The sequence below is a fragment of the Streptomyces sp. NPDC093085 genome, from assembly GCF_040683935.1.
In the GTDB taxonomy this organism is placed as follows: domain Bacteria; phylum Actinomycetota; class Actinomycetes; order Streptomycetales; family Streptomycetaceae; genus Streptomyces.
Window position 1 is genome coordinate 55,587 of sequence record NZ_JBFBFB010000011.1, and the last position, 205,730, is coordinate 261,316.

Here is a 205,730-nt window from a genome sequence, read left to right on the forward strand (position 1 = left end):
GGCGGACAACTGGGCTTCCTTCGTCTCCTCCGTCAAGGGAGAGGCCTCAGAATGAGGACCCTGCCCACCGCAGTGACGGCACCGGACCTGGCTGGCGCCAACTGGTTCACGTCCTCGTACAGCCACAACGGGGGCGAGTGCGTGGAGGCGGCTATCAATCTTCCCGGCGCTGTGCCGATCCGGGACACCAAGAATGTCGACGGTCCCGTGCTCATGTTCCTACCGGCGGCGTGGACATCGTTTGTGCACGGAGTCCGGCAGGGCGACTTCCGTACCGTCTGACCAGCGGTACGCGCCCCGTCACTCCTCCTCCATAAGGGCAGGGGTGACGGGGCGCGCCTCCTGCGGAGAACGGCCACCCGACGCGCTGCGTCACGCGACCAGTCGGGCCTGGTCAGGTCGATCGGGCGCGTAGTGGCACCAACTACCGAGAGGGGTTCGCGTAATGAACGCTCACCTTGCCAGGGCCATGGCCCGAGACCTGGCTGGCGCCGACTGGTTCACGTCTTCGTACAGCAACAACGGGGGCGACTGTGTCGAGGTCGCCGCCAACCTTGTCGTCCCGCAGGGCGTGGTGCCGGTCCGGGACAGTAAGGCGCCCCAGGGGCCGGCGTTGGCCTTCGGGGTCGGTGCGTTCGCCGCGTTCGTCGGAGCTGTCCGGGAGAGCCGGTTCGACGCCTAGCGAGAGCCGGAAGCGCCCCGTCGCTCCCTCCCCCCCGGAGGCCGGAGTGGCGGGGCGTGCACATGTACGCGGCCTGCCGCCACCCCGGCGCCTGCCTGTGCGAGGTGGTGGACCACTGGGTTCCGATCAGGGGGAACGGTGAGCACGTACCACTACGTCCACTACGTCTTCGTCCGGTGCTGGCACTCTGTTGGGAGGGTGGTCGCGGATATCTCCGCCGCATGCGGGGCGCAGGGCTCCCTGCGTGCGCGGTAGGGGGGCTGAGTATGGGGGGCGACGGGTTCGCGTACTGGTACCAGGGGGTGTGGGATCCGGTACGGATGGATTTCCTGGTCCGGGATCTCGACGCGGCGGGGGTGTGGCTCCGTAATCCGTCCACGGGGCTGATCTCGTCCATCACCAACGGTCCTGACTCCTGGGGGGAGCAGGTGACGGTTTCGCGGGATGAACTGATCGAGGTTGCCGGTCTGAGGGCCACCGGCGAGGTCAACTTTCAGTTCTGGTTGGACGGGGACACCGATGTCTTCACCCGCGTTCGTCGTCTGCCTGGCGGTGGGGCGGTGATCGAATTCGGGCTGGACGGGATGGTGGAGGCGGAGCGGGAACATGTGATTCGGGCGGTGGACGCGGCGATGCGGAGGTTCCCAGGGGAGTGCCTGGGGCTCGTTGTCGACCGGACCGGGGCGACGGAAGAGGAGGATTGGGACAGGATCGTCCTCGACCCGTCCACCCGCTTCGAGGCGCGGCCGCGTGTACGGGTTTGGCGCCGGGAGGCCGGATCAGGGGCGGGGTGAGCACGTACCACTACGTCCAGTACGTTCACTACGTCCACCACGTCCACTACATCCACGACGTCTTCGTCCGGTGCGGGCGTCCCCCGTCGGAGGGTGGGCGCGGATATCTCTGCTGAGTCTGGGAGGGGCGATTATGGGCGGCAGTTCACCGAGGGCTCTTATCTTCCTCGCTGATGAGGAGGGGAACAGTGTCACGGTCAATGTCCTGAGACGTAACCCCGGATGGGCGGCCGGGCTCGACGCCGAGATCGTTGTCGGGACGCCCTTCGTGTCCGGCCGTGTCCACCTGGCTCTGTACGTTGCGAAGCTGGAGCGCTGGGCCGAGGCGCTGGAACGGCTGGAGGCCGGTGAGGACGTGACGTGGATGCAGATGGACAGAGGCCCGTCCCTCGCCATCCAGCTCACCGGCGAGCGCGACTGCCCGGAGGTGGTCGTGGAGGACGAGTCCGGATCCATGGTCACCGTGCGGGTCCCGCTCGTCCCGCCGGACGACTGGATCGCCGATCACCGTCGGCGCCTGCGCGAGGTGATGGACCACTGGGGTCTGGTGCCGGCGGAACAGTGAGCACGTATCGCTCCGGCGTCGTCGTCGTCCGGGACGAACCTCTCGGGGAGGGGGGATGTTCCGGAACGCGGTCTGCTGCTACGTGCCGCTACATGCCGCTGCGTCCCGTTACATGCCGCTGAGGGCGATCATCAGGGCCGCGCGCGGGGTGAGGTCGCGCCGTACGAGGGGATGGGTCACCGCGCCGGTGACGACGGCTGTGAGCGCGGTGATGGCGTAGAACGTGGGCAAGGTGGCTATTCCGTTCCCTGAGGCCGGTTGGCGGAGGCCGGTTTCGCGGAGGCCGGTTGGCGGGTGGTAGGCGTGTACGGGGCCTGTCTGCACCACGGCGCAATTGATGGCGGTGAGGCAAGGCGGGGCGCCGCCATCACTCCGATGGGTGAACTCCGCTTGCGGTGGCGGGGGATTCGGGCTAGGTGGCTGAACGGTTCTGCTCAGGTGAATACCCGCAGGTCAGGTGCGGTTTTGTGGGGTGTTCGGGCCGATTAGAACACGGGCCTGCGGCGGTGAAATCGGCATTTGCGTTCATCACAGTGCGTGGCGTTACTGTCGCGGCAAGTCTTCGGGGTCGTGACCGGCCCGGAGCGATGAGACGGCAGGAACACACGAATAGCCCCCGCGGTGATTGGCACTCACCCGGGGGCTCGACACCAGGAGTTGAGAGCTCCCGATGCGCATTTACCGTACAACGCCGACGCGTTCCTTCTCCACGTTCGCCAACGCGCTGCTGCGCGATCGCAGCATTTCGTGGTGCGCGGCAGGCGTACTGATGTACTTACTCAGCCTTCCGCCCGGCGCCCGCGCGTCGATCAGGTCGCTCGCCGATCAGCGGAAGGAAGGGCGTACGCGGATCTCCGAAGCTCTGCGTGAGCTGGAGGAATCCCGTTATCTGCGCCGCTCGGTGGTGAAGGACCGGGAATCGGGGCAACTCTCCACGGTGTACGAGGTGTTCGACCACCCTTACCCGATCGGGGGAATCGGGGCGGTCGGGGGTGACGCTGCCGATGGCGGTGAGAATGGCCGAAATCCGGCCCCCGGTGACGCGGAATCCGGGGCTTCGGGACCGCTCCCTTCGGGAGAAATGACTGGGGTGCAAGAACCCCCCTCCCTGTCCCCGGCTGCGGCTGCGGCTGCGGCTGCGGCTGCGGCTCCGGCTGCGGGGTCGGGGGCGGGGTCGGAGCCGGGGCCCGAGGGGCGCGTACGGCCGGAACGGCGGGAGTCGCCGGTACGGCGGGAGTCGCCGGTACGGCGGGGGTCGCCGGTACGGCGGGAGTCGCCGGTACGGCGGGAGCGGGCGGAGCGGCGGGAGCGGGGGCCGCGTGCGGGGCGCTCGCCCCGGCCGGACGCACCCTCCGCCAAGGTGTCCGTCCCGGAGAAGCTGCGGTCGGCCACCGAGTTGCTGCTCTCCCTGGGGCGCCGGGAGCCCCGGCTCGTCCTCGGGGCCGTCGAGGCCGTACGGCTGGCGCCGCTGGTGGAGGAGTGGCGGGGGTGCGGTGCGAGTGACGCGCAGGTGACGCAGGCGCTGACGGCGGGGCTTCCGACGCCCGTGCTCTCGCCGCCGGGCCTGATCGCGGACCGCCTCCGCCGCAAGATGCCGGCCCCGCCGCCGCCACCCGTCCCCGGGGCGCGGCCCCCCGTCCGGGACGCCCGGGAGTGCCCGGAGTGCCGCGCGCCCCTGCCCCCGTCGGGCACCTGCCGGGCCTGCGCCCCGCCGCCCCGGAACGCGGCGGCCCGAGGCTTCGCGGACGCCGCGAAGCGAGGCGGCGCCCTGGCCCGCGCGGCCCTGGCCCCGCCACCCCGGGCCGCGGCCCTCGCCTGAGGGGCCCCGCCCCGGTTAAAGCTCCCGGCTCCGAAGGGGGCCGGGCCGTCCAGAGGAATTCACCGAAGAAAGGCATGACGTGACCATCCAGTTGGAACGCCCACCCGCCCTGGTATACCGCAGGTATACTGCGGTAATGGCTGACACCACCGTGAAGGTAGACCCCGCTGTCCGTGACCGCCTGATGATTCTCGCCCGCGAGCGTGGCATGACCATGCGCGACCTGCTCGCGGAGCTGGCCGAGGCCACGCCCACGAAGGAAGAACTGCGGAGGCGGTACGAGGAGACCAAGGCGTACTGCGAGACGCACTTCGGCGTGACACTCACGGACGAGGACCACGACAGGGCCGAGAAGGTCTGGCGGGAGCTGGAGGCCGGGCGCCTCGTGGACAGCCTGTGAGCAGTTCCGTCGCTGTCGTCTACGACGAGACGGCGCTCATCGAGCTCGGTTCGGGCAATCAGCTCGCCTCGCAGTTCATCGCCAATACCCATCGCGGCCCGACCCGCCACGTCTACGTGCCGGCGCTCTGCCTCGTAGCCGCCGACGGGAGGCGCAAGGGGCTCGCCGAGCATGTCGGGGCGTTGCCCGCAGCGAACATCGTCGCGCTGGACTTTCCGGCCGTGGCGACGGTGGGGGCGCTGATCCGTGAGGGCGTCGATTGGAGGGTCGGCCACGCCGTCCACTTGTCGCGCCCGACGGTGGAGTGGCCCGACGGCTGCCCGGTGGTGACCGCCTTGCCGGACCTGTACGCGGACATGCCGCTCGTACGGACGATCCGGCTCCCTGAGAGGCGTTGACGCTGGCGAGCGGGGCGGACGGCCCGGTTCGCCGGACCGTCCGCCCGATTCGCTCCGCCGCGCACCGGCCACTCAGGAGGTGCGGGCCCCCGGGAGCCTCAGGAGTCGGTCAGCGACCGTGCGACTGCATTACCTGCCTCCGTATTGGCGATCCAGGCGCGACTGCCCAGCTTGGGTTCCCAGGAAAGGCGCTCAAGGTCATCGAGTACCAGCCGGACAACTTCGCTTGTCTCGCCCCTCCATGGAGCGAATCCATCCGCGGCAAGTTCACCGATCTGGATCAGGTCGTTTTCGAGCAAGAAGTGCAGCAGCTCGGTGAAGAACTCCTTCCAGGAGTGCCCTTTCACCTCTTCTCGTGCCGCCCAGATGAGCTGATCGATGGGGACCCAGTCGTCCAGCCCTTCGATCAGTACGTCAGCGAAAATACGTCTGTCGATCATGGCAAGTGAACCTTCAATGGCTTTCCGCCGCTACCGGGCTGAATGTCTACTGTCGCTCCACCGGAGGCGGATGCCGTTCTCCACTGGATCACGGTTCCATCTTCGAGTCGATAGACCTCGGGGATTTTCGGACCCCTTGCTGGGAGTTGCTCTGCGCCGGCAGTCCAGCGCTCGAAGGCATCGCGCATCGTCTGCTCATCAGGCATCTCCCGAACGTGCCCCTGCTTTCCCTTCGGCAGCTTGTCGAACTCGGACTGCCATACGCCACATAGCCCGTCGTTGTTGTGGACCAGGACCGGAGTGGTTCCCGCCAGCACATAGTAGGTGTGGATGCCGGCGATCGTGAGGTCGTGGGTGGTGCGGCGGTGGGTGTAGTGGGTGGTGAGGGTTACCTCGGCGGTGGTGCCTGCGGGGGTGCGGAGGTGGGTGCCGGGGGTGATGTCGGCCGCGTCCAGCCAGGCGGCCTGGTCCGTCGACCAGAAGGGGTGGGTGTCCGTCGCCGTGATCACGGCGGGGCCCGAGGTGGTGGCGAGGGTCAGGCGGGTGAAGTGTTTGTCGTCGTACGTGGTGATCGTGCGCTCTACCGGGCGGGGCGCCGTCAGGCCCGTTTCCGGGGTTGTCGCGATCACTTTGTCGCCGGCCGCCACCTTTTCTATGGGGATACGGCGGCCGTCGGCCAGCAGGACCGGGGTGCCGGGCAGGAAGCTGTGGGACGGCGGGCAGGAGACCGGCTTCTTCTTGCGGCGGGGGAGTTTTTCCTTCAGGTCCGCGAGTTTGTTCTTCAGGCGGTCGGCCTTCTTCTTGGCCTTCCACATGCCCTTGGCGCCGGAGTAGAGGTCCTTGCCGTGCGCGACTACGTCCTTGCCGAGCTTGGCGGCCTTCTTCCACTTCGACGGGGACAGCCCGTACTTCTTGACGATCTTCGCGGGGATGCCGCCCACGAACTGCATCGCCACATTGAGGGCCGTCTCGCCGCAGGCGTTCAGGTCGCCTTCCCGGAGGCACTTCAGGGCGTCGGTGATGCCGAGTTCGTCAGCGGCGATCTGCCCGAGCGCGGCTGCGGCGTCCGTCAGGACCTTCTTGGCCTTGTCGTACTCCTTGTTCGCGTCGTCCAGCTCGCGCTGGGCCTCCTCGTAGTCCAGCTCCGCCTGGGTCTTGGGGGCGTCGGCCGCGAGTTCGATGTCGGGGGAGGGCGGGCCGCCGGTGCCGGCGCCCGTGCCGGCGCCCGTGCTGGCGCCGGTGCTCGCCCCCGTGCTGGCGCCGGTACTTGTCCCTGTGCTTGCTCCCGTGCTCGCTCCGGTGGTGCCGCCGGTGGTGGGGGTGTCGTCCCCGGTGTCCGAGGCGTCCGAGGTGCCCGTGCCGCAGTCGGCGCCGCCTCCTATCGCGCAGACCTGGGCGGTGATTCTCCGCGTTACGTCCGAGCCGATGCCCGTGGCCAGCAGTCCGCCGATGATCGCGACGACCACCAGCACCAGGCCCAGATACTCCAGGCCCGACTGTCCCCTGTCGCCCTGGGTGGCTCGCGGGTATGTTTCGCTGTTCGCGTTTCTGCTTGTGCGTGGCAACAGCAGCACTGTGCCCCCCTCTTCCCCGTGTTCCCCGTTGAGTGACAACGCCTCGGACGCGCTGTCAGGCGAGCCTGGCCACCTGCGCCGCCGTCACCTCGGGGGCGATCTCCGCGCTCGCCGGGTCGAACGGGTTCATCGCGTAGAAGAGGGCCACCGTGTCCCCGGTCCGTACGAGCGCGTACTTCAGCGGGATCTTCTCGCCGTCGAGCGAGCCGGTCAGTTCGAACGCCAGCGATTCGTCCAGCCCCGCCGGGCCCTCCTCCGCTGTGACCCCCGCGTAGTCGTCCGTCCCGTCAGGCGAGGTCGTCGTGAAGCCGGCGCCGCAGGCGGACACCGCCTTGCCGAGACCGGCCAGGGCCTGGGCGGCCTTGCCGGGCGCGTAGGCGGAGAGGCCGACCAGTACGCCGGACGCCGTCATGTCCTCCGGCTCCGACGCGGCGACCAACTGCCGGTAGACGGTGTCCTCGGGGGAGCCCGCGGCGGCCGTTCCCACCAGGTCGGCAATGGGCTGGCAGGCCGCCTTCGACGCCTTGACGGCACCGGACGCCCGTACCTCGCTCGCCGCCGCCTCCGTCACTTCGAAGCCCTTGACCTCGGTGACGATCAGATCCTTCAGGTCTGCCCCCGGGGCTGCCTTGCCGGGGGCCGGTGACGCGTTCTGGGCGGGGGGCTCCGTGGAGGGAGTGGTGGTGGCGGTCGCGGCGGCGGGGGCTTTGCTGTCGGAATCCTTTTCGGCTCCGCAGGCCGCCGTCGTACTCAGGGCCAGTACGGCCGAAATGGCCATTATTGCTTGTCTTGTTCGGGTGGATGTGGGGGACATGGGTGAGGGCCCTTCTTGTGTCGGTGGCCGTATGTTTGCTGCTGCAACGTGTACGTGTTGGCAGTATAGGCAGTGTGGTGACCGGCGCGTGGGCCCAGGGGCCCAATCCCGGGCCCAGGGGGGGCTTCGTTGGGGGGCGGGCGTTGCGGAGGGGTTTCGTTGAGGGGAGGCGATGTCCGCGGCGGAGCTGGACCAGACCAGCTCGGCGGCCCGGTCCCGGGCGCCGCTGTCCTCGGTGAAGAAGCGCACCCGGAGCGCCGTCTCGCCGCAGACCACATGCGCTGCCGTGAGCACCAGGTCCCCGGCCAGGGTCGGCTGTAGCGTCAGGGAGATGCGCTGGGTCGAGGTGGCGCTCACCGCGGCGTCCGCCCCCGACTCCACGACCCAGAACCGTACTTTCGCCCCCGCCTGCGCGGATCGCTCCAGCGCGACCGACAGCTCCAACGAGCCGCTATCTGTTCTCCGGCACCCTGCCGGGCCGGTCAGTTCGCCTTTGTGTAGGTCAGGAACTCGCCCGTTGTCGTTACGCGTTGGAGGGTGCCGCCGGGGAGGAGGGTCAACTCGGTGGCGGAGCCCGGGGTGCAGGCGGTCGAGGGCTCGCCGGTGGTGACCGTCGAGGGTCCGATCTTCAGGGGGCCGTCGGCGGTGGGGGCGGTGGCCAGGGGGGCCTCGAAGACGCAGTGGTACTCGCCGTTCGCGCCGTCCGCCGTCAGCGTCAGTACGGTGTCACCCGGGTCGCCCTGACGGATGACCAGAGTCCTCGGGCTGAGGCCCGTCGCGGTGTTGACGCCGCTCTTCCAGGTGCCCAGGTACTTCGCCGGGATCTTGTCGGCCTTGCCCTCCGCACCGTCGGTGCCGTCCGGTTCCGGGGATGTCGAAGGGCCGGGGGAGGAGTCCGTGCCCGGGACGGCCGAGTCGCTGGAGGACGCGGACGGCTTGGCGTCGTCCGCCCTGTTCTTCTCCTGCGCCGTGTCGCCGCCCATCACCGCGTACACGGTGACGCCCGCTGCGATCGCCACGGCCACCGCCACGGCGATCAGCGCCGCCGTTCCCCGGCCGCCGCGGCCTGTCGGCTGCGCCGGCTGCTGCGCGGACGCGGAGGTGGGCGCGCCGTAGGAGGGGTGGGACGGGTAGGAGGGGTGCGAAGGGTAGGAGGGGGCGGGGGTGTGCGGGGGAGCGGGGGTGTACGGGGTAGTGGAGCCGTAGGGGTGGGGCGTGGGCGCGGGGTGCGGGTAGCCGTAGCCCGGCTGGGGGTACGGGGCCGGGGCTGGGGTCGGGGCTGGGGTTGGGGCTGGGTTCGGGTAGGCGTACGGGGTGCTGGCGCCGGAGGGTGGGGTGGCCGGTCCCGGCCGCTGTGCCGCCGGCGGGGGCGGGGTGCCTTCCGGGGAGCCCGCCGGGGTGCCCTCCGGGGCGACTGATGCGGAGGCGGCTGACGCGGCTTCGGGGCTCGCGCCCGTCTCGGGGGCCGCGCCCGTCCCCGTGCCGGGTACCTGTCCCGCGCCCGTCCCCGTCCCCGCGCCGGATACCGGCTCCGGCTCCGGGCCCGGCCCCGGGTCCGTCTCGCGGCGTACCACGCCCGTCGGGTCCTCATGGTCCAGGAGGCGTACCGCGTGCTGCCCCAACTGGGCCAGCAGCGCGCTCGGGAGCCACGGCTCGCCCCCCGCGCCCCAGGCCGCGCCCGCCCCCGCCCCCGTACCGGAACCGGAACCGGAGTCCGCGCCCGTACCGGAGCCGAGGGCCGCACCCGCGCCCGCACCCGCGCCCGCGCCTGCCCCGGGGCCTGCCCCGTCTCCCGTTCCGCCCACCCTGGCCAGGATGTCCCGGGTCGTCGGGCGGTCCGCCGGGTCCTTGCGGAGGCAGTCGCGTACCAGGTCGGTGAGGCCCTTCGGCAGGGCCGACAGGTCCGGTTCCTCCTGCGCGATACGGAACATCAGCGCATGGACCCCGGAGCCCGCGCCCCCGAACGGCAGTTCCCCCGTCGCCGCGTACGCCAGCACCGACCCCAGGCAGAAGATGTCGCACGCCGCCGTCACCCGGTCCCCGCGTACCTGCTCCGGCGCCATGAAGCCCGGCGAGCCCACCAGCGCGCCCGTCCGGGTCAGCCCGTCGTTCGCGACCGTCTCCAGGGCGCGCGCTATCCCGAAGTCGATGACGCGCGGGCCCTCGATCGTCACCAGCACGTTGGACGGCTTGAGGTCGCGGTGGATCAGGCCCGCCGCGTGGATGTCCTGGAGCGCGTGGGCGAGCCCGCCCGCGAGAAGCCGTACGGAACGCTCCGGCAGCGGACCGTACCGCCCCGCCACCACGGCGTGCAGCGACGGGCCCGCCACATACCCCGTGGCCAGCCACGGAACCTCCGCCTCCGTATCGGCGTCGAGCACCGGCGCCGTCCAGGTGCCGCCCACCCGCCGGGCCGCCGCCACCTCCTGGCGGAACCGGGCCCGGAACTGCTCCTGCTCGGCCAGCTCCCGCCGTACCAGCTTGACCGCGACCGTACGGCCCCGGTCGGAGCGCGCCAGATAGACCTGGCCCATCCCGCCCGCGCCCAGCCGGGCCAGCAGCCGGTACGCACCGATGTGCGCGGGGTCTCCCGCTACCAGTTTCTCCATGGCCGCGCGGCCCTCCCCACACCCGTACTCATGCCCATGACTGTGCCCCTGCCCGGCCCCATGTCCGTGCCCATGTCCGTGCCCTCAGGGCTCTTGCCGCCGCCGCGACGCGTCTCGCGACCCGTGCCGCCGCCCGATACTCTCGCATCGGCCTGTCGTCCCGCCGCCGGGTGCCCCGGATATCCCCGGGGGAGCGGGCTGCCGACGGCCACCGCCTCGGCCCACGGGCCTCTCGGCCGACAGGCTCTCCCCCCTCTTCCTTACGCTGGCCCCATGACCCTCACCTCACCCGCCGCCCCCGACCCCCTGACCGGCCCCGCCGTCCCCGACCCCGAGACCGGCGCCGCCGTCAAGGCCGCCGACCGGGCGCACGTCTTCCACTCCTGGTCCGCCCAGGAGGTCATCGACCCGCTCGCCGTCGCCGGCGCCGAAGGCCCGTACTTCTGGGACTACGACGGCAACCGCTACCTCGACTTCGCCAGCAGCCTCGTCTTCACCAACATCGGCTACCAGCACCCCACCGTCGTCGCCGCCATCCAGGCCCAGGCCGGCCGCCTCGCCACCTTCGCGCCCGCCTTCGCCGTCGACGTACGGTCGGAGGCCGCGCGTCTGATCGCCGAGCGGACCCCCGGCGACCTCGACAAGATCTTCTTCACCAACGGCGGCGCCGAAGCCGTCGAGAACGCCATCCGGATGGCCCGCCTCCACACCGGCCGCCCCAAGGTGCTCTCCACCTACCGCTCGTACCACGGCGCCACCTCCACCGCGATCAACCTCACCGGCGACCCGCGCCGCTGGGGCTCCGACACCGGTACGGCCGGTGTCGTCCACTTCCACGGCCCCTTCCTCTACCGGTCCGCCTTCTACGCCGCCGACGAGGCCGAGGAGTGCGCCCGCGCCCTCGCGCACCTGGAGCAGACCGTCGCCCTCGAAGGCCCCGCGACGATCGCCGCGGTCATCCTGGAGACCGTCCCCGGCTCCTCCGGTGTCATGCCGCCCCCGGCCGGCTATCTCGCGGGCGTCCGCGAGATCTGCGACCGGCACGGCATCGTCTTCGTCCTGGACGAGGTGATGGCCGGATTCGGGCGTACGGGGAAGTGGTTCGCCGCCGAGCACTACGACGTCGTCCCCGACCTGATGACCTTCGCCAAGGGCGTGAACTCGGGGTATGTGCCGCTCGGCGGCGTCGCCATCTCCCCGGCGATCGCCGCGACCTTCGCCACCCGCCCGTACCCCGGCGGACTCACCTACTCCGGTCACCCGCTGGCCTGCGCCGCCGCCGTCGCCACCATCCAGGTCATGGCGGAGGAGCGGATCGTGGAGCACGCGGCGCACCTCGGCGAGACCGTCCTCGGCCCCGGGCTGCGCGAACTCGCCGCCCGCCACCCCTCGGTGGGCGAGGTGCGCGGCCTGGGCGCCTTCTGGGCGCTCGACCTCGTACGGGACGGGGCGACGCGCGAGCCGCTGGTGCCGTACGCCGCCGCCGGGGCCGCGAACGCCCCGATGGCCGCGTTCGCCGCCGCGTGCAAGAAGGGCGGGCTCTGGCCGTTCGTGAACATGAACCGTACGCATATCGCCCCCGCCTGCAACATCTCCGAGGCGGAGGCGAAGGAGGGGCTCGCGGCGCTGGACGCGGCGCTGACGGTGGCGGACGAGTACGTCGTGTAGTCCGGACGGGAGTCGCTTGGCCCGGACGGGAGTCGCTTGGTCCGGGCGGGGATCGCTTCCGTCCCTCCCGCCTCAAAAGCCTTACGGTCCCTCAGCGGCTTAAGGTGTGGGAGCCGGACGAGGGACGGGACGAGGGACGGAGGGACGGAGAACCATGCCCGCCAGCGGAGCTGTCACCCGCAACACCCTGCGGCAGCAGATCGCGGACGCGCTCCGTGACGAGGTGCTCGCGGGGCGTCTGCTCCCGGGGCAGGAGTTCACGGTCAAGCAGATCGCCGAACAGTACGGGGTCTCGGCGACCCCGGTCCGCGAGGCGCTGGTCGACCTCTCCGCGCAGGACCTGCTCGACTCGGACCAGCACCGGGGGTTCCGCGTCCACCAGTTCTCCGTGGCGGACTTCCGGGGCATGGTCGAGGCGCGGGCCCTGATCGTGGACGCGGTCTTCCGCACGATGGACGACGACGGGACGGCCACCCGTGGCACGGCCGGCGGCGGGGCACCCACCAGCGGGACGGCCGACAGCGGGGCACCCACCAGCGAGGCGGGGGGCCGGCCCCTCGCGGTCGTCGCGCAGGGGGCCGCGCTCGTCTCCGTACGGCGCCGGGCGGAGGCGGCGGCGCGCGCGGCGCGGGCCGGGGATCTGACCATCCTCATCGGCTACGACCTGCGGTTCTGGCGCGAGTTGTGCGCGCTGGTCGCCAACCGGTACGTCGCGGAGTTCCTCGACCGGCTGCGGGTGCAGGAGTGGGTGTTCTCCGTACCGTTTCTGCGCGCCGAGGCGGCGGAGGCCGAGGCCGCGCGGGAGCGCGAGGCACGGTCGCCGGAGTGGCTCTGGAACGGGTACGAGTCCCTGACCGACGCCCTGACCCTGGGCGATGTGGCGGCGGTGCGTACCGTCGTCGCCGACTACGACGCACACTCGCTCAGGTGGGCGGACCGGCTGGAGCGCCTGCGGAAATGACCACGGAAGACCATCCCACCCCCGGTACCGCGCGCGCCGCCGTCGACCTCACCGTCGTCGTCCCCGCGTACAACGAGGAGCACCGCCTCCGCCCCACCCTCGACGCCATCCGCGACCACCTGCGCGCCGCCGGCGCCCGCTGGCAGAGCTGGGAGCTGATCGTCGTGGACGACGGCTCCGGCGACCGTACCGCCGAGGTGGCCGCCGAGGCCGCCGCCGAGGAGCCGCGCATACGGGTCCTCACCGGCGGCGGCAACCACGGCAAGGGGCACGCCCTGCGCCAGGGCGTGCTCGCCTCGGCCGGGCGGCGCGTGCTCCTCACGGACGCCGACCTCGCCACCCCGATCGACGAACTCGACCGGCTCGACAAGCAGCTCACCGCCGACGGCGGCGACGGCGCGGCCATCGGCTCGCGCGCCCACCCCGACGCGCGCATAGAGGTACGGCAGCGGGCGGTCCGCGAGTGGCTGGGGCGGCTCGGCAACCGGCTGATACAGCGCGTCGCGGTCGACGGCATCAGCGACACCCAGTGCGGCTTCAAGCTCTTCGAGGGCGACGCGGCCCGCGCCGCCTTCGCCGCCGCGCGGCTGGACGGCTGGGGCACGGACGTCGAGATACTCCGGTTCTTCCGGCGCTCCGGGTGGCCGGTGACGGAGGTCCCGGTGCGCTGGTCGCACCAGCCGGGGTCGAAGGTACGGCCGCTGGACTACGGGCGGGTGCTGCTGGAGCTGATACGGCTCCGGGCGGCCGGGCGGGGGGAGGCCGCCGGCCCGGCGGGTCCCGGCGGGGAACGTACGCGTACGCCAGGGGTACGGATACGGAGCTGGGCGCGGCGGCGCCGTACCGACCTGGTGGTCGTCTCCCTCTTCCTCCTCGCCTCCGTCTTCCTCTACAAGGGGCTGTGGGCCGACCTCGACCACGCCTATCTCGCCGACGCGGGCTCCGACCAGAACCAGTGGGAGTGGTTCTTCGCGGTCACCGCCGACAACATCACCCACCTGCGCAACCCGCTCTTCACCACCGCCCAGAACTTCCCCGACGGCGTGAACCTGATGGCGAACACCGTCATGCTCGGGCTCTCCGTCCCTCTCATCCCGGTGACGCTCGGACTCGGCGCGACCTACTCGTGGGCGCTGGTGCTCACGCTCGGGCTCGCCGCCACCGCGACCGCCTGGTACTGGCTCTTCGTACGGCGCCTGCTGCCGCGCGAGGCCCCCGCGAACCGCCAGGCTCCCGTGAACCGCTGGGCCGCGGCGGTCGGCGCGGGGCTCGCGGCGTTCGCGCCGCCGATGATGTCGCACGCCAACGCGCACCCGAACTTCCTCGTCCTCTTCATGATCCCGGTGATCATCGACCGGGCGCTCAAGCTCTGCGACCCGCCCCCGGAGGACGGCCGAGGGGTCGTACGGGACGGGGTGCTGCTGGGGCTCTTCACGACGTACCAGATCTTCCTGGGCGAGGAACCGCTGCTCCTCGCCGTCATGGGCACGCTCCTCTTCGCGCTGGCGTACGCCGCCGTACGCCGCGATGTCGCGCGCGCCGTGACCGGGCGGCTGCTGCGCGGGCTCGGGGTGGCGCTCGCGGTCTGTCTGCCGCTGGTGGCGGCCCCGCTGTACTGGCAGTTCTTCGGCCCGCAGAGCTACCACAGCGTGCTGCACGGCGACAACGCGGGCAACAGCCCGCTGGCCTTCCTGGAGTTCTCCGGGCGCGCCCTCCTCGGCGACGAGCGGACCGCCGACGGGCTCGCGCTCAACCGTACGGAACAGAACGCCTTCTACGGCTGGCCGCTGCTCTCCCTCGCCCTGGGGATCGTGGTGTGGCTGTGGCGGCGCGCGGTGGTCAGGGCGCTGGCGTTCACGGCGGTGGCGGCGGCGCTGCTGTCGCTGGGGCCGAAGGTGCGTATCCCCTTCACGGACGTGGTGCTCCCGGGCCCGTGGCGGGCCCTGGCCCACCAGCCGCTCTTCGAGTCGGTCATCGAGTCCCGGGTCGCGATGATCTGCGCACCGGCGCTGGGCGCGCTGCTGGCCCTGGCGGTGGCGGAGCTGGCCGCGCCGGCGAGACGGTCCCGGGGCCGGGGCGACGTCCCGGGCGGGGTCGACCTCTCCGGCGGGGCCGACGCCTTCAGCCGGGCCCTCGCTGACCACCGGGCCGTCACCGCCCTCGGTCTGGCCGCCGTGGCCGCCGCGCTCCTCCCGATCCTGCCGACCCCGCTGCCGGTACGGGACCGGCCCGACGTACCGGAGTTCCTCACCCGGCAGATGTACCGCCCGTACGTCGACGAGGGGGAGTCCGTCGTCCCCGTACCGCTCCCTGACCCGGGCAGCGCCGACGCGCTGCGCTGGCAGTCGGTGGCCGGGTTCGGGTTCTCGCTCCCCGGGGGCTACTTCAACGGGCCCTGGGGCGAGGACCGCCGGGGCATCTACGGGGCGCCGCCCCGCTATACCTCCGCCATGCTGCGTGATGTCCGCTACAGCGGGCAGGTCCCGAAGATCGACGACCGGTGGCGCGCCCAGGCCCGCTTCGACCTGGAGTTCTGGAAGGCGGGCGTGGTGGTGCTGGCGCCCCAGCCCAATGACGCGGCGCTCTACGAGACGCTGGAGAAGCTGTTCCAGCGGCCGGGGAAGCGGATCGGCGGCGTCTGGATCTGGGACGTACCGCCGAAGGGGTGACGGCCCCCGGTTCCTGGGTAGCGATCGATACCGGATGATGGGGAGGCGATGATGATGCGGGGCTGCCGGTACTCCGGAGGCCGCCGGAGCCCTGCGCCCGCCGGGGCCCCGTGCTCGACGGGGGCCCTGCGCCGGACGAGGGTTCCGCACCCGACGGGGGCCCTGCGCCCGGCGGGTGCGCCGCATTACGCTGTCCCGACCATCGCGCGCACCCGTACGAACCCGTTGGAGAGCGAGCCTCCCTTGGCCTGTGACCTGTGGTTGGTCCCCCTCGTCGATGTGCTGTGCCACAGCCCCGACAACCCCTTCGCCGAAGAGATCGCCGTGTACGACAAGGCGCTCGGCGAGGCCGGGCTGCCGTCCGTTCCCGTCTTCGCCTACATGCCGGGCCTCGCGGGCGATGTCGCCCCGGTGGCCGGCTTCGACTACGACGCGCTGCACTTCCTGCGGCGCGTGTACCTGCTCCAGCTCTGCGGCCTCGCGGTGACGCCGGTCGGTGAACTGGGCGGTGACTACGAGCAGTTGCTGGAGATGTTCGAGTCGACGGCTCAGCAGTCGCATCTGGTCTGGCACTACGACCACGCGGGCGCCTATGTCCCCGTGGACTTCGACGCCCCGCTCTCGAACGAGGAACTCCTCGCGGGCGGCGGCCCGTTGGGCTCCAGCCAGGGGCTGCTGCGGGAGCTGGAGATCGTCGCCCCGGCGATCGGTATCGACCCGGCCAACCCCCCGTCCGCCCCGACCCCGCCGGACCGCCCGACCTCCCTGGAGGAACCGGCGGCCTCGATTCCGTACGACGACAGCCCGTTCGCCCGGGAACGCCATGTATGGCGCGGGCTGCACGCGGCGGCGACCCGGAGCCTGGGCCAGGGCTCCATGATCGTCTTCAGCTGACCGGACCGCACCGCCTGCTCTCTCCCTTCAGGGGCCGACGCGACCGCGCGGCCCCTGAAGCGTGTGCGGCCTCTGAAACCTCTTCCGCGCCTCTCCCGGGCATGTGTCGAGTTCTCGCCACCTGGCCGACAGATGTCGCGTCGCCGGGTGGATCTGGGCATCCTCGCCCGTATGGAGAACAAGGACATCAAGAACAAGGGGAACGAGGCCGCCCAGGTCGGGGTGAAGCGGGTGTACGAGGAGTGGGCGCCGGAGGACGGTACGCGCGTCCTGGTGGACCGGCTCTGGCCGCGCGGGCTGAAGAAGGAGGACGTACGGCTCGACGAGTGGGCCAAGTCGGTCACCCCCTCCGCCGAGCTGCGCGAGTGGTACCACGAGCGGATGGACGAACGGTACGAGGAGTTCCGCGCCCGGTACGAGGCGGAGCTGACCGCGCCCGAGCCGGCCCGGGCCCTGGACCGTCTGCGCGAGCTGGCCCGCTCGGGGCGGCCCCTGACGCTCCTCACGGCGGCGAAGAGGCTGGGCCGCACCCACGCCGACCTGCTGGCGGGCCTGGTGGCGGCCCCGTGACCCCGGCCGTGCGGCCAACGCCCCCGGCCGTGCGGCCCGTGACCGCGGCCGTCACGCGTGGCCGGGGCCGGGGTCGCTCACCGGGTCTCCGGGGGGCGCTGCCGGGGCATGTTGGGCCGGGCGCCCGGGGGTAAGGGGAAGCGGCCCAGGTGGGGGGCGGGGCTCTCGCTGCGGGGGGCGCCCATCGGGGTCGACTGCATCACCAGCGGCGCGGGGCCGGAGCGGAATTCGACCATCCAGTCCGCCGTCTCGGCCCGTACCAGCTCCGTCACGTCCTCCGTGAAGCGCCGGAGCACCCCGAGGCACCGCTCCGCCGCCTCGCTCGCCGTGCCCTCCGTCGGGCCCAGCATCTCCCGTACGCACTCCGACGCCCAGTCGAACTGGAGGGTCTGGAGCCGGCGCTGCACCGCCTGCGCCGTGGCCACCGCCCGCATCCACCCCGACGTCAGCCCGAAGTACCGGTCGCACCCCAGGCAGGCCGCCCCCAGCAGCAGCGAGAGATACCCCCACCCGGCCGCCCCGGCCAGCGCCCCGGTCAGGTCGACCAGCGGGAGCGCGGCGCCCGCCGTGACGCCGAGGGCGGTGGCGGCCCGCAGGACGCGGGCGACGCGGCGCTTCCGTACCCGGTCGCAGAGGTACCAGTCGACGGTGCGCAGCGCGGCCGTCTCGACCCAGCGGTACAACTCGTCCAGCCGCTCGGCGGGCTCGCCCCAGTCGCCGAGCGGGAAGGGCCCGCCGACCAGATCGCCGTACGGGGGCCCGCCGTGCCCGCCGGGGGCCCCCGGACCGCCGGGACCGCTGTCGCCGTCACCGAGGGCGTCCTCCGCGCCGGACGGGGCGCCTTCCTCCCGGGCGGGGCCTCCGGGCTGCATCTCCGGCTGGCTCACCGAGCACTCCTCTCCGGCTCTTCTGGTCTGGTCGCTGGTCTGCTGGGGCGCGGGTGGGCGCGTGTGGCACTTATGACACCGAGTGACAGTGAGTGGCGCGTTGATGACGGGGTGATGATGTGTTCGCCATTCCTACCGCCAAATGGAGGGCCGCGGAGCCGGACTCCGGGCGTTTTCCCCCAGGCCGGGGGTGTGATCAGGTAGAGGAGCCGGACGACACTCACTCGAAAGAGTTCGCCCCGGGTTCCCCCCGGGTTCGTTCCGGCGGGGTGGGGCGCGGTGCGCGCGGACCACGTAGGCTCGGCGTGCAGGTACATCGTCGTCGAATGCCAGGAGTGACCCGTGATTCCCGGTGGTGGTCAGCCGAATATGCAGGACCTGCTCCAGCAGGCCCAGAAGATGCAGCAGGACCTCGCCCGCGCGCAGGAGGAGCTGGCGGCGACCCTGGTCGACGGGCAGGCGGGCGGCGGCCTGGTGAAGGCCACCGTCAACGGCTCCGGCGAGCTGCGCGGCCTGGTCATCGACCCGAAGGCGGTGGACCCGGAGGACACCGAGACGCTGGCGGACCTCGTCGTGGCGGCGGTGCACGCGGCCAACGACAACGCGCAGCAGCTCCAGCAGCAGAAGCTGGGCCCGCTCGCGCAGGGCCTGGGCGGCAGCATGCCGGGCCTGCCCTTCTAGGACGTATCTCAGACGTACCCGGTACGAAGGCCCGCCGGCACCAACTACCGTACGTACTCAAGCCCCATGGCCGCGGCAGGAAAGGCAGTCCGTTGTACGAAGGCGTGGTTCAGGACCTCATCGACGAACTGGGCAGGCTGCCCGGCGTCGGTCCCAAGAGCGCGCAGCGGATCGCCTTCCATGTCCTCCAGGCCGAGCCCACCGATGTCCGCCGCCTCGCGCACGCGCTGCTGGAGGTCAAGGACCGGGTGCGGTTCTGCGCGGTGTGCGGCAATGTCGCACAGGAGGAGCGGTGCGGGATCTGCCGGGATGTCCGCAGAGACGTTTCGGTGATCTGTGTGGTGGAGGAGCCGAAGGACGTCGTCGCCATCGAGCGGACCCGTGAGTTCCGCGGGAAGTACCACGTGCTCGGCGGCGCGATCAGCCCCATCGAGGGGGTCGGCCCCGACGACCTGCGGATCCGCGAGCTGCTGGCCCGCCTCGCCGACGGTACGGTCACCGAGCTGATCCTGGCGACCGACCCCAACCTGGAGGGCGAGGCCACGGCCACGTACCTCGCCCGCATGATCAAGCCGATGGGCCTCACGGTCACCCGTCTGGCCAGCGGTCTGCCTGTCGGCGGCGACCTGGAATATGCCGACGAGGTCACGCTCGGGCGTGCCTTCGAGGGGAGACGACTTCTCGATGTCTGACGCAACGCTGCACGCCGTCGACCAGGATCCGGACGACTTCGCGGTCCAGATCGCCGACCAGATCGAGAGCTTCATCGTCGCCGTCACGGAAGTGGCGAAGGGCGACGAGCCGGACAGCGCCGTACCCTTCCTCCTCCTGGAGTTCTCGCAGCTCATGCTGGCCGGCGGCCGGCTGGGCGCGCACGAGGACATCCTCCCCGAGGAACGGTACGAGCCGGACCTGGGCCCGGAGCCGGACGTGGACGACCTGCGCGAGCGCTTCGCGGTGATCCTGGAGCCGATCGACGTCTACTCGGAGGTCTTCGACCCGTACGAGCCGCGCAAGGCGCCGGTGCCGTCCCGTATCTCGGACGACATCGCCGGGGTCGTCACCGACCTCCGCCACGGCCTGGCCCACTACCGCGCGGGCCGGACCACCGAGGCGCTGTGGTGGTGGCAGTTCTCGTACTTCTCCAACTGGGGCTCCACCGCCTCCGCCACCCTCCGCGCCCTCCACTCCCTGGTCGCCCACGTCCGCCTGGACCAGCCCCTCCCGGCCCTCGACGGCCTCGACACCGACCAGGCCCTGACGGAATCCCAGGACGACGCCCTCGCCGAGGAGGCGGGCCGCGTCATGGCCGAGGAGATCGCGGGCCCGCTGGGGCTCCGTACGGCGCGCTGACACCGGAGACGCGTACGGACGCCGCACAGCGCGGTGCCGGGGCGCGGTGCCGGGGGCGCGTGACGTGGGACACGTTGTCGCGTGGGCGGGGGCAGCGCGGGCATGCTTCCTCACCGAGTGGCCCTGGGGGTTTCGATGGTGTCTCCCCGCGTCGGGCCGGTGATCAGGGAGCGAGCGGGACGTCTCGCGATGTGATATAGCCGGTTCGTCCCGTGGCCGCTCGTTAGACTGAGCCGACAGCAACGGTGCGCCGCGACGTGCGGTGCCGTAGCGATGGACTGAGCGAGGAGCGCACGTGGGCCTTGTCGTGCAGAAGTACGGAGGCTCCTCCGTAGCCGATGCCGAGGGCATCAAGCGGGTCGCCAAGAGGATCGTCGACGCCAAGAAGAACGGCCACCAGGTGGTCGTCGTGGTGTCGGCGATGGGCGACACGACGGACGAGCTGATCGATCTCGCCGGGCAGGTTTCCCCGATCCCTGCCGGGCGTGAGTTCGACATGCTGCTGACCGCCGGAGAGCGGATCTCCATGGCCCTGCTGGCGATGGCGATCAAAAACCTGGGTCACGAGGCCCAGTCGTTCACCGGCAGCCAGGCCGGTGTGATCACCGACTCGGTACACAACAAAGCGCGCATCATCGATGTCACGCCGGGGCGCATCCGGACCGCCGTCGACGAGGGCAACATCGCCATCGTCGCCGGGTTCCAGGGGGTGTCCCAGGACAAGAAGGACATCACGACCCTGGGGCGCGGCGGCTCGGACACCACGGCCGTCGCGCTCGCCGCGGCGCTCGACGCCGAGGTCTGCGAGATCTACACCGACGTGGACGGCGTCTTCACCGCCGACCCCCGGGTCGTCTCGAAGGCCCGGAAGATCGACTGGATCTCCTTCGGGGACATGCTGGAGCTGGCCAGTTCCGGCTCCAAGGTGCTGCTGCACCGCTGCGTCGAATACGCGCGCCGATACAACATCCCGATCCATGTCCGCTCCTCCTTCTCGGGGCTTGAGGGCACATGGGTCAGCAACGAACCGCAAGGGGACCGCAAGGTGGAGCAGGCCATCATCTCCGGTGTCGCCCATGACACCTCCGAGGCGAAGATCACGGTCGTCGGCGTCCCCGACAAGCCGGGCGAGGCCGCGACGATCTTCCGTACCATCGCGGACAACGAGATCAACCTCGACATGGTGGTGCAGAACGTCTCCGCCGCGTCGACCGGGCTGACCGACATCTCGTTCACGCTGCCGAAGACCGAGGGCCGCAAGGCCATGGACGCGCTGGAGCGGGCGAAGGACACGATCGGCTTCGACTCGCTGCGCTACGACGACCAGATCGGCAAGGTCTCGCTCGTCGGCGCCGGCATGAAGACCAACCCGGGCGTCACGGCCGGGTTCTTCGAGGCCCTCTCCAACGTGGGCGTCAACATCGAGCTGATCTCGACATCCGAGATCCGTATCTCGGTGGTCATGCGGGAGGAGTCGGTCGTGGACGCCGTACGCGCCGTGCACACCGCGTTCGGCCTCGACAGCGACTCCGACGAGGCCGTGGTGTACGGGGGCACCGGGCGGTGACGGCGCGCCGGACGGTGGTTTCCGTCCGGGCTCGTACGGTACGGGGCCGAGCCGCTCGGGTCCGTACCGTACGGACCGCCGCCGACCCGGCCCGTACCGTACGGACCGCCGCCGGGGCGGCACTCTGTGCCGTGTCCCGGGCCGGGGTGCGGGGTGTGCTGCCGTGAACGGGCGGCGGCCGACGCTCGCTGTGGTGGGGGCGACCGGGGCCGTCGGGGCCGTCATGCTCCAGATCCTGTCGCAGCACGCCGACGTCTGGGGCGACATCAGGCTGTTCGCCTCGGACCGTACCCAGGGCCGCAAGCTCTCCGTACGGGGTGAGCCGACCGAGGTCGGGGCGGTCACGGAGGACGCCTTCGACGGGGTCGACGTCGCCGTGTTCCTCGTACCGGACGACGTGTCCGCCCGCTGGGCGCCCATCGCCACGGCACGGGGTGCCGTTGTGGTCGACGCCTCCGCCGCCTTCCGGCTCGACCCTGATGTCCCGCTGGTCGTCCCCGAGGTGAACCCCCACGGCGTCCGGGGCGTCCGGGCCCGGCCGCGCCCCCTGCTCGCCGCGCCCGGCTGCGCCACCCTCACGATGATCGTCGCGGTGGGCGCCCTGCACGCCGCCTTCGGCCTGCGCGAACTGGTCGTCTCCGCGTACCAGGCCGCCAGCGCCACGGGCCGGGGCGGCATCGAGACCCTGCGCGACCAGCTCTCCCTGGTCGCGGATACGGAGCTGGGCACGCACCCGGGCGATGTACGGCGGGCGGTCGGCGACGCCACCGGGCCCTTCCCGGCGCCGCTCGCCCTCAATGTCGTCCCGTGGAGCGGCGCGCCGGCCGCCGGGGCGGACGGGGCGGACGGCTGGTCGGCGGAGGAGGCCGCGCTCCGCGACGAGACCCGCAAGATCCTCGGCCTGCCCGCGCTGCCGGTCGCCGCCACCTGTGTCCGCGTACCGGTGATCACGGGGCACTCCCTCTCCGTCCACGCGCGCTTCGAGCAGGAGATCACCGTCGAGCGGGCGCACGAGATCCTGGCGACCTCGCCGGGCGTGGTGCTCTTCGACGACCCGGCTGCGGGCGACTTCCCGACCCCCGCCGATGTGGTGGGGACCGACCCGACGTGGGTGGGGCGCGTACGGCGCTCCCTGGACGACCCCCGGGCGCTGGAACTCTTCGTCTGCGGCGACAACCTGCGCAAGGGCGCCGCGCTGAACGTCGCGCAGATCGCCGAGGCGGTCGCCGCCGACCTGACCGCGCGGACCTGACCGGGCGGACCTGACCGCACGGGCCCGACCGCACGGACCCGGCCAGGGCGGCCCGACCGCGCGGTGATCGGCGTAAATCAGTGGTTCACGAGCGCTCAAACCTTTGTAGGATTTGTGAAGCCCCGCAGGTAGGCTGACCGGCAACACCCCCTTGAACTGGGGTGTTGTCATGTCCGACGATGTTCGTCCCACCTTTCCGCGATCTTGTGCGCGAACGGCGCGCCAGGACCGCAACCGCCGAATGGCTGGGAAGCGTCTCTGTGGTCACCCCTGTGTGGCGCCATGGAATTGGGGCATAGGGGGGGATCAAGTGCGCATGGGGGCATTCAGTGCGGGCTCGAATCGGCTGGCGTGTGCGTACAACCCTGACGGGGGGAAGCGTGTCCAACAGGCGTGGCAGCAGAGGTTCTCGACATCACAGCGGTGGTACCGGTGCGCGGCGCGGCAGTGCGTCCACTCCGGCGGCCCCGTATGTCTGACGGCATGCCGGTGATCGCCCCGATGCCGGCCGCGCGGCCGACCCGTATGCCCGCCCAGAGACCGGGTGCCGAGGGCGCGGACACCGCCGAAGCCGCCGATGTGGCGGGCGCCGGCGGGGGCGACGGGGCGCAGGGGGCGATGGCGGCGGGGACCACCGTCGACCACCTCACCGAGACCTACCGCGCCCACTACCGCTCGCTGCTCGGCCTCGCGGCCCTGCTGCTCGACGACACCGCCTCCTGCGAGGACGTCGTCCAGGAGGCGTTCATCCGGGTGCACTCGGCGCGCCGCCGGGTGCGCGAGCCCGAGAAGACCCTCGCCTACCTGCGGCAGACCGTGGTGAACCTGTCCCGGTCCGCGCTGCGCCGCCGTATTCTCGGGCTGAAGCTGCTCTCGAAGCCGATGCCCGACATGGCGAGCGCCGAGGAGGGGGCGTACGACCTGCTGGAGCGGGACGCCCTGATCAAGGCGATGCGCGGGCTCCAGCGCAGACAGCGTGAGGTCCTCTCGCTGCGCTACTTCGCGGACATGACCGAGGCGCAGGTCGCCGAGGTGCTGGGGATTTCGCTGGGCTCGGTGAAGGCGTACGGCTCGCGCGGGATCGCGGCGCTGCGGGTCGCCATGGAGGCTTCGGCATGACCACGCGTGAACGGGGGCGGGAGAAGGACGGTCGGGAACCCCCGGACGTGCCGCTGGACGACCTGACTGGGAAAGCGACTGTGAACAACGGGCCAGAGCCGGAGAACGAGCCGAGCGGCCGCGAGGACGGAGAATCCGCGGAGCCGCCCGCCGCTCCCGTCGTCGACCTGTCCACCGACCTCTCCGAGGCCCTGGACGGGGACGAGTTGGCGCTGCGCCGGCTCCTGCACGGTGCCGTCGGCGATCTGCGGCCCTCCGACGGGGCGCTGGAGCACCTGCACAAGGCGGTGCCGGTCCGGCGGGCCAGGAAGCGGCAGGCCGTGGTGGGGGTGGCCGCCGCCGCGCTGCTCCTCGGTACGGCCGTACCCGCCTTCATGCATGTCGCGAACACCGGCACGACCACCCACGACCGGGCCGTCTCCGCCGGGCACGACCAGACGCCGCAGGGCGGCGCGGCCTCCGGCAAGGGCGACGGCGGGCCTCATGAGAACGCGGACAGCCCCTCGGACAAGGTCTCGGCCGACGAGGACGAACCAGGGAAGAAGGGCAAGCCCGGCACCGACGCGTCCAACGCGGCCGACGGCGGCAAGGGCGGCAGCAACAAGGACTCCGCGCGCTCCGACGCCGTGACCGCGACCGGCACCTGCACCGCGGCCCGGCTCGGCGCGGCCGGTGCCGAGGTGGGCGGGCCCGACGGCACCGGCACGGTCTACGGCACGTTCCGCGTCACCAACATCTCCTCCTCCTCGTGTACGGTCGGCGGCCGCGGCTCGGTCGGTGTCGGCGCCCTCGGCGCGGCCGACGCCACCAGGGTGGGCCAGGCGGCGCACACCTCCGGCGACGCGGCCTCCGGGCTGCCGGACCCCTCCCAGGAGGTGGCGGCGCTGAGCCTGCCGCCGAACGGTTCGTACGCGGTGAAGTTCGCCTGGGTGCCCGCGGACACCTGCCCCACGGGCAGCGCCTCCCCCGACCCGTCCCCCTCCGGCGACACCTCGGCGGGCGCGGGCGGTACGGCCGGTTCGGAGAACGGCGGCGGGGAGAACGGCGGTTCCGACACCCAGCTCCTCACCGAGGGCACGGCGGACGGCAGCGTCTCCGTCACCTACACGGCGGAGCCGGGCAGCCCGAGCGTCTCGGCCACCATCCCCAACGCCTGCGCCGGCACGGTCTACTGGACCGGCATCCTCGCCGGCTCCTAGCACGGTTCTGCCGGACCTGGTCCTGCTCCGGCCCCGGGGCCGGGCGCGCCCGAGGGACCACGTACGGGCCACGGGGCCAGGGTGTGGCCGGGGTCAAGGCCAGGGTGTGGCCGGGGTCAAGCGGGCAGCCGGGGTCAGGCGGCCGGGGCCACGGGGTCAGGCGGCCGGGGAGAGGCCCAGCGCCTCGTCCTTCGCGGTCTCCACCTCGCGCCGGACCAGCCGGAACCACATGAAGAGCACGAACCCCGCGAAGACGAACCACTCGCCGGTGTAGCCGAGGTTCTGGAACGCCTTCAGGTCGAGCCCGGTGTTCTGCGGCGCTGCGGCGGGCACCGGCAGCAGCCCCTCCGAGGCCTTGCCGACGGTGACCCAGGCGTCGTAGACCTCGTACGGCACCAGGTTGACCAGCGAGGCCGCGCTGATCATCCCGAGCTGGCCCTCGGGCAGTCCGCCGCCCGCCCGTACCCCGGAGGAGCCGATCGCCTCGGAGGCCTGGAGCGCTCCGGTCACCGTCACCTCGCCGGCCGGCGCCGCGGGCACCTTCCCGCCCTGGGCCAGCCACCCCCGTACCACCGGCAGCGCCTTGCCGTCGTCGGTACGGAGCATGGTCAGGACATAGGAGCCGGTGCGGCCGTCCAGCTCCCGGCCCGGGACCACGAACTGGTCCGCGTACCGCCCCTTCGCCAGAACCTCGCGCCCCGAGGTCTCCTGGTCGACCGGGAGCAGCGAGGCCACCGCCACCGCGGGCCGCTTCTCGGGGCCGGGGCCCGCCTCGGCGGCCCGGTGTGTCTCCACCCGGGCCTCGAAGCGGCCGAGCTGCCACATCCCCATGAAGACGCAGAAGGGGATCGCCAGCACGACGAAGACGTTGATCCCCCACCATCGCGGAGTCACCAGAAACCGGTACACCCCTCCACGGTACGGAACGCCGCCCCGCGCCAGGGGACCGGGGCCCCGGTCCGGTTCTCCCGCGCCGTCCCTCCTACGCCGTCCCTCCTACGCCATCCCCAGGTGCCTCCTCGCGAACTCCATTTCCAGGCGGACCTGCTTGATCCGCTCCTCCACCACCAGGGAGCCATGGCCCGCGTCGTAGCGGTAGACCTCGTGGACCGCGTCGCGGGCCGCCAGGCGGTCCACATAGTTCTCCACCTGGCGGATGGGGCAGCGCGGGTCGTTGACGCCCGCCGAGATGTAGACGGGGGCCTTGACCGCGTCCACGTAGGTCAGCGGGGACGAGGCCGCGAACCGCTCGGGCACCTCCTCCGGGGTGCCGCCCAGCAGGGTGCGGTCCATCGCCTTCAGGGCCTCCATCTCGTCGTGATACGCCGTCACATAGTCCGCGACCGGTACGGCCGCCAGCCCCACCGCCCAGTCGTCGGGCCGGGTGCCCAGGCCCAGCAGGGTCAGATAGCCGCCCCAGGAGCCGCCCGCCAGGACCAGCCGCTCGGGGTCGGCGAGCCCCGAGGAGACCGCCCAGGCGCGGACCGCCGTGATGTCCTCCAGTTCGATCAGGCCGACCCGGTGCTTGAGCGCGTCCGTCCACTCCCGTCCGTACCCCGTCGACCCGCGGTAGTTGACCCGCACGACGGCGAAGCCGTGGTCGACCCAGGCCGCCGGGCCCGCGGCGAAGGCGTCGCTGTCGTGCCAGGTCGGGCCGCCGTGGATCTCGAAGACGGTCGGGAAGGGGCCCTCGCCCGATGGTCGCTGGACCAGCGCGTGCACCCGGCCGCCAGGACCCTCCACCCAGGCGTCCGTCACCGGCACCGAGGCGGGCGCCGTCATCCCGGGCGGGTCCAGCACCACCCCGCCCGCCGTGGAGCGCACCTCCGGTGGCCGCGCCGCCGACGACCACAGGTACTCCACACTGCCGTCCGGGCGGGCCGTCGCCCCGGAGACCGTCCCGGCCGGCGTCTCCACCTGGATCAGCGCACTTTTGACGAAGTCATAACGCCACAGCTCGCTCCGCGCCTCGAAGCTGTGCTCGATGAGCAGCCCGGAGCCGTCCGGATACCACTCGGCGTGGACATCGCCGGGGAGTTCGATGGCCAGATCGGACTCCTCGCCGGTCAGCGGGTCCCAGACCACCGGCTCCCACCGTCCGCGCCGCTGGTGGCCGACGAGCAGCCGGGAGTCCCCGGCCACCGGGGCGAAGCCCAGCACATCGAGGCCCAGCTCCTTCGTGCCGCCCTCCGTGTCGTCCAGCTCGGCGACGAGCGAGCCGTCCAGCCGCACCACCCGTACCGCCGAGTGCATCGCGTCGCCGTGCTCGGTGTGCTCGACCGCGATCAGCGTCCCGTCGTGCGAGAGGTCCCCCACCCCGGCCGACTCCCGGTGGCGGTAGATCTCGACCGGCGCCGCCCCCGGCCGTACGACATGGACCGTCGAGCCCTCCTCGTCCGTCGACCGCCCCACCACCGCCGTGCCGTCCCGGCCCAGCGCCAGCCCCGCCGGATAGGAGGGGGCGAGCCCTGGGGTGGCCGGCTCGTCGAGGGGCGTGGCCCCCGGGTCGCCTTCCGGCCTCCCCGTGCCGGAGAACGGCTGGCGCATCCAGACGCCGAACTCGTCGCCGTCCGTGTCCGAGAACCACCAGATCCACTCGCCGTCGAGCGAGAGCACCCCGTCCGTCGTCCCGTTCGGCCGGTCCGTCACCTGGCGCTGCGCGCCGGTCGCCCGGTCCCACGCGTACAACTCGTACGTCCCCGTCGCGTTGGAGACGAAGAGCGCCCGCTCCGGCGCGTCCTCCGCCCAGTCGGGCAGGGAGACCCGAGGGGCCCGGAAGCGCTTCTCCCACTCCGGCATGGCGTCCCGCGCGGTGTCCCGCGCCGCGCCCGGCTTCGAACCGTCGATCTCAGTCATGACCCCATTCTGCGCTCGACGGCTGACATCCCGTCGAGCTCCCCCTCAGCCTGTGGACAACTTGTCGGCGACGGGGCGTATGAGGTGTGAGGGGCTCGTGGGACGGGCATGGTTCAGGGGAGAGGTGCTCCCGTCCCGGGCGCCTCGGCGGGTCCGCGCGCGGACCGTACGTGAGGCCGCGCCCCCGCGGACAGATAGGGGGACGTACAGGCGATGGCTGTCTCACCCGCGCTCCGCTCGGAGCGCACGCGTATCCATGACGAACTCCTCGCCGAGCACACTCTGATGCGCCGGGGCGCGGCGCTGGTCACCGCGTCGTTCGCGGCGCTCGCCGACGGCCGGCCCGTCGATGTCAGGACGCTGGTCGCCACATCCCGCTGGCTGATCGAGTGCGTCCACGGCCAGATCGCGAGCGAGGACGCGCTCCTCTGGCCGGTGCTGCGCGGGCTCTTCCCCGGCCCGGTCGCCGAGCTGGCCGATCTGGCGCCCGAGCGCGAGGCGCTCGACGCCGAGCTGCACACCCTGGCCCGCGCGGTCGACGCGATCGCGGCCCGCGAGGTGGCCGGCGGGCGCGGCGAGGTGCTGGTGGTGGTCGGCGAGGCGGCGATGACGGGGCTGCCGTCCGCGCTCCGCGTCCAGACCCTGCTGAACCGGACGCTGGACGCGGCTGAGCCGGTGCTGCTCGACCTCTTCCCCCGGGTGCCGGACCGCGAGGTGGCCCGGGTCCGGGCCGCGATCGCGCACGGCACCCCGCGCACCGGGCCGCATCTCGTCTTCGGTCTGCTGGAGGACCCCGACCGGGTGCCGGGGTACACGGCGCTGCTCGCGCATTTCCCGTCCTCGATGCGGTGGCTGCGGCCGGTCTTCCTGGCGCGGTACCGCTCCTGCAAGCGCGCGCTCGGCATCTCCCTGTGACCATCCGCACAGGCTCCGCACAGGAGGCGCACTGACGTCTTCACAGCACTCCGTGGGAAGGTGGCATTGTCCCGTGCCCCCTGGGTACGGAATACTTCTACAGCCTTGTAGATGTCTGCTGATGCCGGTCGATGGTGTGCCGGCGGAGGCTGTGCGACACGGCGGCAGGACGGCCGCGGACGTTCCCGGGAGAGAGCAGATCTGATGTTCGGCGTGAGTGAACTGGCCGTGATCCTCATCGTCATCATCTTGGTCGTCGGGGTGAAGAAACTCCCCGAGCTGGCCAGGTCCGCGGGGAAGTCGGCCCGCATCCTCAAGAGCGAGGCGAAGGCGCTGAAGGAGGAGGGCAAGGCCGAGCAGGCTGCCGCTGCCGCTGCGCCGGGCGACGCCCCGGGCGCGCCCCAGGGCGGCGCCGGGAACGGTGCGCAGGGCGGGCCCCGTATCGTCACCGGCACCATCGTCGAGCCGAACGAGCCTCCGAAGCACCCCTGAGGCCCCGCGCGCGCCCCTGAGGCCCCGCGCCCGCGCCACCCCTGGCCCGGATACCGAGCACCTAGACTGAATCGTCGGTTTCGGACAGGGGTCCGGGGCGTGGGTACGCGGGGGTCCGTCCGCGCGGGAACAGGAGAGCGATCGTGACGGCTGGTGTCGGCGGCTTCGGGGATCCGTCCGCCGAGGTGCTGGCGGACGCCGCCGCCGCGTTCGGGCTGCTCGCCTCGTCCGCGCGGCTGCACATCGTCTGGGTGCTGGCCCAGGGCGAGAGCGATGTGACCGGGCTCGCCGAGCGGGTCGGCGGCGCGCTGCCCGCCGTCAGCCAGCACCTCACCAAGCTGAAGCTGGCCGGGCTCGTACGGTCGCGCAGGGAGGGCCGCCGGCAGGTCTACTACGTCGACGACCCCGATGTGGTGACCGTCGTACGGCTGATGGTCGGCCAGCTCACCGACCGGGCCGCGCACGCACCGGGGCCGCGCCGCGTCAGCGACCTCGGCGCCTGACACCGCCATGTCCGAGCCCGTGGTCCCCGGACCGGAAGCCTGGAGCGTCCCGGCCCCGGACGCCACGGGCGGCGGTACGGGTACGGGCGCCGACGGCGGTCCCGGCACCGGCGGGGGTACGGGGCGGCTCACCGCGCTCCAGGAGCTGCGGCGCCTCGACAGCGGGCCGCGCGGGCTGACCGAGGCGCAGGCCGAGGAGCGCCTCGCCCGGTACGGGGAGAACGCGGTGCCGGAGTGGCGTACGACGTCCTGGCCCCGGCTCTTCCTGCGCAGCGTCCGTGACCCGTTCACCACCGTGCTGCTCTGCCTCGGCCTGGTCTCCGCCGCCGTCGCGGCCTGGGGCACCGCCTTCGTGATCCTCTCCCTCGTCGTCGTGAGCTGTCTGCTCCGCTCCTCCGGGGAACACCGCGCCGGCCGCTCCATGGACGCGTTGCGCGACCTGGTCGCCACCACGGCGACCGTGCTGCGCCGCGCCGAGGGGCGGGAGGGCGCGCAGTCCGGGCCCCGGGAGATCCCCGTCGACCAGCTCGTGCCGGGCGATGTGATCCGCCTCGGCCCCGGCGACCTGGTCCCCGCCGACGTACGGCTGCTGCGCACCAGCGGGCTGACCGTGCATCAGGCGCCGCTGACGGGGGAGTCCGCCCCGGTCGCCAAGTACGCGGTCGACATACCCGGGGAGCGGGCGGTCGGCGGCCCGCCCGGCGCGGGGGGCCCGGGGGGCGCGTCCGGTACGGGGGGCCGTCTCGGGGTCTTCGGGCAGCCGCACCTCTGCTTCCAGGGCAGCAGCGTGGCCACCGGCAGTGGTACGGCGGTGGTCGTCGCGACGGGGGCGAGCACCCGGTGGGGCGCGGCGCGCGGGCAGCCGGGGCGGCGTACCGCCAGCGCCTTCGACCGGCAGGTGCACGGGATCTCCTGGGTGCTGATCCGGTTCATGCTGCTCACCCCGCCGCTGGTGCTGATGGCCAACGCGGCGCTGCGCGGCCGGGGCCTGGAGACGCTGCCGTTCGCGGTCGCCGTGGCGGTCGGGCTGACGCCGGAGATGCTGCCGGTCATCGTCACCACGGCGCTCGCCCGGGGCGCCTCGCTCCTCGCGCGGCAGCACAGTGTGATCGTCAAGCGGCTGCCCGCCCTGCACGACCTGGGCGCCGTCGATGTGCTCTTCCTCGACAAGACGGGCACTCTCACCCAGGACCGGCCGGTCCTGGACCGCGCCTTCGACGCGCGGGGCGAGCCGGACCCCGGCGTACTGCGGTGGGCCGCCGTCAACGCCTGGTGGACGCTGCACCTGGCCGACCTGCCCGCCCCCGACGCGCTGGACGAGGCGGTCCTGGACGCCGCCGAGGCCGGGGGCTTCGACGCGGCGGCGGGGTACGAGGGGGTGGCGGCGCTGCCCTTCGACCCCGTACGGCGGCTCTCCACCGCGGTCGTACGGCGCCCCGGCCGGCTGGGTGCGCACACCCTGGTCGTCAAGGGCGCCGTCGCCGATGTCCTCCAGCGGTGCGTCCTCGACGACGAGGAGCGCGCGCGGCTCACCGCCCTCGCCGCCCGCGAGGCGGACAGCGGGCTGCGGCTGCTGGCGGTCGCCACCGCCGAGCGGCCGGTCCGGCGCCGCGACTACACCCCGGCCGACGAGCGGGGCCTGGAATTCCGCGGCTTCGTCGCGCTGCGCGACGCGCTCGCCCCGACCGCCGCCGACGCGCTCGCGGTCTTCGCGGGCCGGGGCGTCACGGTGAAGATCCTCACCGGGGACCACCCCGGCACGGCCGCCCGCGCCTGCCTCGACCTGGGTGTGCCGCTCGCCGCCCCCGGCGGGGTGCTCACCGCGGACCGGATCGACACGCTCACCGATGCCGAGCTCGCCCGGGTCGCCCGTACCACCACCGTCTTCGCGCGCTGCACGCCCGAGCACAAGGCCCGTATCGTCGCCGCCGTCCGGGCCGACGGCCACACCACCGGCTTCCTCGGGGACGGCGTCAACGACCTGCCCGCCCTGGGCGCCGCCGATGTCGGGATCTGCCCGCGCGACGCCGTGGACGTCGTCCGCGCCTTCAGCGACGTGGTGCTGGCCCAGAAGGACCTGCGGGCGATCGACCACGCGATCAGCGCCGGGCGCCACTCCAGCGGCAACATCGCCACGTATCTGCGGATCACGCTCTCCTCGAACCTCGGCAACGTCATCGCGATGCTGGTCGCGGGCCTGATGCTGCCCTTCCTGCCGATGCTCCCCGCCCAGGTGCTGGTGCAGAACCTCTGCTTCGACGCGGCCCAGCTCGCCTTCGCCTACGACCGGCCGGGGCCCGCGGCGCTGTGCCGGCCGACGGTGCTGCGGTCGCGGGCCTTCCTGCGGTTCATCACCGGGTTCGGGCTGATCAACGCCTCCGCCGACATGGCGACCTTCGCGGTGCTCGCGCTGGCCGTGCGTCCGGCGCTGGACGAGTCGAGCCAGGCGGCGTTCCACTCCGGATGGTTCACGGAGAACCTGCTCACACAGGCGCTGGTGATGCTGCTGTTGCGTACGGGGCTGCGGGGTGGGGGCGGCCGGTGGTGGTGGCCGGGGTGGTCGGGGGGTCCCGGGCGGCGGGCGCCGAGCCCGGTGCGCTGGGCCGCCGCCGGGCTGGCGCTGACCGGGCTGCTGCTGCCGCTCTCCCCGCTCGGCCCCGCGCTGGGGATGCCGCCGCTGCCCGTGCCGTACTACGCGCTGCTCGGTGTGGTCCTCGCGCTGTACGCGGCGGGTCTGGTGGCGGCGCGGGCCCGCCACGAGCGCCGGCACGGGCCGGGGAGCGAGACGGAGCGCGAGACGGAGCGCGAGGCCGCCGCCGTGGCCGTCGCTCAGCCGTAGGAGAGGTTCGAGCAGGGGTCGTCGTCGGCGGACCGGGCGTCATGGGCCACGGCGGACGGTACGGAGGCGGAGGGCGACGGCGCGGCGGCCGTACCGGAGCCGGAGGCGCCGGATCCGGCGGCGGGCTGGTTCGCGTACGAGGCGCCGAGCACCACATCGACGCCGGAGGTGGTGGAGACCGGTGTGATCAGCGCCCCGGGGAAGAGGCGCGCGACGCTCTTCGCCCGGTCCTCCAGCCCCGACCCGTACTCGATGACGGTGGTGGCGTGGTCCTGGGTGCTCGCCGTCGCCGTGCCGGTGACGGTGAAGTCGTGGTCCGTCAGCTCCTGGGAGGCGCGCGCCGCGAGGCCGGGGATGGTGGTGCCGTTGTAGACGGCGACGCTGATCCCGCCGCCGGAGACCGGCCCGGCGGGCGTCGGGGAGGCGTTGACCTCCTTGGTCTTCGCGCCGTTCTTGCCGCTGGCGTCCTGGCCGTCGACCGTACGGTCCGCCTTCAGCGCGGCCCACAGCTCGGAGGCGTCCGGCTCGACGATCGCGACGCGCTGCCCCTCGTACCGCCAGGGGATGGTGATGAACTTGGTGTTGTGCAGATCGATGTCCTTGAGCGACATCATGAAGCTGATCAGCTTGTCGGCCGTGCCGAGCCCGGGGTCCACGGTCATGGACTGGGTCGCCGCGTCGGCGAGCGGCAGCAGCTTGGTCGGGGTGAAGCCGTCGGCCTTCACCTTCTTGAGGAGGCTCGCGACGAAGGCCTGCTGGCGCTTGATCCGGCCGATGTCGGAGCCGTCGCCTATGCCGTGCCGGATCCGTACGTAATCCAGCGCCTGCTGGCCCTGGACGTTCTGCGGGCCCTTGGCGAAGAGGCGCTTGCCCTGGGTGGTGCGGTTCGGGTTGAGGTCGTTCTGGTAGATGTCCTGGGGCAGGCAGATCTGGACGCCCCCGACGACCTCGGTGAGCTTCGCGAACCCCTTGAAGTCGACGACGACGGTGTGGTCGACGCGGAGACCGGTCAGGTTCTCGATGGTGTTCTGGGTGCAGGCCGGGTTGCCCTGGGGGCTCTGGCCGACCGAGAACGCCGCGTTGAACATGGTGTTGACCTGCGTCTTCGTCCATGTTCCATCGGGCAGCAGACAGGGCGGGATGTCGAGGAGCGTGTCGCGCGGGACGGAGACGGCGACCGCGTGCCGGTGGTCGGCGTAGATGTGGAGCAGGAACGCGGTGTCCGAGCGGCCCACGTCGTCCTTCTGGCCGCCGCCGAGCGCGTCGTTGCCGCCGGTGCGCGCGTCCGAGCCGATGACCAGGACGTTCTGGCCCTTGGATGTGCCCACGGGGCGGTTGTCGGAGAGGCCGTTGGCGCCGAAGGTCTGGATGTTGCCGCTGAGCTTGAGGTAGACCCACCCGACTCCGGCGGAGGCCAGCACGAGCAGCGACAGGGTGATGACGAGCGACGTCCGGAGTCTGCTCGTCCGCTTGCGCCGCCGAGGGCGTGCGGGGGCGGCGCGGCGGTTGCCGCGGGTGGATGCCGTGTGCTGGCGGCTGCCTGCCATATGTGCGCCCTCATCCCTCTGGCCGGCCTCATGGTTGTACAGTTGCGCAATGTAGCAACTTTGGTGAGAGGCGCGTGCCCCGGGTGACGTAAGTGACGCGGAGCACCCGCCGATTCGGGAAGCGGCGAGAGAGGTAGGCGGAGCGACATGTTGCGTAACGGTTTTGAGCCTTGGCACCTGCTGATCGTGGCGATCGTGATCATCGTGCTGTTCGGTTCGAAGAAGCTGCCGGACACCGCCCGCGCTCTGGGCAAGTCCCTGCGCATCCTCAAGAGCGAGACGAGGGCGATGAAGGAGGAGGACGGCGGATCCCCGGTGGCGGGTGGGGGCCCGGTGGAGGGTGTCGTCGTGCCGCCTGCTTCGAGTCAGGCGCCCGGCGTCCCGCAGACGGGGGTCCCGCGGGCCGCGCCGGGCGCCACTCACTGAGGAAGAGGGGTGGCGCGGCCGGTCGGTTCCCCGGATCCGGGTTCCCGGCGGCCGTTTTCCCGGCGGTCGTCTTCCCAGGGGCGTGTCAGGGGCTGGCCAGGTCGTAGCCGTACCGCAGGGGTTCGGCCTTGACGCGCGGGTCGCGACGGTAGACGAAGAGCGCCTCGACCTGCGCGCCGCCCGAGGGGCCGTCCAGTTCGCAGGGGTACGTGACCTGGACCACGGACGGCCGGTCGGTGACCCGCATCCGTACCCCGTTCGCCGGCCCTCCGTCGAGGACCGCGATCTCCCATTCGGTTTCGGTGTTGCCTTGGCTGGCAAGAGTGCCGTAAGCGTCCATGGTCAACACTTTAAAGGTTGCGCAATCCTTGAACCATGGCCCATGGGGAGGACTTCCCGCCCCCGGGGATGCCGGGAAGTCCTCCCCATGGGTCCCTATGGGTCCGTATCCGCCGGAGCGCCTAGAGGGTCTTCGCGAGGCGGTCCGCCATCAGCTTGATGAAGCGTGACGGGTCGGTCAGCTCGCCGCCGTCGGCGAGCAGCGCCATGCCGTAGAGCAGCTCGGCGGCCTCGGCCAGGCCGCTGCCGTCGTCTTCTTTCCTCCCGGCGTGGGCGGTGCGCAGGCCGGCCACGAGCGGGTGGTCCGGGTTGAGTTCGAGGATCCGCTTGATCCGCGGCACGTCCTGGCCCATCGCGCGGTACATGTTCTCCAGCGCGGGGGTCACGTCGTACGTGTCCCCGACGATGCACGCGGGCGAGACGGTCAGCCGCGTGGAGAGCCGTACCTCCTTCACCTGCTCGCTCAGCTCCGAGGACATCCAGGTCAGGAGCGCGGCGAAGTCCTGCTGCCGCTTCTCGCGCTCCGCCTCGGCCTCCTTCTTCTCCTCCTCGGTGTCGAGGTCCACCTCGCCCTTGGCGATCGAGCGCAGCGGCCTGCCGTCGAACTCGGGGACGGACTGGACCCACACCTCGTCCACCGGATCGGTCAGGAGCAGCACCTCGAAGCCCTTGGCGCGCAGGGCCTCCATGTGCGGCGAGTTCTCGATCGCCGTACGGGACTCGCCCGTCATGTAGAAGATGTGCTGCTGGCCCTCCTTCATGCGCTCCACGTACTCCTGGAGGGTGGTCACCTTCTCGTCGTCGTGGGTCGAGGCGAAGGAGGAGACACCGAGAATCGCGTCACGGTTCTCGAAGTCGCTGAGCAGACCCTCCTTGAGGACGCGGCCGAATTCCTTCCAGAACGTGGTGTAGTGCTCGGGCCGGCCGGCCATCATCTCCTTGACCGTCGACAGCACCTTCTTCACCAGGCGCCGGTGCATGAGCTGAATCTGCCGGTCCTGCTGGAGGATCTCGCGCGAGACATTGAGCGAGAGGTCCTGGGCGTCGACGACTCCCTTGACGAAGCGCAGGTAATCCGGCATCAGCGCTTCACAGTTGTCCATGATGAAGACGCGCTTCACATAGAGCTGCACCCCGCGCTTGCTGCCCTGCGTGAAAAGGTCCTGCGGGGCGTGGGAGGGGAGGAAGAGCAGCGCCTGGTATTCGAAGGTGCCTTCCGCCTGCATGCGGATGGTTTCCAGCGGGTCGGTCCAGTCGTGGCTGACGTGCTTGTACAGCTCGCTGTACTCCTCGTCGGTCACCTCGCTCTTGGGGCGGGCCCACAGCGCCTTCATCGAGTTGATGGTCTCGGGGGCGGTCGCGTCGTCGGCGGCGCCCTCGCCGTCCGCCGTGGCGTCCGTGGCGTCCGTGGCGTCCGTGGCGGGCGGGGCCTCGGCGGCCATCCGGATCGGCCAGGTGATGAAGTCCGAGTACCGCTTGACGATCTCCTTGATCTTCCACGCGGACGTGTAGTCGAAGAGCTTGTCCTCGGCGTCCTCCGGCTTCAGGCGCAGCGTCACGGACGTACCGCGCGGCGCCTCGTCGACCGTCTCGACGGTGTAGGTGCCCTCGCCCGTGGACTGCCAGCGGGTGCCCTTGCTCTCGCCCGCGCGCCGGGTCACCAGGGTGACTTCGTCGGCCACCATGAAGCTGGAGTAGAAGCCGACACCGAACTGTCCGATGAGTTCTTCGGAAGCCGCCGCGTCCTGTGCTTCCTTGGCCTCTTTCAGCTCCTTCAGGAACTTCGCCGTACCGGAATTCGCGATGGTGCCGATGAGCTGCACCACCTCGTCATGCGACATTCCGATGCCGTTGTCCCGTACAGTCAGCGTGCGCTGTTCCTTGTCGGCCTCGATGTCGATATGGAGGTCGGACACGTCTTCCTGAAGGTCGCTGCGGAGAACGTCGAGCCGCAGTTTGTCGAGTGCGTCCGAGGCGTTGGAGACCAGTTCGCGAAGGAATACATCCTTGTTCGAGTAGATCGAATGGATCATCATCTGGAGGAGCTGGCGTGCTTCCACCTGAAACTCGAACGTCTCGGTCGTCATATCGAAGGATTCCTTTCCTCGCTCACAACGGCTGCGTCATTACGGAGAGCCGCCCTCCATCGTATCCAGCGCCTGCCTGTGACGGCCCCGGGCCCGCGCTCCGCGCACCGCGCAAGAGACTCCGCGCACCGCGTAAGAGAGCCGTCAAGCGCGCGCCCCGCTCCGTATGGACACCGTCAACGGAAGCGGAAAGCCCCGGATGACGGGGTTTCCTCAGGACGTCCGTTCGACTCCCCGTACGTTCCGGACTTCGTCCGTATCACCCGTACCCACCTCATCAGGAGTTCACGATGGCCGATCTGGCCTTCGTCGTCACCACGGTCGCGGTCTTCGCGCTGGTGGCCCTCGTCGCCAAGGGGGTGACGAAGCTGTGACCGCCGAGAACATCGCGGGCCTGGTCGTGGCCGTCGCCCTGCTGGGGTATCTCGTCCTCGCCCTGCTCTTCCCGGAGAGGTTCTAGCCCGCCGTGAGCACTGTCATGAGTGGGGTCCTCTCCGGGGTCCTCCAGATGCTCGCGCTCGTGGTGGCGCTGGGCCTCGCGTACCGCCCGCTGGGCGACTACATGGCCCGCGTCTACGCCCCGGGCGCCTCCTCGGCCACCTCCTCGGCCACCTCCTCGGCCACCTCCTCCCTCCCCTCCTTCCGGGTGGAGAAGTGGATCTACCGGGCCATCGGCGCCAACCCCGCCGCCGAGATGCACTGGGGCGCGTACCTGCGCGGCGTCCTCGCCTTCTCCACGGCGAGCGTCCTCTTCCTCTACCTCCTCCAGCGGATCCAGGGCGGCCTGCCCGGCTCGCTCGGCTTCTCCTCGATCGACCCGGACCAGGCGTTCAACACCGCCGCTTCGTTCGTCTCCAACACCAACTGGCAGTCGTACTACGGCGAACAGTCCATGGGCCCGGTCCTCCAGACCGGCGGGCTCGCCGTGCAGAACTTCCTCTCCGCCGCCGTCGGCATGGCCGTCGCGGTCGCCCTCGTACGGGGCTTCACCCGCTCCCGTACCGGCGAACTGGGCAACTTCTGGGCCGACCTGGTGCGCGGCACCGTACGGATCCTGCTGCCCCTCGCGTGCGTCGGCGCCGTCGTCCTCGTCGCGTGCGGCGTCATCCAGAACTTCGCGGGCATTCATGAGGTCGGCCAGTTCTTGAATGAGCACAGTCTGAACGGCCAGGGACAAGGACAGGGACAGGGCCTCAGTGGTGTGCAGCAGTGGAATGGTGGAGCGGTTGCCTCCCAGGAGGCCATCAAGGAACTCGGCACCAATGGCGGCGGTTACTTCAACGCAAACTCCGCTCACCCCTTCGAGAACCCCAACGGGGTCTCCAATCTCTTCGAGATCTTCCTGATCCTGCTCATCCCGTTCTCGCTGACCCGTACGTTCGGCACGATGGCCGGCTCGGTACGGCAGGGGTACGCGCTCCTCGCCGCGATGGTGACCATCTGGCTCGGTTTCACGGCCCTGATGATGTGGACCGAGTTCCACCACGGCGCCCCGGCCTTCGACATCGCGGGCGGCGCCATGGAGGGCAAGGAGACCCGCTTCGGGGTGGCCGGGTCGTCGATCTTCGCCGTCGCCACCACGCTCACCTCGACCGGCGCGGTCAACGCCTTCCTCTCCTCCTTCACCGGATTCGGCGGCGGGATCGCGATGCTGGGCATGCAACTCGGCGAGATCGCCCCCGGAGGCGTCGGTTCCGGGCTCTACGGCATGCTGGTCATGGCGGTCATCGCGGTGTTCCTCGCCGGTCTGATGGTCGGACGTACGCCTGAATACCTGGGCAAGAAGATCGGCACCCGCGAGATCAAGTTCGCTGCCTGCTACATCCTGATCACTCCGGCGCTGGTGCTCTGCTTCACCGCGCTCGCCCTCGCCCTGCCCACCCCGGTCCACTCGACGGCCAACTCCGGGCCGCACGGCTTCTCCGAGATCCTGTACGCGTATACCTCGGCCGCCAACAACAACGGCTCGGCCTTCGCGGGGCTCAACGCGGACACCCAGTGGTTCAACACCACCCTCGGCATCGTGATGCTGCTCGGCCGCTTCCTGCCGATGGTCTTCCTCCTCGCGCTGGCCGGCTCGCTGGCCGGGCAGCGCCCCGTACCCGCCACAGCGGGCACCCTGCGCACGGAGAAACCCCTGTTCACGGGGGTGCTCGTGGGCGCGATCCTCATTGTCACCGCACTGACGTACTTCCCGGCGCTGGCGTTGGGACCGCTGGCGGAGGGGCTGGCGTCGTGACCATGCGTCCCAGGAATCTCATGAACATCAAAAGCCTGAGAAAGATCGAAAGCCTCAGGAACCTGAGAAACCTCAGGAGCCTCACAGGTCTGAGGAGCCTCAGGGGCAGCAGGGGCTCCAAGGATCCCGGCGGCCGGGTGGGCAGCGGGGCCGGTGTCGGCGGCGGCCGGGTCGGCGGCCGGGTCGGGGGTGGCGGCCGAGACGGCGTCGGTGCCGGCGGCCGGGTGGGCGTCGGCTTCTTCGACCCCGGCCAGTTGCTCACCTCCCTCCCCGACGCGCTCAGGAAGCTCGACCCCCGGGTGATGGTCACCTCGCCGGTGATGTTCGTGGTCGAGGTCGGTTCGCTCCTCACGACCGTCCTCGCGGCGCTCCACCCCGGCGACTGGTTCGGCTGGGCGATCGCCGGCTGGCTCTGGCTGACCGTGCTCTTCGCCAACCTCGCGGAGGCGGTCGCGGAAGGGCGCGGCAAGGCGCAGGCCGACACCCTGCGCCGGGCCAAGACGGACACCGTCGCGCGCCGGCTCGCGGGACGGGGCCCCGGCGCGGCGGAGGAACACGTTCCGGGGACCGAGCTGCGCATCGGCGACCTGGTCGTCTGCGAGGCGGGCGACATCATCCCCGGTGACGGCGATGTGACCGAGGGCGTCGCCTCCGTCGACGAGTCCGCGATCACCGGCGAATCGGCCCCCGTCATCCGCGAGTCGGGCGGCGACCGCTCGGCCGTCACCGGCGGTACGAAGGTGCTCTCCGACCGGATCGTCGTGAGGATCACCACCCGGCCCGGCGAGACGTTCATCGACCGTATGATCGCCCTGGTCGAGGGCGCGGCCCGGCAGAAGACGCCGAACGAGATCGCGCTGAACATCCTGCTCGCGTCGCTCACCATCGTCTTCCTGCTGGTCGTCGTCACCCTCCAGCCGTTCGCGCGGTACGCCCATGCCGAGCAGTCGATGGTCGTCCTGGTGGCGCTGCTGGTCTGTCTGATCCCGACGACCATCGGCGCGCTGCTCTCCGCGATCGGCATCGCGGGCATGGACCGCCTCGTGCAGCGCAATGTGCTCGCCATGTCGGGGCGCGCGGTCGAGGCGGCGGGCGATGTCTCGACGCTGCTGCTCGACAAGACGGGCACGATCACGCTGGGCAACCGGCAGGCCGCCGAGTTCGTCCCCGTACCCGGCACGGACCCGGCGGAGCTGGCGGACGCGGCGCAGCTCTCCTCGCTGGCCGACGAGACCCCGGAGGGCCGCTCGGTCGTCGTACTCGCCAAGGAACGGTACGGGCTGCGCGAGCGCCACCAGGGGGAGTTGGCGGGGGCGGAGTGGGTCGCGTTCACGGCGCAGACCCGGATGTCGGGCGTGGACATCACGGAGCACGGAACGCCGGGGCACGCGGCGGCGGAGCACGCGGCAGCAGGGCACACAGCGGCGGGGCATGTGGCGGTACGGAGGGTACGGAAGGGGGCGGCCGGGGCGGTGACCGCCTGGGTCGGCGAGCGCGGCGGCCAGGTCGCGCCGGCCACCCGTACCCTCACCGAGGCGATCTCCGAGTCCGGCGGCACGCCGCTGCTGGTCGCCGTCGAGGACGGGGCGGGCGCGCGCGTCCTGGGCGTCATCCACCTCAAGGACGTCGTCAAGGACGGCATGCGCGAGCGCTTCGACGAACTGCGCCGCATGGGCATCAGGACCGTCATGATCACCGGGGACAACCCGCTCACCGCGAAGGCCATCGCCCAGGAGGCGGGCGTGGACGACTTCCTCGCCGAGGCCACCCCCGAGGACAAGATGGCCCTCATCAAGCGGGAGCAGGCGGGCGGCAAGCTCGTCGCGATGACCGGCGACGGCACGAACGACGCGCCCGCGCTCGCCCAGGCGGACGTCGGCGTCGCCATGAACACCGGCACCTCCGCCGCGAAGGAGGCCGGGAACATGGTCGACCTGGACTCCAACCCGACCAAACTGATCGAAATCGTCGAGATCGGGAAGCAGCTCCTGATCACGCGGGGCGCGCTGACGACGTTCTCCATCGCCAACGACGTCGCGAAGTACTTCGCGATCATCCCGGCGATGTTCGCGGTGGTCCACCCGGGCCTGGACCGGCTCAACATCATGCGGCTGTCGTCGCCCGAGTCCGCGATCCTCGCGGCGGTGATCTTCAACGCCCTGATCATCGTCGCGCTCGTCCCGCTGGCGCTGCGCGGCGTACGGTACCGGCCGACCAGCGCGGACCGGATGCTCCGGCGCAACCTCGGGATCTACGGACTGGGCGGCCTCGTCGCGCCCTTCGCCGGCATCAAACTCATCGACCTGCTCATCTCCCTAGTCCCCGGAATCGGCTGACCAACATGACCCACCCGACCCATTCCGCCCCGCACACCTCACACACCTCACACACACCCGTCCCGCACACCTCCGTACGGAACACCGCGCGCCTCCTGGGCGCCGGGCTGCGCGCCCTGCTCGTCCTGACCGTGGTCTGCGGCATCGCCTATCCGCTGGCCGTCACGGCCCTGGCCCAGGCGGCCTTCCCCCACCAGGCCAACGGCTCCCGGATCACGGCCGACGGCAAGGTGGTCGGCTCGTCCCTGATCGGCCAGACGTACGACCTGCCGGGCCGGCCCGGTGGGTCCCAGGAGGCCCGCCCGGACCTCCGCTGGTTCCAGCCCCGCCCCTCCCGAGGCCTGGGGACGAACACCGTCAACACCCAGTACCACCTGCTGCTCTCCGGCGCGACGAACAAGGCCGGCGACAGCGAGGAGCTGATCCGCTGGATCACCGCCGCGAAGGCGCAGGTCATCCGGGACAACTCCGTCCCGGGCCACCCGGTCCCGCCCTCGGCGGTCCCCCCGGACGCGGTCACCTCCTCGGGCTCCGGCCTGGACCCGCACATCTCGCCCGCGTACGCGCGTCTCCAGGTCAACCGCGTAGCCGCCCGCAACCACCTCTCGCCGCAACAGGTCCGCTCCCTGGTGGACACCCACACGGAGCCCCGCACCCTGGGCTTCATCGGCGAGCCCCGCGTCAACGTCCTGCGCCTGAACGTGGCGCTGCGGGCGCTGACAGGGGAGGACAAGTGATGCGGTTGCCGCACGATGGGTATCGACGTACAGTTTCTTGTACGTGAGAGAGGGGTCGGCTGTGAAGACCATGACGTATTCCGAGTCCCGTGCGCGGTATGCCGAGGTGCTCAACTCCGTCAATGACGACCGCGAGGAGGTCGTCATCACTCGGGCTGGGCATGATCCGGTGGTCATAGTGTCTCTGGAGGACTATGAGTCCCTGAAGGAGACGGCATATCTGTTGCGGAGCCCCGCGAACGCTCGGCGCCTGCTCGCGTCCATCGATGAGCTGGAGAGCGGTGGCGGCACGGTCCATGAGCTGACAATGGAAGACCAGAACCGCGCGTGAAGATCACCTTCTCCTCCTGTGCATGGGAGGACTACCTGTGGTGGCAGCTTCAGGACAGGAAGATCTTGAAACGCGTCAACACACTCATCACCGACATCACCAGAAACGGCAACGAGGGAATCGGAAAACCGGAACCGCTCAAGCACGGGTTCCAGGGTTATTGGTCGCGCCGCATCAACGACGAGCACCGGCTCATCTACAAGGTGACCGAAGACGCGGTTCTGGTCGCGCAGTGCCGATACCACTATGAAGGCTGACGAGGGGCGAGGGGACGGGCTCCGGTAAACGGTCGGTGCCCGGCCCCCAATGCCCACCCGGCGTCGTCGTGGCGGAGAACTGGGACGACAACGCCCTCACCACGGCCTCCCGCACCATGGTCCTGGAGGCCGTCGACAACCTGGCCGAGCAGTACGGCTGCCGCGCATGAGTCCGTTCCCCCTCAGCGCGGCGCCGCAGGCTCTGACGCGGGCGGGCCGTTGACGCCGGGGGCCGGGACGGGCTCCACCACGGCCCGTTCACGCGGTACGTCGCGGTGGGCGAGCCGTGGTTCCCCGCCCCCGGGGCCCCACTCGCGGTAGTGCCGGAAGAGCAGCGGCAGCCCCTGAGCGCTGGACAGGTCCGTACGGTCCATGGCCTGCATGTGGATGTGCGGCTGGGTGGAGTTCCCGGAGTTCCCGCACTCCCCGAGGACCTGCCCCGCGTCAACCCGCTGCCCGACGCTCACCCGGAGGGACCCGCACCGGAAGTGCGCCAGCGCGACATGCGCGGGGCTCTCGTCCACTGACACGATCACATGATTCCCCGCCACACCGACCACCCCGCGCCGCAGCCGCCCGCCCTGGCTCAGCGCGTACGCCACCAACGCGGGCTGCGACCGCCGGGCCTCGTGGTCGGGCTCCCCGTCGTGTACGGCGGTGACGACACCCCCGACCGGCGCGAGCACGGGCCGCCCGAACCCGTGGAAGAGCCCGGGCGGCTCGGTCCCGACCAGGCTCCGCCAACCGCGGCTGGGCGCGGACCGGTGCCGTACGTCGACCGCCGTGAAGTCGATGGCGTACCGCCCCCCGAACAGGTCGGTCCCATGACTGGGCACCCGCCGGGCCGGGCTGTTCTCGACCCGCCACAACCCGCTGAACGGCAACGCCACCTCGACCGCGCCGAGTTCCCCCTCGGGGCCATGCATGGACGGTACCTCCGTCGACTCGGGGGGCCGGGGGGCTGGGCGGGCGACTCTCGGAGGTTCTGGGCCGGGCGGGTCGGTCTGTGCCGGATGTGCCTGCTAGAGCTCGTAATCCAGGGCCAGTTCCTCCCACCGGATACCACGAAGCGCGGCATCGGCGCCCTCGCCGGAGGGTACATCCGGGGCGTCCTGGAACCAGGCCACGACGAGAGCGGAACGGTGCAGCACCGGGTCGAGCTCGGAGCCGACCGCCGCCGACCCGAACATACCGATGCAGGCCACGGAGGGCAGCACCTCGACGGGGCCGAAGGGACCGGCCGCCTGGTCCGGGTACGCGCGCGAGGGCGGAACGAGGTGAACCGGCGCGGAGGTGAAGGCCCTTTCGGCCTGCCGCCGGAGGCCACGGACCTTCATGTCATTGACGCGGCGGCATGGATAGCCTTCCAGCATGCCCCCGTAGGTCGAAGACATCCGTAACTCGGTGAGCTCGACCGGCCGGCCGGACACGAGAACTATGCGGCTCAGCGACATGCCGCCACCTTATGGCAGGTGCCCGCGCGCGGTGCCCCCACCGCGTACGGTCTCCCTCCTGGAGCGCGTGCCGCAGTGCCGTACGGCGGTTTCGCCGACGGTGGGGATAGCACCCCGCGTTCCGGGGGCGACGTAGCGCTGCGCGCGCCTTCGGCGGACGGTATCGAGGTACGCGGCGAAGTCGTCGCCCGTCAGGGCGGAGCGGAGGACCGTGACCTCCTCCCCCGCAAGGCGTCGAGCTGCCCCAACGCCTGGACCGTTACCGTCGGGTGGGCCGAGGGCCCACGCCCTGGCCGCCTACCCCTACCCCTACCCTTGCGCCTGCGACTGCTGACTCACCGGCTGAAGGCGGCCCCCGGGTGCGGGACTGACGCAGTGACCATGCACCTCGTCTCCGTCATCGGCAGCAGCCCTGGAGCCGGCAAGAGCACCCTGTGCCGTGCAGTGGCGCAGTGGCTCACCGGTGCCGGTGGACTGGTACGTACGGAAACTCGCCGCGTCCCCCGGTACGCGGGGCGTCCACGACCTCCCGTCGGCCGCCGTCCACCTTCGCTTCGAAGCCGCCTTGACCCGCCGCCTCCTCGCACGGACCCCGTGGCACGTTCTGCACGTGGACGCGGGAACCCTGAACGCGCAAGAGGCATACGCCCACACGCAGGCCCACCTGATGGACGTACTGGCCCCGTCGCGACGCCCTCCCATGTAGCCGCTCCCTCCGCCAACGGCGACGGCAGCGCCAGGGTGACCTGACACGCCAGGAGGCCGAGCGGGGGTGCTCGGGTCTCAGAGCAGGTGGTCGGCTTTGCCTGCCTTGATGTCGCGGATGAGTGTGGTGAGGGTGGTGAGGGCTTCGCGGAACGGCTCTTCCCAGGCAATCATGGTCAAGGTGTCTCCTCATAGGTGGGCGACGGCGACGGGGAGGCCGAGGGTCGCGGCGAGCGCGACGCCGGCGGGGCTGGAGGCGAGGAGCCAGGGTTCGGGGAGGTCGCCCAGGGCCACTTCCTCGGTCAGGAAGCGGAGGGTCGCGGCGACGGCCGATGCGTATTCGGCTTCGGTGACGGGGGCGCGCCGTTGTGCAGGGCCCGGGTGATGGAGTCGTCCAGGGTGCCGGGGCCCCGGCCTGGACCATCGCGGGTTTCCGTGCGGAAAGCGGCACGGTGATCGTATGGTCGGCTGAGGGAGGCCGCGGGGAAGCGCTTTACGGTTTATCAGTGGACCTTTGGCGTATTGCCGCCAGTGACTCGAAGACTCCCTGATGATTCCCCGATGGGCTCATATGCTCGGGCGATGAGCGAACGGGAGAGTACGCGGGAGAGCACGAATTCGTACGGGTACCGCCAAGGCCAGGGCCGTGAAGGGCTGTTGGCCGGGCGTGTCGCGATGATCACGGGGGCCTCCAGCGGGATCGGCGCCGCCGCGGCGACGCTTTTCGCGCGGGAGGGCGCGGCGGTTGTCCTGATGGCGCGGCGCGCGGAGCGGCTGGCGGCGCTGGAGAAGGAGATCGTCGGAGGGGGTGGGCGGGCGCTTGCCGTGCCGGGGGATGTCGCCGATTCCGGGGACGTCCGGCGGGTGGTCGAGGCGGCGGTGGAACGGTTCGGGGGGCTCGACTGCGCCTTCAACAACGCCGGTTACGCCACGATCGAGCCCTCGCTGCACGAGACGGACGACGCCGTCTTCGACCGGACGATGGACGTCAACGTGCGCGGGGTCTGGAACTGCGTGAAGCACCAGGTGCCGGTGATGCTCGCCTCGGGCAAGGGCGGTTCCATCGTCAACACCAGCAGTACGGCGGGGCGGTACGCCACCGGCGCCTCCGTGCCGTACGTCGCCGCCAAGCATGCCGTCCTCGGTATCACGCGCGCCGCCGCCGCCGAGTACGGGGAGCAGGGGATACGGGTCAACGCGCTCGTGGTCGGGACGACGCGCAGCGAGATGATCGACGCGGCGGTACGCCAGGTCCCGGCGCTGGAGCAGGCGTTCATCGCCCCGCAGATCCAGAAGCGGATGGCGGAGCCGCGCGAGATCGCGGAGGCGGCGGTGTGGCTGTGCAGCGACCGGGCCTCGTTCGTGACGGGGGTCGCGATGCCCGTCGACGGGGGGATCTCGGCGCAGGCGAAGGTGGGGTGAGGGGGGGAGCGAAGGGGGGCGGCCGGGACTTTCCACCTGTCTGACCTGGGGCGGAGGGCTGGGGCGGGGGCATTGTCAGTGGGGGTTGGCACACTGTCGGTACCTTCACTTTCCGTCGTCGTTCAGGCGCGGAGGGTGGTGGGTGCTGGGTCGACGCTGACTACGTACAGGAGTGCTCATGACCACGCGCAAGGAACCTGAGACCGGGGCCGGGGCCGAATCTGAGACCGGGGGCGAAGCCGGAGCCGGGGCCGGATCCGGTGGCGGAACCGGACCTGAAGGCGGAACCGGACCTGAAGGCGGAACCGGGTCCGGATCCGGAGGCGGGACCGGGGCCGGATCCGAAGCCGGAAACCACCCCGTGAGCGGGGGTGAGTCCGTGTCCGAGCGGATGCTGTTCGGTGGGCCCCTGCTCTACGACATGGGGTGGAACAAACACGACGACGCGCTGTTCCAGCTCAGCTTAAGGTCCATGGTCACCCGGCTCCCGCGGCTGCTCGGCACCACGATCCGGCTGGCGGCGGAGGCCGACAAGGGCGCCCTGCGCCTGGTGACCTGCGCGGAGATCGGGCGGGGGATCGGGCAGGCGGTCGGGCTGATCGCCGTGAACCAGGTGCTGGCGCATCTGCTGGGCGAGGGGAGTACGGCCGAGCGGCTGACGGAGGCGGCGCCCGCGCTGGCGGTCGCGGGTGGGGCGGCGCTGGCCGGGGCCGTGCTCCGGGCCCTCTCCACCTCCGGTACGGGGCAGTTGGAGCCCAAGGTCGAACGGGTCGCGACCGAACGGTACTTGTCGCATACGGCCAGGGTGGAGCTGGAGGCCGTCGAGGACGACGAGTTCCACAAGCTGCTGGACAGCGCGAAGTACGGGGCGAGTTCGGCCCGCCGCATGGTGAAGTACTGCCAGAACGTCATGGCCGCGCTGATGTCGCTGACCGCCGCCGCCGGGGTGCTCGCCGTGCTCCACCCGGCCCTCCTCCCGCTGCTCGTCGCGATGACGCTGCCCAGCGCATGGGCGGCGCTGACGGTGGCGCGGCGCAGGTACCTGTCGTTCCAGGCGTGGGTACAGCACTCGCGGGCGGGCCATCTCATCGCCAACCTGCTGATCACGACGGAGGCGGCCCCGGAGATCCGGGTGCACAACGTCGGCCCGTTCCTGCTCCACCACTTCCGGGTCATGTCGGAGTCGCAGGAGGCGGAGCAGCGGAGGCTGGCGCGGCTCGCCGCCCGTACGGGGCTGGTCGCTGCCGGGTGGACGGGGCTGGCCACGGCGGCGGCGTACGCCACGCTCGGCGGGCTGCTGTGGACGGGGGTGATGGCGCTCTCCGTCGGGGGCACCGCCGTGCTGGCCATCCGGAGCGGCTCCTCCAGCCTGGAGAACCTGGTGCTCCAGGTGAACTACCTGCATGAGGAGAGCCTGTTCGTCGAGGACCTCCACCGGCTCTGCGAGGAGGCGGCCGGGCGGGCCATTCCGGAGGGCGGGCTGCCGCTGCCGGCCGAGCCGGCGGCGATCACGTTCGAGGACGTCGTCTTCACCTACCGGGGCAAGGACAACAAGAGGGCCCTGGACGGGGCGAGCCTGACCATTCCGACCGGCCGGATCGTCGCGCTGGTGGGGGAGAACGGCAGCGGCAAGAGCACCCTGGTCAAGCTGTTGTGCGGGCTCTACCAGCCCGATTCCGGCCGCATCCTCTGGGACGGGGTGGACGCGGCCGAGGCGGACCGGAAGGAACTGGTCTCCCGGGTCGCGGTCGTGGGCCAGGACTTCTACCGCTGGCCGTTCACCGCCGCCGTGAACGTCGCGATCGGCCGCCCCGACGCGCCGGTCGGCCAGGAACGGCTGGAGGAGGCGGTACGGTACGCGGGCGCGGATGGCCTGATCGCGGAACTGCCGCGCGGCTGGCGGACCTTGCTGGCCCGTGGTTACAAGGGCGGCCACCAGCTCTCGGGCGGCCAGTGGCAGCGGCTCGGCCTGGCCCGCGCGCACTACCGGGCGGGCCGGATCCTGGTCGTGGACGAGCCGACCTCGGCCCTGGACGCCCGCGCGGAGCAGCAGCTCTTCGAGCAGATCCGGCGCCTCGCCGACTCCGGCCAGACCGTCATCCTGATCACCCACCGGCTCGGCTCGGTCCGCGCGGCCGACCTGATCCATGTGCTCGACGCGGGCCGCGTGGTGGAGAGCGGCACCTTCGCCGAACTCCTCGCCGACGACACGGAGGGCCCGAAGCTCTTCCGGGAGCTGTACCGGATCCAGGCCGCCCAGTACGCCGTGGACAGTCCGCACGTCCCGGCGCAGCCGGACCAGAAGGAGAGGTCGGCGCAGCCGGATCAGCGGAGGGGCCCGGCGCAGCCGGATGGGAAACGGGTGGAGTCGGCGCAGTCCGGGCCCGCGGTCGTGCCGGACGGTGCGGGGAGCGAGACATGACCTGGTCAGGGGGTGTCCGGGGCCGGGGCGTTGGCCGGGGCCCGGGTGGGGGCGGTGGGGGGCCGTACCGACAGGCTCAGGGACGAGCCGCCGGTGCCCAGCCGCAGGGTCACCCGGCCCGCCGGGGCGGAGGAGTCGATCTCCGGGTGGTCGTCGCTGGAGACACGGAGCACCAGCCGGTGGCCTGCGGCGAGCCGGTGGTGCGTGGGCCACAGGGGTACGTCCAGGTCGTAGTACGTCCCCGGGGTGACCGGGGCGAGCCGCGTATGGCCGTGCCGGTGGCGGGCGTTGAGCCACCCCGCGGTGATCCTGGCCGCCGTACCGTCCGGTGCCTCGTCGTAGAGCACCGCCGCGATGTTTCCGTCGGCGGCGGTGAAGGCGGCGCGTACCCGGGCCGTGGCACCGCCCGCCAGTACGTGGTCACGGGTGAGTACGGGGGTGGAGAAGCGGAGCCGCTGGTGGTCACCGGGGGCGTCGCTGCCCGTGTTGACCTCGAAGGAGCCCTTGCCGGCGGGGCCCGGTGCCGTCCGCAGCGAGCCGTCCGGACGGGCCCGCAGCGTCCGTTCGGCGGCGTCGCGTGGCGGCCACCGGGCGAACTGCTGCCACCCCCCGCCCACCCCGGGCCCCGGTGTCTCGTACGAGGTGACGCGTGCGGCGGGCAGCGGGGCGCGCCGGTCCCTGGCCAGCCAGTGGTCCCACCAGGCGAGGTAGCAGCCGGGGCCGATGCCCGCGTACTGCCCTTCCGGGTAGCCGTGTTCCCAGGGCCCCGAGACCAGCCATACGTGGTCGGGACGGGCCAGGTAGTTCTTCACCATGCCGTCCCGGTACCGGTCGTACCAGCCGTTGATCTCCAGGGTGGGCACGGTGAGCGCGTCCCAGCGCGCCATGACGCTGCGGTCCCGCCAGAAATCGTCGTACAGCGGGTGCGCGGCGTAGGTCCGCAGTGTGTCCGGGGCGACCGCCCGCTGCCAGTCGCGGATACGGGCCGAGTAGATCCCGCCCCGGTAGATGGTGTTCTCGTACCAGTCGCTGATGGCGTTCATCGGGATGACGGCCCTGAGGTGCGGCGGGCGGTTCACGGCGGCGAGCAGGGTGGTGTGGCCGCCGTAACTGACGCCCATCTGCCCGATACGGCCGGTGGACGCGGGGTGCCGGGCGAGCCACTCGACGGCGTCGTAGTTGTCCCGCTGCTCGCGCGGGCCGAACGGGTCGACGGCGCCGGGGGACGCCCCGGAGCCGCGGACCTGGCAGACCAGGGCCTGGTAGCCACGGCGCACGAAGTAGGCGGCGCCGGTCCCGAAGGACTCCAGTTCGCCCGCGTAGGCGGTGTACTCGTAGACGATGCCCGGGAACGTCCCCGGCACCGGGCGGCCCGCGCCGTCCGCGGGGCGGTAGAGCTGTGCCGCCAGGTGGCCGCCGTCGCGCAGCGGTACGCGTACGTCCTCGCGCACCACACCGTGGAGCGCGGGGCGGGTGTACGAGAAGAACGGGTCGGCCAGGGCCGCCGGGAGAGGCGTGGGGGGCTCGGCTGGTGCGGCGGGGGCGGCTGTTCCCGCGGTTGTGACTGTTCCGGCGGGTGCGGCGGACGCGGGGCGGGGAGCGCCGGGGCGAGTGCCGTGGTGAGGGCGGTCGCCGTACCGAGGGCGCAGACGGTGCGGCGTCGTACCGGCCGGGGCCGTGGGGTCTCCGGGCCGTTCGCGGACGCTTGCATGGGCGACGTCTCCTTCCGTGGGGGACGGGGCGGGGCGGGAGCGGGACCCGGCCTGGTTCAGAGCGAGATGGCCCCGGTCAGCAGGGCGGCGACGGTCATCACGACGGTGGTGCCGAAGGCCCAGCGGAAGATGAAGCGCTGGTGCTCGCCGAGTTGCACCCCGCTCATGCCGACGAGGATGAAGGTGGAGGCGGTCAGCGGGCTGAGCGGAAAGCCGGTCGTCATCTGGCCGAGAATGGCGGCGCGGGCCACCTCGGCCTGGTCGGTGCCGAACCCGGACGCGGTGTGCGCCAGCACGGGCAGGACGCCGAAGTAGTACGCGTCCGGGGTGAAGGCCAGGCTCAGCGGCACCCCGGTGAGGGCGACCAGGGGCGGCAGATGGGCCCCGAGGGAGTCGGGGACGACGGAGACGAGCGCCTCGGCCATCTCGGAGATCATCTCGGTGCCGGTCAGTATTCCGGTGAAGACTCCGGCTGCGAAGATCATGGTCGTGACGAGCACCACGCTCTTGGCGTGCTTTTCGAGCAGTGCCTGCTGGCCTTCCCACGAGGGGTGGTTGACGACGAGGGCGACGGCGAAGGCGATCGCGAACAGCGCCGGCAGCGGCATGACCTCCATGACCAGGGCGACCAGCAGCACCAGGGTCAGCAGGGCGTTGAAGGCGGTGAGCCAGAGGGGTGCGCCGGGCGGGGAGCCCGGCGAGGAGTCGGATGCCTGGCGGTCCTGTGCAGGGGAGCCGGATGCCTGGCGGATCCGTACCGGGGAGTCGGATGCCCGGCGGTCCCGTGCCGGGGAGTCGGATGCCCGGCGGTCCCGTGCCGGGGAGTCCGATGGCAGGTGGACCTGTGCCGGGGAGTCCGGCGTGGGGGAGTCCGGAGCCGGGGAGTCCGGTGGCCGGGGCGTCGTCGGCGTGGCGAGGCGGCGGCGTTCGCGGCGGCCTATCCAGTACGACGCCGCCAGCACCCAGACGATCCCGCACCCCATGGCGGGCAGGACGGGCGTGAACACGTCCGAACTCTCCAGCTTCAGCACGGTCATGGCCCGGACCGTCGGCCCGCCCCAGGGCAGCATGTTCATCACGCCGGCGCCGAGACAGACCGTGCCGGAGAGCACCAGGGGGCTCATCCCGAGGCGTCGGTAGACCGGCAGCAGGGCGGAGATGGTGATGAGGAACGTCGAGGCGCCGTCCCCGTCGAGGGCCACGCACATGGTGAGGACGGCCGTACCGACCGCGACCCGGGCCGGGTCGTTGCGCGCGGCGCGCAGGATCTGCCGGATCAGCGGGTCGAAGAGGCCCGCGTCGACCATCAGCGAGAAGTAGAGGACCGCGAACGCGATCATGATCCCGGTGGGCGCCACCGTGGTGAGCCCCTTGAGGATCATGTCGCCCATGCCGCCGGCGAAGCCGCCGACGAGCGCGGCCAGCACCGGCAGCACCACCAGTGCCACCAGGACGGACATCCGCTTGCCCATGGTGAGCAGCAGGAACAGGCCGATCGTGGAGAACCCCAGGGCTGCCAGCACGGGTGTCGCTCGCTTTCTCGTCTGCGGCGCAGGGCTGTGCGGCGCACGGTTGTGTGGCGCATGGCTGTACGGCGCGCGGCGGTACGGAGCGCGGCGGGGGACCGCCGGGCGTGCGGAGCGCGGCGCCCCGCGTTGCGGATGAGTGTCGGAGCGGCGACAGATCGGCGTCCAGCATCAAACAGAGATCTGTTCATGCGATCTCCGCATCAATGGGGGCGGGTGGTGCCTACACTCGCTCGCCATGGAGAGCACCCTGCGTCAACTGGCCGCCTACGCGGCGGTGGCCCGTGCGGAGAGCTTCACCGCCGCCGCGGCGCACCTGCACGTATCGCAGTCGTCCCTCAGCCGTGCGGTCGCGGACCTGGAGCGGCAGCTCGGGGCGCGGCTTCTCGAACGGGACACGCGGAACGTCCGGTTGACGGCGGCGGGCGTCGAGACGCTGCGGATAGCCGAGCAGATCGTCAACGCGCACGCGTCGGGGATGAAGGAACTGGAGCGGTTCCTGCTCGGCGAGGCCGGTACGGTCACGGTGGCCACCCTCCCCTCGGTGGCCGCGGTGCTGCTGCCGCAGGCGATCCTGGAGTTCCGGCGGCGGCACCCGCGGGTGCGGGTGGAGATCATGGACGGCCTGGAGCAGGCGGTGCTGGGCCACGCGCTGTCGGGGGACGCCGACTTCGCGATCACCACCGGCGAGCCGTCGGGGCAGTTGGAGCACCGCCCGCTGGTCCGGGACCGGTTCGTCGCCGTACTGCCGCCGGACCATCCGCTGACCGGCCGGCCGGTGGTCACCTGGGAGGACCTGGCCCGGGAGCCGTTTCTCGCGGTGGGGCGGGCATCGAGCGTACGGAGGCTCACCGACGCGGCGTTCGCCCAGGTCGACGCGTTGGCGGCGCCGGCGGCCGAGGCGGGGAACGTGGCGACGGTGGGCGGCCTGGTCGCGGCCGGCCTGGGGGTCTCGGCGCTGCCCGCGCTCGTCCTGCCGCTGCTGGGTTCCGGTCCCTTCGTCCACCGGCCGCTGGCCGACCCCGTGGTCGACCGCCGCCTCGACATCGCGCTGCGGGCCCGCCGTCCACTGCCACCGGTGGCGCGGCGGTTCCTGGAGACGCTGGAGGAGCTGCGCACCCGGCGCCGCGAACTTCCGCCGGGCGTCTCCTGGGCCTGACCCGCGTCCGGGGCCGAGCCCGCGTCCGGGGCCGAGCCCGCGTCCGGGGCCGCGCCCGCGTCCGGGGCCGAGCCGCACCGTGGGGCGATCCGCGCCCGAGTCCGATCCGTGTGGGCGAGGGGAGGCGCAGGCCGACTCTTGCGGAAAGCGCATGGATTGATGGGGGTTTGTTGCTGGACAGGCATTTCCTCGCGTCGGCAGGGTGAGCGGAGCGGATGGAGGCGTGACGGAGCGGCGAGGGAGCGGGGAGCACGGTGGTGTCGAGCGAAGAGTCGGAAACCGGCGGTCGTGGCCAGTTGCGCGGGCTGAAGGTGGTCGAGTTCGCGCATGTGGTGGCCGGTCCGCTGGCGGGCGCGATGCTCGCGGACCAGGGCGCCGACGTGGTGCATGTCGAGCCGCCGGGCGCCGGGGACGCGGCGCGCGCCATGGGGCCGAGGAAGGACGGCCACCCGCTGTGGTTCAAGGTCGCGGGGCGCAACAAGCGGTCGGTCACCCTCGATCTGCACCACGAGGCCGGCCGGGAGCTCGCACACCGGCTGGTCGCCTGGGCGGATGTCGTCATCGTCACCCTGCGCGGTGGGCGGCTGAAGGCGTGGGGCCTCGACTGGGAGGCGGTGCACCGGGTCAACCCGAAGGCCGTGCTGCTCCAGATATCGGGCTTCGGCGCGACCTCCTCGCGGGCCGACGCGCCCGGCTTCGGCAAGGTCGGCGAGGCGCGCAGCGGCGTGGTGCACCTGACGGGGTTCCCGGGCGGCCCGCCCGTGCACACCGGTTTCTCGCACGGCGACGCGGTGACGGGGCTGATGGGCGCGTACGCCGTCCTCGCGGCCCTGCACCGCCGGGACCACGACCCCGGCTTCGACGGCGAGTGGATCGACCTGGCCCTCTTCGAGCCGCTGTTCCGGCTGGTGGAGTGGCAGGTCATCGTCCATGACCAGCTCGGCACCGTACCGGAGCGCGCCGGCAACCAACTGGCCGTCGCCCCGGCGGCGGTGATCAACACGTACGCCTCCCGGGACGGTGAGTGGATCACCGTGACCTCGGCGACCCTGCGTTCCGTACGGAACATCGCGCGGCTGCTGGGGCTGGCCGAGGCGGAGTTCGCCACCGCCGAGCAGCAGCACGCCGGGCGGGCCCGGCTGGACGACGGGCTGCGTGCCTGGGTGGCGGAGCGCACGGCGGACGAGTGCCTGGACGCGTTCGCCCGTACGGAGGTGGTGGCGTCCCGGGTGTTCAGCGCGGCGGACATCGCCGCCGACCCGGTCTACGCCGAGCGCGAGGACATCGTCACCGTCGAGGACCCGGACCTCGGGGCCGTACGGATGCAGGCGGTGATCCCGCACTTCCGGCAGCGGCCCGGCCACATCTGGCGGACCGGGCCCGCGCTGGGCCAGGACAACCACCTGGTCTACCGGGAGTGGCTCGGCCTGGGGGAGGCCGAACTGGCGGAGCTGGAGGAGAGCGATGTCGTCTGAGGTCGGCGGACCGGGGCGGCCGGGGCGGCCGGAGCGGCCGGGGCGGCCAGGGCGGAGGACGGCGCCGGGGGCGGGGCCGGGGCCGGAGGCTGTGGTGGGACCGGGAGCGGGGGGAGCGCCGGGGCCGGGACCGGGGCCGGGAGCGGGGCCGGGACCGGGGGTGGTGCCGGGGCCTGGGATGGCACCGGGGCCTTGGACGGCGGTGGGGGCGGGGCCCGGGGGCGGGGCGTGGGCCAGGCCGCCGCTGCGGTCGCTGCTCTTCGTACCGGGGACGAGGACGGACTGGCTGCCGAAGGCGCGGGCTGCCGGTGCCGACGCCGTCATCCTCGACCTGGAGGACGCGGTGCCGTGGGAGGGCAAGGCGTCCGCCCGGGACCAGGTGGCCGAGGCCATCGAGGAGGAGGCCCGCGCTCAGGCGGCGGAGGCGGGGAGGGAGGCCCGTGCTCAGGCCGCCGTGGCTGGGGATGCCCGTGCCAGGGCCGCCATGGCGGGGGAGAAGGCCCGTGCTCAGGCCGGGGCCTGGGCGGAGGAGGCCGCTGAGAGGCGCGGCCCGGGAGCGGGCTCCGTCCCTGTCCGCGCCTCCGCCCCCGCCGGCGCTCCCGCCCCCGCCCCCGCCCGCGCCGGTGCCGGTGACGCGGCGCTCGCGCCCGCCGACGCCGGTGACTGGGCGCCCGCCCCCGCCGCTGGTCCCGGCCCCTGGCGGACGAGGCTGTTCGTCCGGGTCAACCCGCTCGACGGCTGGGCGGCGGCCGGTGAACTGAGGGCGGTCGCCCGCCCCGGACTCAGCGGGATCGTGTTGCCCAAGGTGACCGGGGCGGACGACATACGCTTCGCCGACCGGCTGCTCGGCTGGTGCGAGCGGGAGCACGGCCTGCCACCGGGTGCGCTCGCCCTCGTACCCCTCCTGGAGACCGCCCGCGCGCTGCGCGACGCCCACGGCTGCGCGGCGGCCGCCGCCCGCGTCGCCTACCTGGGCGCGGTCACCGGCGCGGGCGGCGATGTCGAGCGGGCCGTCGGTTACCGGTGGAGCCCGCAGGGCGCCGAGACCCACGCGCTCCGCTCCCGCGTGCTGTTGGACGTACGGGCCGCCGGGAGCCCGCATCCGGTCGCCGGGCTGTGGACCCGTATCGGCGAACTGGACGGGCTGCGGGCGTTCGCCGAGCAGAACCGCGCCCTGGGCTACACGGGGATGATGGCGATCCACCCCTCCCATGTCGCCGTGATCAACGAGGTGTTCTCGCCCCGGCCCGCCGAACTCGACCGGGCGGCCCGGCTGATAGCCGCCGTGGCGGAGGCGCGGGCGCGCGGCGCGGGCGCGGTGGTCTTCGAGGGCGAGATGGTCGACGAGGCCATGGCGGCGACGGCCCGGCTGATGCTGGAACACCACGCCGCGAGGGATTCGCCGCTGCCGTAGCCGTGGCCCCCTCGGTGCGCGGCGCCGCAGCCCCGGTGGCAGCGCCCGGAGCGCCCGGAGGCACGGGCGAGATGCCACGGCTCCGGTGGCCGCGCCCGGAGAGCGGTGGCGGCACCGGCCGGGAATAGGGTAGGTATCACGTCTCGTTGGCCGTCCCGGAAGCTCCGCCGGCCGACGACACGCAGGACACCCATAGCGCTCATGTCTCCCGGGGATGGAACGAGATGATCGGGACCGGGTTCCGGACGGAGTTCCGGACCGAGGACGTGCCACGGGACGAACGGTTCGAGTACTGGTGGCAGCTCATGGGGCGGACCCGGGCCAGCGACATTCTCAGTGAGCACGCCGCGGACTTCTGGGCCGAGCAGCGGCGGCTGGAGCTGGGGCCGGTGACGGTGTGGTCGGCGTCGTTCCTGCCTTCGCGTTACCGGCGGAGCCCGCGCATGGTGCGTCGCGCCGACCCCGAGATGTTTCACCTGTCCCTGCTCCGCGAAGGACGGCTGGCCCTCGACCACGCGGGGCGGTCCGACTCCTTCGCCCCGGGCGACATGCACATGATGGACAGTTCGCGGCCGTACGACCTGTGGTCCGCCGACGGGCAGGAGGGCCGTGTCGTCCGGGGCCTCGCCGTGGACTTCCCCAAGGCGTTGCTGCCCCTGCCGCCCCGGCGGGTGGACGAGCTGCTGGGCCGTGCGATGCCGGGGCGGGAGGGGGCCGGGGCGCTGCTGACGGACTTCCTCTCCTCCCTGGACCGGCTGGCGGGCACCCTGCGGCCGGCCGACGCGCCCCGGCTGGGCTCGGTCGTGCTCGACCTGCTCTCCGTCTGGTCCGCCGAGGCGCTGGAAGCGCGGGAGGCGCTGCCGCACGAGTCCCGGCAGCGGGTCATCGCGGTGAGCGTCCGGGCGTTCATCCGGCAGAACCTGCACGACCCCGAGCTGACCCCGTCCGTGATCGCCGCCGCGCACCACATCTCCGTCAGTTATCTGCACCGCATCTTCCAGCGGGAGTCACCCGGCGAGACGGTCGCCGCCCACATCCGGATCCAGCGGCTGAGGGGCGCGTACAAGGACCTGGCCGACCCCGCGCTGCGGGCCACTCCCGTCCACGCGGTCGCGGCGCGCTGGGGCTTCGCCAGGGCCGCCGAGTTCACCCGGGCCTTCCGTGCGGCCTATGGGCTGTCGCCGAGGGAACACCGGCTTCTGGCGCTGGCCGAGCGGATCCGGGCGGATGAGCGGATGCAGCAGATACATGGATATGGATGAGGGCAGGTCGCAGAGTATCCGCACGCCTTTGGAACGACCCGAGTTGATCTGATCCGGTCCTGTCTGGTCTGGCCTAGTCCGATCTGGTCTGGGCCGGTCCGAGCCGACTGGGGCGGTGTCGAGTAGACGCCATGCCAACGAAGGCGCGGAGGTGTGCACTGGGTGCGAACGACAGACGCGACGGGCCGCGACATTCTTGATCCGAGCACGGCGAATGACTGCCGGGCCCGGTGGCGGACACACACGGGGGTTGTGTCCGCTGTCGTCGGCCCGGCAGAAGCCGGTGCAATTCCGCTTTCCGGCCCGGGCTCCGCGCGACGGTCCGGACCCGCGTGGGCGGCGACCGGTCGGAAACTCGCGTATGCGAGCCATGAGGCGCTGTTGACTGGCACTTGCTGTGCGCACACCCTTGTCTGGGTCGCATCCGCTGTCCGTGACGTAATCACCGTCCCGGCCCGGATCCGATCCGCGGATTCCGCCGGCTGGGGTGAGGGCTGTGGGCGTACTGGTGGTGCAGCACGTACGGGACGAGGGTCCGTACGCGATCGGCGAGGCCCTGGCGGCGGCCGGCCTGCCGGTCCAGGTGTGCCGGGTGTGGGCCGGGGATCCGGTGCCGGAGGGGTTGGCCGGGGTCGAGGCGCTGGTGGTGATGGGCGGCCCGGCCGCCGCGTACCGCGACGACGGCTTCCCCACCCGCCGGGCCGAACTCGCCCTGCTGCGCGCGGCGCTGGCCGCCGAGGTCCCGGTGCTCGGGGTCTGCCTGGGGGCGCAACTGCTGGCGGTGGCGGCGGGCGGTACGGCGTTCGCCGGCGGCGCGGCTGTCCCGCGCTGCGCGGCCGTCGCAGACGGTACGGCGGTCCCGGGCGGTGCGGCCGTCGCAGACGGTGTGGCCGTCCCGGGCGGTGCGGCCGTCGCAGACGGTGCGGCCGTCCCGGGCGGCTCAGGGGCGCAGATCGGGTGGGGTGAGGTACGGACCGGACCCGCGGCGGCCCGGGATCCGCTCTTCTCCGGGGTGCCCGAGCGGCTGCGGGTGCTGCACTGGCACCGCGACACGATGACGGCCCCGCCCGGGGCGGTGGTGCTGGCCTCCTGCGAGCGGTATCCGGTGCAGGCGTTCCGGGTGGGCGGCGCCGCGTGGGGCGTGCAGTTCCATCTGGAGGCCGACGCGACGGCGGTGGCGGCGTTCGCCGCGGCGTTCCCCGCGGAGGCGGCCACCGCGCCGGAGCTGCTGCCGGCCGCGCCCGCCGAACTGGCCGCGCTGGCGCCGTACCGGGACCAGGTGTTCGGGCGGTTCGCCGCGCTGGTGGCGGCGCGGGCGGAGCGTACCGCCACCCGTACGTTCTTCACGCCGAAGGCCGCGTCCTGGGAGGCCCGGTTCGCCGCCGACGGCCCGCGCTACGACCAGGCCGTCGCCCGGCTGGGCCTGCGCCCCGGCCAGACCGCCCTCGATCTGGGGTGCGGCACGGGGCGCGCACTGCCCGCGCTGCGCGCCGGGGTGGGCGAGAAGGGCGCGGTCTTCGGCGTGGACGTCACCGCCGCCATGCTCAGGGCGGCGGCACGGGAGGCGCGGGCGGGGGCGGGGGTGGCCGGGCTGCTGCTCGCCGACTGCGTACGGCTGCCGCTGGGGCCCGGTTCCGTCGACGGCATCTTCACCGCGGGGCTCCTCGACCACCTCCCCGACCCGCCCGCCGCCCTGCGCGAATGGGCCCGGGTCACCGCCCCGGGCGGCGCGCTGCTGCTCTTCCACCCCTCGGGCCGCGCCGAACGCGCCGCCCGCCACGGCCGCCCGCTCTCCCCGGACGACCCGCTGGGCGAGCCGAACCTGCGGCCGATGCTGGAGGGGAGCGGCTGGCGGCTGGAGTGTTACGAGGACGCCACCGCGTATTTCCTGGCGCGGGCGGTACGGGTGGAGGCGGTACGGGTGGAGGCGGTACGGACGGGGGCGGTACGAGTTGGAGGCGGTACGAGTGGAGGCGGTGCGGGCGGAGGCGGTACGGGCGGGGGTTGACACCCGTACGGCGGGGGAGTGACCCCCGTCAGACCGCCGCCCAGGCGTCGTCGACGGGCAGGATCACGCCGTTGACGTTGCTCGCCGAGGGCGAGGCGAGGAAGACGATGGCCGCCGCCTGCTCCTCCGGCCCGGCCAGCTTGCCCATGTTGGCGAGGTACGGCCCAAGGGTCGTCGGCCCGTGGGCGCCCTGCTCCACATCGAGGGCGAGGCTGGTCCGCGTACCGCCAGGGGCGATGGCGTTGGCCCGGATGCCCTGCTTCCGGTACATCACGGCGAGGGACTTCGTCAGCCCCACCACGCCGTGCTTCGAGGCGGTGTACGCCGCCCCCGCCGCGCTCCCGCGCAGGCCCGCCTCCGACGCCGTGTTCACGATGGCGCCGCCGCCCGCCCGGAGCATGTGCGGCAGCACCGCCCGGGTGAGCAGGAAGGGCGCGGTGAGGTTGACCCGTATGACCCGCTCCCACTCCGCGTCGCTCACGTCCGCCAGCGCCGACATGCGGTCCATGATCCCGGCGTTGTTGACCAGCACGTCCACGCCGCCGAAGCGCTCCACGGCCGTACGTACGACCTCGTCGGCGACGGCCTGGTCGCTCAGGTCGCCCACCACCGCGACGGCGGTGCCGCCGGCCTTCTCGACCTCCTCGGCCACCGCCCGCGCGCCCTCGGCGTTGAGGTCCGCCACGACGATCCGGGCGCCCTCGGCGGCGAAGGCCAGGGCGGTGGCCCGGCCGATGCCGGAGCCCGCTCCGGTGACGATGACGCTCCGGCCGTCGAGTCCGCTTCCCATGACGTGCTCCTTCGTGTCCCGCGTTTCTGTCACGCGTCTGTGTCCCGCGTCTGTGTGCCGCGTTTGTGTCCCGCGTTTGTGTGCCGCGTTGTGGTCCGTGGGCCACACCCTACGACTTAATGTCTCTGAGTGACAGGAAATCGAGGTGGAGAATTGACGGAGGATGATCACGCGGGAGTGATCACGCGGGAGTGATCACGCGGGAGTGATCACGCGGGAGTGATCAACGGAGCCGGAGGGACATATGGCCGCGCCGAGCGGAGGTGCGCCGAGCGGGCGTACGGGGCGACCGCCCCTGACCGAGGAGCGCAGGGCGGAGATACGGCTGGAGATCGCCCGCGCGGCGGTCCGCCTCTTCGTGACCCAGGGCGTGACGGCGACCACGGGCGAGCAGATCGGGCAGGCGGTGGGCGTCTCCGCGCGTACGGTCTGGCGCTACTTCCCGAACAAGGAGAGCTGCGTACGGCCGCTGTTCTCGGTGGGGATCACCGTCGTCGCCGCCTGCCTGCGGCAGTGGCACCCGGGCCAACCCCTCGAAGCGCTCTTCGAGCGGGAACTCGCCAGTGAGGAGAGCCTGCTCACCGGCCCGGACCGCGCCGCCACCGCCGCGCTGGTACGGCTGACCCGCACCGAACCGGCCCTGCGCGCCGTCTGGTTGCAGACGTACGACGAGGCGGAGCCGGCGTTCGCCCGCGCCCTGGCGGAACGGGCCGGCCTGCCCGCCGACGACCTGCGGCCCGCCATCCAGGCGGCGATGTTCAACGCGGCGCTGCGCGCGGCGGTCGAGCACCACGCCTGGCGCGCCACCGCCGACGGGTCCACCGGCCCGGCCGAGGTGCAGGGCGAACTGACGGCGGCGCTGCGCTCGGCGCTGGCCGTGGTGAGGGAGGGGCTGGGGTAGCGCGAGGCGCTCCGCCTCTGAATGCCCCTAACCCCTAACCTGTCACCCCTAACCCGTCACCCGTCACCCGTCACCCGTCACCCGTCACCCGTGACGCCGGGACGCTTCTCTCACCCCCGGAGCGCGCCGCCCCCCAGCACCTCCCGCCCCGCGTACCGCGCCTGCCGCCCCAGCTCCTCCTCGATGCGGATGAGCTGGTTGTACTTGGCGGTGCGGTCCGAGCGCGAGAGCGACCCGGTCTTGATCTGGCCGCACCCCGTGGCCACCGCCAGGTCCGCGATCGTCGTGTCCTCCGTCTCGCCGGAACGGTGCGACATGACCACCGTGTAACCGGCGCGGTGGGCGGTGGAGACGGTGGCGAGGGTCTCGGTCAGCGTGCCGATCTGGTTGAGCTTCACCAGGATCGAGTTGGCGACCCCGTCGCGGATCCCCTCCCGCAGCAGCGTCTCGTTGGTGCAGAAGACATCGTCGCCGGTGAGCTGGCAGCGCGCCCCGAGCCGGGCGGTCAGCAGTCGCCACCCGTCGTGGTCGTCCTCGGCCATCGGGTCCTCGACCGACGCGACGGGGTAGCGGTCGACCAGCGAGGCCATGTAGTCGGCGTGGGCGGCCGGATCGCGGCGTACGCCCTCGCCCCGGTAGTCGTACACCCCGTCCCGGAAGAACTCGGAGGCGGCCGGGTCCATGACGACGGTGATGTCGGTGCCGGGCTGGTATCCGGTGCGTTCGACGGCCCGTACGACGAAGTCCAGCGCCTCCTCGGCGGTCCGCAGATCCGGGGCGAAGCCGCCCTCGTCGCCCACGCCGGTGCTGTGCCCCGCGGCGACGAGATCCCGGCGCAGGGTGTGGAAGACCTCCGATCCCATCCGTACGGCCTCGGTGAAGGTGGCCGCACCGACCGGCGCGATCATGAACTCCTGGAAGTCCAGCGGATTGTCGGCGTGCGCGCCGCCGTTGATGATGTTCATCATCGGCACCGGCAGCAGCCGGGCGTCCACCCCGCCGACGTACCGGTAGAGCGGCAGGCGGTGGGCGCGCGCCGCGGCCTTCGCGGCGGCGAGGGAGACGCCCAGGATCGCGTTGGCGCCGAGTCTGCCCTTGTCGGGGGTGCCGTCGAGGTCGATCAGGGTCGCGTCGACGGTCGCCTGGTCCTCCGCCGCGAGCCCGATGACGGCGTCCGCGATCGACTCGTTGACGGCGTCGACGGCGCGCCGGACACCCTTGCCGTGGAAGCGCGCCGGGTCGCCGTCGCGCACCTCCACCGCCTCGCGGGCCCCGGTGGAGGCCCCGGAGGGCACGGCGGCGCGGCCGGTCGAACCGTCGGCCAGCTCGATGTCGACCTCGACGGTCGGGTTTCCGCGACTGTCGATGATCTCGCGCGCTGTGACGCGGGTGATGGCGGTTGCGGCGGTCATGGCGGTAGCTCCTCACGGGACGAGGCGAGTAAGTTCACGTACGGAACAAAGTGAGTTCCGAAAGGGAACGTACTATGGCCCGATGCGGATGCACAACGCCGACCAGCACTGCGGAATCGCCCAGGCCGCCGTCATCACGGGTGACTGGTGGAACGTCCTGGTCCTCCGGGAGATCGCGCGGGGCCACGTACGCTTCGACGCCCTCGCCGCCGAACTGGGCCTTTCCCGCAAGGTCCTGACGGAACGCCTGGGCCGGCTGGTGGCGGCCGGAGTGCTGCGCCGCAGCCTCTACCAGCGCCGTCCGGTCCGTTACGAGTACCTGCTCACCGAGGCGGGGCTGGCGCTGCTGCCGGTACTGGTGGCCATGCAGGAGTGGGGCGACCGGTGGGTGCTGGGGGAGGGGGCCGGATCCGGGGGCGAGGGCGAGGGCGAGGCCGGGGCGGATGCCGCACCTGATGCGCGGGGAGACGCGGATGGAGGAGCGAGGGGAGAAGCGGAAGGAGAAACGAGGGGGGACGCGGGGGAGGCGAGGGTGCGGTCCCTGGCGACGGAGGGCGCGAGGCTCCCGTACGACCTGCGCCTGCCGTCGACGACGACAGGTGCTGGTGCTGGCACCGAGGACCCCGTCGTCGCACCGGAGGCCGGGGCGACGGTGCTCTTCACGTACGCCGCCGCCTACGCCGCCGCCCCGGACGAACGGCTTCCTCGCCCCTTCCCCCACCCCTTCCCCCGGCTCTTCCGGGATGCCTGGCCGGATTTCCGCCGCGCGGGGTTGGCGGTACGTGGAGTGAGCACTCAACCCCCCTACGAGCAGAGCACCTTCGCCCGCGCCGAGGCGATCCCCTACCCGCTGCTCTCCGACGCGGAGCACCGTCTGACAGCGGCGCTGCGCCTGCCGGTCTTCCGGTCGGGGGGAAGGCTGTGCCTCAGACGGCTGGTCCTGGTTCTGGACCGGGAAGGGGTGGTACGTCACACCCTGTTCCCGGCCGAGGACATGCCAGGACTGACGGACGAGGTCCTAAGACTGGCGAAAGCGACGGCGGCCGAGGCCCTGAACGACAAGGCCCCAAGCCGCGAGCCCGTCTCCCACGAGCCCCTGCCTCATGAGGCACCCCCCGACGTCCCCCGCGCGTTGTAGACCACGGCGTCGGTACGAGCCCCGTACCCCCGGAAGACCTCGACCGCCTCGTCCCGGAGCGCCCCGTGTACGACCGCTATCTCTATGCCGCGCCGGTCGAACTGCTCGATCCAGTCCTCGCGCATGGGCCCCTCGTCGAAACCTGTCAACTCCTCGACCTCGGGCCCGTCCCCCGCGATGAGCACCCGCCGCACCCCGGACCACATGGCAGCCCCGTAACACATGACGCACGGACGCCAGTTGACGACCAGTTCGAGTTCGGGCCCGCCGGGCGCGCCGAGGTCCCAGGCGGCCAGCCTGGCCTGGGCGAGGGAGAGCGCGACAACTTCGGCGTGGGTCGAGGAGAGCCCGGAGGCGAGCACGAGGTTGACCCCGGCGGAGACGATGCGCCCGGTCTCCCGCTCCACGACGAGGGCGGCGAAGGGCCCGCCGGTGTCCTCACGGTGGTTGCGCTCCGCGAGACGGTTGACGAGCCGGACCCGCTCCTCGTCACGGGGCAGAGCGTCGGGTACGTCGGCGAGTTCGGCCGGCACCCACTCGGGGAGGCGGGCTCCGAAGGAGGTCGCGAGGGCGGACGTGTCCATGGCTGATGCCTCCGGTCAGTTCGACTCGATGTTGCTGCCGAAGACAGTGTGATCCAGGAAACGGAAGAAACGAGTGTTACTTACCTCTCCACCTCACCCGCTCCATTCCACCTCACCCGCTCCATCTGACCCATGGGCCCACACCAACTCGCTCAGTGGCACCAGCGCCTCCGGGGCCAGCAGGGGCAGCAGCGGAATCACGTACGTCCACCCCTCCCCTCCCAGCAACTCCTGTACGAGCGAACGCGCCGCCCCCGGATCGGCCACCCGCCCGCCACTGCCTGTCGCGGCATGCGCGAGCGCGAGGCAGAGCCGGAGCGAACCGCTCCCCGGCGAAGCGGGCGCGGGATCGAGTACGGCGGGAACCCCGCCCAGATACGCCGCGACCCCAGCCAGCGCAACCCCCCGCCCGCCGGCCGTAGGGGCTCCTTCGGCAACGCGACGGGCCGCGCCGGCATCACCGGAAACGGCGTGGAACAGGGCGAGTTCGGCGTAGGGAACCTGGTCCGGAGGAAGCGTCCGTTCCCACTGCCCAATGGCATCGGCACCGTACGGAACCTCCTGCGCCGCACCGGCCGAAGTGTCGGACGTGGGGTCGGCCGGAGGGCTTACCGGCGTGCCGAACGGAACCCTGCCGAACGGCCCCCCGCCGGCCGAGACCCCGGGCAGCCCCGCCCCCCAACCGCCCCCGTACGGAACGGGGCCGTCAGCGTCCTCCTCCGGAAGCCCGTCGAGCACCCGGAGCCGGTCCAGCAGGGCAAGCACCACCCCCGTCCGGCCCCGGCCCGGCCCAGGCCCCCCACCCACGGCTCCCCCGAACCCCCCGAACCCCCCGATTCCTCCGATTCCTCCGAATCCCCCGGTGCCCTCGGCTCCCCGGGCCCGCCGGAACATCGCACCCCACCGAGATCCGGCCCGCCCCGCATCCGCCCCGGGAAAGGCGAGCAGGAGCGCCACCAGTTCGGGAAGGGTACTGACCGGAATCACGCCCCCGATCCGGCCGTCCAGTTCGTCGAGCACCCCCGACACGATCCGGCCGGCCGCCTCCGGCGCGTGGCGGGCCACCCCGGCGGCGACGGCCGCGAGCGAGCGACGCATCCCCGTTTCGAACTCGGCGTCGCGCATGGTGTCGGAGGGATTCCTCCGCCGCGCCAACTCCTCCGCCCCGACAGCCTCCCCGGCGTATGCCAGCGCCTGCGCGACCACCCATCGCGCCTCCGGGTCGGAGCCGTCGGCCACGAGAAGCGCCGCCTCCCGCCCGTACCGGAGCGCCTCGGCCCCGTACCCGCCCTGGGAACACCCCAAGGAGAGCGCGGCGAGATGCCGTCCCCGACTCTCCGCGTCCGGCGACAGTTCGGCAAGTTGTACGCCGTGTACGAACTCCCCGATGACCCCGAGCGCGTGCACCAGATCGCAGGTCCACCTGCCGTCGCCGGGGGAGCGGCCCTGCGTACGTACCGGTACCGGTACAGGCCCCGGCCCCGAGACCGGTACAGGCCCCGGCCCCGAGACCGGCCCCGGGGCAGTACGAAGAGCCGAGGCCAGCGACTCGCGGGCGAGCACGAGATTGCCCTTCCCGAGCAGCCAGTCGGCGTGGTGGAGCAGGCCGAGGTGCGGGGGGAGACCGGGGTCGGGCTCGTACGGTACCCACGCGTCGGAGGGGGCGGGGCCGGTCTTCTGCCGGTTACGCTTCCCCCGCCGGTTCGCGGCGTCCGGCTTTCTCCGCGCGGCCAGCTTGCGTTCCTTCTCCTGCCGCTGACGGGCGGCATCCGTCGCGTGCCTGCGCTCCTCGTCCGCCTCCCTGCGCTCCTCGGCGGAGCCGATGTTCGCCCGGGCACGTTCCGTCAGGTCGTCACCGAGCACACCCGTACGCATCGACTCGGGGAGCTCCGCCACCACAACCTTGATGTCGGACAGGGCCTGGGCGTATGCGCCCTTCCCGTTGGCGTCGACGGCCCGGGAGAGCCGGTCCAGCGTGGTGGAGAGTTCGCGCCGCAGGTGGCCCCGGTCGGCGGGGGAGAGGCCGGCAGGGCCGGCCCGGACGGTGGACCGCAGCAGCTCCAGCGCCTCCTCCACCAGCCGGGGCGCCACCGTCTTACGACTCTTCAACGCGATCGCGCCGAGGGCGAGGATGTCGACCCGCATCAGCCCGAACGACGGGTCCAGGTCCGCGCAGTGCGCCTCGATGTGGTCCCTGGCGCGGGGGGCCAGGGAGAGGATCCGGCCGGCGATCGTGGCCCAGATGTCCACGGCGGCGGCGTGGTCCGTGGGGAGTCCGCTCATGCTGAGGTGGTCGGCCCAGGTGAACAGAGCCGTCACCCCCTGCACGTCATCGCGTGAGGCGAGGAGATCCCCCGCGGTCACCACCGTCTCGACATCGGCAACCCCACTGCGGAGTGCCGCCCGGAACAGGCCCCGCGCGGCCGAGAGCTCGCCCACCGAGCGGAGCTCATGGGCGGCGCGGGCGAGCAGCGCGTACGCGTCCGACACCTCGGCCGGAAGCGCCGAGGCGAAGGTCAGCCGGGGAAGCGCCTCCTCGGCAAGGGCCGCCCACTCCGCGGCCTCCCGCGCGAACCGCCCGGCCTCGGGGTGGCCGGCCCGCCGCAGCTCCACCGCGGCCTCCGCGAAGAGCGTCGCCCTGGCCACCGCCCCCGGCACCGCACGGGCAAGGGAAAGAGCCCGCGACACACCCCCGAGCCGAACACACAACGCCACAGCCTCCCCCGGAAGCCGAGGAACCCGCCCGGACAACAACCCCCGCGAAGCGGCCAGCCGAACACCGACCGAGAGATCCCCGGGAAGCAAGCCCCGCCGGTGCAGTTCCGTCCCGACCGCCTTCACCTGCCCCAGCGCGACATCACCCCCGGCCTCCGCAGCGCACCGCACCTGACGGCGCCCATCGAGCACGTACGCCGCACGTCGTGCGAGACCGAGACCGAGACCGAGGTCGAAGTCGAGGTCGAAGTCGAGGTCGTCCAGCAGGAGGTGGTAGCCGTTCAGCAGATACGGCGGCGTCCCGGGGGGCCACCCGGCACCCCGCAGACGCTCGGCCCAGGCATGCAGGGTCTGGGCGTGGCGCGAGACAACGGCGGGATCCAGCCCGTCCCGTACGGAGGACAGCACACCGGGGGCGAGGGCATACGTCCCGGCCGGAGCGTCGTCCAGCACGATGCAGCGCCCGTCCGCCCCGTGGACGAGCCGGTCGACCTCGTCGACAGAGGCCCCGGTCAGCGACGCGAGGTCCACGGCCCGCAGATTCCCCCCGGCCACAGCGAGCAGACCGACAACCTGCCCGCCCAGCTCACTCGCGAGCAGCCGGCCCGCCTCGGCCCGGGGAGTGCGGCCGGCCTCCTCGGCGCCTTCGAACGGCCCGAGTTGGCGCAGGCAGGCACGCAGGCGCAGCGGATGCCCGGCCGGGACGTCACCGGGGAAGCGCGAAGTCCGCCGAAGGGACACGAGAACCCGCAGCCCGTCTCCTGGAACGCCCGGCAACAACCCCGCGATACTCCCCCCGCCCGAGTCCCTCTCCTCCGATTCCTCCGATTCCTCCCTCTCCTCCGAGCTCCGCTCGGAGGAGAGCCAGGCGACATCGTCATCAAGCCCGTCGACCACGAGCAGAAGCCGCCGCCCACGCGCGACACTCTTCGCCACGGCCCTGCCGAGAAGTTCCCCCCACTCCCGCCCATCACGAGGCTGCCCGAAGACGAACGCATCCGACCCCCCACCCCCGCCGTCCGACGCCCCCGATGCCCGCGACGTATCAGACGCCCCCAACACCCCCGACGTGCCCGGCTCGCCGAGCGCCAGAAAGGCCCGCATCTGCACCCCCGTCTCCTCGATGAAGGCGGCACGGCTGTCGGTCCCATGTGCCCGGGAGACGAAGAAGTTCACGATGTCGGCCGTCGGCGGCGGCCTCTTCACCAGATCGGCGAGCAGGGCGGTCTTCCCCACCGCCAACTCCGCATGCCAGCACAGATACGACGGCGCATGCGGTCCGAAGGCCCGTACGAAGGCGAGCGACACCAGCCGTTCAGCATGCCGTCCGACCAACTCATCCCGAACGCCTTGCGTCGGCGGATGGGCCAGGACAAAGGGCTGCTTCGGATCCCGCGTCTCCGGGCCGGCCTTCTCCTCCCGCGCCGCACTCAGCAGGGCCTGCCACTCGGCCTCGCTGTGGAGCGGGACTTCCAGCTTCGCCTGAGCCTTCTGTACCAGAGCCCAGAACCGGGTCTCGTTGAACTCCGAAGGCAGTCGGTGGCCGGCGCACCAGTCCTGGACCGTGCTCACCGTGACTCCGCCAACGAGGCCGACAGCCCCGCGTCGAGAGATCTTTGCCTCGTCCAGCAACTTGTTCACCTCGGCGCCGAACTGCTTGCAGGCGGGGCTCCCACTCTGGTCCGTCATGTCGCTCCCCCAGCATCATCTCGGGCAGGGACACCGCCCTGCGCACACGTAATTTTTTTCTGGCCTGGCGCTGGGCAAATCGCGATTATGTCGGATTTCTTCCCTGTGGTACAGCGCTGTTGTCGTTCCACTCTGGGGGCCACACCTCGCCCGGCCGCTCCGGCCCCGGCCAGAAGGAAGCCCCCGTGTCCGCACTCCCCTCCGCACTCCCCGAACTGGCCCGCGCCGCCGCCACCCTGACCGCCGCCACCACCATCCTGACCGCCGTCGCCGCACTCCTGTACGGAGTCGTCCTGGCCGTCGTCGCCCTCGCCTCGGTCCTGGCCCGCACCTCCGAACTCCGCGGCGACGCACGGAAGACGCTGGAGATCCTCGTCAGGAAACGGCGGTCGGGGTGACGGCAGTGGGTAAGTCGACCCCTTCCGTTCCACCGTTTCCTCTTCCATCGTTCTGGCACGGGCCAAGTCGACCCCCTCCGTCCCACCGTTCAACCGCTACGGCGTGTCTCCTCCCATATCCGCATGTAGTGCCACTTTTTGTGCAACTGTGGGCGCATGCGGGGCCTCCAGCTCCTCACCTCGGCATCTCCTGTCCTTGCTCGCTGCGGGATGGGTGATGTCGAGATGAAAGGTGAAGGTCATGCAGGGCGATCAAAATGAAGCCGATCAGATGGGGGTGGAGGGTGATCGGCGTGAGGTCGATCAGCGAGATTCCGGTCGAGGCGGTGGGCCGCGGCCCGACAAGGACGAGTTGCTCCTCGCCCTTGTCATCGCGGCAGCAGTTGAGGTCCTGTCCGCGCTGGTGACCAAACTGGTGGACTGCGTCCTATAGGTGGCCGCTCCTGGAGTGTCTGACGCCAGGAACGGCCCGCCTCGGCAGCGCTGTTGGGTTCCGTCTCGCGTCACCGGGGCGGAACCCGCAGCAGAGACTGGCCGCATGCATTCGGTGCAGTCCCACCGAGGCTGCCGATCGCGATCGGCGGTTTCCCAGTGTATGCGGCTTTCGCGTCCTGAACTTGCCTGATTTCATAGGAACCGGATCCCCCGAGTGCAAGGGTGTCCGTCCCCCTCCCGCAGTCAGAGGGGATGACCCGTCGACGGCCTCAGTGCCTCCGTCAGGGCTTTGCCCCGCGTGAGCGGGGATGTTCGGCCTGCCGCCCCATGCCGCTGGCGGCGAACGAATCCACCGGATCCTCCGCGAACCTGAACGTCAACTGTTAGCGTTCATGTCGCTCCAGAAAGTTACCGCCATGCCACGCCAACCATGCCTCGCTGGCGCACGATCCGGAAAGCGGTAGTCAGGCATGCCCGAAGCACGCGCCCCCGTCCCCGCCCAGCGGGGCCCCAGCTCCGAGCAGAGATTCCGCTGGACTCCCAGGTCTACGGAGGAACTCCACTGGGACCCCCGCTACCAGCCCTGCATTCCCGCCGTGGCATGGGACGGCTCCACTGCGCACCACTCACTGCACGCCCTCTTCACCCAGGCCGAACGGCTGGTCTCCATCAACTGCGCGACGCCCGGCGAGACCGTCGCCGTGATCGAGTTTCTGATGGCGATCTGCTTCGCGGCGGAAGCCTGCCCGTCCTCCGACGAGGAGTGGCGTACATGGATCGCCGACCCGCATGCCCTCGACGGTGCGCCCGGTTGGCTGGACGATCAACCTGACGATGCCTGGGATCTGTTCGGCTCCGAACATCCACTCGGCCAAAACCTCGGCCTCGAACCTGAGATGGGGCGCAGCGGAACAGGAACGGCCCAGTTGGTCCTGGAGCAGGTCGGCGACTATCACCAGCACTTCGACCACCACCACCTCGACCGGGGCGACCCCCTCCCCGCGGCCGAGGCGTTCCGCGCCATGCTCACCCAGCACGTATACGCCCCGTACGGCCGCGCCCGGATATCCGGCGAGAAACTCGGGGCCACGGTCACCAATCTGGCCGCCGGTCGGCTGACCGGGCGGATCCGGGTCGTCGCCCTCGGCGCCACCCTGGGTGAGACACTGCGCCTCAACCTCTATCCGCCCGAAGGGCCGGGCGACTGCCTCAACACGTCGTGGACGACCCCCGGTTCTGCGGAGCGCCGTACCTTCAACAAGAAGGCCACGCCCCGCGTGCCGAGGAGTTCCGCCGACCTCCACAGTGCCCTCGGCCGTTCCATCCTCCTGCGCGGACGGCGCGGACCCGACGGAGACGCGTTGGTCGACCGGGTGCTGATCGGCGCCGGGGAGGTCCTGGAACTCGATCTGCGACGCCACCTCCAGGACGCGGTGCCCAGCAGAACCATGAACGGTCAGGAGAAACCGCTCTGGCCGTCCCCGACCCGCGCCCTCTGGCAGGACGCCCACGCGCTGTACGCCGCAGTGGTCAACCGCGAGAACGGGCTCTTCACACGGCTCGGTTCCCTCGCGAAGAGAGGCGTCGGCGCCCCATACCACATGTGGGCCGTGGGCCTGCTCACCAACCAGGCGCTGCCGATGGCCTGGACGCAGGGCGCGTATCCCTACGCCCCCGGAATGGAACGGCACCTGTACCACGCGTCCTTCCGTGGCTCGAAGATCGCCGAGTACATCGCGGGGAGCCTGAAGAGCGCGGCCGTCCTTGCCATGGAGACTGCCCACCCGGCCGCGCACGCCGCCGACAAGAACCACCTCCTGGCGCGCTTCGACGCCCGATGGCTCTTCTGGCCGGACGCGGCTCAGCCCTTCTACCGACTGCTCGACACCGTGATCAGAGAAGGCAAGGTGGACGACGACGACCCGGTCTCGGCCCCGCTGATCGAGTACGCCACCATCCTGGTGACCTCCGCCAGGAACCACCTCACCCACCGCCTGGACTCCCTTCCGCCCAACAGCCGGAGCCATCACGCCCGAGCCCGTGCCGAGAATCGCTTCGAGGACGAGATGGCACGGGCCAAGGCGCCTGCCGAGATCCGAGGGGAGATCGCCCATGACTGACGCGTTCCAGAACGAGGCCGGCCAGAACGAGACCGACCGGAGCGAGGCCGGGTATCAGAGCACCCCAGGGACAGAGGTCGAGGCCCCCGCCCCCCGCTCCGAGGCCCTCCCCCTCCACTCCGAGGCCCTCCCCCACGACAGCACCGCCCTCGTCACCTGGCTCACCACCCTCGTCCGCAACCGCGAGTACGGCACCCTTGCTGACCTGCGCCGGGCCCGGCACCCCACCAAGGCCCATATCCGGGCCGGCTGGTACGGCGGCGACGAGCACCGCGAGCTGTTCGAACGCGTCGCGTTCCTCTTCGCGATCTACCATCAGGGCCGCTCCACACCCTCGTACGGCCACGGCAGCCTCGGCGAAGCCGCCCGCCGTATTGGCGACAGCGTCGCGCGAGGTCCCAAGAACCCGGGCGCCCAACGCCTCCTGGACCGGGTCGTCGCCAGCCGCCGTATCCCCTGGCGCCACCTCCAGCACACCGTCACCCGGCTCCGGTCATGCGAACAGGCGCCGCCCTCCTGGACCGAGCTCACCGAGGACCTGATCCGTTGGCACGACCGTAAGGCCCGGATCGCCTATTCATGGTCGGCCGCCTTCTACACCACCCCGCCGAAGCGGAACCGGACCGCAGCCCCGAGCAAGCAGACAACACGGAGGAACGAGAGCGCATGACCGAGACTGCGGCCGGGACCGAGGCCAAGACGGCGAACGGGTCCGAGGAGAACGGGACCGGGACCGAGTCCGCCCCGGAGGCGGCGACCGACCCCAAAGACCCTCGAACCCCCCGGAGCCCCCGCACCCCCCGAAGCCAGTTCCTCTCCCTCCACCTCCTCGAAACCCTCGTCGCCGTCCTCCCCGTACGAGACGAGAACGGCCAGCCCAAGAGCCTCGTATACGGCGGCGCCGAGCGCCACATGGTCACCAGCCAGGCCCGCAGACGTGCCGAACGCGTCCACGCCCGTAACCGCGCCAACGCCGGCCTCGGCGCCCTCAGCGGCCGGAGCATGGGCATCCGTACCCGCGAGTGGGCCCTCCTGACCGCCCGCGAACTGGTCTCCGCGCACGACTGGGACAGGGAAGAGGCCGTCACCACGGCCCGCGCGGTCATCGAGGCGAGCGGCCTGAAGTTCGGCGACCCGAAGAAGAAGTCCGTCGCCAACCTCACCAAGGTCCTGGTCTTCGCCCCCGCAGACGCCGGTACGCGCATCGCCGCCCACATCGAAGCCCACCGCGACGACCTCACCGAGTGGCGCGACCGCTACGTACAGGCCCAGGAGGCACTGGCGCGCAAGTCGGCCCGGGGCGCAAAGAAGAAGGCCGAGACACCCCCGGAGGAGGACACATCCAACTCTTCCACCGGCTCCGCGGCCGACAACTCCGCGGCCGACAAGAAGAAGACCGACCTCCCGCCCGTCCCCAAACCCACCCGTGACGCCGTCCTCCTGGCCATCGCCCCCCGCGACGCCGTCGACATCGCGCTGTACGGCCGGTTCCTGGCCGAGATCGCCGACTCGCCCAACGTCGACGGCGCGGTGCAGAGCAGCCACGCCTTCACCGTCCACGAGGCGGAACAGATCGACGACTTCTACGCCGCCGCCGACGACGCGAAACTCGACCGTAAGCGGAACGCCCTGAACTTCCTCGACGCCGCCGACGAGGCCAGCGACGCGGGCGCCGGAATGACGGGGTACCAGTCCCTGATCTCCGGAACCTTCTACCGCCACGCCGTCCTCGACCGCATCCAGCTCCGTACGAACCTCCGCATCGCCGGAATGACGGAGGAGGAAGCCGAATCGGCCGCCACGGACGCCGAAACGGAGTTCGTGACCGCCTTCGTGGAGGCGTTCCCCGAGGCCAAGAAGAACTCCACCGCCTCCACCGGCTCGCTCCCCGCCCTGGTCCTGGCCTTCGAGGGCGAACGCCCGTACAACTACGCCGCCGCCTTCCAACTCCCCGTGGACGAGACCCCGGAAAACGAGGGCGGCGAAGGCCCGGCCGGCCCCGCGGCGGTCCAGAGGCTCCTCCGCCACCACACCTTCGTCAGCAAGCGCCGCAAGGACCTGCGCACCGCACGGATGCTCACCTACGACCCCCAGATCGACGACATCCTGGGCGATCCGAAGCTGACGGCCTCCGCGACCGTGGTGACCACCATCGAGGGCCTGACCCGATGACGTCCCACCCGCATGCGCCCGGAACGCCCATAGCCCACCCCACAGAAGCCACCAACCCCACGAACCCCACGAACCCCACGAGCCCCTCCGCCCCCACTGCCCCCTCCGACCCCCCGGACCCCGTCCTCCTCCTCCGCCTCGCAGGCCCCCTCCAGTCCTGGGGCATCGCATCCAGATTCGCGGCGTACCGGGACACCCACCCCCGCCCCACCAAGTCCGGTGTGATCGGCCTCTGCGCGGCAGCCCTCGGCCTGGAACGGGACGAACCGCTCGGAGAACTGGCCCACGTCCTCTTCGGCGTACGAGCGGACCACCCCGGCACCCCGCTCCGCGACTACCACACCGTCGGCGGAGGTACGTACCCCCTCCGCCCCCGCGACCTGGTGACGGACCACCGCAGAGCGGCAGCAGCCGAAACAGACACAACAACGCCCCCACCCCCATCCACAACCCCGCCCCCCTCCACAACCCCTGCCCCTGCCCCCACCCCCTTCGGCCGCCAAAGACTGGAAGCCTGGTACGGAGCCCCCAAGAAGATCGCCGCCGACCCGACCTCAGGGGCCCTCGTCTCGGGCGAGGTACGCCGGCACGCGATGATCACCGAGCGCTGGTACCTCGCCGACGCCGCGTTCCTCGTAGGCCTCCAGCACCCCGACCGCGCGCTCCTGGAGCGGATCGCGTACGCCCTGGAACACCCGAAGCGCCTGCTCTGGCTGGGCCGCAAAGCCTGCCCGCCGTCGGGTCAACTGGCCCTGGAGATCGTGCCGGGCCCCCTGGAAAGGGCATTCACCACAACCCCCCTACTCCCCAGTTCGAATCCCCCCGCTCCGACCTCCACCCCCACCCCCTGGGCCTGGATCGAGAGCAGGTACCCCCTGCCCGGGGTGGGTCCGATCCACGACCAGCCCGTACGGTACGACGCCGACGGCCCCGTCCACAGCCCGCGCTGGGAGACCCGGGAACGCGTCACCCTCGCCCCGAACACCCGCGAATGGGACATCATCCCGTGACCAACACCCCACCCACCCCAAGCGCCTCCACCCCAAGCCCCGGCACCCCGAGCCCCTCCACCCCGAGCCCCGGCACCCCGAACCTCCGCGCCCCCAATCCCCGCACCCCGAGCCCCGGCACCCCAAGCCCCTTTACCCCCAATCCCCCCACACCCGAGACATCCGCCAGATTCGTCACCACCCACACCCTGCTCTCCCTCGACGCCCGGCACCCCTTCGCCGCCAAGTCCCTGATCGACGCCCAGGACATGCACCGCACCGTCATGAGTGGGTTCAAGGGCTGGGTGGACGACGGCAGCCGGGATGCCCGCTCCCAGATGGGCATCCTGTCGACCTGGACCATCGACCTGCGCCGTGCCCAGCTCTCCCTGGTGGTGCAGTCCGGCGTCCCCGGCGACTGGAGCGGCATCCCCCGGGCCGCACTCGCCGAGGAACCCCGGAGCCTCACCGTCGACCGCACGTTCCGCGTAGGCGACACCGCCGACTTCCGTACGGTCGTCAACCCGGTCCGCAGCCGCCCGCCGGCCCCCGGGTCCCCCGAGAAGACCCGGGGCACCCGCGTCCCGCACACCCGCCCCGAACACGTGAAGACCTGGTTCACCCGCCGCCTCCAGCCGACCGGCGAACCCCCGGTCGCCCCCGACGGCCTGACCCGCATCGGCGCCGACGCGGACACCGACCGCCTGGCCCTCCGCCTCCTCCCCAAGGTCTCCAGCCCGGCCCCCCACAAGGGCCTCCGCATCGCCCGAGCCGAAATCAAGGGCACCCTCACCGTCACGGACCCCCGGACCTTCGTCTCGGCCCTGACCCGAGGCATCGGCCACGCCCGCGCCTATAGCTGCGGCCTGATCCTCATCCGCTGACCCCGAAGCCGCCCCGAAGCCGCCCCGAAGCCGCCCCGAAGCCGCCCCGAAGCCGCCCAGAAGCCGACCCGAAGCCGATCAGAAACCGACCAGAAAGCCCCGGACGCCGCCCAGAAGCCCCCCCGACGCCGCCTTCCTCCCCCTCCCCCCCCGAGGCGCAATGGGGCTGGCAAGACCCGGCCCAAGCCCCCGGCGCCTCACCAACCCCAACCGACAACAGGGAGAATCACGCCGGATCGATACGGGAAACCCGGCCACCGAGGTCGAGCGTGTACAACTCGCCGTCCCCGTCCTGCGCGAACGACACGACCTGGCCGCCGCTGACCCCGAGATCGCTCTCGCCGGTCACCTCGCCGTCAGCCATCCGCAGCGCGCGTACGGTGCCGTCGCAGTAGTCGCTGAACAGGTACTGCCCGGTGAGCTCCGGGATCGCCTTGCCCCGGTAGACGTATCCGCCCGTCACCGAGCAGCCCAGCCCGCTCCGGTCGTACTCGTGGACCGGCGGTACGTGGTTCGCGGGCTCCGTGCCGCCCCGGAACGGATGGTTCCCCTCCATGCCGGACCAGCCGTAGTTCTCGCCGCCCGGGCTGTCCGCGGGGGCCCAGTCGATCTCCTCCCACTCGCTCTGCCCGACATCGCCGATCAGCATGTCGCCCGTACCCGCGTCGAAGGAGAACCGCCACGGGTTGCGCAGCCCGTACGCCCAGATCTCGCCCTTGGCGTCCGGATCACCCACGAACGGATTGTCCTCCGGAATCGCATAAGACACCCCACTCCCCAACCCCCCGTCCGAACCACTCCCCGAACCCCCGCCCCCCGAACTCCCGCCCCCCGGATCCCCACCACTCGGATCCCCACCACTGGGGTCGATCCGCAGCATCTTGCCGAGCAGCGTGCCGAGGTTCTGCCCGTTGCCGTGCGGGTCACCGCCCGAACCGCCGTCGCCGAACGCGATGTACAGATAGCCGTCCGGGCCGAACGCGAGGTCGCCGCCGTTGTGGTTGGAGTACGGCTGCTCCTGCGTCAGCACCGTACGGCGGCTGTCCGCCTGGATCTCGCCGTCCCGTACCGCGAACTCGTCCACGGTGCTGGTGCCTTGGAGGTCCGTGTACGAGATGTAGAAGTGCCCGAAGTCCCTGTCGAACGCGATGCCCAGCAGCCCGCGTTCACCGTCGGTCGTGGTCTCACCGGATATGTCGAGCACGGGCTCACCGAGCCCCTGACCGCCCAGGATCCGTACCGTACCGGCGCGTTCGGCGATCCAGAGCGCGCCACCGGGACCCGCGGTACCCGCGACCGGATTCCGCGCCGTGGCCACCTCCGTAAGAGCGACCTGCCCCGCGGCGCGCGGGACCGCGGCCTCGTCGGCCGACGCCTGAACCAGGCCGAGGGAAGCGACAAGACAGATGGTGCCGATGATCGCTGAGCTTCTGGTGCGGACTTTCACCGTGACCTCCTGAGCAGCGATGGGAGAGACAACCCGGCTGCCTGGGCGGAGTCATACGGTCATGGCCGCCCGCGCCAGCACGCAACCTGGGTGGGGGATGGTGTGCCACTGGCCACTGATGAGAATAAAGGGACAGAAGCGATCCCTGTAGACCACGACTCAGCCCCTAACCCACCAGAATCCCGTCACCCCAGTGACCCCCGACGGGATCCCCGCCCCACCAACAGAATCCCTTCACCCCACCAGAATCCCGTCACCCCACCAGAATCCCGTCACCCCACCAGAATCCCGTCACCCCACCAGAAGTCCGTCACCCCAACAGAATCCCTTCACCCCACCAGAATCCCGTTCAACGCGTCACCCCGCATCTTCCGCGTCACCGCAAGCTCCTCCCGCAAGAGCCGTTCGTGCTCGTCCAGCCGCCCCATGGCGCTGGCAATCGCCCGCTGTCTCCCCAGATCAGGCAGGACAACGGGCAACTTCTCCAACACCTTGAGAGAGATGGTCTTCATGGTCCTGCTCCCTGTGGAGTGGGCGTCGAGCCACCTGCGGGCCTCAGGGCCGCGGAGATACGCGGCGAGATAGCCGGCGTCGAGCCCGGCGGGAGGCCGGAGCAGGAAGCAGCCCGTGCCACAGACCCAGCCCTCCTGCTCCTCACGGACGACAGCGCATCGCCCCAGTTCTCCACGGCGAGCCAGCACCACATCGCCACGCAGAAGCCGGAAGCGCCGCAGGCTCTGGGCGTGCCGCTCGCTGATGAACCTGATGCTCGTCGTGGTGAAACCGCTGTCCGTCAGGTCCTTGGGCATGACGACGGGGACCCCGGCGCCCTCGTCCGCCACGTAGTCCTTGGCGCGGATGAGGCTTCCCGAAGGCCCGGCGAGCAGCACGGCGGACGGAGAGGCCCCGAACACCACCGCGCCCCCCTCCCTCCCCTCCCTCCCTTCCCCTTCTTCCCGCTCCTTCTCCTCCTCCGCCAGGGCGCGCACGATGTCCCCGAGAAGCACGCGCGGAGGCCGTGCCCCGCCACGCGCCAGGCGCTCGCACCTGCCGAGACTCATCCGGAGGTCGGCCCTCGAACGGGACGTGGCGTCGTCGTACGGGTCCAACTCACCGGACACGGGACTCAGATCCAGCGCCACATCCGTTTGTTCCCGCTCGACTTCGACGTACAGCCTGGGATCGAGGCTGCCGTCGTTCGCAAGGATCTCCTCGTGCGCGACGGAGCGGGAGAAGCCCGGCTCATCGGGTGTCGTACGGGGAGACCGCTGCCACGCGTGAAGCCGACGGCTGATCCGCTCCGTGTCGTCTGCCGTCAGGACGAGCCGTTGCCGGGGCACCTGTGCACCGAGCCGGCCGGCATCGATGAACAAGACCTTGTCCGCGTCGCCGGGTGGCAATTGGCGGGCCGTGTCGCGGGCGAGAATCCACAGGTGCACGTGGACCGAGGTGCCGTGAAAGAGACGCTCCGGCAAGGCGATGACGGCGAGGAGCGCACCACCGGCGATCATCTCTTTGCGGATCTCCTCCTGGCGCCCCTCGGCCCACGCCGCTCCCTGCGGCATGAGCATCGCGGCGGTCCCGTTCTCACTCAGCCGGCTCCACGCGAGCTGAAGCCAGGCGAAGTTTGCATTGGACGCGGGGGGCTGGCCGAAGGGCCAGTCGACGCTGTCGACATCCCCGACACGCTGGTTGAACGGCGGATTGCACACCACCCGGTCGGCAAGGCCGTCGCCCTGACGCCGGAACAGCGACACGGGGTCGGAGGCCCCGACAACCGGCTGATCCACCCCGTGCAGGGCCAGATTCATCATGGCCAGCCGCGGATTGCTGCGATCCGTGGCGTACGCCTCGACAGCGGCTCCGTCGACAGGGCCGGCCCCGGCGATCCGCTGCGCCGCGACCGCGAGAAGACCGCCGGACCCACAGGCAGGGTCAAGGATCCGGTCTCCGGGCTGAGGCGACACGGACTCGACCAGGAGATCCGCGACCGCACGCGGCGTGTAGAACTCCCCCGCCGAATAGGTGCCTTCTTGTACGTGGCGCTCCAGGAGCAGCTCGCAGAGTTCCGCCCATCCTGCCTGGTCCAGGGGGCGACGCTGATGCAGCGCGGTGAGGAAGGCGGCCGCCCACGGTACGTCACCCGAGTCTTCGTCACCGTCGAAAACCCCGACATCAAGGTCGCGGAAATCAAACACGGGAAAGTGCCTGTGCCGACTGGCACCGGCCATCGCGGCGCGGAGGTCCTTCAACGGCGAGAGACCGAGGCGGGACTCCGCGACAGCCCGATTCCACCGCTTGACGAACTCACCCTCCACCCCACTCCCCACCTCGCTCCCCGCCCCGCTCACCGAGTCGACGAACCGCGCGAGCAACAGGATCGCGAGCATGGACGTCGGATCACCGAACGTGTTCCGGCCCCGCTGGTACGGCGCATACGCCCGCCAAAGCCGATCAACGACTTCCGCGGTGTGGCTCTCCATCTCCCTGCTCTCCATGCGGTGGATCCCCTCTTTCAAGGCGGTCAAGGCAGTCAAGGTGGTCAACGTCGTCAAGACGGGGCCTACTTCACCGGGTGATGGAGTACGCCGCTGCGGCGGCAAGCATCAGCAGACACAAGCGCAGTGTCATGCCCGTGCTCTGCATCGCCATCCTCAGCAGCTCGAAGAACGACTTCACTCTGCCGCGCCTCCTGTCGCACAACATATATGCGCAGTACTGCTGCGCATCTCTCAATAGTGACCGCACGACGCACGTTCCAACCTGCGAGTGCTTGATGTGATCGAATTTAGCAGCGCCCGGCAGCAAGCGCGCTTCCGATGCAACCCGCTGCGGCTATGACCCCTCCTATGCGCAGCGATACTGCGCATATCTCAAACCCGGAGACTGCTGATCACAGTCGTGCTGGAAGAACGCGGCGTTCGGCGGCCGATGGCGAAGGGCCGCTCACGATGTGACGCAGGTCGCACGTCGCCACGCGCAGGAATGTGCGGCACGACCGGCCGACCTCAGTTCCGTCCGCTGGTGGCTGGTGGCTGGTGGCTGGAGGCCCGAAGTTTGAGGCGCCGATTTCCAGGACGCCGAGCCGCCTCCCCAGAGAGGCCACCCAGAAAAACCACTCAGGGGCCCGACCCGCACTGCGGATCAAGCCCCTGCCTTGGTACTTCACTGTCGGGGTGGCGGGATTTGAACCCACGACCTCTTCGTCCCGAACGAAGCGCGCTGCCAAGCTGCGCTACACCCCGATGTCGCCCTTGTTCCTGGCGACATCGATTACTTTAGCCCACCGCTGGCCGGAGACGAAATCCGGTTTCGTGGGGCCAGGACCCCACGAAGGCCGCTCCTCCTCAGTCCGTTCCAGCCCCGGCGGGCTCCGGTGTCACCCGCGTGCCGTCAGCGTGAGCAGTGTGGCCTCCGGAGGGCAGGCGAAGCGGAAGGGGGTGTAGCGGTTGGTGCCGCAGCCTGCGGAGACGTGGAGGTGTGCGGTGTGGCCGGGGGTGTGGTGGGTGGAGAGGCCCCTGGCTCGGTCCGTGTCGAGGTCGCAGTTGGTGACCAGGGCCCCGTAGAAGGGGACGCGGAGCTGGCCGCCGTGGGTGTGGCCCGCCAGGATCAGGGGGTAGCCGTCGGCCGTGAAGGCGTCCAGGGAGCGCAGGTACGGGGCGTGGACCACGCCGATCGAGAGGTCCGCGTCCGTGGCCGGGCCGCCCGCGACATGGGCGTACCGGTCCCGCTTGATGTGCGGGTCGTCCACGCCGGTGAAGGCGATCTCGTGGCCGTCGATCTTCAGCCGGCCACGGGCGTTGTTCAGGCCCACCCAGCCCGCCTCGTCGAACGCGTCCCGCATCGGCTCCCACGGGTTGTGCACCGCCCCGACGGCCGGCGCGTTGCCGTTGAGGCCATGGCGGCCCTGGGTCTTCTCCAGGAGATAGCGGGCCGGGTTCCGCAGCTTCGGGCCGTAGTAGTCGTTCGACCCGAAGACATAGACGCCGGGGAACTCCATCAGCGGGCCCAGCGCGTCCAGCACCTCCGGCACGCCCTCCGGGTCGGAGAGGTTGTCGCCGGTGTTGACGACGAAGTCGGGGCGCAGCCCGGCCAGCGACTGGAGCCAGCGCTGCTTCTTACGCTGCCCGCTCACCATGTGGATGTCGGAGACCTGGAGAACGCGCAGGTCACGCATACCGCGCGGCAGCACCGGCACGGAGATCCGGCGGAGCCGGAACGAACGGGCTTCGAACCCGGCGGCGTAGACGAGGCCGGCCGCCCCGACCGCCGCGATACCTGCTGTGACTTTGAGGGGAGCCCCATAGCGTGCGCGCATGCGCTCCATGGTCGCAGACCTGACCGGCCCGGGAAATCCGCGGGCGACCACCTCGGAGCACCTGCCACACTTGCCCCCATGACCAGCCTTAAGTCCAGACTGAAGGAAGACCTCACCGAGGCCATCAAGGCGCGTGACGAGCTTCGCTCGGCCACGCTCCGGCTCACCCTCACCGCGATCACCAAGGAGGAGGTCTCGGGCACGTCGGCGCGCGAGCTCTCCGACGACGAGGTGCTGAAGGTGATCGCGCGGGAGGCGAAGAAGCGCCGCGAGGCGGCCGAGGCGTTCACGCAGGGCGGCCGCGACGAGCAGGCCGAGCGGGAGCGGGCCGAGGGCGCGCTGCTCGACACGTACCTGCCGAAGCAGCTCTCCGACGAGGAGCTGGCCGGCATCGTGGTGGAGGCGGTCGCGGAGGCGAAGGCCGCGGGCGCCGAGGGGCCGCGGGCGATGGGCGCCGTCATGAAGATCGTGAACCCGAAAGTCGCCGGCCTCGCCGAGGGCGGCCGCGTCGCAGCCCTGGTGAAGAGCACGCTCGCCGACCAGGGCTGACATCGCAGACAGGGCTCCGACTCCGGGGCGCCCCCTCGGTTACGCCGACGGGCTCCGCCCCCTCCGGGGTAACGCCGACGAGCCCCGGCACACGCCGCCGGGAGCCCCGCCCGCACCCCGGCGGATCCCGCATCCCGCTGGCCTGCCCCCTCGGGCCCCGTCCTGCGCGCCCCCGTCACCCCCGTCACCCCCAACGCCCCCGTCACTCCCGAGCCCCATCCTGCGCGCCCCGAGCCCCATCCGGTGCGTCCCCCAGGCCCCGTCCGGTGGCCGCCGATGGTTCATCGTCGCCCCCGCCGGAGCCCCGCCCCGACGAATGCCCAGAGGGCGGCCCGCGCATTTGCGGGCCGCCCTCTGGCGGTCTTGCGTGGCCGGCGTGCGCCCCGATCGGTGCGCTACGTCGCCGGCGTGCGCCCCGCGGGGCGAGGCGCACGCCCGGGGTTTACGGGAAGCCCCCGTTCCCGTTTCCGTTCCCGCCGTTCCCGTTGCCGCCGTTACGGCCGCCGCCGAACAGGTTCTCGGGGAACGAGAAACCCGGGTTCGGCTTCTCGTCGCCCGAGCCGCCGTTGTCGGAGCCCGAGCTGTTCCCGCCGTTGCCCCGGCCGCCGTTGTCGCCGGGCTTCTCCCGCCCTGGGTCCTTCGGCTTCTGCGCGTCCGGGATGTCGACGGTGACGAAGGTCGGTGCCTCCTTGCCGTCCAGCGCCCCGGCGACCGCGTCCTTCCAGATCGGCCCCGGCACCTGGCCACCGAAGACCTTGTCGTGGTAGACCCCGCCGATGGTGATGCCCTCCATCTGCACCTGCTGGGACGGGCTGCCGACCCAGACCGCGCCGGACAGGTTCGGGGTGTAGCCGACGAACCAGGCGTTCTTCCGCGCGTCCGTCGTCCCCGTCTTGCCCGCGTTGTCGCGGCTGGTCAGACCGGCCGCCTCACCGGTACCGGAGTCGACCACGCCCTTGAGCAGGGTGTTGATCGTGTCGGCGGTCTTCTCGGACATCGCCTGCGAGCAGGTCGACTTCGGCACCCCGAGGCTCTTGCCGTTCGCCGTCTTGATGGAGGAGATGGCGATCGGCGTGCAGTACGTGCCCCGGTTGGCGAAGGCGGCGTACGCGCTGGCCATCCGCAGCGGCGAGATGCCCTGGGAGCCCAGCGTCAGGGCCGACGGCGACTCCGGGAGCTTCTTGCCGTCGCCCTGGACGACGCCCAGCTTGGCGATCGTCTCCGTCACGGGGCAGAGTCCGATTTGCTCTATCATCTGCACGAAGTAGGTGTTGACCGACTTGGCCATCGCCTCCTTCAGCGCGTAGGGACCGACCTCCGACTCGTTCTCGTTCTCGGCCGTGTCCCCGCCGGTGTTGACCCACGGCTTGCCGCTGCACGTCTGGATCGAGGCCGGGTACGGCATGTCGTACGGCGACGGATACGACTGCGTCGGCGGCACCCCGCGCTCTATGGCCGCGGTGGCGAGGAACGGCTTGAACGTCGAACCCGTCGGGAAGCCGTAGTTCGAGCCGCCCATCCCGTGGTCGACGGAGAGGTTGATCTGGGTCTCGTTCTTCCCGAAGCCGTACGGCTTGGACTGGCCCATCCCGAGGATCTTGCCGGTGCCGGGCTCCACCAGGGTCACGGCCGCGGCGACCTTGTCGCTCTGGTTCACGTGGTCCTTGATGGACGCCTGCACCGCGTTCTGGGCCTGCGGGTCCAGCGTGGTCCGGATCGTCAGCCCGCCCTGTGCCCAGAGCTTGCCGCGCTCCTCCCGGGTCTTCCCGAAGGTCGGGGAGGTCAGGAAGACCTCGCGCACGTAGTCGCAGAAGAAGCCCGCCCCGCTGACCGCCGTGATGCAGCCGTTGTTCGGACGGCTCACATTGAGCTTGATCGGCGTGGCCTTGGCGCGGTCGGCCTCCGCCTGCGAGATGTCGCCCACGGCGGCCATCCGCTGGAGCACGGTGTTGCGCCGCTTGGTGGCCTCCTCCTCGTCGTTGACGGGGTCGTACCGGCTCGGCGACTGGACGATGCCCGCGAGCATCGCCGACTCCTCCAGCGTCAGGTCCTTGGCCGGCTTCGAGAAGTAGCGCTGGGAAGCCGCCTCGATCCCGTACGCCGCCTGTCCGAAGAACGTGATGTTGAGGTAGTTCTCAAGGATCTTCTTCTTGCCGAGTTCCTCCTCGACCTGGATCGCGTACTTCAGCTCCTGGATCTTGCGGCCCAGGGTCTGCTGGGTGGCCTCCGCGACCTTGTCCGGGTCGTCGCCGGCCTCCTCGACGAACACGTTCTTCACGTACTGCTGTGTCAGGGTCGAGGCACCCTGCGCGACGCCGCCCGACTGCGCGTTGCGGTTCACGGCCCGCAGCACACCCTTGAGGTCGATGGCCCCGTGCTCGTAGAAGCGCGAGTCCTCGATCGCGACGATCGCCTTCTGCATGTACGGGGAGATCTTCTTGAGCGGCACCACGGTCCGGTCGCGGTTGTAGACGGTGGCGATGCGGCCACCCTGGGCGTCCAGGATCGTGGTGCGCTGACTCAGCGGCGGAGTCTTCAGGTTGGCGGGGATCTCGTCGAACCCCTCGACCGTTCCCTTCGCCGCGAGCCCGAGCGCGCCGAAGGCCGGCAGCGCGATTCCGGCGAGTACCGCTCCCGCGAGCACACTGACACCGAGGAACTTGGCGGCCTGCTGGGTCCCGGTGAGACCCCCGCCCGAGCGCTTCTTTGGCATGGGGGCAGCCTACGTTCTCAAACGCCGGACACGCGTCAAGGCTCTGGCCTAAGCTGTCCTCAACTGTCACAGCGGTGCGGTCATGCATCAAGACCTCCCTCCAACTTCCCGTGAAACCGAATCGCGAGAAGTAATGTCCGAATCACCCCGATAGGCTGTCGGACGTCCGTTGTGGCTCGACTGAAATAACCCGACTCTTTTGGATTGTTCCTTTATGCCCTTGGGTCACTCCCCTGGGTGATCTGCCGCGTGCGCATAGTCCGTTCGGGCCATTCAAGATTGGGCCCGAAGGGGGTGTTGCGCTGTGCCCGCCTTCCGTAACGTCCTCAACTGGCAACGGTGAATATGCCGCTGCCGCCGTGGGGGAGCCTCGATTCGGGAGAGGACGGCGCCGGCATGGGCTGGGTAACCGACTGGAGTGCGCAGGCAGCTTGCCGCACTACCGATCCAGATGAACTGTTCGTACAGGGTGCGGCGCAGAACAGGGCCAAGGCGGTGTGCACCGGATGCCCGGTGCGGACCGAATGCCTGGCCGATGCGCTGGACAACCGCGTTGAGTTCGGTGTGTGGGGCGGGATGACGGAGCGCGAGCGCCGTGCATTGCTGCGCAGGCGTCCGACCGTCACCTCGTGGCGTCGGCTGCTGGAAACGGCGCGTACGGAGTACGAGCGCAGCGCGGGCCTGTTGCCCGTGGGCTTGGAGGATGACGAGACGTACGAGACCTACGCGGCGGTCGGGTAGATCCCTGGTCGCCCCGGCGCCGGGGCGGATGCGTCGCGGTCCCTACCGGTACCGCACGGACTCCGCCCTGGCCGGGCCCTGGTGAAAGGGCCTGTCGTGAGCGCGCTGGGTGTGACGTGGACGAGTGGCGGCGAGGTGCGACATGCCTCGCGTCGCGGATTGTTGGGGGGCCATACATCCCCGTGGCCCCGCAATGCCGTCTGCGTACTCCCAGCCTCGGCTCCACCTCTTCGAGCTCCGGGCTCCGGGCGTCTCGCTCTCTTCTCTTTCTTTTGTTTTGTGCCTGCTTTTGCACCCACATTTATGCGCCGTTGTTTTGTGCGCCGCTTCGTAGCTTCGCCTGTCGCTTTATGTGCATGCGGCGCCCGTTTATGTGCGCGCGAGCCTCATTCCGTCGCGGTTGGGACGCTGTTCAGTCGTGCTGTCGGCGTGTCCCCGACGCGAGACGATCGCCGATCGCCCTGAGTCCGGCCAGGTCGTGCACGTCCCCCGGCAGGGCCCCCACCTCGACCACCGCCACCTCGGGGTGGAGCGCGGTGAAGCGGTCACGCGTACGCCGCTCACGGGCGAGGACCTGCATACGCTCGGCGTGCAGGTACAGCAGACCAGCCGTCAGCTGTTCCACAGTTGTGACAGAAGAGGGTCCGCCGGCAGTAGCCGAAGCGGACACATCCGCAGGAACGCCCCCCGGGGTCTCCGAAGCTGGAGTCGCCGGGGTCTCTGACGCCGTGGATGTGTGGGGAGGCTGGGGGTCCCGCCAGCGCTCTGGGCTGTCCGTCCTGTCTGAGCTGTTCGAGCCGTCCGAACTCTCGTCGCCGTCTGATGTGTCCGGAGTCTTCTCCGTCGTTTCCGCGGTGGAAGCTGCTGCGGCGGTTACAGGGGGCTCGACGGCCTCAACAGGGCCGTGCGGCTCGGACGCTTCGGGAGAGGAGCCGTCCGGGGTGGTACCGCCACTGCGAGCATTCCCCCGTATCCGGTCGGTCATGCGCGGATCCTCAAGATTTTCTGCCGCCGCCCGCGCCCGCTCCGCCGACAGCCGCGCCGCCCCGCTGCCATGGACCCGGTTGAGGACCAGCCCCGCCAGCGGCATCTCCTCGGCCGCCAGCCGCCGCACGAAGTACGCGGCCTCGCGCAGCGCGTCCCGCTCCGGCGCCGCCACCACCAGGAACGCCGTGCCCGGCGCCTGAAGCAGCCGGTACGTCGCGTCCGCCCGGGTGCGGAAGCCGCCGAACATCGTGTCCATCGCCGTGACGAACGTCTGCACGTCGCGCAGGAACTGGCCGCCCAGCAGCTTCCCCAGCGTCCCGGTCATCATCGACATACCGACATTCAGGAACTTCATCCCGGCCCGGCCGCCCATCTTCGCCGGGGCCATCAGCAGCCGGATGAACTTCCCGTCGAGGAAGGACCCGAGCCGCTTCGGCGCGTCCAGGAAGTCCAGCGCGGAGCGCGACGGCGGCGTGTCGACGATGATCAGGTCCCAGGCGTCGCGGGCCCGCAACTGCCCCAGCTTCTCCATCGCCATGTACTCCTGCGTGCCGGCGAACCCGGCCGACAGGGACTGGTAGAACGGGTTCTCCAGAATGGCCCTGGCCCGCTCCGGATCCGCGTGCGCCTCGACGATCTCGTCGAAGGTCCGCTTCATGTCGAGCATCATCGCGTGCAGCTCGCCGGTCCCCTCGACGCCCTTGACCTTCCGCGGCGTGTTGTCCAGCGAGTCGATCCCCATCGACTGGGCCAGCCGGCGCGCCGGGTCGATGGTCAGGACGACCACCTTCCGCCCGCGCTCCGCCGCCCGTACGCCCAGCGCCGCCGCCGTCGTCGTCTTGCCGACCCCGCCGGAGCCGCAGCACACGATGATGCGCGTCTCCCGGTCGTCGAGCAGCGGGTCGATGTCGAGCGGGGCGGCCGCGGAGTCCAGGGTCATGCGAAGACCTCACCAAGTTCCCGTAGCTCTCCCGCCAGCCGGTAGAGACCGGCGAGGTCCATCCCCTCCCCGATGAGGGGGAGCTCGTACGCGGGCAGCCCGAGCTTCGCCAGCACCGCCCGCTGCTCGCGCTCCAGCTCCACCCGCTGGGCGTGCTCGGCGGCCTGTTCGAGCAGCGGACCGACCAGTTCCGCGGGCGCGGACACCCCGGCGGCGCCGAGCGCCCCGGCCACCTCCGCGCGCCGGTCGCCCGCCGCCGCCCGTACCGCCGCCTCGTCCAGCAGATGCGGACGCACCATGTTCACGATCACCTTGCCGACCCGCAGGCCGGCGGCGCGCAGTTCGGCGATGCCGTCCGCGGTCTCCTGGACCGGCATCTCCTCCAGCAGCGTCACGAGGTGCACCGCCGTCTCCGGCGACTTCAGGACCCGCATCACCGCCTGTGCCTGATTGTGTATCGGGCCGATCTTCGCCAGCCCCGCCACCTCGTCGTTGACATTGAGGAAGCGGGTGATGCGGCCGGTGGGCGGGGCGTCCATCACCACATAGTCGTAAGCGAAACGTCCCTGCTTGTCCCGCCTGCGGACCGCCTCGCACGCCTTGCCGGTGAGCAGGACGTCCCGGACACCGGGCGCGATCGTCGTCGCGAAGTCGATCGCGCCGATCTTCTTGAGCGCCCGGCCCGCGCTGCCGAGCTTGTAGAACATCTGGAGGTAGTCGAGGAGCGCCCGCTCGGCGTCGATGGCCAGGGCGTACACCTCGCCGCGGCCCGAGGCGACGGCGATCTTCCGCTCCTCATAGGGGAGGGCTTCCGTCTCGAAAAGCTGTGCGATCCCCTGCCTGCCCTCGACCTCTACGAGAAGCGTGCGTTTGCCCTCGGTCGCGAGGGCGAGCGCGAGGGCGGCGGCGACCGTCGTCTTACCGGTACCGCCCTTGCCGCTGACGACCTGGAGCCTGCTCACGTATTCGAGCCTAACCAGTAAGACCGCGGGCTACGCACGAGCCCGTCACGCGGTACGACTACAGTCGGCCCATGACCAAGTGGGAATACGCGACCGTGCCCCTTCTCGTGCACGCGACCAAGCAGATCCTGGACACCTGGGGCGAGGACGGCTGGGAGCTCGTCCAGGTCGTGCCCGGCCCGAACAACCCCGAGCAGTTGGTGGCCTACCTGAAGCGGGAGAAGAACGGATGAGCGGAGCCGTCGACGCCACCCTCGCGGAGCTCGGTCTGACGCTCCCCGAGGTCGTACCGCCGCTGGCCGCCTACCAGCCGGCCGTACGGTCCGGGGCGTACGTCTACACCTCGGGGCAGCTCCCGATGGTGGACGGCAAACTTCCGGTCACCGGGAAGGTGGGCGCCGAGGTCACCGCGGAGGAGGCCAAGGAACTGGCCCGTACCTGCGCGCTGAACGCCCTCGCCGCCGTACGGTCGGTCGTCGGCGACCTGGACCGGATCGCCCGCGTGGTGAAGGTCACCGGCTTCGTCTCCTCGGCCCCCGACTTCACCGGCCAGCCCGGTGTGATCAACGGCGCGAGCGAGCTGCTGGGTCAGGTCCTCGGCGACAAGGGCGTGCACGCGCGCAGCGCCGTCGGCGTCGCCGTGCTGCCGCTGGACGCGCCGGTCGAGGTCGAGATCCAGGTGGAACTGACCGAGGACTGAGTCCGTCCCCGGAAGGTCCCGTCCGGTGCGTGCGTACGGCACGTACGGGGCGGGACCTCTCCGCATCCGTGGGTACGGGGCGGGCCCTCCCACACGGGCGGGCGAGGGCCCCTCGAACATCCTCGCGCCAGCGCATAGCATCCGGCCATGTCCAATGGTCAGTGGTACCCGCCCGAATGGCCCGAGCGGATCCGCGCCCTCGCCGCCGGTGAGCTCACCCCGGTGACCCCCCGGCGCGCCGCGACCGTGATGCTGCTGCGCGACGAGGACGGCGGCCCCGCCGTCCATCTGCTGCGGCGCCGTACCTCCATGGCCTTCGCGGCGGGCGCGTACGCCTATCCGGGCGGCGGCGTCGACCCCCGCGACGACGACCCCCTGGTCGGCTGGGCCGGGCCGGGGCGCGACGTCTGGGCGCGGCGGCTCGGGGTCGAAGCGGCGGCGGCGCAGGCCATCGTCTGCGCCGCCGTACGGGAGACGTACGAGGAGGCGGGCGTCCTGCTCGCGGGCGAGGGCCCGGACCGCGTCGTGGGGGACATCGGGGCCGCTGGCGGCGGCAGGGGCGCCGGAGACGCCGGTGACCCGGAGGGCTGGGAGGCCGATCGCGCCGCCCTGGTCGCCCGCGAGTTCTCCTTCGCCGAGTTCCTGCGCCGGCGCGGCCTGGTCCTGCGCAGCGACCTCCTCGGCGCGTGGGCCCGCTGGATCACCCCCGAGTTCGAGCCACGCCGCTACGACACCTGGTTCTTCGTGGCCGCCCTCCCGGCGGGGCAGCGGGCCAGGAACGTCTCGACCGAGGCCGACCGCACGGTGTGGATCAGCCCCGCCGAGGCGACGCGAGGCTACGACAAGGGGGAGCTGCTGATGATGCCGCCCACTGTCGCGACCCTGCGTCAACTCCAGGCGTACGGTACGGCCGCCGACGCGCTCGCCGGGGCCGAGGGGCGGGACCTGGCTCCCGTCCTGGCCACGGCCCGGATGGAGGGCGGAGAGCTGGTGTTGACCTGGCCGGGGCACCAGGAGTTCACCAAACGCGTCAACACAAACCTCAACGGCAACACCGATACCAACCCGAACCCCAGCCCCAGCCCCAGCCCGAACCCCAACACCGATGCCGCGCCCGGCGCCCCGCGCCCGACCGGAGGCACCCGATGAGCGACGCCGCCGCCCTGCCCGGCCAGCCGCGCGGCGGAGTCCTCTCCGGCCCCGCCACCGCCCGCGCCGTGAACGTCCTGGCCCCGAACCCCTCCCCGATGACGCTCGACGGCACGAACACCTGGATCGTCTCGGAGCCCGGTTCCGACCTGGCGGTGGTGATCGACCCCGGGCCGCTGGACGACGCCCACCTCAAGGCGGTCATCGGCGCCGCCGAGCGAGCCGGGAAACGGGTCGCGCTGACCCTGCTCACCCATGGCCACCCGGACCACGCGGACGGCGCTGCGCGCTTCGCCGCCCTGACCCGTACGCCCGTACGCGCCCTGGACCCGGCCCTGCGGCTCGGGGACGAGGGCCTGGCGGCCGGGGACGTCGTCACCACGGGCGGTCTTGAGCTGCGCGTCGTGCCCACCCCGGGCCACACCTCCGACTCGCTCTGCTTCCACCTGCCGGCCGATCGCGCGGTGTTGACGGGAGACACCGTCCTGGGGCGCGGTACGACGATGGTCGCCCATCCCGACGGCAGACTCGGCGACTACCTCGACTCGCTGCGCAGACTGCGCTCGCTCACGGTCGACGACGGGGTCGACACGGTCCTGCCGGGCCACGGTCCGGTCCTGGACGACGCCCAGGGGGCCGTGGACTTCTATCTGGCCCATCGCGCCAACCGGCTGGCCCAGATCGAGACGGCCGTCGAGAACGGCTACCGCACGCCCACGGAGGTCGTGGCGCATGTGTACGCGGGCGTGGACCGCTCCCTGTGGCCCGCGGCCGAGCTCTCCGTACGCGCCCAGCTCGACTACCTGCGCGAGCACGGCCTGATCCCGGAGTAGCGGCCTGCTCCCGGAGCGGCCACCGGCACCGGCCACCGGCACCGGCTCCGATCACCGGCACCGGCACCGGGACGCCGAAGGGCCCGCCAGGACGTCCTGGCGGGCCCTTCGCGGAAATCAGCGGCTCCCTGCCGCCTCAGCGGCCTCCGCCGCTTCAGCGCCGCGCCTCCGCCGCCTCAGCGCGAGCGCTTCGCGAGGCGCTCCACGTCCAGGAGGATCACCGCACGCGCCTCCAACCGCAGCCAGCCGCGCTGGGCGAAGTCGGCGAGCGCCTTGTTGACCGTCTCGCGCGAGGCGCCGACGAGCTGGGCCAGCTCTTCCTGGGTCAGGTCGTGGACGACATGGATGCCCTCCTCCGACTGCACGCCGAAGCGGCGCGACAGGTCGAGGAGCGCCCGCGCCACCCGGCCGGGAACGTCGGAGAAGACCAGGTCGGACATCTGGTCGTTCGTCTTGCGCAACCGCCGCGCGACGGCCCGCAGCAGCGCCGTGGCCACCTCGGGGCGCGCGTTCAGCCAGGGCTGGAGGTCACTGTGGCCGAGGCCGAGCAGCTTGACCTCGGTGAGCGCGGTCGCGGTGGCGGTGCGCGGGCCCGGGTCGAAGAGGGACAGCTCGCCGATCAGCTCGCCGGGGCCGAGTACCGCGAGCATGTTCTCCCGGCCGTCGGGGGAGGTGCGGTGGAGCTTGACCTTGCCCTCGGTGACCACGTAGAGGCGGTCGCCGGGGTCGCCCTCGTGGAAGAGCGCGTCACCACGCGCCAGCGTCGCTTCACTCATCGAGGCGCGAAGCTCGGCTGCCTGCTCGTCATCGAGCGCCGCGAAGAGCGGGGCACGCCGCAGAACGTCGTCCACGTGTTCTCTCCTTGTCGACCTGCTCAGGGAATGTGGTCCCACCTGCTCAGAGGACCGTGGTCCCCATGATGCCGTACGGGCTGCTACTTCTCGGGTGGGTCGGCATCTCCGGGCTCTCCTCCGCCCTCCGCCGGTCTTCGCCGAGATTCGCGTGTTCGAACAGCTTGTTCGAAACTGTCCGATCAGGCACAAGTTTGACGTACGTACGTGCTCCTCCGTGCCCCGAGGGCCGATTCGAGTGGTGATCCGCCGTGGCCGGGGCGGATGTCAGTGGGGGGCTTTACTCTGGCCGGGTGTCCAACTCGCCGGTGACAGCGCAGGCCAAGGGGGCTGGAAAAGTGTCCGCGGAGCGTAATTCCGCTGTGGGCGAACAGCCTTCGGCGAAACCGAAAAAAGCCGCAAAAGGGTCAAAAGGCAAGGCGGTGACCTCTGCCTCCCCGGACCTGGCCACGCCAGGAACAGCGGCCGGGCAGGGGGCGGCGGCCAAGGGGGCAGCGGCCCGGCCGAGAGCGGCGGCCAAGCCGGAATCGCGGCTGGCGATGGTCCGCCGGGCCCGCCGGATCAACCGCGAGCTGGCCGAGGTCTATCCGTACGCCCATCCCGAGCTGGACTTCCGCGACCCCTTCGAGCTGCTCGTCGCGACGGTCCTGTCCGCCCAGACGACCGACCTCCGGGTCAACCAGACGACGCCCGCGCTCTTCGCGAAGTACCCCACACCCGAGGACATGGCCGCCGCCCCGCCGGAGGAGCTGGAGGAGATCATCAGACCGACCGGTTTCTTCCGGGCCAAGGCCAAGTCCCTCATCGGGCTCTCCACCGCGCTCCGGGACCGTTTCGGCGGCGAGGTGCCGGGCCGGCTGGAGGATCTGGTGACGCTGCCGGGCGTCGGCAGGAAGACGGCCAATGTGGTGCTCGGCAATGCCTACGGTGTCCCCGGTCTCACCGTGGACACGCACTTCGGACGGCTGGTCCGCCGCTGGAAGTGGACGGAGCAGGAAGACCCGGAGAAGGTCGAGGCGGAGATCGCCGCGATCTTCCCCAAGAGCGAGTGGACGATGCTCTCGCACCGGGTCATCTTCCACGGCCGCCGGATCTGCCACGCCCGCAAGCCCGCCTGCGGCGCCTGCCCGATCGCGCCGCTCTGCCCCTCGTACGGAGAGGGGGAGACGGACCCGGAGAAGGCCCGCAAGCTCCTCAAGTACGAGAAGGGCGGCTATCCGGGCCAGCGCCTCGACCCGCCCGCCGACTACCCGGGCAAGCCGGCCCCGCCCGCGGCCACCGCACGGGCCTGACCGGCACGCATGCTTGAGGCACCGTGCCGAGGCACCGGCCGAAGCAAGGGCCCATGCATGGACGCGGCCGCGATGGAGCAGGCTGTGGAGGCCGTGGCACACACGATCGAGTGGAGACGGACGGGTGCGGAACGATCCGGCCGACAGCAGGCGTTGTACGACGGGGGTGCCCATGACGAGCGCACGAGAGACCTACGACCCGGCGAACACCGTCGCCCTGTCCACCGAAGGACTGCCCGACTGGCTGACGCCCGTCGCCGCTGCCGCGAGCACGGTACGGGGCGCGCAGCTCAGCCGCTTCCTGCCGCCCGAGAGCGGTGACGGCCGCCAGTCCGCCGTCCTGATCCTCTTCGGCGAGGGGGAGCGCGGTCCCGAGCTGCTCCTCATGGAGCGCGCCGGCAGCCTGCGCTCGCACGCCGGGCAGCCCGCCTTCCCCGGCGGAGCCCTCGACCCCGAGGACGGCGACCCGGCGACCGTGGGCCCGCTGCGCGCCGCGCTGCGCGAGGCCGAGGAGGAGACCGGCCTCGACCCGGCGGGCGTCCAGCTCTTCGGTGTGCTGCCCCAGCTCTACATCCCGGTGAGCGGCTTCGTGGTGACCCCGGTCCTCGGCTGGTGGCGTACGCCCACCCCGGTCCGCGTCGTCGACCCCGCGGAGACCGCCCGGGTCTTCACGGTCCCGGTGGCCGCGCTCACCGACCCGGCCAACCGCGTGACCGCCCGCCACCCCAGAGGCCACCAGGGCCCGGCCTTCCTGGTCGAATCCGCCCTGGTCTGGGGGTTCACCGCCGGAGTCATCGACGGGATCCTGCACCACGCCGGATGGGAGCGCCCCTGGGACCGCTCCCGGCAGGTCCCACTCGACTGGCGTGCATGAAAAGCTGACCCAGGGCCCCTGACCCAGGGCCCCGTTCGGGGGCGGCGCCAGGAGCGGCGCGACCGGTGATATTTCCGCGAGGCAAGCGAGGCTATAGACGGTGAACGTGCTGGACATCCTGCTGCTGCTCGCCGCCGTCTGGTTCGCGGTCGTGGGCTACCGCCAGGGGTTCGTCGTCGGCATCCTGTCGGTGATCGGCTTCCTCGGCGGCGGTCTCGTCGCCGTCTACCTCCTCCCCGTGGTCTGGGCGCGGCTCACCCAGGACGCCGAGGTCTCCACCACGGCCGCCGTCGTCGCGGTCGTCATAGTGATCGTCTGCGCCTCGGTCGGCCAGGCGTTCACCACCCATCTCGGCAACAAGCTCCGCCGCTACATCACCTGGTCACCGGCGCGCGCCCTGGACGCCACCGGCGGCGCGCTGGTCAATGTCGTGGCCATGCTCCTGGTCGCCTGGCTGATCGGCTCCGCCCTCGCCGGTACGTCCCTGCCGACGCTCGGCAAGGAGGTCCGCTACTCGAAGGTGCTCAGCGGCGTCTCCCGGGTGATGCCCTCGGACACGACCTGGTTCAAGGACTTCTCCGCCGTCCTCGCGCAGAACGGCTTCCCCCAGGTCTTCAGCCCGTTCGACAACGAGCCCATCACCCCGGTCGAGGACCCGGACCCGAAGCTCGCCGGCAGCCCGGTCGCGGAGCGTGCCAAGAGCTCCATCGTCAAGGTCGTCGGTACGGCGCAGAGCTGCGGCAAGGTCCTCGAAGGCTCCGGCTTCGTCTTCGCTGACCGCCGCGTCATGACCAACGCGCACGTGGTCGGCGGCGTGAACGAGCCGACGGTCCAGATCGGCGGCGAGGGCAAGCTGTACGACGCCACGGTCGTCCTGTACGACTGGCGGCGCGACATCGCCGTCCTGGACGTGCCCAATCTCCCCGCCACGCCGCTCCGGTTCAGCGACAAGCCCGCGGCCACCAAGGACGACGCGATCGTCGCCGGCTTCCCGGAGAACGGCGCGTACGACGTCCGCTCGGCCCGTGTGCGCGGCACGATCGACGCCAACGGGCCCGACATCTACCGGCGCGGGGAGGTCCGGCGGAGTGTCTACTCGATCTTCGCGACCGTCCGCCAGGGCAACTCCGGCGGCCCGCTCCTCACCCCCGAGGGCAAGGTGTACGGCGTGATCTTCGCCAGGTCGCTCGACGACGCCGAGACCGGCTACGCCCTGACGGTGGACGAGATCCGCGAGGACATCGAGCTCGGCAGGACCGCGAAGCAGCAGGTCGACACCGAAGGCTGCGCCCTCTGACCGGACCCGCTCCGACCGGACCCGCTTTGACCCGGCTCGCTCCGACCGGACCCGCTCCGACCGGGCCTAGGAACGTTGATGGCGGAGCCGGGCGGAGACCCACCGCGCCCTGCGGCGGAGAATCCGCGAAATGCCGAGCCGGGGATCATGCCCCTGGTCATCGGAGCCGCCCTTTCTGCGGGTGATCGGCACCGTGGCCGAGCGGCGGTTGCGTGCTGCGTCACCGTAGTCGTGCGTCCAGCCCATACCCCGACGTCTGCCCGGGGCCCATGGTCGGTAACCGCGCCCAAGGGGGCCAATCGGCCTATGCGCGCGGCATTTGGCTGATCGTAGGACAAGCGTTCGCCGCCCCTATGGACGTGCTCCCCGTCAACGGTCCGGTTCGGGGTCCTGGAGCCAGTTGATCAGCTCGGAGGAGAAGGCCACCGGGTCCTCCTCGTGCGGGAAGTGCCCCAGACCGTCGAAGAGCCGCCAGCGGTACGGCGCCTCCACGTACTCCGCGGACCCCGCCGTGCTGCGCGTTCGCATCGCCGGATCGAGTGACCCGTGGAGCTGGAGCGTCGGCACCCGCACGGGCCGTTTCATCCGCCGGTTGAACTGGATGCCGTCGGGCCGTGCCATCGACCGCACCATCCACCGGTACGGCTCGATCGAGCAGTGCGCCGTGGACGGTACGGCCATCGCACGCCGGTAGACCCCGATCGTCTCGTCGTCCGGCGGCCGGGGCCCCGACCACTCCCGGATCAGCCGCCCCACCAGCGCCGCGTCGTCCGCCAGCAGTTGACGCTCCGGCAGCCACGGCCGCTGGAAGCCCCAGATGTACGAGCCGGCCCGGCTCTGCGAGAAGTCCGAGAGCATCGCGGAGCGCCAGCGGCGCGGGTGCGGCATCGAACAGACCGCCAGCCGGCGCACCAGCTTGGGCCGCATCACCGCCGCCGTCCAGGCGAGATAGCCGCCCAGGTCATGGCCGACGAGCGCGGCGTCGGGCTCACCGAGGGAGCGCACCACACCGGTGATGTCGAGGGCCAGGTTGGCCGGGTCGTACCCGCGCGGCGTACGGTCGCTGCCGCCCACCCCCCGCAGGTCCATCGCGACCGCCCGGTACCCCGCCGCCGCGAGCGCGGGGAGCTGATGGCGCCAGGCCCACCAGAACTGCGGGAACCCGTGCAGCAGCAGTACCAGCGGCCCCTCGCCCATCTCGGCGATGTGGAAACGCGCGCCGTTGGCCGCGACATCGCGATGGGTCCACGGCCCGTCGAGGCGTACGGCGGAACCCGGCACCGGGGCGGACCGGTGTGCCGGCCCCGGCGAACTCGCCGGAGGGGTACCGGGGGTGACGCCGGGCTCGGAATCAGGGTCGGTCATACCGTCGAGCGTGCCACAGCCGTGGAGGGTTCCCCGGCCTCGCGCGGGTGCGGCTTGACGTTCTGGAGCACGGCGGCGGTCTGCTTCGCCGAGGCGATGGACTTCTGCGGCGGCTTGACCTTCTTGATCTTCATGGCCGCGAAGGCCCCCAGCAGAGCGCCGATCAGCAGGAACGCGACGCCCACGATGAGGAACGACCAGGCGAGGCCCAGGCCCAGATTGTGGATCCCGTACGCGGCGGCGAAGCTCAGCACCGGCAGCGCGAAGACCATGAACACCGCACCGATGACGCCGGCCGCGCCGCCGGCGACACCGCGCTTGACGTCCTGCCGTACCTCCGCCTTGACCAGCGCGATCTCGTCGTGCACCAGTGCGGACATCTCGGCGGTCGCCTCGGCGACCAACTGGCCGATACTCCGCTCCGCACTGCCGGACTCGACCACGGTGCCGGTCCTCACGGCGTCGTCGGTGACATACGTCCCGGGGTCGCTCATCGGAGACTCCCTACCTTCTCGCTCTTCATCGTCTGCGGATCGCGGGCCGGCCCTCACCGCGAGGGCGGATCACGGATCGCCGATCGCGGATCGCCCTGGCCGTGGACCGCAGCCCGTCGGATGTCCGATCATGCCGGACCGGAGCGCTCATCGCGCGCCGCCCCCGCGTGTTCCGCCCGCCGCCGGTGCTCCGCGGCCTTCGCCTCGTACAGCGCGGCCATGCGCAGGTGGTACTCCGGGTCGTCCTGTTCGTAGATGTCGGGGATGCCGTCCAGGTCCTCGTCGCGCTCCTCCGCCTCGTACAGCGCACGGTACGTACGGACCCGCATCTTGAGCAGCGCGCCCGCGAGGACGGCGGCGATCAGGGAGCCCGTCAGCACCGCGGCCTTCACCTCGTCGGTGAGCGCGGGGTCGGTGGCGAAGGCCAGCTCGCCGATGAGCAGCGAGACGGTGAAGCCGATCCCGGCGAGCGTGGCGAGGGCGAAGACATCGGGCCAGGCCAGCTCCTCGTTCAGCTCGGCACGGGTGAGCCGTACGGTCAGCCACGTACCGCCGAAGATGCCGACGGTCTTGCCGACCACCAGGCCGAGGACCACCCCGAGGGTCTCCGGCTCGGTGAAGACCCGGCCGAGCGCGCTGCCGGAGACCGTGACCCCCGCCGAGAAGAGGGCGAACAGCGGCACGGCCAGCCCCGCGGAGAGGGGGCGCACGAGGTGCGCGACGCGCTCGCCGGGGGAGTGCTCCTCGCCCTCGCGCGGGGCGCAGCGCAGCATCAGGCCCATCGCGACCCCGGCGATGGTGGCGTGGACGCCGCTGTTGTACATGAGCCCCCAGATGACCAGGGCCAGCGGAACGTAGACGTACCAGCCGCGCACCCCCTTCCGTACCAGCAGCCAGAAGACGGCCAGGCCCGCGAAGGCGCCGCCGAGCGCCAGGAAGTTCAGGCTGCCGGTGAAGAAGATCGCGATGATCAGGATGGCGAAGAGGTCGTCGACGACGGCGAGGGTGAGAAGGAAGGCACGGAGCGCGGACGGCAAGGAGGTGCCGAGGACCGCGAGGACGGCGAGGGCGAAGGCGATATCGGTGGCGACCGGAACGGCCCACCCGTCGAGTGAACCACCGCCCACCAGGTTGACGAGGAAGTACACCAGCGCGGGGGCGGCCATACCGGAGAGCGCGGCGATGACGGGGAGGGCGGCGGCCTTCGGGTCGCGCAGTTCGCCGACGACCAGTTCGCGTTTGAGTTCGATGCCGGCGACGAAGAAGAAGACGGCGAGCAGCCCGTCGGCGGCCCAGTGCTGCACGGAGAGGTCGAGACCGAGCGCGCTCGGCCCGAAATGAAAGCCGCGCAGGGAGTCGTAGGCGCCGCGCAGCGGGGTGTTCGCCCAGACCAGAGCGGCGACGGCGGCCACCAGGAGGAGCATGCCGCCGACGGTCTCGGTACGCAGGGCCTCCGCGATGTAGTTCCGCTCGGGGAGCGGGAGCACACCGAGGAACTTGCGGGCGGGCGCGGGGGGCGGCGTGGGGGCAGACGGGGACATCCGGCGTCCTTCGGTCGTCGGCGGGCATGAGTGATCACATGCCGACCAGACTTCCCGGCGCCCCTATGGATTTCGTATTCATTTGTCGACGCGCTCCGTACCCTACCCGGACGCGCCGAGCGGGGCCCGGCGTACGGCTGCCCCTGCGGGCGGAGCAGCCGTACGCCAGGACCTTCCGCTCGGTCTCCCCGCTCAGTCCTCGCTGGTCGCGGTGGGGAGCTGGGTCTGGATGAGCTCCATGACCGAGGCGTCGGTCAGGGTGGTGACATCACCGAGCTGGCGGTCCTCCGCGACATCCCGGAGCAGGCGCCGCATGATCTTGCCGGAGCGGGTCTTCGGCAGTTCGGCGACCGGGAGGATCCGCTGGGGCTTGGCGATGGGGCCGAGCACACCGCTGACATGGTTGCGCAACTCGGCCACCAGGCCGTCGTCCACGGTTGCGGTGCCGCGCAGGATCACGAAGGCGACGATGGCCTGGCCGGTGGTGGGGTCGGCGGCGCCGACGACCGCCGCCTCGGCGACCTTGGGGTGCGAGACGAGGGCCGACTCGACCTCGGTCGTGGAGATGTTGTGCCCCGAGACCAGCATGACGTCGTCCACGCGGCCCAGCAGCCAGATGTCGCCGTCGTCGTCCTTCTTGGCGCCGTCACCGGCGAAGTACTTGCCCTCGAAGCGGGACCAGTATGTGTCGATGAACCGCTGGTCGTCGCCCCAGATGGTGCGCAGCATCGACGGCCACGGCTCGGTGAGGACGAGGTAGCCGCCGCCCCCGTCGGGCACCTCCTGCCCCTCGTCGTCCACGACCGTGGCGCTGATCCCGGGCAGCGCGCGCTGCGCGGAGCCCGGCTTCGTGGCGGTCACACCGGGGAGCGGGGAGATCATCATGGCGCCGGTCTCGGTCTGCCACCAGGTGTCCACGACCGGGGTGGTGCCCGCGCCGATGTTCTCGCGGTACCAGACCCACGCCTCGGGGTTGATCGGCTCGCCGACCGAGCCGAGCACGCGCAGGGACGACAGGTCGAACTTGGCGGGGATGTCGTCGCCCCACTTCATGAACGTACGGATGGCGGTCGGCGCGGTGTAGAGGATCGTCACCCCGTACTTCTGGACGATCTCCCAGAACCGGCCCTGGTGCGGGGTGTCCGGGGTGCCCTCGTACATCACCTGCGTGGCGCCGTTGGCGAGCGGCCCGTACACGATGTACGAGTGGCCGGTCACCCAGCCGATGTCGGCCGTGCACCAGTAGACGTCGGTCTCCGGTTTGAGGTCGAAGACGGCGTGGTGGGTGTAGGCCGCCTGGGTGAGATAGCCGCCCGAGGTGTGCAGGATGCCCTTCGGCTTCCCGGTCGTCCCGGACGTGTACAGGATGAAGAGCGGGTGCTCCGCCGCGAACGCCTCCGGGGTGTGCTCCGGCGACTGGCGGTCCACGATCTCGTGCCACCACACGTCCCGGGGGCTGTCGAAGGCGGTGTCCTGCCCGGTGCGGCGCACCACGAGGACATGCTCGACCTGCGGGCACCGGGCGACGGCGTCGTCGATGGCCGGCTTGAGCGCGGTCGGCTTGCCCCGGCGGTAGCCGCCGTCGGCGGTGATGACCAGCTTGGCGTCGGCGTCCTGGATCCGGGAGGCGACCGCGTCGGCGGAGAAGCCGCCGAAGACCACGGAGTGCGCCGCCCCGATCCGGGCGCAGGCCAGCATGGCGATCGCGGCCTCGGGGATCATCGGCAGATAGACGGCGACCCGGTCGCCCGTGCGGACGCCCAGCTCGGTGAGGGCGTTCGCGGCCCGCGACACCTCGTCCTTCAGCTCGGCGTAGGTGATCGCCCGGCTGTCCCCGGGCTCGCCCTCGAAGTGGATCGCGACCCGGTCGCCGTGACCGGCCTCGACATGGCGGTCGACGCAGTTGTAGGCGACGTTCAGCTCGCCGTCGGCGAACCACTTCGCGAACGGGGGGTTCGACCAGTCGAGTGTCTCGGTCGGCTCGGTGACCCAGCTCAGCCGCCTCGCCTGCTCGGCCCAGAAGCCAAGCCTGTCCGCCTTGGCCCGCTCGTACGCCTCCGCCGTCACATTGGCGTGCGCGGCCAGCTCGGCCGGCGGAGTGAACCGCCGCTCCTCCTTGAGAAGATTGGCCAGGCTTTCGTTGCTCACGACATCTCCCTTTCCCAGGGCGTCCTCACGTCCTTGTGTCCCGGGGCTAGCTCATCAGGCGGATGCCCGGGTGACAAGGGGCTTCCCCTCCGACCCGCCGCCCCGTACCCCCCTGTGCCCCCGCCGGGCAGGAGGGGGCACCCAGTTCCACGGACGCCGTACGCGGACGGTTCAGGCGGGCGACCCCTCCCGCTCCTGGGCACCGGGCGGCTCTTCCCGTACGGCGGCCGGCTCTTCCCGTACGGCGAGAGGCTCCTCCCGTACGGCGGGCGCCACCGGGTTGAACACCGCCCCCTGCCCCGCTTCGGCGGACCCGGTCGCCTCCGCCCCGTCCGCCAGCAGATACGCCTGGGCCTCGCCGACATGGAAGTACATGCCGTGCAGCTCCAGCCGCCCTTCGGAGAGCGCCCGCGCGACCGCCTCATGGGCCCGCAGATGCTCCAACTGCTGGACCACATTGGTGAGGCAGAGCTGCTCGACCGTGTCCGCCGGTGGCCGCCCGGCGATTCCGGCCCCGGTGTGCCGGCGGCTTCTCATCCGCGCCAGGCTGGGCTGTCCGTGGCGCAGCCAGCGCGCCAGCGGGGTCACCGGCCCCTGTCCGGCGTCGGTGCCCCGCTCCGGCGCGGCCAGCAGGGCCTGCATCGCCCCGCACCCCGAGTGCCCGCAGACGGTGATCGACTCCACGCGCAGCACCTCCACGGCGTACTCGATCGCCGCCGCCACCGAGTCGTCCGCCCCGTCCGTCCCCGGCAGCGGCACCAGATTCCCGACGTTCCGTACGGTGAAGAGGTCGCCCGGGCCGCTGGACGTGATCATGCTGGTGACCAGCCGGGAGTCCGCGCAGGTGAGGAAGAGGTGGGAGGGGCGCTGGCCCTCGCGCGCCAGCCGCGCCAGCTCACCCCGGACCAGCGGGGCGGTGTCGCGCTGGAAGAAGCTGAGCCCGCTGGCCAGTTGACGCCCGCCGGACGAGGCGAGCGGGGCGGAGACGGGCAGCGCGCCGCGGCCCTCGCCGGGAGCGTCAGGCCCGCCTGGGGAGGCCGGCGGGCCGGCCGGCAGATCCGTCAGGGAGCCGAGCGGCGCGGTGTGGTGGTGGTTCCGCCACGGGATCCAGGGGCGGCAGCGGACATGCGACTCGGCGGAGGGCGGCTCCGCGATGGTGCCGGGGATCCGGCCGGTGATCTCCGCCGTACCGCCCTGGGCGATATGCGCCGTCCGCCAGTCGTACAGGGCCTCGTACGCCGCGTGGTCCATGAACGACCCGTCCAGCTCCACCACGCACCGGGCGTCCTGCGGGACCTGATGGAGCATGCGGCTGAGCCTCGGCACCGCGAGGAAGGTCAGCTGGCCCCGGGCGCAGACCCGGTGGACCCCGTCCCGTACCTCCGCCGTGATGCGCGTCCTCGTCAGCCGGTGCAGCGCCACCGCCACGGCCACCGCGATGCCGATGGCCACGCCTTCCAGCACCCCGGTGAAGACCACCGAGGTCACCGTCGCCGCGTACACCAGCAGTTCGCGGTTCCGTTGCACGCTGCGCAGATGCGTGATGTTCACCATCTGGACCCCGACGACCATCACCAGCGCGGCCAGCGCCGCCAGCGGGATCAGATCGAGCACGGGCACGAGCAGCAGCGCCGCGACCGCGACCCACAGGCCGTGCAGCATCGTCGAATTCCGGCTCACGGCACCGGCGGCGACATTGGCGGAGCTGCGCACGGCCACCCCGGTGACGGGGAGCCCGCCGAGCGCGCCGGAGACCATGTTCCCCGCGCCCTGACCGGCCAGCTCGCGGTCGAGCCGGGCGCGCGGGATCCGGACCCCCGGTGTCTTCCGCGCGGCCACCAGCTTGTCGACCGCGACCGCGGAGAGGAGCGACTCGACGCTGCCGACCAGCGTGATGGTGAGGACCGCGGCGAGCAGCCCCAGCACCGGCCCCTCCGGCAGCTCCGGCATGGCGTGGCTGCTCCAGGACGGCAGGTCGACCCGTTCCAGCCGCACCCCGGCGAGGGCCGCCGCCGTGGTGGCGAGGGCCACCGCGGCGAGCGCGGCGGGGACCTTCCGTACCGTACGGCCGGTCCGTCCCGGAATACGGGGCCACAGCAGCAGCACCGCGATGGTCAGGGCGCTCACGGAGAGCGCCCCTGGGTGGAGGTTGGCCAACTGGGCGGGCAGCCCGCGTACGTTCGCGACGGCGGAGCTCTGGGGTGAACCGCCGAGCACGATATGGAGCTGCGCGAGGGCGATCGTGACGCCGATCCCCGCCAGCATGCCGTGCACGATCGCCGGACTGACGGCCAGCGCCGAGCGGGCCACCCGCAGGGCGGCGAGCGCGAGTTGGGCGAGACCGGCGCAGATGGTGATCGCGCAGGTGGTGCGCCAGCCGTACCGCTGGATCAGATCGGCCGTGACCACCGTGAGCCCGGCCGCCGGCCCGCTGACCTGGAGCGGGGCCCCGCCCAGCCGGCCGACCACCAGGCCTCCGACCGCGGCGGCCACCAGCCCCGCCTGGAGCGGCGCGCCGGTGGCGAGCGCGATGCCCAGGGAGAGCGGCAGCGCGATCAGGAAGACGGAGACGGACGCGGAGAAGTCGGCCCCCGCGATACGGAACCGGCGGCCGCCCGGCGGGGTGGGGCCGGTCGGGCGGTCGGTGCGAGTGGGAACGCAGGTGATCATGGATTTCGCCCCCTCCGGGCGCTGGCGGATGCGTCAGCTCAACTCTCGGTAAATAGATCGTAATGGAGAGTAAAGGCCGAGGTATTACATTTCGGGCAAATAGGCTACGCATTCACTCGGAGTGGTGATTAGTCATTTTGTCCGGCTTGTCGTTTCTTCTTCTTATCGGTCCCAGTGCGAGGTTGTCGGCGCTCGACGCCGCGCCGGCAGCCGCCGCTCGGCACTTCGGTACTGAACCTGAGGAAGAGGTGTGCGGATGCTGACCGCCACAAAACGAGTCTCGTTCGGCGCGGCCGTCATGGCGCTCGCCGTCGGCCTCGCCGGATGCTCCGGGGACCAGGGCGCGAAGGAGGGGGCGGCGAAGGGCGCCCCCGGGGCGCAGAACGCGCACGGAGCGCCCAACGCCGTACGGCTCATCGGTGACGGGTCGACCGCCTTCACCGGAGCCCAGCCGCACCTCGCCACTCCGCAGCGGCTGAAGCCCGGTCAGAAGCCGCCGCAGTTCGTGGTCTTCTCCTGGGACGGCGCGGGCGAGGACAGTCAGGAACTGTTCTCGCACTTCAGGGAGGTGGCCAAGAAGTACGACGCGACGATGACGTACTTCCTGAGCGGCGTCTATCTGCTTCCCGAGGAGAAGGCCGCGCAGTACCAGCCGCCGAAGCACGCGGCGGGCAGGTCGGACATCGGCTTCAACGATGCCAAGGGGATCAAGGACACCCTGCGGGAGGTGCGGGCCGCCTGGAGCGAGGGCAACGAGATCGGCACCCACTACAACGGCCACTTCTGCGGCAAGGACGGCGGCGTCGGCACCTGGTCCGTCGCGGAGTGGAAGAGCGAGCTGAGCCAGGCCAAGGCGTTCGTGAAGGGCTGGAAGACCAACGCCGGCCTCCAGGGCGAGCCCCCGCTGCCCTTCGATTACGACAAGGAACTGATCGGCGCCCGCACCCCCTGCCTGGAAGGGCAGAAGAACGCGATGCGCGCCGGCCGGGAGATGGGCTTCCGCTACGACTCCAGTGGCATCGGCAACCAGGTCTGGCCGAAGAAGAAGGAGGGGCTGTGGGATGTCCCGCTCCAGCTCGTCCCGGTGCCGGGCCGCGAGTTCGAGACGCTCTCCATGGACTACAACTTCATGTTCAACCAGTCCGGTGAGTCGAGCGGCGACGAGTCCCAGCACGAGTACTGGGGCAACCAGATGCGCGACGGCCTGCTCCAGGCCTTCGACCGTGCCTACAACGGCAACCGCGCCCCGCTGATCATCGGCAACCACTTCGAGTCCTGGAACGGCGGTACGTACATGCGCGCCGTCGAGGACACCATCAAGACCGTCTGCGTCCAGAAGGACGTGAAGTGCGTCAGCTTCCGCGAACTGGTCGACTGGCTGGACGCGCAGGACCCGCAGACCCTGGAGAAGCTGCGCGGCCTCCGGGTGGGCCAAGCCCCCAAGGGCGGCTGGGACGCCTTCCTGGCGGCCACCGCCCCGCTGAACTCCGCCTCCCCGGCGGCCCCGGCCTCCCCGGCGTCCGCCGCGCGAAGCTGAACGGCCCCGGGGCGGCCGGTCCCGGGGTGGCCGGTCCCGGGATCAGGACGGCTGGGGCAGGGCGAGTGCCTCGCTGAGCACGAAGGCGGGGTCGACCTGGGCCGCCAGGTCGACGCCCGTCTTCGCGTTGCCCCAGCTCTCGGCGTTCCTGAGGTGGAAGTGGACCATCTGCCGCGTGTAACGCTCCCAGTCGCGCAGCTCGTACGAGTCCTCCGCAGCGTCCTGGAGCGTCTGGAGCGCGCAGCGGTTGTCCGCCTCCAGCAGCTCGAACCGGGAGGGCCGGCCCTTCTCCATCGCCCGCACCCACTCCGACTGGCCGACCGTGACCAGCAGGTCCTCGCCCACCTCGGCCCGGAGGAACTCCACGTCGTCGCGGCCCTGGATCTTGTTCCCGACGACCTTCAGGGAGACGCCGAAGTCCCGCGCGTACTCCTTGTACTGGCGGTACACCGACACCCCCTTGCGGGTCGGCTCGGCCACCAGGAACGTCAGGTCGAAGCGGGTGAACATCCCGGAGGCGAACGAGTCCGAACCGGCCGTCATGTCCACGACCACGTACTCATGCGGCCCGTCGACCAGATGGTTCAGGCAGAGCTCGACCGCGCCGACCTTCGAGTGGTAGCAGGCCACTCCGAGATCGGATTCCGTGAACGGACCGGTGGCCATCAGCCGGATCTCCCCGTCGTCGAGCACCACGGGGCGCGCGCACGCGTCGTACACCGGGTTGTGCTCGCAGACCCGCAGCAGCCGCGAACCCTCGCCCGGCGGCGTCGTCTTGATCATCGCGTCCACCGAGGCGATCCGCGGGTTGCTGCCCCGCAGATACTCCTTGATCAGCGGAAGGTGCGCCCCCATCGCGGGCAGTGTCGAGGCCGCGGTGTCGTCGAGGCCGAGCGCGGCTCCGAGGTGCTGGTTGATATCGGCGTCCACCGCGACGACGGGGGCCTCATTGGCGGTCAGATGGCGGATGAAGAGCGAGGCCAGCGTCGTCTTGCCGCTGCCGCCCTTCCCCACGAAAGCGATCTTCATGTTCACGTAGGGTAGCGGCTCTCTCGCTGCGGGTGAGGGGTTTGCCGGAAGAAGACCACTCCAAGGTGGGGCGTGCGCTCGGGGCGCGTAGCCTCGCTCCCTATGAGTACGACAGCCGATGACGCCTCCTCCGCACCGCGGCCGGAGGACCCCCTGACCGCGCTCGCCGCCCTGCCCGGTGTCCCGGACGCGGTGGACTCCGTACGCAAGGCCGTCGACCGGGTCTACGGACACCGTGTGATGCGCAGACGCGCCGGCGAGGTCACGGCAGAGGCGGCGCTGCGGGCGGCACGTGGGTCCGCCGCGCTCTCCGGGGCGGACTGGGCGCTCGAAGAGGTGCGCCGGCGCAGCGACTTCGGCTCGGACGCCGAGGCTCGTACGGTCGGCGCCGCGCTCCGGCTGAACGCCGAGGCCGGTCAGCTTCTCACCATCTGGGGGCAGTCTCCGCTGCGCGCGCTGGCCCGGCTCCATCTGGTGGCCGCCGGGGGCGCCGGCGCCGCCGACCGGACGGTGGGGCGGCCCCGGCTGGCGGGCGAACCGGTCGTGGAGGCGCCCGGCCCCGACGGGACGGCCCCGGAGGGCGGGGCTCCGCTGACCGCCGGATCGCCCGCGGAGGCACCGCTGCCGGACGCCGACGAGGTGGTCGCCAGGCTCGACGGACTGGCCCGGCTGGTGATCGCGCCGAGCTCGGCCCCCGCGCTGGTGACGGCCGCGGTGGTGCACGGCGAACTGCTGGCGCTGCGCCCCTTCGGCTCGTACAACGGGCTGGTGGCGCGGGCGGCCGAGCGGATCGTGCTGATCGGCAGCGGCCTCGATCCGAAGGCGATCTGCCCGGCCGAGGTCGGCCATGCCGAACTGGGGCGCGCGGCGTACGCGGCGGCCTTCGACGGCTATCTCTCCGGGACCCCGGCGGGCATGGCCGCGTGGATCACCCACTGCGGGCGCGCGGTGGAACTGGGAGTGCGGGAGTCCACGGCCGTCTGCGAGGCGCTTCAGCGCGGCGCCGCCTGAGGGGCGGCGAGCTGGACGAGTCGAGGGGGGCTCGGTGCCTGAGCGGCTGCCCGGACGGCATTGCGGCGGTACCGCGTGGGTACCGCCGCTGGCATGTCCGCCGGGTTACCAAGCGTCCTCGTGAATGTGCCCATCAGGTCGGGTACTTTGCCCGTCGCCTGGTGCGGCTGGCCCGTAATCGACGGGTCGACGTCGCGTGGGTGCTCGGCTTCCATGCTCGGTCCGTGGGGCCTGGTGCGTTGAAGGTGATCCTCTCGGATGTCCCTGGTCTCGCGGGCCGTTGAGTCCTTTCTACTCCTGTCGGCCTGGAAGCGGAACCCCCGGCCCCACTTCTTTACTTTTGCGTTCAAATACGGGCAAAGGGGGCGGACTGCCGGCGTCGGCTCGCGTACCAGACCAGCCCGGCCGTCGCCACCGCGCCCACCGCGGCCGCGGCGACCAGTGCGGGGCGGCTGGGCATGGAGAAGGCGGGCAGGCGCTGCTTGAGCCGGACGGGGCGGTTGAAGACGAGAACCGGCCATTCGCGCGCCGTCGCCTCGCGGCGCAGCGCCCGGTCCGGGTTGACGGCGAAGGGGTGGCCGACCGACTGGAGCATCGGCACATCGGTGATGGAATCGCTGTACGCGTAACAGCGGGCCAGGTCGTACCCCTCGGACTCGGCCAGCGCCTTCACCGCCTCGGCCTTGGTCGGCCCGTACGCGTAGTACTCCACCTCGCCGGTGAAGCAGCCGTCGTCGCCGACGACCATCCGCGTGGCCACCACCCGGTCCGCTCCCAGCAGCTCGCCGATGGGCTCGACGACCTCGGCGCCCGAAGTGGAGACGATCACCACGTCGCGTCCCGCCGTGTGATGCTCCTCGATGAGCGAGGCGGCCTCGTCGTAGATGATCGGGTCGATCAGATCGTGCAGGGTCTCCGCGACGATCTCCTTGACCTGCTGGACGTTCCAGCCTTTGCAGAGCGCGGAAAGGTACTCCCGCATCCGCTCCATCTGGTCGTGATCCGCGCCTCCGGCGAGGAAGACGAACTGCGCGTATGCGGTGCGCAGTACGGCTCGGCGGTTGATCAGGCCGCCTTGGTAGAAGGACTTGCTGAAGGTCAACGTCGAAGACTTCGCAATGACCGTCTTGTCCAGGTCGAAGAAGGCTGCTGTGCGCGGCAAGGAGTGGTTTTCCACGGGGTCGAGCATATGCGCCCACCATTCGGCGTAAGGTGCGGCGCGTGGGTTTGCCTGAGAAGGCTCTCGGGTACACCATGGAAGTCACGGATCGTTCGCGACCGTGCTAACCCGGTCCGGCTCCTCCCCCCCCCGAGTCGGCCGTGGGGACGACCCCCGCTCTCCCCCCCGGCGGGGGTCGTCGCATGTCCGGACCCGTTTTCGGCTTTCGTGCCACGGCGTCCCCCTCTCTTTGATCTCCGCGCGTGACGTCTTCGCGACCAGCGTGCCCGTCACGGAGCGTAGCCGCAACACTTCGCTCCGGGAGTCACCGGTATGAGCTACCGAGATATTCACAACTGGTGAGTTGTCCACAGTTTTCCATCAAGATCCACACGATTTTTTGTTGTCCTGCACGGTGATTCCGACCGCGAACTTCGCGGCAGCCGGAATCGGAGATACCGGATCACTGCGAGATCGCGGAGAGAAGCGCTCGCGGAAACCGGGATCACGGGAGAGATAGGGGGCGGAGATCGTGGCCGGATCCATGACATCCGATCGTTCGCAAGGACCCGGGGGGCCGGACGGCCGCCGGGCGGGGCCGCTGATCGTCACCGAGGACATGGAGCTCCTGGACGATCTGCTCCGGCTCTGCGCCGCGGCCGGCGCGGAGCCGGAGGCGCACCACACGGTGCCGGAGCGGAAGGGCTCGTGGGAGGCGGCGCCGCTGGTCCTCGTCGGCGACGACGCGGCCGCCCGCTGCCGGGGCGCCTCGCGCAGGCGCGGGGTGATGCTCGTAGGGAGGGGACAGCCCGGCCCGGACGTGTGGCGCCGGGCGGTGGAGATCGGCGCCGACTCCGTGCTGCGGCTGCCGGACGCGGAGAACTGGCTGGTGGACCGCATCGCGGACGCCGTGGAAGAGGTGGGCGAACCGGCGCTGACCGTCGGCGTCGTCGGAGGCCGGGGCGGTGCCGGGGCCTCGACCCTCGCCTGCGCGCTCGCCGTCACCGCGGCCCGGACCGGGCGGCGCACCCTGCTCGTCGACGGCGATCCGCTCGGCGGCGGGCTCGACATCCTGCTCGGCGGCGAACAGACGGCGGGCCGCCGATGGCCGGATTTCGCCGCTTCCAAGGGCAGGGTCGCCGGCGGCGCCCTGGAGGAGTCGCTGCCCCTCCTCTCCGGGCTCCGCCTCCTGAGCTGGGACCGTGGCGACGGTACGGAGCTCCGTCCCGGGGCCATGCGATCGGTGCTCGCCGCCGCCCGCAGGAGGGGCGGCGTGGTCGTCGTGGATCTCCCGCGCCGGGTGGACGATGCCGTTGCCGAGGCACTGGCCCAGGTCGACGTGGGGCTGCTGGTGGTCCCCGCCGAGCTGCGGGCCGTCGCGGCGGCCGGGCGGGTGGCAGCGACGGTGGGCACGCTCCTGCACGACCTGCGCGCGGTGGTCCGCGGACCGTACACCGCGGGCCTGGACGACCAGTGGATCGCCGACGCGCTCCGCCTGCCGCTGGTGGGCGAACTCCCCCTGGAGCCGGGGCTGCTGGAGGCGCAGGAGAGCGGGGCGCCGCCGGGGGCCCGGGTGCGTGGACCGCTCGCGGCGTTCTGCGCGGCCTTCTGGGAACGGGCCCTCGCGGACGACGGGAGCGTGCCGGCATGACGTCCATCACGGATACCGCCCCGAAGGCCCCGGCTCCGGGGCACCCCTCGCCGTACGCCTCCATCCCCTCCCCGTACGCCTCCACAGGGGGTGGGCTGCTCGACGCGGTGCGGCAGCGGCTCGCCGAGAGCGGGGCCGAGCCGACCCCGGCACGGGTGGCCGCGGCGCTGCGGGCGCAGGGGCGGCTGCTGGGCGACGCGGAAGTACTCGGGGCCGCCGCGGAGTTGCGGTGCGAGCTGGTGGGCACCGGGCCGCTGGAGCCGCTGCTCGCCGATCCGGCCGTGACCGATGTGCTCGTGAGCGCCCCCGACCAGGTGTGGGTGGACCGGGGCGGCGGACTCGAACGTACGGGGGTGTCCTTCCCGGACGCGGCTTCCGTAAGGAGGCTGGCCCAGCGGCTCGCCGCGGCGGCGGGACGCCGGCTCGACGACGCCCGGCCCTGGGTGGACGCCCGGCTGCCGGACGGGACGCGGATGCACGCGGTGCTGCCGCCGGTCGCCGTCGGTTCGACGTGTCTGTCGCTCCGGGTGGTGCGCCCCAAGGCGTTCTCGCTCGCGGAGCTGACCCGGGCGGGGACCATCCCGCCGGGCGGCGGGCGGGTGCTGAGCGCGCTTCTGGACGCCCGGCTGTCCTTCCTGATCAGCGGCGGTACGGGCACCGGGAAGACGACGCTCCTGTCCACGCTGCTCGGCCTGGTCGGGGAGCGCGAGCGGATCGTACTGGCCGAGGACTCGGCCGAGTTGCGTCCCGACCATCCGCATGTGGTGCGGCTGGAGGGCCGGCCCGCGAACCAGGAGGGCGTCGGCCGGGTGACCCTGCGGGATCTCGTCCGGCAGGCGCTGCGGATGCGTCCCGACCGGCTGGTCGTCGGCGAGGTCCGGGGCGCCGAGGTCACGGCGCTGCTCGCCGCCCTCAACACGGGCCACGACGGGGGCGGGACGGTGCATGCCAACACGGCGGCCGATGTCCCCGCCCGGCTGGAGGCCCTGGGGACGGCGGCGGGGCTCGACCGGGCCGCCCTGCACAGCCAGTTGGCCGCGGCCGTCTCCGTCGTGATCCATCTGGTGCGGGACCGCGACGGGCGGCGGAGGCTCGCCGAGGTCCATGTGCTGGAGCGGGACGCCGCCGGGTTCGTGGTGCCGGTGCCCGCGCTGAGCTGGGGCTCCGACGCCTTCGGGTACGAGCGGGGCTGGCCGCGGCTGCGGACGCTGCTCGGGGGTGTGCTGTGACCGCGACGTATCCGACGGCCGAGACCATGGCGGCCGCGCCCGTGACGGCGTTCTCCCTGACAGTGCTGGTATGCGCGGCGGTGCTGTGCGCGGTGGCCGCCGTCCGGCTGGCGGTGCACCACGAGAGGGGGCTGCGCAGGGCCCGGCTGATGCTCGCCTCGGGCGGTGCGACGCGGGGACCGGTGCCGGGGGCGCCGCCCTGGGAGCGCCTGTTGCCGAGGCTTGTGGAGCGGGCGCGCGAAATGCCCCGGGAGTGGCTGTGTCTGCCGGCCGCCGTGCCGCCGTCCCTGCTGGGCGATTCGGTGCTGCCCCTGATCGGTGGCGCGCTGGCCGTGCCGCTGGTGGGGCGGCGGCTGCGGGCCGTCGCGCGGCGGAGGGAGCGGGAGCGGCGGGCCGACCGGGTCGTGGCGCTCTGCGGTGCCGTCGCCGGCGAACTGCGGGCCGGGGTCCAGCCCCTGCGGGCCCTGGTGACCGCCGCTGCCTTCACCGGCGCGCTGGGCGGCGCGGAGCCCGCCGTCCTGGCCGCCGCGCGGTTCGGCGGCGACGTACCGGATGTGCTGCGGCGTGCGGCGGAAGAGCCGGGCGCCGAGGGGCTTGCCGGGCTCGCGGCGTGCTGGCGGGTGTCCGTGGACGGCGGTGCGGGGCTCGCCGCCGGGCTGGACCGGCTGGAGGCGGCGCTCCGGGCCGAGCGGGACCAGCGGGAGAGCCTGCGGGCCCAGTTGACGGGCGCGTGGGCGACGGTGGCCGTGCTCGCGCTGCTGCCCCTGGCTGCCCTGGCGATGGGCTGGGCCCTGGGCGCGGATCCGCTGCGGGTGCTGCTGCACACGCCGGCGGGGCTGGGCGCTCTCGCGGTGGGCGGTCTGCTGGAGGCGGCGGGGCTGTGGTGGGCGGCTCGTATCGTCCGGGCCGGGGAGGCGTCATGAGTGCGCTCCTCGTCCACCGGCTGTGGACGGCGGTCACGGTGTTCGCCACCCTTGGGGCCCTTGTTTCCCTGGCCCGCATGGTGGCGGCCTGGCGGACCGGGCGGCGGCTGCGCGGGCGCCTCGGCGGGCTCCTGGGCGTGGAGCGCGGACAGCCGCCCCGGGCGCGCCCCTGGGTGGCGGAACGGGCCGGGCGCTGGGGACCGCCGCTCGGCGTGGTGATCATCGGGTGGGCCCTGGTCGGCGGGGTGACCGGGGTGGCGGCAGGGGCGGCAGGGGCGTACGGGATCCGGCGATGGCTCCGAGCGCGGGGGCCGGACGACGAGCGGGCCCGGGTCGCCGCGGCGGCGCGGCAGCTTCCGCTCGCGGCCGATCTGCTGGCCGCCTGTGTCGCGGCCGGGGCCGGGCCCCGGGAGGCGGCGGAGGCGGTCGGGGAGTCGCTGGGCGGCCCGGTCGGTGACCGGCTGGCGCGTACGGCGGCCGAGATCCGGCTGGGCGGTGAACCGGCCGAGGCGTGGGGGAGGTTGGGCGCGATACCGGGCGCTGCGGGGCTGGCCCGCTGCCTGGAGCGGGCGGGCGCCACCGGGGCGCCGGCGGCGGAGCCGGTGTCCCGGCTGGCCGACGGCCTCCGGGCCGCCCGGGCCCGGACGGCGGTGGCCCGCGCCCAGCGCGCCCAGGTGCTGATCACGGCGCCGGTGGGGCTCTGCTTCCTGCCCGCCTTCCTGGTGGTGGGGGTGGCCCCGGTGGTGATCGGCCTGGCGAGCGGGGTGCTGACGGGCGGCTGACGCCTTCGGCCCAGTCCCGTTCGACCGTAAGCGCGTACGAAACAAGCACGTACGAAAACTGTTCACGGGGACATGGGGGAGACATACATGTGTGCACGAGGGACGCGATGGACACGACGGGCGGGGCGGGCGGGGCGGTCGCGCCGTACCTGGCCGCGGACTTGGCTGCGGCGGGCGGGGGCCGATACGGGGATGACCACGGCCGAGTACGCGCTCGGCACGGTCGCCGCGTGCGCCTTCGCGGCGGTGCTCTACCGGGTGGTGACCAGCGGCTCCGTCGCGGCGGCGCTGGAGGGGCTGATCGGCAGGGCGCTCGATGCCCAGTTCTGAGCCGGGGAGCGGGGGGTGTACGGCCCGTACGGTCCGGGGGCGCCCCGTGTGGCCCCGGGCGGCCGGGGCGATGGCGGACCGGGGGTCGGTGACGGCGGAGGCGGCCGTGGCGGTGCCCGCGCTGGTGGCCTTCGCGCTGACGCTGGTCTGGGGGCTGGCGGCGGCCGCCGCGCAGATCCAGTGCGTGGACGCGGCCAGGGCGGGCGCGCGGGCGGCGGCCAGGTCCGAGCCACGGGCCGCCGCGCTCGCCGCCGCGCGGGCCTCCGCCCCGAAGGGGGCCACCGTCACGGTGGGGCGTACGGGCGAGCTGTGGCGGGTCCGGGTGGAGGCGCCGCTGCCGGGCCCGGGTTCGCTGACGCTGGCCTCCGAGGCCGTCGCGGCGGCGGAGGACACCCTGGACGCGCCGGGAGGGCTGCCGGGAGGCCCGCCGGCACGGGGAGCGGCGCCATGAGCCAGATGAACCTTCCGGGCCGGGAGGACCGGGGGTCGGCGACGGTGGGGGCGGCCATGGCGGCGATCACCCTGTGTGTGGTTTTCGCGGCCGTGCTCGCCCTGGGCCAGGCGGTCGTGGCCCGCCACCGCGCGGGCGCCGCCGCGGACCTGGCGGCCCTCGCCGCGGCCGACCGCGCCCTCGCCGACCCGGCCGGCGCCTGCCGGACGGCCATCGCCGTGGCGGCGGCACAGGGCGCGCGGCTGGTGCGGTGCGTGCTGGACGGCGAGGTGGCGGAGGTGACGGCCACGGCGGCACTCGGCCCGTACGCCCCCAGAGTCAGGTCACGCGCCGGCCCGCCTGACGCCCCGGGCCCGCCTGACAGGCCGGGCTCGGCCGCCCTGCCGGGCCCAGTCGTGGCACCGGGACTGGCCGCCCTGCCGGGCTCGGCCGCCCCGCCGGGCCCAGTGGCGCCGCAGGGCCCGGTCGTACCGCCGGGGCCAGCCGTCCTGCCGGGTTCGGCCGCGCCGCCGGGGCTGCCCGCCCCGCCGGGCCCAGTGGCGCCGCAGGGCCCGGTCGTGTCGGAGCCGGTTGGGCCTTCGGGAGGGGTGTCTGGGCGGTTCTCCGGAGTCTCCGGGGGGCTATCCCTCCGGGGGTGTCCGGGGGGCCGGAGTTCCGTGGGTGTCTGTGGGGGCCGATCTGAGGAGTTCGGTGAGGAGGCGTACGGCGCCTCGTTTGTGCAGGGGGTCGTTGCCGTTGCCGCACTTGGGGGACTGGACGCAGGAGGGGCAGCCCGCTTCGCACTCGCAGGAGGCGATGGCCTCGCGGGTGGCGGAGAGCCAGGCGTGGGCGGTGTGGAAGCCGCGTTCGGCGAAGCCCGCGCCGCCGGGGTGGCCGTCGTAGACGAAGACGGTCGGCAGGAGGGTGTCCGGGTGGAGGGGGACGGAGACGCCGCCGATGTCCCAGCGGTCGCAGGTGGCGAAGAGCGGCAGCATGCCGATCGCGGCGTGTTCGGCGGCGTGCAGGGCGCCGCCGAGCTGTTCGGGGTTGACCCGGGCGGCGTCGAGCTGGTCCTCGGTGACCGTCCACCACACGGCCCGGGTCCGCAGGGTCCTGGGCGGCAGATCGAGCTTGCTCTCGCCGAGCACCTCGCCGGTGATGAGCCGGCGGCGCAGAAAGGAGACGACCTGGTTGGTGACTTCGACGGAGCCGTAGCAGAGCCGCCCCGCGCCCCAGGGGATCTCGGTGTCGGTTTCGAGCACGGAGATGGCGGTGGTGTCACGGGCGGTGGTGGAGTACGGCGGGCTGGCCTCCTCGACCAGGGCGACCGAATCGGACAGGTCGAGCCGGCGCACCAGATAGGTGCGGCCCTGGTGGAGATGGACGGCGCCCTCGTGCACGGCGGTGTGGCTGGCGGCCTCGTCGACCGTGCCCAGCAGCCGCCCGGTCGACGCCTCCACGATCTGGACGGGGCGCCTGCCCTCGCCCCGGATGTCGGCGAGATCGGCGGCCCGCTCCCGGCGGGTCCAATACCAGCCGGCGGCCCGGCGGCGCAGCAGCCCCGCGGACTCCAACTGGGGCAGCAGACCGGGCGCGGCCGGGCCGAAGAGGGCCAGGTCCGCTTCGGTGAGTGGGAGTTCGGCGGCGGCCGCGCAGAGATGGGGGGCGAGGACATAGGGGTTGTCCGGGTCGAGGACGGTGGACTCCACCGGGCGGCGGAACAGCGCCTCCGGGTGGTGGACCAGATAGGTGTCCAGCGGGTCGTCCCGGGCGACCAGGACGGCCAGCGCGCCCTGGCCCGCGCGGCCGGCCCGGCCTGCCTGCTGCCAGAGCGAGGCGCGGGTGCCGGGGTAGCCGGAGATCAGGACGGCGTCCAGGCCGGAGACGTCGATGCCCAGCTCCAGGGCGGTGGTGGCGGCGAGGCCGAGGAGCTCGCCGGAGTGCAGGGCGGTCTCCAGGGCGCGGCGCTCTTCGGGGAGGTAGCCGCCCCGGTAGGCGGCGACCCGGCGGGCCAGGGCGCGGTCCACCTCGGCGAGGCGTTCCTGGGCGATGACGGATATCAGTTCGGAGCCGCGCCGGGAGCGTACGAAGGCGACCGTACGGACGCCTTGGAGGGCCAGTTCGGAGAGGAGGTCGGCGGTCTCGGCGGTGGCGGTACGGCGTACCGGCGCGCCCCGTTCGCCGTGGAGTTCGGTGAGCGGGGGCTCCCAGAGGGCGAAGACCAGTTCGCCCCGGGGCGAGGCGTCGTCGGCGACCTCGCGTACGGGCAGCCCGGTGAGCCGGCCCGCGGCCCTGGCGGGCTCGGCGGCGGTGGCCGAGGCGAGCAGGAAGACGGGGTCGGCGCCGTACCGGGCGCAGACGCGGCGCAGCCGGCGCAGCACCTGGGCGACGTGCGAGCCGAAGACGCCCCGGTAGGTGTGGCACTCGTCGATGACGACATAGCGCAGCGCGCGCAGGAAGGAGGCCCAGCGGGGGTGGGCCGGGAGGATGCCCCGGTGGAGCATGTCCGGGTTGGTCAGGACGTAGTTCGCGTACTGCCGGACCCATTCGCGCTCTTCGACGGGGGTGTCCCCGTCGTAGACGGCGGGCCGTACCGCGTTGCCGAGCGGGGCGGCGAGGGCCTTCACCGCACGTCGCTGGTCGGCGGCGAGGGCCTTCGTCGGGGCGAGGTAGAGCGCCGTGGCGCCCCGCCCGTTGGGCGCCTCGGCGCCGTCGGCGAGCGTGGTCAGGACGGGGGCGAGATAGGCGAGCGACTTGCCGGAGGCGGTGCCGGTGGCGATCACCACGGACTCGCCGTCCAGCGCGTGCTCGGCGGCCACCGCCTGGTGTGTCCACGGGTGCTCGACGCCCGTCTGTTGAATGGCGTTGATCACGTCCGCGCGGATGCGATCGGGCCAGACGGCATGACGTCCCTCACGTGGGGGCAGGTGCTCCGTATGGGTGATGCGCGCAGCCCGGCCCGCCCCTGCGGCGAGCCGGTCGAGGACCGTACCGGGAGAGGGGCGTTCGCCCCCGGTCTGCGGGGGTCCACTGGGGTGACGATTCCTGGCCATCGGCATCGAGTGTGTCACTGGCATGACGGACAATGGGCCCAAGGCGTCGTGCATGACTGCTGGTAAGTGATTGAATGCCATCGCGGCTGGCGATACGTCCCCTGGCTCCGTCGGGGAGACCCGAGGGGCGACCGCTCGATAGCAAGGTGCTGGAGGATCCGTGGACCTGTCCCTGTCGACTCGCAATGTGTCCGGCCCTGGTGGCGACCGTACGGTCGTCGAGGTCGGTGGCGAGATTGATGTGTATACCGCGCCCAAGCTGCGCGAGCAGTTGGTCGAGTTGGTGAACGACGGCAGCTACCACCTGGTCGTCGACATGGAAGGCGTGGACTTCCTGGACTCGACCGGGCTCGGCGTGCTGGTCGGCGGGCTGAAGCGGGTGCGCGCCCATGAGGGCTCGCTCCGTCTGGTCTGCAACCAGGAGCGCATTCTCAAGATCTTCCGGATCACCGGTCTGACCAAGGTGTTCCCGATCCACACCACGGTCGACGAGGCCGTGGCGGCCACCGACTGAGGTCGGGCGCCGTTTTCCGGAGGGATGGGCAGGGGCACCGGGCAGCGCGCCCAGGTGCCCGCGCCCGTGAGATTGCACGCTCGTACGTTCGAGGGGGATCGCATGGCCACCGTTGAACTCCGCTTCAGCGCCCAGCCCGAACATGTCAGAACGGCCCGTCTCGTGGCGGCTGCCGTGGCGCGCCGGGCAGGCGTCGACGAAGCTGTGTTGGACGAGGTCAGACTGGCGGTCGGTGAGGCATGCAGCCGCGCGGTCGGGCTGCACCGCAGCCATGGCGTCGCCGACCCGGTGAGGGTCGTGCTCACCGAAGAGGAGAAGACCTTCTCCATCGAGGTCGGTGACGGCGTCTCCGGTACGGGCGGCGCCGGGTCCTCGGCGGCCGGTGGGGGCGACTCCCCGGCCGACCACGAGGGGGACGCCGAGGGTGAGGACGAGATGGGCCTCGCGGTCATCAGCGGCCTCGTCGACGATGTCGAGGTGGTGTCGGGCGACGACGGCGGCATCATCAGGATGAGCTGGCCCACGACCCCGCCCGCTACGGCATCCTGATCGCGACTGCATCCTGATCGCGACGACATCCTGCATCGCGACGACATCTTGATCGTCACGACATCCTGATCGTTACGGCGCCCTGATCTTCCGGGCGTCCTGACGTTTCCGGCGACCGTCCCCCCTTCCGGTCGTACCGGGATTCGTACCAGGAAAGGCCCTGCTGAGCAGGGCCTTTCTTATTTCCCGGTGACCGGTCACACGCTTTTATCCCATTACTCGTTCCGTGGGTGATTCCTTATGTCAAGGTCAATTACCTGGTGGCGCGCTCTGTTTTGATCAGGTTCGGCTCCCTACAATCCGTCCATCTTGAACGCTGAGCGTCAAGGAGGACGAATGGCGGGACACTTCCAACCTCACCTGTCCGAGCACCCCACTTCTCTCGCGGCCGTGATACTCACGGACGGCAATCGGCTGATCGTGATCGCCATCGCGGTCGTCGCGCTCGCCGCACTTTTCGTCGCCCAACTGCTGGTGCGCCAGGTCCTGGCGGCCGACGAGGGCACCGACTCGATGAAAGAGATCGCCGGCGCGGTACAGGAAGGCGCGAATGCCTATCTGGCCAGGCAGTTGCGCACCCTCGGTATTTTCGCCGTGGTGGTTTTCTTTCTGCTCATGGTGCTGCCGGCCGACAACTGGTCGCAGCGCGCGGGACGTTCGCTGTTCTTCCTGGTGGGTGCCGGTTTCTCGGCGGCCACCGGTTACATCGGCATGCGTCTCGCCGTACGCAGTAATGTGCGGGTGGCCGCCGCCGCCCGTGAGGCGACCCCGGCGGAAGGCGAACCGGAAAAGGATCTGACGGCCGTCTCGCACAAGGCCATGAAGATCGCATTCCGTACCGGCGGCGTGGTCGGCATGTTCACGGTGGGCCTCGGCCTGCTCGGCGCCTCCTGCGTCGTCCTCGTCTACGCGGCCGACGCCCCCAAGGTCCTGGAGGGCTTCGGCCTGGGCGCCGCTCTGATCGCCATGTTCATGAGGGTCGGCGGCGGCATCTTCACCAAGGCCGCCGATGTCGGCGCCGACCTGGTCGGCAAGGTCGAACAGGGCATCCCCGAGGACGACCCGCGCAACGCCGCCACCATCGCCGACAACGTGGGCGACAACGTCGGGGACTGCGCGGGCATGGCCGCCGACCTCTTCGAGTCGTACGCCGTGACGCTCGTCGCCGCCCTGATCCTCGGCAAAGCGGCCTTCGGCGACTTCGGTCTCGCCTTCCCGCTGATCGTCCCGGCGATCGGCGTGCTCACCGCGATGGCCGGGATCTTCGCGGTCGCCCCGCGCCGCGCCGACCGCAGCGGCATGAGCGCCATCAACCGGGGCTTCTTCATCTCCGCGGTGATCTCGCTCGCCCTGGTGGCCGTGGCCGTCTTCGTCTACCTGCCGTCCTCGTACGCGGAGCTGACCGGCGTCTCCGACGAGTCGATCCTCGCGCACGGCGGCGACCCGAGGGTTCTGGCGCTGGTCGCCGTCGCCATCGGCATCGTGCTCGCGGCGCTGATCCAGCAGCTCACCGGCTACTTCACCGAGACCACCCGGCGCCCGGTCAAGGACATCGGCAAGTCGGCCCTGACCGGTCCCGCCACCGTCGTGCTCGCGGGCATCGCCATCGGTCTGGAGTCCGCCGTCTACACGGCGCTGCTGATCGGCCTCGCGGTCTACGGGGCGTTCCTGCTCGGCGGTACGTCGATCATGCTCGCCCTCTTCGCGGTGGCGCTGGCCGGCACCGGGCTGCTCACCACCGTCGGCGTCATCGTCGCCATGGACACCTTCGGCCCGGTCTCCGACAACGCCCAGGGCATCGCCGAGATGTCCGGTGAGGTGACGGGGGCGGGCGCCCAGGTCCTCACCGACCTCGACGCCGTGGGCAACACCACCAAGGCGATCACCAAGGGCATCGCCATCGCCACGGCCGTCCTCGCCGCGGCGGCGCTCTTCGGCTCGTACCGCGACGCGATCGCCACCGCCGTCGCGGATGTCGGCGCCAGAGCGGGCGAACTGACGCTCAGTCTCGACATCTCCCAGCCCAACAACCTGGTCGGCCTGATCCTCGGCGCGGCGGTCGTCTTCCTCTTCTCCGGTCTCGCGATCAACGCCGTGTCGAGGTCGGCCGGCGCGGTGGTCTACGAGGTGCGGCGGCAGTTCCGCGAGCACCCCGGGATCATGGACTACTCGGAGAAGCCGGAGTACGGGCGCGTGGTCGACATCTGCACCAAGGACGCGCTGCGCGAGCTGGCGACGCCGGGGCTGCTCGCCGTGCTCACCCCGATCGCCGTGGGCTTCTCGCTCGGTGTCGGGGCGCTCGGGTCGTTCCTCGCGGGCGCGATCGGCACCGGCATCCTGATGGCCGTCTTCCTCGCCAACTCCGGTGGCGCCTGGGACAACGCGAAGAAACTGGTCGAGGACGGCCACCACGGCGGCAAGGGCAGCGATGCGCACGCCGCCACGGTCATCGGGGACACCGTCGGCGACCCGTTCAAGGACACGGCCGGGCCCGCCATCAACCCGCTGCTGAAGGTCATGAACCTGGTGGCCCTGCTGATCGCCCCCGCGGTCGTGCAGTTCAGTTACGGGAGCGACGCCAGCCCGGGGGTCCGCGCGCTGGTCGCGGTGATCGCCATCGCCGTCATCGTGGGCGCGGTGTATGTCTCCAAGCGGCGCTCCGTCACCGTGGACGGCGGGGGCGAGAACGGTGGGGAGGGCAGCGGCGGGGACAGCGAGAAGTCGCCCGATCCGGTGGTCGCCTCATGATGGACGATCAACTTCCGATATTTCGAAGATCGCAGGGTGCACACTTCCCGTCATCCTCCGGTGTCTGACCGCGCCTGGTCGATCGGATAGCGGCAGCAGTCGGGCGGAAGCGGGCCAAGAAGCGTAGGGGCGGCGCGTATTGACGCCGCCCCCACGTGCTCGGCGCGGCCCGCGCGCTCCGTGTGCCGGGCGGGTGCGTGAGGTGTCTCTCCCTTGGTGCAAATGGCTGCAATAGCCTACGTACCGGACGTCCGGGGCGGGGCTGTCACCCCGACGGCGTGTATGTTCCGGGGCCGAGAGCCTTGGAAGGGACCCATCCGGTGAACAAGAAGCTTGCGGCCGCGCTGTCCGGCGGTGCGGTGCTGCTCATGGCGCTGTCCGGTTGCAGTGGCGACGACAACGACAACAAGGTGAACGACTGGGCCAAGAAGGTCTGTGACCAGGTCCAGCCACAGTTGAAGAAGATCGCGGACGCCAACACGTCCATCCAGCAGGCGACCTCGGACAGCAGCAAGCCCGCTGACGTCCAGTCGACGGACTCCGCCGCCTTCCAGTCCATCTCCCAGGCGTACAAGTCGCTGGGCGCCGCCGTGAACAGCGCGGGACCGCCGCCGGTCGAGGACGGCGAGAAGACCCAGCAGGAGGCCGTCAAGGAGCTGAACTCCACCGCGGCGTCCTACGGCGGTCTCAAGACGAAGGTCGACGAACTCGACACCAAGGACCAGGCGAAGTTCGCCGACGGCCTCAAGGGCGTCGCGGACGAGCTGGCCACCCTCGGCAAGAGCGGCGACCAGGCGCTCCAGAGGCTCCAGTCCGGTGCGGTCGGCAAGGCGATGGCGAAGCAGCCCGGCTGCCAGAAGCCCACCGGCGGTGGCTCCACCGCCTCGCCCACGACGGCGGGCAGCCAGTCCTGACCCGGCCCTGACCGGCCTCGGCCCGTGGCCCGTCCCCGACCCGGGGCCGGGCCACGGGCCGTTGTCAGTGGGAGACGCCACAATGGGCGGGTGAGTACGACCAGCATTCCCGCGCCCGACCACTCGCCCCGACTCCGTGCGGCCCTGCTCGCCGCCGACTTCACCGCCGACGGCCTCCTGGAACTGCTCGGCGCCCCCGCCTATGCCGCGCTGGCCCGCAGCGAGACCGTGCCCGCGCTCCGCGCCACCCGGGGCGACACCCCGCTCGCCACGCTCGTCCGGCTCTTCCTGCTCCAGCGGCCGGTTCCCCGGGAGCGCGCGGAAGCCGCCCTTCCGCTGGATGTCGCGCTGGCGGACGGCTGGGTCGTGGCGGACGGCACGGGTGACAGCGGGGCGGTCCGCGCCACGGTGGACGTACGGCCGTACGGCGGACCCGAGGGGCAGGACTGGTTCATCGTCTCCGACCTGGGGTGCTCCGTCGGCGGCGCCGCCGGGGCGAGCGGACACGAGGAGGGCGTGGTGCTCGGCGTCGGCGGCGCCTCCACCACACTGGCCGGGCTCACCGTCCGTACCCCCGTGGGCAGCGCCCTCGACGTGGGCACGGGCTCCGGCATCCAGGCGCTGCACGCCGCACAGCACGCCACGCGCGTCACCGCCACCGACCTCAACCCCCGCGCCCTCGGCTTCACCCGGCTGACCCTGGCCCTCTCCGGCGCGCCCGCCGCCGACCTCCGCGAGGGCTCGCTCTTCGCGCCGGTCGGGGAGGAGACGTACGACCTGATCGTCTCCAACCCCCCGTTCGTGATCTCCCCGGGCGCCCGGCTGACCTACCGGGACGGCGGGATGGGCGGGGACGATCTCTGCCGCACGCTCGTTCAGCAGACGGGCGACCATCTGAACGCGGGAGGGTACGCGCACTTCCTCGCCAACTGGCAGCACGTGGAGGGGGAGGAGTGGCAGGACCGGCTGCGGTCCTGGGTGCCGCGCGGCTGCGACGCCTGGATCGTGCAGCGCGAGGTCCAGGACGTGACGCAGTACGCCGAGCTGTGGCTGCGCGACAGCGGCGACCACCGGAGCGATCCGGCGGCGTACGCGGCGCGGTACGACGCCTGGCTCGACGAGTTCGAGGCCCGGGGGACGAAGGCCGTCGGCTTCGGCTGGATCTCGCTCAGGAAGTCGGGCGCGGCCGAGCCGTCGATCGTGATCGAGGAGTGGCCCCACTCGGTGGAGCAGCCGCTCGGCGAGAGCGTACGGGCGCACTTCGAGCGGCAGGACTATCTGCGGGCGCGGGACGACGCCGCGCTCCTCGCCGACCACTTCGTCCTCGCCTCGGAGGTGGTCCAGGAGCAGGTCGGGCTGCCGGGGGCGGAGGACCCGGAGCATGTGGTGCTGCGGCAGAACCGGGGGATGCGCCGGGCCACCAAGGTCGACACGGTCGGCGCCGGGTTCGCCGGGGTCTGCGACGGGTCGCTGAGCGCCGGGCGGATCCTGGACGCCATCGCCCGGCTGATGGGGGAGGACCCGGTGCTGCTCCGCGACCGGACGCCGCGGTCGATCCGGCTGCTGGTGGAGGAGGGGTTCCTGGAACCGGCCACGGGGGTGGGGGCGGGCTCCGGCACGGGGACGGCCGGTGGGACGGAACCGGGGGCGGCGGGATGAGATGAACCGGACCCCGGCCCTCCCTTTACCGGCCCTCCTTTCACCGGCCCCACCTGCGCGGATCTCCCGTGCGTGGAAGCTTCGTGCGTGGATCCCCGTTGCGTGGACCCTGCCCGCGCGGACCCTGCACGTACGGACCCCGCACGTATGGACTTCGTACGTACGGACCTCGCGGTCACGGGCCCTGCGGTTATGGGCCCCGCGCGCCCCCGCCCTGCGTGCTCCGGCCCTGCGTGCTCCGGCCCTGCGCGCCCCGGCCCTGCGTGCTCCGGCTCCGCGCGCCCCGGCTCCGCCCGTACGGGGCCTGCGTGCGCTGGTGTGTCCGGTTTCGGTTCCTCCGGTACGGGGTCATCCGGTACGGGGGCATCGCGCCCCGGCGGGCCCGGCGCCGGATCCCGTGCCGCTCGTACGTGCCGAGCTTGCCCCGGTCCGTACGTCGCCCGTGTCCCGTTCCGGGGTCGGCGACGCGCCGCGTTCACCCGGAGTTCGGGCCTGGTATGTCCCGGGGTGCCAGCATCTGGGTCCGGTGGCTCCCGGCGCCGTGGGACCGGCGCCACGAAGGAACGGGGAACGGGCATGGAGAGCGGGCCTGCGGTCTTCGCGGGGGTGGTGTTCGGGCTGTTCGGCGCCGGGCTGCTGGTGTGGACGGGCGGTCGCGCCCTGCACCGGGCCCCGGTGGCGCACGGGGTCAGGCCCGGAGCCGCCCTCGCTCTCGCGACACTCTCGGGCGTGGTCTTTCTCGCTCTCGGCGTGTGGTGCTTCGGGCGTATCTGATCCAAGCGCCCCACCTGCGCCCCCGGAGCGCGGAAGCCTTCCGGCCATGATCACATCGGGCCGCCGGAGCCGGCGGCCGGGACCCGCCGCGACAGGGGACGCGGGGGGCCACGGAAGCGGTCCGGACCTGCGCCGTCACCCTCCGGAGAGCCGTTCCGCACGCCCCACGCGAACCCCCTGTCCAACGCTCCCCGGCCGCCCCGGCGCGCCCGCCGCCGGGGGCGTCCGACGCGGCGGGGCCGGGGGTCCGGGCGGCAGGAACGGCTGGAGTCGGGTTACCGTTCGAGTGGCCGTTGCGGTCTTTAGCCGTTTGACACGGGGGCGGGTTGTACCGTCACACTCCGCAGCGAAGCAGCGTCACGCTGGGCCGTCACGCGCCCCGCCGTGCCGTTCTGCCGTACTGCCGTACGGGCCCACCCAGCGTCGACCGGAGAGAAGAGCGAAGTTGTCCCCGACCAGCGAGACCGCACACGGCGGCCGCCGACTCGTCATCGTCGAGTCGCCTGCCAAGGCGAAGACGATCAAGGGCTACCTCGGCCCTGGCTATGTCGTCGAGGCGAGCGTCGGGCACATCCGCGACCTCCCGAACGGCGCCGCCGAGGTGCCCGAGAAGTACACCGGCGAGGTGCGCCGCCTCGGGGTGGACGTCGAGCATGACTTCCAGCCCATCTATGTCGTCAACGCCGACAAGAAGGCCCAGGTCAGAAAGCTCAAGGAGCTGCTCGCCGAATCCGACGAGCTCTACCTCGCCACCGATGAGGACCGCGAGGGCGAGGCCATCGCGTGGCACCTCCAGGAGGTCCTGAAGCCCAAGGTCCCCGTCCACCGGATGGTCTTCCACGAGATCACCAAGGACGCGATCCGGGCCGCCGTCGCCAACCCGCGCGAGCTGAACGCGCGCATGGTCGACGCCCAGGAGACCCGCCGCATCCTCGACCGGCTCTACGGGTACGAGGTCTCGCCGGTCCTGTGGAAGAAGGTCATGCGCGGCCTCTCCGCCGGCCGCGTCCAGTCCGTCGCCACCCGGCTGGTCGTGGAGCGCGAGCGCGAGCGCATCGCCTTCAGCTCCGCCGAGTACTGGGACCTGACCGGTACGTTCGCCACCGGCCGTCCGGGGGACCCCTCCGACCCGTCCTCGCTGGTCGCGCGGTTGAACGCGGTCGACGGCCGGCGCGTCGCCCAGGGCCGTGACTTCGGCCCGGACGGCCGGCTCAAGTCCGACCAGGTGCTGCATCTGGACGAGGCGAACGCCCGGGCGCTCGCCGCCGCGCTGGCCGAATCCTCCTTCGCGGTCCGCTCCGTCGAGTCCAAGCCGTACCGCCGCTCCCCGTACGCGCCCTTCCGCACCACCACGCTCCAGCAGGAGGCCTCGCGCAAGCTCGGCTTCGGGGCGAAGTCCACGATGCAGGTCGCGCAGAAGCTGTACGAGAACGGCTTCATCACCTATATGCGTACGGACTCCACGACCCTCTCGGACACCGCGGTCGCGGCCGCCCGCGCCCAGGTCACGCAGTTGTACGGGGCCGGTTATCTGCCGGACAAGCCGCGCACGTACGCCGGGAAGGTCAAGAACGCCCAGGAGGCGCACGAGGCGATCCGCCCCTCCGGCGACCGCTTCCGCACCCCGGCCGAGACCGGGCTGAGCGGCGACCAGTTCCGGCTGTACGAGCTGATCTGGAAGCGGACCGTCGCCTCCCAGATGAAGGACGCGGTCGGCAACAGCGTCACCGTCAGGATCGGCGGCACATCGAGCGACGGCCGGGACGCGGAGTTCTCGGCCTCCGGCAAGACGATCACCTTCCACGGCTTCATGAAGGCGTACGTCGAGGGCGCCGACGACCCCAACGCCGAGCTGGACGACCGCGAGCGCCGGCTGCCGCAGGTCGCCGAGGGCGACGCGCTCTCCGCCGAGGAGATCTCGGTCGACGGCCACGCCACCAAGCCGCCCGCCCGCTACACCGAGGCCTCGCTCGTCAAGGAGCTGGAGGAGCGCGAGATCGGCCGCCCGTCGACGTACGCCTCCATCATCGGCACCATTCTCGACCGGGGTTATGTCTTCAAGAAGGGCACGGCGCTGGTGCCCTCCTTCTTGTCCTTCGCTGTCGTCAACCTGCTGGAGACGCACTTCGGCCGTCTTGTCGACTACGACTTCACGGCCAAGATGGAGGACGACCTCGACCGCATCGCCCAGGGCGAGGCACAGGCCGTGCCGTGGCTCCGGCGCTTCTACTTCGGCGAGGGCGACGGCGACGGGCAGGCGGGCGTCGCTTCGAGCGCGGGCAACGGCGACGGGGACCACCTCGGCGGCCTCAAGGAACTGGTCACCGACCTCGGCGCGATCGACGCCAGGGAGATCTCCTCGTTCCCGGTCGGCGACGGCATCATGCTGCGCGTGGGGCGGTACGGGCCGTATGTGGAGCGCGGCGAGAAGGACGCCGAGGGGCACCAGCGCGCCGACGTGCCCGCGGACATGGCGCCGGACGAGCTGACGGTCGCGTACGCGGAGGAGCTGCTGGCCAAGCCGAGCGGCGACTTCGAGCTGGGCACCGACCCGGTCAGCGGCAATCAGATCGTGGCCAAGGACGGCCGTTACGGACCGTATGTCACCGAGATCCTGCCGGACGGCACCCCGAAGACCGGGAAGAACGCGGTGAAGCCGCGGACCGCCTCGCTCTTCAAGTCCATGGCACTCGACACGGTCACCATCGAGGACGCGCTCAAGCTGATGTCCCTGCCGAGGGTGGTCGGGGCGGATGCCGAGGGCGTCGAGATCACCGCGCAGAACGGCCGGTACGGCCCGTATCTGAAGAAGGGCACGGACTCGCGCTCGCTGACGAGCGAGGAGCAGCTCTTCGACATCACCCTCGAAGAGGCGCTGGCGATCTACGCCCAGCCCAAGCAGCGGGGCCGGGCCGCCGCCAAGCCGCCGCTGAAGGAGCTGGGGACGGACCCGGTGAGCGAGAAGCCGGTGGTGGTGAAGGACGGGCGGTTCGGTCCCTACGTCACGGACGGCGAGACCAACGCGACGCTGCGGACCGGCGACAGCGTCGAGACGATCACGCCGGAGCGCGGATACGAGCTGCTGGCGGAGAAGCGGGCGAAGGGGCCGGCCAAGAAGACCGCCAAGAAGGCGGTGAAGAAGGCCCCCGCGAAGAAGACGGCGGCGGCGAAGAAGGCGCCTGCCAAGAAGACGGCCACGGCGAAGAAGACCGCCGCGAAGAAGACGACGGCCAAGACGGCGGCGAAGAAGACGGCGACGGCGGCGACGGCGGCCAAGACGGCCGTGAAGAAGACGGCTGCCAAGAAGACGTCGGCTTCGGCTTCCGCGTCGGCCTCGGCCTCGGCTTCCGGGGCGGGTGCGGGCGGGGCGGACGCGTAGCGTACGGACGTCTCGGCGACTCGGCCGGCGTCTCGGCGTACCGGCGTCTCGATGTGCCGGTGTCCCGGTGTGCGAGTGTGCGGGTGTGCGGGTGTTCGGCACGGCGTGGGTTCGGCACGGCGCGGGCCGGCGTGGGTACGGAGGGCGCGTACGGCGCGTACGGCGCGTACCGGACGTAGCCGCGTAAGCGCGTACGGCGAGGGGTGCGCGGCATGGGGGCGTACGGCACGGGTGTACGGCACGGTGGGACGTACGCGGGGGACGGGCCGGGAGCGGCGGCCGGGGCGGTCACGTGGTCGTTTGTCCGGACGGGGCGACAGGCTTGTCAGTGGCTCCGGATAGGCTGGGCGGATGACGCGAGCCGAGCAGCCAACGGTCGTGAGCCCCACCTCCGACTCCGACGCACTTGCCGCAGACTCACGAGAGCGCGCCGTCCGATCTCTGTTGCGCCTTCCGCCTCTGCGGCGGCTTTGGGGTGCCCAGTTCATCGGCGGGGTCGGCGATGTACTCGCCCTGCTCGTGCTTCTGCTGCTGTCGTTGCAAGCGGCGATCGCCGAGGGCTCGTTCGGTACGGGATACCGGGGCGCGGCGTTCGCCGTCGCCGCCGTGTTCGGCGCCCGGATCCTGGCCACCCTGCTCTTCGGAGCGGTGCTGCTGGGTCCGCTGACGGCGCTGGTGGCACCCCGTACAGGAGCGCCCAAGGCCGCCGAGTCCGCGAAGTCCGTCGAGTCCGGTGAGCCCGGCGATCCGGATGCCCGTGGTGGGGCCTCGAAGGCTGTCCTGAAGGCGGCCAAGCCGCAGCGGGACGGCGGGCCTCTGGACCGCCGCTGGACGATGATCGTCGCGGATGGACTCCGCCTCGTTCTGCTGATCGTCGCCCCGCTCTGGATCGGCTGGACGCCCGACCGGGCCCTGCCGATCCTGCTCAGCACGGTCTTCGTGATGGGCGTGGCCGAGCGCTTCTGGACCGTGGCCAAGGAGAGCGCCGCTCCGGCGCTGCTGCCGCCTCCGCCGCTGGAGGGCGCCGCCGTACGTCCGCTCCCCGACCACCTCGACGCGCTGCGCAGGCTCTCGCTCCGTACGACGTTCCTCTCCGTGCCGGCCGCCGCCGGGGTCCTGCTCGTCGCCACGCTGATCGGCAATCTGCTGGGCACGGGCATCGAGTGGTTCTCGCTGCATCAGGCGGCGCTGGGCGCGTATGTCGCTGCCGGGCTGTTCTCCGCGTCCGTCTCCACGCTGTACTTCCTGGAGCTGCCGGACGGGGCGACTCCGCGTCCGCGCTCGCCGCTGGAGGGGCTGCGCCGCCCGGGGGCGTCGGGATCGGGTGGTTCCGATTCCGGGGCGGATTCCGGGTCCGGGTCCGGTTCCGACGGCAAGGGGCGTACGGGGGCGGTGCCGCTGCTCGTTCTGGCGTGCGGCGCGCTCGCCGGGGCGGTCGCCTCGGCCGTGGCCGTCTCCGTCCTCCAGGCCAAGGACCTCGGCGGCGGCCCGGTCGCCTTCGCCCTGCTGGTCCTGACGCTGACCGGCGGTACGGCGCTGGGCATCCGGGGCGGCGCGAAGGTGCTGCCCGCGCTCTCCCGGCGCCGGCTCTTCGCGCTGGGCATCGCCCTCACCGGTGTCGAGCTGCTGGCCATGGGCCTCGTACCGGACACGGCGACGGTGCTCTTCCTCGCGCTGTTCACCGGCTTCACGGCGGGGGTCGTGGCGTATACCGGCCACGCCCTTCTCGACGGGGAGATCGAGGAGTACCGTAGACAGCGAGTCACGGAACATTTGCAGAGTGTAGTCAGGGTCTTTGTCGCGCTCGGCGTGGTCGTCGCCCCCCTCGTCGCCGCCGCCATCGGCCCCCACCGTCTCGCCAGCGGCACCTTCGTCTTCGCCCATGACGGCGCCGCGTTCACGTTGATGCTGGTCGGTGCGTTGCTGCTGCCCGTGGCGGCGATCGTGCTGGCCAAGACGGACGACCGCTCCGGGGTGCCGCTCCGGCGCGACCTGCGCGACGCGCTGCGCGGCGGGGCCGACCCCGTCCAGGCCCCGGCCGGGACCGGCTTCTTCCTCGCCGTGGAGGGCGGGGACGGCGCGGGGAAGTCCACGCAGGTCGAGGCGTTGGCCGAGTGGATCAGGGCCAAGGGCCACGAGGTGGTGGTCACGCGCGAGCCGGGCGCCACCCCGGTCGGCAAGCGCCTGCGGTCGATCCTGCTCGACGTGTCCAGCGCCGGGCTCTCCCACCGCGCCGAGGCGCTGCTGTACGCGGCGGACCGCGCCGAGCATGTCGACTCCGTCGTGCGCCCCGCCTTGGCGCGCGGTGCGATCGTCATCTCCGACCGGTACATCGACTCGTCCGTGGCGTACCAGGGGGCGGGCCGCGACCTCTCCCCGACCGAGATCGCCCGGATCTCGCGCTGGGCGACGGACGGCCTCGTACCGCATCTGACGGTGCTGCTCGACGTCTCCCCGGAGGCGGCGCGCGAGCGCTTCACGGAGGCGCCGGACCGGCTGGAGTCCGAGCCCGCCGAGTTCCACCAGCGGGTACGGTCCGGCTTCCTCACCCTGGCCGCCGCCGACCCGACGCGTTACCTGGTGGTGGACGCGGGCCAGCAGCCGGAGGCGGTCACGAGGGTGGTGCGCCACCGGCTCGACCAGTTGCTGCCGCTCTCCGAGGCCGAGATCCAGGCCCGGGAGGAGGCGCGGAAGGCCGCCATCGAGGAGGCCCGCCGCAAGGCTGAGGAAGAGGCCGCGCGCAAGGCGGAGGAGGAGCGGCTGGAGCGCGAGCGCCAGGCGCAGCTCGCCAAGCTCCGGGCCGAAGAGGAGGCGCGCAAGCGCCGCGAAGAGGAAGAGGCACGCCGCCAGGAGGAGGAGCGGCGGGCCCAGGAGGCCAGGGAGCGCGCCGAGGAGGAGCGCAGGCTCGCCGAGGAGGCGCGCAAGCGGCGCGAGGCCGAGGAGCGGGCGCACGAGGCGGAGCAGGCGCGGCTGCGCCGGCAGGCCCAGGAGGAGGCCAGGCTCCGCGCCGAGGCGGAGGAGCGCCGGCTGGAGAAGCAGCGCAAGGCCGAGGAGGCGCTGCTCAGGGCCGAGGAGGCGCGCCGGCGGGAGGAGGCCGCTGCCGCCGCGGAGTCCTCGGCGGCGGCCGACGCCGGGTTGTCGCCGAACGAGACCACGGTGCCCACGCCGGTGGTCAGGCTGGACCTCGGGAAGCCGGGGAGCGGCGCGAACGACTCGGGCGGCGCGGCCGAGGACGAGACGCAGCAGGTGCCGGCGGTACGGCCGGAGACGCGGCGTCCGGGCGCGGACCGTCGCCCCGGATCGGGTTCCGGCCGGCCGGGCCCGGCCGACGAGACGGCCGTACTTCCGGCGGTGGGCGACGCGCGCGCGGCCGACGAGACGGCTGTGCTTCCTCCGGTGGGCGGCGCGCGTCCGGCCGACGAGACCGCCGTACTGCCGCCGGTGCGCGACGGTGACGCGGCCGACCGGGTGCCGCGCGGGTTCTTCCGCGAGGACGCCCCGGCGCGCCAGCCCGCGGAGCGGGAGAACGAGCGGACGCGGGAGCTGCCGGTGGTCGACCCGGACGCCGCGCCGCGCTCCGGCCGGCAGGCCCCGGAGCCGCCCGCTCCGAAGCGCCCGCGCCGCCGCTCGGACTGGGCGGAGGAGACCCCGCTGGACGACCTGCCGTCGCTGGCGGACGAGTTGCTCGGGCCGAGGGACGACGAGGAGAACGGCGGCGGCGGGCGCGGCCGTTGACCCGGTGACCGGGGGAGGCGGCCCGGTGGGTGACGGGTGACATGCCTCCCCGCCCGGGGATGACCAGGTGTGTGGCATGCCCCCGGGGTGAGCGGGTGCGTGACATGCCCCCCGGGGGCGACCGGGTGCGGGACGGGGCGTGACCAGATGTGGGGCCGGGTTGTCAGACCCTGGCCCCACAATGGGATCCGAACGGGAACGGACCGGGGCGGATGCGGTGCGGGCCTGGTTCGCTGTGGCCCGGGTGCTGTTCGGGCGTGGCACCCGGGGTGGCTCGGGTGCTGCTTGGCCGTGGCCCGGGACGGTGCCGGGCCAGGGGCCCGGCGCGCTCCAGTGCGGGGCGGGGCAGGGCAGGCGCGACGAGCCCTCGCCGGGCCCGGGGCGGCTACGCCCCGGCAGGGCGCGCGGGGCCATGGCGCGGGCAGGGCGCGCGGGGCCACGGCGGGGACAGGGCGCGCGGGGCCACGACGGGGTACGGGTGGGGCATGGCGATGGGTTCGGGACGAGCGGGACGAGCGGAACGAGGAGGCGGTGACCGCGTATGACCGTATGGGACGAGCTGGTCGGGCAGGACCGGGTGCGGGAGACGCTGGCCGCCGCTGCCCGGGACGCGGACGCGCAGGTCACGGCCGAGGCGACGGGCGGCACCCCGCCCGAGGCGTCCAGGATGACCCACGCCTGGCTCTTCACGGGCCCGCCGGGGTCCGGCAGATCCACGGCGGCCCGGGCCTTCGCCGCCGCCCTTCAGTGCACCAGTCCGGACCGGGCGCTCGGCGGGGAGCCGGGGTGCGGGTTCTGCGACGGCTGCCATACGAGCCTGGTCGGTACGCACGGCGATGTCGACGTCATCCGTACGGACCTGCTCTCCATCGGCGTCAAGGAGACCCGTGAGCTGGTCCGCCGCGCCCAGCTCGCGCCGGCGGGCGGCCGGTGGCAGGTCAATGTGCTGGAGGACGCCGACCGGCTCACCGAGGGCGCGGGCAATGTGCTGCTCAAGGGGGTGGAGGAGCCGGCGCCCCGGACGGTCTGGCTGCTCTGCGCGCCCTCCCTGGAGGACGTGCTGCCCACCATCCGCTCCCGCTGCCGCCACCTCGTGCTGCGGACACCGCCCGTGGCCGCCGTCGCGGATGTCCTGATCCGGCGCGACGGGATCGAACCGGAGGCAGCCCAGGCAGCGGCGCGGGCCACCCAGGGCCATATCGGGCGGGCCCGCCGGCTGGCCACCGACCCACGCGCCCGGGCCCGTCGTGCCACCGTCCTCAAGATGCCCCTGCGCGTGGACGACATCGGGGGCTGCCTCAAGGCGGCACAGGAGCTGATCGACGCGGCCACCGAGGACGCCAAGCAGGTCGCCGAGGAGGTCGACGCCAAGGAGACGGAGGAGATGAAGGCCGCGCTCGGCGCCGCGGCGGGCGGCCGGATGCCCCGGGGCACGGCAGGGGTCATGAAGGAGCTGGCCGACCGCCAGAAGCGCCGCTCCACCCGAACCCAGCGCGACAGCCTCGACCTGGCCCTCACCGACCTGACCGGGTTCTACCGCGATGTGCTCGCCCTCCAGATGAGATCGCGGGTCGCGCTCGCCAACGCCGACGTACAGGACGCGCTGGAGCGGGTGGCCGGCGCCTCCACCCCCGAGCGCACCCTGCGCCGTATCGAGGCGATCGTCGCCTGCCGCCAGGCGCTGGACCGCAATGTGGCACCCCTGCTCGCGGTGGAGGCGATGGCCGTGTCGCTCAGAGCGGGCTGAACAGCAGGTGCGTCGGGGAACGCGGATTCACCCATAAGAGCGCGCCCCGGGTTCTGGCGTGTCCCGGCGGTTAGCATCCGTGGATGGACACCAGGCGCCTGCTCCGTTTCTCCGCGACCGTACTGGCCGCTGCCGGTCTGCTGATCTCCGGCTGCACCTCCGGCGGCGCGCCGTCGGAGGCGTCGGGGACGGGCCCGGCCGCCGACGCGGCCTCGGGCCCGGTCTCCGCGGATCCGTCGGAGCTGAAGAAGTACTACGAGCAGAAACTCACCTGGCGCGCGTGCGGTGTCCCCGATTTCCAGTGCGCCACGATGAAGGCCCCGCTCGACTACGCGAAGCCGGACGGCACCGAGATCGACCTCGCCGTCGCCCGCAAGAAGGCCACGGGCCCGGGCAAGCGCCTCGGCTCCCTCATGGTCAACCCGGGCGGCCCCGGCGGTTCCGCCATCGGCTACCTCCAGGCGTACGCGGGGATCGGCTACCCGGCGCCGGTCCGCGCCCGGTACGACATGGTGGCCGTCGACCCGCGCGGGGTCGCCCGCAGCGAGCCCGTCGAGTGCCTCAGCGGCCCGGAGATGGACGCGTACACGCAGGTCGACCAGACCCCCGACGACCAGGCCGAGGTGACGGCGCTGACGGACTCCTTCAAGAAGTTCGCCCAGGGGTGCGAGAAGCGCTCCGGCACGATCCTGCCGCATGTCTCCACGGTCGAGGCCGCCCGCGACATGGACCTCTTCCGCGCGGTGCTGGGCGACCGGAAGCTCACGTACGTCGGCGCCTCGTACGGCACCTTCCTCGGCGCCACCTACGCCGAACTCTTCCCCCGGCGCACCGGCCGCCTCGTCCTCGACGGCGCGATGGACCCGTCCCTCCCGGCCCGCGAGCTCAACCGCGACCAGACGGCCGGCTTCGAGACGGCCTTCCGCTCCTTCGCCGAGGACTGCGTGAAGCGGTCGGACTGTCCGCTGGGAAGGAAGTCGGCGGCCGACGTCTCACACCGTATGAAGACGTTCTTCGCGCAGCTCGACGCCCGGCCCGTCCCCACCGGCGGCGATCGTGAGCTGGGCGAATCCCTCGCCACGACCGGCGTGATCGCCGCGATGTACGACGAGTCCGCCTGGCCCCAGCTCCGTCAGGCGCTGGGCGCCGCCATGAACGGGGACGGAGCGCCGCTGCTCGGCCTCGCCGACTCGTACTACGAACGCGAGAGCGATGGCACGTACGCCAATCTGATGTTCGCCAACTCCGCGGTGAACTGCCTGGACCTCCCGCCCTCCTTCACCGGCCCCGACGACGTCACCAAGGCGCTCCCGTCCTTCGAGAAGGCCTCCCCGGTCTTCGGCAAGGGCCTCGCCTGGGCGGCCCTGAACTGCACGTACTGGCCGGTCAAGGCCACCGGCACGGCCCACCGCATCGAGGCGAAGGGCGCGGCCCCGATCGTCGTGGTCGGCACCACCCGCGACCCGGCCACCCCCTACAAGTGGGCGCAGTCCCTGGCCAGCCAGCTCTCCTCCGGCACCCTCCTCACCTACAACGGCGACGGCCACACGGCATACGGCCGCGGCAGCGACTGCATCGACACGGCGATCAACACCTACCTCCTGGAGGGCACACCCCCGCCGAACGGCAAAAAGTGCTCCTGACCAGCGAAAACCCCCTCCACCCCCGGGTGTACGGAGCACCCCCCGAAACTGTGTAGACTTGGCGGAGCCGCAGACCCCACCATGGTCCGGACGGCGCGCCGCCTTAGCTCAGTTGGCCAGAGCAACGCACTCGTAATGCGTAGGTCTCGGGTTCGAATCCCGAAGGCGGCTTTGGTAAACCCCAGGTCAGACCATGTCTGACCTGGGGTTTTGTGCTAGCGGATGCGGCGTCGACGGCGGGCGCGGGCGGATCGGCTTGCGGTGGTCTCAGTCCTGGTCTCAGTTGGGGTTTCGGCCGGGGGGTCTGCCCGGGGCATGAAGGTGTCGCCCATGCGTTGCATGGCGTCCTTGGAGAGGTGGGATCGGCCCTTGACGTAGCGGCGGGTCTGGCTGATCTGGGTGTGCCGGAGGATCTCCATGATGGTCACGATGTCCACGCCCAGCTCGTTGAGGATCGTGCCGGCGGTGTGGCGACTGCCGTCGTAGAGGCGGCGGTCGTCGATGCCCGCTTCGGCAAGTAGTTCCTTGAACTCTTCCCAGTCGGCGCGGGGATCGAGGGGGCGTCCGTCCGGGCGGGTGAATACCGCGTCGTGCTCCTGCCACAGGTCGCCGGCGGCGGCCCGTAGCGCTTCCCGCTGTTCCTTGTGCTCGCTCAGGTAGGGGATGAAGGGCGGCGGGATCGGGACGGAGTTCCGGCTCTTCTTCGTCTTGGGCCGGGTGAAGACGAGTCCGCCGTTCTTCCGCTCCGGGCAGGTACTCGCGTGCTTCGTGCAGGTCTTCGTGCACGGCTTGGGGCAGCCGCGTTTGTACGTCTTGTGCGTGGCGCAGTCCGCCGGGCAGGGGGTGAACCGGTGGAGGCGTTCGCCGCAGGCGTGCGGGTCCGGGCAGCCGTGGCGCCAGGTGAGGCGTTGGAGCTGCCACTGGGGGTGGAACATCTCGGCTTCGAGGTCGACGTACTTCCAGCGCAGTCCCAGGGTTTCGCCCTGCCGGAAGCCCATGCCGACCCCGATGATCCAGCGCATGTAGGTGGGGCGCTTGACCGCGGCGGTGAGGAAGGCTTTGGCCTCTTCGATCGTGAACGGGTTCGCCTCGGTCTCATCCACCGTGGGCGGATCCACCAGCGTGGCGACGTTCTCCACGACCATGCGGCGGCGGTGGGCGATTTTCAGGGCGCGGGAGAGGATGCGGTGAGCCTTGAGCACGTGGGAGGGGGCGTGACCAGCGTCGAGCATGTCCCGGTACATACGTTCCAGGTGCTCGGGCTGGAGCTTGTCGAGGCGGTGGGCGCCGACGCCGGGAATGATGTCGTTGCGGGTCTTCGACCAGTAGTCGTCAAGGGACCGGGGCCGGAGCTTCAGGCTCGCGATGTCGGTGAGGTAGGTCTCCATCCACTGCGCCACCGTGGGCTTACGCCCGGCATTAGGGGCGCGCCCCTTGTCGCGGAGGGCTTCCAACTCCTTGACCTTGCGCTTGATCTCAGGTTCGGTGCGGGCTCGGCGGTGGCGGCGGTCGGGGCTGCCGTCGTTCTTGACGCCCATGGTGACGCGACCGTGCCACCAACCGTCGTTGCCGAAGTAGATGGTGGATTCCAGGTTCGGTTTGCGGGGGCTCACGTGCTCTCCAATGGGAGAAGCGGCCCCGGATCGTGTCCGGGGCCGCTTCGTGGTGCGGTGGTGAGGGTGGGTGTGGTTCAGCCGGTCATCGGTTCGAGGCTGGATGCGTACCGTTCGAGTTCCGTCCACCGGATGCGGCGGGCGCGCCCCTGCTTGACGTAGGGGAGGGTGCCGGTGGCCATCAGGTTGTAGACCGTGGACCTGCCGAGGGACAGGACCACGGCGGCTTCGGTCGGGGTATAGAGCAGTCGAGGCGTGGGTGTGAGCGTCTGAGCCATGGAGTGATCTCTCCTCGGGGCGGTGGCCCGGCGTGTCTGTCCGAGGTTCGGATTTCTGCGTCATTGCGTCATCAGCGTCATGCGGGGGCTGTGAGCTGGGGTTTTGCATGACGAAGGGGTTGGGGTGTGCGTCATGGGTTCGTCATGGGGTGCGTCATGGCATGACGCACATGACGCAGGGATGACGCAGGGGCCGCCGTCTGCGTCATGGTTGTCTCCGCAGGTCCGGGGGCGGTTGGCCGTCCGTATGACGCACATGACGCAGCGTTCCCTCTCTTAGGACAAGGGAGGGGTGTTGTAGGGGTGTGGGTGCTGCTCAGGACGTGGAGAAGGGGCCGCTGCGCGGCGCGTCCCTTGGGCGGCGCGAGCGCCGAACAGCAAGAGGAGCACCACTCGGCGCCGCGCTGGTGCTCCTCTTGCTTGTCCGGGCAGTGGTCCGGGCGGTTGGTCAGAACATCGGCGGTGGTGGTGCCGGGGCCGGTGCGGCGGTTCGGGTCATTTCGAGGTAACGGCCTTCGTAGGTGCGGCCGGTGTCGATGAGGACCCCGCGCGCGGCGAGGGTGGGTTGCAGACGCTTGAGGCGGTCTGAGAGGACCTTTCCCGTCGTCGGCCACCCTTTGGGCAGGGCCCGCAGTTCCTCGCCGCTGTGGAGGCGGCTGAGGCAGTGCAGCCACTCCGTGGACGTCATCCGCTGTGCTGCGCCCGGTTCGATCGTGTCGGCGTGGCGAAGGACGGTTTGCGCCAGCAGGTCGCCTTCGATGACGTCGTCGTTGAGGTCGTCCAGACTCGCCCGGTACGCGGCGAGCGCCCCGAGGCCGGTCGCGGTGTCGAGTTGTGCGCAGAGGTGGGCGAAGTCGGCCATGCGGAGGTCGGTCGGGGTGGGTGCTTCCACGGCCCGTACCTTGACCGTGAGGTCGAGGAGGGAGCCGAGGACGACGGGCAGGACTTCCGCGTACTCCGCCCACAGTTCCGTCTCGGTCCGCCGTACCCGGGGGCGTTCCAGGCGCAGGGGGAGGAGGCGTTCGGCGAGGTCGGGGCGGATGACGCCGACGTCGATGCCGGTCAGGAGGAGGGGGCGGCGGTAGCCGACGCGGAAGACGTCTCCGTCGGTGAACAGGGCGCGTTTGACGCTTTCGGCTCCGGTGACGATGCAGCACATGGCGTCGGACAGGTCCGGGGTCATGTGGGAGAGGTTGTCCAGCGCGGTCACCCACCCCGCCGCCACCGCCGCGATCAGGTTCTCCTCATCCTTCGGGGCGCGGCGCAGGTCCCCGCTCATGCCCTCGATGATCCGTACGAGCATCCGCCCGCCGGTCGACTTCCCCGCGCCCTGGGGCCCGGTGAGGAAGGGGGCGGGGACGGGGACGGACGGGCCGAGACAGCCGATGAGCCACGCGATGGCCAGACACTCCGTCTCCGCGCCGGCGAAGTTGCACAACCGGAGCAGCAGATCGATGCCCTTGCCGTCGGTGTCCTTGGCGGGCAGGGGGAGTTCCCCGGTGAGCTGGGTGCGCCGCCAGCACACCTCGCGCGGGTCGGGAACGCGGACGTCCCACCCGGTCGGGTGGATGCGCACGGAGCGCCCGTCGTCGCGTCCGAGGTCGAGCCAGGTCGCGCCGTCGAACCCGGGCGCGACCCGGATGTGCACGGGCTGGACGTCCTCGGACAGGGCGAGCGCTTCGATCAGGTCCAGCGCCTCCTTGAGCGCGGTGCCGTTGAACACGCCGATACCGTCCTTGAACAGGCCGACCATGAGTTCCTGGCGGTGGCTTCCGGTGGTGCCCTGGGAGCGGATCGGGCGTGCGACGGGGTGGCCGTTGCGCTGGGCGTAGACGGTGCCGTCGGCGGTGCGGAAGTACCGGAAGTGGCTGTGCGCGTAGTCGGCGATGACCTCGCGTGCGGGGTTCTTCTCGTCGTCGGCCATGGTCACAGTCCCAACCGGGTGCGGGCGTTGGCCCACGCGTCCGCGCAGTGCCGGGCCGACTCGCCCTTGGCCTGCGCGGCAGCGAAGAGCCGCATCGTGTGGTCCTCGGTCAGGCATCCGCACCGGCCATGCGTGGACAGCACGGCGAGGAACGCCCTGAACACCGTGGCGTGCACGGCCTCGGTGGCGGCGGTGATCCGCCGCACCGCCATGGCGACGCCGCGTTCGAGGTAGACAGGCGTGCGGTGCGGACACCGGCCGCCCCCGCCCGGCACAGCGGCGCGCACGGGCCGGACCGGGGCGGGCGCCTTCACGATCAGCGCGCGCACCACCTCCGGCAGGACCGTCATGGTGCCGGTGCCGGGGCCGAGCCACCGGGCGTAGGACATGGACGACTTCACATCCACACCGGGCCGGACGTTGTTGGCGGAGGGCATGGCGCCCCGGTAGAGCCAGTGCTGGCCCCGCGTCGTCGCCACGGTGCGGGTGGCGGGCAGGGTGGCACGGGCCCATGCGACGGCGTCCGCGTTGTCGAGGTCAACCACGGTCACCCCGGCCCCGCCGGGGTGGTAGGCGAGCGCCGCCGCCTGACGCCAGGTGGGCGCCCACGCGGGGGAGGTGAGTACGGCGGGGTCGGTGGTGGCGGCGGCCCACGCGTGGCACGGCGCGGGGCACCGGCAGGGGCCCGCTTCGCGCATGTTCGGCCGGCCACCACAGGCCACGGCCGCGCACGTCGGGCAGTTCCCGAACGGGAGCTTCCCCGCTCGCAGCGGCAGCACGGGCACACCCGCACCGACCAGGTCCAGAGCTGTGTTCAGGAGTGGCGTGTTCATGCGGCGGCGCTCCCTTTGCTGGTGGTGCGCTGTCGGTGGGCGCGCAGTCGGCATGCTGGTGAGCAGTAGCGGGCGGGACGACCGCGTGCGGCTTGGTGGATCGGCTTGCCGCATGCCGGTGCGGGGCAGCGCTTTTCGTTTCGGATTTCGTTTCGCAGAGTGGCCAGCGAGGGCAGGTGTGGGGCATCGGTGCGGGACTGTTCCCACAGGCGGCGGGCGATGCCGTCCGTGCCACGATCAGCCCGTGGCCGTGAGGGGGTGTCCCAGCCCTTGCGTGGGCGCAGTTCGGCGACCAGCCGCCAGCCAGCTGCGCGCAGGCTTACGCCTGACTCACCGTCCTGGGTGTAGGTGATGGCCCGCAGGTAGCCCGCTGCTTTCGCGGTGCGCCACGCGGCCCCGTACAGCGCGGAACAAGCGTTCGGGGTGCCGTCGGTGGCTACGCGGGTGGCCTCGACGCACCATCCGTTATCGAAGGGCGCGGCTACCGGCCGGCCGACGATCGCGACGCCGTGAAGGTGCCCGGCGTCGTCCAGCACACCGAGGGAAAACTTGTGGCCGCGCGGCGGCCGGTGGTGGCGGTGCAGCTGCTCGACCATTGCACACGCATCGGCGAACGACAGCGGGACCACGGACAACCGCCTCTGCCCCGGTTGCACGCTCACGCGGCCACCTCCAGCCGGGCCGCCAGGAACGCGGCGCCGATCCACTGGGTGTAGGCGGGGGGCAGGGCTTCGCGGAGGTTGAAGTGATCGGTCGACCAGTCGATGCCCTTGGCCTGCCGGATCTCTTCGACGCTCGCCTTTCCGCCGCCTTTGCCGTAGGCGGCGACGTACGGGCCGTCGAAGTACTGGCCGTGGCGCCAGCCACGGACCCTTCCCCGGTGCCGGGGGTGGGCCGGCTGCGCGGTGGTCCAGCCGCTCAGTTCGAAGTAGCGGTGCATGAGCACGGCGAGCCCGAACGACTCACCGCACAGCCGCAGATCCTTACGGACCTCGGAGCCGGGCACGTTCTCGATGACGTAGGGGCGCCCGATCGCGTCGAGCGCGGTCCGGGTCGGGACGATCAGGCGGGGGTGGGTACGGCCGGTGGCCGTGAGGCGGGCGGCGTTGGTGCCCTTGGTCGGGGCGCTCTCTCCCTGGCACGGCGGGGACGCGTGGATGAAGTCGAACTCCGCGCCGTGGGCCCGGATGAACTCGATCGCGTCGCCCTGGTGGAAGACGTCACCGCAGTAGTCCGGCTGCGGGCGCACGTCCACGCCCGTGACGTGGAAACCGGCTTCCTGGTAGCCGCGTGCTGCGCCGCCGATGCAGCAGAACGCGTCAAGGAGACGCGGCTGGCCGTCGGGCACTCGCCGGATGAGGGTCGGTTGGGTCATGCTGGACCTCCAGTTCCGCTGTTGAGTTGTGCTGGACGAGGGTGGCCCCGGACTTTGGCGAGACGGGGGCCGCCCTTGTCCGTGTTCTGGTCAGGCGGGATTCGGGCGGTGTTCGGCCCCAAGGTCGATGAGCCAGGCAGGCCAGTGCTCCGGGTGGCCTCGGTAGAACCACGTAGTGCCCGTCGGCGGGTTGCCGAAGCTGTACGGCCCCGGGTCGACGAGGCGAGTGGGCCCGTAGACCTCAGCGCGGGCGGGACAGATGCCGTTGACGGGGCCGAGCGCGTCGAGGCGGTAGCGGAAGGTGATGATCTCGGGTGTGATGATCACCCTCTCCCGGTAGACGATGTCGGGCCGGTCTTGAACGTGGAGCTTCACGGTCACGATGTCGATCATGCAGGTCTCCTCTACAGAGCAGGGATGGCGTTGATGACGGCTCGGGTGAGCTGGTTGACGGGGGTGGCGGCGCCGGTGGAGGCGAGGAAGAACCCGAACATGACGGCGATGAACGCGGCGCCGTAGCTGAGGGAGTTGGAGCGGAGCAGGAAGAAGAGGACCAGTCCGAAGAGCAGGACCAGCGAGACGGTGACAGCCATCTGTGGCCTTCCGTGGGTGAGTTGGCGGGCGGGTAGAGTGCGTGGTGGTGCTCGCCTCTTGAGGCGGGTTTCGAGTGGGACCGGTGACCGCGCCTGCCTAGCTCCTGCACGGAGTGGGGTCCGCCTCATGGCGGGCGGTCGCCGGTCTTTTTGTGTCTGTCAGCGGGTGCCGTCGTGGTGGAGGCGGGTGGCGAGGTGGTAGAGGTGGCGGCCGGTGCGGATGCGTTTGCCGATGCCGTCGCAGCGGCGGCAGTGCTTGCCGCGTTTGGGGCGCCCCTTGCGGTCGGTGGTCATGGCGAAGCCGAAGCCGCGGCACTTCCGGCAGGTCCCGAACGGGCTCGCAGCGCACAGAGACGCGTAACAGAATGTGACTATCAGGATGAGGAAGCTAGCGGCGATGGCAGGGGTCATCAGGGCCCTCCCGGGGCTGTTTCAGGGGTTTCCGCAGGTGGGCCGCTATCCGCTAGCGGCCTGATCACGGGCGGTTTGGGGCGCTAGCGGGGGCGCTAACGTTAGCGAGGGGTGCCGCTAGCGTTAGCGCCCCCCGGGTGGTCAGCTCGCGTCTCGCTTTCCGTCACGCTCCGCAATCGCGGTGGTGAGGTGGGAGCGGTCGACACCGCGCCGGTTGACGACCTTGCCGTCCACCCGGCGCCCCACCTGGATCGTGGCGATGCCGTGCGGCTTCAGCGCGGCGGCGAGCGCTTCGGGATCCCACCCGCCATAGACGTCCGGCCGCAGCTCCGCGAGCCGGGAGGCGATCGTCTCGGACCACACCTTGGGCTCACTGGCGGGGACGACGGCCAGCACATCGGCCAACAGGTCGTAGCCGGGCCCGGTATCGGCGTCGAACTCTTCCCCGAGCGCGTGCCCCGACAGCGTGCCGGCGCTTTCGCGGAGCGTGCGGGCGCGCATGCCGATGGTCTCGGCGGTCGGGGCGTCGACGTAGACGGAGGACACGATCCGCGCGTCGGCGCCTTCACCCACGAAGTAGTGGATGCCCTTGTCCTTCCACGAGAACATCGTGGCCCTGATGCCCCGCTTGTACGAGGAAGTGCCCAGCACCATGTCGTTCTCCAGTTGGCCCATGACCTTGAGGCAGAACCGGGCTGACGCGTTCGCGCTGATGCCGGTGGGCAGGGCCTTGGCGTCCGGGCGCTGTGTGGCCAGCAGCAGGACGATGCCGGTGGCGGGGCCGCGCTTGACCAGGTCGGTGCAGATCTCCTCGAACTCCGCCCCGTGCTTGGGGTGTTCGAACCACACCTGGCACTCATCCACCCCGATCACGATCGGGTGCAGACCGAGCTTGGGCTTGTTCGCCAGCTCGGAGGTCACCTTCGACTCCGGGCACAGGTCCCTCGGCAGGGAGCGGATCATCTTCGCCCGGCGCCGCAGCTCCGCCCGCAGCTCCCGCAGGTCCGCCAGCGCGTATTCGATGTCCTCGTCGTCGTCCCCGGCCCGGTGACGGTGCGAGACCCGCTCGCCCACCGGGTCGAGGTCGCCGGTGCCCTTGAGATCGTAGGTGTGCAGTTGGGCGCGCACATCGAGGGCGGCGATCAGCAGAAGCAGCCTGAGCAGGAACGTCTTGCCCATACGCGGGATCGCGCCGATCACGGCGGCGATGTACATGAGGGTGATCTCCACCCACCGCCCGCGCTGGTCGGTGCCGAACGCGACCGGCTTGAACAGGTCCACGCTTCCGGACCTGGCCAGGGGCCACGCGGGCTTCTTCGCGGTCGACATGTCCTGATCCCCGACCCACAACACCAGCCGCCCCGTGTGCTCTTCCGGCACCGCCTCCGGCCACACGCAGCCCAGCGGGCGGCGCAGACCGGAGGCGAGCTTGTCGCGGCGCTCGATCACGTCGGTGACGGTGACGCCGTAGGGGAGGTTGCCCTCCGCGCGCCAGCCGGGGCCGTCGCGGGTGATGGGGGCGGTGAACTGGAATCCGTCGCGGCCCTTGGTCTGCGCCTGGTTGATCGCGGGGATCCCGAGCGCACCGAGGGCGCGGAGCACGATGTCACTGGTGAGTTTCGGCGCGTTCGGCAGCTCCACCGCCCGCGTGACGACCGGGTCGTCCGCCCGTGTGCCGGCGGCTCCCAGAGCGAGCACCACCGCGCCGACGGACAGGACTTGAAGCCAGCCCGGGGCCAGAACGTAGAGGGCCAGGGCCGCGCCGATCCCGACGAACAGGGCCAGCACTCCGACCAGGGTGCGCATGCGGACGCGTCCGTCACGCTGACGGGAGAGCTTCAGGTACTCGGCGGCATCCTCCCGCCGTACGGCGGCGAGGCGGACCGGCTCGCCCTCCCGGTCGGCCACCCACCGCATGGACCCGCCCACGAACCTCGCCGCCCCAACAGGCGACTGAAGCGCGAGGCGCCCGGCGTAGTAGGGGGTGCGGATCGCGTGGTACCCGGCGAGATGGCCGTAGTGCCCGGCTACCCACCGCGCCGCGGTTTTCAGCTCTGCCCGGGAACGCAGCCAGCCGGGCACCATCACCCGACGCTTCGCCCCCATCAGACGGCCCAGGTAGCCGGGCCCGGCCGGAGCCGGACCGTCGACCATCACGCGCGCCGCCGGATCCGGCTCGCCCTCCGGCTCACCCTTCACCGGGCCGGTCGGGATGGTCGGTTCGGTGCGGGCGGAGCGGGCCTTGTCGAGGTCGACCACCTCAGCACCCGCGCTACCTCCGGAGTGGACCCCGAAATTGAAGTCGAACCCCGCGTCGGCGGCGCCGGTCATGTCGGATTCGAGCCGGTTGAACAGCTCGTTCTCATCCTCGTGATTCACTGAATGTCCTTCCCGGACATGGGTCGGAAAGGGAGCCGGACGGCGCTTTGGACGGCCGATCGTCCGGCTCCCTGCTGTGCGGTGCGTGCCCCGGGCCGGAGTCGATCGGGCGCCCTCACGGCGTGACTGCCGGGGCCGATGTGCTGGGGATCAGGCGGCGCGCTGTTCCTCGGAGTCGTGGCAGGTCACGCACATGCCCAGCGAGGTGGGGATGCAGTACCCGGCGTCGGTGCGGCAGGTGGGGCAGGTCCGGCGGGCGGTCATCGCTTTGGCGAGTGCCGCCCGCCGGGCCGGGGTCATCGGCCGGACCGGTAGGGCTTGGTCGATGCGGTAGAGGTAGGCGACCAGCGGCCCGCGCCGGCGGCGGGGCCGTTCGAGTTGCGCGGCGACGTCTTGCCCGCCGGGCCGCAAGCCCAGCGCGCGGAGCTGACGGCGTGTCGCGTAGCCGTGCGGGGCGAGACGCCACCGGAAGACCGGAAGGGTCCCGCTCACGCCGCCACGCGCTTCCATGCCGCCCGCAGTCGGGTTTCGGATGCGGAGTGGCCGGCCGCGCGGAACCGGGTGGCCATTTCGCGGTAGGTCAGGGCGGGGGTCCGGCTGTGCCGGATCTGGTCGACCAGGGCGTCGAGCGCCGCGTCCGTGAGCGCGGGAGAGGTCTCCAGCGCGGCCGGGCCGACGGGCGCGCTGGGACCCCACAGAGGCAGTTCCCACCGGGCCGTGACGCCGGGTGTGACGCCGGGTGTGACGGGGGTCGTCACGCAGGTCAGCGCGCTGCCCGTCTCCCTGTCCTCCCGTACGGCCGCCAGTGTCGACCACGCCTTCGAGAGTGCTTCGGCGGTCTCGGCTTGGACGCGTGCGACGCGGGCGCCGGCCTGCGTCACGGCCGTCAGCCGCGTCTCCTCGGTGGCCGCTTCCGCCCGCAGACGGGCACGGGCCACGGCCGCCTCGTCCCGCGCTTCCTGCTGGATGCCCTGGATCGCATCGAGGGCTTCCCCGGTGAGCGCGGTGCGCTCCCACAGCCCGTGCACCAGCCACAGGGCCTTCGCCGCGATGGGCAGCCACGCGACGGCGAGCCAGGCGCCGGCGTTCGTCTCGGCGGTGAGCGCGTGCGCCACCAGGACGCCCGTCGCCACCGCCCCGAACGACCAGCCGACGGCGGTGACGCCGGTGGAGTGGTCGCCCTGCGCGGCCAGGCGGCGTTCGTAGGCGAGGGTGGCCAGCCATCCCCCGTCGATCCCCAACCCGACCACCAGCGCGACCATCCACGGCATCGCCGTGCCCAGCCACATCACCACCACAGCCAGGGTCAGGACCATCGAGACGACCGTCATCGCCACAGCGGGAAGCACGGTCTTGACACTGCGGTTCATCGCTCGGCCCCCTCAACCGTCGCGATCAGCGACGCGACGACGACCTTCGTACGGCCGACCAGAAAGGCCAGGTCCGCTTCGGTCACGGTGAGCCAGTCGATACGCTCCATGTCGGCGAGCAACCGCCGCCCGGCCTCCACCGGGTAGGCGTTCGCCCCGGTCAGCGGTCGGGCGCTCACGCGGCACCCCCGGACAAGCCCGCGACGGCGGACCGGTTCGAGAGCTCCCGGCGGGCGGTCAGCAGCCGGTTGCAGGCCCGGCGGATCCGCCGGGCGTCCATCTCGGTGACCGGGCGGTCGATGGTCGTGATCTGCGCGTCCAGCAGGTCGACGTCCGCCAGGATGACGGGCATCTCCCGCTCGATCGCGTCCAGCTCGGCGGCCGTCGGCTCACGCCACGGCGCGAACGCCGTAACGGCGTCCTGAACAGTAACGATGGGTTCCATGAGTCGTGCACTCCCTAGCAGGTGGAACGGCTCGAAAGCGGCCCCGGTGCTCGAACACCGGGGCCGCGCCGTTCGTGGACGGAAGTGCCCCGGCCGGGAGTCGAACCCGGCCTGCGACCATCGGGGCCGTGCGGTCAGTGGTTGAAGGTGTTGGTGGTGCCGCCACCGTGCTGGTCCCCGTTGACCACGGTCGCCCCGGCTCCGGTGATGGTGATGATGGTCTGGTCCCCGGTCCCGCTGTGCACGGGACCGGTGGCGTTCTGGATGACCGCACCGGTGGAACCGGCCTGGATCACCGTGTCCGCCCGGCCGCCGCTGAAGCTGTTGTCGGTGTGCCGCTCGCCCATGACGTACCTCCTGGTCTGCCTGGTGTGCCGGCCGGATGACCGGTGGTGCCCCGGGCCGGAGTCGAACCGGCCCTGCGACCATCGGGGCTGCGCGAGGTGCTTACTGGCCGTGGCGCGGGAACCAGGTCCCCTTGCGGGCGTCGCTGAGTTCGTCCAGGTATTCGTCCACGGCGTCGGCCATCGTGGCGGCTACGCGATGCTGGCCGGCAGCCTCAAGGGCCTTCTGGGCGTTCCGGGACGCCATGACGTCCGCTTCGATGTCGGTGGTCAGTTCCTCGGTGGACAGGGAGCCTTGGGAGAAGTAGTGACGGGCGGCGCTCATGGGGACCCCTTTTTCGGTGATGAGTGATGAAATGACCGGTTCTGTGTCCGGCAGTGCCCCGGCCGGGAGTCGAACCCGGCCTGCGACCATCGGGGCGGTGGTGCTGGTCAGTTGGACGACGGGTAGCCGTGTCCCTTGGGCGGGTACTCGCCCGCTTGCTCCTGCCGTGCGGCGGTGAAGATGCCTTCGCGGACGACGTCGACGAACTCACGGTCGACCGTCTCTCCCTTGCGGGCGGCGTCCGCGTGGTAGGAGCCCAGGTCGGCGGCCATACGCCTGTCGGTGGCCTCGCTCTTCCAAGCCATGATCAATCCCTTCGATGTGACGGACTGTGCGGTCAGCGGGGGTGGTGGACGCGCGGTCAGCGCTGGACGACGGGACGGCCGATGTCGCGGTGGGTCAGCACCACCGCGAACCCGTCCTCGCGCAGCCGGTCGGCGAGCGCGGCGGCGAACGTCGGGGCGCGGTGTCGGCCCCCGGCGCATCCGTCGGCCACCATGACCGTGCCGGCGCTGGGACCGGAGGCGAACGCGGCGACCGCGCGGGCGGTCGCCTCCACCAGGTCCGTGATCCCCGGAGTGCCCAGGACCGCCGCGCGGACCGGGGCGTCATCAGCGGTCATGTACCGCAGCTCCGGGCTGACGTGCGGATCACGGAAGTGGGACCGCAGGTCAATCACCAGATGCGCCGCCGGCGGCGGGGCGTGCAGGAAGCCGAACGACACGATCTCGACGATGGCCCCACGGCTGGCCCTCATCGGGCCGCCTTGAAGCGCTTGTTCTGCGCGGCCTGCGCGGCCAGAGCTGCCTGACGGGCGGCTTCAGCCGCCTTGGCGGCGCGTTCGGCCTCAGCCATGTGGTGAGCGGCGGCGGGCTCGGTCTTCGGGAGAGTGGCGGCCATCGCGATCACCCGGCCAGCAGCACGGAGAACGCGCGGGGCTTCGGGAGAGTCGCCCCGGGCTTACAGACGGGCAGCGGCGGCTTCTCGTCGGCCGCCGTCGCGGACATGGGCTGTACCTGGCTACGATCCATCACAGGATCGCCTCCTACGCGTATAGGGGTTGCGGTCTCAGGCCCCGTCCGGCGGTGCAACGCCGGGGCGGGGCCGTTGTGCTGCGGTACATGGAGCAGGGCGTCTTGTCCGGCTCCCCCTCACCACCCGGCACACGTCCGGGTGGATCGGGCAACCGGCCGCAGCGCTCTCGGAGCGCTGCGGAGACAGGTCGAACCGCAGAGCCGCACCGGACCTCAGGACCGGGCCGTCTCACGCGGTGGGTGGCGATGAGTCCGGCGCCGCCGTGTCAGCCCACGACGGCGCCCACATATGTCGACGGGTCACGAGAACTCCCAAGACGGGAAGAGGGGAAGGGGGGGCTTCACCGGACCGCCGTTGCCACGGCCGGCCCGGTCCCGAGCCCACAGAATCGGGCGCGTCATCGTCTCTGCTCTGGCGCGTTCAGCAGGGCGGTACGTGGGGTGGCGCCCCCGAAGGGGCGTTCTCCAGAGCCAGCACGTGAGCACCGCCGACGAACATCACCCGGTCGCCACGGGGATCAGGTTTCTCACCCGATCTCAGTTCACTGTTCAGTTTTCAAGCAACCAGCGCTTCCTTCAAGCCCGTTTCACGGAGCCCTCCGGGCGTACGTACCGTTCGGGCCTCACGGCCGTTGCGGTACCTGTATTACAGGTCCTGCATCGTGCTTCCGTCAAGTCGCGCAGCGGGCTTGGCGGGGTTCTGCACCGGAACTTCTTGGCGCACCATCAGCATCGATGCAGGTCAGGGGCGTTGTTTACCCCGTACGTGGACAGCTCGAATTCATCTGGCTACCTTCGAGAGGTCCCTAGACGTCCCATCGGGGAGTGGAGATGTCCAACGAGCGCTTAAGGTCGGCCCTTCTCGCCCAGGGCATGACCGTGCAAGACCTTGCCGACGCGATCGAGGTCAACCCGAAGACGGTTGAGCGCTGGATCACGCAGGGGAAGGTGCCGTACCGGCGGCATCAGTACGCCACCGCATCCCAGCTCAAAGTCGACGTGACGACCCTGTGGGACGATGGCCGCGCGGTGGAGAGCGCGACGGACCTCAGCAAAGCTGAGATCGTCACGGTCTACCCGCACAGGCACATGGTGCCGGCCGGACTGTGGCGAGAGCTCTACTCGCGTGCGGAGACTCATCTTGACGTGCTCGTCTACTCCGGCCTCTGGCTGTCTGAGGACCCCCAGCTCCACGACCTGCTGAAAGAGAAGGTTCAGGGCTCGACTCAGGTCCGCATCCTGCTGGGGGACCCGGGATGTGCCGCCGTCGCCCAGCGGGGCATAGACGAGGGCCACCGCATCATGGACGGCAAGATTCGCAACGCCCTGGTGAACTACCGACCGCTCTTCGCCAGCCACCCCGACATCGGGTTCCGGCTGCATGACGCGACGCTGTACAACTCACTCTTCAGGTCCGACGACGAAATGCTCGTCAACACCCACGTCTACGGCATCGGTGCCTACATGGCCCCCGTGCTCCACCTGCGGAGACTCCCCGGCGGCGGGCTCTTCGACACCTACGCGAATAGCATCGAGCAGACCTGGGGAAGCGCACGCCCGGTTACCGATCACGACATCACAGGAGTTTGACCATGGGCCGCATCGACTACCTTCACGACCCCGACGCACCGCCGGCCAACTCCGTGGTGCCCTCCGTGGTGGCGTTCGTCCAGAACGACGCGGGCGCCGTTCTGGTGATCCGCCGCTCCGACAACGGCAGGTGGGCCCTCCCGGGCGGCGGTCACGACGCCGGGGAGTTCATCAGCGACACCGTGGTACGTGAGGTCTGGGAAGAGACCGGGATCAAGGCCGAAGTCGTGGACATGTCCGGGATCTACACCGACCCCGGGCACGTGATGCAGTACGACGACGGAGAGGTTCGCCAGCAGTTCAGCATGTGCTTCCGGGCCCGGCCCGTCGGCGGGGAGGTCCGTACGAGCGACGAAACGACGGATGTCCGCTGGGTCTCGCCCGAGGAACTGTCGGAGTACGACATCCACCCCACCATGCGCCTGAGAATCGAGCACGCGATGGATCGGGCCCGGACCACGCCCTACATCGGCTGACGGGGGGTGCTGGCGAGCCGTCCGAGCACCCGGGCCGCGCTCGCCAGGATCTCGGGTTCGGCGCGGCGGATGAACGTGCCGATGAGGCTGTCGACGCCGTACCGGCCGACGATCTCGTTGACCCGGTCCACAGCGTTCGTCGGGGCGCCGTCAGGCGTCGTGCTCATGTCGCAGTAGCACAGCGCGTCGTTCAGGTCGGCGTTCTCACGCGGGAACTCGTTCTCCAGCTCATCGCGCAGTCCCCGGGCGTCCGCCTCCATCCACGAACAGGAGTGGTGCGCCACGAGGCGGACGACCCGTTCGTCTGCGGAGACGACCTCCCGGAGGTAGCGAGCGCCGTCCAGCGGATGGAAGCCAGTCTTGGCGACGTCGGGCGCGTACCCGATGTCGTGCAGCACTGCCGCTGCCTCCAAGAGATCGGCGTCTGTGCCGAGGACCGGAGCGATGGTCCGCGCTCGCTCGGCAACCCCCAGTGAGTGCGCCCAGCGGCGGGGCAGCGCATCGGAGAGCAGGGACTCGGCAAGGGGGTAGGCCCACTCGGTCATTCCGGCTTTGTTCACGGTTCGGAACGCTCCTTTCGTTCGGGCGGCAACGCCCGTACGGTTCGCGGCTTCCCCTGCTGGGCTTCTGACAGCAGCCCCGCCGCCTCCAGCTTGTTCAGAACCTTGGTCACTGTGGGGCGCGAGGCGCCGAAGCGGTCACTCAGGGCAGAGGCGCTGGGGAACGGCTGCCCCACAGTGAGGCCATCGGTCCTGAAGACTTCGGCAATCCGGTCGCTCAACGGCCGGCGGTCGCCGTGCCCGGACGTCCGTACTACCCGCCAGCGCCCCCCGGGCACTGCTTCGGCGACCCCCGCCTTCTTGAGCGCGCCGAAGGCCCTGAGCGCCACCCCACGGGAGATCCCGTACTCACGCATGAGTTCTGCGGCGGAGGGGAGCTCGGTCATCTCGGCATCCGCCTCGATCTGAGATCTCACCGCGTCAGCGACCTTCAGGTAGGTCCCTCTGGGGCTGATCTTCTGTGACACGCCCACTCCCTCTCTCTGCCCACGATCGTGGACAAGCGTGGCACGTTCAACGAGGTCTCGGCACTGCTGTCCCTCTTCCTGAGCATGATCGTGCTCCGAGCCCGGTCTCACTTCTGGTCTCAGATGCTGCGGATTCCGTGGGTGTCCACCCACGTCCGTAGGTGTCCAGCAAGCGTTCTGACCAGCGGAGGGAGCCCTCACATGGATGCTGGTGGACGCCCACGGAACAAGATCGGACAACTCGTAATGCGTAGGTCTCGGGTTCGAATCCCGAAGGCGGCTCAGAAAAGGCCCAGGACAGACAGCCTCTGATCTGGGCCTTTATGCTTTTCTTGATCCATTCTCGGCGGTGATGTGTTCCGCTCGGGGCACCATGATCGCCACCGGTGGACAACCGGTGGACAGGCGTGCAGCGGGCGTGCAAAGCGGTGGACAGGCGGGGGGCGGCCGACCGGCAACGGGGAGGCAACTTCAAGAACGCATCTGCGGTCCACGGGCCGCGATCCGTTGTGAGCGCTCTTGGGGGGGTTCCTGTAAAGTGAAGTTTCCCCGTGATCTTGGACACGTGGTGGTTATGCCGCGAGGGCGTGCTGATGCCACTGCCTGGTCTCGGCTGGGGTGAGGTAGCCGAAGGTCTTGTGCTTGCGCAGGCGGCGGCGGTTGTAGAACGTCTCGATGAAGTTGAAGACCTCGGCGCGGGCGGTGGCCCGGTCGGGCCAGGTGCGGGTGCCGATCTCCTCCTTGAGCAGGGCCCAGAAACTCTCCGCAGCGGCATTGTCGAAACAGGATCCCGTGAGCCCGCAGCTCTGCCGAAGCCCCAACTCTCTTATTCGATTGCCGAATTGGGCGGACGTGTACTCGCTGCCGCGATCGCTGTGGATCACGCAGCCGGGCTTCAGGTCGGCCCGTCCTTGGGCCATGTCGAGGGCGTCGACGACGAGTTCGGCGCGGTGGTGGTCGGCCATGGCGTAGCCGACGACCTCGCGGGTGGCCAGGTCCAGCCAGCAGGCGAGGTAGAGCCAGCCCTCGGCGGTGGGCAGGTAGGTGATGTCGCCGACCAGCTTGCTCCCGGGGCGCTCGGCGTGGAAGTCGCGGCCGATGAGGTCCGGGGCCGGTTTCGCCTTCGCATCCGGCCGGGTCAGCGAGCGGCGCTTGCTCCGGGTGACGCCTTGGATGTCGCGTTCGCGCATGATGCGGGCGATGCGCTTGCGGTTCACCCGCCTGCCCAGGCGCCGCAGTTTGGCATGGGTGCGCGGGACGCCGTAGGTGTGCCGGGAAGTGATGTGCAGCACGGTGATCTCGTGCGCGAGCGCGTCGTCGGCCTCCTGGCGCCTGCGTCGGGCGGCCTCGCCCTCGCGCCAGGCGTAGTAGGAGGAGCGGGCCACGTGCAGCACCCGGCACAGCAGGACGATCGGGTAGTTCGCCTTCTCCGCATGGATCAACCGGTACAGCTCGCTCACCGGTTGTTCTCCCTCACGGAGAAGGCGGTCGCTTTTTTCGGGATCTCGATCGTCTGCTGCTGCTCGCGGTTCTCCTTGCGCAGCCGCTTCAGCTCCTCGCGCTCGGCGCGGGTCAAGTCGCCGGGGGCGCCCTCGCCCCGGTCGGTCTTGGCCTTGCGGTACCAGCCGCGCAGGGACTTGGAGCTGATGCCGAGTTCCCGGGCGACGGCGGTGACCGTCTTGCCCGAGGAGTCGACGAGCGCGATCGCGTCCTGCTTGAACTCCTCTGTGTGCCGCTTCGTGTACTTGCTTCCCACCTGGTGCTACTTCCTCTGGAACCTCACGTCCCAGTCTCCAGGAGTCCACGATCAAGGGAAAGCTTCAGTAACTACTTGATGCCCCAGCTCTGCCATGCAGGCGGCATGAGTAACTCCGAGATACCCGCAGCCGAGTACGGAGATCGAGCGCACTTATGTCCCTCTCCTCACGGTGAACAGCAGATTGAGCGGTGCACGAGAGAAGTTCCGATGCGCGAAACACTGAACAGCCCCCTGGTGGGCCAGAATGCAGCATCCGAGGGTCTGCACGCGGCACCATGGAAGGTTCGGTTGCTCGGCGAGTGGGTGTCAACCCGTCGAACGGAAAGCGCTATCTGGGCTGCGAAAGATCCAAGCCAGATGATGACGCCGGCCGACGGGCGAGTCGGCCGTCGACCCTTCGTGTGTAGCGGTTGCATGGGCAACCATCATGCAACTCACCCATCTGCGGAAACAGGCGCTGCTGTTGCTGCTTGGAGTACCGCCCCACGTTCGACTCCTCGGGCGGCGTCCGGAGTGCCAGGTGCCGTTCGAGATCTCGACCACCCGAAGTGGCGGAAAATCGTATGCCCTTTGCGCACCTTTTACTTTCCGAGGTTGATCGCCTCATGGAGTTGTGTGATTGTTCATGGGCTCGATTGCAGGCCCCAATTCGACGCGGGCGGCGTCAGAGTCGCCCTTTTCGATCGAGAGTGAAATCCGGACTGCCTGAACCTCTGATTGTGTGGCACCTTTTTGCCTATTGCGGTAAGGCGGCGCCCGACCGGAGGTGCGACGTTCCGCAGGCGGTCGACCGAATTACAGAGAGGTGAGTCATGGGCAATCGAGTGCTGTCTTTCGCTCTCAACAAGAAGGGGATGGGGCATGCTTCACGACTCGTCGCCGTCCACTCGGTTCTGCGTGAACTGGGATGGAGCTCCAGCTTCTTCGTCGGACACGAACACCGAATCGTCGCCGACTACGGTTTCGAGCAGATCGTGATACCAGAGCGGACGTATGGTGATCCGCCGAGCCTGGAAGCCAGGAAGTCCGACATCCGCCGTGCGGTCATTCGTGAAGTGATGACCGATGGCGATGTCGTACTACACGACGTGGTCGTCCATCCTGAGCTGTACGAACTGGGGATGACTCGCCGATGTCACCAGGGCTACATCTACCGTGAACGAAAAGATCAAGCTGATCCGACCGCGGTACTCCGCGCGGTCGAGGCGTCGGCGGTCGACGTGGCTTATGTTCTAGGTCGCGCGGGACTCAGCGATGTGCGGCATGGGATCCGTGTGATGGGTGTACCGGATGTCGTGCGCCAACGCTTGGGTGACGAAAGCATGTGGGAACCCGGCGATCCGGGTCTCCGGGTCCTCGTCACGTCTGGTGGCGGCGGGCACGACGACGCCGAGTCCTTTCTCAATTCGGCGATCGCCGGCATCGCGCGGATGTGCACCGACCGGGCGCTGCGGACGACCGTGCGGGTCGTGACAGGCCCCTACTTTCGCGGCGGCTTAGCGTTAAAGCCCAACCCGTATGTGAGTCTGCGCGTGACTTCCTATGTGGACCCGCACCACTCGCTCTATGCGGATACCGACATCATCGTCTCCCAGGGGGGCTACAACACAGTCCAGGAGCTGAAACTCGTAGGAGTCCCGGCCGTCGCGGTGGCGGGCGAACGCATGCTGGACGACCAGCATGCCCGACTCGCGGAACTCACGGCACGAGATCATGTGATGGTCTCCGGTTCCGCACCGGAAGAGATAGGCAAGCGGCTTGCCGCGCTTCTGGACACCCCGGCCGGAACGACGATCGCGACCACGCCGAGGCCCTCGGGTGCGGAGGCGATCGCGCGGGACATCGTCCGTCTCGCCGAGCGGTGAGCCCGGTGGACACCTGGCAGGAATTTCTCGCAGACCCCCTGCGGCATCCCGCCATTCCCTACGTCGCCCTTGCCGGATACCGACTGGGGCGGGACATCCCGCAACCCGCACCCTGCTTCGACGTCACTGACTACGGTGCACACGGCGACGGACGACACGACGACACCGCCGCGATCAACGCGGCTGTCTTCGCGGCGGGGCGGGCCGGCGGAGGCTGCGTCGTCATACCGTCCGGCCGCTATGTCCTGAGCGACGTCATCCGGGTCTGCCACGACGACGTCGTCCTGCGGGGCGCGGGCAGTGGCCTTACCATCCTGACCTGGCGGCGTCCGCTTCAGGACCTGCTCGGTGTCAACAAGAGCAGATTCGGCGGCGACAGTTCGGCCTGGAGTTGGTCGGGCGGGCTGATCTGGGTGTGCGGCGCGGCACGGCTTCGCAGGGTACTTGCCGGCATCTCGGCCGGCGACTGGCCCCGCGAAGGCTGGCTCGACCGGGGCGAGGCCGCGCAGCACCACCTCGCGGCGGTCAGTGCGCCGGCACGTCGAGGCGACTCCGTCCTCACTGTCGACTCCACCCGGTGCCTGCGGCCGGAGCAACGGGTGATCCTGCTCTGGAGCGCGGGGGAGCGGCACAGCCTCCTCAGACACATAGCCGGAGACATCGAGGGCGCCCACTCCTACCCCTGGGGAGAAAAGCGTAAGCTCCTCTCCTACTTGCCGTACGCCTGGCCCGTTCAGATCGAGCGGGTCGAAGACGGGCACATCCTGCTGCGCCAGCCGCTGCCCCTCGACATCCGTGAGGAGTGGCGGGTCAGGCTGGTCACCCCCGACGACCCCATAACCGGCGCGGGTGTGGAGGGAATGACGATCTCGCTCCCCCAGGGGCGGATGGAAAGGCACCTCCAGGACCGCGGATACAACGGGATCGCCTTTCAGTGCGCTTGGGACTGCTGGTGCAGTGACGTCGTCTTCGACGGTGGCGAGAACGGTCTGATCCTCGTCTCCAGCAAGAGCGTGACCGCCCGTGAGGTCACGGTGTCGGGAGTGAACAGGCACCACTCGTTCGCGTGCAGAGAACAATCCCACGACAACCTGTTCACCCGGTTCCGGATTCTCCTCGGTGACGAGGCTTGCAGCGGCCCCTTTCATCACGGCATCAACGTCGAGGCGCTGTCCAGTGGAAACGTCTGGAGCAAGGGCAGGATGGCTGCCGGGACCTTCGACAGCCACCGTGGGCTGCCGTTCGGCAACGTCCGGACTGACATCGATGTCTGCAACGACGGTTGGATGAGCGGCTCTGGAGACGCAGGTCCCAGATACGGCGCGCGCTTCGCGCACTGGAACATCACCGTCACCAATGGCCGCGCCAAGGGCATGAAGATCGACAACATGGCCCCTCGCAGCCTGACCGCCGGTGTCTCAGGAGCTGACGCGGACACCAGCCCGGAAGATCCAGACTACAGCGGAGACATCTCCGCCCTTCTTGAGCCCTCCTGCCCAGATGGTCTCGCAGGCCGGGATCTGCACGCCGCACAGTGCCAGTTGACCATTGACCGGAATGCGGAGAATCATGAGAATCCTGTACGTTTCCGCTGACTACGCCCCGAACGCCAGCGGGGCCGACATTAGTGCCCACTCGCTGCTGAGCGGGCTCGGCGCCCGCGGTTTCGACGTCACCGCGCTGATCGACGAGCGATTGCGGGAGCGTACCGACTCCCATTACCGCGACGAGACAGGCGTTTCGTTCCGATACACCTCGGACGTTGAGCTGGAACAGACTCTCGACGAACTGCGCGCCACACTGCGTCCGGACGTCGTGATGATGCAAGGGCTGTGGCTGGACCGGATGCTGGAGTGGTCAGCTGCACGAGACGTCCCGCTGATCTGGTTCGTCCGCAGCATGGAGCACAACGACTGCGTTCACGCCATCGACGCTGCCCGGCCCACCTGGTTGGTGGCCAACTCGCCGACCGTCGCGGACTACATATCCCGAGTCTGGAGTCGGGACTCCGTCACACTGCTCCCATTGATCGAGCCGGCAGAGTTCCGGGCACCCGAACGCACCCCGGACGGCACCGTGACGCTGATCAACCCTGTGGCCCAGAAGGGCGGAGTGCTCTTCAGCCAGCTGGCCGCACGCTGCCCCGACCGTACCTTCCGCGCCATCCGCGGCTGGCGGCAGGACGGGCCGGTCAAGCCCGCCTATGTGCAGATGCCGGCCAACGTCGTCGTGGACGGACCGTTCACCGACATGCGCGAGGTCTACGCCGGCACCCGACTGCTTCTCGTCCCGTCGGTCTGGGAGGAGGCTTTCGGCCGGGTGGTGGTGGAAGCCATGATCAACGGAATTCCCGTCCTGGTCAGCGACCGGGGCGCGTTGCCCTGGCTCGTGGGCGACGCTGGAACCGTCGTCCCCTCCGACTCTGCGGAGGCGTGGCAAAAGGCACTGGACGCCTACGACGATCTGGCCGTCTACGAAGCGGTCTCGCGTAAGGGCGTCGAAAGGGCCCGCATGTTCCATCCCGACCGGCTCATCGACGAGTTCGCCGACCGGCTCCGTACGGCGGCGGAACAAGGCTGGCCCGCTCACTGAGCGCCCCCGCGACATCAGCAGATCATTACGGACACCGCTGGGCGCATCGAGACGTTCATCGGCGACAGGAGGTGACCCATGTCCGCAGTCACCGCCCACGGACTCCGGGACGGGCTGAAGGTGGTGGGGAGAGGTATCCGGCACGAGCCGTTCCTCTTCGGTGTCGCCGCGCTGGGTGGCCTGGTCTACGGCGTGGGCACAGCCGCCGCCGGATGGGTGCTCGGGCAGGTGACCCAGCAGGTGCTCGTCCCCGGCTTCCAGACGGGGAAGGTCGACGGGCCGCGACTCGCGTGGTGGCTCCTGCTGCTGGCCGGAGTGGCGCTGGCGACAGCGGGCGGGGTGCTGGCCCGGCGGGCGGTGGCCGGCAAGGTGATGTACCGGCTGCAGCGCCGCTACCGGCAGGAACTGACCAGCAAATACCTTGACCTGCCGGTGTCCTGGCGCAGCCGCCACCCCGGCGGCCGCCTCCTCGCCACCGCGACCTCCGACGTCGAGGCGACGTGGCAGATCTTCTCGCCGCTGCCGATGGGCATCGGTGTGGTCGCCATGGTCGTCACCGGCGGCATCCTCATGTTGGTCGCCGACCCCGTACTCGGATCCCTGGGACTGTCGGTGCTGCCAGCACTCGCCCTGCTCAACTGGGTGTACCAACGGCGCATCGCGACCCGCATCGCTCGCATGCAGACATTGCGCGGCGAACTGTCCTCGATAGCCCACGAGAGCTTCGAGGGGTCTCACGTCGTGCGCAGCCTGGGTGTCGAGGAGCATGAAACCGAGCGTTTCCTTACCACCGCGGAGGCGTTGCGGGACGCGGACGTCGCCGTCGAACGCACCCGCAGCCTCTTCGACGCCGCATTGGAAGCCCTGCCGTCTCTCGGAGTGCTCGCGGTGCTGGCCGTCGGCACCGCACGGACCGTCGCACACACAGCCGACGTCGGCGACATCGTCCAGGTCTCCTACCTGATCTCGATGCTCTCCTCGCCGATCCGCTCCATCGGCTGGGTCCTGGCGGAACTGGCACGAGCTGCCGTCGGATGGGGACGGGTGCGAGCCGTGCTCGCCGAAACCGGTGCCCAGTCCTACGGCAGGCAGGACATGCGCCCGGACGGCCCGGGCGAGTTGACGCTGGTCGGCGTCGGCTACGGCCACCGGCAGCCGGACGGCACCACCAACGACGTGCTGAGCGAAGTGAGCCTGCGGATCCCAGGCGGACGCACGGCGGTGATCGTCGGCCCCACAGGCGCCGGCAAGTCGGCGCTGGCCTCCCTCCTGGTCCGGCTGACCGACCCCACCCGGGGGCGCATCACGCTCGACCAGACCGACCTGCGCGACCTGGCACGCGACGCCCTGCGGCGGCACGTGGTGCTCATCTCGCAGGAGACCTTCGTCCTGGACGACACCGTCCGCACCAACGTCACGATGGGCGGCGGCGACTGGCACGACGAGGCGGTGTGGCAGGCCCTCGACACCGTCCGGCTCAAAGACACCGTGAGTGCTCTGCCAGGCGGCCTGGATGCCCGAGTGGGCGAGCGCGGCACAACGCTGTCCGGGGGTCAGCGCCAGCGTCTGGCACTGGCCCGTGCCGTGATCCGCTCACCGCGACTGCTGGTGCTGGACGAAGCCACGTCCGCGATCGACCCCCATGTGGAGGCCGAGATCCTCGGCGCGCTCTCGGAGAGGTTCCGGGACACGACCGTGGTGCTTGTCGCGAGCCGGATGGCCACCATCGTCGCCGCCGACGAGGTCGTCTACCTGGAGGCGGGCCGAGTCCGCCAGTACGGCACCCACGCCCAGGTGTTCGCAACGGACGCCGGCTACCGGCGGTTAGTGACCGCCTACGACCACGACACACGGCAGCAGGAAGAGACGTCATGAGCGAACCCGTGAGCCGAGAGAGCCTCGTGCAGAGCCTCCGCCACGCCCTGCACGTCTCTCCCGAACTCGTACGCGGCGTGGGGCTGACCCTGGCCATCGGGGTCGTGGCGACGGCCGGACGGCTCGCGGTGCCCTTCACACTGCGCGAGACCGTCGACAACGGACTGCGCGCGGCCAGCGGTCCGGACCCGGAACACGTGGAAGCGATGGTCGCCGTCGGGGCGCTGGGCATCCTGCTGACGGGCGCTGCAGGCTACTTGATGAACACCCGCATGCTGAAGGCCGCCGAAAACGCCCTGGCGAAAATGCGGACCGCCGCCTTCCGCCGCATTCACCGGCTTCCGCTGACGAGCGAGGACGCCGAACGCCGCGGCTCCCTCGTGGCTCGCGTCACGACGGACATCGACACCATGTCGACCTTCCTCCAGGGCGGCGGACTGGTACTCGTACTGTCACTGGGGCAGTTGACCGTGGCCACCGCGCTGATGCTGGCATACTCCTGGCAACTGACCCTCCTGGTGTGGCTCTGCTTCCTGCCGCTGTTCCTCTGGCTTCCCTCGCTGCAGCGACGGGTGGCGCACGCCTATACGGCGGTCCGCGCCCGGATGGCGGACATGATGTCAGCGCTGTCGGAGGCGATAGCGGGGGCCACCGCCATCGAGGTCTTCGGTGCCCGGGCACATGTCCGGCGCCGGGTGGACGAGGCGATCTCCCAGCACGAACGCGAAGCCGTCAGAGCCCTCGGCACGGGCGCCGCCGGATTCAGTTGCGGCGTACTGCTGTCCGGTCTGGTGGTGATGCTGATCGTCGGCTTCGGCGGTTGGGGCGCTTTTCCCGGCCTGACCCTGGGCGAACTGCTCGCCTTCGTCTTCCTCGTCCAGCTGTTCACCGTGCCACTGCAGTACGGCACGGAGATGCTCAACGACCTGCAGAACGCCGCCTCTGGGTGGCGACGCGTCGCCGAGATCCTGACAGCCTCACCCGAACTGCCTGAATCGCACAGCTCGCGGCGGGAGCTGCCGCCGGGGCCGGTCGCCGTGCGGCTGGACGGCGTCGTGCATGCCTACCCGGGCGGGGAGCCGGTGCTCCACGACGTCAGCCTGGAACTCCGGGCGGGCTCGAAGACCGCGATCGTCGGGGAAACCGGATCGGGCAAGTCCACGATTGGCAAACTGCTGACCCGGCTCATGGATCCCACTGCGGGGCGCGTCCTGCTGGACGGGACTGACGCCTGCGACACGCCCCTCGCAACCTTGCGGCAGCGAGTGACACTCGTACCGCAGGACGGGTTCCTCTTCTCGGGCACCCTGCTGGAGAACCTCACCTGGGGCCGCCCGCACCTGACCTCCGACCAAGTCGGAGAGGCATTGCGTGAGCTGGGACTCGACGACTGGCCGACGACACTGCCGGCGGGACTGGCGACGCAGGTGGGCCCGCGCGGGCAGAACCTGTCGGCCGGCGAGCGGCAACTCGTCGGCCTGGTGCGCGCCCACCTCGTCGGTTCGGATCTGCTGGTGCTGGACGAGGCCACCTCCGCCGTCGATCCCGCGCTGGAGACCAGGCTGCGCAAGACCATGGACGCCGCCTCGCGCTCACGCACCCTGGTGACCATCGCCCACCGCCTGGCCACGGCGGAGACAGCCGACCTGGTCGTGGTGGTGCACGAGGGGCGCGTCGTCGACTGCGGCACCCACACCGAACTGGCCGAGCGATGTGCCGACTATCAGCGGCTTCTGGCCGGCTGGACTCGACGAGGCACCGCGGGGGCCTTGGACACCGAGGGGGAGTTGCCATGACTGTGATCATCCGGCGGCACGCGCCGCTGCCGTCGTCTGTTGTCAGCGACGAGAGGAGAGAGGAGGCGCAGTGAGTTCGGACGACGCTTCCGCCGTGATCCGCCTCGCCCGCCCGGTCTCGAAAGTGATCACGCTCGGACCTGCCGGAACCGACGCACACCACATAGCGAGCGGCCTGGGCACCACCCTGCTGGTGGAGTCCTTCCCGCGGGCCATGGAGGTCGCCTGGCAACAGGACGCCCATGCGCTGATCACTCCCGGCTTCGTGGCCCGTACCGCGGGCGAGATCTCCGACACCTGGGTCAACCTGCACTTCCGCTACAGCGGACGCATGGAGATCGTCCGCGCCTGGCCGGCCGCGACCAAACCCATGTGCGTGGCCGTCAACCGCCGCCGGGTGCAGGACCTTTCCTGCGCCGAGAGCATAGCGATCCATCCCTCCACCGCGTTCTTCGCCGACCGGCACGCGGCCGGCCTGCAGCGCACGTTCGTCGACGCCAAGCCGCTGGCGGTGGCGCTGGCCGCGGAAGGAACCGTGGACGCCTGTATCGGCTCGCTGGACGTCGTACAGGCCGCTGGCGATCTGGAGGCCGTCGAGGTCTTCCATCCCCAGATGCTCTGGTGCCTGTACCAACGCACCGCGAGAGCAGCGACACCGCTGACCGTCGACGACCTGGTCACCGCCACCGGCTCGGGAGCCTGACATGGCACACACCCGACAGGTCGCCGAGCCGCACCGTATCGGCGTACTGGGCGGCGGGATCATGGCCCGCGCCGTCATCGCTCGACTCCACGACGCCGGCCACCGGCTCCGCCTGTACAACCGGAGCCCGGAGAACTTGGCCCCGTTCGCGGACCGCGGTGCGAAATTGTGTGCCACTCCCGCCGAGGCGGCGTGGGACGCCGACGCCGTGCTCTCCTTCGTCTCGGACGATACCGCGAGCGCCGCCGTCTGGTACGGCTCGGCCGGGGCGTTGGCGTCGCTGCGCCCGGGCGCCCTGGCGGTCGAATGCTCCACACTGTCCGTCTCGCACACCGAGGGCTGGGCGCGCGTCTGCCGCGAACAGGGCGGCCACCCGGTGGACCTGGCCCTCACCGGCAGTCTGCCCCGCGCCGTCCAGGGCACCCTCATCGGCTTCGCTGGAGCGACGACCGAGGACCTCACGCGGCTGCGCCCGCTGACCGACACCTTCACCGAGCACGTTGTGCACTTCGGAGGGAACGGCGCGGGCATGCGCTACAAGCTGGTGCACAATCTCGCCGCAGCCACCACGCTCGTCGGGCTCGCGGAGGCATTGAGCCTCGCCGAGACACTCGGACTCGACATGTCCCGGACGGTCTCGACTCTGAGTGCCTACGGCTGGGCGGCGCCGGTGGCGCAGTCCAAGGCATGGGACATGGTGCGGGCCAGCCATACCGACGTGATGTGCAGTCTGGCGAACCTCGCCAAAGACGTCGGCTATGCCTTGGCTGCCGCCGGTGACGGTGACGCCGAGCTGCCCCTCGCCCACGCCCTGTGCACGGCGTTTTCCGACGCCGCCGCGCTCGGTTGCGGCCCCCTGGACATGTCGGCGGTCAAGCTCGCGTACGCCTCGCCACACCCCGAGACCCACGACCCGAGGGAGGGCGACCGGTGACACATTCCGCAGCGACACACCTCGCACAGAGCGCGTTCACACGCACCCTGTTCATACCGGAACCCGTCAAGCAGGAGCTCTCGCACCGGCTTTCTGAGTACCTGACCGAAGCGGCGCAAGCCTTCCCCAAGTTGGCGGGGGAAGGCACCGATCTCTATCTGGCCGGCTCGCTGGCACGCTCGGAAGCGGCCGTGGAGCCTGCCGGTTCGGGGTACAGGCTCGCTTCGGACCTGGACTTCGTCGCCGTCACGCAGACGCCTGATGAGCAGCCCGAGCTCGTTGCGCAACTGCTGGCGCACCTACGTGCCTTCGACGACGACTTTCTGCCGACCTGTTTCGTGCTCGGCCGGTCGCAGGCCGCCAGAGTCCGATCGCACTTCGGCCACGACCTCTGGCAGGGCTCTCGACACCCGCTGGTGCGAGGTTCGTCGGACGGCGGCCCGGCACGACCCGCCCTCGGCCGACAGGAGATGCTGGAAGTCGTCGTCCACCAACTCGCCAACTACCTGCTGGTGGCACCGGGCCCGGCCGACGAGGTGATCGGACGAGGCCGCGCCACCCCGGAACACCACCTCCGCAAGCTGCAACTGGAGCTGCTGCGGGCACATGCTCCGGTCCTCGGCGACGACGTGCCCCGCTACGCGGACCTCCCTGCGGTCTCCCGGACCCCGCCCCTCGACGCCCTGGTGTCACCCGAGTTCGTGCGCGAGCTGGTGCGCGCCAGGGAGCTGTCACAGCGCAACCCGGAGCCCGCGACGCAGGGGATCCAGAGGGTGCTGCGCCTGCTGTCCGCGCTCTTCATCCGGATGAGACCCGGCGTCACCGACGCCGATGGCCTGGCGGCGGCCCTGTACGCCGAAGGAAGAACCCGCCATGGCGTTCTATGGCTCTTCCAACTCTGCCTCATTGCCTACTTCACGCTGACCGTCAGCACGGGGGGTGCCGCGCGGCGGGCCGCAACGACGGTGCTCGCGTTGTGGTGCCGGCTCGACAGTGCGGAACTCCGGGAAGCCCGCGAGATGCCCGACGTGGTGGCGGCGCTCGACCCTGGCGAGGTGACCGACCCGACGACGCCCCAGGCCGGACTGCTTCACCAGGCCATGACGCTGCTGCGGCTGGACTACTACCACTACCTCGGGCCACTGAACTTCGGACGCATCGACTACCCGGGCTACTCCACGCCCCGGGGAACGGGAGTGAGGGCATGACAGAGCAGACGACCCCCGCGCACGTGCTTCACGCCTATCCCGACTGGGTCACGGCACTTCCCGAGGTGGACACCTCGTTCCCCGGCGCCCACGGCCACCTGCTGTCCGGCGCGCATGGCCAGCTGGTGCTCTGGAGGTTCGACGAGGGCGGCTCGGTGCCGGTGCACAGCCACGGCCCTCAACTCGGCATGGTGGTACGCGGATGTGTGCGGATGATCCGCGGTGGCCGCACAGTGGCCTACCGAGCCGGTGAGTCGTTCTCGCTGGCCGACGGTGAGAACCACGGGGCCGACATCAGCCCGGGCACCCTCGTCATGGAACTGTTCGCCGAGAACGACAGGCACCATGCGAGGGCCAGCTGACATGGCAGGCAACGAGGCGGGCCGTGGCCCGCACGAGGCCGTCCTGCTGGCAGCGGACAGGGTGATCACCGGACACCGTCGGGAGGTACTGGACGACGCCGCCGTACTCGTGGCGGGGCAGAAGCTCGCCTGGGTCGGACACACGCGAGCCCTCCCTGAGGAGTATCGGGGGGTGCGGCACGTGCCGCTGCGCGGCTGCACCCTGCTGCCCGGCCTGATAGAGGGCCACGCCCATCTCTGCCTCGACGGCGGCAAGGCGCCGTTCGAACGGTTCGAGACCGCACGGCCCGAGGAGGTCGTCGACTGTGCCGCCGACGCGCTGCGCCGCATGGCACTCTCCGGCATCACCACGGTGCGGGACTTGGGCGCGCCGATCTTCCTGGCAGAGGCGCTCCGCAACGGCGCCGGCCTCGACAGGCGGCCCGGCCCGCGAGTGATCCATGCCGGTGTCCCGCTGACCTCCCCCGACGGCCACTGCGCGGTGATGGGCGGCGCGGCGAAGGACACGGCCGATGCCCTGGCGCTCATCGACGACAACCGGCGTCACGGAGCCGACTGGACGAAGCTCATGGTCACGGGCGGCTTCCTGTCGTCGGCGGCCTCCTCGCCCTACCACAGCCAGTTCACGCAACACCTGCTGGACACCGCCGTCCGTGCCTCACACGCCCGGGCCATGAAGGTGGCCGCCCACGCTCACGGCGTCGAGGGCATCCGGGCAGCCGTCGAGGCAGGGGTGGACACCGTGGAGCACTGTACCTGGATGGAGGAAGGCGGATTCCGGGTGGACGCCGCACTGGTCGCTGAGATGAGCGGACGCGACACAGCAGTGAGCGTGACCGTCAACTCCCGCGCCCGCGCCGCGTCAGGGAGGCTGCCCTGGCACGAACGCAGTTCGCAGCTCGCGCTGCTCCACACCTCGGGTGTGCCACTGATCGCGGGCACCGACTGCGGCATAGGCGGCACGCCGCACGACGACCTCCCCGCCTCGTTGGATGCCTACACCGATTTCGGCATGTCACCGATCGAGGTGATCGAGTGCGCCACCGGCACCAACGCCCGGTTGCTGGGACTGGCCCCGCAGACGGGCACGCTTACGCCGGGCAGCTGGGCCGACGTCCTCGCGGTTCACGGCGACCCATCGGAGACGCTCACCCGGCTGACCGACGTGGCCTGCGTGCTCGTGCGCGGCCGTCCAGTCGTGAAGCCATCCTCACCACCGTCGCCGTACGCGGCGCTTTCCCAGGAGAACTGATGTCAGTAGAGAACGAATACGCGTCACTGGACCCGCTCGAGACCCGGATCATGACGCACCGCACATTCAGCGAGCGCGCGGACGACGTCGAGGAAGCCGTCTACGGCCACATCCGGGAACAGCTCGGCACCACACTCCTCGACGTGGGCTGTGGCACCGGGTCCTTCCTACGCCGCCTGCGCTCGTGGGGGTACTCCGGTGAGCTCGCCGGGCTCGACAGCTCGCCGGCAGCCGTTGAACGGGTCCGTTCCGACGGGGCGGCCACCGGGGTGCTCGGCCAGGCTACGGCTCTGCCGTTCGAGGACGGGCGGTTCACCACGGTTACCGCACGCCACATGCTGTACCACGTCTCCGAGCCCGAGGCCGCGCTCAGGGAGTTCGCCAGGGTGGCAGGGCCGCACGGCCAGGTGGCCGTCAGCGTCAACCACGCCAGGACCGTCCCCGGAGTCACCGAACTGGTGGAACGCCATCTTGCCGTCCACGGTCTGCCCTCTGTCTCGCTGGCGGGCAGCACCGATTCCGAGCGCCTGCCGGCGATGATGGCCGACGTCTTTGCCCACGTGCGATCGTACTCACACGACAACGCCCTCGTCTTTCCCGAGGCCGACGCGCTCACCCGGTTCGCCGTCGCCGTCCTCGGCGTGTACGGCCTGAGCGCGGACAGCGCGGTGCGGCGCTCTGTGGCCGACGGGATCCGAGCTGAGGCGACTGCCTGGTTCGAGGCGAACCGCGGTCCGTGGCGCGACCCGAAGGGCTACACCATCTGCATCGGGAGGTTCTCATGACCGCGCAGAATCAGTCCCCGACGCGCGGCTGCCCGTTGACGGCGGGCCTCCGTGACGAGGCCATGGCCTACCCCTTTCCGGGTGTGCACACCCTTGAGCTGGAGCCGGAATACGGCCCGCTGCTGCAGGGAGACGGGCTGCACCGGGTCACCATGCCGTACGGCGGTCGGGCCTGGCTGGCCACCCGTTATGTCCATGTCCGCCAGGTACTGGCCGACCCCCGGTTCTCCCGCGCCCTCGCCAATCACGTCGAGGCGCCGCGGCTGTCCTCGGAAGTCCTGCCGCAGACCTCCATGATGGCGATGGACCCGCCCGAGCACACCCGCGTTCGCAGAGCGCTGGCCCAGGAGTTCACCAGCGACCGGATCGAGTTGTTGCGCGATCGCGCGGAGCGGCTGGTGGACAGTCTGCTCGACACGATGACGGAGGCTGGCAGACCGGCCGACCTCCTGGCACATCTGGCGATTCCCTTCCCCCTTCTCATGGTCTGCGAGCTGCTGGGTGTCCCCGAGACCGACCGGGACACCTTCTCCGAGCTGTCCGCCTTCCTCCGCTCCAGGGGCATGCCGGTGGAGCGGCGCCTAAGCGCACGGCGGGAGTTCGAGACGTACGTTGAGGGCCTGCTCGTCGGCACTCGCATCGAGCCGACCGGGCTCCTCGCCCGGCTCAAGACCGCGCACGAGCACGTTGACGAGGGGCTCAGCGTCCAGGAGCTCATCGACGTGGCCATCGCGCTGCTGGTCGGCGGCGTCGGCAGCCCCAGCACTCTGCTCGCCAGTGGTGTCTGCATGCTGTTGCGCCGACCCGACCTGGTGGAGGCGCTCCGTGCCGATCCGCGGCACGTCGAAGCCACGGTCGAGGAGTTGCTGCGGTTGGTTCCCGTCGGCGTGGGCGGCGGCTTCATGCGGGTGGCGAAAGAGGCCGTCCGGGTCGGCGCCACCCTAGTGCGGCGCGGCGAAGCTGTACTCCCGGCCATGACCGCGGCAAACCGGGACCCAGAGATCTTCCATGACGCCCACCGGCTGCGGCCGGAGCGGAAGTCGTCCCACCGGCACCTGGGGCTCGGGCACGGCGCGCACCACTGCATCGGCGCACACCTGGCAAGGGTCGAACTGCAGACCGCGATCGGGCGCCTCTTCCACAGGCTACAGGGGCTGCGGCTCGCTGTGCCCGAACCGGAGCTGCGCTGGCACGACGGGCTTGTCGTACGGGAGTTGAAGGAGCTGCCGGTCACATGGTGAACGTCGAGAAGGCCACACGGTGGCAGGTGGCGGTGGATTTAGACCGCTGTATCGGGTCGGGTACCTGTCTGGCCCTGGCTCCCCACCTCTTCCAGACTGGCGCGAGCGCCGTCACCGAAGTGTCCGCGGCGGAGGCGCCGGCCGAGAGTGCGGTGCTGGACAGCGCCGTCTGCTGCCCCTCACAGGCCATCACCATCACGGACGCGGCCACCGGAGCACCGCTGCATCCCGGACAGTGAGGAGCCCGACCATGAACCCCTACTCCTACAAGTGGCAGATGTACCCCGGGCTCATTCCGCTGTGCCACGGTGACATGGACTTCGACAGCGACCCGAAGGTGATCGAAGCCGTCCTGTCCAGGTTGTCCTGGCCGCTGACCTACCCCCCGCCCTATCGGGTCAGCGGTGTCGCCACCACGCTGTCCCACTACTACCGGGACGCTCACGGGCTGACTGTCCCCGAGGACGCCTTCTGGCTAGGCGCCGGCTGCCTCTCGCAGAGCTACCAGGTGTTCGCCTCCCTCCTCTCCCCAGGCGACGAAGTCCTCTACTGGAAGCCGGCGTTCAAACACGTGCCGGGCGCCGTCGAAGCCGCTGGAGGCATCCCGGTGCCGGTACCTGCTGTCGACCGGGAGCTGGTACGCGAGGACCTGGAGCGACTGAGGGGCCCGGCCACCCGGGCCGTGTATCTCGTCAACCCCCACAATCCGACGGGCAAGGTGTTCACCACGGCCGAACTGTGCACAGTGAGTGAGTTCGCGGCTGCACACAACCTCGTCGTGGTCAGCAACGAGTTGCACGCGCGGCTGGTCTGGGAAGGCGGACACACCCCGTTCGCCACGGTGGACGAGGCCGCGCCGCAGCTGAGCATCACGCTCTCCGGCGCGTCCAAGTCCCACAACCTGGCGGGCATCGGCGGAGCCTTCGCTTTCTCGCTCAACCGCATGTTGCTGGAGAGCGTCTGCAGACCGGCGATGCACCTGTGCCCGGAGGCGACCAGTGTCCAGCAGGCGGCGCTCGCGGCAGCTTACGGCGGCGACAGCCCGTGGCTGCGGGAGACGCGTGGCAGGCTGCGGTCGGCGCGCGACTATGTCTGCCGGGAACTACGCACCAAGCTGCCGGGAGTCGTCCTGTCGCCGCCCCAGGGCACCTACTTCCTCTGGGTCGATTTCCAGTCGTGTCTACGACCTGGCGAGAACGCGGCCGAGGTGCTGCGGCGGGACTGCGGCGTCACTTCGGGGGCCGGCCCCGACTTCGGCGGGACCGCGAGCCAGGCTCGACTCTCCTTCACCGCACAGGAGGACCTGCTGCGACAGGCGGTCCGGCAGATTACCGACGGACTCACCGACCGGCTGAGCGGTGGAGGCCCGGCTGTCGACCAACCGACCCTGGCCGCCGCGCAACCCACCCGAACGCACTGAATGAGGGTTCTCGTGAACACACCGGACCGTGCAGCCATCGGCTTTCAAAGTGGCCTCGAGGAAGAAGCCAACTGGGTGAACGACCTGCGCCGCCGCCGTAGGGAAGGGCCCCGCTCCGCGCACAACAACGTCGTCGACGCCTCGGCCGGGGCCTCCACTCGTGCCGTGCACTCGGGGGTCTACAAGGACCCCGTCACCGGAGCCGTCGGCACACCGATCTTCCAGACCAGCACCTTCCTGCTCGACGAGTTGAGCTATGCCGCGTTCGAGCGCGGTGCGACCCGGGACGTGCCGATCTACACCAGGTACGGAAACCCCTCCCAATGGGCGGTGCAGGAGAAGGTCGCGGCACTGGAAGGCGCCCAGAGCGCCGTGGTGACCTCCTCGGGGATGAGCGCTATCGCCGGCACGGTCTACGCCCTCACCAACAACGGCAGTCACATCATCACGGCGTACGACGTCTACGGCGGCACCTACAACCTCATGCGTGAGGACATGCCGTCGGCCGGCCGTGAGGTCTCCTTCGTCGACGCCACCGATCTGTCGGCGATCGCTGCTGCCATCCGCCCGGAGACACAACTGATGTTCTTCGAATCCCTTACCAACCCCCTCCTCAAGGCACCGCCGCTGGGGGAGATCGCGGCGCTCGCAGGAAAGCACAACATCCTGCTCGTGGTCGACAACACGCTGCTCTCCCCTGTAAACCTCCGGCCTCTTGACCTGGGTGCCGACGTGGTGCTGCACAGTGCCACGAAGTACCTCAACGGGCACAGCGATCTGACGGCCGGAGTCGTGGCCGGCAGCCGGAAGTACGCGGACCGGATATGGGGACAAATCCTCCGCTTCGGCGGAACGTTGGAGTCGCTTTCCTGCTTTCTTCTGGAGCGCGGTATGAAAACCCTCGTCCCCAGGATGCGCGCGCACAACGAGAACGCCACCGCGCTCGCCCAATTCCTCGCCGGCCACGAGAAAGTGCGAGCTGTCTACCATCCCTCCCTCGCCGATTATTCCTACCGCCAGCTGAAGGATGACGTTCTCGACGGGTACGGAGGAATGGTCGCCTTCGAGGTGGAAGGCGGAGACGAAGACGCCCTGAAGTTCCTGGACAGGGTCCGCGTCCCCTGCGCCGCCACCAGCCTGGGTGGCGTCGAATCGCTGGTCAGCATGCCCGCCAACACCTCGCACTGTTCGCTCACCACTGCACAGCGGGCGGCCATCGGCATCAACGGCGGGCTGATCCGCTACTCGGCGGGGATCGAGAACCCCGAAGACCTCATCGCGGACGCCGCGCGGGCACTCGATTCCCTCTAGGAGGACGACATGCGCAACAGTTTCAACATAGCCAGCTTCAGCGAACTCGTGCAGGAGACCAGAGAGGACCCGAAGAAGGCGCAGTTCTATTACGGGGCCCGCGCGCGCTACCTTCCGCACCGGGGAGCGAGAGTGTTCGCCATGCCGGCCCTGCTGGGCGGCGTCAAGTCTGCCCGCCGGTTCGAGTTCGACGTCGCCGAACCCGCGGCGCGCCTGACCTCCGACGAACCCACGCCCATGGAGATGGCGCTCACGGGTATCGCCTCCTGCTCGGTCAAGAGCACCATCGCCGGGGGAAGTTCGCGCAACGTGCTCTTCGAGGCGCTGGCGATGACCATCTCGGCCCAGCTGGTCCCAGGCGGCGACGAGCAGCTCGGCGCCGCGAAAGTGGCGGAGCTGAGCTGCGAAATCACCGCGCAGACCGACACGGCCGGGACGGTGCTGACCGAGATTGCCGCGCAGGTGGCGGAGCGCAGTCCCAACCACCGCACGGCGACGGACAAGACCGAGACGCGGTTCGTGCTCGGCGGTCGGCCGGTACCGCTGCCGGGCGACGACACCCCGGCTCCGGATCCGGGTGGGTCGCACACGGTCGCTCGACACGTGACGTGGCTGAGCGGTGCCCAGCTGGAGTCCCGGGACGCCTCCGGCAAGGGCGGGGTACTCCGTGTCGACCAGCCCAAGCAGCTCGCCGGTGTGGACTGGGGACCGAACCCGCAGGAGTACCTGGTGATGGCAGCCGCCGCCGACATCGCCCAGCTGGCCGGGCTCGCCCAGAAGCTGCGGACGGGCGAGTCCGGTGAGTGGGTGGTCGAAGCCACCGGGCGCCTCGACATCCGGGGGCTCATGAACGTGGATCCAACTGCCCCCATCGGACTGCAGACGGTCAACTTCGCACTGCGTGCCCCCGAGGACATGCAGTCGGCGGACGCGGCGGCGGACGTCTGTCGGGCCGCGGCGGCCTCAGCAGTGGTCGATCTCATCGCCCGTCCCCATCCGGCAGTCGTGCACGTGGGCTGAAGACCACACTGGAGAGGGAAAGGACTCACCGTTGAAGAACGCTCTGTGCCAGGTCGTGGGTTTCGGGCCCGCAGCGCTGGGGGTAGCCGTGGCCGCCGACCGCGGTGGCGTGCTGGACCGGCTCTTCGGTGAGGGGCTGGTCTTCCTCGACCGGCACACCGAAGGGCCGCCCGGCGGGCGGCGCCTGCCCTATCTGATCGAGTCCAACTCGGTCGCCTCGGACTTCCTCGGCGCTGTCGACCCGGCTGGTGCCTTCGCCGAGGCCCTTGCCCGTCCGGCCGCCCGGTTGCTGAGCGACCGGGCCGACCGACATGTTCTCCTCACGGTCGCGGGGGCCTTCCTGGACGATCTCGCCCAGGTGGTGGCGGCGACCGCGCCGGACGCCCCGGTCCGGGCCGACGTGGCAAGCCTGCGGCGCGGTGCCGACGGAACCTGGACGAGCGTCATAGCCGACGGCACACCTCTCGTCACCTCACGCTTCGCGGTGCTGGCTACCGGAGGCCAAGAGGACACGGCGCTGACCGCTCGGCGCCACGGCATCCCGCCGTCGCGCGTTCTGCCGTCGGGGGAACTGCTCGCGGGGAGACTGACGTACGTGGTCAGGCGGCTGCGAGCAGGTGACCAGGTCGCCATCCTCGGCGGCTCACACAGTGCGTTCGCCGCCGCGGCACTGCTGCTGGATCGCCTGGGGGACCAGGCGCCGAGACACGGCATCCACATCGTTCACCGCACCCTCGTGCTGGGCCACCCCCGTCCCTGGGGTATGGACCGACCAGCAGCGGCACCCGCGATGGCCTGGGAGGTCTGTCAGGAGACCGGGGTGGTCAACCGCTTCCAGGGGCTGCGCGGTGTCGCGCGGGAGTTGTGTCTGAAAGCCCTGTCCGGCAGCGAAGACAGGCTCGTGTTGCACGACGTCACGCACGCGCCGCCGGGCATCCTCTCCCGGGCCGATCTGGTCGTACACGCCACCGGCTATCGCACCAGACAGGTTCCCCTTTATGACGTGGACGGCCGTCCGGTGGCCCTCAGCCGCTCGGGCGGAGCGGTCGATGTCGACGACGAGTGCCGTGTCACGGGAGCGGACGGGGCTGTCGTCCCGGGGCTGTTCGGGCTGGGACTTGGTTATGCCCGACAGGATCCCTACGGGCGGCGCCGCGTGGGGGTCAACGTCTTTCACGGGACGGACGCCGATCATGTCGTACGCGCGGTGAGCTCGGTCTGCCCAGCGTGAGCCCACCGCGATCGTCGGTGACGCCGAAGCCGGAGTCCCAGCACGGCACCTGGTTGAAGGCTAAGCGTTAAATCCCATGATTTCAGGGCGACTTGACCGAGGTTCAGTGAAAGGTCGGTGCTAAAGTGCGGATCATGCGGATCTTGGTCACTGGCGGTAGTGGATATATCGGTTCTCACACCACGGTGCAGCTCACGGCTGCTGGTCATGAGGTCGTGATCGCGGACGATTTCAGCCGCAGCAAGCGCGCTGTTCTGGGCAGGCTGGAAGAACTCTGCGGCGCGCCGGTCGCATGCCGTGTCGTCGACCTGACGGACAGGGAGGCGACCAGGGAGCTTTTCGAGCAGGAGTCCTTCGAGGCGGTCATGCACTTCGCCGGGCTGAAGGCCGTCGGAGAGTCCGTCGCCCTGCCCCTGGAGTACTACACGAACAACCTCGGGCTCACGCTGTCCGTGCTGGACGCGATGCGCGCCACGGGTGTGAAGAAGTTCGTGTTCTCCTCCTCGGCCACCGTCTACGGAGAGCACGCCTCCGTGCCCATGCGCGAGGACATGCCTACCTCGGCGACCAATCCGTACGGCTGGACCAAGGTGATGCAGGAGCAGATGCTGCGTGACCTCGCCACCGCGGCTCCCGACATGCGTGTTGCCCTGCTGCGCTACTTCAATCCGGTCGGCGCTCATCCCTCCGGCCTCATCGGTGAGGACCCGCACGGTGTTCCCAACAACCTGATGCCGCTGCTCGCTCAGATCGCGGTGGGCCAGCGCGACCACCTCAACCTTTTCGGCAGGGACTACCCCACTCCCGACGGCACAGCACGCCGCGACTACCTTCACGTCGAAGACCTCGCTGCAGGCCACGTGGCGGCCCTCGACGCCCTGAGTAGTAGAGGAGAAGCCATCTCCACCTGGAATCTCGGCACCGGCACGCCTACCTCGGTGCTGGAGCTGGTGGCGGCGTTCGCCGAGGCCAGTGACCGCGTGATTCCGACTGTGGACTCCGCCCGTCGCCCGGGCGACATCGCCGAATCCTACGCCGATCCGACTAAGGCTCAGACGGAGCTCGGCTGGAAGGCCACTCGAACCATCCAGGACATGTGCGCCGACACCTGGCGCTGGCAGTCGAGTAATCCCACAGGGTATCCCGATGCGTGATGCCAGCTGGAGCATGCGGCAGTCTGACCAGGGCTGCGATACAGGAGTCACTCGCACCGACACTTCGGGTTAACCCACTGTCCAGGCGCCAACGGAACCGTCCGATGTGCGTGAGCGATGCGTGAGCGGACGGAGCCACCTAGGGCGTTTCGTTTGGATCATCGGGCGGACCAGATGAAGATTCCTGCGAGGTGGAGTCCGGCGAGGTAGATGGTCGCGGTCTTGTCGTAGCGGGTGGCGAGGCCGCGCCATTGCTTCAGCTTGTTGATGCACCGTTCGACGGTGTTGCGCTGCTTGTAGGCCTCGCGGTCGAAGGTGGGAGGTCTGCCGCCGTGGCTGCCTCGGCGGAGCCGGTGGCCGCGTTGATCGGCCGGACGGGGATGACTGCGCGGATTCTGCGCCTGCGCAGGTGCTCGCGGATCGCGCGGGAGGAGTAGGCCTTGTCGGCCAGGACCACATCAGGCCGGGTGCGGGGCCGCCCCCGCGGGCGGGGAACACGCAGACGCGCCATCACCTCGGGAAACGCAGGTGCGTCGCCGGCCTGCCCCGGGGGCAGGACGAAGACCAGCGGCCTGCACCGGTCGTCGGAGGCGAGGTGGACCTTGGTGGTCAGGCCTCCGCGGGACCGGCCGATGGCATGGTCGTGCGGCTCGCCGGCCGGGGCCCTTTTTTACAGGCCCCGGCCGCGTGCTGATGCGCGCGCACGATCGTGGAATCCACCGAGACCGCCCAGGTCAGGTCCTCATCGGCGTCGGCCCGGGCCATCAGCGCGGTGAAGACCCGCTCCCAGGTGCCGTCGACGGCCCACATCCGAAGCCGGTTGTAGACACCGCGCCAGTTGCCGTACTTCTCCGGCAGGTGCACCCACTGCGATCCGGTCTGGAACTTCCAGGCGATCGCGTCGATCACCTCACGGTGATCCCTCCACCGACCGCCACGCCTGGGCGTCCTGTCCGGAAACAACGGCTCGATCCGCGCCCACTGCGCGTCAGTCAACGGCACACCCAGACCAACGATCAAATGATCCAAACGAAACGGCCTAGGTCATCACGGAGAAAACCGCACAGCGAGCCGCACCTGCCCTGACCAGGTGGTTCTGGACACCGAAGGAGCGTCCGGAACCACTCAGTAAGATGCTGTCAGCCCTCGTAATGCGTAGGTCTCGGGTTCGAATCCCGAAGGCGGCTCATTCGAGGCCCAGGTCAGATGTCTATCTGGCCTGGGCCTTTGTTCTTTTCCAGAAGCGGTGCGCGGGGGTTGGGCACTCCGCGCTGTTCACGTGTCCGGTGTGCGGGCGGTCGACGTGGTGCCGTCGCTCGTATGGGCGGTGGCTCGGCGGTGTCGCGTTCTCCTGGCACGGGTGCGGGCTACGTTGCTGGGCGACCCGCTCCGGCTTCCGTGAGGACAGCGATGACCATCCCCGCTCTGGACCATTCAGCGACCAGTTATTCCCTCGCGCACGCCTACTGGATGGCCCAGGCGGCGGGGCTGGCCGGTGAGGAGCCGGACGGTATCGAGGAGCGGGCCCGTGCGTGGGGCTTCGACACCGTTCGGTGCTTCGAGTCGCCGCATGCGATGCCGTTTCCGATCGAGGACACCCAGGCGTACCTCATGGCCAGTGACCGCATGATCGTCGTCGGGTTCCGGGGCACCGAGGTCCTGAAGATCTACGACTGGCTGACCGACGTCAACACCCCGCCCGTTCCCGGGCCGGCCGGCAAAGGCTTCGTCCACTACGGCTTCAGCCAGGCCCTGCGGTCCGTCTACGCCCAGATTCGCGACGCCGTCGAGGAACTGCGCACCAAGGGACAGAGCCTCTGGTTCACCGGCCACAGCCTCGGCGGAGCCCTCGCCATGCTGGCCGGCGCGCACTACCGCTTCGAGGAACCGCGCCGGCTGCCCGACGGGGTCTACACCTACGGCCAGCCCCGCACCTGTGAGCGCCTGCTCGCCGGCGTGTACGACAGCGCGTTCAGGAACCGCTGCCACCGCTTCGTCAACAACAACGACATCGTCCCCCAGCTCCCGCCGGAGCCGGTCTTCACCCATGTCGACGCCCCGCATTACTTCGACGCCGACGGCAGGCTCCACGACGCCATGCCGCTCCTCACCGGGCTGAAGGACCGGGCCAAGGGCTTCAGCCAGGACATGTTCGCCCCCGGGACCGTCGCCATCAAGGACCACCATCTGCGCAACTACCTGACCGCGTTCGAGAAGAACCTCGCCGCCCCCGGAGCGCGGGTCTGACCGCGGGAGCGCCGCTCGGCACGTGAGGGTTCGGCCGGTGATACGGAGGGCGGTGGGGCGAACACCGTTGGGGCGGTGATGCGTTGATGGTGCGGGGGCTGCGCGCCGCTGTCTTCCGGGGTGGGGCTTCCGAAGGCCGGCAGCCCCACCCGGCCGGGCTGCCGAAGGCCGGCAGCCCCACCCGGCCGTTGAGGGGAGCGCCGTGGCGTCCGAGCGCGTTTCGTGTTTCTGTGCGGGGGAGCTTCGCTCCTGCCCGGCGGTGGAGGCGGAAAGTCTCTAGAGTGCTTGATCGTCGGGTGGTGTGGGCAGGCGGGGCCGGGATGGTTGGGGGCTGGGTGAGGGTTGAACTTCCGCCGGGGCCGGTGTACTTCGTCAATCGTGATGCCGAGCGGGAGCGGGCGTTGCGGGCCGTGGGGGAGTGGCGGGGGCGGGGGCGGCCGTTGGTCGTGGCGTTGAGTGGGCCCGGGGGGCTGGGGAAGACGGAGCTGGCGGGGAATATCGGGCGGGCCCTGCTGGAGCGGGGGGACTTCGGGGACGGGGTGCTCTCTGTCGATCTCGATGACTTCCGGGCCGATGGAGTGCTCGATCCGGGGGATGTGCTGTCGCAGCTCCTGGGGTCCCTCGGGGTGGAGCCGGAGCAGGTGCGGGTTCCGTATGCGGCGCGGTGCGGGCAGTACTGGAACCGGACCGCCGGGTCACGTCTGATTCTGCTGCTGGACAACGCGCGGTACGGGTCCGAGGTGGTGCCGCTGCTTCCGGCCTCGGGGGAGAGCGTGGTGATCGTGACCAGCCGGGGGCCGCTGCGCGATCTTGAGGCCGGGGGCGCGGTGGAGTTGGTGCTTCCGCCTCTGGGGGAGGGGGCGGCGCTGGAGTTGTTCGCCTTTATTGTTGGTGATCATCGGCTGGCCGCCGATCCTGAGGCGGCGCGGGCCGTGGTGCGGTTGTGCGACGGGCTGCCCGCCGCGCTCCATGTCGCGGGGCGGCGGGTCCGCCGGCATCGGCTCCGGCCGCTCTCCCGTATCCTTGCCGATCTTCAGGACGAGTTGCGAGAGAAGGGCGTATCCGGGGTGGAGCACATCTGGGACCTGACCTACGCCGAGCTGTCCCGCCCTGCGGCGTCGCTCTACCGGCTGCTGGCGCACCATCCCGGCGAGACGTTCACACTGCACTCCGCCACCGCCCTCTCCGGGCTCTCCCCCGAGGGCTGCCAGGACGCCCTGGAAGAGCTGGACCGGGCCGGGCTGCTGGATCTGCGGCCGCTCTCCCTGACGATGGCCGGCCAGATGCGGCTGCCCGGGCCCCAGCGCGCCGACGCCCTGCGCAGGGCCGGCCGGGAGACCCCGGAGGAGGAGGTCGCCGAGGCGCTGGAGCGGGTGGTGCGGTGGTTCGTACGGCAGGCTCAGCTCGCCGACCGGTTCGTCGCGGGGCGACGGCTGACCGTCGTGGAGCTTTTCGGGGCTCTTGAGGGGGTGCCGGACGTTCCGCTGGAGGATCCGGAGGATGCCGCGATCGCCGCCATCCGGGTCGACCGGGCCGACCGCGCCGCCCGCTGGCTGGACGAGGAGCGGCATGTGCTCTTCGCCTGCTCGCGGCTGGCCCACGCCCGTGGCATGGACACCGAGGCCGTGGCCCTCTCCGAGCCGGTATGGACCCACGCCCTGGACCACCCGCACCAGTCCGAGGCCGTCGAGGTCTTCCGGCGCGCCGTCGACTCGGCGGTCCGGGACGGTACGGATCCGGGCCGTCTCGTCCGTACGCGCTGCCAGCTCGCCAGGGCGCTCTGGGAGTCGGAGGAGCTGGACGCCGCGCAGGAGCAGGTCGACGGGGCCGTCTCGGCGGTGGGGCTGCTGGGCGACTCCCCGCGGGACCGCAAGCTTGCCGCGTCCGCCGCCGAGCACCGGGGCATGCTCCGGGGGGTACGGGGGGAATGGGCCGCCGCGCTCGCCGACTTCGGGGACGCGCGGGACATCCACCGGGGCATCGGCAATGAGTACGGGGTGGTGCTCCAGACCTATCGGCTGGGGGAGGCCACCGCCCGGGTCGGGGAGCTGGAGGCGGCACGCTCGCTGCTGGCCGAGGCGCACGCCGGGTTCGTGGCGCAGCGGCGCGAGCGGCTGACCGGGCGCTCCGCCTTTGCCCTCGCCGGAGTCCTGCACCGCCTCGGGCGCTCGGACGAGGCGCGCGAACTGTACGAGCAGGCGCTCGGGCGGGCCGCCCGGCGCCGCGCGGGCTTCGATCTGGCCCGCGTCCACGACGCGCTCGCCGAGCTGGACACCGCCGAAGGACGCCTGGCGGAGGCCGAGGCGCATCGGGGCGCCGCTCTCGAACTCCGGCGGCGCAATGGGCTGGTGGAGGAGAGCGGCAGCGGTAGCGGGGTGCGGTAGCGGGGGGTGCGGTAGCGGGTGCGACAGCGGTGGGCGCGGGGCCCTAGACGGGGTGGGTGGATTCCGGCCCGGTGGGTGGGCGCAGCGTCACCTGGAAGGGGTGGTCTCCCACCCAGCAGGTCAGGGTGGCCGGGCCCGGCGGCGGGGGCCTGGTGAGCAGGGTGGCGTGGGCGGCGGAGAGGGCCACGGCCGGGTCGACGCGGAGGACGCGGTCGCCCTCGGCGCGGGGTTCGGTCTCGACCGCGTACGTACGTTCCTGGTCCGTACGCCCCTGACCGCGCACCCTGAGCAGGCAGCCGCCGGACGGCAGCAGGGCCGCCGCCGCGCGGCACCCCGGGTAGGCGGCGAGGGTGTGCCGGGTCCATCCCTCGGCGGTCCAGGTCAGCTCCACGGGGGCGGCCGACGCGGGGAGCGGGCGGCGGTAGAGCAGGCCCGCGGAGCGCGCCAGGTGTTCATGGGCGGCGCCGTGCTCGGCGGCCAGGTGGTGGCCGGGGGGTCCGGTGCCCGCCGGGTGGCGGGTGATCCGGATCCCGGCCTCGGTGGTCTCCACATGGACGTCGAACGCCGCGGGCACGCGGGGCGCGGGCGCGGGCGTGCGGAGCAGCCGGGGGCGTACGGCGTGCGCGGGGCGTGCGAGGCCGAGGAGGGCGTAGACCTCGGTACGCATACGGTCCACGGCGTCACCGGGGGGCGCGAAGGCGGCCTCGGCGGCGGCCCGGGCGGGGCCGGGACGGTACGCCCGGAGCGCCGTGACGAGGCTCTCGGGGTGGTCGAGCAGACTCTCGGGGTGGCCGAGAAGAGGGGTCCGGTCGAGCAGCGCGCCCATCGGGGTGCCGGGGATCAGCTCGCCGCCGCCCGGGTGGACACCGACCACGGGGCGGTCCTGCGCGGCGCAGAAGTACAGGGCGGCGGAGCCATGGTCGGTGACCACGGCGTCGGCCGCGATCAGGACCGAGGCCCACTCCTCGTGGGGGTCCGGCAGGACCATCCCGGCGTCGAGGGCGGGCGCCAGACGCTCCGTCAGCTCGTATGTGCCGAGCAGGCTCCGCTCGTTCGGGTGCACCACCAGCGCCAACTGGTATTCGTCGTGGGGCAGATGGGAGGCGAGCCGCGCGGGGAGGGCGGGGTTCCGCCGGATCAGGGACTCCGGGCCCCAGGTGGAGACCAGGGCGAGGAGGGTACGGGCGCCGGTGCCCAGCGCCGTACGGTAGCGCTCGCGCAGGGACCAGGAGGCGAGGACGCGCTCCAGGGTGAGATCGCCGATCACCTTCGCGTGCCGGGCGGCCTCCGGCGCGGTGGCGGCCACCCGGGCGACCTGGTCGGGGTGGGCCAGGGCGTGCAGCGCGATGGGCGCGTCGTGCTCGGCGCGGTGCAGATACGCCGGGTCGAGGCCGGAGGCCGAGTCGGCCGAACCCTCCCCGGGGATCGACTTGTTGAACCCCGCCCCGTGCGGCAGGAGGACATGCGGGCCGCGCAGCAGCCTCAGGTCGCCCTTCGGGCTCGCGGCGACGATCAGATCGTACGAACGGCCGCATGCCGTGGTCCACGGCACCGTACGGCCGCCGAGGGCGTCGATCGCGGCGAGCGTGTCGGCGCCGAAGTCGGAGCCGGGGACGAGGGTGAAGAGGCGGGTGATCCGGTCGTCGCCGGAGAGCACGGGGAGGACGTCGAGCAGGCGGTAGAGGGCGACCGCGGAGCGGGCGGCGAAGAGGACGGTGCGGGTGGGGACATCCCTGTTCCGGGGGCGGGGGGCCGCGCTGCCGTTCTCGGCGCGGAAGGCCCTGGTGCCGTTCTCGCCGCCGTCCTCGGCCCGCTGCCCGCTCTCGGCGCCCGGAGGTGGCGGATCCCGCTGGAAACGGGCGGCGGTCGCGTCGTCGGACGACATGGTCAGCATCTTATCCCGGAGGCCTTCCCTCTCCGAGCGTGGTCAGTGGTACACATTCGGTAAGAGGGGGCGCGGGGTGCGAGGGAGTGGTGGGGTGTGAGGGGGCGGTGGGGTGCGAAGGGGCGGTGCGGTGCGAGGGGGCGTGGGGGTGGGGCATGGCTGAGTGGGGTGTCGCGTTGATCGCCGCCGGGGCCGCGATCGTGAGCGGCGTCGTCACCGGCTGGTACGGGCGGAGCGCCGGCCTCCGGCAGGCCGAGGCCGCGCGTCAGGCGGCCGTCCTCCAGGCGGAGGCGGCCCGTCAGGCGAGTGACCGGCAGGCCGAGGCGCTGCTCGCCTCCGTACGGATGACGCTGCGCGCCGAGGCGGACCATCGGGCGCTCGCCCTGCGGCGCCGGACCTACGCGGATTTCCTCGCCGCCGCCGAGGACAGGATCCTCGCCGAGCGTGGCGGGCGGGGGCCGGCGGAGGGAGACGCGCCGCTTCAGCGCGCCCTGGGCGCGGTGCTGCTGGAGGGGCCTTCGGAGGCCGTCGAGGCGGCCCGGCACCTTGTCGACTGCCTGCGCCGCCACGAGAAGCCCGACGAAGTGCGCCGGGCGAAGCTGGCTTTCGTGGCGGTGGCGCGGGGGTGCTCCCGGGGGGACGGGGAGCGGGAGCCGTAGGGCCGGAGCCGGAGTCGTGGACCGCCGGCCGTGGCGGTTCCGGGGCCGGGCGGCGGGGACGGGTGCCGCGCGTCGTGGTGGGCAAGCGGGCGGGTTCTCTCTACGGTGGGGGCTCGGTGGCTGTACGGGCCGGGGGCCCACGGGGATCGAAGGGGGCTGGGTGGAAGCCGAGTTGGCGGCGCTTGCCGTGTCGGGGGCCACGACGTTCGTCGGGCTGATCGCGTCGGAGGCCTTTGAACGGGTGAAGGGCGGGCTGGCCCGGTTCCTGCGGCGCGGGGGCGGAGCGGGTGAGGGTGCCGACGGGCGCGCCGGTGTGGGTGCCGGTGTGGGTGCCGGTGAGGACGTCGGTGAGGACGTCGACGCGGAACTGGAGGCGGACCGCGCGGAGTTGGCGCGAGCCCGGGCGGCCGGTGACGGGCGGGCCGAGGCGGTGGTCCGGGACCGGTGGCGGCAGCGGCTGGAGGCGGTGTTCCGGGCGGACCCCGGGGCCGCCGAGGAACTGGCGCGGCTGCTCTCCGAGGTGGCGCCGGAGGCCTCGCGGGGCTTTGTCACCCTGGTCACCGGCGGGGTGAACCACGGGCCCGCGTTCCAGGGGGCGCGTATCGAGGGCGGGGTCACCTTTCACGTACACCGGAACACGCCGCCCCCGGTACCGATGGGCGGTGCGTGGGACGCGGCGAGGGGTGGTGCGCCGGGCGGGGCCATGGGTGGTGCGCCGGACGCGGTGGTACGGCCTGACCAGGTGCCGGTGGTGACCGTACCGTTCAGCAACAGGACCGCCGAGCTCGCCGCCCTGGACGCGGCGCTCGGGGGCGCGCGGGACGCGGGCGGGGGTACGGGCGCGGTGCCCGGGGCCGTCGCCCTCGGGGTGCTCGCGGGGCTGCCCGGTGTCGGCAAGTCGGCCATGGCGTGGCGGTGGGCCGCCCGGAGCAAGGAACTCTTCCCCGGCGGGCAGTTGTACGTGGACTTCGCGACCCTGCGGGACCACGGCACCCTCGGCTTCCCCGGCGGCCCCGGCGCACCCGGCCTTCCCGGTGCCGATGTATCCGAGGCTCTGGCGATGTGCCTGCGGGCGCTGCCGGGCGGGCGCCGGGAGATCCCGGCCTCCCTCGCGGAGCGGACCAACCTCTTCCGGACGCGCTCGGCCGAGCTGCGCCTCCTGCTCGTCCTGGACAACGTGAACCAGCCCGCCGAGGTCCGCGCCCTCATCCCCAAGGGCCCCGGCAGCGCCGTCCTCGTCACCAGCCGGCGCGGGCTCGGCGAACTGGCCGTCAACGACGGCGCCCGGCTGATCCCGGTCAGGCCGCTGGACGCGCACGGCGGGCTCGAACTCCTGCGGGACCGGGTCGGCGTACCGGCCGTCGAGGCCGAACGGCGGGCCGCCGAGCGGCTGGTGGAGGTGTGCGGCGGGCTGCCGGTGGCGCTCCAGGTCGCCGTGGCGCGGCTGCTCACCGACCCGGAGCTGACCATGACGGCGCTGGCCGCCGAACTCGACGACGAGGCCGGCCGGCTGGCCGGGCTCACCCTGCCCGGAGAGGAATCACCGGTGTCCGCTGTCCTCGGCCCCTCCTACCGGCTGCTGTCCCCGGCCGCCGCCCGCCTCTACCGGCTCCTCGGCCGGCTGCCCACCGGGGTCTTCGACACCGGGGTGGCGGCGCGGGCCGCCGATGTCCCGCCGGACGCCGCGCGACGGCTGCTCGGCGAGCTGCTGACCGCGAGCCTCGTCGAACGGGCCGGTGACGGCGGCGACGGCCCCGGAAGGGGCCGCTCCCCGGGCCGTCACGCCGGCCGCCCTCAAGGACGTCCCCAGGACCGCCCCGAGGGCCGCAGCCGGGGCGCCTTCGGCGGCCCCTTCGGCGACCGGTTCCGTATGCACGACCTCGTCCGGCTGGACGCCCGCGAGCGGGCCGACGCGGAGGCGGGGGCGGCGGCAGGGGCGGGCGCGGGGGCCGGTGCGGGAGCGGCGGCGGCCGAGCACGCCGCGCTCATCGAGCGGGTCACCAGGCACTATCTCGTCCTCACCGCCCGCGCGGACCGCGCGATCCGGGCGGACCGGCTCCGCGTCGCCGACCTCCGCGACCTGCTGCGGGATGCCGAGGACGGCGCCGACTCCTCTGCCGCGGCCCCCTCTGCCACAGACCCCTCTGCCACAGACCCCTCTGCCACAGACCCCTTCGCCGCCGATCCCTTCGCGGCCGCCGACGGGCCCGACCCGCTGGAGTGGCTCGACGCCGAGCGGCCCGCCATCCTGGCGGTGCTGCGCGAGGCCGCGGCGCACGGGCTGCACACCCTGGTCTGGCCGCTGGCCGAGGCGTTCACGGTCCTGTTCCTCTACCGCCGGTACCTCGGCGCCTGGCAGGAGTCCCTGGAGCTGGGCGCGGCCTCGGCCTCGGCGGCGGCCGCCTCGGCCCGTACAGCGGAGGAGGTCGCCCTGGTCACGGCGGGCGAGGCGCGGCTGCGCAGCCTGCTCTCCCGCCCCCTTCTCGACCAGGAGGAGCCCGGGCGCGCCGGGGCCGAGCTGGAGCGGGCCGCCGCGCTCGCCGAGGCGTCGGGCGATCTCTTCGTCCGGGCGTCGGTGCTGGAGTTCCTCGGCCGCTACCAGGAGCTCCACGGCGATCCCGGCCAGGCGGTGGCGACGCTCCGGCGCTGCCTCGACCTCAACGAGCGCGCCGGGGAGAGCCGGGGCGCCGCGCTGGCCGCCTTCTTCCTCGGGTGCGCGCTGGACGCCCGGGGCGACCGGGACCGTACGGAGGCGATGGCCCTGCTCCTGCGGGCCCGGCGCGCGCTGGAGAACCGTACGGAGCCCGACCGGCGGATGGCGGCCCGGGTGACCGCCGCGATCGGCACCGTCCACGGCCACCTCGGCGAGACGGAGGAGGCCATCCGCGAACTGCGCACGGCCGCCGCGGTCCTGGGCGAGGACGAGGGCGCGGCGCACTACGCGGCCCAGGCCCGGGAGCGGCTCGCCGATGTCGCGGAGGGCGCGGGCGGCCGGGACGCGCTCGTACGGGAGTCCCTGGAGCGCGCCCTCGCGCTCTACGAGGCGGGCGGCAACGCGCGCGCGGAGACGGTGCGGTCGCGGCTGGCGGGGCTGGGGCGGTGACCGTTCCTCATGCGGTGGTGACTGTTTCCCGTGCGATCATGACCGTTCCCCGTGCGGCGGTGACCGTTCCGTAAGCGGTTGCGTATGCCGCTGGTCGTCCTGGGACATCAGCCGCCGTAGCGGGGGGCCGGCCGGTGAGGCGCCGGACGGTCCGCTGAGGTCCGTCCGGATACTCCCCGGGGGCTCCCGAGGGCTCCCCGAGAGTCACCTGCGAGGCCGGGTGGGCCGCAGCCGCAGGGTGACGTCCTCGGCCCGCGCCGCTCCGGTCCGTACCGTCATCGCCAGGCCGAGGCCGTCCAGCGGCAGCCCGACGCGCAGGCAGGTGTAGACGACCGCCGCAGGGAGCCCCGGGCCGGCCGCCGGGCCTGTCGCCGTCACCTCCACGGTCCTGCCGTCCCTGAGCCCCACCAGCCAGCCGCCCCCGCGTACCGCCGAGGCCGCGAGGAGGCTGCCGGGGAGCCGGGCGAGGGTCTCCTCGATCCAGCGGACCGCGCCGGACGGGGTCGGCGCGGGGTGGCGGCGCAGGAGGACGGAGGCGCTTTCGGTGAGGCGGCGGTCGCGTTCGTCGTCGGCGCAGGCCAGGTGGGTGAAGGCGGTGCCGGCGGTGGGGGAGGTGCCGCTGCCCGAGCCGGGGGCGGCGCTCGGGCCGGAGCCGGAGCCGGAGCCGGAGCCGGAGCCGGAGCCGGAGCCGGAGTCGGGGTCCAGGGGCGGGGGTGGTGGGGCGTACGCGGCCACCGGGGCCGGGATACGGGTCACGGTCACGGCCGGGGGTGCCTCGTCGCCCGTACCGGCTCCCGTACCGGCTCCTGGATCGGCTTCCGTGCCGGACCCAGATCCGAACCCCGGGTCCGTGATCGCCGTCGTCACCTGCCACGACGTGACCTGCGCCGCGGGCGGCTCCGGGACGGGCAGGGCCAGTGGGACGGGCGGCGGGGAGAGGGGCTCGGGGAGGTCCAGGAGGCCGTAGAGCGCGGTGCGGAGCCGGGCGAGCGCCTGTCCGGGGTCGGCGAAGGCGCCGGACGCGACCGTGTCGTACCGCCCGGGGGTGTGCTCCCGCGCCGCTTCGTCCACTTGGCGGCGCAGATCGCCGCGTACGTCGAGCCGGGGCGCGAGCGCCGCCAGGCCGTGGACGGCCGTTCCGGCCACCGCGTCCTCGCCGAACGTGCCGAGCACCACCGGCGTGCCGATGGACGCCCCGTACAGCGTCACCGACCCGTGGTCGCCCACGAGGACGTCCGCGGCGACCAGCGCGGGCCGCCACGCGTGCGCCGTCGGCATCAGCAGCAGCCCCGCGTCGAGCGCGGCGGCCTGGAGGTTGCGGAGCTGCCAGCCGCCGTGCGCCGCCCAGACGTTGGGGTGGACGATGGCCCCGACGCGGTACTCGTCGCAGGGCAGGTGGGCCAGGAGCCGGGCGGGCAGGCCGGGGTGGCGGCCCAGGAGCGAGGTGGGGCCCCAGGTGGAGCTGACCATGACCAGCCGCTGGTGCTCGGCGACGCCGAGCGCGGCCCGGTACGCCGCGCGGTGCGTCCGGCCCTCGACCAGTTCGTCGAAGCACGGGTCGCCGACGAGGAGCGTGCGCCCGGTGGCCTTCGGGTGGGCGGCGAGCAACTGCTCCTCCTGCGCGGGGTGCGAGAGCGCGAGCCAGGCCCGGCCGGTCTCCAGCAGGGTGTCCGGTACGACGCCGGAGAGCCGCTCGCGCGGGCTCCGCGAATCCGGCACCCACTTCTGGAAGCCGACGCCGTGCGGCAGCACCAGCACCGGGCAGTCGCCCTCGGGCACCTCGATGTTCTCGCTGGCGGAGAGGATCAGGTCGGGCGCGACCTCCGCCAACTGCTCCCAGGGCATGACCCGGCAGCCGGCGCGGTGGAGGAGTTCGAGGACGCCGTCGGTGAAGGCGGAGGTGGGGTCGTACGCGAAGACGACGGTGACCCGGCTGTCGTCGCGGAGCAGCGGGGGGAGCGTTTCGAGGACCCGTACGGTGGAGGTGACCGTACGGGCGGCGACGACGAGGGTGCGCTCGCCGTGGAAGGTGTTCCAGCGGGCGGCGTCCCGCCCCACGGGCGCGCGGAGCGGCCGGCTACCGGACAATGCCTCTGCCCTTCCCACTGGTCACCCACCGGTCACGCGCGGCCAGGGTGCGTTTGTCGCATTTCAATGCGGGTGGCAATCCTTCAGGCGAACGGGTGGGGCGGGTGGCGGTGCAGGGGATGCGGGGGACCCGTACACCGTCACCGTAACGAATGACGCCTTACGCGAGGACGATGGCGTGCGGTGTCCGGGTGAGCCGGGCCCGGTAGCGGCGGAGGCCCCACGCGCGGTGTTCCAGCTCCGCCGCGATCCGTACCTCGGCCGTGTTCACCTGCCCCGGGACCAGCTCCACCAGGGCGGCCACCGGATGGTCGCCGACCAGCGGGAAGCGCTTGACCGGGCGGAACTCCCACTGCGGGGTGGGCTGGGAGGCGCCGTGGCCCCGTACGATCCACTCCTCCCGCGCGGGACCCGCGCCGGCCGGCCGCTCCACGCCGACGTCCACCACCCCCGTCGCGACCGTGAAGCTCACCCCGGTGCCGGCGCCCGCCGCGGTGACGGGGCGGGTGCGTTCGCCGGGGTCGATCAGGCGGGCGACCGGGCGCCGGGCGGGGTCCTCGGTGGTGAGGGCGACTCCCAGGGCGGCGTGGCGGAACGTACCCGCGTGCGCTCCGGATCCTTCCCCGGACCCTTCTCCGGGTCCCTCCCCGGATCCCTCATCGCTTTCCTGTCCGTTCGGCGCCGGGCGGAACGAGCACACCATCAGCAGATGCCGGAACTCCCGGTCGGGCATGGCCGCGCGGTGCGCGCGCCACTCCGGCGGGGCGCTCGGGTGGTCGGCGGGCAGCAGGTCCCAGCCGAAGGTGAGCCTGCCGTGCAGGGGGCCGGGGGCGGATCCGGAGGATGTGGGGGTGCCGAGGGTGTACTCCGGTTCGAGGGTGACGTCATGGAGCTGGAGGTGGAACATCATGGGGTGGCTCCCTCGCGCCTCTCGCTGTCGGTGGTACGGCTGCCGCTCGTACCGTTTCTGCCGTGCAGGTACGTGAACGCTCCCCAGTCACGGTAGTGCGGATACGCCGCCCTGGTGGCGAGTTGGGCGGCCCGGAAGGCCGGTTCCGGGGCGCTGCCCCGGGCGATCCGCCGGTGCAGGGCGTGGTGGAAGTACGTGGTCGGCTCCGGGCGTACGGGCCAGAGGCACCCCACGACGGCCTGCGCCCCCGCCGTGACGAGGGCCGACGGGATCCCGCGCACGTTGTCCCCGAGGTCGAACCGGCCGAGTGCCGACTCGCAGGCGGTCAGCGTGACGAGGCGTACGCCGCGCAGGTCGGCCGCGAGGAAGTCGTACGCGAAGACCCGGCCGTCGTCGTCGCCGTCCGGGGCGAGGTAGAGGCAGTGCATCCAGGGGGCGTCCTGGTCGAGCGTGCCGTGGACGGCGATGTGGACGACGTCCGCCGTGGCCAGCTCGGCGAGGAGCCGGGCGCGGGTGGCCCCGGCGCCGGTGACGGCTTCCGCGCCGACCGCCGCCGCGACCTGGTGGGCGTGTGCCTCCAGCGACGGTTCGGCGTGGAGTCCGAAGGGGAGGCCGCCGGTGGCGGAGGCGAGGACGGCGGTACGGCGCTGCCGCGCGGGGGCCGGGGGCGGGGCCGGGGCCGGGGTCGGTACCGGTGCGGGTGCGGGAGCCGGTGACGGGGGCGGTGCCGGGGCCGGTGCGGGGGTCAGGGCTTCGAGGCCCGGGATCGTGGTGACCGTCCAGTCGTCCGCGATCAGCCGGTCACCGATCCGGCAGAGCGGGAGCGGCAGGAAGTGCAGGGCGCCGTGCGGCCAGGCCAGGACGCGGTCCTTGCCCTGGGCACGCCATTGGTCCCACAGGGCGGCGTGGCCGAGGGGCAGTTGGGGGCGGGCGAGCAGCCGTTCGCCCTCCGGGGTGACATCGCCGAAGAGGGGGTCGCGCTCGACCTCCGTACGGATGGCCTCGACCCGGTCCGCGAGCGGATGCCGGGTGCCGTCGTCCCCGTACGACTTACGTACCTTCTCGCCCCCGCCCCCGCCCTTGCCCTCGCCCCCGCCGTCGCGCTCCCGCGCGTCCTCCCGTTCGCGGAGCTGGACGACCAACTGCCTGCCCTCCCGGGTGACCGCGAGCAGGACGGCCGCGCCGTTCACGGCCGTGGGCAGGAACCACGTCAGCAGTACGGTGCGGTCGTCCAGCAGCTCCGTCGCCCTCGACCAGAGGCTGTGGTCGGCCATCTGCCACGACGAACGGACGCGCAGCCTCGCGTCGATGAACCGGGAGACGCGGCGGCGCATGTTCCGGGCGAGCCGCGCGGTGCCGTCCCCACCCGCGAGCCGGTCCGCGTCCAGCGCGCTCAGGAGGTTCGAGGGCGCACCGGCGTCGCCGGGGCGTTCCCAGTCGCGCAGCTTGTCCAGGTAGTTCTGGAGGTGCGCGGGCAGCGTCAGCGGTCCGTCGATCCGCCACCAGGCCCCCAACTGCGAGCCCTTGCCCGCCTGGTGCAGCCCTAGCATCAGGGACAGGGCCATCGGCAGGCTCTCGCACTCCGCCGTGACCTGCCACACCGCCCCGTGCACCAGGTCGCGCAGCACCGCGCCGAGGCCGGGCCACTCGCTCGGGTCGAAGTTCGGTACGTCGATGAGAATCGGGCGCAGCGCGTCCTGGAGCGCGGCGCCGTGGAGACCGCCGATGCGCTGGACGAACGGCACGATGCCCGCCTCGGCCAGCGGTCCGAGACCGAGGGAGGCGTAGCCGAGGGCCCCGTAGAGGTAGTAGCCCCAGGGGAACGGCATCGGGCCGGGGGAGGGCTCGCCCGACGTGGCCGCCTGGAGGTGCAGGTCGGCCGAGAGCAGCCGGGCCCCCTCGCTGGTCGCGGCGGCGCCGTCCACCTGCCGGAGCAGGGCGATCCCGAGGGCGGGCCGCCGCAGCTCGCGGGCGTGCGCGGCGGTGTGCAGCGCCGCCGCCGACCGCTGCTCCGGGGTCCAGGACCCGGGGAACGACCCGGGGAACGGTCCGCTGAGCGACTCGGGGAGCGACCGGCTGCCGGGGGCGGGGCACTCCGTGGGGTCGTCGGGCAGGGCGTGGAGGCGGGCCTCGGCCAACTGCCTGCGCTGGGTGCGGTCCCAGTGGTGGTCGATCCGGTCGGCCCACTCCAGGGCGGTACGGAGGAGGGCCCGGTCGCCGCGCTCCCGGGCCAGGTGGACGCCCTGGACGATCGCCCTGGCGGTGACGGTACGGCCGTGGGCGGCGACCCAGTTGTCCAGGGGATACTCGAACACCCAGGCGAGCACGGAGTCGGCGGTGGAGGGCGGGACGTCGTCCACGACCCTGAGGAGGAAGAGCGCGAGGTCCGGTTCGTCGGCGTTGGGCGCTTCGAGCCATAGGGAGAGTGCGGTACGGGCGGTCCCCTGGTCGATCCTCCGGCCGGCTCCGCCTCCCCTGCCGTTGCCGCTGCCGTCCTGGCCCCCGCCTCCGAGGAGCTGCGCCAGGAGGGCGAACAGCCGGGCGCGGCGCACTCCGCCGGGCAGGTCCAGGGCCCGTACCGCGAGCTGGGCCGCCTCCGTCATCAGCCGGGAGGAGAGCGACGCGCTGGGGAAGACCGCCTCCGGGCCCTCCTCGGTCCACCAGTGCCGGTAGAGGTCGGCGGTGACCCGGGCGTCCCAGAGGGTCAGCAGCCCGTCGTCGTACGGGCCGCCCTGAGCGTCCCCGGTGTCTCCGGTGTCTCCGCTGTCTCCGGCGTCCGCGCGGTCCCGGCTGTCCCCGCCGTCTCTGGTGTCCCGGCTGTCCCCGCTGTCCCGCCCGCTCCCGCCGATGTGGGTGACCCGGCGGGCGTACTCGTCACCGGCCAGGTCCTCCGGGCCCCAGACGGCCAGCCGGAGCCGGGCGGCGGCCAGCAGCGCGGCCTCCAGCTCGGCTTGGGCCCCGGCCAGAGTCTCGCCCCGAGTCCCGTCCTGAGTCCCGTCCTGAGTCCCGTCCTGAGTCCCGTCCTGAGTCCCGTCCTGAGTCCCGTCCTGAGTCCCGTCCTGAGTCCCGTCCCGAGTCCCGTCCTGAGTCCCGGCTTCCGCCTCGGCCTGCACCGGCGCTGGGGTGTCCGGCGACCACTCCCGTACGACCTCGTCGAGCCGCCCGATCAGGCGGTTCGCCACCGCGTCCGCCTCCTCGAACACCGCCCGTTCGCCCCGGTCCGCGAGCAGGGGTACGGCCAGCTCGACGGTACACAGCGCCGCGACCCGCCAGTGCCGGTCCGCCGCGCAGGCGTCGGTGACCTCGGTGGCCAGCCGCCAGAAGACGTACATGAGATGGACCAGGCCCCGGTGGTCGTGCTGGTCGCCCTGGAAGAGCGGGGCCACCAAATCCTCGGTGGAGAGCTGCTGCTGGTCCCCGAGCGCCCGCCAGTTCCGTACCATCGCGCGGGCCCGCCGCTTCGCCTCGTCCAGCGACAGGACCTCGTCGTCCACCCACTGGGCCAGTTCCATGACTTCGCCGGCCGGGTCGAAGACGAGCGTGACGGTCCGGCCGCCGCCGGGGGACCCGGAACCGTCAATTCCGGGTCCCCCGAACCCCACCCGCGCGGCGCACACCATCCCGCCCCGGGTCTCGAAGCCGAGCGCCCCGAGGGGGTCGTCGGAGCGGGGCAGGGTGTGGGAGACGACCAGCACCACGGTGCCCGCCGCCTCCGCCGTCTCCCGCCAGCCGGGCGGGGTTTCGGCGGCCAGGTCCTCCACCAGGGACTCACCGGCGGAACTGTGCACCGACAGCGCGCCCTCCGCGCTCCGTACGACCCACCACCGCGCTTCCGCCGGACCGTCGAAGGGCAGGTCGTCCAGCGAGAGCAGCACAGGAAACCCCCAGGCCCGGGCGCGCGAGAACAGGCTGCCCCCGGACCCGTACCCCGTGGTGAACGGCGTGAGGTGGGTCAGCCCCACCGCCAGCACCGCATGCCGGACGCCGCCCGCCTCCGCCAGGAACGCCCACCCGGTCACATCACGCCACAGCCGCATGCCGTTCCCCCCGCCCCCGCGCCGCCCCCGGCCCGCCGCCCCGTGCCGCCGGCCGGACACCGCCGCGTCAACGGTGGCACCGTACCTCTGGTATTTCCACCACGTGTCCGCCGCCGCGCTCACCACCGTGTCCAGCGGGGCCTGTGGGGCCCCCGGGCCGATAGTGGGTGAACCGAGCCGAGCCGAAGGGACCCACCATGACGGAAACGACGAAGGCCGAAGCGGCGGAAGCCGCCAGGACCATGGCCGAGCCCCGGCTCTGGGCGCTCCAGCGCGCGCTGCTGGCGCACACCACGTACACCGATCTCACGCACGCGTTCCACCCCGGCCAGCCCCACTTCGCCGCTCTCCCCGACGAACACCGCGAGCTGGTCTTCGACGTGGCGCGGGGCGACGGCTTCACCGTCCACCGGTACGGGATCGTCGGCCAGTGGGGCACCCACATCGACACGCCCGTGCACTTCGTCGAGGGGGCGCGGACGCTGGACGACATCCCCGTCGAGCAGATGATCCTGCCGCTCGTCGTCCTCGACATCGCCGGCCGGGTCGCCGCCGACCCCGACGCCGTCCCCACCCTGGCCGACATCGCGGCGTGGGAGGCGCGCCACGGGGCCGTGCCGGCGGGCTCGTTCGTCGCGCTGCGCACCGGATGGCACCACCGCTGGCCGGACGGCGCTGCCATGGCCAACCGGGACGCGGCGGGCGTCAGCCATACGCCGGGGTGGTCGGCGGAGGTGCTGCGGTACCTCGTGGAGGAGGCCGGGGTGACCGCCGTCGGCCATGAACAGACCGATACCGACCCGGGGAGCGCGACCTCGGTGGGCGATCACAGCCTGGAGCGGTACGTCCTGGAGCGGGACCGCTGGCAGATCGAACTCCTGGCCCACCTCGACGGGCTCCCCGAGGCCGGCGCCCTCCTCGTCGCCGCCTGGCCCCGGCCCCTGGGCGGATCCGGCTTCCCGGCCCGGGTGTTCGCGCTGCACGACGCGGCGGCTGAAGGTGGCTCGGAGGGGGACCCGGAGGGGGACTCAGAGGGGGATGGCGACCGCGTTGAAGGTGGTCTCGGGGGTCTGGGGTGACGTAAAGCGGGCGTTGACCAGGTAGAGGCGGTCCCGCCAGCGGGCGACGGTCGTGGGGACGTCGAAGCGCGGGTCGGTGACGGTACGGCGGAGGGTGGCGGAGCGGAGGTCCGGGGCGAGCTCGAAGACGGTGACGATGTTCAGCCGGTTCTGTACGACGTACAGCGTCCTGCCGAGCCGGAGCAGACCGTCCCCGTTGGCGACGTCCGCCGCGCCGCGCAGGGCCAGTTCGGTGGCGTGACCGGTGGTCAGGTCCACGTGGTAGAGGCGGCCGGGCTGGCTGCTGACGACGATCAGGCCCCGGCCGCCCGGGGCGGTGACGATGCCGTTGGCGTTGTTGACGTCGGGCGTCTGCACCCAGTCGCCGGTCAGGGGAAGCGCGCGGATCCCGTCGCGGGTCCGGGACGTACGGCCGCGTGGCACCCCGTACAGCACGCTGTCGCGCGAGTCGGTGAACCAGGCGCGGTCCCCGAGCAGGATCACGTCGTTGATGAAGTGGCCCGTCTCCGGGGTCGGTTGGTACGTCGCGACGAGGCGCCCCGTACGGGTGTCGAGCACCTTCGCCGTACCGCCGCCCCCGCCGGCGACGTACAGCAGCCCGTCGCCGTCCAGTTCCACGCCGACGGCCGCCGTGCCCGGCTCGCCCGGGTGGAGGAGGGTGCCCTCGCCGGTGCGGAGGTCCGTGCGGAGGACGGCGCCGTTGGCGCGGGAGCCCATGTACGCGTACGGGCGGTCGCCGATCGCGATCCCCTCGGGGAGGAAGCCGTCGGGCAGCGGGAACTCGGTCGGCCAGGCGGAGCCGCCGCCGCTGCCGCTGCCGGTGCCGATGCCGGTGGCGCTCGCGGGGGCGGAGGCCGCCGCGCTCGCGGGGGCGGTCCCCGCCGTCAGGGCGAGCGCCGCCAGCGCCGTACCGCCGAGGACCGCGCGGCGGGAGGGGCGAAGGGAAGCGGAAGGGCCAGGGGGAGCGGAAGGGTCAGGGGGAGCGGGGAGGTGAGAGTGCGCGGGGAGGGACGTGTGGAGGGAGGTGGAGAGGGGCTGGTGCCGGGTCATCGGTCGGGCCTCCGTGGACATCGGGAGTGGGGGAGGAACGGGGAACCGCGCTGACAGCCGGACGTCAACTCGGCTTCATACAGCGTTCGTTGCTCTCTTCGATGCTCGCGTCTCAGAGGTAACGGCCCGCCCGGGACCGGAGTTCCCCATGCATGATGTGGGCATGCCACTAAGGCCGCGTTCCCCCCACCCCCACCCCCACTTCCGCCACCCCACCCCCACCACGGCGCGGCCCATCCAGGAGGATGAAGTGAAGAGAAGCTCACGCATACGCCAGGCGGCCCTCACGCTCGCCACCGCCGCCGTCCTGGTCGTCGCCGTCCCCGGTACCGCCTTCGCCGCCCCGCCGACGGCCCTGCCCGGGAACGCGGACGAGTTGGAGCGTACGTACCAGCCCGCCTACGACTACGACACCGACGGCTGCTACCCCACTCCGGCCATCGGCCCCGACGGCACCCTCAACGGCGGTCTCAACCCCTCCGGCGCGCTCAACGGCAACTGCCACGACCAGTCGGACCTCGACAACACCAACGGGTACGCGCGCTCCAAGTGCAACAACGGCTGGTGCGCGATCATCTACGGGCTCTACTTCGAGAAGGACCAGGCGACCATCGGCGGGCACCGCCACGACTGGGAGCATGTGGTGGTCTGGGTGCAGGACGGCGAGGCGCGGTACGTCTCCACCTCCGCACACGGCGGCTTCACGGTCCACACCCGGGACCAGATCCGCTGGGAAGGGGTGCACCCCAAGATCGTCTACCACAAGGACGGGCTGAGCACGCACACCTTCCGCGCCGCGAACGCCAACGACGAACCGCCGGAGAACCACTACCACGTCTGGCAGTACCCCACCCTGGTCGGCTGGAACGGTTACCCCGCCGGCATCCGCGACAAGCTCAGCCAGGCCGACTTCGGCAGCGCCACCTTCGGTCTGAAGGACTCCACCCTCAACAGCCACCTGGAGAAGGCCAAGCCGTCCGGCATCCCCTTCGACCCCAACGCCTGACCGACCCCAACGCCTGACCGGCGTCGCAAGATCCGGCCCCGACGCCCGACCGGCGCCGCACGGTTCGCAGTCCGCTCACGGTCCGCGTCACGGTCCCGCACAGGTGGGCAATCACGGTCCCGCACAGGGCGCGTACCTGTGCGGGACCGTCGCGTGCGGGAGCCGTGGGCGCCGGGCTCAGGACGGGGCGCCGGCCCCCGTCGGCACGAGCGCGATGACCGGGATCACCCGGTCGGTCTTGCGCTGGTAGTCGGCGAAGCCGGGGTAGCGGTGGGCCTGTTCGGCGAAGTGGGTGTCGCGTTCGGCGCCGTGCAGCTCCACGGCGTGCACGGCGAGGGTGTCGTCGCCGACCTCGATGGTGGCATCGGGGTGGGCGCGCAGGTTGTGGTACCAGTCCGGGTTCCGGTCGGAGCCCGCCTTGGACGCGAAGACGAGATAGCGGCCCTGATCGGCCAGGTACATCATCGGGTTGACGCGAGGCGCGCCGGAGCGTGCGCCGGTGGTGTGCAGCAGGAGCAGGGGCGCCCCCGCGAAGTTGCCGCCGACCTGTCCGTGGTGGGCACGGAACTCGGCGATCGTGCGGGTGTTGAAGTCGGTCGTATCCATCTCTCCACCTTCCCTCGGGTCGAAAGTTTTCGCACGTCAGGGCCGTTCCCGAGCCTTGACCCCGTGGAGAGGACGCCGTTACGTTCCTGCCGGTAGGCGCAGGAAAGCGCTTTCTCGTTCCCATCGGCCGGAGGTCGTTCCGCCATGCCTTTTCGCTGGACGAGGGTATTCGCCGTCCTTCTCTCCCTGTTTCTCCTACCCCTCTCGGCCACCCAGGCATCCGCATCCGCACCCCCATCCGCCGCACCTCCGGAAATGACCGGCACCCTCGTCTCCCTCCACCGCACCACCAGCCCCGCCGGATTCACCCACCCCGGAATCGGCGTCACCGCCGGCAATCTCGAACGGGCCAGAGAGCGGGTACGGGCGGGAGCGGAGCCCTGGAAGAGTTATTACGACGCCATGGCGGCCACCGGTTACGCCTCGCGGACCCTGACGTCCAAGAACGCCGGGCCCGAGCCCGACCGCCCCGGTACCGACGAGTTCACCGGGAAGGGGACGGAGGCGAAACTCATCGAGGACTCCTGGGGCGCGCACACCCAGGCGCTGCTCTACTTCCTCACCGGCGACGACGTCTACCGTTCCAACGCCCTGAAGATAATCCGGATCTGGAGCCACATGGATCCGGAGAAATACGCCTATTACGCGGATTCCCAGATCCATACCGGCGTCCCGCTGTACCGCCTGCTCTCCGCCGCCGAGATCATCCGCTACACCAGCCACAACCCCACCCACAACGGATACGATCTCGCCTGGCACGACACCGACACCGCGCATCTCACCGCGAATCTCATCGCGCCCATGAACGCGACCTTCCTCTACAAGAACACCCATTACTTCAACCAGCACTCCTATCCGCTCACGGGCGCGCTGGCCGGCTATATCTTCACCGACGACCGCGCCCGCTATGACGAGGGCGTCGAGTGGTTCACCGTCAACGCGACCTCGGAGCGCCAGGAGCAGAACGGCGCCATCGCCGGGGTGTTCCGGAGGATCGACCGGGACGACCCGCTCAACCCGTACGGCTACTCCTTCGTCCAGCACCAGGAGATGACCCGGGACCAGGCCCACTCCGGCGGTGACGTCGACACGCTCACCGGGATCGCGCGCATCGTCTCCGTCCAGGGCACGAAGGTCGACCCCGTCCACGGGACACCCTCCGCCTCGGCCGGCGCGGTCACGCCGTACGCCTTCCTCGGCAACCGGCTGCTCGCCGGCGCCGACGCCTACGCGCGCTTCATGCTCGGGTACGAGACACCGTGGGTCGACCTGACCGGGGGCACCGGCGGGCTCTCCAACGCCTATCGCGGGCGGCTCTCCGACATCACCGAGGTCGACGAGATCTACGACACCTACCGGTACGGGGAGGGCGTGGACGTCGAGAAGGAGGCCCCGTATCTCGCACAGGCGCACCGGCAGGCCAACGGCCCGCTGTACTACCGGGGCGGGGAGCTGAAGAACTACTGGGGCGGCATCGACACCGGCCCCGAGTACTGGCTCTCCTTCCCCGACGCGATCGCCGGCCGGACCCCGCCGCCCGCCGGGGACCCCCGGGTCGGGTTCGCGGAGAAGGGCGTTCCGCTCGGCGGCCGTACGGTGCTGAAGAGCGAGGGCGGCCGTACGTACGCGGAGGTGACCGCCACCCGGGAGAGCGACGGGCTGATCGCCGTGCACGACCTGATCTTCTCGGACCGGTCGGCGTACAGCCCGGTCGGTGTGCTGGTCAGGACCCGCGCGACGGCGACACTGGAGATCTCCAAGGACCAGGTGACGGCGCCGTTCCGGACCCTGACCCTGCCCAATACGCACGGGCGGTGGCGGTACGTCACGTACGACATGGCCAACGCCACTGTGCCGCCCAACCGCACGGGCGACCACATCGCCTACTTCAGGGTGGTCGGGAAGCCGGGGAAGCCGGGGAAGCCGGGGCAGCAGGGTGCGACCGTCGACTTCGACCATGTGAATGTGATCGCCCGCACCCAGTACACCGCGCCCGTCTTCCCGCAGGGGGACACGGCCACGGTCGTCGCCCTGCGCGGGGTCCCGCTCCGGGTCTCCTTCAGCGCGACCGACGGGACTTCCGCGACCTCCGCGCTGACGTACGAGGGCGACCGGCTGCCGAAGGGCGCCGAGGTGGACGCCGCGACGGGGGAGTTCACCTGGACCCCGCCCGCGAAGGACCGTACCGGGGCAGACCGTACCGGCGCAGACCCCACCGGGGCAGACCGTACCGGTGCAGACCCCACCGGGGCCCGGGATCTGCTGATCGTGGCCGGGAACGAGGTGGCCGACACCGTTCTCGGCGTACGGGTCGAGGTGGCCGGGGACCGTACCGAGGCGTACCGGCTGGCGCTGGCCGCGTACGACGAGAAGACCGCGTACACGACCGCGTCCCTGCGGGCGTTCCGGGCGGTCGCCGACGAGGTGAGGGCGGAGATCCCGACCGCGAGCGACAGCGCGTACCTCGCCTCGCTCGCCCGGCTCCGTACGGCGGCCGGCGCGCTGCGGCCGGTGAACCCCGTCCTCCCGGACGACGGCAGCCTCGACTACCCGGACCTGGTCACCTCCACCCTCTCCCCGGTCAGCCTGCGCAATATGGTCGACGGCGACTACACCACCTTCAGCGGCGATCTGCGGGCGCCGTTCACCCTCGACTTCGGCGCGGACTTCCGGGTCTCCGTCACGGCGTTCGGCATCCAGGCGCGGTACATGTTCGCCAACCGCTCGCAGGGCGCGAACGTGTACGGGTCCGAGGACGGGGCGAACTGGACCCTGCTCACCTCGCGCGAGACGACGGACACGACCGCCCAGGACTACGCCCTGGAGACCATCCCCACGCTTCCGGAGACCCGGGACACCGCGTTCCGCTACCTGAAGGTCCAGGTGGACCACCCGGGCATCCCCACCGACCCGGCCTACCCCGGGCTCTCCTCCTTCGGTGAACTCCGCATCCACGGCAAGCGGCTGGAGGTGACGGCGGCGTCGGGGGCGGCGTCGGGAGCGACGGCCCCCTGACCGGGAACGGAGCACGGCGGGGCGGGATCCGGACAGGCCCTGGCGGGGCCCGGATCCCGCCCCGACGGGCGTCCGGACCCTGACGGTTACATTGCAACGGCGGCGTATCAGGCCCGCTGTGGGCAGATCACAGCTCTGGCCTGCGGATTTGGCGCGGGCATGATGGTCGGGTCGCACCGGGACGCACAAGCGGCTCACAGCCGACTCACCACCAGCTCACCACCGCTCACCACCAACTCACCACCAACGGGGATCCGAAACATGCCACGCATACGTTCAGTACGCGCCACCTCCGCCCGCTCCGCCGCCGCCCTGCTCTGCGCCACCAGCCTGGTCCTGCTGGCCACCGGCTGCCGCGAGGACGACATGGGCCCGGACGCGGCGGCCTCCGGGCAGCCGACCGCCGACGCCTCGGCCGACGCCTCCGCCGACCCGGCCGGGGACGGCGGGGACGGGGGCAGCGGGGGGAACGGCGGCGGGAGCGGGCAGGCCGACGCCGACCTCGGCAAGACGCTCGCGCTCGGCGACTCGACCGTGCTCACCTACAAGCGCTCCAACAAGGAGCTGGAGCTCCAGGTCACCACGAAGAGCGTGAAGAAGGGCTCGCAGAGCGACCTGGACAACCTGAAGCTCGACGCGAAGGAGCGGGAGCTCCAGCCGTACTACGTGACGGTCGACTTCAAGAACGTCGGCAAGAAGACGGCCGACTACCCCTTCCTGACCACGCCGGTCGGGCTCCGGGACGCCCGTGGCGAGCAGGGCAAGACGCTCATCACCATCGGCGGCGAGATCGCGGGATGCGAGGGCAAGGACCCGGACCACTTCGCGCCGGACGACACCTCGACGCAGTGCAAGGTCTTCCTGCTCCCGAAGGACCAGGACCCGTCCGTGGTCCTCTACAACGGGGACTTCGACAAGGAGCCCGTCTACTGGAAGGCGAGCTGAGCACCACCGACGCACCCGAGCTGACGCCCTGACGGGCGGAGGGCCGGCCCCGTGGCTTCACCCCCCCGGGCCGGCCCTCCGCCGTACGGTACGAGCCGTTGCCGTACGGCACGAGCCAGGTCGTACGGCACGAGCCAGGTCGTACGGTACGAGCCGTGTCGTACGGCCCGGATACGGCGCCCTCGATACCGGCGCCCTGGGTACGCGGCCCGGCTACGGCGCCCCGAGTACGCGGCGGCCCGGGTACGCGCCTCGGGTACGGCGCCCCGGACATGGGTGACCGGCCCCTCACGTCGCGTCCGATCGCCCCGGACCGGCCGCCCCGGACATGGGCGGTCAGCCCCTCACTTCGCGTCCGAGTAGCGCCGTACCGTCGCCGTCGTGAGCGTGAACCGCACCGGTGTCTCGCCGAAGGCGATCCTCCCCGCCAGCTCCCCGGCCGCCCGGATCGCCGCCGTCACCTCCTCGGCCTCGTCCTCCGGGCAGTGCACGATCACCTCGTCGTGCTGGAAGAAGACCAGCTCGGCCCGCATCCCCGTGAGCGACCGCCGCAGCGCGGCCAGCATCAGCAGGGCCCAGTCGGCCGCGCTGCCCTGGACGACGAAGTTACGGGTGAACCGCCCCCGCGCCCGTCCACTCGCCCCCGCGCCGTCCCCGTCCGGCGCCTCCTGCGGGATCCCGGCCTCGTCGTCGTCCGCCCCGGCCGCGCGCGGGGAGGTCCGGCCCAGCCAGGTCCGTACGATCCTGCCCTCCTCGCCCGCCCGCGCCGCCTCGTCCACATACGCCACCGCGAGCGGGAACCTCCGGCGCAGCGCCGCCAGGTTCTTCAGGCCGTCGCCGGAGGTCTGGCCGTAGATCGCCCCCAGCAGCGCCAGCTTCGCGTGTTCCCGGTCGCCCGCGAACGCCCGGTCCGAGAGCGCCGTGTACAGGTCGCCGGGGTGCGCGGCGACCTGCATCAGCCCCGGGTCGCGGGAGATCGCGGCGAGCACGCGCGGCTCCATCTGGTCGGCGTCGGCCACCACGAGGCGCCACCCGTCGTCGGCGACGACCGCGCGGCGTATCACCCGGGGGATCTGGAGCGCCCCGCCCCCGTTGGTGGTCCAGCGGCCCGAGACCGTGCCCCCCGGCTGGTACTCGGGGCGGAAGCGGCCGTCCCGTACCCAGTCCTGGAGCCAGCTCCAGCCGTGCGCCGTCCAGATCCGGTACAGCTTCTTGTACTGGATCAGCGGCTCGACCGCCGGATGGTCGATCTCCGCCAGCTCCCACCGCCGGGTGGAGCGGATCCGGATGCCCGCCTGGGCGAACGCCTTCACCACATCCGCCGGCAGGTCGGGCCGGACCCGCCGGCCGAACGCCTCCGACACCTCGTCGGCCAGCTCGGCGAGACGGCGCGGCTCGCCCCCGCCCGCGTACCGCTCCCCGAGCAGCTCGCCCAGCACCTCCCGGTGCACATCGGCCCGCCAGGGCAGCCCCGCCCGGTGCATCTCGGCGGCCACCAGCATGCCCGCCGACTCCGACGCGGTGAGCAGCCGCAGCCGTCCGGGGTGCTCGGCCAGCGCATGGCGCCGCTGCTGCTCCGCGTAGACCTCCACCAGCTCCGCGAAGCCGATCTCCGTGCCCGCGCGGGGCTCGAAGAGCGAGGACTGCGAGCCGGGCTCCGCCGAGCGGGGCGGCGGGTCGGGCGGCACCGGACCGTTCCGCAGCCGGGCCAGTGCCGCCGCCGCCGACCGGGGCTCGCCGAGCCGCCCCTCGTGGGCCAGCAGCAGCGACTCGCTCGCCTCGATGTCGTAACACCGCTCGACCCGCACCCCGGCGGCGAGCAGGCGCGGGTGGATCGCGGAGGTCGCCCGCCACACCCAGCGCCCCACCTCGGGCAGGCGGGACCGCACCGCCGCGACGAGATCCGGCTCCCGCACCACGGGCCCCGCCGCCCGGCCGTCCGCGCCCAGCGGAACGAGCAGCGCGCCGCCGCCGTCCGCCGGAGCCACCGCCCAGCGTCCGGCCACCCCGGGTCCGCCCATTTCGGTCATACGGCCGAGTCTGACACCGGGGTCTGACAACGCCCCCCCCGCGCCGCCGCGTCGGAGGGCGCGCCCGCCCGTGCCCGGGGCGACCGCGACCCGCGTCAGCCCTCGCCGCCGACCGTGCCCGGGGCGACCGCGACCCGCGTCAGCCCTCGCCGCCCGCCGCGCCCGGCCCTTCCGAACCCCACGGCCCTTCCGAACCCCCCGGACTCTCCGCCGCGCCCAGCTCCCGTATCACCCGCGCCGGGTTCCCCACGGCCAGCACCCCCTCCGGCAGGTCCTTCGTGACCACCGCTCCCGCCCCGACCACCGTGTTCGCGCCGATGGTGACCCCCGGACAGACGATCACCCCGCCGCCGAGCCACACGTTGTCGCCGATCGTCACGGGCAGCGCCTTCTCCCACCCCGCGCGGCGGCGCTCCGTGTCCAGTTCGTGGGTGGGGGTGAGGAGTTGCACGTTCGGGCCTATCTGGACATGGGAGCCGATGGTGATCGGCGCCGCGTCCAGGAAGACCGCGTTGAAGTTGACGAACGTCCCCTCCCCGATGGTGATGTACGTCCCGTAGTCGCACTGGAACGGCGGCCGGATCCGGACGCCCTCGCCCACCGAACCCAGCAGCTCCCCGAGGATCTTCGCCCGCCCCTCCGGGGTCGCCCCGCCCTCCCCGTTGTACGCCGCGCAGAGCGCGAAGCGCCGCGCGTTCTCCGCGCCCAGCTCCTCGTCGTCCGGGAGGTACCACTCACCGGCCAGCATGCGTCGCTTGTTCTCACCCATGCACACAGCGTAATTCGAGGCGCGGGCAGGGCGGTTGTTTTTCCACAGCCTGTGGACAAAGGGTGAGGCGGGAGGTGGGGCGGGAGGCGGGACAGGAAGTGACCGGGAAGCTGCCCCGTGCCCCCCATTCCTCCCCTCCCTCCCACACCTGCGACCATCGAACGTCGCACGATCTCAGACGATCTCAGACGACCTCAGACGACCTCAGACGATCTCGGGCGGCCTCAGACGACCTCAGGCGACCGCAGACGATTCCACTACTCCGGGGAGGCGCCCCATGGGCCCGAGGGAGCAGCATGCCACCGGCGGGCCCGCGCGCACGGTGGAGCGCGCCGTGGCCGCGATGCTCGCCACCGGCGCGGACGGCGACGGCGCCGACGGTATCGACACCGGGGCCTCCCTGCTCGCCGCCGACCCGGCCGCCGACCCGGAACTCCGGCGCCGGGGCGAGTGGTTCCTCCGGCTGGCCTGGGAGCGCGGCTGGCAGCCCGCCGACGTGGCCCGCCAGGTCCGCCGCGATCTGCCGGGCCCCCATCCGGGCCCCCACCTGTGCCTGCTCGCCGGCCTGGCAGCGACGGAGACACGCCGCTACGACCGCCTCCCCCCACGCTGGGCCACCCAACTGACCGACCTGGAACGGGAAGCGGCCGAAGACGGCGCCGCACCGCCCCCGCCCGACCGCTTCTCCCACGCCACCACCGTCCTGGAGTTGTACCGCCTCCTCGCCCGCCTTCCCGCGCTCGAACCGGTCGGCCCGGTCCCCGGCGCGCCCCTCCACCTCCCGCCCGCCGAGGGCGAGCCGCGCATGCTCACCCGGATCCGCGCGCTGCTCGCGAAGGCGGAGGCGACCGGCTACCCGGAGGAGGCCGAGGCGCTCACCGCCAAGGCGCAGGAGCTGATGGCGCGGCACAGCATCGACGAGGCGCTGCTCGCGGACCGTACGCACCGCGGCGATGTGCCCGGGGCCTGCCGGATCGGCGTGGACGCCCCGTACGAGACGGCGAAGGCGATCCTGCTGGACGCCGTCGCCGGGGCGAACCGCTGCCGCGCGGTCTGGAACAGCGCGTACGGCTTCTCCACGGTGGTCGGCTTCGAGCCGGACCTGGAGTCCGTGGAGCTGCTGTACACCTCCCTGCTGGTGCAGGGCACCGCCGCGATGACCCGGGCGGAGGCGGCCCAGCGCGCGGGCGGCCGCAAACGGACGAAGACCTTCCGGCAGTCCTTCCTGCTGGCGTACGCACACCGCCTGGGCGAACGCCTGGCGGCGGCGACGGCCCAGGCGGAAGCGGAGGCGGCGGCCCAGGCGGCGGCGGAAGCCCGCGAGGCCCTGGAAGCGTCCGCCCCCTCCGGAACCCCCAGCGCCCCCGGCGCCCCAGAAATCCCAGGGCCCCCCGGCGCCTCCAGCCCCTTGCTCCTCCCCGTCCTCGCCGCCCGCGAGGCGGCGGTGGCCGACCATACGGACCGGATGTTCCCGGAGACGGTCGCGACCCGCGTACGGGGAGCCACGGACGAGGCGGGCTGGACCCACGGCACCGCGGCGGCGAACAGGGCCCGCGTACACCCCACCGCACGCCCCACCGGACGCCCCGCCGGACCCCCGACGCCCCCTGGACCCCCTGGCTAGGCCGCGCCGTACCACCGGCCGGAGACGGCGGAGGTCGTGCCCCGGCTCCGCCTGCTCAAAGTGAGCCGAGGGGCCCTGTGGCGGGGCGCCACCCTCGCGGTGAGCGCCGTCCAGCGCTCTGACCGAGTGCGTTCACCGGGTTGGTGGGGGAGGGATCGGACGGGCGGTGACCCGGTGCGACGCAGGGGCCGCTTCCTGGCACGCCTTGGAAAAAAAGTTGTGGGCCGCTGTCGATCCGGCGACCTCCCGTTCGACGTCATGGTGTGCGGCGCCTCGCCGCGCGATGACGTGACGGGACCTGGCGAGGAAACACGTGGATCAACTGCTGAGAGTCATGAACTTCAACGTCTCGAACGATGGAATCGGTGCCGGTGAGCACCAGAGTCGCGAGCGGCCGTTCGGCCTCGACCATCCCGAGAGGCTGTTCGCCTGGGCCGGAGTCACGGCGAGCTGGCCCATGCGCACGGATCCCGGAGGGAGCCGGGGCCTCGACGACTACTTCACGCGGGACTTCGCGCGCAACATCGGCGCCGAGATCATGGGCCGTAACAAGTTCGGGCCCCAGCGCGGACCCTGGCCGGACCACGAGTGGCGCGGCTGGTGGGGCGAGGAGCCCCCGTTTCACACGCCGGTGTTCGTCATGACCCACCACACGCGTCCGTCGTTCACGCTCTCCGACACCACGTTCCACTTCGTCGACGGCGGCCCGTCCACGGTCCTCGAACGGGCGCGGGAAGCGGCGCAGGGCAAGGACGTCCGGCTCGGCGGCGGGGTCACCACCATCCGGCAGTTCCTCGACGCCGACCTCGTCGACACCCTGCATGTGGCGGTCTCGCCGGTAGAGCTCGGGTCCGGACTACGACTCTGGGAGTCCCCCGATGAGCTGCTCGACCGGTTCCATCTGGAGGTCGTGCCCAGCCCGAGCGGCGTGACGCACCACCTGTTCTGGCGAAGGTGACGCGAGGGCCCACCCGAGTTCAGGATGCGAGGGGGCGTCCGCCCCGGCGGATGCCCTGCTCGCTTCGGACGCGGGCGCGTTCCTCGCGTTCGGCGGCCAGGATGTCGCGGTGGCGGGCGTTGGCGTCGCCGCCGGCGCAGGTGGGCGTGCCGGGCCCGGGTCTGCGCGCGGACAGGTTGTCCGTGATCACGTAGCTCGGTGCGCCGCCGAGCCATGGAAGCAGCGCACCCCCTGGGTGCGGCGGCAGGTGGCCGGCACCCGGTCGGGATGTTTCCGTCCCGCCCAGCACGAACCTCCGGACCGGACGCCTCCGCCCCGTCCCGCCGCCGCCCCCCCCGCAGGCCGGGCACGTGAACCCCGGGGCACCTCGCCTGATCCAGCACTGGAACGGCCACGCCCGGCAGGCACACACCTTCGCGCCGAACCTCGCGGAGGCGAAGCGCATCCCGCCCCCGGCCCGAACCCTGCGCCCCCGACCACTGCGGCTGCGGCCAGGGCAGGGCAGGGCAGGGCAGAGGAACGCTTTCGTCATCCCGGGGCGTCAACAAGAAGCGCCCCGGCCCCACATGAGGGCCGAGGCGATGCCGCCCGGAGCCGACCGGGCGTACCGTTCTGAGTGTCACCGCAGAGCGGAGTTCAGCATGACGTACCCCTCCGACAACCGCACCAGCGGAATCGGGTCGCGTATCGAGGGAGTGAGGGCCCTTCGCGGCTACTCGCTGAGGGAGCTCGGGCGACGCGCCAACGTCTCCCCGTCGATGCTCTCGCGCATCGTCACCGGCCAGCGCCAAGCCAGCCCCGCCGTCGTCTCCGCAGTCGCCCGAGCCCTGTCCGTGAGCATCTCGGTCCTGCACGGACAGCCCTATATCCGCCAGGTGCAGGCCGACCAACTCGATCGGCTGATAACGCCGATCAGTATGGCCCTGGACGACTGGGACATCCCATTGGGCCAGGGCGACCCGCCGCCCCGTCCGCTCTCCGATCTGGAGATCGCAGTGGCCGAGCTGGATGAGCGGCGCGCCCGAGCCGAGTACATCGAGATCGCACAGGAACTTCCGGCGCTGCTGGCCGAGGTGAACGCCCAGGTGCTGACGCAGGCCCCCGGGCGTGGCTTGGAGCGGGCGGCGTGGTTGCAGGCCGGGCTGTGCCGCACCGTGTACGTGGTCGGTCGCCAGATCGGCTACATGGACCTCGCCCGTCTGGCGCTTTCCCGGATGGCTGTTTCCGCCCCAAGGTCCGGTGACCCACGGCAAGTCGCCATCGAACGGTGGGACCGCGCCCAGTTGATGGCGGACGCCGCCCGCCATGACCGCGGGGTCCTCCTTGTCCAGCAGGCTCTGAACGATCTGGACGACGACGGGGTGGCGGCCACAAAGGCCGTGCGTGGTGCGCTGCATCTGAAGGGTGCCATCCTGTCCAGCCGCCGAGGGGACATCAGCGGTGCGGACGACTGGCTGGCGGCGGCCGGGGAGATCGCTGCGGAGACCGGCGAGACGCGGGACTACGGGCTGGTGTTCGGCCCGATCAACTGCGTGATTCACGGAATGTCGGCGTCCTCGGACAGGGACAGGCACGCCCGTGCGCTGGAGAAGGCACGGAAGGTGCGCTTGCCGGCGGACTATCCAGGGGCGAGGGCGGGCCACTACTGGGTGGACCGGGCCCGCGCGGAGACGTGGACGGCCCGGCACGAGGACGCCTTCAAGTCGCTGAGCAGGGCGCGGGAGGCAGCGGCGCAGCAGACCCGGTATCACCCCGGAGTGCACGAGACGGTGGCGGCGCTGTTGAGGGCGCGGGGAAGGGCGTCGGGGGATCTGTTGGAGTTCGCGAACTGGTGTGGGGTCTAGACGCTCAGTCAACTCCGGTCAAGGGTCCTGGCGTTGCCAGCTTGTCAACGCCAGGACCTTGCAAGGCGGCCACGATGTGACAAGTACGTCGCTTGTCGTCACATGGAGCCGATCATGACGCAGCATCATCCGCTGACCATCACCCCCGTCGAGCGCTGGCTGGCGAGATCGATTCCCGATCCGGAGTCGGCGTTCCGGGACTGGCGGGACGGGCGTCCCGCTGTCCTTGCTCTGGGGAGCCTGTTCGACGTGGTGAAGATGGAGCAGGGGCTCGTGCACGCGGCGGCCAGCACCCCCGGGCGGTCCGCCGTAACCGCCGTCCTGGCCCCGCTGGGCGGCCCCGTCATCTGGTCGCCGCCCGGCTGGTACCTGGCCCTCGTCCCCGCCGGGCCGGCGGACACCTGGGACCCCCGGTACGCCTCCGTGCTCGGTCCGGACACCTACCTCACCGTGCCCCGTCCCGACCGTAGGGGCCCTGCCGGAATCCACTGGGCCGTTCCGCCCGCCCACGCCCGTACCCTCTGTTCCCCGGCCGCCGTCGTCCGGCTCCTGGCCGACGGCCACCGGTGCCAGGGTGGTATCCGGTGACCGGGCCCGGCACGACGCCGGCCATGCCGGGGACCGGTATCGAGGACGCCCTCGCGAAGGCCGCCGCCCTGGGGACCGCACGGGCGGGCGAGGCCGAACTGGCCCA

At 71.5% G+C, this 205,730-nt stretch carries 174 protein-coding genes, 2 tRNA genes and 6 pseudogenes (1 of these 182 only partly in view); 109 read left to right on the plus strand and 73 right to left on the minus strand.

Going from position 1 to position 205,730, the window contains the following annotated elements:
• From AB0O07_RS26145 to AB0O07_RS26165, 5 genes are all read left to right on the plus strand, one after another.
• Window positions 1-55, plus strand: the end of a protein-coding gene (locus AB0O07_RS26145; RefSeq protein ID WP_365637451.1) for a DUF397 domain-containing protein. The gene continues 170 nt to the left of window position 1, outside the view; 55 of the gene's 225 nt are visible here — the last part of the coding sequence; its start codon lies beyond the left edge, outside the window; it ends in the stop codon at window positions 53-55.
• The gene (locus AB0O07_RS26150) at window positions 52-282 is read left to right on the plus strand and encodes a DUF397 domain-containing protein (protein ID WP_365637453.1); all 231 of its coding nucleotides are present in this window, start codon (window positions 52-54) and stop codon (window positions 280-282) included. The genes AB0O07_RS26145 and AB0O07_RS26150 overlap by 4 nt, the downstream gene beginning before the upstream one ends.
• Window positions 283-445: 163 nt before the next feature.
• A complete protein-coding gene (locus AB0O07_RS26155) occupies window positions 446-682 on the plus strand; it encodes a DUF397 domain-containing protein (protein ID WP_365637455.1) in 237 nt (78 codons plus the stop codon).
• Window positions 683-948: 266 nt separating this feature from the next.
• Entirely contained in the window at window positions 949-1,476 is a 528-nt protein-coding gene (locus AB0O07_RS26160; RefSeq protein ID WP_365637457.1) for a hypothetical protein, read from the plus strand.
• A 133-nt stretch (window positions 1,477-1,609) separates the two neighbouring features.
• The gene (locus AB0O07_RS26165; protein ID WP_365637460.1) at window positions 1,610-2,041 is read left to right on the plus strand and encodes a DUF5959 family protein; all 432 of its coding nucleotides are present in this window, start codon (window positions 1,610-1,612) and stop codon (window positions 2,039-2,041) included.
• Window positions 2,042-2,149: 108 nt separating this feature from the next.
• On the opposite strand, the gene AB0O07_RS26170 is transcribed toward AB0O07_RS26165, so the two are convergent.
• Window positions 2,150-2,272, minus strand: coding sequence for a hypothetical protein (locus tag AB0O07_RS26170; RefSeq protein WP_365637461.1), 123 nt, complete (start codon window positions 2,270-2,272; stop codon window positions 2,150-2,152).
• Window positions 2,273-3,401: 1,129 nt separating this feature from the next.
• Between AB0O07_RS26170 and AB0O07_RS26175 the strand changes: the two genes are divergently transcribed.
• The 3 genes from AB0O07_RS26175 (at window position 3,402) to AB0O07_RS26185 (ending at window position 4,658) form a co-directional block, all read left to right on the plus strand.
• Window positions 3,402-3,860 (plus strand): hypothetical protein, encoded by a 459-nt coding sequence (locus AB0O07_RS26175; RefSeq protein WP_365637463.1) that lies wholly within the window; start codon window positions 3,402-3,404, stop codon window positions 3,858-3,860.
• A gap of 136 nt (window positions 3,861-3,996) precedes the next feature.
• Entirely contained in the window at window positions 3,997-4,260 is a 264-nt protein-coding gene (locus AB0O07_RS26180) for a hypothetical protein (RefSeq protein WP_365637466.1), read from the plus strand.
• Window positions 4,257-4,658: a hypothetical protein gene (locus AB0O07_RS26185; protein ID WP_365637468.1), complete on the plus strand. Its 402-nt coding sequence runs from the start codon at window positions 4,257-4,259 to the stop codon at window positions 4,656-4,658. The genes AB0O07_RS26180 and AB0O07_RS26185 overlap by 4 nt, the downstream gene beginning before the upstream one ends.
• 98 nt (window positions 4,659-4,756) lie before the next feature.
• Here AB0O07_RS26185 and AB0O07_RS26190 read toward each other — a convergent pair whose 3' ends face one another.
• From AB0O07_RS26190 to AB0O07_RS26210, 5 genes and pseudogenes are all read right to left on the minus strand, one after another.
• Window positions 4,757-5,098, minus strand: coding sequence for a hypothetical protein (locus AB0O07_RS26190; protein WP_365637471.1), 342 nt, complete (start codon window positions 5,096-5,098; stop codon window positions 4,757-4,759).
• Complete coding sequence (locus AB0O07_RS26195; RefSeq protein WP_365637473.1) at window positions 5,095-6,663, minus strand: polymorphic toxin-type HINT domain-containing protein; 1,569 nt, start codon at window positions 6,661-6,663, stop codon at window positions 5,095-5,097. The genes AB0O07_RS26190 and AB0O07_RS26195 overlap by 4 nt, the downstream gene beginning before the upstream one ends.
• Window positions 6,664-6,727: 64 nt before the next feature.
• A complete protein-coding gene (locus AB0O07_RS26200; protein WP_365637859.1) occupies window positions 6,728-7,450 on the minus strand; it encodes a hypothetical protein in 723 nt (240 codons plus the stop codon).
• 360 nt (window positions 7,451-7,810) lie between these two features.
• Window positions 7,811-7,930, minus strand: a pseudogene (locus AB0O07_RS26205) (trypco2 family protein); the annotation flags it as partial.
• A 38-nt stretch (window positions 7,931-7,968) separates the two neighbouring features.
• Window positions 7,969-10,095: a protein kinase gene (locus AB0O07_RS26210; RefSeq protein WP_365637475.1), complete on the minus strand. Its 2,127-nt coding sequence runs from the start codon at window positions 10,093-10,095 to the stop codon at window positions 7,969-7,971.
• Window positions 10,096-10,368: 273 nt separating this feature from the next.
• Here AB0O07_RS26210 and AB0O07_RS26215 point away from each other — a divergent pair, with 273 nt between their 5' ends.
• The 5 genes from AB0O07_RS26215 to AB0O07_RS26235 all read left to right on the plus strand — a co-directional run bounded on the left by AB0O07_RS26215 (window position 10,369) and on the right by AB0O07_RS26235 (window position 16,857).
• Entirely contained in the window at window positions 10,369-11,763 is a 1,395-nt protein-coding gene (locus tag AB0O07_RS26215; RefSeq protein ID WP_365637478.1) for an aspartate aminotransferase family protein, read from the plus strand.
• Between the two features lie 154 nt (window positions 11,764-11,917).
• The gene (locus AB0O07_RS26220) at window positions 11,918-12,724 is read left to right on the plus strand and encodes a GntR family transcriptional regulator (protein ID WP_365637481.1); all 807 of its coding nucleotides are present in this window, start codon (window positions 11,918-11,920) and stop codon (window positions 12,722-12,724) included.
• A complete protein-coding gene (locus AB0O07_RS26225; RefSeq protein WP_365637484.1) occupies window positions 12,721-15,393 on the plus strand; it encodes a dolichyl-phosphate beta-glucosyltransferase in 2,673 nt (890 codons plus the stop codon). Before AB0O07_RS26220 ends, AB0O07_RS26225 begins: the two co-directional genes overlap by 4 nt.
• A gap of 243 nt (window positions 15,394-15,636) precedes the next feature.
• Window positions 15,637-16,287 (plus strand): hypothetical protein, encoded by a 651-nt coding sequence (locus AB0O07_RS26230; protein WP_365637487.1) that lies wholly within the window; start codon window positions 15,637-15,639, stop codon window positions 16,285-16,287.
• 171 nt (window positions 16,288-16,458) lie between these two features.
• Entirely contained in the window at window positions 16,459-16,857 is a 399-nt protein-coding gene (locus AB0O07_RS26235; RefSeq protein WP_365637835.1) for a DUF488 family protein, read from the plus strand.
• A 77-nt stretch (window positions 16,858-16,934) separates the two neighbouring features.
• On the opposite strand, the gene AB0O07_RS26240 is transcribed toward AB0O07_RS26235, so the two are convergent.
• Window positions 16,935-17,744: an SLATT domain-containing protein gene (locus tag AB0O07_RS26240; protein ID WP_365637489.1), complete on the minus strand. Its 810-nt coding sequence runs from the start codon at window positions 17,742-17,744 to the stop codon at window positions 16,935-16,937.
• A gap of 342 nt (window positions 17,745-18,086) precedes the next feature.
• Between AB0O07_RS26240 and AB0O07_RS26245 the strand changes: the two genes are divergently transcribed.
• The 7 genes from AB0O07_RS26245 (at window position 18,087) to AB0O07_RS26275 (ending at window position 24,915) form a co-directional block, all read left to right on the plus strand.
• The gene (locus AB0O07_RS26245; RefSeq protein WP_365637492.1) at window positions 18,087-18,425 is read left to right on the plus strand and encodes a YbaB/EbfC family nucleoid-associated protein; all 339 of its coding nucleotides are present in this window, start codon (window positions 18,087-18,089) and stop codon (window positions 18,423-18,425) included.
• Window positions 18,426-18,517: 92 nt separating this feature from the next.
• Window positions 18,518-19,117, plus strand: a complete 600-nt coding sequence (gene recR, locus AB0O07_RS26250; protein ID WP_365637493.1) for a recombination mediator RecR — start codon at window positions 18,518-18,520, stop codon at window positions 19,115-19,117.
• Complete coding sequence (locus tag AB0O07_RS26255; RefSeq protein ID WP_365637496.1) at window positions 19,110-19,778, plus strand: DUF5063 domain-containing protein; 669 nt, start codon at window positions 19,110-19,112, stop codon at window positions 19,776-19,778. The genes recR and AB0O07_RS26255 overlap by 8 nt, the downstream gene beginning before the upstream one ends.
• A 295-nt stretch (window positions 19,779-20,073) precedes the next feature.
• Window positions 20,074-21,345, plus strand: coding sequence for an aspartate kinase (locus AB0O07_RS26260; protein ID WP_365637499.1), 1,272 nt, complete (start codon window positions 20,074-20,076; stop codon window positions 21,343-21,345).
• Between the two features lie 223 nt (window positions 21,346-21,568).
• Entirely contained in the window at window positions 21,569-22,597 is a 1,029-nt protein-coding gene (locus AB0O07_RS26265; protein WP_365637837.1) for an aspartate-semialdehyde dehydrogenase, read from the plus strand.
• A 471-nt stretch (window positions 22,598-23,068) separates the two neighbouring features.
• Entirely contained in the window at window positions 23,069-23,716 is a 648-nt protein-coding gene (locus AB0O07_RS26270; protein ID WP_365637502.1) for a SigE family RNA polymerase sigma factor, read from the plus strand.
• On the plus strand, window positions 23,713-24,915 hold the full coding sequence (locus tag AB0O07_RS26275; RefSeq protein ID WP_365637504.1) for a hypothetical protein: 1,203 nt from the start codon (window positions 23,713-23,715) through the stop codon (window positions 24,913-24,915). Before AB0O07_RS26270 ends, AB0O07_RS26275 begins: the two co-directional genes overlap by 4 nt.
• Window positions 24,916-25,071: 156 nt before the next feature.
• Here AB0O07_RS26275 and AB0O07_RS26280 read toward each other — a convergent pair whose 3' ends face one another.
• Both AB0O07_RS26280 and AB0O07_RS26285 read right to left on the minus strand, forming a co-directional pair.
• Window positions 25,072-25,824, minus strand: coding sequence for an SURF1 family protein (locus AB0O07_RS26280; RefSeq protein WP_365637506.1), 753 nt, complete (start codon window positions 25,822-25,824; stop codon window positions 25,072-25,074).
• A gap of 87 nt (window positions 25,825-25,911) precedes the next feature.
• Complete coding sequence (locus AB0O07_RS26285) at window positions 25,912-27,771, minus strand: prolyl oligopeptidase family serine peptidase (RefSeq protein WP_365637509.1); 1,860 nt, start codon at window positions 27,769-27,771, stop codon at window positions 25,912-25,914.
• A gap of 213 nt (window positions 27,772-27,984) precedes the next feature.
• Here AB0O07_RS26285 and AB0O07_RS26290 point away from each other — a divergent pair, with 213 nt between their 5' ends.
• From AB0O07_RS26290 to mgtA, 4 genes are all read left to right on the plus strand, one after another.
• Window positions 27,985-28,686, plus strand: a complete 702-nt coding sequence (locus tag AB0O07_RS26290; RefSeq protein WP_365637511.1) for a hemerythrin domain-containing protein — start codon at window positions 27,985-27,987, stop codon at window positions 28,684-28,686.
• Window positions 28,687-28,890: 204 nt separating this feature from the next.
• Window positions 28,891-29,178, plus strand: a complete 288-nt coding sequence (locus AB0O07_RS26295; RefSeq protein WP_365637513.1) for a twin-arginine translocase TatA/TatE family subunit — start codon at window positions 28,891-28,893, stop codon at window positions 29,176-29,178.
• Between the two features lie 143 nt (window positions 29,179-29,321).
• The gene (locus AB0O07_RS26300; RefSeq protein ID WP_365637516.1) at window positions 29,322-29,681 is read left to right on the plus strand and encodes a metalloregulator ArsR/SmtB family transcription factor; all 360 of its coding nucleotides are present in this window, start codon (window positions 29,322-29,324) and stop codon (window positions 29,679-29,681) included.
• A gap of 7 nt (window positions 29,682-29,688) precedes the next feature.
• Complete coding sequence (gene mgtA / locus AB0O07_RS26305) at window positions 29,689-32,520, plus strand: magnesium-translocating P-type ATPase (protein ID WP_365637518.1); 2,832 nt, start codon at window positions 29,689-29,691, stop codon at window positions 32,518-32,520.
• Here mgtA and AB0O07_RS26310 read toward each other — a convergent pair.
• Window positions 32,511-34,067: an LCP family protein gene (locus tag AB0O07_RS26310; RefSeq protein WP_365637520.1), complete on the minus strand. Its 1,557-nt coding sequence runs from the start codon at window positions 34,065-34,067 to the stop codon at window positions 32,511-32,513. The two genes, mgtA and AB0O07_RS26310, sit on opposite strands and share 10 nt — an antisense overlap.
• A 147-nt stretch (window positions 34,068-34,214) precedes the next feature.
• On the opposite strand from AB0O07_RS26310, the gene tatA reads away from it, so the two are divergent.
• Window positions 34,215-34,493 carry a Sec-independent protein translocase subunit TatA gene (tatA, locus tag AB0O07_RS26315; protein ID WP_365637523.1) on the plus strand — a complete coding sequence of 93 codons (279 nt, stop codon included), beginning with the start codon at window positions 34,215-34,217 and terminating at the stop codon, window positions 34,491-34,493.
• 85 nt (window positions 34,494-34,578) lie between these two features.
• Here tatA and AB0O07_RS26320 read toward each other — a convergent pair whose 3' ends face one another.
• Together AB0O07_RS26320 and htpG are read right to left on the minus strand one after the other, a co-directional pair.
• Window positions 34,579-34,833, minus strand: a complete 255-nt coding sequence (locus tag AB0O07_RS26320; protein WP_365637525.1) for a hypothetical protein — start codon at window positions 34,831-34,833, stop codon at window positions 34,579-34,581.
• Window positions 34,834-34,954: 121 nt separating this feature from the next.
• Complete coding sequence (htpG, locus tag AB0O07_RS26325; RefSeq protein WP_365637528.1) at window positions 34,955-36,919, minus strand: molecular chaperone HtpG; 1,965 nt, start codon at window positions 36,917-36,919, stop codon at window positions 34,955-34,957.
• A 370-nt stretch (window positions 36,920-37,289) separates the two neighbouring features.
• Between htpG and kdpF the strand changes: the two genes are divergently transcribed.
• From kdpF to AB0O07_RS26355, 6 genes are all read left to right on the plus strand, one after another.
• Complete coding sequence (gene kdpF, locus AB0O07_RS26330) at window positions 37,290-37,379, plus strand: K(+)-transporting ATPase subunit F (RefSeq protein WP_167025832.1); 90 nt, start codon at window positions 37,290-37,292, stop codon at window positions 37,377-37,379.
• Window positions 37,380-37,397: 18 nt separating this feature from the next.
• Complete coding sequence (gene kdpA, locus AB0O07_RS26335) at window positions 37,398-39,158, plus strand: potassium-transporting ATPase subunit KdpA (RefSeq protein WP_365637839.1); 1,761 nt, start codon at window positions 37,398-37,400, stop codon at window positions 39,156-39,158.
• A gap of 224 nt (window positions 39,159-39,382) precedes the next feature.
• On the plus strand, window positions 39,383-41,494 hold the full coding sequence (kdpB, locus tag AB0O07_RS26340; protein WP_365637841.1) for a potassium-transporting ATPase subunit KdpB: 2,112 nt from the start codon (window positions 39,383-39,385) through the stop codon (window positions 41,492-41,494).
• A 5-nt stretch (window positions 41,495-41,499) separates the two neighbouring features.
• A complete protein-coding gene (locus AB0O07_RS26345) occupies window positions 41,500-42,231 on the plus strand; it encodes a potassium-transporting ATPase subunit C (protein ID WP_365637530.1) in 732 nt (243 codons plus the stop codon).
• 61 nt (window positions 42,232-42,292) lie between these two features.
• On the plus strand, window positions 42,293-42,562 hold the full coding sequence (locus tag AB0O07_RS26350) for a type II toxin-antitoxin system prevent-host-death family antitoxin (protein ID WP_365637532.1): 270 nt from the start codon (window positions 42,293-42,295) through the stop codon (window positions 42,560-42,562).
• Window positions 42,559-42,819 carry a Txe/YoeB family addiction module toxin gene (locus AB0O07_RS26355; protein ID WP_365637534.1) on the plus strand — a complete coding sequence of 87 codons (261 nt, stop codon included), beginning with the start codon at window positions 42,559-42,561 and terminating at the stop codon, window positions 42,817-42,819. The genes AB0O07_RS26350 and AB0O07_RS26355 overlap by 4 nt, the downstream gene beginning before the upstream one ends.
• A 182-nt stretch (window positions 42,820-43,001) precedes the next feature.
• On the opposite strand, the gene AB0O07_RS26360 is transcribed toward AB0O07_RS26355, so the two are convergent.
• The 3 genes and pseudogenes from AB0O07_RS26360 to AB0O07_RS26370 all read right to left on the minus strand — a co-directional run.
• Window positions 43,002-43,745 carry a M23 family metallopeptidase gene (locus AB0O07_RS26360; RefSeq protein ID WP_365637536.1) on the minus strand — a complete coding sequence of 248 codons (744 nt, stop codon included), beginning with the start codon at window positions 43,743-43,745 and terminating at the stop codon, window positions 43,002-43,004.
• 96 nt (window positions 43,746-43,841) lie between these two features.
• Window positions 43,842-44,273: a hypothetical protein gene (locus AB0O07_RS26365; protein ID WP_365637538.1), complete on the minus strand. Its 432-nt coding sequence runs from the start codon at window positions 44,271-44,273 to the stop codon at window positions 43,842-43,844.
• A 900-nt stretch (window positions 44,274-45,173) separates the two neighbouring features.
• Window positions 45,174-45,403 (minus strand): annotated as a pseudogene (locus AB0O07_RS26370) (LLM class flavin-dependent oxidoreductase); the annotation flags it as partial.
• A gap of 157 nt (window positions 45,404-45,560) precedes the next feature.
• On the opposite strand from AB0O07_RS26370, the gene AB0O07_RS26375 reads away from it, so the two are divergent.
• Window positions 45,561-46,400, plus strand: a complete 840-nt coding sequence (locus AB0O07_RS26375) for a glucose 1-dehydrogenase (RefSeq protein ID WP_365637540.1) — start codon at window positions 45,561-45,563, stop codon at window positions 46,398-46,400.
• A gap of 391 nt (window positions 46,401-46,791) precedes the next feature.
• Window positions 46,792-48,822 (plus strand): ABC transporter ATP-binding protein, encoded by a 2,031-nt coding sequence (locus AB0O07_RS26380; protein ID WP_365637843.1) that lies wholly within the window; start codon window positions 46,792-46,794, stop codon window positions 48,820-48,822.
• A 5-nt stretch (window positions 48,823-48,827) separates the two neighbouring features.
• Here AB0O07_RS26380 and AB0O07_RS26385 read toward each other — a convergent pair whose 3' ends face one another.
• Together AB0O07_RS26385 and AB0O07_RS26390 are read right to left on the minus strand one after the other, a co-directional pair.
• Window positions 48,828-50,276 carry a CocE/NonD family hydrolase gene (locus AB0O07_RS26385; RefSeq protein ID WP_365637542.1) on the minus strand — a complete coding sequence of 483 codons (1,449 nt, stop codon included), beginning with the start codon at window positions 50,274-50,276 and terminating at the stop codon, window positions 48,828-48,830.
• Window positions 50,277-50,590: 314 nt separating this feature from the next.
• Complete coding sequence (locus AB0O07_RS26390; protein WP_365637544.1) at window positions 50,591-52,057, minus strand: citrate:proton symporter; 1,467 nt, start codon at window positions 52,055-52,057, stop codon at window positions 50,591-50,593.
• Window positions 52,058-52,298: 241 nt separating this feature from the next.
• On the opposite strand from AB0O07_RS26390, the gene AB0O07_RS26395 reads away from it, so the two are divergent.
• The 5 genes from AB0O07_RS26395 to AB0O07_RS26415 all read left to right on the plus strand — a co-directional run bounded on the left by AB0O07_RS26395 (window position 52,299) and on the right by AB0O07_RS26415 (window position 59,378).
• Entirely contained in the window at window positions 52,299-53,219 is a 921-nt protein-coding gene (locus AB0O07_RS26395; RefSeq protein WP_365637546.1) for a LysR substrate-binding domain-containing protein, read from the plus strand.
• Window positions 53,220-53,476: 257 nt separating this feature from the next.
• Window positions 53,477-54,694, plus strand: coding sequence for a CoA transferase (locus AB0O07_RS26400; RefSeq protein ID WP_365637547.1), 1,218 nt, complete (start codon window positions 53,477-53,479; stop codon window positions 54,692-54,694).
• A gap of 178 nt (window positions 54,695-54,872) precedes the next feature.
• Window positions 54,873-56,108, plus strand: coding sequence for an aldolase/citrate lyase family protein (locus AB0O07_RS26405; protein ID WP_365637549.1), 1,236 nt, complete (start codon window positions 54,873-54,875; stop codon window positions 56,106-56,108).
• Window positions 56,109-56,332: 224 nt separating this feature from the next.
• A complete protein-coding gene (locus tag AB0O07_RS26410; RefSeq protein ID WP_365637551.1) occupies window positions 56,333-57,370 on the plus strand; it encodes a helix-turn-helix domain-containing protein in 1,038 nt (345 codons plus the stop codon).
• A 496-nt stretch (window positions 57,371-57,866) separates the two neighbouring features.
• Entirely contained in the window at window positions 57,867-59,378 is a 1,512-nt protein-coding gene (locus AB0O07_RS26415) for a methyltransferase domain-containing protein (RefSeq protein WP_365637554.1), read from the plus strand.
• A 28-nt stretch (window positions 59,379-59,406) separates the two neighbouring features.
• Here the strand turns inward: AB0O07_RS26415 and AB0O07_RS26420 are convergent, their stop codons facing one another.
• Window positions 59,407-60,168 (minus strand): glucose 1-dehydrogenase, encoded by a 762-nt coding sequence (locus tag AB0O07_RS26420; protein ID WP_365637556.1) that lies wholly within the window; start codon window positions 60,166-60,168, stop codon window positions 59,407-59,409.
• A gap of 244 nt (window positions 60,169-60,412) precedes the next feature.
• Between AB0O07_RS26420 and AB0O07_RS26425 the strand changes: the two genes are divergently transcribed.
• Complete coding sequence (locus tag AB0O07_RS26425; RefSeq protein ID WP_365637558.1) at window positions 60,413-61,069, plus strand: TetR/AcrR family transcriptional regulator; 657 nt, start codon at window positions 60,413-60,415, stop codon at window positions 61,067-61,069.
• A gap of 110 nt (window positions 61,070-61,179) precedes the next feature.
• Here AB0O07_RS26425 and eno read toward each other — a convergent pair whose 3' ends face one another.
• Window positions 61,180-62,481: a phosphopyruvate hydratase gene (gene eno / locus AB0O07_RS26430; protein ID WP_365637560.1), complete on the minus strand. Its 1,302-nt coding sequence runs from the start codon at window positions 62,479-62,481 to the stop codon at window positions 61,180-61,182.
• A gap of 82 nt (window positions 62,482-62,563) precedes the next feature.
• Between eno and AB0O07_RS26435 the strand changes: the two genes are divergently transcribed.
• Window positions 62,564-63,619, plus strand: coding sequence for a winged helix-turn-helix transcriptional regulator (locus AB0O07_RS26435; RefSeq protein WP_365637563.1), 1,056 nt, complete (start codon window positions 62,564-62,566; stop codon window positions 63,617-63,619).
• Here AB0O07_RS26435 and AB0O07_RS26440 read toward each other — a convergent pair.
• Both AB0O07_RS26440 and AB0O07_RS26445 read right to left on the minus strand, forming a co-directional pair.
• A complete protein-coding gene (locus AB0O07_RS26440) occupies window positions 63,583-64,203 on the minus strand; it encodes a nucleoside deaminase (RefSeq protein ID WP_365637565.1) in 621 nt (206 codons plus the stop codon). The two genes, AB0O07_RS26435 and AB0O07_RS26440, sit on opposite strands and share 37 nt — an antisense overlap.
• 93 nt (window positions 64,204-64,296) lie before the next feature.
• Window positions 64,297-68,607, minus strand: a complete 4,311-nt coding sequence (locus tag AB0O07_RS26445) for a hypothetical protein (RefSeq protein WP_365637568.1) — start codon at window positions 68,605-68,607, stop codon at window positions 64,297-64,299.
• A 185-nt stretch (window positions 68,608-68,792) separates the two neighbouring features.
• Here AB0O07_RS26445 and AB0O07_RS26450 point away from each other — a divergent pair, with 185 nt between their 5' ends.
• From AB0O07_RS26450 to AB0O07_RS26480, 7 genes are all read left to right on the plus strand, one after another.
• Window positions 68,793-69,005, plus strand: a complete 213-nt coding sequence (locus AB0O07_RS26450; RefSeq protein WP_365637570.1) for a hypothetical protein — start codon at window positions 68,793-68,795, stop codon at window positions 69,003-69,005.
• A gap of 241 nt (window positions 69,006-69,246) precedes the next feature.
• Window positions 69,247-69,438: a hypothetical protein gene (locus AB0O07_RS26455; protein ID WP_365637573.1), complete on the plus strand. Its 192-nt coding sequence runs from the start codon at window positions 69,247-69,249 to the stop codon at window positions 69,436-69,438.
• A 472-nt stretch (window positions 69,439-69,910) separates the two neighbouring features.
• Window positions 69,911-71,560, plus strand: coding sequence for a type I-E CRISPR-associated protein Cse1/CasA (locus tag AB0O07_RS26460; RefSeq protein ID WP_365637574.1), 1,650 nt, complete (start codon window positions 69,911-69,913; stop codon window positions 71,558-71,560).
• On the plus strand, window positions 71,553-72,230 hold the full coding sequence (gene casB, locus AB0O07_RS26465; protein WP_365637576.1) for a type I-E CRISPR-associated protein Cse2/CasB: 678 nt from the start codon (window positions 71,553-71,555) through the stop codon (window positions 72,228-72,230). Before AB0O07_RS26460 ends, casB begins: the two co-directional genes overlap by 8 nt.
• Window positions 72,227-73,732, plus strand: coding sequence for a type I-E CRISPR-associated protein Cas7/Cse4/CasC (locus AB0O07_RS26470; protein ID WP_365637579.1), 1,506 nt, complete (start codon window positions 72,227-72,229; stop codon window positions 73,730-73,732). The genes casB and AB0O07_RS26470 overlap by 4 nt, the downstream gene beginning before the upstream one ends.
• Window positions 73,729-74,742 (plus strand): type I-E CRISPR-associated protein Cas5/CasD, encoded by a 1,014-nt coding sequence (gene cas5e, locus AB0O07_RS26475; protein WP_365637581.1) that lies wholly within the window; start codon window positions 73,729-73,731, stop codon window positions 74,740-74,742. The genes AB0O07_RS26470 and cas5e overlap by 4 nt, the downstream gene beginning before the upstream one ends.
• Window positions 74,739-75,605, plus strand: a complete 867-nt coding sequence (locus AB0O07_RS26480) for a type I-E CRISPR-associated protein Cas6/Cse3/CasE (protein ID WP_365637584.1) — start codon at window positions 74,739-74,741, stop codon at window positions 75,603-75,605. Before cas5e ends, AB0O07_RS26480 begins: the two co-directional genes overlap by 4 nt.
• A 226-nt stretch (window positions 75,606-75,831) precedes the next feature.
• Here AB0O07_RS26480 and AB0O07_RS26485 read toward each other — a convergent pair whose 3' ends face one another.
• The 4 genes from AB0O07_RS26485 to AB0O07_RS26500 form a co-directional block, all read right to left on the minus strand.
• Entirely contained in the window at window positions 75,832-77,052 is a 1,221-nt protein-coding gene (locus AB0O07_RS26485; protein ID WP_365637587.1) for a PQQ-dependent sugar dehydrogenase, read from the minus strand.
• Window positions 77,053-77,381: 329 nt separating this feature from the next.
• Entirely contained in the window at window positions 77,382-79,607 is a 2,226-nt protein-coding gene (locus AB0O07_RS26490) for an N-6 DNA methylase (protein ID WP_365637590.1), read from the minus strand.
• 616 nt (window positions 79,608-80,223) lie between these two features.
• Window positions 80,224-80,297: transfer RNA gene (locus AB0O07_RS26495), tRNA-Pro, on the minus strand.
• A gap of 134 nt (window positions 80,298-80,431) precedes the next feature.
• Window positions 80,432-81,370 carry a metallophosphoesterase gene (locus AB0O07_RS26500; protein WP_365637592.1) on the minus strand — a complete coding sequence of 313 codons (939 nt, stop codon included), beginning with the start codon at window positions 81,368-81,370 and terminating at the stop codon, window positions 80,432-80,434.
• 78 nt (window positions 81,371-81,448) lie between these two features.
• Between AB0O07_RS26500 and AB0O07_RS26505 the strand changes: the two genes are divergently transcribed.
• Window positions 81,449-81,919 (plus strand): GatB/YqeY domain-containing protein, encoded by a 471-nt coding sequence (locus tag AB0O07_RS26505; RefSeq protein ID WP_365637594.1) that lies wholly within the window; start codon window positions 81,449-81,451, stop codon window positions 81,917-81,919.
• Window positions 81,920-82,361: 442 nt separating this feature from the next.
• Here AB0O07_RS26505 and AB0O07_RS26510 read toward each other — a convergent pair whose 3' ends face one another.
• Window positions 82,362-84,632 carry a transglycosylase domain-containing protein gene (locus tag AB0O07_RS26510; protein WP_365637595.1) on the minus strand — a complete coding sequence of 757 codons (2,271 nt, stop codon included), beginning with the start codon at window positions 84,630-84,632 and terminating at the stop codon, window positions 82,362-82,364.
• 396 nt (window positions 84,633-85,028) lie between these two features.
• On the opposite strand from AB0O07_RS26510, the gene AB0O07_RS26515 reads away from it, so the two are divergent.
• Window positions 85,029-85,373 carry a WhiB family transcriptional regulator gene (locus AB0O07_RS26515; RefSeq protein WP_030353248.1) on the plus strand — a complete coding sequence of 115 codons (345 nt, stop codon included), beginning with the start codon at window positions 85,029-85,031 and terminating at the stop codon, window positions 85,371-85,373.
• 412 nt (window positions 85,374-85,785) lie between these two features.
• Here AB0O07_RS26515 and AB0O07_RS26520 read toward each other — a convergent pair whose 3' ends face one another.
• The gene (locus tag AB0O07_RS26520; protein ID WP_365637597.1) at window positions 85,786-87,300 is read right to left on the minus strand and encodes an ArsA-related P-loop ATPase; all 1,515 of its coding nucleotides are present in this window, start codon (window positions 87,298-87,300) and stop codon (window positions 85,786-85,788) included.
• Entirely contained in the window at window positions 87,297-88,262 is a 966-nt protein-coding gene (locus AB0O07_RS26525; RefSeq protein WP_365637599.1) for an ArsA-related P-loop ATPase, read from the minus strand. The genes AB0O07_RS26520 and AB0O07_RS26525 overlap by 4 nt, the downstream gene beginning before the upstream one ends.
• Window positions 88,263-88,333: 71 nt before the next feature.
• Between AB0O07_RS26525 and AB0O07_RS26530 the strand changes: the two genes are divergently transcribed.
• The 4 genes from AB0O07_RS26530 to AB0O07_RS26545 all read left to right on the plus strand — a co-directional run bounded on the left by AB0O07_RS26530 (window position 88,334) and on the right by AB0O07_RS26545 (window position 90,944).
• On the plus strand, window positions 88,334-88,495 hold the full coding sequence (locus AB0O07_RS26530; protein WP_365637601.1) for a DUF4177 domain-containing protein: 162 nt from the start codon (window positions 88,334-88,336) through the stop codon (window positions 88,493-88,495).
• The gene (locus AB0O07_RS26535; RefSeq protein ID WP_365637604.1) at window positions 88,492-88,962 is read left to right on the plus strand and encodes a RidA family protein; all 471 of its coding nucleotides are present in this window, start codon (window positions 88,492-88,494) and stop codon (window positions 88,960-88,962) included. The genes AB0O07_RS26530 and AB0O07_RS26535 overlap by 4 nt, the downstream gene beginning before the upstream one ends.
• A gap of 147 nt (window positions 88,963-89,109) precedes the next feature.
• Window positions 89,110-90,111 carry an NUDIX hydrolase gene (locus AB0O07_RS26540; RefSeq protein ID WP_365637607.1) on the plus strand — a complete coding sequence of 334 codons (1,002 nt, stop codon included), beginning with the start codon at window positions 89,110-89,112 and terminating at the stop codon, window positions 90,109-90,111.
• A complete protein-coding gene (locus AB0O07_RS26545; RefSeq protein ID WP_365637609.1) occupies window positions 90,108-90,944 on the plus strand; it encodes an MBL fold metallo-hydrolase in 837 nt (278 codons plus the stop codon). The genes AB0O07_RS26540 and AB0O07_RS26545 overlap by 4 nt, the downstream gene beginning before the upstream one ends.
• A 176-nt stretch (window positions 90,945-91,120) precedes the next feature.
• Here AB0O07_RS26545 and AB0O07_RS26550 read toward each other — a convergent pair whose 3' ends face one another.
• Window positions 91,121-91,795 carry a Crp/Fnr family transcriptional regulator gene (locus AB0O07_RS26550; RefSeq protein WP_365637610.1) on the minus strand — a complete coding sequence of 225 codons (675 nt, stop codon included), beginning with the start codon at window positions 91,793-91,795 and terminating at the stop codon, window positions 91,121-91,123.
• Window positions 91,796-92,217: 422 nt separating this feature from the next.
• Between AB0O07_RS26550 and nth the strand changes: the two genes are divergently transcribed.
• The 3 genes from nth (at window position 92,218) to AB0O07_RS26565 (ending at window position 95,258) form a co-directional block, all read left to right on the plus strand.
• Entirely contained in the window at window positions 92,218-93,087 is an 870-nt protein-coding gene (gene nth / locus AB0O07_RS26555; protein ID WP_365637612.1) for an endonuclease III, read from the plus strand.
• Between the two features lie 172 nt (window positions 93,088-93,259).
• The gene (locus AB0O07_RS26560) at window positions 93,260-93,961 is read left to right on the plus strand and encodes a CoA pyrophosphatase (protein WP_365637616.1); all 702 of its coding nucleotides are present in this window, start codon (window positions 93,260-93,262) and stop codon (window positions 93,959-93,961) included.
• Window positions 93,962-94,061: 100 nt separating this feature from the next.
• The gene (locus AB0O07_RS26565) at window positions 94,062-95,258 is read left to right on the plus strand and encodes a MarP family serine protease (RefSeq protein ID WP_365637617.1); all 1,197 of its coding nucleotides are present in this window, start codon (window positions 94,062-94,064) and stop codon (window positions 95,256-95,258) included.
• A gap of 66 nt (window positions 95,259-95,324) precedes the next feature.
• On the opposite strand, the gene AB0O07_RS26570 is transcribed toward AB0O07_RS26565, so the two are convergent.
• The 6 genes from AB0O07_RS26570 to AB0O07_RS26595 form a co-directional block, all read right to left on the minus strand.
• Window positions 95,325-95,504, minus strand: a complete 180-nt coding sequence (locus tag AB0O07_RS26570; RefSeq protein ID WP_365637618.1) for a hypothetical protein — start codon at window positions 95,502-95,504, stop codon at window positions 95,325-95,327.
• 123 nt (window positions 95,505-95,627) lie between these two features.
• Window positions 95,628-96,623: an alpha/beta hydrolase gene (locus AB0O07_RS26575; RefSeq protein ID WP_365637621.1), complete on the minus strand. Its 996-nt coding sequence runs from the start codon at window positions 96,621-96,623 to the stop codon at window positions 95,628-95,630.
• Window positions 96,620-97,117, minus strand: coding sequence for a phage holin family protein (locus AB0O07_RS26580; RefSeq protein WP_365637624.1), 498 nt, complete (start codon window positions 97,115-97,117; stop codon window positions 96,620-96,622). The genes AB0O07_RS26575 and AB0O07_RS26580 overlap by 4 nt, the downstream gene beginning before the upstream one ends.
• A 128-nt stretch (window positions 97,118-97,245) precedes the next feature.
• On the minus strand, window positions 97,246-98,658 hold the full coding sequence (gene nhaA / locus AB0O07_RS26585) for a Na+/H+ antiporter NhaA (RefSeq protein ID WP_365637626.1): 1,413 nt from the start codon (window positions 98,656-98,658) through the stop codon (window positions 97,246-97,248).
• 192 nt (window positions 98,659-98,850) lie between these two features.
• Window positions 98,851-100,806, minus strand: a complete 1,956-nt coding sequence (acs, locus tag AB0O07_RS26590; protein ID WP_365637628.1) for an acetate--CoA ligase — start codon at window positions 100,804-100,806, stop codon at window positions 98,851-98,853.
• Between the two features lie 171 nt (window positions 100,807-100,977).
• Entirely contained in the window at window positions 100,978-103,476 is a 2,499-nt protein-coding gene (locus AB0O07_RS26595) for a SulP family inorganic anion transporter (RefSeq protein WP_365637629.1), read from the minus strand.
• Between the two features lie 256 nt (window positions 103,477-103,732).
• Here AB0O07_RS26595 and AB0O07_RS26600 point away from each other — a divergent pair, with 256 nt between their 5' ends.
• Window positions 103,733-105,013 (plus strand): hypothetical protein, encoded by a 1,281-nt coding sequence (locus AB0O07_RS26600; RefSeq protein ID WP_365637631.1) that lies wholly within the window; start codon window positions 103,733-103,735, stop codon window positions 105,011-105,013.
• Between the two features lie 42 nt (window positions 105,014-105,055).
• Here AB0O07_RS26600 and AB0O07_RS26605 read toward each other — a convergent pair whose 3' ends face one another.
• On the minus strand, window positions 105,056-106,042 hold the full coding sequence (locus AB0O07_RS26605) for an ATP-binding protein (RefSeq protein WP_365637633.1): 987 nt from the start codon (window positions 106,040-106,042) through the stop codon (window positions 105,056-105,058).
• A 192-nt stretch (window positions 106,043-106,234) separates the two neighbouring features.
• Between AB0O07_RS26605 and AB0O07_RS26610 the strand changes: the two genes are divergently transcribed.
• Window positions 106,235-107,053, plus strand: a complete 819-nt coding sequence (locus AB0O07_RS26610) for an oxidoreductase (protein ID WP_365637846.1) — start codon at window positions 106,235-106,237, stop codon at window positions 107,051-107,053.
• Between the two features lie 346 nt (window positions 107,054-107,399).
• Here AB0O07_RS26610 and AB0O07_RS26615 read toward each other — a convergent pair whose 3' ends face one another.
• Window positions 107,400-108,242, minus strand: a complete 843-nt coding sequence (locus AB0O07_RS26615) for an HAD-IB family hydrolase (RefSeq protein WP_365637635.1) — start codon at window positions 108,240-108,242, stop codon at window positions 107,400-107,402.
• A gap of 514 nt (window positions 108,243-108,756) precedes the next feature.
• Here AB0O07_RS26615 and ssd point away from each other — a divergent pair.
• From ssd to AB0O07_RS26650, 7 genes and pseudogenes are all read left to right on the plus strand, one after another.
• Window positions 108,757-109,863 (plus strand): septum site-determining protein Ssd, encoded by a 1,107-nt coding sequence (gene ssd / locus AB0O07_RS26620; protein ID WP_365637637.1) that lies wholly within the window; start codon window positions 108,757-108,759, stop codon window positions 109,861-109,863.
• Window positions 109,860-111,092, plus strand: a complete 1,233-nt coding sequence (locus AB0O07_RS26625; RefSeq protein ID WP_365637638.1) for a TadA family conjugal transfer-associated ATPase — start codon at window positions 109,860-109,862, stop codon at window positions 111,090-111,092. Before ssd ends, AB0O07_RS26625 begins: the two co-directional genes overlap by 4 nt.
• 26 nt (window positions 111,093-111,118) lie before the next feature.
• On the plus strand, window positions 111,119-112,015 hold the full coding sequence (locus tag AB0O07_RS26630; RefSeq protein WP_365637848.1) for a type II secretion system F family protein: 897 nt from the start codon (window positions 111,119-111,121) through the stop codon (window positions 112,013-112,015).
• Window positions 112,012-112,797 (plus strand): type II secretion system F family protein, encoded by a 786-nt coding sequence (locus tag AB0O07_RS26635; RefSeq protein ID WP_365637640.1) that lies wholly within the window; start codon window positions 112,012-112,014, stop codon window positions 112,795-112,797. The genes AB0O07_RS26630 and AB0O07_RS26635 overlap by 4 nt, the downstream gene beginning before the upstream one ends.
• A gap of 165 nt (window positions 112,798-112,962) precedes the next feature.
• Entirely contained in the window at window positions 112,963-113,127 is a 165-nt protein-coding gene (locus tag AB0O07_RS26640; RefSeq protein WP_365637850.1) for a DUF4244 domain-containing protein, read from the plus strand.
• Between the two features lie 70 nt (window positions 113,128-113,197).
• Complete coding sequence (locus AB0O07_RS26645; RefSeq protein ID WP_365637852.1) at window positions 113,198-113,578, plus strand: TadE family type IV pilus minor pilin; 381 nt, start codon at window positions 113,198-113,200, stop codon at window positions 113,576-113,578.
• A gap of 5 nt (window positions 113,579-113,583) precedes the next feature.
• A pseudogene (locus tag AB0O07_RS26650) lies at window positions 113,584-113,904 on the plus strand (Rv3654c family TadE-like protein); the annotation flags it as partial.
• Window positions 113,905-114,198: 294 nt separating this feature from the next.
• Here AB0O07_RS26650 and AB0O07_RS26655 read toward each other — a convergent pair.
• Window positions 114,199-116,691, minus strand: a complete 2,493-nt coding sequence (locus AB0O07_RS26655; protein WP_365637642.1) for a DEAD/DEAH box helicase — start codon at window positions 116,689-116,691, stop codon at window positions 114,199-114,201.
• Between the two features lie 79 nt (window positions 116,692-116,770).
• Here AB0O07_RS26655 and AB0O07_RS26660 point away from each other — a divergent pair, with 79 nt between their 5' ends.
• The 11 genes from AB0O07_RS26660 to AB0O07_RS26710 all read left to right on the plus strand — a co-directional run bounded on the left by AB0O07_RS26660 (window position 116,771) and on the right by AB0O07_RS26710 (window position 134,443).
• The gene (locus AB0O07_RS26660; RefSeq protein WP_003967428.1) at window positions 116,771-117,124 is read left to right on the plus strand and encodes an STAS domain-containing protein; all 354 of its coding nucleotides are present in this window, start codon (window positions 116,771-116,773) and stop codon (window positions 117,122-117,124) included.
• 102 nt (window positions 117,125-117,226) lie between these two features.
• Window positions 117,227-117,673 (plus strand): ATP-binding protein, encoded by a 447-nt coding sequence (locus AB0O07_RS26665; RefSeq protein WP_365637644.1) that lies wholly within the window; start codon window positions 117,227-117,229, stop codon window positions 117,671-117,673.
• A gap of 336 nt (window positions 117,674-118,009) precedes the next feature.
• Window positions 118,010-120,421 carry a sodium-translocating pyrophosphatase gene (locus tag AB0O07_RS26670; protein ID WP_365637646.1) on the plus strand — a complete coding sequence of 804 codons (2,412 nt, stop codon included), beginning with the start codon at window positions 118,010-118,012 and terminating at the stop codon, window positions 120,419-120,421.
• A 320-nt stretch (window positions 120,422-120,741) separates the two neighbouring features.
• On the plus strand, window positions 120,742-121,335 hold the full coding sequence (locus AB0O07_RS26675; RefSeq protein WP_365637648.1) for a small secreted protein: 594 nt from the start codon (window positions 120,742-120,744) through the stop codon (window positions 121,333-121,335).
• Window positions 121,336-121,425: 90 nt separating this feature from the next.
• Window positions 121,426-122,994 (plus strand): class I SAM-dependent methyltransferase, encoded by a 1,569-nt coding sequence (locus AB0O07_RS26680; RefSeq protein WP_365637650.1) that lies wholly within the window; start codon window positions 121,426-121,428, stop codon window positions 122,992-122,994.
• A gap of 576 nt (window positions 122,995-123,570) precedes the next feature.
• Window positions 123,571-123,768, plus strand: coding sequence for a hypothetical protein (locus AB0O07_RS26685; protein WP_365637653.1), 198 nt, complete (start codon window positions 123,571-123,573; stop codon window positions 123,766-123,768).
• A 445-nt stretch (window positions 123,769-124,213) separates the two neighbouring features.
• On the plus strand, window positions 124,214-127,147 hold the full coding sequence (gene topA, locus AB0O07_RS26690; RefSeq protein ID WP_365637655.1) for a type I DNA topoisomerase: 2,934 nt from the start codon (window positions 124,214-124,216) through the stop codon (window positions 127,145-127,147).
• 351 nt (window positions 127,148-127,498) lie between these two features.
• On the plus strand, window positions 127,499-130,882 hold the full coding sequence (gene tmk, locus AB0O07_RS26695) for a dTMP kinase (protein WP_365637657.1): 3,384 nt from the start codon (window positions 127,499-127,501) through the stop codon (window positions 130,880-130,882).
• Between the two features lie 541 nt (window positions 130,883-131,423).
• A complete protein-coding gene (locus AB0O07_RS26700; RefSeq protein ID WP_365637659.1) occupies window positions 131,424-132,629 on the plus strand; it encodes a DNA polymerase III subunit delta' in 1,206 nt (401 codons plus the stop codon).
• A gap of 83 nt (window positions 132,630-132,712) precedes the next feature.
• A complete protein-coding gene (locus tag AB0O07_RS26705; RefSeq protein WP_365637662.1) occupies window positions 132,713-134,272 on the plus strand; it encodes an alpha/beta hydrolase in 1,560 nt (519 codons plus the stop codon).
• Between the two features lie 97 nt (window positions 134,273-134,369).
• Window positions 134,370-134,443, plus strand: a tRNA-Thr gene (locus AB0O07_RS26710).
• A gap of 44 nt (window positions 134,444-134,487) precedes the next feature.
• Here the strand turns inward: AB0O07_RS26710 and AB0O07_RS26715 are convergent.
• The 20 genes from AB0O07_RS26715 to AB0O07_RS26810 form a co-directional block, all read right to left on the minus strand.
• Window positions 134,488-135,885 carry a site-specific integrase gene (locus tag AB0O07_RS26715; protein ID WP_365637664.1) on the minus strand — a complete coding sequence of 466 codons (1,398 nt, stop codon included), beginning with the start codon at window positions 135,883-135,885 and terminating at the stop codon, window positions 134,488-134,490.
• Between the two features lie 77 nt (window positions 135,886-135,962).
• Window positions 135,963-136,163, minus strand: a complete 201-nt coding sequence (locus AB0O07_RS26720; protein WP_365637667.1) for a helix-turn-helix domain-containing protein — start codon at window positions 136,161-136,163, stop codon at window positions 135,963-135,965.
• 448 nt (window positions 136,164-136,611) lie between these two features.
• A complete protein-coding gene (locus AB0O07_RS26725) occupies window positions 136,612-138,087 on the minus strand; it encodes an ATP-binding protein (RefSeq protein ID WP_365637670.1) in 1,476 nt (491 codons plus the stop codon).
• A gap of 2 nt (window positions 138,088-138,089) precedes the next feature.
• Entirely contained in the window at window positions 138,090-138,920 is an 831-nt protein-coding gene (locus tag AB0O07_RS26730) for a DNA primase (protein ID WP_365637672.1), read from the minus strand.
• Window positions 138,917-139,582 (minus strand): XF1762 family protein, encoded by a 666-nt coding sequence (locus tag AB0O07_RS26735; RefSeq protein WP_365637674.1) that lies wholly within the window; start codon window positions 139,580-139,582, stop codon window positions 138,917-138,919. The genes AB0O07_RS26730 and AB0O07_RS26735 overlap by 4 nt, the downstream gene beginning before the upstream one ends.
• Entirely contained in the window at window positions 139,579-140,295 is a 717-nt protein-coding gene (locus AB0O07_RS26740) for a DNA methylase (protein ID WP_365637676.1), read from the minus strand. Before AB0O07_RS26740 ends, AB0O07_RS26735 begins: the two co-directional genes overlap by 4 nt.
• A 90-nt stretch (window positions 140,296-140,385) precedes the next feature.
• Window positions 140,386-140,688: a hypothetical protein gene (locus AB0O07_RS26745; protein ID WP_365637678.1), complete on the minus strand. Its 303-nt coding sequence runs from the start codon at window positions 140,686-140,688 to the stop codon at window positions 140,386-140,388.
• 11 nt (window positions 140,689-140,699) lie between these two features.
• Complete coding sequence (locus AB0O07_RS26750) at window positions 140,700-140,888, minus strand: hypothetical protein (RefSeq protein WP_365637680.1); 189 nt, start codon at window positions 140,886-140,888, stop codon at window positions 140,700-140,702.
• 159 nt (window positions 140,889-141,047) lie between these two features.
• On the minus strand, window positions 141,048-141,299 hold the full coding sequence (locus AB0O07_RS26755; RefSeq protein WP_365637683.1) for a hypothetical protein: 252 nt from the start codon (window positions 141,297-141,299) through the stop codon (window positions 141,048-141,050).
• Window positions 141,300-141,440: 141 nt separating this feature from the next.
• Complete coding sequence (locus AB0O07_RS26760) at window positions 141,441-143,678, minus strand: cell division protein FtsK (RefSeq protein ID WP_365637686.1); 2,238 nt, start codon at window positions 143,676-143,678, stop codon at window positions 141,441-141,443.
• Between the two features lie 150 nt (window positions 143,679-143,828).
• Entirely contained in the window at window positions 143,829-144,170 is a 342-nt protein-coding gene (locus AB0O07_RS26765; RefSeq protein WP_365637689.1) for an RRQRL motif-containing zinc-binding protein, read from the minus strand.
• Window positions 144,167-145,048: a protein spdB gene (locus AB0O07_RS26770; RefSeq protein WP_365637692.1), complete on the minus strand. Its 882-nt coding sequence runs from the start codon at window positions 145,046-145,048 to the stop codon at window positions 144,167-144,169. The genes AB0O07_RS26765 and AB0O07_RS26770 overlap by 4 nt, the downstream gene beginning before the upstream one ends.
• On the minus strand, window positions 145,045-145,227 hold the full coding sequence (locus AB0O07_RS26775) for a hypothetical protein (protein WP_365637695.1): 183 nt from the start codon (window positions 145,225-145,227) through the stop codon (window positions 145,045-145,047). Before AB0O07_RS26775 ends, AB0O07_RS26770 begins: the two co-directional genes overlap by 4 nt.
• Window positions 145,224-145,493, minus strand: coding sequence for a DUF6284 family protein (locus tag AB0O07_RS26780; RefSeq protein ID WP_365637697.1), 270 nt, complete (start codon window positions 145,491-145,493; stop codon window positions 145,224-145,226). The genes AB0O07_RS26775 and AB0O07_RS26780 overlap by 4 nt, the downstream gene beginning before the upstream one ends.
• 134 nt (window positions 145,494-145,627) lie before the next feature.
• Entirely contained in the window at window positions 145,628-145,840 is a 213-nt protein-coding gene (locus AB0O07_RS26785; RefSeq protein ID WP_365637700.1) for a hypothetical protein, read from the minus strand.
• A 100-nt stretch (window positions 145,841-145,940) separates the two neighbouring features.
• Window positions 145,941-146,162, minus strand: a complete 222-nt coding sequence (locus tag AB0O07_RS26790; RefSeq protein WP_365637702.1) for a hypothetical protein — start codon at window positions 146,160-146,162, stop codon at window positions 145,941-145,943.
• Between the two features lie 107 nt (window positions 146,163-146,269).
• Window positions 146,270-146,467 (minus strand): hypothetical protein, encoded by a 198-nt coding sequence (locus tag AB0O07_RS26795; protein WP_365637704.1) that lies wholly within the window; start codon window positions 146,465-146,467, stop codon window positions 146,270-146,272.
• 56 nt (window positions 146,468-146,523) lie between these two features.
• Window positions 146,524-146,919: an RNase adapter RapZ gene (locus tag AB0O07_RS26800; RefSeq protein WP_365637706.1), complete on the minus strand. Its 396-nt coding sequence runs from the start codon at window positions 146,917-146,919 to the stop codon at window positions 146,524-146,526.
• Window positions 146,916-147,062 carry a hypothetical protein gene (locus tag AB0O07_RS26805; RefSeq protein WP_365637709.1) on the minus strand — a complete coding sequence of 49 codons (147 nt, stop codon included), beginning with the start codon at window positions 147,060-147,062 and terminating at the stop codon, window positions 146,916-146,918. Before AB0O07_RS26805 ends, AB0O07_RS26800 begins: the two co-directional genes overlap by 4 nt.
• A 5-nt stretch (window positions 147,063-147,067) precedes the next feature.
• Window positions 147,068-147,193 carry a hypothetical protein gene (locus AB0O07_RS26810; RefSeq protein WP_365637712.1) on the minus strand — a complete coding sequence of 42 codons (126 nt, stop codon included), beginning with the start codon at window positions 147,191-147,193 and terminating at the stop codon, window positions 147,068-147,070.
• 834 nt (window positions 147,194-148,027) lie between these two features.
• Here AB0O07_RS26810 and AB0O07_RS26815 point away from each other — a divergent pair.
• A complete protein-coding gene (locus tag AB0O07_RS26815) occupies window positions 148,028-148,786 on the plus strand; it encodes a helix-turn-helix transcriptional regulator (RefSeq protein WP_365637715.1) in 759 nt (252 codons plus the stop codon).
• 2 nt (window positions 148,787-148,788) lie between these two features.
• The gene (locus AB0O07_RS26820; protein WP_365637719.1) at window positions 148,789-149,262 is read left to right on the plus strand and encodes an NUDIX domain-containing protein; all 474 of its coding nucleotides are present in this window, start codon (window positions 148,789-148,791) and stop codon (window positions 149,260-149,262) included.
• Here AB0O07_RS26820 and AB0O07_RS26825 read toward each other — a convergent pair.
• From AB0O07_RS26825 to AB0O07_RS26845, 5 genes are all read right to left on the minus strand, one after another.
• Window positions 149,250-149,822, minus strand: a complete 573-nt coding sequence (locus tag AB0O07_RS26825; RefSeq protein WP_365637722.1) for an HD domain-containing protein — start codon at window positions 149,820-149,822, stop codon at window positions 149,250-149,252. The two genes, AB0O07_RS26820 and AB0O07_RS26825, sit on opposite strands and share 13 nt — an antisense overlap.
• Complete coding sequence (locus tag AB0O07_RS26830; RefSeq protein WP_365637725.1) at window positions 149,819-150,289, minus strand: GntR family transcriptional regulator; 471 nt, start codon at window positions 150,287-150,289, stop codon at window positions 149,819-149,821. The genes AB0O07_RS26825 and AB0O07_RS26830 overlap by 4 nt, the downstream gene beginning before the upstream one ends.
• Before the next feature lie 572 nt (window positions 150,290-150,861).
• On the minus strand, window positions 150,862-151,749 hold the full coding sequence (locus AB0O07_RS26835; protein WP_365637728.1) for an IS3 family transposase: 888 nt from the start codon (window positions 151,747-151,749) through the stop codon (window positions 150,862-150,864).
• On the minus strand, window positions 151,746-152,045 hold the full coding sequence (locus tag AB0O07_RS26840; RefSeq protein ID WP_365637730.1) for a transposase: 300 nt from the start codon (window positions 152,043-152,045) through the stop codon (window positions 151,746-151,748). Before AB0O07_RS26840 ends, AB0O07_RS26835 begins: the two co-directional genes overlap by 4 nt.
• A gap of 51 nt (window positions 152,046-152,096) precedes the next feature.
• Window positions 152,097-152,198 carry a hypothetical protein gene (locus AB0O07_RS26845; protein ID WP_365637733.1) on the minus strand — a complete coding sequence of 34 codons (102 nt, stop codon included), beginning with the start codon at window positions 152,196-152,198 and terminating at the stop codon, window positions 152,097-152,099.
• A gap of 662 nt (window positions 152,199-152,860) precedes the next feature.
• On the opposite strand from AB0O07_RS26845, the gene AB0O07_RS26850 reads away from it, so the two are divergent.
• The 18 genes from AB0O07_RS26850 to galE all read left to right on the plus strand — a co-directional run bounded on the left by AB0O07_RS26850 (window position 152,861) and on the right by galE (window position 172,797).
• Window positions 152,861-153,913 (plus strand): glycosyltransferase, encoded by a 1,053-nt coding sequence (locus tag AB0O07_RS26850; RefSeq protein WP_365637736.1) that lies wholly within the window; start codon window positions 152,861-152,863, stop codon window positions 153,911-153,913.
• Between the two features lie 5 nt (window positions 153,914-153,918).
• The gene (locus AB0O07_RS26855) at window positions 153,919-155,508 is read left to right on the plus strand and encodes a glycosyl hydrolase family 28-related protein (protein ID WP_365637739.1); all 1,590 of its coding nucleotides are present in this window, start codon (window positions 153,919-153,921) and stop codon (window positions 155,506-155,508) included.
• On the plus strand, window positions 155,483-156,505 hold the full coding sequence (locus AB0O07_RS26860; protein WP_365637741.1) for a glycosyltransferase family 4 protein: 1,023 nt from the start codon (window positions 155,483-155,485) through the stop codon (window positions 156,503-156,505). The genes AB0O07_RS26855 and AB0O07_RS26860 overlap by 26 nt, the downstream gene beginning before the upstream one ends.
• A gap of 78 nt (window positions 156,506-156,583) precedes the next feature.
• A complete protein-coding gene (locus AB0O07_RS26865; RefSeq protein WP_365637744.1) occupies window positions 156,584-158,380 on the plus strand; it encodes an ABC transporter ATP-binding protein in 1,797 nt (598 codons plus the stop codon).
• Window positions 158,377-160,176, plus strand: a complete 1,800-nt coding sequence (locus tag AB0O07_RS26870; protein WP_365637747.1) for an ABC transporter ATP-binding protein — start codon at window positions 158,377-158,379, stop codon at window positions 160,174-160,176. The genes AB0O07_RS26865 and AB0O07_RS26870 overlap by 4 nt, the downstream gene beginning before the upstream one ends.
• 70 nt (window positions 160,177-160,246) lie before the next feature.
• Window positions 160,247-160,879 (plus strand): hypothetical protein, encoded by a 633-nt coding sequence (locus tag AB0O07_RS26875; RefSeq protein WP_365637749.1) that lies wholly within the window; start codon window positions 160,247-160,249, stop codon window positions 160,877-160,879.
• 1 nt (window position 160,880) lies between these two features.
• Entirely contained in the window at window positions 160,881-161,813 is a 933-nt protein-coding gene (locus AB0O07_RS26880; RefSeq protein WP_365637752.1) for an NAD(P)-dependent oxidoreductase, read from the plus strand.
• Window positions 161,810-163,021: a hypothetical protein gene (locus AB0O07_RS26885; RefSeq protein ID WP_365637755.1), complete on the plus strand. Its 1,212-nt coding sequence runs from the start codon at window positions 161,810-161,812 to the stop codon at window positions 163,019-163,021. The genes AB0O07_RS26880 and AB0O07_RS26885 overlap by 4 nt, the downstream gene beginning before the upstream one ends.
• Window positions 163,018-163,383 carry a cupin domain-containing protein gene (locus AB0O07_RS26890; RefSeq protein ID WP_365637757.1) on the plus strand — a complete coding sequence of 122 codons (366 nt, stop codon included), beginning with the start codon at window positions 163,018-163,020 and terminating at the stop codon, window positions 163,381-163,383. Before AB0O07_RS26885 ends, AB0O07_RS26890 begins: the two co-directional genes overlap by 4 nt.
• Before the next feature lies 1 nt (window position 163,384).
• Complete coding sequence (locus AB0O07_RS26895; RefSeq protein ID WP_365637760.1) at window positions 163,385-164,635, plus strand: amidohydrolase family protein; 1,251 nt, start codon at window positions 163,385-163,387, stop codon at window positions 164,633-164,635.
• Window positions 164,635-165,420 (plus strand): class I SAM-dependent methyltransferase, encoded by a 786-nt coding sequence (locus tag AB0O07_RS26900; protein WP_365637763.1) that lies wholly within the window; start codon window positions 164,635-164,637, stop codon window positions 165,418-165,420. Before AB0O07_RS26895 ends, AB0O07_RS26900 begins: the two co-directional genes overlap by 1 nt.
• Window positions 165,417-166,661, plus strand: coding sequence for a cytochrome P450 (locus AB0O07_RS26905; RefSeq protein WP_365637766.1), 1,245 nt, complete (start codon window positions 165,417-165,419; stop codon window positions 166,659-166,661). The genes AB0O07_RS26900 and AB0O07_RS26905 overlap by 4 nt, the downstream gene beginning before the upstream one ends.
• On the plus strand, window positions 166,655-166,900 hold the full coding sequence (locus tag AB0O07_RS26910; protein WP_365637769.1) for a ferredoxin: 246 nt from the start codon (window positions 166,655-166,657) through the stop codon (window positions 166,898-166,900). The genes AB0O07_RS26905 and AB0O07_RS26910 overlap by 7 nt, the downstream gene beginning before the upstream one ends.
• 11 nt (window positions 166,901-166,911) lie before the next feature.
• Window positions 166,912-168,081: a pyridoxal phosphate-dependent aminotransferase gene (locus AB0O07_RS26915; RefSeq protein WP_365637771.1), complete on the plus strand. Its 1,170-nt coding sequence runs from the start codon at window positions 166,912-166,914 to the stop codon at window positions 168,079-168,081.
• A gap of 12 nt (window positions 168,082-168,093) precedes the next feature.
• A complete protein-coding gene (locus AB0O07_RS26920; protein ID WP_365637773.1) occupies window positions 168,094-169,392 on the plus strand; it encodes a PLP-dependent aspartate aminotransferase family protein in 1,299 nt (432 codons plus the stop codon).
• Between the two features lie 9 nt (window positions 169,393-169,401).
• A complete protein-coding gene (locus AB0O07_RS26925) occupies window positions 169,402-170,412 on the plus strand; it encodes a hypothetical protein (RefSeq protein ID WP_365637775.1) in 1,011 nt (336 codons plus the stop codon).
• 88 nt (window positions 170,413-170,500) lie between these two features.
• The gene (locus AB0O07_RS26930) at window positions 170,501-171,643 is read left to right on the plus strand and encodes a hypothetical protein (RefSeq protein WP_365637777.1); all 1,143 of its coding nucleotides are present in this window, start codon (window positions 170,501-170,503) and stop codon (window positions 171,641-171,643) included.
• Window positions 171,644-171,777: 134 nt separating this feature from the next.
• Complete coding sequence (gene galE / locus AB0O07_RS26935) at window positions 171,778-172,797, plus strand: UDP-glucose 4-epimerase GalE (protein ID WP_365637780.1); 1,020 nt, start codon at window positions 171,778-171,780, stop codon at window positions 172,795-172,797.
• A 158-nt stretch (window positions 172,798-172,955) separates the two neighbouring features.
• Here galE and AB0O07_RS26940 read toward each other — a convergent pair.
• Window positions 172,956-173,814 (minus strand): annotated as a pseudogene (locus AB0O07_RS26940) (IS5 family transposase).
• 393 nt (window positions 173,815-174,207) lie between these two features.
• Between AB0O07_RS26940 and AB0O07_RS26945 the strand changes: the two are divergent.
• Both AB0O07_RS26945 and AB0O07_RS26950 read left to right on the plus strand, forming a co-directional pair.
• Entirely contained in the window at window positions 174,208-175,044 is an 837-nt protein-coding gene (locus AB0O07_RS26945) for a lipase family protein (RefSeq protein WP_365637783.1), read from the plus strand.
• A gap of 320 nt (window positions 175,045-175,364) precedes the next feature.
• Window positions 175,365-177,428, plus strand: coding sequence for a tetratricopeptide repeat protein (locus AB0O07_RS26950; protein WP_365637855.1), 2,064 nt, complete (start codon window positions 175,365-175,367; stop codon window positions 177,426-177,428).
• 43 nt (window positions 177,429-177,471) lie between these two features.
• On the opposite strand, the gene AB0O07_RS26955 is transcribed toward AB0O07_RS26950, so the two are convergent.
• Window positions 177,472-179,313, minus strand: coding sequence for a translation initiation factor 2 (locus tag AB0O07_RS26955; RefSeq protein WP_365637785.1), 1,842 nt, complete (start codon window positions 179,311-179,313; stop codon window positions 177,472-177,474).
• Window positions 179,314-179,468: 155 nt separating this feature from the next.
• Between AB0O07_RS26955 and AB0O07_RS26960 the strand changes: the two genes are divergently transcribed.
• On the plus strand, window positions 179,469-179,972 hold the full coding sequence (locus AB0O07_RS26960) for a hypothetical protein (RefSeq protein WP_365637788.1): 504 nt from the start codon (window positions 179,469-179,471) through the stop codon (window positions 179,970-179,972).
• A 160-nt stretch (window positions 179,973-180,132) separates the two neighbouring features.
• Window positions 180,133-183,075, plus strand: a complete 2,943-nt coding sequence (locus tag AB0O07_RS26965) for a hypothetical protein (protein WP_365637790.1) — start codon at window positions 180,133-180,135, stop codon at window positions 183,073-183,075.
• Window positions 183,076-183,279: 204 nt separating this feature from the next.
• On the opposite strand, the gene AB0O07_RS26970 is transcribed toward AB0O07_RS26965, so the two are convergent.
• From AB0O07_RS26970 to AB0O07_RS26980, 3 genes are all read right to left on the minus strand, one after another.
• Window positions 183,280-185,163, minus strand: a complete 1,884-nt coding sequence (locus tag AB0O07_RS26970; RefSeq protein ID WP_365637792.1) for a hypothetical protein — start codon at window positions 185,161-185,163, stop codon at window positions 183,280-183,282.
• 160 nt (window positions 185,164-185,323) lie between these two features.
• The gene (locus tag AB0O07_RS26975; protein WP_365637795.1) at window positions 185,324-186,073 is read right to left on the minus strand and encodes a hypothetical protein; all 750 of its coding nucleotides are present in this window, start codon (window positions 186,071-186,073) and stop codon (window positions 185,324-185,326) included.
• Window positions 186,070-190,110 carry a CHAT domain-containing protein gene (locus AB0O07_RS26980; protein ID WP_365637798.1) on the minus strand — a complete coding sequence of 1,347 codons (4,041 nt, stop codon included), beginning with the start codon at window positions 190,108-190,110 and terminating at the stop codon, window positions 186,070-186,072. The genes AB0O07_RS26975 and AB0O07_RS26980 overlap by 4 nt, the downstream gene beginning before the upstream one ends.
• A gap of 197 nt (window positions 190,111-190,307) precedes the next feature.
• Here AB0O07_RS26980 and AB0O07_RS26985 point away from each other — a divergent pair, with 197 nt between their 5' ends.
• The gene (locus tag AB0O07_RS26985; RefSeq protein WP_365637800.1) at window positions 190,308-191,189 is read left to right on the plus strand and encodes a cyclase family protein; all 882 of its coding nucleotides are present in this window, start codon (window positions 190,308-190,310) and stop codon (window positions 191,187-191,189) included.
• Here AB0O07_RS26985 and AB0O07_RS26990 read toward each other — a convergent pair.
• On the minus strand, window positions 191,139-192,239 hold the full coding sequence (locus AB0O07_RS26990; protein ID WP_365637803.1) for a superoxide dismutase: 1,101 nt from the start codon (window positions 192,237-192,239) through the stop codon (window positions 191,139-191,141). The genes AB0O07_RS26985 and AB0O07_RS26990 overlap by 51 nt on opposite strands.
• Before the next feature lie 250 nt (window positions 192,240-192,489).
• On the opposite strand from AB0O07_RS26990, the gene AB0O07_RS26995 reads away from it, so the two are divergent.
• A complete protein-coding gene (locus AB0O07_RS26995) occupies window positions 192,490-193,245 on the plus strand; it encodes an NPP1 family protein (protein ID WP_365637806.1) in 756 nt (251 codons plus the stop codon).
• Window positions 193,246-193,422: 177 nt separating this feature from the next.
• Here AB0O07_RS26995 and AB0O07_RS27000 read toward each other — a convergent pair whose 3' ends face one another.
• Window positions 193,423-193,851 (minus strand): nitroreductase family deazaflavin-dependent oxidoreductase, encoded by a 429-nt coding sequence (locus AB0O07_RS27000; RefSeq protein ID WP_365637809.1) that lies wholly within the window; start codon window positions 193,849-193,851, stop codon window positions 193,423-193,425.
• 255 nt (window positions 193,852-194,106) lie between these two features.
• Between AB0O07_RS27000 and AB0O07_RS27005 the strand changes: the two genes are divergently transcribed.
• Together AB0O07_RS27005 and AB0O07_RS27010 are read left to right on the plus strand one after the other, a co-directional pair.
• A complete protein-coding gene (locus AB0O07_RS27005; RefSeq protein WP_365637811.1) occupies window positions 194,107-196,866 on the plus strand; it encodes a discoidin domain-containing protein in 2,760 nt (919 codons plus the stop codon).
• A 261-nt stretch (window positions 196,867-197,127) separates the two neighbouring features.
• Entirely contained in the window at window positions 197,128-197,811 is a 684-nt protein-coding gene (locus tag AB0O07_RS27010) for a hypothetical protein (RefSeq protein ID WP_365637813.1), read from the plus strand.
• Window positions 197,812-198,155: 344 nt separating this feature from the next.
• On the opposite strand, the gene AB0O07_RS27015 is transcribed toward AB0O07_RS27010, so the two are convergent.
• Window positions 198,156-199,841, minus strand: coding sequence for a bifunctional 3'-5' exonuclease/DNA polymerase (locus tag AB0O07_RS27015; protein WP_365637816.1), 1,686 nt, complete (start codon window positions 199,839-199,841; stop codon window positions 198,156-198,158).
• Window positions 199,842-199,980: 139 nt separating this feature from the next.
• Window positions 199,981-200,610 carry a sugar O-acetyltransferase gene (locus tag AB0O07_RS27020; RefSeq protein WP_365637818.1) on the minus strand — a complete coding sequence of 210 codons (630 nt, stop codon included), beginning with the start codon at window positions 200,608-200,610 and terminating at the stop codon, window positions 199,981-199,983.
• A gap of 277 nt (window positions 200,611-200,887) precedes the next feature.
• Here AB0O07_RS27020 and AB0O07_RS27025 point away from each other — a divergent pair, with 277 nt between their 5' ends.
• On the plus strand, window positions 200,888-202,234 hold the full coding sequence (locus tag AB0O07_RS27025; protein ID WP_365637820.1) for a DUF2786 domain-containing protein: 1,347 nt from the start codon (window positions 200,888-200,890) through the stop codon (window positions 202,232-202,234).
• Window positions 202,235-202,547: 313 nt separating this feature from the next.
• Entirely contained in the window at window positions 202,548-203,192 is a 645-nt protein-coding gene (locus AB0O07_RS27030; protein ID WP_365637822.1) for a dihydrofolate reductase family protein, read from the plus strand.
• A 19-nt stretch (window positions 203,193-203,211) separates the two neighbouring features.
• Here the strand turns inward: AB0O07_RS27030 and AB0O07_RS27035 are convergent.
• Window positions 203,212-203,501 (minus strand): annotated as a pseudogene (locus AB0O07_RS27035) (hypothetical protein); the annotation flags it as partial.
• 41 nt (window positions 203,502-203,542) lie between these two features.
• On the opposite strand from AB0O07_RS27035, the pseudogene AB0O07_RS27040 reads away from it, so the two are divergent.
• The 3 genes and pseudogenes from AB0O07_RS27040 to AB0O07_RS27050 form a co-directional block, all read left to right on the plus strand.
• Window positions 203,543-203,611: pseudogene (locus AB0O07_RS27040) on the plus strand (hypothetical protein); the annotation flags it as partial.
• A gap of 222 nt (window positions 203,612-203,833) precedes the next feature.
• The gene (locus AB0O07_RS27045; protein ID WP_365637857.1) at window positions 203,834-205,036 is read left to right on the plus strand and encodes a helix-turn-helix transcriptional regulator; all 1,203 of its coding nucleotides are present in this window, start codon (window positions 203,834-203,836) and stop codon (window positions 205,034-205,036) included.
• Window positions 205,037-205,150: 114 nt separating this feature from the next.
• Entirely contained in the window at window positions 205,151-205,624 is a 474-nt protein-coding gene (locus AB0O07_RS27050; RefSeq protein WP_365637824.1) for a hypothetical protein, read from the plus strand.
• The last annotated feature ends 106 nt before the right edge of the window (window positions 205,625-205,730 follow it).

Bases quoted from the DNA above. Each gene is read 5' to 3' on its own strand.
- AB0O07_RS26150 (WP_365637453.1), top strand. From the start codon at position 52: ATGAGGACCCTGCCCACCGCAGTGACGGCACCGGACCTGGCTGGCGCC.
- AB0O07_RS26155 (WP_365637455.1), top strand. From the start codon at position 446: ATGAACGCTCACCTTGCCAGGGCCATGGCCCGAGACCTGGCTGGCGCC.
- AB0O07_RS26160 (WP_365637457.1), top strand. From the start codon at position 949: ATGGGGGGCGACGGGTTCGCGTACTGGTACCAGGGGGTGTGGGATCCG.
- AB0O07_RS26165 (WP_365637460.1), top strand. From the start codon at position 1,610: ATGGGCGGCAGTTCACCGAGGGCTCTTATCTTCCTCGCTGATGAGGAG.
- AB0O07_RS26180 (WP_365637466.1), top strand. From the start codon at position 3,997: ATGGCTGACACCACCGTGAAGGTAGACCCCGCTGTCCGTGACCGCCTG.
- AB0O07_RS26190 (WP_365637471.1), bottom strand. From the start codon at position 5,098: ATGATCGACAGACGTATTTTCGCTGACGTACTGATCGAAGGGCTGGAC.
- AB0O07_RS26200 (WP_365637859.1), bottom strand. From the start codon at position 7,450: ATGGCCATTTCGGCCGTACTGGCCCTGAGTACGACGGCGGCCTGCGGA.
- AB0O07_RS26210 (WP_365637475.1), bottom strand. From the start codon at position 10,095: ATGGAGAAACTGGTAGCGGGAGACCCCGCGCACATCGGTGCGTACCGG.
- AB0O07_RS26215 (WP_365637478.1), top strand. From the start codon at position 10,369: ATGACCCTCACCTCACCCGCCGCCCCCGACCCCCTGACCGGCCCCGCC.
- AB0O07_RS26220 (WP_365637481.1), top strand. From the start codon at position 11,918: ATGCCCGCCAGCGGAGCTGTCACCCGCAACACCCTGCGGCAGCAGATC.
- AB0O07_RS26225 (WP_365637484.1), top strand. From the start codon at position 12,721: ATGACCACGGAAGACCATCCCACCCCCGGTACCGCGCGCGCCGCCGTC.
- AB0O07_RS26235 (WP_365637835.1), top strand. From the start codon at position 16,459: ATGGAGAACAAGGACATCAAGAACAAGGGGAACGAGGCCGCCCAGGTC.
- AB0O07_RS26255 (WP_365637496.1), top strand. From the start codon at position 19,110: ATGTCTGACGCAACGCTGCACGCCGTCGACCAGGATCCGGACGACTTC.
- AB0O07_RS26265 (WP_365637837.1), top strand. From the start codon at position 21,569: ATGCTCCAGATCCTGTCGCAGCACGCCGACGTCTGGGGCGACATCAGG.
- AB0O07_RS26270 (WP_365637502.1), top strand. From the start codon at position 23,069: ATGTCTGACGGCATGCCGGTGATCGCCCCGATGCCGGCCGCGCGGCCG.
- AB0O07_RS26275 (WP_365637504.1), top strand. From the start codon at position 23,713: ATGACCACGCGTGAACGGGGGCGGGAGAAGGACGGTCGGGAACCCCCG.
- AB0O07_RS26285 (WP_365637509.1), bottom strand. From the start codon at position 27,771: ATGACTGAGATCGACGGTTCGAAGCCGGGCGCGGCGCGGGACACCGCG.
- AB0O07_RS26290 (WP_365637511.1), top strand. From the start codon at position 27,985: ATGGCTGTCTCACCCGCGCTCCGCTCGGAGCGCACGCGTATCCATGAC.
- AB0O07_RS26295 (WP_365637513.1), top strand. From the start codon at position 28,891: ATGTTCGGCGTGAGTGAACTGGCCGTGATCCTCATCGTCATCATCTTG.
- mgtA (WP_365637518.1), top strand. From the start codon at position 29,689: ATGTCCGAGCCCGTGGTCCCCGGACCGGAAGCCTGGAGCGTCCCGGCC.
- AB0O07_RS26310 (WP_365637520.1), bottom strand. From the start codon at position 34,067: ATGGCAGGCAGCCGCCAGCACACGGCATCCACCCGCGGCAACCGCCGC.
- tatA (WP_365637523.1), top strand. From the start codon at position 34,215: ATGTTGCGTAACGGTTTTGAGCCTTGGCACCTGCTGATCGTGGCGATC.
- AB0O07_RS26320 (WP_365637525.1), bottom strand. From the start codon at position 34,833: ATGGACGCTTACGGCACTCTTGCCAGCCAAGGCAACACCGAAACCGAA.
- htpG (WP_365637528.1), bottom strand. From the start codon at position 36,919: ATGACGACCGAGACGTTCGAGTTTCAGGTGGAAGCACGCCAGCTCCTC.
- kdpA (WP_365637839.1), top strand. From the start codon at position 37,398: ATGAGTGGGGTCCTCTCCGGGGTCCTCCAGATGCTCGCGCTCGTGGTG.
- AB0O07_RS26345 (WP_365637530.1), top strand. From the start codon at position 41,500: ATGACCCACCCGACCCATTCCGCCCCGCACACCTCACACACCTCACAC.
- AB0O07_RS26360 (WP_365637536.1), bottom strand. From the start codon at position 43,745: ATGCATGGCCCCGAGGGGGAACTCGGCGCGGTCGAGGTGGCGTTGCCG.
- AB0O07_RS26365 (WP_365637538.1), bottom strand. From the start codon at position 44,273: ATGTCGCTGAGCCGCATAGTTCTCGTGTCCGGCCGGCCGGTCGAGCTC.
- AB0O07_RS26375 (WP_365637540.1), top strand. From the start codon at position 45,561: ATGAGCGAACGGGAGAGTACGCGGGAGAGCACGAATTCGTACGGGTAC.
- AB0O07_RS26380 (WP_365637843.1), top strand. From the start codon at position 46,792: ATGCTGTTCGGTGGGCCCCTGCTCTACGACATGGGGTGGAACAAACAC.
- AB0O07_RS26395 (WP_365637546.1), top strand. From the start codon at position 52,299: ATGGAGAGCACCCTGCGTCAACTGGCCGCCTACGCGGCGGTGGCCCGT.
- AB0O07_RS26405 (WP_365637549.1), top strand. From the start codon at position 54,873: ATGGCACCGGGGCCTTGGACGGCGGTGGGGGCGGGGCCCGGGGGCGGG.
- AB0O07_RS26410 (WP_365637551.1), top strand. From the start codon at position 56,333: ATGATCGGGACCGGGTTCCGGACGGAGTTCCGGACCGAGGACGTGCCA.
- AB0O07_RS26420 (WP_365637556.1), bottom strand. From the start codon at position 60,168: ATGGGAAGCGGACTCGACGGCCGGAGCGTCATCGTCACCGGAGCGGGC.
- AB0O07_RS26425 (WP_365637558.1), top strand. From the start codon at position 60,413: ATGGCCGCGCCGAGCGGAGGTGCGCCGAGCGGGCGTACGGGGCGACCG.
- eno (WP_365637560.1), bottom strand. From the start codon at position 62,481: ATGACCGCCGCAACCGCCATCACCCGCGTCACAGCGCGCGAGATCATC.
- AB0O07_RS26435 (WP_365637563.1), top strand. From the start codon at position 62,564: ATGCGGATGCACAACGCCGACCAGCACTGCGGAATCGCCCAGGCCGCC.
- AB0O07_RS26440 (WP_365637565.1), bottom strand. From the start codon at position 64,203: ATGGACACGTCCGCCCTCGCGACCTCCTTCGGAGCCCGCCTCCCCGAG.
- AB0O07_RS26445 (WP_365637568.1), bottom strand. From the start codon at position 68,607: ATGACGGACCAGAGTGGGAGCCCCGCCTGCAAGCAGTTCGGCGCCGAG.
- AB0O07_RS26455 (WP_365637573.1), top strand. From the start codon at position 69,247: ATGCAGGGCGATCAAAATGAAGCCGATCAGATGGGGGTGGAGGGTGAT.
- AB0O07_RS26460 (WP_365637574.1), top strand. From the start codon at position 69,911: ATGCCCGAAGCACGCGCCCCCGTCCCCGCCCAGCGGGGCCCCAGCTCC.
- casB (WP_365637576.1), top strand. From the start codon at position 71,553: ATGACTGACGCGTTCCAGAACGAGGCCGGCCAGAACGAGACCGACCGG.
- AB0O07_RS26470 (WP_365637579.1), top strand. From the start codon at position 72,227: ATGACCGAGACTGCGGCCGGGACCGAGGCCAAGACGGCGAACGGGTCC.
- cas5e (WP_365637581.1), top strand. From the start codon at position 73,729: ATGACGTCCCACCCGCATGCGCCCGGAACGCCCATAGCCCACCCCACA.
- AB0O07_RS26500 (WP_365637592.1), bottom strand. From the start codon at position 81,370: ATGCGCGCACGCTATGGGGCTCCCCTCAAAGTCACAGCAGGTATCGCG.
- AB0O07_RS26505 (WP_365637594.1), top strand. From the start codon at position 81,449: ATGACCAGCCTTAAGTCCAGACTGAAGGAAGACCTCACCGAGGCCATC.
- AB0O07_RS26510 (WP_365637595.1), bottom strand. From the start codon at position 84,632: ATGCCAAAGAAGCGCTCGGGCGGGGGTCTCACCGGGACCCAGCAGGCC.
- AB0O07_RS26515 (WP_030353248.1), top strand. From the start codon at position 85,029: ATGGGCTGGGTAACCGACTGGAGTGCGCAGGCAGCTTGCCGCACTACC.
- AB0O07_RS26520 (WP_365637597.1), bottom strand. From the start codon at position 87,300: ATGACCCTGGACTCCGCGGCCGCCCCGCTCGACATCGACCCGCTGCTC.
- AB0O07_RS26530 (WP_365637601.1), top strand. From the start codon at position 88,334: ATGACCAAGTGGGAATACGCGACCGTGCCCCTTCTCGTGCACGCGACC.
- AB0O07_RS26535 (WP_365637604.1), top strand. From the start codon at position 88,492: ATGAGCGGAGCCGTCGACGCCACCCTCGCGGAGCTCGGTCTGACGCTC.
- AB0O07_RS26540 (WP_365637607.1), top strand. From the start codon at position 89,110: ATGTCCAATGGTCAGTGGTACCCGCCCGAATGGCCCGAGCGGATCCGC.
- AB0O07_RS26545 (WP_365637609.1), top strand. From the start codon at position 90,108: ATGAGCGACGCCGCCGCCCTGCCCGGCCAGCCGCGCGGCGGAGTCCTC.
- AB0O07_RS26560 (WP_365637616.1), top strand. From the start codon at position 93,260: ATGACGAGCGCACGAGAGACCTACGACCCGGCGAACACCGTCGCCCTG.
- AB0O07_RS26570 (WP_365637618.1), bottom strand. From the start codon at position 95,504: ATGGGCTGGACGCACGACTACGGTGACGCAGCACGCAACCGCCGCTCG.
- AB0O07_RS26575 (WP_365637621.1), bottom strand. From the start codon at position 96,623: ATGACCGACCCTGATTCCGAGCCCGGCGTCACCCCCGGTACCCCTCCG.
- AB0O07_RS26580 (WP_365637624.1), bottom strand. From the start codon at position 97,117: ATGAGCGACCCCGGGACGTATGTCACCGACGACGCCGTGAGGACCGGC.
- nhaA (WP_365637626.1), bottom strand. From the start codon at position 98,658: ATGTCCCCGTCTGCCCCCACGCCGCCCCCCGCGCCCGCCCGCAAGTTC.
- AB0O07_RS26595 (WP_365637629.1), bottom strand. From the start codon at position 103,476: ATGATCACCTGCGTTCCCACTCGCACCGACCGCCCGACCGGCCCCACC.
- AB0O07_RS26600 (WP_365637631.1), top strand. From the start codon at position 103,733: ATGCTGACCGCCACAAAACGAGTCTCGTTCGGCGCGGCCGTCATGGCG.
- AB0O07_RS26605 (WP_365637633.1), bottom strand. From the start codon at position 106,042: ATGAAGATCGCTTTCGTGGGGAAGGGCGGCAGCGGCAAGACGACGCTG.
- AB0O07_RS26615 (WP_365637635.1), bottom strand. From the start codon at position 108,242: ATGCTCGACCCCGTGGAAAACCACTCCTTGCCGCGCACAGCAGCCTTC.
- ssd (WP_365637637.1), top strand. From the start codon at position 108,757: ATGACATCCGATCGTTCGCAAGGACCCGGGGGGCCGGACGGCCGCCGG.
- AB0O07_RS26625 (WP_365637638.1), top strand. From the start codon at position 109,860: ATGACGTCCATCACGGATACCGCCCCGAAGGCCCCGGCTCCGGGGCAC.
- AB0O07_RS26630 (WP_365637848.1), top strand. From the start codon at position 111,119: ATGGCGGCCGCGCCCGTGACGGCGTTCTCCCTGACAGTGCTGGTATGC.
- AB0O07_RS26635 (WP_365637640.1), top strand. From the start codon at position 112,012: ATGAGTGCGCTCCTCGTCCACCGGCTGTGGACGGCGGTCACGGTGTTC.
- AB0O07_RS26645 (WP_365637852.1), top strand. From the start codon at position 113,198: ATGGCGGACCGGGGGTCGGTGACGGCGGAGGCGGCCGTGGCGGTGCCC.
- AB0O07_RS26655 (WP_365637642.1), bottom strand. From the start codon at position 116,691: ATGGCATTCAATCACTTACCAGCAGTCATGCACGACGCCTTGGGCCCA.
- AB0O07_RS26665 (WP_365637644.1), top strand. From the start codon at position 117,227: ATGGCCACCGTTGAACTCCGCTTCAGCGCCCAGCCCGAACATGTCAGA.
- AB0O07_RS26670 (WP_365637646.1), top strand. From the start codon at position 118,010: ATGGCGGGACACTTCCAACCTCACCTGTCCGAGCACCCCACTTCTCTC.
- AB0O07_RS26685 (WP_365637653.1), top strand. From the start codon at position 123,571: ATGGAGAGCGGGCCTGCGGTCTTCGCGGGGGTGGTGTTCGGGCTGTTC.
- tmk (WP_365637657.1), top strand. From the start codon at position 127,499: ATGACGCGAGCCGAGCAGCCAACGGTCGTGAGCCCCACCTCCGACTCC.
- AB0O07_RS26700 (WP_365637659.1), top strand. From the start codon at position 131,424: ATGACCGTATGGGACGAGCTGGTCGGGCAGGACCGGGTGCGGGAGACG.
- AB0O07_RS26705 (WP_365637662.1), top strand. From the start codon at position 132,713: ATGGACACCAGGCGCCTGCTCCGTTTCTCCGCGACCGTACTGGCCGCT.
- AB0O07_RS26720 (WP_365637667.1), bottom strand. From the start codon at position 136,163: ATGGCTCAGACGCTCACACCCACGCCTCGACTGCTCTATACCCCGACC.
- AB0O07_RS26725 (WP_365637670.1), bottom strand. From the start codon at position 138,087: ATGGCCGACGACGAGAAGAACCCCGCACGCGAGGTCATCGCCGACTAC.
- AB0O07_RS26730 (WP_365637672.1), bottom strand. From the start codon at position 138,920: ATGAACACGCCACTCCTGAACACAGCTCTGGACCTGGTCGGTGCGGGT.
- AB0O07_RS26740 (WP_365637676.1), bottom strand. From the start codon at position 140,295: ATGACCCAACCGACCCTCATCCGGCGAGTGCCCGACGGCCAGCCGCGT.
- AB0O07_RS26745 (WP_365637678.1), bottom strand. From the start codon at position 140,688: ATGATCGACATCGTGACCGTGAAGCTCCACGTTCAAGACCGGCCCGAC.
- AB0O07_RS26750 (WP_365637680.1), bottom strand. From the start codon at position 140,888: ATGGCTGTCACCGTCTCGCTGGTCCTGCTCTTCGGACTGGTCCTCTTC.
- AB0O07_RS26755 (WP_365637683.1), bottom strand. From the start codon at position 141,299: ATGACCCCTGCCATCGCCGCTAGCTTCCTCATCCTGATAGTCACATTC.
- AB0O07_RS26770 (WP_365637692.1), bottom strand. From the start codon at position 145,048: ATGAACCGCAGTGTCAAGACCGTGCTTCCCGCTGTGGCGATGACGGTC.
- AB0O07_RS26780 (WP_365637697.1), bottom strand. From the start codon at position 145,493: ATGGAACCCATCGTTACTGTTCAGGACGCCGTTACGGCGTTCGCGCCG.
- AB0O07_RS26785 (WP_365637700.1), bottom strand. From the start codon at position 145,840: ATGGGCGAGCGGCACACCGACAACAGCTTCAGCGGCGGCCGGGCGGAC.
- AB0O07_RS26790 (WP_365637702.1), bottom strand. From the start codon at position 146,162: ATGAGCGCCGCCCGTCACTACTTCTCCCAAGGCTCCCTGTCCACCGAG.
- AB0O07_RS26795 (WP_365637704.1), bottom strand. From the start codon at position 146,467: ATGGCTTGGAAGAGCGAGGCCACCGACAGGCGTATGGCCGCCGACCTG.
- AB0O07_RS26800 (WP_365637706.1), bottom strand. From the start codon at position 146,919: ATGAGGGCCAGCCGTGGGGCCATCGTCGAGATCGTGTCGTTCGGCTTC.
- AB0O07_RS26805 (WP_365637709.1), bottom strand. From the start codon at position 147,062: ATGGCCGCCACTCTCCCGAAGACCGAGCCCGCCGCCGCTCACCACATG.
- AB0O07_RS26810 (WP_365637712.1), bottom strand. From the start codon at position 147,193: ATGGATCGTAGCCAGGTACAGCCCATGTCCGCGACGGCGGCCGACGAG.
- AB0O07_RS26815 (WP_365637715.1), top strand. From the start codon at position 148,028: ATGTCCAACGAGCGCTTAAGGTCGGCCCTTCTCGCCCAGGGCATGACC.
- AB0O07_RS26820 (WP_365637719.1), top strand. From the start codon at position 148,789: ATGGGCCGCATCGACTACCTTCACGACCCCGACGCACCGCCGGCCAAC.
- AB0O07_RS26850 (WP_365637736.1), top strand. From the start codon at position 152,861: ATGGGCAATCGAGTGCTGTCTTTCGCTCTCAACAAGAAGGGGATGGGG.
- AB0O07_RS26860 (WP_365637741.1), top strand. From the start codon at position 155,483: ATGAGAATCCTGTACGTTTCCGCTGACTACGCCCCGAACGCCAGCGGG.
- AB0O07_RS26865 (WP_365637744.1), top strand. From the start codon at position 156,584: ATGTCCGCAGTCACCGCCCACGGACTCCGGGACGGGCTGAAGGTGGTG.
- AB0O07_RS26870 (WP_365637747.1), top strand. From the start codon at position 158,377: ATGAGCGAACCCGTGAGCCGAGAGAGCCTCGTGCAGAGCCTCCGCCAC.
- AB0O07_RS26880 (WP_365637752.1), top strand. From the start codon at position 160,881: ATGGCACACACCCGACAGGTCGCCGAGCCGCACCGTATCGGCGTACTG.
- AB0O07_RS26890 (WP_365637757.1), top strand. From the start codon at position 163,018: ATGACAGAGCAGACGACCCCCGCGCACGTGCTTCACGCCTATCCCGAC.
- AB0O07_RS26895 (WP_365637760.1), top strand. From the start codon at position 163,385: ATGGCAGGCAACGAGGCGGGCCGTGGCCCGCACGAGGCCGTCCTGCTG.
- AB0O07_RS26900 (WP_365637763.1), top strand. From the start codon at position 164,635: ATGTCAGTAGAGAACGAATACGCGTCACTGGACCCGCTCGAGACCCGG.
- AB0O07_RS26905 (WP_365637766.1), top strand. From the start codon at position 165,417: ATGACCGCGCAGAATCAGTCCCCGACGCGCGGCTGCCCGTTGACGGCG.
- AB0O07_RS26910 (WP_365637769.1), top strand. From the start codon at position 166,655: ATGGTGAACGTCGAGAAGGCCACACGGTGGCAGGTGGCGGTGGATTTA.
- AB0O07_RS26915 (WP_365637771.1), top strand. From the start codon at position 166,912: ATGAACCCCTACTCCTACAAGTGGCAGATGTACCCCGGGCTCATTCCG.
- AB0O07_RS26925 (WP_365637775.1), top strand. From the start codon at position 169,402: ATGCGCAACAGTTTCAACATAGCCAGCTTCAGCGAACTCGTGCAGGAG.
- galE (WP_365637780.1), top strand. From the start codon at position 171,778: ATGCGGATCTTGGTCACTGGCGGTAGTGGATATATCGGTTCTCACACC.
- AB0O07_RS26945 (WP_365637783.1), top strand. From the start codon at position 174,208: ATGACCATCCCCGCTCTGGACCATTCAGCGACCAGTTATTCCCTCGCG.
- AB0O07_RS26950 (WP_365637855.1), top strand. From the start codon at position 175,365: ATGGTTGGGGGCTGGGTGAGGGTTGAACTTCCGCCGGGGCCGGTGTAC.
- AB0O07_RS26955 (WP_365637785.1), bottom strand. From the start codon at position 179,313: ATGTCGTCCGACGACGCGACCGCCGCCCGTTTCCAGCGGGATCCGCCA.
- AB0O07_RS26960 (WP_365637788.1), top strand. From the start codon at position 179,469: ATGGCTGAGTGGGGTGTCGCGTTGATCGCCGCCGGGGCCGCGATCGTG.
- AB0O07_RS26975 (WP_365637795.1), bottom strand. From the start codon at position 186,073: ATGATGTTCCACCTCCAGCTCCATGACGTCACCCTCGAACCGGAGTAC.
- AB0O07_RS26980 (WP_365637798.1), bottom strand. From the start codon at position 190,110: ATGCGGCTGTGGCGTGATGTGACCGGGTGGGCGTTCCTGGCGGAGGCG.
- AB0O07_RS26985 (WP_365637800.1), top strand. From the start codon at position 190,308: ATGACGGAAACGACGAAGGCCGAAGCGGCGGAAGCCGCCAGGACCATG.
- AB0O07_RS26990 (WP_365637803.1), bottom strand. From the start codon at position 192,239: ATGACCCGGCACCAGCCCCTCTCCACCTCCCTCCACACGTCCCTCCCC.
- AB0O07_RS27000 (WP_365637809.1), bottom strand. From the start codon at position 193,851: ATGGATACGACCGACTTCAACACCCGCACGATCGCCGAGTTCCGTGCC.
- AB0O07_RS27005 (WP_365637811.1), top strand. From the start codon at position 194,107: ATGACCGGCACCCTCGTCTCCCTCCACCGCACCACCAGCCCCGCCGGA.
- AB0O07_RS27010 (WP_365637813.1), top strand. From the start codon at position 197,128: ATGCCACGCATACGTTCAGTACGCGCCACCTCCGCCCGCTCCGCCGCC.
- AB0O07_RS27015 (WP_365637816.1), bottom strand. From the start codon at position 199,841: ATGACCGAAATGGGCGGACCCGGGGTGGCCGGACGCTGGGCGGTGGCT.
- AB0O07_RS27020 (WP_365637818.1), bottom strand. From the start codon at position 200,610: ATGGGTGAGAACAAGCGACGCATGCTGGCCGGTGAGTGGTACCTCCCG.
- AB0O07_RS27025 (WP_365637820.1), top strand. From the start codon at position 200,888: ATGGGCCCGAGGGAGCAGCATGCCACCGGCGGGCCCGCGCGCACGGTG.
- AB0O07_RS27045 (WP_365637857.1), top strand. From the start codon at position 203,834: ATGACGTACCCCTCCGACAACCGCACCAGCGGAATCGGGTCGCGTATC.
- AB0O07_RS27050 (WP_365637824.1), top strand. From the start codon at position 205,151: ATGACGCAGCATCATCCGCTGACCATCACCCCCGTCGAGCGCTGGCTG.